The sequence below is a fragment of the Actinophytocola sediminis genome, assembly GCF_054779715.1.
Window position 1 is genome coordinate 57,672 of sequence record NZ_BAAGXS010000023.1, and the last position, 214,735, is coordinate 272,406.

Annotated in this window: 195 protein-coding genes, 3 pseudogenes and 1 riboswitch (1 of these 199 running past the window's edge); of the genes and pseudogenes, 81 read left to right on the plus strand and 117 right to left on the minus strand. The window is 70.2% G+C overall.

Features of this window, described 5'->3' with window-relative positions; genetic code table 11:
- From ACYVIP_RS15305 to ACYVIP_RS15320, 4 genes are all read left to right on the plus strand, one after another.
- Positions 1-810, plus strand: the 3' end of a protein-coding gene (locus ACYVIP_RS15305; protein WP_460396578.1) for a glycoside hydrolase family 3 C-terminal domain-containing protein. 2,172 nt of this gene lie to the left of the window's left edge; the window shows 810 of its 2,982 coding nt (coding positions 2,173-2,982); its start codon lies off the left edge, out of view; it ends in the stop codon at positions 808-810.
- Positions 807-3,689: a beta-galactosidase gene (locus tag ACYVIP_RS15310; RefSeq protein WP_460396580.1), complete on the plus strand. Its 2,883-nt coding sequence runs from the start codon at positions 807-809 to the stop codon at positions 3,687-3,689. The genes ACYVIP_RS15305 and ACYVIP_RS15310 overlap by 4 nt, the downstream gene beginning before the upstream one ends.
- A gap of 180 nt (positions 3,690-3,869) precedes the next feature.
- Positions 3,870-5,996 (plus strand): choice-of-anchor J domain-containing protein, encoded by a 2,127-nt coding sequence (locus ACYVIP_RS15315; protein ID WP_460396582.1) that lies wholly within the window; start codon positions 3,870-3,872, stop codon positions 5,994-5,996.
- Between the two features lie 213 nt (positions 5,997-6,209).
- Positions 6,210-7,658, plus strand: a complete 1,449-nt coding sequence (locus ACYVIP_RS15320; protein WP_460396585.1) for an alpha/beta hydrolase — start codon at positions 6,210-6,212, stop codon at positions 7,656-7,658.
- A gap of 39 nt (positions 7,659-7,697) precedes the next feature.
- Here ACYVIP_RS15320 and ilvA read toward each other — a convergent pair whose 3' ends face one another.
- Genes ilvA through ACYVIP_RS15335 form a run of 3 tightly spaced genes read right to left on the minus strand, consistent with a single transcriptional unit; the run spans position 7,698 to position 10,006 of the window.
- Positions 7,698-8,930 (minus strand): threonine ammonia-lyase IlvA, encoded by a 1,233-nt coding sequence (ilvA, locus tag ACYVIP_RS15325; RefSeq protein ID WP_460396587.1) that lies wholly within the window; start codon positions 8,928-8,930, stop codon positions 7,698-7,700.
- A gap of 9 nt (positions 8,931-8,939) precedes the next feature.
- Positions 8,940-9,167 carry a DUF397 domain-containing protein gene (locus ACYVIP_RS15330; protein ID WP_460396589.1) on the minus strand — a complete coding sequence of 76 codons (228 nt, stop codon included), beginning with the start codon at positions 9,165-9,167 and terminating at the stop codon, positions 8,940-8,942.
- Complete coding sequence (locus ACYVIP_RS15335) at positions 9,146-10,006, minus strand: Scr1 family TA system antitoxin-like transcriptional regulator (RefSeq protein WP_460396591.1); 861 nt, start codon at positions 10,004-10,006, stop codon at positions 9,146-9,148. The genes ACYVIP_RS15330 and ACYVIP_RS15335 overlap by 22 nt, the downstream gene beginning before the upstream one ends.
- 101 nt (positions 10,007-10,107) lie before the next feature.
- On the opposite strand from ACYVIP_RS15335, the gene ACYVIP_RS15340 reads away from it, so the two are divergent.
- The 6 genes from ACYVIP_RS15340 to ACYVIP_RS15365 are packed head-to-tail and all read left to right on the plus strand — an operon-like array spanning position 10,108 to position 19,396.
- Positions 10,108-10,293: a hypothetical protein gene (locus ACYVIP_RS15340; protein WP_460396593.1), complete on the plus strand. Its 186-nt coding sequence runs from the start codon at positions 10,108-10,110 to the stop codon at positions 10,291-10,293.
- A 48-nt stretch (positions 10,294-10,341) separates the two neighbouring features.
- A complete protein-coding gene (locus tag ACYVIP_RS15345; protein WP_460396595.1) occupies positions 10,342-11,640 on the plus strand; it encodes a protein kinase domain-containing protein in 1,299 nt (432 codons plus the stop codon).
- Positions 11,641-11,685: 45 nt separating this feature from the next.
- The gene (locus ACYVIP_RS15350; RefSeq protein WP_460396597.1) at positions 11,686-17,610 is read left to right on the plus strand and encodes a leucine-rich repeat domain-containing protein; all 5,925 of its coding nucleotides are present in this window, start codon (positions 11,686-11,688) and stop codon (positions 17,608-17,610) included.
- A 49-nt stretch (positions 17,611-17,659) separates the two neighbouring features.
- The gene (locus ACYVIP_RS15355; RefSeq protein ID WP_460396599.1) at positions 17,660-17,956 is read left to right on the plus strand and encodes a hypothetical protein; all 297 of its coding nucleotides are present in this window, start codon (positions 17,660-17,662) and stop codon (positions 17,954-17,956) included.
- 49 nt (positions 17,957-18,005) lie between these two features.
- The gene (locus tag ACYVIP_RS15360; RefSeq protein WP_460396601.1) at positions 18,006-19,064 is read left to right on the plus strand and encodes an FAD-dependent oxidoreductase; all 1,059 of its coding nucleotides are present in this window, start codon (positions 18,006-18,008) and stop codon (positions 19,062-19,064) included.
- A gap of 8 nt (positions 19,065-19,072) precedes the next feature.
- Complete coding sequence (locus ACYVIP_RS15365) at positions 19,073-19,396, plus strand: spore germination protein GerW family protein (RefSeq protein ID WP_460396603.1); 324 nt, start codon at positions 19,073-19,075, stop codon at positions 19,394-19,396.
- On the opposite strand, the gene ACYVIP_RS15370 is transcribed toward ACYVIP_RS15365, so the two are convergent.
- The 11 genes from ACYVIP_RS15370 to ACYVIP_RS15420 all read right to left on the minus strand — a co-directional run bounded on the left by ACYVIP_RS15370 (position 19,387) and on the right by ACYVIP_RS15420 (position 38,609).
- Complete coding sequence (locus ACYVIP_RS15370) at positions 19,387-24,636, minus strand: leucine-rich repeat domain-containing protein (protein WP_460396605.1); 5,250 nt, start codon at positions 24,634-24,636, stop codon at positions 19,387-19,389. The genes ACYVIP_RS15365 and ACYVIP_RS15370 overlap by 10 nt on opposite strands.
- 20 nt (positions 24,637-24,656) lie before the next feature.
- Complete coding sequence (gene mmsB, locus ACYVIP_RS15375) at positions 24,657-25,874, minus strand: multiple monosaccharide ABC transporter permease (RefSeq protein ID WP_460396959.1); 1,218 nt, start codon at positions 25,872-25,874, stop codon at positions 24,657-24,659.
- Positions 25,875-25,882: 8 nt separating this feature from the next.
- Positions 25,883-27,418, minus strand: coding sequence for a multiple monosaccharide ABC transporter ATP-binding protein (mmsA, locus tag ACYVIP_RS15380; protein WP_460396607.1), 1,536 nt, complete (start codon positions 27,416-27,418; stop codon positions 25,883-25,885).
- On the minus strand, positions 27,418-28,533 hold the full coding sequence (gene chvE / locus ACYVIP_RS15385; protein ID WP_460396609.1) for a multiple monosaccharide ABC transporter substrate-binding protein: 1,116 nt from the start codon (positions 28,531-28,533) through the stop codon (positions 27,418-27,420). Before chvE ends, mmsA begins: the two co-directional genes overlap by 1 nt.
- Before the next feature lie 20 nt (positions 28,534-28,553).
- Positions 28,554-30,062: an L-arabinose isomerase gene (araA, locus tag ACYVIP_RS15390; protein WP_460396611.1), complete on the minus strand. Its 1,509-nt coding sequence runs from the start codon at positions 30,060-30,062 to the stop codon at positions 28,554-28,556.
- A 22-nt stretch (positions 30,063-30,084) separates the two neighbouring features.
- Positions 30,085-30,732 carry an L-ribulose-5-phosphate 4-epimerase gene (locus tag ACYVIP_RS15395; protein ID WP_460396613.1) on the minus strand — a complete coding sequence of 216 codons (648 nt, stop codon included), beginning with the start codon at positions 30,730-30,732 and terminating at the stop codon, positions 30,085-30,087.
- Positions 30,729-32,390: a ribulokinase gene (gene araB / locus ACYVIP_RS15400; protein WP_460396615.1), complete on the minus strand. Its 1,662-nt coding sequence runs from the start codon at positions 32,388-32,390 to the stop codon at positions 30,729-30,731. Before araB ends, ACYVIP_RS15395 begins: the two co-directional genes overlap by 4 nt.
- Before the next feature lie 82 nt (positions 32,391-32,472).
- Positions 32,473-33,465, minus strand: a complete 993-nt coding sequence (locus ACYVIP_RS15405) for a LacI family DNA-binding transcriptional regulator (protein ID WP_460396617.1) — start codon at positions 33,463-33,465, stop codon at positions 32,473-32,475.
- A gap of 134 nt (positions 33,466-33,599) precedes the next feature.
- Positions 33,600-35,060: a family 43 glycosylhydrolase gene (locus ACYVIP_RS15410; protein ID WP_460396620.1), complete on the minus strand. Its 1,461-nt coding sequence runs from the start codon at positions 35,058-35,060 to the stop codon at positions 33,600-33,602.
- Complete coding sequence (locus tag ACYVIP_RS15415; protein WP_460396622.1) at positions 35,057-37,534, minus strand: alpha-L-arabinofuranosidase C-terminal domain-containing protein; 2,478 nt, start codon at positions 37,532-37,534, stop codon at positions 35,057-35,059. Before ACYVIP_RS15415 ends, ACYVIP_RS15410 begins: the two co-directional genes overlap by 4 nt.
- 34 nt (positions 37,535-37,568) lie before the next feature.
- The gene (locus ACYVIP_RS15420) at positions 37,569-38,609 is read right to left on the minus strand and encodes a glycoside hydrolase family 43 protein (protein WP_460396624.1); all 1,041 of its coding nucleotides are present in this window, start codon (positions 38,607-38,609) and stop codon (positions 37,569-37,571) included.
- A gap of 179 nt (positions 38,610-38,788) precedes the next feature.
- On the opposite strand from ACYVIP_RS15420, the gene ACYVIP_RS15425 reads away from it, so the two are divergent.
- The 5 genes from ACYVIP_RS15425 to ACYVIP_RS15445 all read left to right on the plus strand — a co-directional run bounded on the left by ACYVIP_RS15425 (position 38,789) and on the right by ACYVIP_RS15445 (position 44,291).
- Positions 38,789-39,745, plus strand: coding sequence for an ABC transporter substrate-binding protein (locus ACYVIP_RS15425; RefSeq protein ID WP_460396626.1), 957 nt, complete (start codon positions 38,789-38,791; stop codon positions 39,743-39,745).
- 41 nt (positions 39,746-39,786) lie between these two features.
- A complete protein-coding gene (locus ACYVIP_RS15430) occupies positions 39,787-41,310 on the plus strand; it encodes a sugar ABC transporter ATP-binding protein (protein WP_460396628.1) in 1,524 nt (507 codons plus the stop codon).
- A gap of 88 nt (positions 41,311-41,398) precedes the next feature.
- Complete coding sequence (locus ACYVIP_RS15435; protein WP_460396630.1) at positions 41,399-42,400, plus strand: ABC transporter permease; 1,002 nt, start codon at positions 41,399-41,401, stop codon at positions 42,398-42,400.
- Positions 42,397-43,377 (plus strand): galactofuranose ABC transporter, permease protein YjfF, encoded by a 981-nt coding sequence (yjfF, locus tag ACYVIP_RS15440; protein WP_460396632.1) that lies wholly within the window; start codon positions 42,397-42,399, stop codon positions 43,375-43,377. Before ACYVIP_RS15435 ends, yjfF begins: the two co-directional genes overlap by 4 nt.
- A 188-nt stretch (positions 43,378-43,565) precedes the next feature.
- The gene (locus tag ACYVIP_RS15445; RefSeq protein WP_460396634.1) at positions 43,566-44,291 is read left to right on the plus strand and encodes a hypothetical protein; all 726 of its coding nucleotides are present in this window, start codon (positions 43,566-43,568) and stop codon (positions 44,289-44,291) included.
- Between the two features lie 48 nt (positions 44,292-44,339).
- On the opposite strand, the gene ACYVIP_RS15450 is transcribed toward ACYVIP_RS15445, so the two are convergent.
- The 3 genes from ACYVIP_RS15450 to ACYVIP_RS15460 form a co-directional block, all read right to left on the minus strand.
- Positions 44,340-46,763: a PQQ-dependent sugar dehydrogenase gene (locus tag ACYVIP_RS15450; protein ID WP_460396636.1), complete on the minus strand. Its 2,424-nt coding sequence runs from the start codon at positions 46,761-46,763 to the stop codon at positions 44,340-44,342.
- Positions 46,764-46,853: 90 nt separating this feature from the next.
- Positions 46,854-47,672, minus strand: a complete 819-nt coding sequence (locus ACYVIP_RS15455) for a nitroreductase/quinone reductase family protein (protein ID WP_460396638.1) — start codon at positions 47,670-47,672, stop codon at positions 46,854-46,856.
- Between the two features lie 290 nt (positions 47,673-47,962).
- A complete protein-coding gene (locus ACYVIP_RS15460) occupies positions 47,963-49,198 on the minus strand; it encodes a hypothetical protein (RefSeq protein ID WP_460396640.1) in 1,236 nt (411 codons plus the stop codon).
- Positions 49,199-49,431: 233 nt separating this feature from the next.
- On the opposite strand from ACYVIP_RS15460, the gene ACYVIP_RS15465 reads away from it, so the two are divergent.
- Complete coding sequence (locus tag ACYVIP_RS15465; protein WP_460396642.1) at positions 49,432-50,331, plus strand: ATP-grasp domain-containing protein; 900 nt, start codon at positions 49,432-49,434, stop codon at positions 50,329-50,331.
- A gap of 2 nt (positions 50,332-50,333) precedes the next feature.
- Here ACYVIP_RS15465 and ACYVIP_RS15470 read toward each other — a convergent pair whose 3' ends face one another.
- The 3 genes from ACYVIP_RS15470 to ACYVIP_RS15480 are packed head-to-tail and all read right to left on the minus strand — an operon-like array spanning position 50,334 to position 52,422.
- Positions 50,334-50,750, minus strand: coding sequence for an OsmC family protein (locus ACYVIP_RS15470; protein ID WP_460396644.1), 417 nt, complete (start codon positions 50,748-50,750; stop codon positions 50,334-50,336).
- A 17-nt stretch (positions 50,751-50,767) separates the two neighbouring features.
- A complete protein-coding gene (locus ACYVIP_RS15475) occupies positions 50,768-51,538 on the minus strand; it encodes an ABC transporter permease (protein WP_460396646.1) in 771 nt (256 codons plus the stop codon).
- Positions 51,535-52,422 carry an ABC transporter ATP-binding protein gene (locus ACYVIP_RS15480; RefSeq protein ID WP_460396648.1) on the minus strand — a complete coding sequence of 296 codons (888 nt, stop codon included), beginning with the start codon at positions 52,420-52,422 and terminating at the stop codon, positions 51,535-51,537. The genes ACYVIP_RS15475 and ACYVIP_RS15480 overlap by 4 nt, the downstream gene beginning before the upstream one ends.
- Positions 52,423-52,522: 100 nt before the next feature.
- Between ACYVIP_RS15480 and ACYVIP_RS15485 the strand changes: the two genes are divergently transcribed.
- From ACYVIP_RS15485 to ACYVIP_RS15505, 5 genes are all read left to right on the plus strand, one after another.
- Positions 52,523-53,677: a sensor histidine kinase gene (locus ACYVIP_RS15485; protein WP_460396650.1), complete on the plus strand. Its 1,155-nt coding sequence runs from the start codon at positions 52,523-52,525 to the stop codon at positions 53,675-53,677.
- 16 nt (positions 53,678-53,693) lie between these two features.
- The gene (locus tag ACYVIP_RS15490; RefSeq protein WP_460396961.1) at positions 53,694-54,320 is read left to right on the plus strand and encodes a response regulator; all 627 of its coding nucleotides are present in this window, start codon (positions 53,694-53,696) and stop codon (positions 54,318-54,320) included.
- Positions 54,321-54,476: 156 nt separating this feature from the next.
- Positions 54,477-55,022 carry a sigma-70 family RNA polymerase sigma factor gene (locus tag ACYVIP_RS15495; RefSeq protein WP_460396963.1) on the plus strand — a complete coding sequence of 182 codons (546 nt, stop codon included), beginning with the start codon at positions 54,477-54,479 and terminating at the stop codon, positions 55,020-55,022.
- Entirely contained in the window at positions 55,019-55,702 is a 684-nt protein-coding gene (locus ACYVIP_RS15500; protein ID WP_460396652.1) for a zf-HC2 domain-containing protein, read from the plus strand. The genes ACYVIP_RS15495 and ACYVIP_RS15500 overlap by 4 nt, the downstream gene beginning before the upstream one ends.
- A 90-nt stretch (positions 55,703-55,792) precedes the next feature.
- Positions 55,793-56,641 (plus strand): phosphatidylinositol-specific phospholipase C/glycerophosphodiester phosphodiesterase family protein, encoded by an 849-nt coding sequence (locus tag ACYVIP_RS15505; RefSeq protein ID WP_460396654.1) that lies wholly within the window; start codon positions 55,793-55,795, stop codon positions 56,639-56,641.
- Between the two features lie 116 nt (positions 56,642-56,757).
- Here the strand turns inward: ACYVIP_RS15505 and ACYVIP_RS15510 are convergent, their stop codons facing one another.
- On the minus strand, positions 56,758-57,294 hold the full coding sequence (locus ACYVIP_RS15510) for a CGNR zinc finger domain-containing protein (protein ID WP_460396656.1): 537 nt from the start codon (positions 57,292-57,294) through the stop codon (positions 56,758-56,760).
- A 98-nt stretch (positions 57,295-57,392) separates the two neighbouring features.
- On the opposite strand from ACYVIP_RS15510, the gene ACYVIP_RS15515 reads away from it, so the two are divergent.
- The gene (locus ACYVIP_RS15515; protein WP_460396658.1) at positions 57,393-58,139 is read left to right on the plus strand and encodes a class I SAM-dependent methyltransferase; all 747 of its coding nucleotides are present in this window, start codon (positions 57,393-57,395) and stop codon (positions 58,137-58,139) included.
- A 2-nt stretch (positions 58,140-58,141) separates the two neighbouring features.
- On the opposite strand, the gene ACYVIP_RS15520 is transcribed toward ACYVIP_RS15515, so the two are convergent.
- Together ACYVIP_RS15520 and ACYVIP_RS15525 are read right to left on the minus strand one after the other, a co-directional pair.
- A complete protein-coding gene (locus ACYVIP_RS15520) occupies positions 58,142-58,591 on the minus strand; it encodes an Lrp/AsnC family transcriptional regulator (RefSeq protein WP_460396660.1) in 450 nt (149 codons plus the stop codon).
- Complete coding sequence (locus ACYVIP_RS15525; protein WP_460396662.1) at positions 58,588-59,721, minus strand: M24 family metallopeptidase; 1,134 nt, start codon at positions 59,719-59,721, stop codon at positions 58,588-58,590. Before ACYVIP_RS15525 ends, ACYVIP_RS15520 begins: the two co-directional genes overlap by 4 nt.
- Before the next feature lie 93 nt (positions 59,722-59,814).
- Between ACYVIP_RS15525 and ACYVIP_RS15530 the strand changes: the two genes are divergently transcribed.
- A complete protein-coding gene (locus ACYVIP_RS15530) occupies positions 59,815-60,756 on the plus strand; it encodes a 5'-3' exonuclease (RefSeq protein WP_460396664.1) in 942 nt (313 codons plus the stop codon).
- Positions 60,757-60,928: 172 nt separating this feature from the next.
- Positions 60,929-62,143: a Cmx/CmrA family chloramphenicol efflux MFS transporter gene (locus tag ACYVIP_RS15535; RefSeq protein ID WP_460396666.1), complete on the plus strand. Its 1,215-nt coding sequence runs from the start codon at positions 60,929-60,931 to the stop codon at positions 62,141-62,143.
- A gap of 45 nt (positions 62,144-62,188) precedes the next feature.
- Here the strand turns inward: ACYVIP_RS15535 and ACYVIP_RS15540 are convergent, their stop codons facing one another.
- The 13 genes and pseudogenes from ACYVIP_RS15540 to ACYVIP_RS15600 all read right to left on the minus strand — a co-directional run bounded on the left by ACYVIP_RS15540 (position 62,189) and on the right by ACYVIP_RS15600 (position 73,802).
- Positions 62,189-63,418: a GNAT family N-acetyltransferase gene (locus ACYVIP_RS15540; RefSeq protein ID WP_460396965.1), complete on the minus strand. Its 1,230-nt coding sequence runs from the start codon at positions 63,416-63,418 to the stop codon at positions 62,189-62,191.
- Between the two features lie 57 nt (positions 63,419-63,475).
- Positions 63,476-63,823 carry a DUF4333 domain-containing protein gene (locus tag ACYVIP_RS15545; RefSeq protein WP_460396668.1) on the minus strand — a complete coding sequence of 116 codons (348 nt, stop codon included), beginning with the start codon at positions 63,821-63,823 and terminating at the stop codon, positions 63,476-63,478.
- Complete coding sequence (locus tag ACYVIP_RS15550; protein ID WP_460396670.1) at positions 63,820-64,488, minus strand: DUF4333 domain-containing protein; 669 nt, start codon at positions 64,486-64,488, stop codon at positions 63,820-63,822. Before ACYVIP_RS15550 ends, ACYVIP_RS15545 begins: the two co-directional genes overlap by 4 nt.
- A gap of 125 nt (positions 64,489-64,613) precedes the next feature.
- Positions 64,614-67,379 (minus strand): DEAD/DEAH box helicase, encoded by a 2,766-nt coding sequence (locus ACYVIP_RS15555; protein ID WP_460396672.1) that lies wholly within the window; start codon positions 67,377-67,379, stop codon positions 64,614-64,616.
- Positions 67,380-67,391: 12 nt separating this feature from the next.
- Positions 67,392-67,931 (minus strand): annotated as a pseudogene (locus tag ACYVIP_RS15560) (RNA polymerase sigma factor); the annotation flags it as partial.
- A 25-nt stretch (positions 67,932-67,956) separates the two neighbouring features.
- A complete protein-coding gene (locus ACYVIP_RS15565; RefSeq protein ID WP_460396674.1) occupies positions 67,957-68,355 on the minus strand; it encodes a YciI family protein in 399 nt (132 codons plus the stop codon).
- Between the two features lie 67 nt (positions 68,356-68,422).
- Entirely contained in the window at positions 68,423-69,325 is a 903-nt protein-coding gene (locus tag ACYVIP_RS15570) for a diacylglycerol/lipid kinase family protein (protein WP_460396676.1), read from the minus strand.
- An 11-nt stretch (positions 69,326-69,336) separates the two neighbouring features.
- The gene (tatC, locus tag ACYVIP_RS15575; RefSeq protein WP_460396678.1) at positions 69,337-70,212 is read right to left on the minus strand and encodes a twin-arginine translocase subunit TatC; all 876 of its coding nucleotides are present in this window, start codon (positions 70,210-70,212) and stop codon (positions 69,337-69,339) included.
- A 102-nt stretch (positions 70,213-70,314) separates the two neighbouring features.
- Positions 70,315-70,620: a Sec-independent protein translocase subunit TatA gene (gene tatA, locus ACYVIP_RS15580; protein WP_460396967.1), complete on the minus strand. Its 306-nt coding sequence runs from the start codon at positions 70,618-70,620 to the stop codon at positions 70,315-70,317.
- Position 70,621: 1 nt separating this feature from the next.
- The gene (locus ACYVIP_RS15585; protein ID WP_460396970.1) at positions 70,622-70,885 is read right to left on the minus strand and encodes a bacteriophage holin; all 264 of its coding nucleotides are present in this window, start codon (positions 70,883-70,885) and stop codon (positions 70,622-70,624) included.
- Between the two features lie 63 nt (positions 70,886-70,948).
- Positions 70,949-71,941: a helix-turn-helix transcriptional regulator gene (locus ACYVIP_RS15590; RefSeq protein WP_460396680.1), complete on the minus strand. Its 993-nt coding sequence runs from the start codon at positions 71,939-71,941 to the stop codon at positions 70,949-70,951.
- A 94-nt stretch (positions 71,942-72,035) separates the two neighbouring features.
- On the minus strand, positions 72,036-73,022 hold the full coding sequence (locus ACYVIP_RS15595) for a helix-turn-helix transcriptional regulator (protein WP_460396682.1): 987 nt from the start codon (positions 73,020-73,022) through the stop codon (positions 72,036-72,038).
- Positions 73,023-73,097: 75 nt separating this feature from the next.
- Positions 73,098-73,802, minus strand: a complete 705-nt coding sequence (locus ACYVIP_RS15600; protein WP_460396684.1) for a TetR/AcrR family transcriptional regulator — start codon at positions 73,800-73,802, stop codon at positions 73,098-73,100.
- 82 nt (positions 73,803-73,884) lie between these two features.
- Here ACYVIP_RS15600 and ACYVIP_RS15605 point away from each other — a divergent pair, with 82 nt between their 5' ends.
- Positions 73,885-76,071 (plus strand): MMPL family transporter, encoded by a 2,187-nt coding sequence (locus ACYVIP_RS15605; protein WP_460396686.1) that lies wholly within the window; start codon positions 73,885-73,887, stop codon positions 76,069-76,071.
- A 399-nt stretch (positions 76,072-76,470) separates the two neighbouring features.
- Complete coding sequence (locus ACYVIP_RS15610; protein WP_460396688.1) at positions 76,471-76,575, plus strand: hypothetical protein; 105 nt, start codon at positions 76,471-76,473, stop codon at positions 76,573-76,575.
- Here the strand turns inward: ACYVIP_RS15610 and ACYVIP_RS15615 are convergent.
- Both ACYVIP_RS15615 and ACYVIP_RS15620 read right to left on the minus strand, forming a co-directional pair.
- The gene (locus ACYVIP_RS15615; RefSeq protein ID WP_460396690.1) at positions 76,572-77,030 is read right to left on the minus strand and encodes an Imm1 family immunity protein; all 459 of its coding nucleotides are present in this window, start codon (positions 77,028-77,030) and stop codon (positions 76,572-76,574) included. The two genes, ACYVIP_RS15610 and ACYVIP_RS15615, sit on opposite strands and share 4 nt — an antisense overlap.
- Before the next feature lie 7 nt (positions 77,031-77,037).
- Positions 77,038-77,667 carry a DddA-like double-stranded DNA deaminase toxin gene (locus tag ACYVIP_RS15620; protein ID WP_460396692.1) on the minus strand — a complete coding sequence of 210 codons (630 nt, stop codon included), beginning with the start codon at positions 77,665-77,667 and terminating at the stop codon, positions 77,038-77,040.
- A 301-nt stretch (positions 77,668-77,968) separates the two neighbouring features.
- On the opposite strand from ACYVIP_RS15620, the pseudogene ACYVIP_RS15625 reads away from it, so the two are divergent.
- Both ACYVIP_RS15625 and ACYVIP_RS15630 read left to right on the plus strand, forming a co-directional pair.
- A pseudogene (locus tag ACYVIP_RS15625) lies at positions 77,969-78,589 on the plus strand (DUF5753 domain-containing protein); the annotation flags it as partial.
- A complete protein-coding gene (locus ACYVIP_RS15630; protein WP_460396694.1) occupies positions 78,579-78,887 on the plus strand; it encodes a DUF397 domain-containing protein in 309 nt (102 codons plus the stop codon). The pseudogene ACYVIP_RS15625 and the gene ACYVIP_RS15630, both read left to right, overlap by 11 nt.
- Before the next feature lie 89 nt (positions 78,888-78,976).
- Here the strand turns inward: ACYVIP_RS15630 and pafA are convergent, their stop codons facing one another.
- The 7 genes from pafA to arc all read right to left on the minus strand — a co-directional run bounded on the left by pafA (position 78,977) and on the right by arc (position 86,816).
- Complete coding sequence (gene pafA / locus ACYVIP_RS15635; RefSeq protein ID WP_460396696.1) at positions 78,977-80,335, minus strand: Pup--protein ligase; 1,359 nt, start codon at positions 80,333-80,335, stop codon at positions 78,977-78,979.
- A gap of 83 nt (positions 80,336-80,418) precedes the next feature.
- A complete protein-coding gene (gene prcA, locus ACYVIP_RS15640; RefSeq protein WP_460396698.1) occupies positions 80,419-81,195 on the minus strand; it encodes a proteasome subunit alpha in 777 nt (258 codons plus the stop codon).
- Positions 81,196-81,233: 38 nt separating this feature from the next.
- Positions 81,234-82,121 (minus strand): proteasome subunit beta, encoded by an 888-nt coding sequence (prcB, locus tag ACYVIP_RS15645; protein WP_460396700.1) that lies wholly within the window; start codon positions 82,119-82,121, stop codon positions 81,234-81,236.
- Between the two features lie 91 nt (positions 82,122-82,212).
- Entirely contained in the window at positions 82,213-82,461 is a 249-nt protein-coding gene (locus tag ACYVIP_RS15650; protein ID WP_460396972.1) for a ubiquitin-like protein Pup, read from the minus strand.
- A 51-nt stretch (positions 82,462-82,512) separates the two neighbouring features.
- Entirely contained in the window at positions 82,513-84,030 is a 1,518-nt protein-coding gene (gene dop / locus ACYVIP_RS15655) for a depupylase/deamidase Dop (RefSeq protein ID WP_460396702.1), read from the minus strand.
- A 24-nt stretch (positions 84,031-84,054) separates the two neighbouring features.
- The gene (locus ACYVIP_RS15660; protein WP_460396704.1) at positions 84,055-84,999 is read right to left on the minus strand and encodes an aldo/keto reductase; all 945 of its coding nucleotides are present in this window, start codon (positions 84,997-84,999) and stop codon (positions 84,055-84,057) included.
- Between the two features lie 2 nt (positions 85,000-85,001).
- Positions 85,002-86,816 carry a proteasome ATPase gene (gene arc, locus ACYVIP_RS15665; RefSeq protein ID WP_460396706.1) on the minus strand — a complete coding sequence of 605 codons (1,815 nt, stop codon included), beginning with the start codon at positions 86,814-86,816 and terminating at the stop codon, positions 85,002-85,004.
- 273 nt (positions 86,817-87,089) lie between these two features.
- Between arc and ACYVIP_RS15670 the strand changes: the two genes are divergently transcribed.
- From ACYVIP_RS15670 to ACYVIP_RS15685, 4 genes are all read left to right on the plus strand, one after another.
- Complete coding sequence (locus ACYVIP_RS15670; protein WP_460396708.1) at positions 87,090-87,845, plus strand: Rv0361 family membrane protein; 756 nt, start codon at positions 87,090-87,092, stop codon at positions 87,843-87,845.
- Positions 87,846-88,001: 156 nt separating this feature from the next.
- On the plus strand, positions 88,002-88,781 hold the full coding sequence (locus ACYVIP_RS15675) for a hypothetical protein (RefSeq protein ID WP_460396710.1): 780 nt from the start codon (positions 88,002-88,004) through the stop codon (positions 88,779-88,781).
- Positions 88,782-88,813: 32 nt separating this feature from the next.
- Positions 88,814-89,296, plus strand: a complete 483-nt coding sequence (locus ACYVIP_RS15680; protein ID WP_460396712.1) for a hypothetical protein — start codon at positions 88,814-88,816, stop codon at positions 89,294-89,296.
- Between the two features lie 10 nt (positions 89,297-89,306).
- A complete protein-coding gene (locus ACYVIP_RS15685) occupies positions 89,307-89,828 on the plus strand; it encodes a hypothetical protein (protein WP_460396714.1) in 522 nt (173 codons plus the stop codon).
- An 8-nt stretch (positions 89,829-89,836) separates the two neighbouring features.
- Here ACYVIP_RS15685 and ACYVIP_RS15690 read toward each other — a convergent pair whose 3' ends face one another.
- Entirely contained in the window at positions 89,837-90,682 is an 846-nt protein-coding gene (locus ACYVIP_RS15690; RefSeq protein WP_460396716.1) for a tRNA (adenine-N1)-methyltransferase, read from the minus strand.
- Between the two features lie 140 nt (positions 90,683-90,822).
- On the opposite strand from ACYVIP_RS15690, the gene ACYVIP_RS15695 reads away from it, so the two are divergent.
- Positions 90,823-91,587, plus strand: a complete 765-nt coding sequence (locus ACYVIP_RS15695) for an Rv0361 family membrane protein (RefSeq protein ID WP_460396718.1) — start codon at positions 90,823-90,825, stop codon at positions 91,585-91,587.
- On the opposite strand, the gene ACYVIP_RS15700 is transcribed toward ACYVIP_RS15695, so the two are convergent.
- On the minus strand, positions 91,584-92,717 hold the full coding sequence (locus ACYVIP_RS15700; protein WP_460396720.1) for a site-2 protease family protein: 1,134 nt from the start codon (positions 92,715-92,717) through the stop codon (positions 91,584-91,586). The genes ACYVIP_RS15695 and ACYVIP_RS15700 overlap by 4 nt on opposite strands.
- 83 nt (positions 92,718-92,800) lie before the next feature.
- Between ACYVIP_RS15700 and ACYVIP_RS15705 the strand changes: the two genes are divergently transcribed.
- Together ACYVIP_RS15705 and ACYVIP_RS15710 are read left to right on the plus strand one after the other, a co-directional pair.
- Positions 92,801-93,712, plus strand: coding sequence for a RecB family exonuclease (locus ACYVIP_RS15705; protein ID WP_460396722.1), 912 nt, complete (start codon positions 92,801-92,803; stop codon positions 93,710-93,712).
- Positions 93,712-94,491, plus strand: coding sequence for a thioesterase family protein (locus tag ACYVIP_RS15710; protein ID WP_460396724.1), 780 nt, complete (start codon positions 93,712-93,714; stop codon positions 94,489-94,491). The genes ACYVIP_RS15705 and ACYVIP_RS15710 overlap by 1 nt, the downstream gene beginning before the upstream one ends.
- Here the strand turns inward: ACYVIP_RS15710 and hisG are convergent, their stop codons facing one another.
- Both hisG and ACYVIP_RS15720 read right to left on the minus strand, forming a co-directional pair.
- The gene (gene hisG / locus ACYVIP_RS15715; RefSeq protein WP_460396726.1) at positions 94,492-95,337 is read right to left on the minus strand and encodes an ATP phosphoribosyltransferase; all 846 of its coding nucleotides are present in this window, start codon (positions 95,335-95,337) and stop codon (positions 94,492-94,494) included.
- Positions 95,338-95,356: 19 nt separating this feature from the next.
- A complete protein-coding gene (locus ACYVIP_RS15720; protein ID WP_460396728.1) occupies positions 95,357-95,620 on the minus strand; it encodes a phosphoribosyl-ATP diphosphatase in 264 nt (87 codons plus the stop codon).
- A 121-nt stretch (positions 95,621-95,741) separates the two neighbouring features.
- On the opposite strand from ACYVIP_RS15720, the gene ACYVIP_RS15725 reads away from it, so the two are divergent.
- A complete protein-coding gene (locus ACYVIP_RS15725) occupies positions 95,742-95,996 on the plus strand; it encodes a type II toxin-antitoxin system Phd/YefM family antitoxin (RefSeq protein WP_460396730.1) in 255 nt (84 codons plus the stop codon).
- The gene (locus ACYVIP_RS15730; RefSeq protein WP_460396732.1) at positions 95,981-96,388 is read left to right on the plus strand and encodes a PIN domain-containing protein; all 408 of its coding nucleotides are present in this window, start codon (positions 95,981-95,983) and stop codon (positions 96,386-96,388) included. Before ACYVIP_RS15725 ends, ACYVIP_RS15730 begins: the two co-directional genes overlap by 16 nt.
- A 2-nt stretch (positions 96,389-96,390) precedes the next feature.
- On the opposite strand, the gene ACYVIP_RS15735 is transcribed toward ACYVIP_RS15730, so the two are convergent.
- Complete coding sequence (locus ACYVIP_RS15735) at positions 96,391-97,065, minus strand: HAD family hydrolase (RefSeq protein WP_460396734.1); 675 nt, start codon at positions 97,063-97,065, stop codon at positions 96,391-96,393.
- 266 nt (positions 97,066-97,331) lie between these two features.
- Here ACYVIP_RS15735 and ACYVIP_RS15740 point away from each other — a divergent pair, with 266 nt between their 5' ends.
- Both ACYVIP_RS15740 and ACYVIP_RS15745 read left to right on the plus strand, forming a co-directional pair.
- Positions 97,332-98,192 carry a PAC2 family protein gene (locus tag ACYVIP_RS15740; RefSeq protein WP_460396974.1) on the plus strand — a complete coding sequence of 287 codons (861 nt, stop codon included), beginning with the start codon at positions 97,332-97,334 and terminating at the stop codon, positions 98,190-98,192.
- A gap of 9 nt (positions 98,193-98,201) precedes the next feature.
- Positions 98,202-99,320, plus strand: a complete 1,119-nt coding sequence (locus ACYVIP_RS15745; RefSeq protein ID WP_460396736.1) for an MFS transporter — start codon at positions 98,202-98,204, stop codon at positions 99,318-99,320.
- 114 nt (positions 99,321-99,434) lie between these two features.
- Here the strand turns inward: ACYVIP_RS15745 and mshC are convergent, their stop codons facing one another.
- Positions 99,435-100,673 carry a cysteine--1-D-myo-inosityl 2-amino-2-deoxy-alpha-D-glucopyranoside ligase gene (gene mshC / locus ACYVIP_RS15750; protein WP_460396738.1) on the minus strand — a complete coding sequence of 413 codons (1,239 nt, stop codon included), beginning with the start codon at positions 100,671-100,673 and terminating at the stop codon, positions 99,435-99,437.
- Between the two features lie 131 nt (positions 100,674-100,804).
- Between mshC and ACYVIP_RS15755 the strand changes: the two genes are divergently transcribed.
- Positions 100,805-101,980 carry a S8 family peptidase gene (locus ACYVIP_RS15755; RefSeq protein ID WP_460396740.1) on the plus strand — a complete coding sequence of 392 codons (1,176 nt, stop codon included), beginning with the start codon at positions 100,805-100,807 and terminating at the stop codon, positions 101,978-101,980.
- 16 nt (positions 101,981-101,996) lie between these two features.
- Positions 101,997-102,230, plus strand: coding sequence for a hypothetical protein (locus tag ACYVIP_RS15760; protein WP_460396742.1), 234 nt, complete (start codon positions 101,997-101,999; stop codon positions 102,228-102,230).
- Between the two features lie 26 nt (positions 102,231-102,256).
- Here ACYVIP_RS15760 and ACYVIP_RS15765 read toward each other — a convergent pair whose 3' ends face one another.
- A complete protein-coding gene (locus ACYVIP_RS15765) occupies positions 102,257-103,243 on the minus strand; it encodes an aldo/keto reductase (RefSeq protein ID WP_460396744.1) in 987 nt (328 codons plus the stop codon).
- 67 nt (positions 103,244-103,310) lie between these two features.
- Between ACYVIP_RS15765 and ACYVIP_RS15770 the strand changes: the two genes are divergently transcribed.
- Positions 103,311-104,003 carry a DUF427 domain-containing protein gene (locus ACYVIP_RS15770; protein WP_460396746.1) on the plus strand — a complete coding sequence of 231 codons (693 nt, stop codon included), beginning with the start codon at positions 103,311-103,313 and terminating at the stop codon, positions 104,001-104,003.
- Positions 104,004-104,082: 79 nt separating this feature from the next.
- Here ACYVIP_RS15770 and hrpA read toward each other — a convergent pair whose 3' ends face one another.
- The 5 genes from hrpA to ACYVIP_RS15795 form a co-directional block, all read right to left on the minus strand.
- Complete coding sequence (gene hrpA, locus ACYVIP_RS15775; protein WP_460396748.1) at positions 104,083-107,961, minus strand: ATP-dependent RNA helicase HrpA; 3,879 nt, start codon at positions 107,959-107,961, stop codon at positions 104,083-104,085.
- A gap of 59 nt (positions 107,962-108,020) precedes the next feature.
- On the minus strand, positions 108,021-108,656 hold the full coding sequence (locus ACYVIP_RS15780; RefSeq protein ID WP_460396750.1) for an L-threonylcarbamoyladenylate synthase: 636 nt from the start codon (positions 108,654-108,656) through the stop codon (positions 108,021-108,023).
- Positions 108,657-108,702: 46 nt separating this feature from the next.
- Positions 108,703-109,182 (minus strand): hypothetical protein, encoded by a 480-nt coding sequence (locus ACYVIP_RS15785; RefSeq protein ID WP_460396752.1) that lies wholly within the window; start codon positions 109,180-109,182, stop codon positions 108,703-108,705.
- 73 nt (positions 109,183-109,255) lie between these two features.
- Positions 109,256-109,630 (minus strand): DUF3037 domain-containing protein, encoded by a 375-nt coding sequence (locus ACYVIP_RS15790; RefSeq protein ID WP_460396754.1) that lies wholly within the window; start codon positions 109,628-109,630, stop codon positions 109,256-109,258.
- Complete coding sequence (locus tag ACYVIP_RS15795) at positions 109,614-110,408, minus strand: HipA family kinase (protein WP_460396756.1); 795 nt, start codon at positions 110,406-110,408, stop codon at positions 109,614-109,616. Before ACYVIP_RS15795 ends, ACYVIP_RS15790 begins: the two co-directional genes overlap by 17 nt.
- Positions 110,409-110,518: 110 nt before the next feature.
- Here ACYVIP_RS15795 and ACYVIP_RS15800 point away from each other — a divergent pair, with 110 nt between their 5' ends.
- Positions 110,519-111,979, plus strand: a complete 1,461-nt coding sequence (locus ACYVIP_RS15800; protein ID WP_460396758.1) for an MFS transporter — start codon at positions 110,519-110,521, stop codon at positions 111,977-111,979.
- Between the two features lie 11 nt (positions 111,980-111,990).
- On the plus strand, positions 111,991-112,539 hold the full coding sequence (locus tag ACYVIP_RS15805; RefSeq protein ID WP_460396760.1) for a TetR/AcrR family transcriptional regulator: 549 nt from the start codon (positions 111,991-111,993) through the stop codon (positions 112,537-112,539).
- Between the two features lie 215 nt (positions 112,540-112,754).
- Here ACYVIP_RS15805 and ACYVIP_RS15810 read toward each other — a convergent pair whose 3' ends face one another.
- From ACYVIP_RS15810 to ACYVIP_RS15820, 3 genes are all read right to left on the minus strand, one after another.
- A complete protein-coding gene (locus tag ACYVIP_RS15810) occupies positions 112,755-114,140 on the minus strand; it encodes a glycoside hydrolase family 6 protein (protein ID WP_460396762.1) in 1,386 nt (461 codons plus the stop codon).
- Entirely contained in the window at positions 114,137-116,083 is a 1,947-nt protein-coding gene (locus tag ACYVIP_RS15815) for a glycoside hydrolase family 9 protein (RefSeq protein WP_460396764.1), read from the minus strand. The genes ACYVIP_RS15810 and ACYVIP_RS15815 overlap by 4 nt, the downstream gene beginning before the upstream one ends.
- Positions 116,084-116,190: 107 nt before the next feature.
- Positions 116,191-118,197 (minus strand): glycoside hydrolase family 48 protein, encoded by a 2,007-nt coding sequence (locus ACYVIP_RS15820; protein ID WP_460396766.1) that lies wholly within the window; start codon positions 118,195-118,197, stop codon positions 116,191-116,193.
- A gap of 271 nt (positions 118,198-118,468) precedes the next feature.
- On the opposite strand from ACYVIP_RS15820, the gene ACYVIP_RS15825 reads away from it, so the two are divergent.
- Entirely contained in the window at positions 118,469-119,128 is a 660-nt protein-coding gene (locus ACYVIP_RS15825) for a lytic polysaccharide monooxygenase auxiliary activity family 9 protein (RefSeq protein WP_460396768.1), read from the plus strand.
- 143 nt (positions 119,129-119,271) lie between these two features.
- Here ACYVIP_RS15825 and ACYVIP_RS15830 read toward each other — a convergent pair whose 3' ends face one another.
- Positions 119,272-120,219 (minus strand): glycoside hydrolase family 6 protein, encoded by a 948-nt coding sequence (locus tag ACYVIP_RS15830; protein ID WP_460396770.1) that lies wholly within the window; start codon positions 120,217-120,219, stop codon positions 119,272-119,274.
- Between the two features lie 160 nt (positions 120,220-120,379).
- Between ACYVIP_RS15830 and ACYVIP_RS15835 the strand changes: the two genes are divergently transcribed.
- Complete coding sequence (locus tag ACYVIP_RS15835; protein WP_460396772.1) at positions 120,380-121,411, plus strand: LacI family DNA-binding transcriptional regulator; 1,032 nt, start codon at positions 120,380-120,382, stop codon at positions 121,409-121,411.
- A 334-nt stretch (positions 121,412-121,745) separates the two neighbouring features.
- Positions 121,746-121,904: a hypothetical protein gene (locus ACYVIP_RS15840; protein ID WP_460396774.1), complete on the plus strand. Its 159-nt coding sequence runs from the start codon at positions 121,746-121,748 to the stop codon at positions 121,902-121,904.
- 17 nt (positions 121,905-121,921) lie between these two features.
- Here ACYVIP_RS15840 and ACYVIP_RS15845 read toward each other — a convergent pair whose 3' ends face one another.
- Positions 121,922-124,432 carry an ATP-dependent Clp protease ATP-binding subunit gene (locus tag ACYVIP_RS15845; RefSeq protein WP_460396776.1) on the minus strand — a complete coding sequence of 837 codons (2,511 nt, stop codon included), beginning with the start codon at positions 124,430-124,432 and terminating at the stop codon, positions 121,922-121,924.
- Positions 124,433-124,647: 215 nt separating this feature from the next.
- Between ACYVIP_RS15845 and ACYVIP_RS15850 the strand changes: the two genes are divergently transcribed.
- Positions 124,648-125,001, plus strand: coding sequence for a hypothetical protein (locus tag ACYVIP_RS15850; RefSeq protein WP_460396778.1), 354 nt, complete (start codon positions 124,648-124,650; stop codon positions 124,999-125,001).
- Positions 125,002-125,034: 33 nt separating this feature from the next.
- Here ACYVIP_RS15850 and ACYVIP_RS15855 read toward each other — a convergent pair whose 3' ends face one another.
- Positions 125,035-125,955 carry a PfkB family carbohydrate kinase gene (locus tag ACYVIP_RS15855; protein WP_460396781.1) on the minus strand — a complete coding sequence of 307 codons (921 nt, stop codon included), beginning with the start codon at positions 125,953-125,955 and terminating at the stop codon, positions 125,035-125,037.
- A gap of 48 nt (positions 125,956-126,003) precedes the next feature.
- Positions 126,004-127,404: an alpha-L-fucosidase gene (locus tag ACYVIP_RS15860; RefSeq protein WP_460396783.1), complete on the minus strand. Its 1,401-nt coding sequence runs from the start codon at positions 127,402-127,404 to the stop codon at positions 126,004-126,006.
- A 214-nt stretch (positions 127,405-127,618) separates the two neighbouring features.
- Between ACYVIP_RS15860 and ACYVIP_RS15865 the strand changes: the two genes are divergently transcribed.
- On the plus strand, positions 127,619-129,784 hold the full coding sequence (locus ACYVIP_RS15865; protein WP_460396785.1) for a DUF6351 family protein: 2,166 nt from the start codon (positions 127,619-127,621) through the stop codon (positions 129,782-129,784).
- 13 nt (positions 129,785-129,797) lie between these two features.
- Here the strand turns inward: ACYVIP_RS15865 and ACYVIP_RS15870 are convergent, their stop codons facing one another.
- Positions 129,798-130,841: a glycoside hydrolase family 16 protein gene (locus ACYVIP_RS15870; protein WP_460396787.1), complete on the minus strand. Its 1,044-nt coding sequence runs from the start codon at positions 130,839-130,841 to the stop codon at positions 129,798-129,800.
- Positions 130,842-130,993: 152 nt separating this feature from the next.
- Between ACYVIP_RS15870 and ACYVIP_RS15875 the strand changes: the two genes are divergently transcribed.
- Positions 130,994-133,792 carry an AfsR/SARP family transcriptional regulator gene (locus tag ACYVIP_RS15875; RefSeq protein WP_460396790.1) on the plus strand — a complete coding sequence of 933 codons (2,799 nt, stop codon included), beginning with the start codon at positions 130,994-130,996 and terminating at the stop codon, positions 133,790-133,792.
- A gap of 21 nt (positions 133,793-133,813) precedes the next feature.
- Here the strand turns inward: ACYVIP_RS15875 and ACYVIP_RS15880 are convergent, their stop codons facing one another.
- Positions 133,814-133,954 carry a hypothetical protein gene (locus tag ACYVIP_RS15880; RefSeq protein ID WP_460396792.1) on the minus strand — a complete coding sequence of 47 codons (141 nt, stop codon included), beginning with the start codon at positions 133,952-133,954 and terminating at the stop codon, positions 133,814-133,816.
- 246 nt (positions 133,955-134,200) lie between these two features.
- On the opposite strand from ACYVIP_RS15880, the gene ACYVIP_RS15885 reads away from it, so the two are divergent.
- Positions 134,201-135,448, plus strand: a complete 1,248-nt coding sequence (locus tag ACYVIP_RS15885; protein ID WP_460396794.1) for a BTAD domain-containing putative transcriptional regulator — start codon at positions 134,201-134,203, stop codon at positions 135,446-135,448.
- Here ACYVIP_RS15885 and ACYVIP_RS15890 read toward each other — a convergent pair.
- The gene (locus ACYVIP_RS15890; RefSeq protein ID WP_460396796.1) at positions 135,445-135,894 is read right to left on the minus strand and encodes a DUF1772 domain-containing protein; all 450 of its coding nucleotides are present in this window, start codon (positions 135,892-135,894) and stop codon (positions 135,445-135,447) included. The genes ACYVIP_RS15885 and ACYVIP_RS15890 overlap by 4 nt on opposite strands.
- A gap of 122 nt (positions 135,895-136,016) precedes the next feature.
- Here ACYVIP_RS15890 and ACYVIP_RS15895 point away from each other — a divergent pair, with 122 nt between their 5' ends.
- Positions 136,017-136,427, plus strand: a complete 411-nt coding sequence (locus ACYVIP_RS15895; protein WP_460396798.1) for a KOW domain-containing RNA-binding protein — start codon at positions 136,017-136,019, stop codon at positions 136,425-136,427.
- Here the strand turns inward: ACYVIP_RS15895 and ACYVIP_RS15900 are convergent.
- From ACYVIP_RS15900 to ACYVIP_RS15920, 5 genes are read right to left on the minus strand one after another with little or no spacing between them, the layout of a single operon-like run.
- Complete coding sequence (locus tag ACYVIP_RS15900; RefSeq protein WP_460396800.1) at positions 136,424-137,158, minus strand: SDR family NAD(P)-dependent oxidoreductase; 735 nt, start codon at positions 137,156-137,158, stop codon at positions 136,424-136,426. The two genes, ACYVIP_RS15895 and ACYVIP_RS15900, sit on opposite strands and share 4 nt — an antisense overlap.
- On the minus strand, positions 137,155-137,640 hold the full coding sequence (locus ACYVIP_RS15905) for an aromatic-ring-hydroxylating dioxygenase subunit beta (protein ID WP_460396802.1): 486 nt from the start codon (positions 137,638-137,640) through the stop codon (positions 137,155-137,157). The genes ACYVIP_RS15900 and ACYVIP_RS15905 overlap by 4 nt, the downstream gene beginning before the upstream one ends.
- Complete coding sequence (locus ACYVIP_RS15910) at positions 137,633-138,889, minus strand: aromatic ring-hydroxylating oxygenase subunit alpha (RefSeq protein WP_460396805.1); 1,257 nt, start codon at positions 138,887-138,889, stop codon at positions 137,633-137,635. The genes ACYVIP_RS15905 and ACYVIP_RS15910 overlap by 8 nt, the downstream gene beginning before the upstream one ends.
- Positions 138,886-139,293, minus strand: a complete 408-nt coding sequence (locus ACYVIP_RS15915; RefSeq protein ID WP_460396807.1) for a hypothetical protein — start codon at positions 139,291-139,293, stop codon at positions 138,886-138,888. The genes ACYVIP_RS15910 and ACYVIP_RS15915 overlap by 4 nt, the downstream gene beginning before the upstream one ends.
- A gap of 40 nt (positions 139,294-139,333) precedes the next feature.
- Positions 139,334-140,443 carry an acyl-CoA dehydrogenase family protein gene (locus tag ACYVIP_RS15920; RefSeq protein ID WP_460396809.1) on the minus strand — a complete coding sequence of 370 codons (1,110 nt, stop codon included), beginning with the start codon at positions 140,441-140,443 and terminating at the stop codon, positions 139,334-139,336.
- Between the two features lie 137 nt (positions 140,444-140,580).
- Here ACYVIP_RS15920 and ACYVIP_RS15925 point away from each other — a divergent pair, with 137 nt between their 5' ends.
- From ACYVIP_RS15925 to ACYVIP_RS15935, 3 genes are all read left to right on the plus strand, one after another.
- Positions 140,581-142,065, plus strand: coding sequence for a PAS domain-containing sensor histidine kinase (locus ACYVIP_RS15925; RefSeq protein ID WP_460396811.1), 1,485 nt, complete (start codon positions 140,581-140,583; stop codon positions 142,063-142,065).
- Positions 142,066-142,165: 100 nt separating this feature from the next.
- On the plus strand, positions 142,166-142,408 hold the full coding sequence (locus tag ACYVIP_RS15930) for a hypothetical protein (protein WP_460396977.1): 243 nt from the start codon (positions 142,166-142,168) through the stop codon (positions 142,406-142,408).
- Positions 142,405-143,631 carry an amidase family protein gene (locus ACYVIP_RS15935; protein ID WP_460396813.1) on the plus strand — a complete coding sequence of 409 codons (1,227 nt, stop codon included), beginning with the start codon at positions 142,405-142,407 and terminating at the stop codon, positions 143,629-143,631. Before ACYVIP_RS15930 ends, ACYVIP_RS15935 begins: the two co-directional genes overlap by 4 nt.
- Here the strand turns inward: ACYVIP_RS15935 and ACYVIP_RS15940 are convergent.
- A complete protein-coding gene (locus tag ACYVIP_RS15940; protein ID WP_460396979.1) occupies positions 143,621-144,208 on the minus strand; it encodes a response regulator transcription factor in 588 nt (195 codons plus the stop codon). The two genes, ACYVIP_RS15935 and ACYVIP_RS15940, sit on opposite strands and share 11 nt — an antisense overlap.
- 98 nt (positions 144,209-144,306) lie before the next feature.
- A complete protein-coding gene (locus ACYVIP_RS15945) occupies positions 144,307-144,867 on the minus strand; it encodes a nuclear transport factor 2 family protein (RefSeq protein WP_460396815.1) in 561 nt (186 codons plus the stop codon).
- A gap of 229 nt (positions 144,868-145,096) precedes the next feature.
- Here ACYVIP_RS15945 and ACYVIP_RS15950 point away from each other — a divergent pair, with 229 nt between their 5' ends.
- Positions 145,097-145,636 carry a winged helix-turn-helix domain-containing protein gene (locus tag ACYVIP_RS15950; RefSeq protein WP_460396817.1) on the plus strand — a complete coding sequence of 180 codons (540 nt, stop codon included), beginning with the start codon at positions 145,097-145,099 and terminating at the stop codon, positions 145,634-145,636.
- Between the two features lie 63 nt (positions 145,637-145,699).
- Positions 145,700-146,473, plus strand: coding sequence for an IclR family transcriptional regulator (locus ACYVIP_RS15955; RefSeq protein ID WP_460396820.1), 774 nt, complete (start codon positions 145,700-145,702; stop codon positions 146,471-146,473).
- Here the strand turns inward: ACYVIP_RS15955 and ACYVIP_RS15960 are convergent.
- The 3 genes from ACYVIP_RS15960 to ACYVIP_RS15970 form a co-directional block, all read right to left on the minus strand.
- On the minus strand, positions 146,470-146,862 hold the full coding sequence (locus ACYVIP_RS15960) for a rhodanese-like domain-containing protein (protein ID WP_460396822.1): 393 nt from the start codon (positions 146,860-146,862) through the stop codon (positions 146,470-146,472). The genes ACYVIP_RS15955 and ACYVIP_RS15960 overlap by 4 nt on opposite strands.
- Positions 146,859-147,374 carry a cysteine dioxygenase gene (locus ACYVIP_RS15965; protein ID WP_460396824.1) on the minus strand — a complete coding sequence of 172 codons (516 nt, stop codon included), beginning with the start codon at positions 147,372-147,374 and terminating at the stop codon, positions 146,859-146,861. The genes ACYVIP_RS15960 and ACYVIP_RS15965 overlap by 4 nt, the downstream gene beginning before the upstream one ends.
- Positions 147,375-147,558: 184 nt before the next feature.
- On the minus strand, positions 147,559-148,410 hold the full coding sequence (locus tag ACYVIP_RS15970; RefSeq protein WP_460396826.1) for an EamA family transporter: 852 nt from the start codon (positions 148,408-148,410) through the stop codon (positions 147,559-147,561).
- 40 nt (positions 148,411-148,450) lie between these two features.
- Here ACYVIP_RS15970 and ACYVIP_RS15975 point away from each other — a divergent pair, with 40 nt between their 5' ends.
- The gene (locus tag ACYVIP_RS15975) at positions 148,451-148,954 is read left to right on the plus strand and encodes a MarR family winged helix-turn-helix transcriptional regulator (protein WP_460396828.1); all 504 of its coding nucleotides are present in this window, start codon (positions 148,451-148,453) and stop codon (positions 148,952-148,954) included.
- Between the two features lie 15 nt (positions 148,955-148,969).
- Here ACYVIP_RS15975 and ACYVIP_RS15980 read toward each other — a convergent pair whose 3' ends face one another.
- Positions 148,970-149,722: a DUF5995 family protein gene (locus tag ACYVIP_RS15980; RefSeq protein WP_460396831.1), complete on the minus strand. Its 753-nt coding sequence runs from the start codon at positions 149,720-149,722 to the stop codon at positions 148,970-148,972.
- A gap of 70 nt (positions 149,723-149,792) precedes the next feature.
- On the opposite strand from ACYVIP_RS15980, the gene ACYVIP_RS15985 reads away from it, so the two are divergent.
- Positions 149,793-150,248: a DUF4231 domain-containing protein gene (locus tag ACYVIP_RS15985; RefSeq protein WP_460396833.1), complete on the plus strand. Its 456-nt coding sequence runs from the start codon at positions 149,793-149,795 to the stop codon at positions 150,246-150,248.
- On the opposite strand, the gene ACYVIP_RS15990 is transcribed toward ACYVIP_RS15985, so the two are convergent.
- Positions 150,239-150,976, minus strand: coding sequence for a glycerophosphodiester phosphodiesterase family protein (locus ACYVIP_RS15990; protein ID WP_460396835.1), 738 nt, complete (start codon positions 150,974-150,976; stop codon positions 150,239-150,241). The two genes, ACYVIP_RS15985 and ACYVIP_RS15990, sit on opposite strands and share 10 nt — an antisense overlap.
- A gap of 168 nt (positions 150,977-151,144) precedes the next feature.
- Positions 151,145-151,211, plus strand: a riboswitch (guanidine-III (ykkC-III) riboswitch).
- 7 nt (positions 151,212-151,218) lie between these two features.
- Between ACYVIP_RS15990 and ACYVIP_RS15995 the strand changes: the two genes are divergently transcribed.
- The 5 genes from ACYVIP_RS15995 (at position 151,219) to ACYVIP_RS16015 (ending at position 156,100) form a co-directional block, all read left to right on the plus strand.
- Positions 151,219-151,533, plus strand: a complete 315-nt coding sequence (locus ACYVIP_RS15995; RefSeq protein ID WP_460396837.1) for a DMT family transporter — start codon at positions 151,219-151,221, stop codon at positions 151,531-151,533.
- Between the two features lie 118 nt (positions 151,534-151,651).
- On the plus strand, positions 151,652-152,410 hold the full coding sequence (locus tag ACYVIP_RS16000) for a S1 family peptidase (RefSeq protein ID WP_460396839.1): 759 nt from the start codon (positions 151,652-151,654) through the stop codon (positions 152,408-152,410).
- A 200-nt stretch (positions 152,411-152,610) separates the two neighbouring features.
- A complete protein-coding gene (locus tag ACYVIP_RS16005; protein WP_460396841.1) occupies positions 152,611-153,684 on the plus strand; it encodes a glycosyltransferase in 1,074 nt (357 codons plus the stop codon).
- Complete coding sequence (locus tag ACYVIP_RS16010; RefSeq protein WP_460396843.1) at positions 153,681-154,778, plus strand: glycosyltransferase; 1,098 nt, start codon at positions 153,681-153,683, stop codon at positions 154,776-154,778. The genes ACYVIP_RS16005 and ACYVIP_RS16010 overlap by 4 nt, the downstream gene beginning before the upstream one ends.
- A 548-nt stretch (positions 154,779-155,326) precedes the next feature.
- Entirely contained in the window at positions 155,327-156,100 is a 774-nt protein-coding gene (locus ACYVIP_RS16015; protein ID WP_460396845.1) for a hypothetical protein, read from the plus strand.
- An 87-nt stretch (positions 156,101-156,187) separates the two neighbouring features.
- On the opposite strand, the gene ACYVIP_RS16020 is transcribed toward ACYVIP_RS16015, so the two are convergent.
- The 4 genes from ACYVIP_RS16020 to ACYVIP_RS16035 all read right to left on the minus strand — a co-directional run bounded on the left by ACYVIP_RS16020 (position 156,188) and on the right by ACYVIP_RS16035 (position 158,171).
- Positions 156,188-156,706: a sigma-70 family RNA polymerase sigma factor gene (locus tag ACYVIP_RS16020; RefSeq protein WP_460396847.1), complete on the minus strand. Its 519-nt coding sequence runs from the start codon at positions 156,704-156,706 to the stop codon at positions 156,188-156,190.
- 19 nt (positions 156,707-156,725) lie between these two features.
- A complete protein-coding gene (locus tag ACYVIP_RS16025) occupies positions 156,726-157,322 on the minus strand; it encodes a hypothetical protein (RefSeq protein ID WP_460396849.1) in 597 nt (198 codons plus the stop codon).
- Positions 157,323-157,409: 87 nt separating this feature from the next.
- Positions 157,410-157,760 carry a hypothetical protein gene (locus ACYVIP_RS16030; RefSeq protein ID WP_460396851.1) on the minus strand — a complete coding sequence of 117 codons (351 nt, stop codon included), beginning with the start codon at positions 157,758-157,760 and terminating at the stop codon, positions 157,410-157,412.
- 66 nt (positions 157,761-157,826) lie between these two features.
- Positions 157,827-158,171, minus strand: coding sequence for a hypothetical protein (locus ACYVIP_RS16035; RefSeq protein ID WP_460396853.1), 345 nt, complete (start codon positions 158,169-158,171; stop codon positions 157,827-157,829).
- A gap of 357 nt (positions 158,172-158,528) precedes the next feature.
- Here ACYVIP_RS16035 and ACYVIP_RS16040 point away from each other — a divergent pair, with 357 nt between their 5' ends.
- Together ACYVIP_RS16040 and ACYVIP_RS16045 are read left to right on the plus strand one after the other, a co-directional pair.
- Positions 158,529-159,344 (plus strand): MEDS domain-containing protein, encoded by an 816-nt coding sequence (locus tag ACYVIP_RS16040; RefSeq protein WP_460396856.1) that lies wholly within the window; start codon positions 158,529-158,531, stop codon positions 159,342-159,344.
- A complete protein-coding gene (locus ACYVIP_RS16045) occupies positions 159,341-160,285 on the plus strand; it encodes an anti-sigma factor RsbA family regulatory protein (protein WP_460396858.1) in 945 nt (314 codons plus the stop codon). Before ACYVIP_RS16040 ends, ACYVIP_RS16045 begins: the two co-directional genes overlap by 4 nt.
- A gap of 7 nt (positions 160,286-160,292) precedes the next feature.
- Here ACYVIP_RS16045 and ACYVIP_RS16050 read toward each other — a convergent pair whose 3' ends face one another.
- Positions 160,293-161,198 (minus strand): hypothetical protein, encoded by a 906-nt coding sequence (locus tag ACYVIP_RS16050; protein WP_460396860.1) that lies wholly within the window; start codon positions 161,196-161,198, stop codon positions 160,293-160,295.
- A gap of 85 nt (positions 161,199-161,283) precedes the next feature.
- Positions 161,284-161,865, minus strand: coding sequence for a vWA domain-containing protein (locus ACYVIP_RS16055; protein ID WP_460396862.1), 582 nt, complete (start codon positions 161,863-161,865; stop codon positions 161,284-161,286).
- Between the two features lie 128 nt (positions 161,866-161,993).
- Here ACYVIP_RS16055 and ACYVIP_RS16060 point away from each other — a divergent pair, with 128 nt between their 5' ends.
- Complete coding sequence (locus tag ACYVIP_RS16060) at positions 161,994-164,927, plus strand: AfsR/SARP family transcriptional regulator (RefSeq protein ID WP_460396864.1); 2,934 nt, start codon at positions 161,994-161,996, stop codon at positions 164,925-164,927.
- A gap of 7 nt (positions 164,928-164,934) precedes the next feature.
- Here the strand turns inward: ACYVIP_RS16060 and ACYVIP_RS16065 are convergent, their stop codons facing one another.
- Both ACYVIP_RS16065 and ACYVIP_RS16070 read right to left on the minus strand, forming a co-directional pair.
- Complete coding sequence (locus ACYVIP_RS16065; RefSeq protein ID WP_460396866.1) at positions 164,935-166,149, minus strand: helix-turn-helix domain-containing protein; 1,215 nt, start codon at positions 166,147-166,149, stop codon at positions 164,935-164,937.
- Positions 166,150-166,259: 110 nt separating this feature from the next.
- Positions 166,260-166,430: a hypothetical protein gene (locus tag ACYVIP_RS16070; RefSeq protein WP_460396868.1), complete on the minus strand. Its 171-nt coding sequence runs from the start codon at positions 166,428-166,430 to the stop codon at positions 166,260-166,262.
- A gap of 241 nt (positions 166,431-166,671) precedes the next feature.
- Between ACYVIP_RS16070 and ACYVIP_RS16075 the strand changes: the two genes are divergently transcribed.
- Positions 166,672-167,565 (plus strand): hypothetical protein, encoded by an 894-nt coding sequence (locus tag ACYVIP_RS16075; protein ID WP_460396870.1) that lies wholly within the window; start codon positions 166,672-166,674, stop codon positions 167,563-167,565.
- Between the two features lie 56 nt (positions 167,566-167,621).
- Here the strand turns inward: ACYVIP_RS16075 and ACYVIP_RS16080 are convergent, their stop codons facing one another.
- From ACYVIP_RS16080 to ACYVIP_RS16095, 4 genes are read right to left on the minus strand one after another with little or no spacing between them, the layout of a single operon-like run.
- On the minus strand, positions 167,622-170,687 hold the full coding sequence (locus ACYVIP_RS16080) for a helicase HerA domain-containing protein (protein WP_460396872.1): 3,066 nt from the start codon (positions 170,685-170,687) through the stop codon (positions 167,622-167,624).
- On the minus strand, positions 170,684-171,283 hold the full coding sequence (locus ACYVIP_RS16085) for a hypothetical protein (RefSeq protein ID WP_460396874.1): 600 nt from the start codon (positions 171,281-171,283) through the stop codon (positions 170,684-170,686). The genes ACYVIP_RS16080 and ACYVIP_RS16085 overlap by 4 nt, the downstream gene beginning before the upstream one ends.
- Before the next feature lie 15 nt (positions 171,284-171,298).
- Positions 171,299-172,915: a tyrosine-protein kinase family protein gene (locus ACYVIP_RS16090; protein WP_460396877.1), complete on the minus strand. Its 1,617-nt coding sequence runs from the start codon at positions 172,913-172,915 to the stop codon at positions 171,299-171,301.
- On the minus strand, positions 172,912-173,508 hold the full coding sequence (locus ACYVIP_RS16095; RefSeq protein WP_460396879.1) for a TIR domain-containing protein: 597 nt from the start codon (positions 173,506-173,508) through the stop codon (positions 172,912-172,914). Before ACYVIP_RS16095 ends, ACYVIP_RS16090 begins: the two co-directional genes overlap by 4 nt.
- Positions 173,509-173,687: 179 nt before the next feature.
- Here ACYVIP_RS16095 and ACYVIP_RS16100 point away from each other — a divergent pair, with 179 nt between their 5' ends.
- The 4 genes from ACYVIP_RS16100 to ACYVIP_RS16115 all read left to right on the plus strand — a co-directional run bounded on the left by ACYVIP_RS16100 (position 173,688) and on the right by ACYVIP_RS16115 (position 177,177).
- Complete coding sequence (locus ACYVIP_RS16100; RefSeq protein WP_460396881.1) at positions 173,688-174,332, plus strand: ABC transporter permease; 645 nt, start codon at positions 173,688-173,690, stop codon at positions 174,330-174,332.
- Positions 174,329-175,321, plus strand: a complete 993-nt coding sequence (locus ACYVIP_RS16105) for an ABC transporter ATP-binding protein (protein WP_460396883.1) — start codon at positions 174,329-174,331, stop codon at positions 175,319-175,321. Before ACYVIP_RS16100 ends, ACYVIP_RS16105 begins: the two co-directional genes overlap by 4 nt.
- Before the next feature lie 113 nt (positions 175,322-175,434).
- Entirely contained in the window at positions 175,435-176,190 is a 756-nt protein-coding gene (locus ACYVIP_RS16110; protein ID WP_460396885.1) for an ABC transporter permease, read from the plus strand.
- A 27-nt stretch (positions 176,191-176,217) separates the two neighbouring features.
- Positions 176,218-177,177, plus strand: coding sequence for a glycine betaine ABC transporter substrate-binding protein (locus ACYVIP_RS16115; protein WP_460396887.1), 960 nt, complete (start codon positions 176,218-176,220; stop codon positions 177,175-177,177).
- Between the two features lie 11 nt (positions 177,178-177,188).
- Here the strand turns inward: ACYVIP_RS16115 and ACYVIP_RS16120 are convergent, their stop codons facing one another.
- The 4 genes from ACYVIP_RS16120 to ACYVIP_RS16135 form a co-directional block, all read right to left on the minus strand.
- Entirely contained in the window at positions 177,189-177,482 is a 294-nt protein-coding gene (locus ACYVIP_RS16120; protein ID WP_460396889.1) for a MoaD/ThiS family protein, read from the minus strand.
- Between the two features lie 152 nt (positions 177,483-177,634).
- Entirely contained in the window at positions 177,635-178,747 is a 1,113-nt protein-coding gene (locus tag ACYVIP_RS16125; RefSeq protein WP_460396892.1) for a WD40/YVTN/BNR-like repeat-containing protein, read from the minus strand.
- A gap of 197 nt (positions 178,748-178,944) precedes the next feature.
- Positions 178,945-181,149, minus strand: coding sequence for a catalase/peroxidase HPI (gene katG / locus ACYVIP_RS16130; protein ID WP_460396895.1), 2,205 nt, complete (start codon positions 181,147-181,149; stop codon positions 178,945-178,947).
- A gap of 64 nt (positions 181,150-181,213) precedes the next feature.
- The gene (locus ACYVIP_RS16135; protein ID WP_460396897.1) at positions 181,214-181,663 is read right to left on the minus strand and encodes a Fur family transcriptional regulator; all 450 of its coding nucleotides are present in this window, start codon (positions 181,661-181,663) and stop codon (positions 181,214-181,216) included.
- Between the two features lie 118 nt (positions 181,664-181,781).
- On the opposite strand from ACYVIP_RS16135, the gene ACYVIP_RS16140 reads away from it, so the two are divergent.
- On the plus strand, positions 181,782-182,705 hold the full coding sequence (locus ACYVIP_RS16140) for a hypothetical protein (protein WP_460396899.1): 924 nt from the start codon (positions 181,782-181,784) through the stop codon (positions 182,703-182,705).
- 61 nt (positions 182,706-182,766) lie between these two features.
- Positions 182,767-183,744: a sporulation protein gene (locus tag ACYVIP_RS16145; RefSeq protein WP_460396901.1), complete on the plus strand. Its 978-nt coding sequence runs from the start codon at positions 182,767-182,769 to the stop codon at positions 183,742-183,744.
- Positions 183,745-183,764: 20 nt separating this feature from the next.
- On the opposite strand, the gene ACYVIP_RS16150 is transcribed toward ACYVIP_RS16145, so the two are convergent.
- The gene (locus ACYVIP_RS16150) at positions 183,765-184,328 is read right to left on the minus strand and encodes an ester cyclase (protein ID WP_460396903.1); all 564 of its coding nucleotides are present in this window, start codon (positions 184,326-184,328) and stop codon (positions 183,765-183,767) included.
- Between the two features lie 105 nt (positions 184,329-184,433).
- Between ACYVIP_RS16150 and ACYVIP_RS16155 the strand changes: the two genes are divergently transcribed.
- From ACYVIP_RS16155 to ACYVIP_RS16175, 5 genes are all read left to right on the plus strand, one after another.
- Positions 184,434-185,681: an ABC transporter substrate-binding protein gene (locus ACYVIP_RS16155; protein ID WP_460396905.1), complete on the plus strand. Its 1,248-nt coding sequence runs from the start codon at positions 184,434-184,436 to the stop codon at positions 185,679-185,681.
- Between the two features lie 11 nt (positions 185,682-185,692).
- The gene (locus tag ACYVIP_RS16160; protein ID WP_460396907.1) at positions 185,693-187,012 is read left to right on the plus strand and encodes a branched-chain amino acid ABC transporter permease; all 1,320 of its coding nucleotides are present in this window, start codon (positions 185,693-185,695) and stop codon (positions 187,010-187,012) included.
- A 2-nt stretch (positions 187,013-187,014) separates the two neighbouring features.
- Complete coding sequence (locus ACYVIP_RS16165) at positions 187,015-188,004, plus strand: branched-chain amino acid ABC transporter permease (RefSeq protein ID WP_460396981.1); 990 nt, start codon at positions 187,015-187,017, stop codon at positions 188,002-188,004.
- Positions 187,994-188,815 (plus strand): ABC transporter ATP-binding protein, encoded by an 822-nt coding sequence (locus ACYVIP_RS16170; protein WP_460396909.1) that lies wholly within the window; start codon positions 187,994-187,996, stop codon positions 188,813-188,815. Before ACYVIP_RS16165 ends, ACYVIP_RS16170 begins: the two co-directional genes overlap by 11 nt.
- A gap of 83 nt (positions 188,816-188,898) precedes the next feature.
- Positions 188,899-189,618 carry an ABC transporter ATP-binding protein gene (locus ACYVIP_RS16175; RefSeq protein ID WP_460396911.1) on the plus strand — a complete coding sequence of 240 codons (720 nt, stop codon included), beginning with the start codon at positions 188,899-188,901 and terminating at the stop codon, positions 189,616-189,618.
- Positions 189,619-189,622: 4 nt separating this feature from the next.
- Here ACYVIP_RS16175 and ACYVIP_RS16180 read toward each other — a convergent pair whose 3' ends face one another.
- From ACYVIP_RS16180 to ACYVIP_RS16250, 15 genes are all read right to left on the minus strand, one after another.
- Positions 189,623-191,035 carry an outer membrane protein assembly factor BamB family protein gene (locus ACYVIP_RS16180; RefSeq protein WP_460396913.1) on the minus strand — a complete coding sequence of 471 codons (1,413 nt, stop codon included), beginning with the start codon at positions 191,033-191,035 and terminating at the stop codon, positions 189,623-189,625.
- Positions 191,036-191,205: 170 nt separating this feature from the next.
- Positions 191,206-192,903 (minus strand): outer membrane protein assembly factor BamB family protein, encoded by a 1,698-nt coding sequence (locus ACYVIP_RS16185; RefSeq protein WP_460396915.1) that lies wholly within the window; start codon positions 192,901-192,903, stop codon positions 191,206-191,208.
- Entirely contained in the window at positions 192,900-193,616 is a 717-nt protein-coding gene (locus ACYVIP_RS16190; protein WP_460396917.1) for a Pr6Pr family membrane protein, read from the minus strand. The genes ACYVIP_RS16185 and ACYVIP_RS16190 overlap by 4 nt, the downstream gene beginning before the upstream one ends.
- A 3-nt stretch (positions 193,617-193,619) precedes the next feature.
- A complete protein-coding gene (locus tag ACYVIP_RS16195) occupies positions 193,620-194,648 on the minus strand; it encodes a DUF3558 family protein (protein WP_460396919.1) in 1,029 nt (342 codons plus the stop codon).
- Between the two features lie 29 nt (positions 194,649-194,677).
- Positions 194,678-194,836 (minus strand): hypothetical protein, encoded by a 159-nt coding sequence (locus tag ACYVIP_RS16200; protein WP_460396921.1) that lies wholly within the window; start codon positions 194,834-194,836, stop codon positions 194,678-194,680.
- A gap of 162 nt (positions 194,837-194,998) precedes the next feature.
- Positions 194,999-196,468: a hydrogenase large subunit gene (locus ACYVIP_RS16205; protein ID WP_460396924.1), complete on the minus strand. Its 1,470-nt coding sequence runs from the start codon at positions 196,466-196,468 to the stop codon at positions 194,999-195,001.
- Positions 196,465-197,931 carry a proton-conducting transporter transmembrane domain-containing protein gene (locus ACYVIP_RS16210; protein WP_460396926.1) on the minus strand — a complete coding sequence of 489 codons (1,467 nt, stop codon included), beginning with the start codon at positions 197,929-197,931 and terminating at the stop codon, positions 196,465-196,467. The genes ACYVIP_RS16205 and ACYVIP_RS16210 overlap by 4 nt, the downstream gene beginning before the upstream one ends.
- Complete coding sequence (locus tag ACYVIP_RS16215; protein ID WP_460396928.1) at positions 197,931-198,500, minus strand: hypothetical protein; 570 nt, start codon at positions 198,498-198,500, stop codon at positions 197,931-197,933. Before ACYVIP_RS16215 ends, ACYVIP_RS16210 begins: the two co-directional genes overlap by 1 nt.
- A gap of 106 nt (positions 198,501-198,606) precedes the next feature.
- A complete protein-coding gene (locus tag ACYVIP_RS16220; RefSeq protein WP_460396930.1) occupies positions 198,607-199,545 on the minus strand; it encodes a respiratory chain complex I subunit 1 family protein in 939 nt (312 codons plus the stop codon).
- Between the two features lie 151 nt (positions 199,546-199,696).
- A complete protein-coding gene (locus ACYVIP_RS16225; protein ID WP_460396932.1) occupies positions 199,697-201,706 on the minus strand; it encodes a proton-conducting transporter transmembrane domain-containing protein in 2,010 nt (669 codons plus the stop codon).
- The gene (locus tag ACYVIP_RS16230; RefSeq protein ID WP_460396934.1) at positions 201,703-202,194 is read right to left on the minus strand and encodes an NADH-quinone oxidoreductase subunit B family protein; all 492 of its coding nucleotides are present in this window, start codon (positions 202,192-202,194) and stop codon (positions 201,703-201,705) included. The genes ACYVIP_RS16225 and ACYVIP_RS16230 overlap by 4 nt, the downstream gene beginning before the upstream one ends.
- A gap of 39 nt (positions 202,195-202,233) precedes the next feature.
- Entirely contained in the window at positions 202,234-202,596 is a 363-nt protein-coding gene (locus ACYVIP_RS16235; RefSeq protein WP_460396936.1) for an ArsR/SmtB family transcription factor, read from the minus strand.
- A 168-nt stretch (positions 202,597-202,764) separates the two neighbouring features.
- A complete protein-coding gene (locus tag ACYVIP_RS16240; protein WP_460396938.1) occupies positions 202,765-206,682 on the minus strand; it encodes a S8 family serine peptidase in 3,918 nt (1,305 codons plus the stop codon).
- Between the two features lie 130 nt (positions 206,683-206,812).
- A complete protein-coding gene (locus tag ACYVIP_RS16245; protein ID WP_460396940.1) occupies positions 206,813-207,625 on the minus strand; it encodes an aldo/keto reductase in 813 nt (270 codons plus the stop codon).
- Positions 207,622-208,641 carry a hypothetical protein gene (locus ACYVIP_RS16250; RefSeq protein ID WP_460396942.1) on the minus strand — a complete coding sequence of 340 codons (1,020 nt, stop codon included), beginning with the start codon at positions 208,639-208,641 and terminating at the stop codon, positions 207,622-207,624. Before ACYVIP_RS16250 ends, ACYVIP_RS16245 begins: the two co-directional genes overlap by 4 nt.
- Before the next feature lie 106 nt (positions 208,642-208,747).
- Between ACYVIP_RS16250 and ACYVIP_RS16255 the strand changes: the two genes are divergently transcribed.
- Positions 208,748-209,416 carry a TetR/AcrR family transcriptional regulator gene (locus ACYVIP_RS16255; RefSeq protein WP_460396944.1) on the plus strand — a complete coding sequence of 223 codons (669 nt, stop codon included), beginning with the start codon at positions 208,748-208,750 and terminating at the stop codon, positions 209,414-209,416.
- Positions 209,417-211,278: 1,862 nt separating this feature from the next.
- Here ACYVIP_RS16255 and ACYVIP_RS16260 read toward each other — a convergent pair.
- The 3 genes from ACYVIP_RS16260 to ACYVIP_RS16270 are packed head-to-tail and all read right to left on the minus strand — an operon-like array spanning position 211,279 to position 212,773.
- A complete protein-coding gene (locus ACYVIP_RS16260) occupies positions 211,279-211,503 on the minus strand; it encodes a polymorphic toxin-type HINT domain-containing protein (protein ID WP_460396983.1) in 225 nt (74 codons plus the stop codon).
- Between the two features lie 36 nt (positions 211,504-211,539).
- Positions 211,540-211,680, minus strand: coding sequence for a hypothetical protein (locus ACYVIP_RS16265; RefSeq protein ID WP_460396946.1), 141 nt, complete (start codon positions 211,678-211,680; stop codon positions 211,540-211,542).
- Positions 211,681-211,690: 10 nt separating this feature from the next.
- Positions 211,691-212,773, minus strand: coding sequence for an SMI1/KNR4 family protein (locus tag ACYVIP_RS16270; RefSeq protein WP_460396949.1), 1,083 nt, complete (start codon positions 212,771-212,773; stop codon positions 211,691-211,693).
- A 696-nt stretch (positions 212,774-213,469) separates the two neighbouring features.
- On the opposite strand from ACYVIP_RS16270, the gene ACYVIP_RS16275 reads away from it, so the two are divergent.
- Positions 213,470-213,685 (plus strand): hypothetical protein, encoded by a 216-nt coding sequence (locus tag ACYVIP_RS16275; RefSeq protein WP_460396951.1) that lies wholly within the window; start codon positions 213,470-213,472, stop codon positions 213,683-213,685.
- A 183-nt stretch (positions 213,686-213,868) separates the two neighbouring features.
- On the opposite strand, the gene ACYVIP_RS16280 is transcribed toward ACYVIP_RS16275, so the two are convergent.
- The 3 genes and pseudogenes from ACYVIP_RS16280 to ACYVIP_RS16290 form a co-directional block, all read right to left on the minus strand.
- Positions 213,869-214,153 (minus strand): hypothetical protein, encoded by a 285-nt coding sequence (locus ACYVIP_RS16280; protein ID WP_460396953.1) that lies wholly within the window; start codon positions 214,151-214,153, stop codon positions 213,869-213,871.
- A gap of 8 nt (positions 214,154-214,161) precedes the next feature.
- Positions 214,162-214,596: a hypothetical protein gene (locus ACYVIP_RS16285; RefSeq protein ID WP_460396955.1), complete on the minus strand. Its 435-nt coding sequence runs from the start codon at positions 214,594-214,596 to the stop codon at positions 214,162-214,164.
- Positions 214,597-214,637: 41 nt separating this feature from the next.
- Positions 214,638-214,735: pseudogene (locus tag ACYVIP_RS16290) on the minus strand (IS5/IS1182 family transposase); the annotation flags it as partial.

Here is a 214,735-nt window from a genome sequence, read left to right on the forward strand (position 1 = left end):
AAGGCCGCCCGCACCTACCAGTACTTCACCGGCGACCCGCTCTACCCGTTCGGCCACGGCCTGTCCTACAGCCGGTTCCGCTACGACCGGCTGCGCGCCGACGACACCGTCCGTCCACAGGGGACTGTCCAGGTGAGCGTGGAGGTGACCAACACCGGCGAGGTTGCCGGCGACGAGGTGGTGCAGCTCTACAGCCACCAGCGCGCCTCCCGGGACCCGCGCCCGCTACGCACCCTGCGCGCGTTCGCCAGGGTCCATCTGGAACCGGGCGGGCGACGGACCGTGCGGTTCGCGGTGCCGGCCCGCGACCTCGGGCACTGGGACGTGACCAGGCGCCGCTGGGTCGTCGAGGACGCGACCCACGACCTGCTGGTCGGCGCGTCCTCGGCGGACATCCGCCAGCGGGCGTCGGTTCGGGTGCACGGGGAGACGATCCCGCCGCGCGACCTGTCCCGCACCACCCGCGCGATCGACTTCGACGACTACGCCGGCGTCGACCTCGTGGACACGTCACGGGAACGCGGTGAGGCGGTCGGCGCGTCGGCCGGCACGTGGATCTGTTTCGCTGACACCGAACTCGACCACGCCACCACGTTCACCGCCCGAGTGTCCACAGCGGACACCGCCGGCATCGAGATCCGGCTTGGCGGCCCGGCCGGAACGCTGGCCGGCACCGCGACCGTGCCGTCCACAGGGGACAAGTACACCTACGCGACGGCCACCGCGGACCTGCGCGGCGCCGACGGCCGGCACGACGTGTACCTGGTGTTCACCGGCCACCTGCGCCTCGACACGTTCCGCCTCCGATGAGACGCCCGGTCGTCGCGGTCGTACTGGCCGTGCTGCTGGGGTCGCTGCTCACCGCGCCCGCCCGGCCGGCGGTCGCGGCACCCGCACACGAGGTGACCTACGACCGCTACTCGCTCCAGGTCGACGGCGAGCGGGTGCTGCTGTGGAGCGGCGAGTTCCACTACTTCCGGCTGCCGAGCCAACAGCTGTGGCGCGACGTGCTGGAGAAGATCCGGGCCGCCGGCTTCACCGGGGTGTCGCTGTACTTCAACTGGTCCTACCACTCCCCCGCCCCCGGCAGCTACGACTTCACCGGGGTGCGCGACGTCGAGAAGCTGCTCGACCTCACCGAGGAGCTCGGGCTGTACACCGTGGTCCGGCCGGGCCCCTACATCAACGCCGAGGTCAGCGGCGGCGGTTTTCCCGCGTGGCTCAAGCAGGTTCCCGGCCGGGGCCGATCGAGCGACCCCGGCTACACCGAGGCCTACCGGGAGTGGCTCGGGCACATCAACCCGATCATCGCGCGCCACCAGGTCACCCGGGGCGGCTCGGTGATCGCCTACAACGTGGAGAACGAGTACGCGGCCAACACCGACGCCGCGTACATGCAGGACCTGCAGGACACCGCGCGGGCGGCCGGCATCGACGTGCCGATCACGCACAACCAGTGCTGTGACGCGTCCTGGACCCCGACGTGGGCCGACGGGCTCGGCGCGGTCGAGATCCCCGGCGTGGACGACTACCCGCAGTCCTTCGAGTGCCAGACCCCGGAGGTGTGGGGCCCGTGGGGCGCGGGCGTCACCGAGCGGCTCACCGACGACGCCCCGGTGTACGCGGCGGAGTACCAGGCGGGCGCGATCGACCTCAACCGGGCCGGCTACGACAAGTGCCGGGAGCTGACCGGGCCGGAGTACATGAAGTACTTCTACAAGTCGAACCTGATCACCAGTGGGGCCACCATGTTCGGCTACTACATGGCCTTCGGCGGCACGAACTGGGGCTGGCTCGGGCAACCCAACGACGTGTACACCTCCTACGACTACGGCGCGGCGATCACCGAGTCCCGCCAGCTGACCGCCAAGTACGCGGAGTTCAAGCGCCAGGGCTACTTCGTGCGCGCGGTCGAGCCGCTGACCAGGACCGACACCGCGACCGCCCCCGCGTCGGCCAACCCCGCCGTCGGCACCCTGGCCAGGGCCAACCCGGACACCGGCACCCAGTTCGTGCTCGTCCGGCACACCGACCCCGCGTCGGCGACCACTGAGGAGTCCACACTGGACTGGTCCACACCGGACGGTCGGTACCAGGTGCCGGTGCGGGTCTCCGGCCGGGACGCGAAGATCATGGTCGCCGGCTACGACCTCGGCGGCCAACGCCTGGCGTGGTCCAGCTCGGAGATCATGACCCACGACCGGATCGACGGCCGGGACGTGGCGCTGCTCTACGGCCGCGCGGGCGAGCCGGCCTCGACCGTGCTGCGCTACGCGTCCCGCCCGTCGGTGCGCGTGCTGGCCGGTGACGTGTGGACGTCCTGGCAGGCCGGGGACCTGCGGCTGGACTACACCCACCGCGGCCTGTCCAGGGTGCTGATCAGTGGCGGCGGCCGCCCGCCACTGTTGCTGCTGCTGGGCACCGACGAGACGGCCGCGGAGTTCTGGCGCCTGGACACCAAGACGGGTCCGGTGCTGGTACGCGGCACCGCGCTGGCCCGGTCCGCCCACGTCACCCGCGACACCCTGCACCTGCGCGCCGACACCGCCGCACCCGGCGAGGTGGAGGTGTTCGCCCCGGCCAACCGGCTCGTGGTCGGCGGCGAGCCGGTGCGGGTCCGCCCGACCCCGAGCGGCTCGCTGGCCGGCCGGCTCCCCGGCCCCGACCAGGTCGACCTGCCGGCGCTCACCGGCTGGCGCCACCGCGCCGGGTCACCGGAGACCCGCCAGGACTTCGACGACGCCCGCTGGCAGGTGGCCGACCACACCACGTCGACCAGCCCGTTCCCGCCGAAGACCCACCCGGTGCTGTTCGCCGGCGACTACGGCTTCGACCACGGCCACGTCTGGTACCGCGGCCACTTCACCGCCACCGGCACCGAGACCGAGGTGAACCTGAACGCGATCACCGGCAAGAACGGCGTCTACCAGGTGTGGCTGAACGGCCGCTACCTCGGCCGGGCGGCCGGCGGCACCCAGGCCGACGCCGACGAACCGGTGAACCTCGACCCCGGCCCGGGCTCGTTCCCGCTACCGGCCCTGCCGCCAGGACAGCCCGCGGTGCTGTCGGTGCTGGTGGAGAACCTGGGCCACAACGACGACTGGACCGCCGACGACAACCGCTTCAAGCAGCCGCGCGGGCTGGTCGGCGCGGCGCTGGCCGGCTCGGACACCGAGATCACCTGGCGGCTCCAGGGCGCCGACCGGCACCGGACCGACCCGGTGCGCGGCCCGCTCAACACCGGCGGCCTGTACGGCGAACGCCACGGCTGGCACCTGCCGGGCACCGACGACTGCGCCTGGGGGCCGCCGCGACCACCCGGCCCCGGCGTCTCCTGGTACCGCACCGAGTTCCGCCTGGACCTGCCGGCGGACCAGGACGTGCCGGTGGCGCTGCGGTTCACCGGCACCGGCCCCTACCGCGCCCAGCTCTACCTCAACGGCTGGCACCTCGGCCGCTACACCGCCGACCTCGGCCCCCAGCACGATTTCGTGCTCCCCGCCGGGCCGCTGCGGGAACGGGGCGCGAACACGCTCGCCATCGCGGTGATCGCCCAGGGCGAGTCGACCTGGGCGCCGCCGGTCCTGATCAGCCAGGCCAACCACCGGATCGGCGTCCACCGACCGGCTGGCGACGAAGGTAGGGGCCATTCGGCCGAACGGATGCACCCGATCGTCCCTCCGGAGTGATCAAGGACACTGGCGGGTGACAGCTGTTGATCAGGTGAAACGTCTTAAGGTCCCCGATCGAACCACAGACGTACGGAACATGTACGAACCGCGACCGCATACGGATCCCCCTGCGATGCGGCGCATGGAAGCGAAAGGGAATCAATGCGACGTAGCCGATTAGCCTCGGCCGCGGCAGCGGTGCTGCTCGTTCCCCTGGTGCAGGTACTGCCCGCGGCGTCGGTCGCCGCGGAGCCGGTCACGGCGCCGGTCAACGACACCAGGGAGCTGACCCGCAAGCAGTTCACGCTGGACGGCAAGCCCGTCCAGACGCCGTCGAGCTACCAGCCGACGGCGGCCAGGAACCGGGCAGCGGCGGAGACTCCGCCGGTTGGCACCGTCCGGGGCTGGCTCGGGATGGACGACGCCGAGGGCTCGCTCTACCGCAAGGACTACACCCTGCGCGGCGCGGGCGACTACATCGAGGTCTGGGTCGCGAACGACATCGCGTTCCCGGCGGGCGACTGCCGCGCGCAGATCGCCAACTCGACCGAGGTCACCGATGCCCAGGTCAACGACCTGGTCAGCCAGTTCGACACGAACATGTACCCGAAGGAGACGGCGGCGTTCTCCACGCCGCCGGACCGCGACGGGTCCAACGCCACGCTGGCGGGCGACTTCACCGGGGGCGGCGAGAAGACCGTCGCCCTGATCGACAACGTCCGGGATGACAACTTCTACGACTTCCCGGCCGCGCCGACCTACATCGCCGGCTTCTTCTCCTCGCAGATCAACGAACTGCTCGACCGCAACGTGATGACCATCGACGCGTTCGACTGGGCACACCGGACGGGCGTCAGCCCGGCGGACGAGCCGACCGACGATCTGTGCACCAGCCGCCCGGCCCGGCCGCGCCTGTACGAGGGCACGTTCGCGCACGAGTGGCAGCACCTGCTGATGTACTACACCGACCCGTTCGAGGGAAACTGGATCAACGAGGGTCTCTCCGACTTCGCCCAGACCCTGGTCGGCTACGTCGACACGCAAGCGACCGTGTTCGACCCCGGTGCGGACAGTCACCTGTACTGCTTCCAGGGCTTCGGCACGGTGCAGACGCCGTACAACACCAACCCACGGGACTGTGGCGGGCCGGAGAACTCGCTGACCCTGTGGGGCGAGGGCGATCCGAACGCGGTCCTCGCCGACTACGGGCACGCCTACTCGTTCATGCAGTTCGTGTATGACCGGTACGGCGCGGACTTCATGTCCAGGCTGCACAGCGACGGTGAGCACCAGGGGCTGGCCAGCCTCGACGCCGCGCTGGAGGCCGAGGGTGTCACGGACATGTACCAGGTCCTGCACGACCACCAGTCGATGGTGTTGCTGGACAAGATCGTCGGTGAGCGCCGGGGCGTCATGCTCGGCGTGCGGAAGGACCGGGTGACCTCGCCGAGCCTGCGCTCCACGGTCAACCTGGCCAACCCGCAGATCAACGACGATCCGGGTGCGGCGCCCAACGGTGCGGACTACGTGCCGATCAAGGCCGGCAACGGCAAGGCGTTGCGCGGATCCCAGCTGCGGTCGCTGAACTTCGAGGGGGCGGCGGAACTTCCCGCGATCCCGTTGGAGTGGACGACGGTGGCCGACGATCCGGACAGTGCCGGTGACCCGGTGCTGTTCTCCGGCAACGGCAACAACATCAACGCCACCGCGGTGGCCGAGGTGGCGGTGCCGGCGGACAACGCGACGCTGACCTTCGACGCCAAGTACGGCGCCGAGGCCGGCTACGACTACGGCTACGTGGTCGTGTCGACCGACGGCGGGGAGACCTATGCCCCGATCGCCGGCGACAGGACGGTGCCCGGTCCACTTGGGCCGAGCCTGAACGGCACCACCGACGGGTTCGAGCCGCACTCGTTCGACCTGTCGGCGTTCGCCGGTCAGACCGTGCTGCTCGGTCTGCAGTACGTGAGCGACGGCGGGGTCAACGAGGGCGGCGTCAAGATCGACGACGTCACCGTCGGCGGCACGACGCTCAGCGACGGGTCGAGCCTTGACCCGTTCGACTCGCCGACGGAGATCAACCCGGTCGAGGTGGCGAACTGGAACCTCAAGCTCATCGGTTACGACGAGCGGAACCAGATCGCCATGCAGGCCGAGTTCGACGGCAGGTCGTCGGTGCGTCTTGGCAAGCTGCAGCTGTTGCCGTTCTCGGTGTTCCCGAACGTCGTCGCGACGGTGTCGTACGACGAGCCGACGGAGCTGGTGCAGCAGTACGCGCCGTACACCCTCACGGTGAACGGCGTAACCCAGCCAGGCGGCGCCTGACCAACCCCGTGTCCGGTGCGGCGAAGGCCCTTCGCCGCACCGGACGCGGGCACGGGACAGACCCGGCCCCGTGCCGGCCGTTGCGTCATACGCCCAGCGGTTGACCGGGGCTCATTCTCGCGGTTGATGTTCGCGGACGACACCAACTCCTAGGCTCGAAGTCGTTGGGGCGCCTGTGGTTTCGGCGCCAGACGCGGGTCTGGGAGGTAGCTGGTGCGTGGACTTCTGGCAGTCGGCCTGGCCGTCGCGACGGCGGCGACGGTCGCGGGTTCGGGGGTGGCGGCCGGCGAGCCGTCGAGCACGCCGCGCTGGGGACCGTGCCCACCGGATGTCACCGGCGCCGGTCTGGAGTGTGCGACGCTCCAGGTTCCCCTGGACTACCGGAACCAGGACGGGCCGACGATCGAGGTCGCGATCTCCCGGCTGGCGAGTGCGAACCCGGCCAAGCGCCAGGGTGTGCTGCTGCTCAACCCGGGCGGCCCCGGCGGGACGGGACTGAGCTTCCCGGCGGCGCTCGCGGCCGAGGGTCTGCCCCAGGACGTGCTGGACGCCTACGACGTGATCGGGTTCGACCCACGCGGCGTCGGCCACAGCACCCCGGTGACGTGCGATCTCACGCCGGCGCAGGCCGCGCGCGGCACCCTGCCGCCCTACGCGCACACCGCCGCCGATGTCGTCGAGACGGCCGAGGCGGCCAAGGCCGTGGCGGAGCAGTGTGGCACGTCGGCGACCGCGCCGCTGCTGCCCCACATCACCACCGCCAACACCGCCCGCGATCTGGACCGGATCCGCGCGGCGCTCGGCGAGCCGGCGGTGTCCTACCTCGGCTACTCCTACGGCACCTACCTTGGCGCGGTGTACGCGACGCTGTTCCCCCAGCGCGGCGAGCGGATCGTGCTCGACAGCAACCTTCCTCCCGGCGGCCTCGACGCCACGGCCGCGCGGCTGTACGCCAGGGGTTTCCACGACCGGTTCCCGGACTTCGCCCGGTTCGCCGCCGCCCACCCCGAGTACGGGCTGGGCACCACGCCCGAACAGGTGACGGCGACGTTCTTCGACCTCGCCGCGAAGCTGGACCGGGCACCGAGCGAGGGGATCGACGGTTCGCTGTTCCGGGCGATCACATTGGGCATGCTCTACCGCGACGCGCGGATGCCGTTGCTGGCCGAGTACTGGCGGGCGTGGCACACCGGCCAGCCACTGCCGGCGGAGCCGCTCGCCATTCCCGAGGACAACCTGCTGGCCGGGTTCAACCACGTGAGCTGCAACGACTCGGACTTCCCCGAGTCGGTTCGCGGCTACCAGCGCGACGTCGCGGTCGACCGGATCCGCTACCCGATGCTCGGGGCGATGGCGGCCAACATCCGGCCGTGCGCGTTCTGGCCGGTCGATCCCGTCGAGCCACCGGTGCGCATCGGCGACCGGGGACCGTCGAACGTGCTGATGACGCACTTCGACCGCGATCCGGGGACCCCGCTGGTCGGCGCCAGGATGATGCGCGCGGCCCTGGGTGACCGGGCCCGGTTGGTGACGGTCGGCCAGGGCGGCCACGGTGTCTACCTGTTCGGCGAGAACACCTGCGCCGACAACGAGGTGACGACGTTCCTGGTCACCGGCGACCGGACCGACCGCGACCTGCGGTGCGCGGCCGAGACCCCCTGACCGGGAGCCGACCCAGTGCGCGGAAGGCGTCCTTCATCGCTAGACCAGGAACGTGAACAGTGGGCTGTCGGGCGGGACGCGTTCGATCCGGTGGGGGGCGCTGGCCATCCGTTTGAGGATCGGCTCCAGCCCGTCGGGTGAGCCGAGCTCGACGCCGACCAGCGCCGGGCCGGTCTCCCGGTTGTTGCGCTTGACGTACTCGAACAGCGTGATGTCGTCGTCCGGCCCGAGGACGTCGTCGAGGAAGCGGCGCAGCGCACCCGGCTCCTGCGGGAACTCGACCAGGAAGTAGTGCTTGCGCCCCTCGAACACCAGCGCCCGCTCGACGATCTCGGCGTAGCGGCTGACGTCGTTGTTCCCGCCGGACAGTACACAGACGACGGTCGCGCCCGCCGGCAGTTCGAGGTCGCCGAGCGCGGCCGGAGCCAGTGCGCCGGCGGGCTCGCTGATGATGCCGTCCGACTGGTACAGGTCGAGCATCTCGACACAGATCCGGCCTTCCGGCACGGCCGTGAGCCGGGGGCGGTATCGGGCGGCCAGCGCGTGGGTGTGCCGGCCGACCAGCCGCACGGCCGCCCCGTCCACGAACGGGTCGAGGTGGTCCAGCGGCACCGGCTCGCCCGCCGCCAGCGCCGCGGCCATGCTCGCCGCGCCGAGCGGTTCGGCGCCGATGACCTGGACCGGCGAGTCGCCGAGCCAGGCCAACGTGCCGGCGAGCAGCCCGCCGCCACCGACCGGCACGACCAGCACGTCCGGCGCCCGGCCGAGCTGGGCCATGATCTCCTTGGCCACCGTGCCCTGGCCGGCGATCGTGCGCGGGTCGTCGAAGGCCGGGATCAGCGTCCGGCCCATCGCCTCGGCGTAGCCGCGGGCCGCGGCCGCGGCGTCGTCGTAGGTGTCGCCCTCGACGATGATCTCCACGTGCCGGCCGCCGAGGAAGGCGACCCGGTCGCGCTTCTGGCGCGGGGTCGTGCGCGGCAGGTAGACCCGCGCCCGCACGCCCAGCGCGGCACAGGCGAATGCAACGCCCTGGCCGTGGTTGCCCGCGCTCGCGCACACGACCCCTCGGGTGCGCTGCTCTGCGGTGAGCCCGCTGACGAAGCTGAACGCGCCCCGGCCCTTGTAGGAGCGGACGGCGTTGAGGTCCTCGCGTTTGAGCCAGACGTCGAGGTCGTACCTGGCCGAGAGGCGCTCGTTGCGCAGCAACGGGCTCGGCGGGATCACCCCGGCGAACCGCTCGGCCGCCGCGCTTACCTCTGCCGCAGTCACCATGACAACACGCTAGCGCCTCACGGTGTCCAGAAAGGACACCCAGCCTCCGATGGGGACACCGACGACCGGCTGTCGCGCTCGACGGTCCTTACTGTCCCGAACGAACACCAGGTCAGTGTCGAACTTGACCTCGACACAGCCAGCGGCACTTGAGCTGTGGGTGCTCTTGAACCAACTACCCCGGTCCACTGTGAACACCGGGGTAAATCTCTCGATCAAGCCAGCTCCTCGGCACACCGACGGATCAAGGTCAGACTGTCCTCGCGGCTCAGCGTACGCCCCAGGGTGTCCACGAACGCCATCGACAGGTCCCGAACCACGTGCTGGGTGTCCAGGACGCCCCAGGCCGAGACCGATTCGTGCCAGGCGATCGTCGGCAGTCCCGCCTTCGCGAAGCTGATCAGATGCAGTGTGGACGCACCGAACAGGTCAGATCTGGTGGCGGTGAACGGAATCACCCGCACCTCGATGGAGGAGGGATGCGACTCGATCCGGTTCGCGAGCTGGTCGAGCTGTTCACGAAGGACCACGGGACCGCCGATCTGCTGGCGCAGCGCGGCCTCACTGAGGATCGCGGTCAGCTGCAGGGGGTCGGCGCCATCGAGTCGCTCCTGGCGGCGTGCCCGAAGCTCGACGCGCTGGTCGATCTCGACCTTCCGCACCATGACGCCGGTGGTCATCAGCGCCCTGGTGTAGTCGGGAATCTGCAGTAGACCCGGGATGACGATGCTCTCGTAGGTGCGGACGGCCTCCGCGCCGTGCTCCAGGCCGTACAGCCGTTGCAGGTCGGCGTCGATCAGGCTGGCGTACCGCGTCCACCAGCCCCGCTGTTTGGCGACCAGCCGCAGCTCGCGGAGGTCGCGCTGCTCGTCCTCGTCGAACTCGAACAGCTCGGCGAGCTTGGCCAGGCTCTCCTCGGAGAGGATCTTGCGGTCGTTCTCGACCGCCGACCAGTAGTTGCGGGAGAAGCCCAGCGCCTGGGTGATCTCCTTGACCTCGATCCCGATCTGCTCGCGACGCGCACGCAGGCGAAGAACGAGTTCCCAGCTCGCGACGGTGGGTGACGAGGGCGGCACCGGGGTTCCCTTCGTTCTCGGACGTGCGTGGAACAGTACCTTGAGCGGTTACCGTAACCAAGATACAATCCAGTCAGGGTAATCGAGGAGGTGACCGTGCGATGACACAGACTCCCACCGTCCAGATCACCTACCGGGTCAACTGCGGCGGCGACATCACGGTCTCGATCGGCCCGCTCCAGCTGAACTTCCAGCCAGACGCGCTCGCCGAGTTCCTCCGCCTCGGCGCCGAGGCCCTCGACGAGGTCGAGGCTCGCTATACCGCCATCCGCGAACTGGCCGAATGACGCCGTGGGTATGACGTTCACGACCGTGAGGTTGCTAGCGTTGCGCGGGTGGAACCGGGTGAGGTGATCGGCGGCCGCTATCGGCTCTTGTCGCTGCTCGGCCGTGGTGCCATGGGGATCGTGTGGCTGGCGCGTGACGAGCACCTCGATCGCCAGGTCGCGGTGAAGCAGCTGCTGGTCGACGGGTCGGCGTGGGCCGACGAGGCGATCGCGCGCGCGATGCGGGAGGGCCGGATCGCCGGCCGGCTGCGCCATCCCAACGCCATCGCCGTCTACGACGTGACCGAGCACCAGGGCTGGCCCTGCCTGGTGATGGAGTACCTGCCGTCGGAGAGCCTGGCCACCCGCGACGGGTTACGCCCGCGCGATGTCGCCGCGATCGGCGCGCAGCTCGCCTCCGCGCTGGCCGCGGCCCACGAGGCCGGCATCGTGCACCGCGACATCAAGCCGGACAACGTGCTGATCGCCGAGGACGGCACCGCGAAGATCACCGACTTCGGCGTCTCCAGAGCCAAGGGCGACACCTCGGTCACCGCGACCGGCATCCTCGCCGGCACCCCCGCCTATCTCGCGCCGGAGGTCGCCAGGGGCGCCGACGCCGACTCCCGCTCGGACGTCTACTCCCTCGGCGCGACGCTGTACGCGGTCATCGAGGGCCAACCGCCGTTCGGCATCGAGACCAACGCCATCGCCATGCTGCACCGGGTCGCCGGCGGCACGATGAAACCGCCGCAGCGCGCGGGCGACCTGACCGGCGCGTTGCTGTGGCTGCTGCACCGCGACCCGGCCGCGCGCCCGACGATGCACGCCGCCAGGGAGGCACTCGCCGCCGCGGCGCAGGGCCGCTCGGTGGCCCCGCCATCGTCCAGGACGCCGACGCTCATGGTGCCGGTACGCCGGTTCTCCCGGCGGATGATCGTGGCCAGTGTCGCCGGCGCCGCGCTGCTCGCGGGGGGCGTCGTGCTCGGCGTGCTGATCACCAACACCGACTCGGCCGGCTCGACCGGCTTCCCGACGCCGACGACCACCGCTCCCCCGGCGGCCAACTGCGAAACCCGGGTCACCATCGGCAACTCGTGGGAGAACGGCTACACCGCGTCGGTGTCCGTGCGCAACACCGGCGACCAGGACATCACCGGCTGGCAGCTGAGCTGGACCATGCCGGCCGGCGAGCAGGTCGCCGACCTGTGGGGCGGCGTGGTCTCCCAGAAGGCCGAGGCGGTGACCGTCACCAACGCCGACTACAACGTGCTGATCAAGGCCAAGGCCGCGGTCGACGTCGGCATGCGCGTCGAGGCGCCCAACGGAGCCGGTGAGCTGCCCCGGATCCAGTGCCAGGAACGGTGATCCCCTCGCTACGCTGAGCGCGAACGCGAACCAGTGGGGGCGCAGATGGGTTTCGGTGCCGACGAGGCGCGCCGGCGGATCGAGCGAGCGGAGTCCACGCTCGACCTCAGCGATCTCGGACTCACCAAGCTGCCGGCCGCGGTCGCCGGCCTGCGTGGCCTGACCGAGCTCCGCCTCGAGGACAACCGGCTCACCGACCTGCCCGCCTGGCTCGGCGAGCTGACCGAGCTGACCAGTCTCAGCCTCGGCGACTGCCGGCTGGACACCGTCCCCGACTGGCTGGCCAACCTCACCAACCTCACCGAGCTGCGGCTCAACGACAACCGGCTCACCGACCTCCCGGACTGGCTCGGCTCGCTGACCACCCTGCGCAGGCTGGACCTCGACGACAACCGCCTGCGGCGGCTGCCACCCGTGCTGGCCGGCCTGACCTCGCTGGCCGAACTCCGCGCGTGGGGCAACCAGCTCACCGAGTTACCGGCCTGGCTGGGCGAGCTGCCGGCGCTGACCCGGCTGGAGGTGGACAACAACAAGCTCACCGGCCTGCCGGACTGGCTGGGCGAGCTCACCCGGCTCGAGGTGCTCGGCGTCGGCTGGTGCCGGCTGGACACCGTCCCCGACTGGCTGGCCAACCTCACCAACCTCACCGAACTCTGGCTGCACGGCAACCGCATCGAACAGGTGCCGGCCTGGCTCGGCGACCTCACCGGGCTCACCCGGCTGCACCTCAACACCAACCGGCTCACCCACCTGCCGGCCGAGCTGGCCCGGCTCACCGCGCTCAGCGAACTGCGCCTCACCACCAACCGGTTCACCGCGCTCCCCGCCTGGATCAGCGAGCTGCCCGCGCTCACCTACCTGGACGTGAGCCACAACCGGCTCAGCGAGCTGCCGCCCTGGCTGGCCGGCATGACCAACCTGACCAGGCTGGACCTCGACAACAACTGGCTGACCGGGTTACCGGACTGGCTCGGCGGCCTCACCCGGCTGGAGATCCTCGACATCGGCAGGTGCCGCCTCGGCACGCTGCCGGACTGGCTGGCCAACCTCACCGAGCTGACCGAACTCTGGCTGCACGGCAACCAGCTCACCGCACTGCCGGCCTGGCTCGGTGACCTCGGCAAGCTCACCCTGCTGCACCTCGACGACAACCGGCTCAGCGCACTGCCGCCCGAACTGGGCCGGCTCGGCGAGCTGGCGCAGTTCCGGGTCGACGGCAACCGGCTCACCGACGTCCCCGACTGGATCTGCGACCTGCCCGCTCTCGCCCGCCTGGACCTCAGCGCCAACCAGCTCACCGCGATCCCCGAGCGGCTCGGCGAGCGCGCCACGCTGACCGCCCTTCGCCTGCACGACAACCGGTTCAGCGCGCTGCCGGCCACGCTGGGCAACCTCACCGGGCTCGGCGAGCTGACCCTGCGCGGCTGCCAGCTGACCACCGTCCCGGACTGGCTGGCCACCCTGACCGGACTGGAAGAGCTGTGGCTCAACAACAACCGGCTCACCGACCTGCCCGACTGGTTCGCCGGCCTCACCCACCTCAGTGAACTGTGGGTCAGTGGCAACAACTTCACCGAACTGCCGGACGTGCTGGGCAGCCTGACCCGGCTCACGGTGCTGGACATCGGCTTCTCCCGACTGGAGACGGTGCCCGCCTGGGTGGCCGGGCTCACCGCGCTCGACGAGCTGTGGCTCAACCACAACCGCCTCACCGAGATCCCCGACTGGCTCGGCGCACTCACGCTGACCGCGTTGAACGTCAACGACAACCGGCTCACGACCGTGCCCCCACTCGGCTCGATCACCGACCTGCGGCTGGAGAACAACCGGTTCACCGAACTGCCGGACTGGCTCGCCGGCATCGCCGGGCTGACCAGGCTCGACCTCGACCAGAACCGGTTGGCCGCACTGCCGGAGTGGCTGGGCGAGCTCACCGGGCTCACCTACCTCGACCTCGGCGGCTGCGAGCTGACCGAGGTGCCGGGTTGGCTGCGGGGGCTGACCAACCTCACCGAGCTGTGGTTCAACCGCAACCGGCTCACCGAGCTGCCGCCGTGGATCGGCGAGCTGACCGCGCTCACCCGGCTGGCGCTGAGCAACAACGGCTTCACCAGCCTGCCCGACCAGCTCGGCGACCTCACCGGCCTGACCAGGCTCGGCCTGCGTGACTGCCGGCTCACCGACATCCCGGACTGGATGGCCCGGCTGACCGGGCTCACCGAACTGCAACTCGACGGCAACCAGCTCACCGACCTGCCCGCCTGGTTCGGCGACCTCGACTGGCTGACCGTGCTCGAGCTGAGCAGCAACCGGTTCGCACAGCTGCCACCCGAGCTGGCGCGGCTGGCCAGACTGCAGGACCTGGACCTGGAGTCGAACCGGCTCACCAGCGTGCCGGCCTGGCTCGGCGAGCTCACCGACCTCACCACGCTGAGCCTGAGCTACAACGACATCGCCGGACTGCCGGCCGAGCTCGGCGCGCTCACCAACCTCGTCGACGTCAAGTTCGGCAACTGCCAGCTCGACGCGGTGCCGCCGTGGCTGGCCGGCTTCCCCGGCCTCGCCCGGCTGAACCTGGACAACAACCGGATCACCGAGCTGCCCGAGTGGCTCGGCGACCTGTCCCGCCTGACCAACCTGAGCCTCCAGGACAACCCGTTCCCCGAGCTGCCGGCGCGCCTGTCCCGGCTCGCCGGACTGTCCTCGCTGTGGCTGGACAACAGCCAGCTCACCGAGCTGCCCGACTGGCTCGGCGATCTGTCCGAGTTGGACACCGTGAGCCTGGGTAGCTGTGGGCTCACCGAGGTGCCGCCGTGGTTACGCCGGGCCGTCGGCATCACCTCGCTGTACCTGGACAACAACGAGCTGACCGCGCTGCCCGACTGGGTGTCGGCGCTGCCGGCGCTGACCTTGTTGTGGGTCAACGGGAACCCGATCGCCACGCTGCCGGATCGCCTGGCCGAGCTTGGTGGGCTGGAGACGATCAACGCCAGGGACTGCCAGCTCACCGAACTGCCGTCGTGGCTGGCCACGCTGACCGGGTTGCGCAGCCTCGTCGTCGGCCGCAACCAGTTCGACGAGGTGCCCGCGGTGATCGCCAGGATGAGCGGGCTCGGCACGCTGAACCTGGGTGCCTGCGGGATCGGCGAGCTGCCCGACTGGCTGCGCGACCTGACCGGCCTCACGACGCTGAACCTCACCGACAACGAGCTGAGCACGCTGCCGCCCTGGATCTGCGAGCTGACCAAGCTGTCCTCGCTGTGGCTCGGCGGGAATCCACTCACGACAGTGCCCGACGCGTTCGACGACCTGACCCGGCTCACCTTCCTGGGTCTTGGTGGGTGCCGGTTCACCGAGGTGCCGCCCCAACTGCGTGCCCTGACCGGGCTGAAGTACCTGTACCTCCACGACAACGCGCTGACCGAGCTGCCGGACTGGATCGGCGAGCTGTCCGGACTGGTGTCCCTGGAGATCAACGACAACCGGCTCCGAAGTCTGCCCGAGCAGCTCACCGAGCTGGCCGTGACCACGCTTCGGTTGGAGGGCAACGAACTCACCGCGCTGCCGGCGAACATCGGCGCGCTGCGCGGGCTCACCGAGCTGCGGGTGGAGTACAACCAGCTCACCGCGTTGCCGGACAGCGTTGCCGACATCCATGGGTTGCGCGAACTCCAGGTCAACAACAACCAGCTGCCGACCCTGCCGGACTGGTTGACCGAGATGCCGAACCTGACCGAGGTCTCGGTCAGTGCGAACCCGCTCGTCAGCCCGCCGCCGGAGATCGCGGCGGCCGGGTCGGAGTCATTGCTGGCGTTCCTCCAGGCCCGCAAGTCGGGCAGTTCCCAGCAGTGGCTGTCCAAACTGCTGGTTGTCGGCGAAGGTGGCGTCGGCAAGACCTCGTTGGTGCGGGCGCTGGCCGGTGACGACCATGATCCCCACGAGCCGTCGACCCACGGGCTGGTGGTCGCGGATCTGGCCGTGCCGCACCCGACCGAGCCAGATGTCCACATGAGACTGAGCGCGTGGGACTTCGGTGGACAGCAGATCTACCATGCCACCCACCAGTTCTTCCTCACCAACCGGTCGCTGTTCCTGCTGCTGTGGAATTCCCGGCTTGGCTGGGAGCAGGGGAAGCTGCGGTACTGGCTGGACATCATCACCGCCCGCGCCCCTGAATCACCGGTCGTGCTGGTCGCCACCCACCTCGACGACCGGCCGGTCGACCTGCCGCTCTACGAGCTGCGCCAGGAGTATCCGAACATCGTCGACAGCCTCACCATCGACAACGCCACCCGACAGGGCGTGGACGACCTGCGCGCGCGACTGGCCACCAAGGCCGCGCAGCTGCCGCTGATGGGCTCGGAATGGCCGACCTCCTGGCTGGCGGCGGCCAACGCGGTGCGCGACGCCGAGGACAAGCACGTCACCCCGGCCAGGTTGTGGACGCTGATGACCGGGGCGGGGGTGGACGATCCGACCCAGCAGCAGTACATCGCGGTCGCGCTGCACGAGCTGGGCGACATCCTGTACTACAGCGACGATCCCGAGCTGTCCCAGACCGTGGTGCTGCAACCGGGCTGGGTCAACGACTACATCAGCATGGTGCTCGACAGTGGCCAGGTCGACGCGGCCTACGGGCTGCTCACCCGCCGGCACCTCAACGAGCTGTGGGCCGACCTCGATCCGGGGCTACGCGACCACTTCCTCGGCATGATGGACAAGTACGACCTGTCCTACCGCATCCAGGGCGGCCAGGCCGACGACATCAGCCTGGTGGTGGAACGGCTGCAGTGGAACCCACCCGACTTCGACGCCGAGTGGGACGACATCGGGCAACGCGCCAACACCAGGGAAATCCGCGTCCTGTACCGGCTCAACACGATGCCCCCCGGCATCCCCACCTGGTTCATCGCCCGCTCCCACCGGTTCAGCAAGAAACTGCACTGGCGAACCGGCGCGCTGCTCGGCCACGGCGACGGCCAGCATCTGGCACTGGTGCGGGCGAACCGGCATCGCAACACCGTCGAGCTCGCGGTGCGCGGCCCGACACCCGCCACGTTCTTCTCCATCCTCGACGACGGGCTCAACCTGACCCTGGAACGGTTCCCCGGCCTACAGATCACCCGGCAGGTGCCGTGCCGCTGCGCGGCGGCGCCGACGCCGTGCCACGAGCTGTTCGACTACGAGGATCTCCGTGCCCGGCTGGCCGACACGCCGCCCAAGGACACCATCGAGTGCCGCAAGTCGCGCCGCGACATCTCCGTGCCGGAGCTGCTGCTCGGCCTCGCACCGTCCGAACGGGACACCTCGCGGATGAGCATGGAGCAGATGACGACCATGCTCAGCCAGGTCTACGAGCGACTCGAGGAGCACGGCGACTACATCCAACGCACGTTCCTCAAGCTGCAGCGCCAGCTCCAGGTCCAGCAGGAGGCCCGCTGCCCCAGCGTGTTCGCGATCGTGCCGACGAAGAAGAAGCTGGCCGGCAGCACCTTCGAGCTGCGGCTGTACTGCGAGGAGCCGGGTGCCTGGCATCGCCTGCCCGAGCAGGCCGGGTGCTACCCGATCGCGCAGCCCGCCGAGTGGCTGCGCAAGCTCGGGCCACACCTGCAGCACCTGCTCAAGGCGCTCAGGCACGCGGCGCCGTTGGTCGGCCCGGTGCTCGGCGTCGCGGTCGACAAGCTCGACGAGCAGGTCAAGGCCGACATCGACCTGATGAAGGAGCTGGTGGGCCAACTGCCGGCCGAGATCGAGCACAAGCCGGACATCGCCAAGCAGAACGACGCCGACCCGGCACCCAGCGTGCGCGCCACCAACGACGCGGACTACCGGGCGCTGGAGTCGATGCTCACCAAGCTCGACCCCGACCGGGTCTGGGGCGGGCTGTCCAGGACGATGACCCCGGAGGGGCTGACGCTGTACCTGTGCGCCGACCACGTGGCCGGCTACCGCCAACCGGTGACCGGCTGACCGCACGCCACCGGTGGGCGACGGCCGGTCGACGCGGGATCATCGAGGCATGCACGTGCACGTTGGCCTCGGCGCGCCGAGGGTCGAGGACGTCCAGAACCTGCGCCGGCTGCACGTCGAGTTCGCCGGGGTGGACGACGTGACCGGCGCGGCGGCCATCGCCGAGGCCGGGCTCGGCACCCTGGAGGGTGACCACGTCTGGCTGAGCATCGCCGCGCTGCGTGCGGCCGGCGAGCACACCGAGACCTGGCGGACCGGCTTCGCCGGCATGATCGACTACGCCAGGAGCCAGGGCTGGGTGCGCGGCGAGCAGGTCCGCGCGCACGTCGTGCGGGCCGGACTGTGATCTGGCCCCGCACGGGATGCGCCGGGGTCCCGCCGGCGTTGACGGTGGTATGTGGCAGACCGACGTGGTGGTGATCGGTGCCGGTCAGGCCGGCCTGTCCAGCGCCTACTTCCTGCGCAGGAGCGGCATGGACCACGTGGTGCTCGACGCGGGCGCCGCGCCCGGCGGGGCCTGGCGCCACCGCTGGCCGACCCTGCGCATGGCGACCGTGCACGGGATCTTCGACCTGCCGGGGAAGCGGTTCGACCCGCCAGCGCCCGACGAGCCGGCGGCCGAGGCGCTGCCGGCCTACTTCGCCGCCTTCGAGCGGGAGTACGAGCTGACCGTCCGCCGACCCGTTCGGGTGACCGCCGTTCGGCCAGGGCCGGACGACCGGTTACTGGTCGAGAGCGACGGCGAGACCATCGCCGCACGCGCGGTGATCAACGCGACCGGGACCTGGACCAAGCCGTTCTGGCCGCACTACCCCGGCCGGGGCGAGTTCCTCGGCCGGCAGCTGCACACCGTGGACTACCGGGGACCGGCCGAGTTCGCCGGCAAGCGGGTCGTCGTGGTCGGCGGCGGCAGCTCGGCGGTGCAGCTGCTGATGGAGATCGCCGAGGTCGCGGCGGACACGACCTGGGTGACCCGCCGGCCGCCGCGCTTCCGCGAAGCCCCGTTCACCGTGGACGACGGCCGGCGGGTGGTCGCCAGGGTCGACGAGCGGGTGCGGGCCGGGCTGCCACCCGAGTCGGTGGTGTCCCAGACCGAGCTGCCGCTGACCCCGGAGATGGTCCGGGCCAGGCAGGCGGGGGTGCTCGACCGGCGACCGATGTTCGAGCGGATCACCCGGACGGGCGTGGTCTTCGCCGACGGCGCCGCGCTGGCCACGGACGTGATCCTGTGGTGCACCGGTTGGCGGGCCGCGCTGGACCACCTGGCGCCACTTGACCTGCGGACCCCGGGCGGCGGGATCATCATGGACGGCACCAGGGTCGTGGCCGAGCCGCGGCTGCACCTGGTCGGCTACGGGCCGTCGGCGAGCACCGTCGGCGCGAACCGGGCGGGCCGGGCCGCGGTGCGGGAACTGCGCGAACTACTGGGTGTTGTCCGAGAGCCGGCCGCCTGAGGAGTGCCATGACGATCGACGAGCTGCTCGACCGGGCGCGGGAGACCGTCAGCGCCCGGCTGGTGTACGCCGAGCCCTACGAGCGGGACGGGCTCACGGTCATCCCGGCGGCCAGGGTCTTCGGTGGCGGGGGCGGCGGCACCGGACGGAGCCATGACGGGCAGCAGGGCAATGGCGGTGGCCTCGGGGTGCTCGCGCGGCCGGTCGGCGCGTTCGTCGTCGGTGACGGCCAGGTTCGGTGGGTGCCGGCGGTGGACGTACACCGGTTGGTGGGCACGGTGGTCGGTGCCGTGCTCGGCGGGTTGCTCATTCGCCGACGCCGTCACCGCTGACGGTAGCCGGCGACGTGGTCGGCGCACAGGTAGAGCGTCAGGCCCTCGGGGCTCATCGTCCTGGACAGGCCGCCCCAGGTGTGGTCGGGGTCGAGCCTGGCCAGCATCGCCTGCAGCGCGCGGAAGTCGGCCTCGGTCACCGCCCGCTCGACCGGGCTGGCGTCCTGACCGTCCACTGTGTCCAGTTCCGGTTGGTGGCGTACCTCGTCGGGTAGTTGGGTCACCAGTTCCTTCATCAGGTCGAAGTCGGCCTTGACCTGATCGTCGACCTTCTCCGCCGCGATGCCGACGGCCGGGCCGACGAGTGGGGTCACGTGTTTGAGCGCGATCAGGAGGTACTGCAGGTACGGTCCGAGCTTGCGGAACCACTCGGCCGGCTGGGTGATCGGGTAGCACCCGGCGCCGTCGGCGAGCCGGTGCCAGGCGCCGGGTTCCTCGCAGTAGAGCCGGATCTCGTAGGCCGACCCGGTCAGTTTGCGTTTGTCGACCGGGACGATCGCGAACACGCTGGGGCAGCGGGCCTCCTGCTGGACCTGGGCGAGTCGTTGCAGTTTGAGGAACATCCGCTGCAGGTAGGCGCCCTGGTCGTCGAGCTTGCCGTCGATCTGGTCGAGGGTCGCGGAGATCTGGTCGAGACTCATCCTGGCGGCGTCGCGTTCGGACGGTGCGAGGCCGAGGAGCAGGCGGGGCACGGAGACGAACTCGCCCGACTTGCGGCACTCGATCTCGTCGCGCGACGGGGTGCGGGCGAGGCGGGCGCGGAGGTCCTCGTAGTCGAAGAACTCCTGGCAGCCGTTCGCGCACGGGCACGGCACCTGGCGGGTGATCTGCAATCCGGGGAACCGTTCCAGGGTCAGGTTGAGCCCGTCGTCGAGGATGGAGAAGAAGTTGGCCGGCGATGGTCCGCGAACCGCGAGTTCCACGGTACTGCGGTGCCGGTCGGCACGGACCAGGGCGAGATGTTCGCCGTCGCCGTGCCCGAGCAACGCCCCTGTTCGCCAGTGCAGTTTCTTGCTGAAGCGGTGGGAGCGGGCGATGAACCAGGTGGGGATGCCGGGAGGCATCGTGTTGAGCCGGTACAGCACGCGGATCTCGCGGGTGTTGGCGCGCTGCCCGACCTCGGCCCATTCTTCCTGGAAGTCCGGCGGGTCCCACTGCAGCCGTTCCACCACCAAGCTGACGTCGTCGGCCCGGCCGCCCTCGATCCGGTAGGACAGGTCGTACTTGTCCATCATGCCAAGAAAGTGGTCCCGCAGCCCGCGGTCGAGTTCGGACCACAGTTCGTTGACGTGGTCGCGGGTGAGCAGCCCGAACCCGGCAGCGACCTGCTCACTGTCGAGCACGAGGCTGATGTAGTCGTTGACCCACTCCGGTTGCAGCACAACGGTCTGGGACAGCTCCGGGTCATCGCTGTAGTACAGGATGTCGCCGAGCTGGTGGAGTGCCACGGCGAGATAGCGCTGCTGGGTGGCATCGCGAACGCCGGCCTCGGCCATCAGCTCCCACATCCTGGCCGGCGTGACGTGCCGATCCGGCGCGTCCCGCACCGCGTTGGCCGCCGCCAACCAGGAGGTCGGCCACTCCGAGCCCATCAGCGGGAGCTGGGTGGCCTCGGCGGAGAGCCGGTCGCGCAGCGCGTCGATCCCGTCTCGAGTCGCGTTGTCCACCGACAGGCTGTCGACGATGTTCGGATACTGCTGGCGCAGCTCATAGAGCGGCAGGTCCACCGGCCGGTCGCCGATATGGGTGGCGACAAGCACAACGGGTGATTCGGGTGCCCGAGCGGTGATGATGTCCAGCCAGTACCGAAGCTTGCCCTGCTCCCAACCCAACCGGGAGTTCCACAACAACAGGAACAACGACCGGTTGGTGAGGAAGAACTGATGCGTGGCATGGTAGATCTGCTGCCCACCGAAGTCCCACGCACTCAGTCCCATCTGAACGTCCGGCTCATCGGGGTGCGCGAACTTGAGGTCCGCGACCACCAGTCCGTGAGTCGACGGCTCGTGGGGATCGTGATCGTCACCGGCCAGCGCCCGCACCAACGACGTCTTGCCGACCCCACCCTCACCGACAACCAGCAACTTGGACTGCCACTGCTCAGTGCTGCCTTCCTTACGTGCGCTGATGAAGGCTATCAACGAGTCCGACCCAGCGGCGGCGATCTCCGGGGGCGGGCTGACGAGCGGGTTGTCATTCGCCGATACATACGTCAGGCACGGCAGGTCTGGTACCCAATCCGGAATGGTGGTCAATTGATTGCCGTTGGCAGTCAATACTTCCAACCGAGCGAGCGCCGCGAAGCTGCCTGGGAGCACGGTGAGCTGGTTCCCATCCAGGTACACTGCTGTCAGGTCACTGAGATCACCTAAACTCTCCGGGAGCGCTTTGATTCGGTTACCTGCGAGCTTCAGGGTGGACAGTCCAGTTAGCGTGCCAAAATCCCATGGCAGCGCAACGAGATTGTTGCGCGTGAGTGGTATCTGAGTGAGGCCAGCCAACCGCGTGAGACTGTTCGGCAAGGAGACCAAGCGGTTCTGGTCCAAACTCAATTTGGTAAGTCCGGCCAGGTCGGATATCCAATTCGGAAGATCGGTCAGCCCACTATCTATTACGAAGAGCGAGTCAAGAAAAGTGAGACTTCGTAACCACTCGGGCAACTGAGCGAGACGACATCGGGAAATATTGAGCACAGTGAGACCACTCAATCGACCGAGGCTGTCCGGCAATTCCTCGAAAGGGTTTCCATCAATCCACAAATCAGTAAGACTATCTAGATCGCCAATCGACTGCGGCAGAGCCGTTAGTTGATTTCCCCCCAGTACAAGCAGGCTCATTTCTGCAAATTCAGATATCCAGTCCGGCAACTCGGTCAGTGAATTTTTGTCCAAATAAAGAGCGTCAAGACCGTCGAGTCTCCGCAGCCACGATGGCACTTCAGTTATGCCACAACCAGTAATGCTCAAAATAGTCAATCCGGACAGCTCACCAAGCAGGTCCGGCAGCTCAACCAATGGGTTATTGTCAATCATCAGTACCCGAAGTCCCGGCAACTTACAAATCCACGGAGGAACTCCAATGAACTGACACCCATTGAGATTCAGAACGGACAGTCCTGCTAGCGAAGACAGCTCACCCGGAAGATCCACTATAGGATTTCCGCCAGCCCACAGATGAGTAATACCTGACAATTCAGCCAGCCAGTCCGGTAACTTCGTCAGCAAATTCGCCATGATATGAAGTTTGGTGATCCCGCGCAGTCCCGCCACCCATCGAGGTATCTCCCTCAGCTGACACCCGCCAATACCGAGATATGTGAGTCCATGCAGATCGGCTACCCACTCAGGAACATGCGTAAGCCGATTTCCGGTGACCGCGAATTCAGCCAGCCCAGTGAGTGCCGCCAGCGACTCGGGAAGTTTGGCGAGTCGATTGTTGATCAGCCACAGAGTCTTTAGCCCCCCGAGGTCCGCAATGCAACTCGGCAAGGTGGTGAGGTGGTTCTGGTTGAAGTTCACATGGGCAAGTCGAGTTAGGTCGCCGATCCAGCTCGGCAACTCGGCGATCCGGTTGCGGTCGAGTCGCAGGTCGGTAAGCCCAGTGAGCTGGACGACCCACTCCGGTACCTCGTCGAGGGAGTTGTCCGCGAGACTGAGCGTGGTCAGGTTCCTCAGTGCGCCGAGTGCTGCCGGTAGGTTGGTGAACCTGTTGTCGCCCAAGTGGAGACGAACGAGGCTGGTGAGGTCGGACAGCCAGTTCGGCACCTGACGCAGCCGGTTCCACGCCAGATCAAGTTCGGTCAGATTCGAGAGCCCAGCCAGCTGTGGTGGAACATCAGTGAACCAGTTGCTGTCCAGATGCAGTGACGTGAGCGCAGTCAGCTCGCCCAGCCAGTCCGGCAGGTCGGTGAGCCGGTTGTTGTTAAGCCACAGCTCTTCCAGGTCGGTCAGGCCGCGCAACCAGGCCGGGACCTCGGTCAGGTGGAGGTCGCGGAGCGCGAGCGTGGTGAGGCCGGTGAGGGTGCCGAGCCAGGCTGGGAGTGCGGTGAACCGGTTCTTGCTCAGGTGGAGTGTGGTCAGGCCGGTGAGTTCGGGAAGCTCGGTGAGCAGATTGTTCTCGACCCGGAGTTCGGTCAGGGATGCCAGCGGCGGCAACGTGGTCAGCCGGTTGTACCCAACGTGGAGGCTGGTCAGGTCGGTCAACTCGGCAAGCCAGTTTGGAAGCTCGGGGAGCCGGTTCTTGGCGAGCGACAGCTCTTTCAGGCCGCTGAGCTGTCGCAACCACGGCGGGACCGTGCCGAGTTGGCAGTCGGAGACGTCCAGGTGGGTGAGGTTCAGCAGTTCCCCGAGCCAGTCCGGCAGCTCGCGGAGAAAGTTGTCGTTGAGCCACAGTTCGGTCATGTCGGTGAGCCTGCGCAGGCAGGCCGGTACTTCGGTGAACCGGCAGTGGCTGATGCTCAGGGCATTGAGACCGGCCGGGCAGGCTGGTAACTCGGCCAGCCGGTTGCGGTGTAGGCGCAACTCCCGGAGGGCGGTCAGCTCGCCGAGCCACTCCGGCACCTCGGCCAGCCAGTTGTCGTCCGCTTCGAGGCGGGTGAGGTTCGGGCACTCGCGTAGCCACTCCGGCAGTGCGGTGAACCGGTTGCCGCTGATCCGCAGTTCGGTCAACCCGGCAAGTCCGGCCGGCAGCTCCGAAAGCCGGTTGTCGCCGACGTCGAGGATGGTGACGCCGGTGAGCCAGTCCGGGATCTCGGCGATCCGGTTGTCGGCGATGGACAGCTCCGACAACCCGGCAACCCAGCCAGGGACCTCGTGCAGACAGCATCCGTCGATCCCCACAGCCGTGAGCCCGGTCAGCTCGGCGAACCAGTCGGGCAGTCCGACCAGCCGGTTGCCGCCGACATCGAGGCGGGTGAGGGTGGTCAGCTCGCCGAGCCAGTCGGGCAGGCTGGTCAGCCAGTTCTTGCCAAGGCCGAGATCGGTCAGCCCGGTCAGCGAGCGCACGCAGTCGGGCACCGCCTCCAGTCGACAGCCGGTGACGCTCAGGGTCGTCAGCCCGGTCAGGTCACCGAGCCACTCCGGTAGCTCCCGGAGCCGGTTGCCGTCCAGGCGCAACTCGGTAAGTCCGACAAGGTCCGCCACCTCGGCCGGTAACGCGGTCAGGCGGAGATCGGTGAGATCCAGCGATGTCCGGCCGTCCGCCGCTTCCTGAACGCGCCGGGTCGCCTCCTCGACTGCCATGGCCAGTCACGATAGCGGCCTCAGCGCACGGCACCGGCGCGCCGCTTGGTCCACACGTCGTAGGCCACGGCCACCAGCAGCACCAGGCCCTTCACCAGCATCACCTGCTCGCTCGACGCGCCGGTCAGCGACATGCCGTTGTTGATCACACCCATGATCAGCCCGCCGGTGATCGCGCCGACCACCTTGCCGACCCCGCCCTGCACCGCCGCGCCGCCGATGAACGCGGCCGCGATCGCGTCCAGCTCGAACGCGTTGCCCGCGGTCGGTCCGGCCTGGTTGAGCCGGCCGGCGAAGATCACCCCGGCGAGCGCGGCCAGCACGCCCATGTTGACGAACACCCAGAACGTCACCGGCCGGACCCGCACGCCCGACAACGTCGCGGCCTGGAGATTGCCGCCGACCGCGTAGATGTGCCGGCCGAACACCGTGCGGCCGGCCATGAGCGAGTAGCCGAGCGCCAGCACCGCCAGCAACACGAGCACCCACGGCAGGTTGCGGAACCTCGCCAGCTGCACCACCACGAACAACACCACGACCGCGGCGAACAGGATCTTGCCGACGAACAGCGGCACCGGATCCACCGTCTGCCCGTACTCCAGGCGCGCCCGCCGGTTGCGCCACTGGGTCATCGCGAACCCGGCGACCACCAGCACCCCGGCGAGCAGGCTCACGATGTCCGCGCCACCGAGCGGACCGAGGCCGACATTGCCGAGATAGCCACCGGTGAACCCGTTGGCCAGCGTGCGGATCTCGTCGGGGAACGGGCCGATCCCCTGGTTTCCCAGCACGGTCAGGGTCAGCGCGCGGAACACCAGCATCCCACCGAGGGTCACGATGAACGCCGGGATGCCGAAGTAGGCGATCCAGTACCCCTGCGCGGCACCGATCAGCGCGCCGGCCCCGAGCGTGGCCAGCACGGCCAACCACCACGGGAGTCCCATTTGGACGGTCAGTACCGCGCAGATGGCACCGGTGACCGCCACCACCGAGCCGACCGAGAGGTCGATATGCCCACTGATGATCACCATCATCATGCCGATCGCCAGGATCAGCACGTAGGAGTTCTGCACGATGATGTTGGAGATGTTGCCCGGCTGGAGCAACGCACCATCGGTCCGGATCGTGAACAGCACCACGATCAGCGCGAACGCGACGTAGATCCCACTCTGCCGCAGGTTGATCCGCGACCGGCGCGGCGAGTCGGCCGGCGCGTCCACTCCGGATTTCGGCACCATGTCGAGAGTCACCGCTCGCCCTCCTGGGTCATCAAGTGCATCAGGCGCTCCTGGGTGGCCTCCGCCCTGGCCAGCTCACCGGTCACCCGGCCAGCGGACAACGCGTAGATCCGGTCGCACAGGCCGAGCAGCTCCGGCAGCTCCGAGCTGATCACCAGCACCGCCTTTCCCTGCGCGGCAAGGGAGTTGACGATGGTGTAGATCTCGTACTTGGCGCCGACGTCCACCCCGCGGGTCGGCTCGTCGAGGATCAGCACGTCCGGGTCGGTGAACATCCACTTGGCCAGGACGACCTTCTGCTGGTTGCCGCCGGAGAGCGTGTGTGTCGGGGTGAGCACGTCGGGTGTCTTGATCCGCAGCCGGTCACGGAACCGCTGCGCGACCCGGAACTCCTCGTGTTCGTCCACCCAGCCCCGGCGGGCCAGCAGGCCGAGGCCCGACGCGGACACGTTGCGTTTGACGTCGGCCACCAGGTTCAGCCCGTAGCGTTTGCGGTCCTCGCTGACGTAGGCGATGCCGTGCCGGATCGCCGACCGCACGGTCCGCACGTCGATCTCCCGACCGTCCTTGACCACCCTGCCGGAGATGTCCACCCCATAGGAGCGACCGAACACGCTCATCGCCAACTCCGTGCGGCCGGCGCCCATCAGCCCGGCGAGGCCGACGATCTCCCCCCGGCGCAACGAGAGCGTCGCCGTGTCGACGACCCTGCGGCCGGGATGGGTCGGGCTGTGCACGGTCCAGTCCTCGATGCGCAGCACCTCCTCCCCCGGCTCCGTGGGCTCCCGGGGCGGGAAGCGGTGCTCGAGGTCGCGGCCGACCATGCCGGCGATCAGCCGCTCCTCGGTCACCTGGTCGGCCGCCACGTCCAGGGTCTCGACCGTGCGGCCGTCCCGCAGGATGGTGATGCGGTCGGAGATCTCGGTGATCTCGTTGAGCTTGTGCGAGATCACCACACAGGTGATGCCGTCGGCCCGCAGGCCGCGAAGCAGGCCGAGCAGATGCGCGGAGTCGTCGTCGTTCAACGCCGCGGTCGGCTCGTCCAGGATCAGCAGGCTGACCTTTTTGGACAGTGCCTTGGCGATCTCGACCAGCTGCTGCTTGCCGACGCCGAGGTCACCCGCGGCGATGGTCGGGTTCTCTCGCAGGCCGACGCGGCGCAGGTGCTGCTGGGCGGTGTGGTTGGTGCGGTTCCAGTCGATGAACCCCCGGCTGGCCTTCTCGTTGCCGAGGAACAGGTTCTCCGCGATGGACAGCTGCCCCACCAGCGCCAGCTCCTGGTGGATGATCACGATGCCCCTGGCCTCCGAGTCCCGGATGCCGGTGAACGCGCAGACCTCGCCGTCGAACTCGATCTCTCCGGAGTACGACCCGTGCGGATGCACCCCGGAGAGGATCTTCATCAACGTCGACTTGCCGGCACCGTTCTCCCCGCAGATGCCATGGATCTCCCCACGCCGCACGGACAGCTCGACCTCGTGCAGCGCGGTCACGCCGGGAAACGACTTGGTGATCCCGTGCATCCGCAGGATGTCGTCGGTCATCACTTGATCTGGTCGGCGGTGTAGTACCCGGTGTCGATGAGCGCCTTCTGGTAGTTGGTCTTGTCCACGATCACCGGTTCGAGCAGGAAGGCCGGCACGACCTTCTCGCCGTTCTCGTAGTCCTCGGTGTTGTTGACCTCCGGCTCGTCGCCCTTGAGCACGGCGTCGGCCATCCGCACCGACACCTTTGCCAGTTCCCTGGTGTCCTTGTGGATCGTCGAGTACTGCTCGTCGGCGATGATCGACTTCACCGAGGCGACCTCGGCGTCCTGCCCGGTCACCACCGGGTATGGCTGCTCACCAGTGCCGTAGCCGCTGCTGCGCAGCGCGGACAGGATGCCGATGGACAACCCGTCGTAGGGCGAGAGCACGCCGTCCACCCGCGCGCCGCCGTAGGTCGAGGTGAGCAGGTCCTCCATCCGCCGCTGCGCGGTCGCCGGGTCCCAGCGCAGGATGGCGATCGTGCGGAAGTCCGTCTGTCCACTGCGGACGACCAGGTGGCCGGCGTCGATGTGTTCCTGCAGCACGGACATGGCGCCGTCGAAGAAGAACGTGGCGTTGTTGTCGTCCGGCGATCCGGCGAACAGCTCGATGTTCAATGGGCCCTTCGCCGTGCCCGGCGACCCGTCTGCGTTGAGCAGGCCGAGTCCGGTCAGCAGCGAGGTCCCCTGCTGCACACCGACCTTGAAGTTGTCGAACGAGGCGTAGTAGTCCACGTTGGGGCTGTTGCGGATGAGCCGGTCGTAGGAGATCACCGGGATGTCGCTGTCGGCGGCCTGCTGGAGCTGTGAGGTGAGCGCCTTGCCGTCGATGGACGCGACGATCAGCACCCGCGCGCCCTTGGTGATCTGGTTCTCGATCTGGTTGGCCTGGGTCGGGATGTCGTTCTCCGCGTACTGCAGGTCGACCTGGTAACCCAGTTCCTCCAACGCCTTCTTGATGTTGTCGCCGTCATGGATCCAGCGCTCCGACGACCGGGTCGGCATGGTCACGCCGACCAGCGCGCCGTCGGCCGACTTCGGCTCCTCGTCGACGGTCTTCTCCGACGAGCCACAGCCGGCGAGCACCAGCGCGGCGGTGGCCGTAATCGCCGCCACTAACCGTGGAAACCTCATTGTTTCTCCCATCTTCGCGCTCAGAGGCCCTTGGCGAGCCGGTGGTATGCCTGGTTCCAGCGCAGCCGGTCGGCGAACGCGTCGGTCGTGGTGTCCTGGTCGATCAGCACCAGCTCGGTGTCGACCATCCGGGCGAAGTCCCGCAGCACGGCCGAACCGACCGCCTGGGTGAGCACGGTGTGATGCGGGCCGCCCGCGGTGAGCCAGCACTCCGCCGAGGTCGTCAGCGCGGGCGTCGGCTCCCACACCGCGCGCGCGACCGGCAGGTTCGGCAACGGCTCGGTCGGCGGCACGACGTTGATCTCGTTGGCCACCAACCGGAACCGGTCACCGAGGTCGGTCAGCCCGACCACGACGGCCGGGCCGGCGGCGGCGTCGAACACCAGCCGCACCGGGTCCTCGCGGTCGCCGATGCCCAGCGGGTGGATCTCGCAGGACGGCGTGGCGGCCGCGATCGTCGGGCAGACCTCGAGCATGTGCGCGCCCAGCACTTTCGGCGTGCCCGGTCCGAAGTGGTAGGTGTAGTCCTCCATGAACGAGCTGCCCCGCCCGGTGCCGACGCCCATGGCCTTGACCGCCGCCAGCATCGCCGAGGTCTTCCAGTCGCCCTCGCCGCCGAAGCCGTAGCCGTCGGCCATCAGCCGCTGCACCGCGAGACCGGGCAACTGCCGCAGGCCACCGAGATCCTGGAAGTTCGTGGTGAACGCGCCGAAGCCGCCGTCGGTGAGAAACTGCCGCAGCCCGGCCTCGATCCGCGCCGCGTAGCGCAGCGACTCGTGGCGCGCGGCGCCCCGCGCCAGATCGGGGTCGAGCAGGTAGGTGTCCGCGTAGTCGGCGACCAGCAGGTCCACCTCGTCCTCGGCCACCGCGTCCACCAGCGCCACCAGATCGTTGACGCCGTAGGTGTTCACCGAGACGCCGAACCGCAGCTCCGCCTCGACCTTGTCCCCCTCGGTCACCGCGACGTCGCGCATGTTGTCGCCGAAGCGCGCCAGGCGCAGGGTGCGCAGGTGGTGGTGTCCGGTGGCCGCGCGCACCCACTCGTCGATCCGGCGCACCACCACCGGATCGGTGGCGTGCCCGACCACCGTCTTGCGCGCGACGCCGAGCCTGGTCTGCACGAAGCCGAACTCGCGGTCACCGTGCGCGGCCTGGTTCAGGTTCATGAAGTCCATGTCGATGGTGGCCCACGGCAGCGACTCGTTGAGCTGGGTGTGCAGGTGCAGCAACGGTTTGCGCAGCACGTCCAGGCCGGTGATCCACATCTTCGCCGGCGAGAACGTGTGCATCCACGCGATCACGCCGACACACGCCGGATCGCTGTTGGCCTCGGACAGCACGGTGCGGATCGCCACCGAGTCGGTGAGCACCGGACGCCACACCAGTTCCGCGCTGATCCCCGGGCCGCTTTCGCTGAGCATCCGCTGGATCTGCTGTGACTGGCTCGCGACCTGCGCCAGCGTCTCGGCGCCGTAGAGGTGCTGGCTCCCGGTCAGGAACCAGACCTGTGGCTTGGCGGCAGACGACACGTTGGCCTCCCCCTTTGCTGGGCTACTGCCCGTAGACGTTCTGGTAGCGCGCGTAGAGGTGGTCGACGTGCTGCTGGTCGATCGTGTCCGGCGTGCCGAGCTGGTGTGCGAAGTGGACGGTGCGGGCGACGTCCTCGACCAGTACCGCGGCCTTCACCGCGGCCCTGGCGTCCTTGCCGACGGTGAACGGCCCGTGGTTGCGCATCAGCACCGCCCGGGATCTGCTGTCGCGCAACGTGTCCACGATGCCGCGCCCGATGGAGTCGTCACCGATGAGCGCGAACGGACCGACCGGGATGTCCCCGCCGAACTCGTCGGCGATCATCGTGAGCACGCACGGGATCGGCTCACCGCGCGCGGCCCACGCGGTGGCGTAGGGCGAGTGCGTGTGCGCCACGCCGCCGACCTCCGGCAGGTGCCGGTAGACGTAGGCGTGTGCCGCGGTGTCCGACGACGGCACGAGCTCACCGTCGACCAGCGTGCCGTACAGGTCGGTCACCACCATGGAGTCCGGGCTCAGCTCGTCGTAGGACACCCCGGACGGTTTGATCACCATCAGGTCCTCGCCGGGGACGCGGGCCGACACGTTGCCCGCGGTCCAGCTGACCAGCCCGTAGCGGGTCAGCTCCCGGTGCAGCAGCGCGACGGTCGCGCGCAGCTCGTCGATCATTCGCCGACCGCCTGCCGCCGCGACGCCTTCAGCCGGCGCAGCACGTCGTTGCCGCCGCGGCCGAAGTAGTCGTGCAGCTCGGCGTACTCGGCGAACAACCGCTCATAGATGTCCACATTGGCCTCGACGGGTTGGTAGGTGGCGCCGTCGTTGGCCCCCATCGCCTCGGCCGCGGCCCGGATGTCGGGGTAGGCACCGGCGGCGACCGCGGCGTGGATCGCCGAGCCCAGTGCCGGTCCCTGCGCGGAGCCGATCGTGCGCAGCGGCAGGTTGGTCACGTCGGCGTAGATCTGCATGAGCAGCTGGTTGCGCAGCAGTCCGCCCGCGACGACCAGCTCCCTGACCGGCACCCCGGCGTCGGTGAACGCGTCGATGATCACCCTGGTGCCGAACGCGGTCGCCTCGAGCAGCGCCCGGTAGACGTCCTCGGCCCTGGTGGCCAACGTCTGGCCGAGGACGACACCGGACAGCTCGTGGTCCACCAGCACCGACCGGTTGCCGCTGTGCCAGTCGAGCGCGACCAGCCCGTGCGCCCCGATTCGTTGCGCGGCGGCGAGTTCGGTGAGCAGCTCGTGCACCGAGACACCGCGCTCCCGGGCGCGCTCGTGGTAGGCGGGCGGCACCTGGTGGTCGACGTACCAGGCGAAGATGTCGCCCACGCCGCTCTGGCCGGCCTCGTAGCCCCACAGCCCCGGCACGATCCCGCCGTCCACCACGCCGCACATGCCCGGCACGTCACGCAGTTCCGCGCCGTTCATCACATGGCAGGTGGAGGTGCCCATGATCGCGACCATCCGGCCGGGCTCGACCGCGCGGGCGGCCGGGGCGGTCACGTGCGCGTCGACGTTGCCGACGGCCACCGCGATGCCGGCGGTGAGTCCGGTCCAGTACGCGGCCAGTGTGGACAGCTCGCCCGCCCGGTCGCCGAGCTGGCCGATGGGCTGGTTGAGCTTGTCCACGACGAACGTGCCGAACTCCGGGTTCAGCTCGCGCAGGAAGTCCGACGACGGGTAGGCGCCGTCCTGGCGGATGCCCTTGTAGCCGGCCGTGCAGGCGTTGCGCACGTAGCGGCCGGTGAGCTGCCAGACGATCCAGTCGGCGGCCTCGACCCAGTGCGCCATGGCCGCGTAGACCTCGGGCGCCTCCTCGAGCACCTGCAGGCCCTTGGCGAACTCCCACTCCGAGGAGATCAGCCCGCCGTAGCGGGGCAGCCACTTCTCCGCGCGGTCGGCGGCCAGCCGGTTGATCCGGTCGGCCTGCGGCTGGGCGGCGTGGTGCTTCCACAGTTTGACGTAGGCGTGCGGGTTGCCGGCGAACTCGGCCAGCTCGCACAGCGGGGTGCCGTCGGCGGTGGTCGGGATCATCGTGCACGCGGTGAAGTCGGTGCCGATGCCGATCACGTCACCGGGATCGACCTCGGCGGCACGCACCGCGGCCGGGACGGCCGTGCGTAACACGTCGACGTAGTCGCTCGGCACCTGCAACGCCCAGTCCGGCGGCAGTGCCGCGCCGGTGCCCGGCAACGTCTCGTCGACCACCCCGTGCGCGTAGTCGTGCACCGCGCTCCCGAGTTCCGCCCCGTCGCGCACCCGCACCACGACCGCACGGCCGGACAGCGTGCCGAAGTCAACGCCAACCACCACCGGCTCGTTCACCATGCTTCGCAGTGTTATCGCTAACATTCCCCCCGTCAACCCACACCACGGCCTCGCAGGTGAACGCCCACAACCCGGGCTGGGGTCAGGCGGGGGGCGGGGCGACGCTGTCGCGGGAGATGAGGGTGGGGGCGACGGTGCGCTGGGAGGGGCGGCCGTTGGTGTCGCTGCGCTCGACCTGGGCCAGCAGGAGGTCGAGGGTCTCGCGGGCCACGGCGTCGAAGTCGGGCCGGACGGTGGTGAGCGGGGGGATGAAGTAGGCCGACTCGGGGACGTCGTCGAAGCCGACGATGCTCATGTCCGACGGCACCCGCTTGCCGCGCTCGCTCATCGCGCGCAGGATGCCGAGCGCCAGGTGGTCGTTGGCGGCGAAGACCGCCGTCACCTCCGGCATCCTGGCCAGCATCTGGCCGGCGCGGTAGCCGGCCGCGGCACTCCAGTCGGCGGCCACCAGCGGCGGGACCTCCACGTCGGCGGCCTCCAGCGCGCCCTGCCAGCCGGCCACCCGGCCCTTGGCGTCAAACCAGTCCGGCGGGCCGGACACGTGCCACACCGTGCGGTGCCCGGCCGCCAGCAGGTGCCGGGTGGCGTCGAACGCGCCGGCGTACTGGTCGACGGTCACCATCGGCGTCGCCCGGCCCGGGTCGCCGTCGACGGTGACCAGCGGGACCCCGGCCGGCACGTCGGCGAGCGCCTCGTTGGCCGACGCGGTCGGCGCGATCGCCACGATGCCCGCCACCCGCTGGTCGCGGTGGTGCTCGACGGCCTCGGCGATGGACGACCGGTCCAGCACGTTCACCCGCTTGAGGCTCACCGCGAACCCGGCCTCACCGGCGGCCAGCTCGAACGCGGCCAGCAGCGAGGCCGGACCGTAGAGCGTCGAGTTCGCCGCGACCACGCCGATCAGCTGGGTACGCCCGGTGACCAGCGCCCGCGCGGCCTTGTTCGGCCGGTAGCCGAGCTCGGCGATCGCCGCGCGCACCCGCAGCCTGGTCTGCTCGCGCACGTTGGGATGCCCGTTGAGCACCCGGGAGACCGTCTGGTGCGAGACGCCGGCAAGGCGGGCGACGTCTGTCATCGCGGGGTCCCGCGCGACCTTGTTACCCACTACCGGGTCGTCCACCTCGGAACCTCGCTTCAGATCATGCTCAGCCGTCACCTCGTGTCGTCCACCGCTGTGTGGACCCCCCTTGCGTACGCCATTGTCCCACTTCAGCGGATCCAGAACGTGGCACGCTCACGTTCGGCGCGTCCCGTGCCCGGCCGGGCGACCACGAGCCGCCCTGATCCGTCGTGCGCGAGGTAGCCGCCGGGGTCGGTGATCAACCGTAGCGACACCGCGTCCGGGTCGGCGAGGCCCGGTCTCCGCTCGAAGCTGGTCGCCGCGCCGTAGGCGTCGTCGTCCGCGTACGGCTCGATCCTCGGCACCTCGCCCGCCAGGACGTAGCGGTCGGGGTGGGTCACCGCCGCGATGGACACCGTGGCCGCGCCGAGGTGGCCCGGCCCGAACCGGAACTGGGAGTCGGCCAGCTCGCGGACGTTGCCGTCCACCCGCAGCCGGTACTCGAAGTGCCGGACGACCAGGTTCGGCGCGTCCAGTGGGGACAGTCGGCTGATCGGTCCACCCTGGCCGATCGGCACGCCGAAGCTCGGGGTGCCGTCCTCGTTCCAGGCCAGCGGCTGCACCCGGGTGTGCCGGTTGGGGTCGAACAGCGGGTCGCCGTCGATGTCGCGGTAGTCGCGGGCGTGGTAGACGAGCACGTCGGTGCGGCCGTCCTCGGTGACGGTGAACGAGTTGTGCCCCGGACCGAACCGGCTGGTCTGCGCGTTGGTCACGAAGATCGGGTCGACGGACTTGGTCCAGGATCGCGCGTCCAGCAGGTTGGCGTTCTCGTCGGCGGTGAGCAGGCCCATGCAGTAGCGGGCGTCGGTCGCGCTCGCGGAGAAGGTGACGAACACCCGCCCGTTGCCGACCAGCACCGCGGGCCCCTCGTTGACCCGGAAGCCCTGGGTCTCCCAGTTCGCGGTCGGCACCGCGATGCGCACCGGCGGGGTCGCCAGCGCCAGCGGGGAGGCCATTTCGGCGATGTAGAGGTTGCTGTTGGTGGCGATGCCGGGCTCGCTCTGCGCCCACAGGAAGTACCGCCTGCCGCGGTGGGCGAAGGTGGTGGCGTCCAGGGTGAACGAGTCCCAGCCGGTGACCATCCGCCGTGGCGGTAGCCAGTGTTGGGCTCGCGGGTCGGCGTCTGGCGACTCCAGCACGTAGGTACGGATGCGGAACGGGTCGTCGGCGTCGCCCGCGGCGAAGTAGACATACCAGCGGCCGTCGATCCGGTGCAGCTCCGGCGCCCAGATGTAGCCGGCGAGCTGACCGCTTTCCGGGCGGCGCCAGATGGTGCGTTCCCGCGCGGTCGCCAGACCGTCCAGTGTGGACGCGCCGCGGACCACGATCCGGTCGTACTCGGGCACCGAGCCCGTCAGGTAGTACATGCCATCGACCGGGCGGGTGATGAACGGGTCGGCGCGCTGGGCCACCAGTGGGTCGCGGGTGGGGATCGCGGACCGGGCACCACGGGCGGCGGCCGTGGCGGTCGCGGTCACCACCGGCAGCGCGGTCGCGGCGGCGGCCACTCCCCCGGCGCGAAACAGCGTTCTGCGGTCGAGTCCGGTCATCCCGCGCTCCTGATCCTGATGAACGTCACCGAGTTCGGTGGGAATGTGTGACTGAACGTGCCCGCGACGTCCATTGTGGACTCCTGGGGGGCGATCGGGGTGGTGTACTGGGTGTTCACGTCGTCGGGGTGGCCGTGGAGGGTCGTCACCCTGGCCCGTGGCTCGACCTCGGCGCCGTTGAGCCGCACGGTGGTGCGTGCGGCGTCATCCTGGGCGTTGACCACCTTGAGCACCAGCTCACCGGTCACCTCGTCCCGGGTGACCACCTGGCGGAACGGCTCCACGAGCGCGTCGTCGGTGAACTCGCCCCACAGCGCGCCGTCCAGGTACAGCGCGACGTGCCGGCCGCGAATCTGGACCCGGACGTCGTAGGTACGGCCGGTCTCGACCGTGGTGGCGTCGGCCAGCATGGTGGACTTGCCGCCACCCTCCGCCTTCTCCACCGCGGACTGGGTGTTGTTCCAGCCACCGAGGTTCCACCAGTAGTAGTTGCCGGTGTCCCTGACCCCGAAGGCGACCAGGAAGCCCTCCCGGCCGGAAAGCTTGGTGGCCTTGACGTTCAGGTCGTAGTCGCGCCAGGCGGGGTCGCCTGCGGACACCATGGTGTTCTCCGCGACCGCGTCGGACTGGACATACCGGCCATCCACAATGGACCAGTCGCCCTGGCCGGCGATCGGCGTCCAGTGCTCGTCGGTGCCGGCGAAGTCGTCGGCGAACAGCTCCGTGCCGTCGGCCGCGCGCACCACCACGTCGTCGTAGGCGGCCGAGGTGCCCCAGGTGGACAGTCCGACCGCGCCGGTGATCGGCTCCAGGGTGGACGGTGTGCCGGTGGACTCGCTCGGCACCACGTGGTCACCGACGTTGGTCATGAACAGCTTCTGCACCTGGTAGCTCGCCGACTCCCAGGAGGCGTGGTTGTTGAACCAGATCAGGTCCGGCCGCCACTGCACGTAGTCCTCGTTGGCCAGCAACGGCGCGTAGGAGGCCAGCCGCACCACGTCGGCGTTGCGCTCCAGGCCGGTCATGTACGCGGCCTCGGCGAGCGCGTTGCGGAACCGGTTGTCCTGCGAGGCGTACTCGCCGAGGAACACCTTCGGCCCGTCGCGGTCGTAGTCGTCGTAGCGCTCGTTGTTCTGCAGGAACCAGTTCGGGCTGTTGTAGTAGTGCTCGTCGACCATCGCCACGCCGGCGTCCCGGTTGAGCTGCCAGAGCCGGTCGAAGGTGCCGCCGGTGTCGTCCGGCCCGGAGTTGCCGACCACCGTGATCTCCGGGTACCTGGCCTCGATCGCCGCGCGGAACTGGGTGAAGCGGGCGAAGAACTCGTCGGGCAGGTTCTCCTCGTTGCCGACCGCGAGGTGGGTGAGGCGAAACGGCGCCGGGTGGCCCATGGCCGCACGCCGGGCGCCCCACGGGGAGTCGGCCGGGCCGTTGGCGAACTCGATCAGGTCGAGAGTGTCCTGGATGTGGCGGGCCAGCAGTGCCGGGTCGTCGGTCGCCTGGTTCTGCCCGCAGCCGGTGACCAGCGCGGGCACCACCGGCAGGGGCATGGCGCCGATGTCCTCGGCGAACTGGAAGTACTCGAAGTAGCCAAGGCCGTAGGACTGGTTGTAGCCCCAGAAGTTCGCGTTGGTGGCGCGCTGTTCGACCGGGCCGATGGTGTCTTTCCACTGGTAGGATCGGCGCCGCTCCCAGTTCGGTGCCTCGTAGCCGTAGTGGCTGCCGGTGTTGACCAGACACCCGCCGGGGAAGCGGACGAACCCGGGGTCCAGCGCGGCGATCTTCTCGGCGAGGTCCCTGCGCAGGCCGTTGGGCCGGTTCTTGAAGGTGTCCCGGGGAAAGAGTGAGACCATGTCCAGCCGCAGCGTGCCGGTGCCGCCCGCGCTGACCAGCAGCCTGCCGGTGGTGCTCGCGGTGGTCGCGGTGAACGTGCCGGTGTGGCGGGTCCAGCCGTCGCCGGCGACGGTGATCCGCAGCGGGGCGGCCAGGTTGCGCCCGGCGGGGTCGGTGAGCGCGGCGGTGAGTGGGGTGTTCGGTTCGCTGCCGGCCGCCCAGACCGCGAAGTCGTACCGCTTTCCCCGCTCCAGGCGGATGCCCGAGTTGTAGCCGGCGTTGATCACCCCGGCCGGCAGGTCCAGGCGCAGGTAGCGCCGGTTGCGCTCGTTGAGCCGGCCGTCGTCGTCGACGACCAGGGGATCGCCGCTGTGCGGCGCCCAGCCGGTGAGCGGGGTGTAGCTCGCGTTGTCGGCGGGGTCGTACTCGAACGACCGGTTCTGCACGAGTTCGGCGTACAGGCCGCCGTCGGCCGCGCGGTTGATGTCCTCGAAGAACACCCCGTACATGTCCGGCGCGATGTGCGCGCCGGTGCCGGTGGCGTCGACGGTCACCGTGTAGTCGGACTCGGCGGCCTGGCCGGAACCAGGCAGGGCGACGACCATGGTCGCGGCGAGCACTGGCAGCAGCCAGGTTCGGTACATGTCCGTACTCCTCGCGTCAGGTCCCGGCGTCAGGTCAGGGAAAGGCCGCGCGCACCGCGTCCAGTTCGGACTGGGTGACCGGCAGCACGGTGCCGTGCCGGGGGCTCGCCGGCAGGTCGTGGCCGGTGGTGGGCTGCCAGCTGCCGGCGGCGAGGTCGGTGGTCTGGAACGGGACGTAGCCCCGGCCGCCGAACTCGTCGATGAACAGGTACCAGCGGTCCTCGGTGTTGGACTTGAACACCGTCGGCCCCTCACCCCGGCTGAGGTGCCCGGCGCCGACACACTCGGCGACGAAGTCGTAGTCGGTGGCCCGCAGCCGGGTCGACCGCTCCGCGACGATGAACTTCCCGCACGGCGCGTCCGGGCTCGCGCCGCGCTCGTCCTTGGTGTACCGGTAATAGGTGCCGCGGTGCTCGACGATCGTGGAGTCGATCACCGAGTGGCCGGGGTCGACCCAGACGCGCGGCGTGGAGAACGTGCGGAAGTCGCGGGTGGTGGCGTAGAGCATCCGGTTGTAGGAGTCGCCGGTGTGGTCGGGATCGTCGGCGGCGTAGAGCTTCGAGGCCCAGAACACCACGTAGGCGTTGATCTCCCGGTCCCAGAAGGCCTCCGGCGCCCAGGTGTTGCCCGCGGTGTCCGGCGAGACCCGCACGTGCCGCTGTGCCGACCAGTGCACCAGGTCGGTGGACTCCCAGACCTCGATGTGCTTGCTGCCGAAGCGTTGTGCGGCGTCCCAGTCGCCGTTGCCGTGGATGCGCAGGTCGGTGGCGATCAGGTAGAACCGGTCGCCGCGCGGCGAGCGGATGATGAACGGGTCGCGGACTCCCTTGTCCCCCAACGAGGACGTGAGCACCGGACGGCCGCCGGCCAGCTCGTCGAAGCGCAGCGGGTCGTTGCCCCTGCTGGCCGCGAGGTACACCTGCTCGCCCGCCGAGGTGCCCTCGCCGGTGAAGTAGAGGAACAGGTAGCCCGCGTACCGCTGGCCCGCGACCGCCGGCGGGGTGAGGAAACCGGCCGCCAGCACGACGAGCACGAGCAGGACGGGGAGCCGGCGACGAGACAACGGTGCCCGCATGGTGGGTCCTTCGGTCGGCCACAACACTGCGAAGTTAGCGCTAACATAGAACGCCTTCGCGATAGGTGTCAATCAGAGCACGATCTCCCACCGCCGGGGTTGACGTGCGCACTGTGAGCGTTCACTCTAGTGGCCCAGTGACATGGGTCACGCACCGTCCACACGGAGGAAGAGCAAAGGTGCTGAAGAAGATCACGATCGCGTTCGCCGCGGTCCTGCTGACCGCGTGCGGTGCTGGCTCCTCGGGCGACACGTCCGGCGACGACGGCACGATCACGATGGGGTTCGCCCAGGTCGGGGCGGAGAGCGGCTGGCGGACCGCGAACACCAAGTCGGTCCAGGAGGCGGCGAAGGCCGCCGGTATCGAGCTCAAGTTCTCCGACGCGCAGCAGAAACAGGAGAACCAGATCAAGGCGATCCGCTCCTACGTCCAGCAGAAGGTGGACGTGATCGCGTTCAGCCCGGTGGTGGAGACCGGCTGGGACACCGTGCTGCTGGAGGCCAAGCGCGCCAACATCCCGGTGATCCTCACCGACCGCGCCATCGACTCCGAGGACACCTCGCTGTACAAGACCTTCCTCGGCTCGGACTTCGTCGAGGAGGGCAAGAAGGCCGCCGAATGGCTGCTGGACAACGCGACCGGACCGCAGCAGGTGGTCGAGTTGCAGGGCACCACCGGCGCCGCGCCCGCCATCGACCGCAAGGAGGGCTTCGAGGAGGTGATCGCCTCCCGGCCGGAGGTCAAGATCGTCGCCTCGCAGACCGGCGACTTCACCCGCTCCGGCGGAAAGCAGGTGATGGAGGCGTTCCTGCGGTCCACTCCGGACATCGACGTGGTCTACGCGCACAACGACGACATGGGCCTCGGCGCCATCGAGGCGATCAAGGCGGCCGGCAAGGTGCCCGGCAAGGACATCAAGATCATCACCGTGGACGCGGTGAAGGCCGGCATGGAGGCGCTGGCCGCCGGTGAGATCAACTTCATCGTGGAGTGCAACCCGTTGCTCGGCGAGCAGCTGATGGACCTGGCGGAGAAGGTGGTCGCCGGCGAGGAGGTGCCGACCAGGGTGGTCACCGAGGAGGGCACCTTCACCCAGGAGCAGGCCAAGACCGCGCTCCCGGACCGGCAGTACTGATCACCGTCCACAGCAGACGTCCACAGTAGACAAGGCGCAGCATGACCGAACCGCTGGTCGACATGCGGGGCATCAGTGTCGAGTTCCCCGGTGTCAAGGCGTTGCAGGACGTGGACTTCCGGCTGTACCCCGGTGAGGTGCACGCGTTGATGGGCGAGAACGGCGCCGGCAAGTCCACGCTCATCAAGGCGTTGACCGGGGTACACGAGCCGGCGAGCGGCCAGATCGCGCTCGACGGGGTGCCGGTCTCCTTCACCGGGCCCGCCCAGGCGCAGGCGGCCGGGATCAGCACCGTGTACCAGGAGGTCAACCTGTGCCCGAACCTCTCGGTCGCGGAGAACATCCTGCTCGGCCGGGAACCCCGGCGGTTCGGCGCGATCAACGGCCGGGCCATGCGCGCCCGCGCCGCCGGCCTGCTGACGCGGATGGGGTTGACGATCGACCCCGCGTCCGCGCTGGGCAACCACCCGATCGCCGTGCGGCAGTTGGTCGCGATCGCCCGCGCGGTCGCGGTCGACGCCCGGGTGCTGATCCTCGACGAGCCGACGTCCAGTTTGGACGCCGACGAGGTGGCCGAGCTGTTCCGGATCATCCGGGTGCTGCGCGACGAGGGGGTGGCGGTCCTGTTCGTCACCCACTTCCTGGAGCAGGTGTTCCAGATCTCCGACCGGGTCACCGTGCTGCGCAACGGAAGACGCGTCGGTGAGCACGACACCGCGAAGCTGACCAGGCTCGAGCTGGTGTCGGCGATGATCGGCCGGGAGCTGGGGGTGTTGGCGGAGGTGGAGCAGCGCACCGAGCGCCGCCGCGCCGATCCCACTCCCCTGCTGCGCGCCGAGGGCCTCGGCCGCACCGGCGCGATCGCCCCGTTCGACCTGGAGATCCATGCCGGCGAGGTGGTCGGGCTCGCCGGGCTGCTCGGGTCCGGGCGCACCGAACTGGCCCGGCTGCTGTTCGGCGCGGACCGGGCCGACACCGGCAGGCTGCTGCTGGACGGCCGGCCGGTGCGGCTGCGCACGCCGAGGGCGGCGATCGCGAAGGGCATCGCGTTCTCCTCGGAGGACCGCAAGGCCGAAGGGCTGGTCACCGACCTGACGGTGCGGGACAACATCATCCTGGCGATGCAGGCGGCCAGGGGGTGGGCCAGACAGGTCCCCCGGCGCACGGCCGACGAGCTGGTGGCCACCTACGTCGAGCGGTTGGACATCCGCCCGGCGAACCCGGACGCGGTGGTCGCCACCCTGTCCGGCGGCAACCAGCAGAAGGTGCTGCTGGCCCGCTGGCTGATCACCCGGCCGCGGCTGTTGATCCTGGACGAGCCGACCCGGGGCATCGACGTCGGCGCGAAGGCGCAGATCCAGCAGGTGGTGGCCGACCTCGCGGCCGACGGCATGGCGGTGTTGTTCATCTCGGCGGAACTGGAGGAGGTCGTGCGCCTGTGCGACCGGATCGTCGTGCTGCGCGACCGGCACAAGGTCGCCGAGCTGGCGGGCGCGGAGGTCGGCGTGGACGAGGTGCTGGCCCAGATCGCCAGCGGCGCCACCAGGGTGGAGGTCGGCTCGTGACCACGCCCACCGCAGCGAAGGGTCCCTTCGCTGCGCCCACCGCAGTGAAGGGACCCTTCGCTGCGGTTCGACGGGCGGAGGGGTGGCGGTGAACCGGCGGTTGGTGTGGCCGGCGCTGGCGCTGGTCGCCCTGCTGGTGCTGAACTTCGTGGTGACGCCGTCGTTCTTCGAGCTGCGGCTGCAGGACGGGCATCTGTTCGGCAGCCTGGTGGACATCCTGCGCAACGGCGCCCCGACGCTGCTCATCGCGCTCGGGATGACGCTGGTGATCGCCACCAGGGGCATCGACCTGTCCGTCGGCGCGGTCGTGGCCATCGCCGGCGCGGTCGCCTGCACGCACATCGCCGACGGCGGCGGCGCGGTCACCGGGATGGCGCTCGCGCTTGGCGTGTGTGCGGTTCTCGGGCTGTGGAACGGGTTCCTCGTCGCGGTGCTCGGCATCCAGCCCATCATCGCCACACTGGTGCTGATGATCGCCGGCCGCGGCATCGCGATGCTGCTCACCGAGGGCCAGATCGTCACGGTGGACAACGAGGTCTTCCGTCAGGTCGGCGCCGGCTTCGTGGTGCTGCCCATCGCGATCCTGATCAGCCTCGCCGTGCTGCTTGGCGTCGGGCTGGTCACCCGGCGCACCGCGCTGGGCATGCTCATCGAGTCGGTCGGGGTGAACCCGGAGGCCAGCAGGCTCGCCGGCGTCCGGTCGCGCACGATCATCTGGACGGTCTACGTGTTCGCCGCGCTGTGCGCCGGCGTGGCCGGGCTGATGGTCAGCTCCAACGTCAACGCCGCCGACGCCAACAACGCGGGCCTGTGGGTCGAGATGGACGCGATCCTCGCCGTGGTCATCGGCGGCACGCTGCTCACCGGCGGCCGGTACACCCTGCTCGGCACGCTGCTCGGCGCACTGACCATCCAGACCCTCACCACCACCGTCTACACCATCGGCGTGCCCCCGACGGCGACCCTGGTGTTCAAGGCGGGTGTGGTGATCGTCGTGTGCCTGCTCCAGGCGCCCAGGGTCGCGCCGGTGCTGCGCCGGGCCGCCCCACCGCCGACCGAACCGGCCGAACCGGAGGTGGTCGCGCGATGACCGCGCTCGCCGCCCCCCGCGTGCCGTCCCGGTTCCTGCCGGTGATCGCGACGTTCGTGGTGTTCGTGCTGACCTTCGGCGCCGGCTCGGTGCGCTACGAGGGGTTCGCCTCCGGCCAGGTCGTGGCGAACCTGTTCATCGACAACGCCTTCCTCATCGTGCTCGCGGTCGGCATGACGTTCGTCATCCTCACCGGCGGCATCGACCTGTCGGTCGGCGCGGTGGTCGCGCTGTCCACCATGATCGCCGCGGCCACGCTGCAGGCCGGCTGGCCGGCGTGGTTAACGGTGCTCGCCGTGCTCGGCACCGGATCCGGGCTCGGCCTGGGCATGGGGTTGATGATCCACAAGCTGCGGGTGCAGCCGTTCATCGCGACCCTCGCCGGGATGTTCCTGGCCAGGGGGCTGTGTTTCGTGATCAGCGTGGAGTCGGTGGCCATCAAGGACCCGGCGTTCCGCACGATCGCCACCGAGACCGTGCTGCTGCCCGGCGACGTGACGATCACCTACAGCGTGCTGATCGCGCTGCTGGTGGTCGCGGTCGCGGCCTACGTGCTGCACCTGACCCGGTTCGGCCGCACCGTCTACGCCGTGGGCGGCAACGAGCCGTCGGCGACGCTGATGGGGCTGGCGACCGGGCGGGTCAAGGTCGGGGTGTACGTGATCAGCGGGTTCTGCTCGGCGCTCGGCGGGCTGCTGTTCAGCTTCTACATGCTCTCCGGCTACAGCCTGCACGCGGTGGGCATGGAGCTGGACGCCATCGCCGCGGTCGTGGTCGGCGGCACGCTGCTGTCCGGTGGCGTCGGCTACGTGGTCGGCTCGGTGGTGGGCGTCCTGGTCCTCGGCACGGTACAGACGATCATCTCGTTCGAGGGCACCCTCAGCTCGTGGTGGACCAAGATCGTGATCGGCGTCCTGCTCCTGGCCTTCATCGCCCTCCAACGCCTGATCGCGAGATCCCCCGGCGGCGTGCGATGAATGATCACGACGGCAGGTTCGCTTCGATCATCGTGATCACCGGCCCACATCTTTGCGGGCGGCTCAACGGGAGATGCCCAAGCGTCGCGAAATCGCGGTGGTTCGCGCCTTCGTGAGCGGCCAAGGAATGGCTGCGGCCGCTTGAGTGCGAGACTGGGCGGGAGATGTGACGACTCAAGGAGTTCGGTGTGGCCGCTGACGCCCTCGAAGGACCGGTCCCGGCGTCGAGCGAACGGGGCCAGCCGATCCTCAACCTGCTGGACAAGGCCATCGGCCTGCAGACACCGCTGGTGCGCAAGAACATCGCCCGGGCCCGCCAGCGCAACCCGGAGGCGACACCGGCGGAGGTCATCCGCTCCCTGGAGCGGATGTACGTCAGCGCCCTGGCGGGCACCGGGGCCGCGGTCGGGGGCGCCGCGGCAGCGCCCGCCGTCGGCACCGGGATCGCGTTGGCGCTGTCGGCGGGCGAGGCCTTCTCCTCGCTCGAACTGAGCACCTTGTTCGTCCTCTCGGTCGCCGAGGTCCACGGGGTTCCGTTGGACGAGATCGAACGCCGCCGGACGCTCGTCATGGGGATCCTGCTCGGCCAGTCCGGCTCCACCACCATCGGCAAGGTCGCCGAGCGCACCGGCCAGCACTGGGGCCGCCAGATCGTCAGCAAGGTGCCCATGGCAACGCTGCGCCAGATCAACAGCGTCCTGGGCAAGAACTTCATCACCAAGTACGGCAGCAAGCAGGGGATCATCGTGCTCGGCCGGGTGGCCCCGTTCGGCATCGGCGCGGTGATCGGCGGCGGCGCCAACGCCACCGTCGCCACCCTGGCCGTCCGCGCCGCCCGGCGCGCGTTCGGTCCGGCCCCGCAGTCGTGGCCCGAGACATGGCTGAAGCCCGCGGCGGAGTCGAACCCGGGGTAGGTGCCCGCCATCAACAACCAACCGACAAGATCGCGTTTCGGCGCCGCGTCACCGCGTGGTCTGGAAGCGGAAGAACCGGATGAACAGCTCCGGCTGCACGCCGGCCGGCCAGTAGGCGACGAAGTACAGGTCGTGCACGCCGCCGGGGTCGGTCACGTCGGCCGCGAGCCAGGCGTACACCCGGTCGTTGAGCGAGGTCGACCCGGTGTGGGGCACGTCGGGGAAGGTGGCGACCACCGGGCCGGTCGGTGAGTCCGCGCGCACGGTCAGGTCGACGCCGGGCTGTCTGGTGGCGAACTCCATGGTCAGGTGGTCGATCCCGGCCAGGTTGATCCGGGGGAAGGAGAACCAGTTGCCCCGGTCGGGCACGAACAGCTGCCCGAAGTACAGCCCGACGCCCGCGCCGTTCTGGTAGTTGCGGCCCTGGTACTCGCGCGGGTGCAGCACGATGTCGGCCGAGCCGGTGAGCGGCGGCGCGCCGGCCGCTCCCCCGCCGTCGGTGTAGGACGCGCCGAGGATGTGGAAGACGTAGGCGTCCGAGCCGTGGCCGGGATCGGCCCGCGGGCTCAGCACCCCGGTGCAGTCCGGCCCCGGTCTGGCCTCGCCCTGCGGGTGTCCGTGCTGGTTGTGCCCGAGCTGGTAGGTCACCAGGATCTTCGTGCAGTCGACCGGTCCGTCCTCGGGATCGGTTGCCTGTACCCGGAACGGCAGGTCCTGGCCGAACTCCGCCCAGCCGCCGTCGGCCGGCGTCACGATCGTCAGCGCCGGGCGGGTGTTGCCGGCGACCATGGTCAGGTTGCCGACCGACACCGCGCCGTTCGCGTCGGTGACCGTGACCCTGGCGGTGTGCTCGCCCGCGGTCGCGTAGGTCCACGACGCCGCCGGGCCGGTCGCGTCCGGCACGCCGTCGCCGGTGAAGTCCCACGAGAAGCTCAGCGGATCACCGTCGGGGTCGGTCGTGCCGCCCGCGTCGACGTCGACGGACAGCGGCAGCGGCCCGGAGTCCACAGAGGACTCCGTGGCCACCAGCGGCGCGCGGTTACCCTCCACGTAGTCGATCCGGTAGAGGCCGGAGTCGTCGTTGGACGAACCCCAGCCGTTGCCGTACTCCAGCACGTACAGCGACCCGTCCGGTCCGAACTCCAGGTCCATCGGCTTGCGGAACTCGGCCGCCGGCAGGAACTCGGTGAGCGTACCCGGCGCGCCGGTGTGGTGGTCCACCGGCAGCGTCTGGAGCCAGTCGGTGGTCCAGTCGTAGAGGAAACGCTGCTGGTCGAACCACTGCGGGAACTTGGTCGGCGACGGGTTCGCCGGGTCGAAGGTGTAGCGCGGGCCGGCCATCGCGCCACCGCCGAACAGCGTCGGGAAGTAGTCCGGCTGCTTGTCGTAGGTGTAGTAGATGTCCGCCGGCCTGATCGGCGGCAGGTGCACCAGGCCGGTGTTGTTGGGCGAGTCGTTCACCGGTGCGGCGCAGTCGAACCACGGGCCAGGCTGGTTCTCGACGTAGTCCCAGTCGTTGTACGGGACGTTGTTCATCGTGCAGTAGGGCCAGCCGTAGTTGCCCGGCTCCCGGATCAGCAGCGCGCGCACGTGCCCGGCCGGGCCGCGCTCCGGGTTGGCCACCACGGCGTCCGGGCCGTAGTCGGCCATCCACAGCGTGCCGGTCGCCGGATCCCAGTCGCCGAGCGTGAACGGGTTGCGGAAGCCCATCGCGTAGATCTCGGGCCGGGTCCTGGCGGTGCCCGGCGGGAACAGGTTGCCCGGCGGGATGTCGTAGCCGCCGGCCGGTTTCGGCGTGATGCGCAGGATCTTGCCGTTGAGGTCGTTGGTGTTGGCCGAGGTGCGCTGCGCGTCGCCGCCGGCCTGGCCGGGCCGCTCGTCGGTCGGCGGGAAGCCGTGCGAGGCACAGCAGTCGGCGTTGTCCCCGGTGGCGATGAACAGCTGCCCGTCCGGCGTCGGCAACAGGTCGCCCGCGGAGTGCCAGCCGGGAACGCCGATCGGGTGCTGGATGTCGATGATCGGCGTCTCGGCGGCGGGGTCCAGGAAGTTGTCGGGGGTCAGGGTGAACCGGGAGACGCGGGAGACGAACGTCTGGTCCCAGTCCGGCGGCGAGTAGTGCAGGTAGAGCTGCCCGGTGGTGGCGAAGTCGGGCGCGAGGGCGAGCCCGACCAGGCCGAGCTCGCCGGTGACCCGCACCGGGATCGCCCCGGCGACCGTGGCGGCCTGGGTGTCCGGGTCCCAGACCTTCACCCGGCCGTCGCGTTCGATGAACACGACCCGGCCGTCCTGCGCGACCGCGATCCGCATCGGCTGGGTCAGGTCGGTGTCGGCCAGTACGACCTTCTGGAACCGTTCCGCGACCGGCGGCGGGTACCCCGGGTCGGGGTGGGCCGCCGCCGGCCCACTGACCACAGTTGACAGCAGGAGGGCGGTGACCGCGAGCAGCGCGCGGCTGACACCGGTGCGAGACACGCCGGACCTCCACGGGGAAGAGGACCTCGGGCACGAATGTGCCGCGCTTGCAACGTAAGCAGCCGGTTGCGGAAAGTCAACGCGGAGCTGTCATGGCCGGTCGAGCAACGGGATCAGCTGCTCCTCCTCGTAGACGAGGTGCGCCTCCAGCTCGTCGATGAGCCGCTCGACCTCCCGCAGGCCGCCCGTCCCGGTCGACACCACCCGCCGCAGGTCCTCGACCAGGCCGGCCACTGTGACGTGCTCGGCGCGCAGCCGCTCGATCACCGGCGCCAGCTCGGGATGGCGCTCGCCGAGCGTGCCGAACATGTGCTGGTCCTCCATCTGGTGATGGAAACCCAGGCCGGCGCACACGGTCAGGCAGTTGATCCGCAGCTGCGCGCCCAGGGTCGGGCCGGCGGCGGCGAACTCCGTGCGGATCGTCGCCAGCTCCCGCCGGAACGCGTCGTGGATGTGCGCGAGCCCCTCGCCGAACGAGGTCGCGAGCGGCTGCCGGCCGCCGGTCTCGGTCAGCGCGACCACCGGCAGCGTGCGCCCCGACCTGGTCTCGTAGTCCGCCCAGTCGGGCTCGGCCTCGACCGCGCGGGCGAACAGCTCGGCGCGCTCCGCGCCGGTGAGCACCGTGGCCTCGGCCTCGTAGCTGAACAACCCGTCCTCGACGGTGACCAGCGGGTTGGCCACGAGGTTGTGGAACCAGGCGGGGTGGCGGGGCGAGCCGCCGGCGGATCCGATGACCAGGATCCGATCGCCGTCATCTGGCAGGTACCCGAGCGGCACGGTGTGCCGGGCACCCGTGCGGGCGCCGGTGGTGGTGAGCAGGATCAGGCGAGCGCCCTCGAAGTAGCCGCCGACGCGGCCGTGGTTGGCGCGGAACTCCTCGATGACCTGCTGGGTGAAATCGATGGTCAATTGTTCTCCACATCATCAGATTGGGCATGACAAGAAAGCGATGTGTGGAGAGACAAGGCGGGCCACGGGCCCACCCGGCGATCACGCCGTGACCGGGAACCTCACTCGTGCGTGGCCAGTGCTGGCCGACCCGGTAGTCACGTTCCCGACCATAGCGGCGTGAACGCCCCTGGTCAAAGCACCAGTAGAGCCGACCCCGGCCCACCCGCCCAGGCTCAACGCCCTGAATGCCCCATTCAGGACGTTGAGCGTCCCCAATGCCTCATTCAGGGCAGTTGGGGCCGGGCGGGCTACCCGACGGAGATGACGCCGTCGGGGCCCCGGGTGCAGGCCACCGCGCGCGCCGAGGTCGACGCCGCGCCGTCCAGACACTGGCCGAGCACGCCGTAGCCGTTGGCGTTGGGGTGCCAGGACTCCTGGCAGGTCTGGAAGTAGTCGGCACAGGTGGTGGCGATCCGCTGGATGGCGATCTTGTCCCGGCCGTCCAGGCTGGTCACCGGCACGCCGCTTGGCCCGTCCTGCAGCCGGATCGGCGTGGCCAGCGCGTTGTCCGGGCTGCCGTCGGCCTCACACAGCCGCGCCCCGTCGAAGGCCCGCTGGACGTTGAGGTGCACCAGGTCCGCGCCGGGGAACTCCGCCGACAGCGTCGCGTGGGTCGAGGCGACCAGCTGGCCGAGTCCCTGGGAGAACAGGTGACCGGCGCCCATGCTTGCCCGGTGCGCCGGGCAGCCCGCCGCGTACCGCTCGGCGCCCAGCGCGCGGAACTTGTCGCGGTCGTCGGCCCGGCCGTCCTCCTCGTGGTAGCGGGCGGCGAAGTCGGGCGGCAGCGGGTTGGTGTAGTCCTGGAACACCACGCGGTGCTGCCCGTCGGCGTCGACCTCGGCGAGGGTGGTCAGCAGCGCGCGCAACGCAGTGGTCGTCTCGGCCGTGGCCGCGGCGAACTCGGCGTCGGTGGCCAGATCGGTGATGGTGCACGGCTCCTGCGGCGGGTCGCCGGCCCAGAACTCCCACCACCCGGTCCACGCGTCGGCGATGAACCTGTTGGCGCACACCGAGGCCGCGTCCCCGAAGGTGAACGAGCCGTTGTTGGAGCTGAGGCCGACCAGCACCAGGTCGATGTCGTGGGTGCCCGCCACCCCGCGCAGCTGGTCGAGCTGGGCGGGCACCTGGCGGCCCTTCTCCCGGTTGGCCGACGCGGTGGCGATGTCGTGCGGCTGGCCGCCGGAGCAGGCGAGGTTGAACCGGTCCTGGATGCCGGGCAGCGACGCCCGGAACAGTGACGCGTTGGGTGAGCGGTGACAGAAGTAGGCGTTGGCGTTGGGCGCCGACCAGCCGGGGAAGCCCTGTGCGACACCGTTCGTGTCGGGCACCGCGGCGTAGTCGCCGCCGCCCTCGCCGCTGATGAAGCTGTCGCCGATGGCGACGGCGGCGGTGGGTAACGCGGTCGGTTCGGGCGCGGTCGGTTCGGTGGCCAGCGCCGGTAGCACGGCGGCGGAGGTGAGGGTGACCGCGACGGCTGCGGTCACCAGGGAACGACGGAGCAGGGACATCTCACGGCCTTCCGGTGAGCCAGGACAGAACGTGAATAGATTTCACGTCGATCTGACCACCTCGCCGGGACCCCGTCAAGATCCGAACGTCGGTACCGTGGATGGCGGCCGAGAGACGGCCCGATCCGTCGTTCCGACTCGTTCTCGAGCGATCCTCGATTCCGGCCACCAAACCTTGGCCGAACGACCCGGCAGGCAAGGGGCACCAGATGGCGAAGAGAGCACGGGTTCTGCTGCTCACCGACAACGAGCGCAACCACCGCCACGCCCGGCAGCTGATCGACGCCGGTGCGCTGCCGGTGCGCAACCCGTGGCTGCTCGGTCCGGCCGACCTGGACGCGCTCACGGTGTCACCGGCCGCGGTGGTGGCCCTCGGCGCCGGCGCGGTGCTGCCGGCCGCGCACCTGCGCGAGCGGCTCGATCTGCCGGGACCCCGGCCGATGGACCTCCACGAGATCGCCTCGACCACCGACCTGCCGCTCACCGGCTCGATCGACCGGCAGGAGTGGCTCGGCGCCGAGGTGTGCCATGTGGACGGTGTGGTGCTCGGCGGCCAGGTGCTGTTCGCGACCGCGTCCCGCTGCCTGGGCGCCCACTACGAGCACACGGTCGGCGCCGGCACCGGCGCGGTCACCATCGACGACGCCGAGGCCGGCCGGCTGTTCGCGGCCGCGGAAGCCGCGGTCACCCGGGCTTCGGTGCCCGACGGCGCGTTCCACGTCGAGCTGTTCGACCTGCCGGCCGGGCCGGTGCTGCTCAGTGTCGCGCCACATCCGCCGAGCACGCTCGGCCAGGCGCTGACCCGCGTGGCCACCGGCGTCGACCTGCTCGCCGAACACATCCGCGCCGGGGTCGGCCGGCCGACCATCCCGCGCCGGACCCGGTCGGACTACGCCGGCTACTGGCAGGTGCCGCGCTCACGCACGCAGCGGACCCGGCCGACACCGGTACTCCCGGCACTGCACGGCGAGATCGTGCTGGCCACCCTGCCCCGGCCGGGCAGGCCGGCGCCGACGGAGGTCGTCGTGCGCGCGGCCGACCCGGCGGTCGTGCTCACCGACCTGATCAGCCTGCGGGAGCGCCTCGACGAGTCGGTCAGCACGACCTGACCTCAGTCCGCGACGGTGGACCGGACCGGGGTGCCCAGCTCGATCGTGCGGCTGACCGTGCACAGCCGGTCGTGGGAGAGCTTGACCGTGCGGGCCAGCAGCGTGCGCGCCTGGTCGCCGGCCTGCCCCGCCGGCAGCCGCACGTCGAAGGTCACCGCGAGGTTGGTCAGGTGGTTGCCGGACTCGTCCTGGATCTTGTCGCCGCTGACCGTCACGGTGAACGTGTCCGGCTCGGTGCGCCTGCTGATGACCACGTCCGCGTCGGTGGCCGTACAGCTGCCGATGGCCGCCAGCAGCAGCTCGACCGGGGTGAAGTCGTCCCCGCCGATGGGCAGTGTGCCGCCGCGGGCGTTGCTGGCGACATAACGCCCGGTCGCGACCCGCTCGACCTGTACCGACCTGTAGGTGTCCTCAGCCATGGACCCGACAGTAGTGGTCAGGCGTCGTGGCGCCGGACCGCCACGAACCCGCCGGCCACGGCCACCAGCGCCCAGCCGAACAGCAGCAGCAACGCGACGCCCGGCCCGTAGACGGTGGACCCGAAGGTGCCCGGCGCCTGCGGCACGCTCTGCATGAGGATCATCCCCGCCTGGTCGGGCAGGAACTGGGTGACGTCCCGAATGGCCGGCAGGTTGCTCAGCCCCTGGGAGTTGAGGAACAGGATCGGAATGAGAATGCCCAGGCACAGCGCCGTACTGCGCAGCATCGCGGCCACCCCCATCGCGAACACGCTCATCAGCGTGAGGAACGCGCACGCGCCGAGCACCGCGCGCAGTGCCCCCGGCGCGCCGAGGGTGACGCCGCGCTCCCCCAGCAACGGCTGGGTGACGAAGAACGCGCCGAACGCGCTCAGCGCCGAGACCACGAACGCGATCGCCGTCCCGGTCGCCACCTTGGCCGCGAGGAACACGTCGCGCCGAGGCACCGCGGCCAACGAGGCCAGGATGGTGCCGGTGGTGAACTCGGTACTCACCACCAGTACCCCGAACACCACCAGCACGATCAGTCCGATCGTCAGTCCGAAGTACCCCCAGCGCACCGGATCCCAGACCAACCCCGGCGCCAGCGGGGACTCGCGCAGCGAGATGCCGATCAGCGCGGACAACCCGATCGACACCACTACCGCGATCAGCAGACTCCACCACGTGGACCGGACCGTGCGTGCCTTGGTCAGCTCGGCCAGGACCGCTCCCCGAAACCCGGTCATCCGGCACCTCCGGTCATCCGCATGAACGCCTCCTCCAGGGATGCCGTCCGCACCCCGATCTCGTGCACCACCACCTGGTTGGCCGCGACCAGCTCACCGATCCGGTCCGCGCCGACGCCGTGGGCCTCGATCGCCCCGTCTGCGGCGTCGGTGACCGTGATGCCCGCTGAATCGAGTACCTCGCGCAACCGTGCTGGCGCCGGCGTGGTGATCCGCACGTGCGAGCCGGCGTGCTCGGCGACGAACTCGGCCACCGAGGTGTCCGCGCGCAACCGCCCGCCGACGATCACGACCAGATGCTCCGCGGTCAGCGCCAGCTCGCTCATCAGGTGGCTGGACACCAGCACCGTGCGGCCCTGCGCGGCCAGGTCTCGGACCAGCGTGCGCAGCCAGACGATGCCCTCCGGGTCCAGTCCGTTGACCGGCTCGTCGAGCAGCAGCACCGGCGGGTCGCCGAGCAACGCGGCCGCCAGGCCGAGCCGTTGGGCCATGCCGAGGGAGAAACCCTTGGTACGCCGGCGGGTCACGTCCGCGAGGCCGACCTGGGCGAGCACCTCGCCGACCCGGGAGTCGGGGATGCCGTTGGTCTGCGCGAGCCACCGCAGATGGGCGTGCGCGCTGCGCCCGCCGTGGGTGGAGCGCGCCTCCAGCAGCGCGCCGACCTGCCGCAGCGGCTGGTCGATGTCCCGGTAGCGGCGGCCGTCGATGAGCACCCGGCCGCCGCTGGGGCGGTCCAGGTCGATCATCATCCGCATGGTCGTCGACTTGCCGGCACCGTTGGGCCCGAGGAACCCGGTCACCCGGCCCGGCCGCACGGTGAACGACAGGTCGTCCACGGCGACCGTCGCGCCGTAGCGCTTGCTGAGTCCATCCACTTCGATCACACCGACACGCTAGGCAGCGCGGCCCGCCCGGCGCTGTCCTCGAACGTCGCCCGTCCGGTCAACCAAAGTCGACCCGCAGATCGACCCGTAGCCTGCTCGCATGGGCCGACATCTCGCCGCCGTCCTCGTGGTCATGGCCGACGTCCTCCTCTTCGCCGCGGCACACCCGCCGGTCGCGGTCCTGGCCTACGCGCCGGCCGGCGCGCTGCTGGTGTTCGCGCGCCGGGGCCCGCTGCTGACCTTCGCCGCGACGCTCGGGCTGGCCGTGCTCACCGGCGGGTCCTACCCGCTGCTGATCTGGGTCGCCTACCGCACCGGGCTCGCCGCGGTGTCCCGCCGCGACAGCGCGGTGGTGGCCGGCGCGGTCGTCGGCTGGGCGGCGGTGACCTTCGTGCTGCGCACCGGGCCGGAGGCCGTCGGCGCGTGTCTGGTGTTCGTGGTGCTGCCGTTGCTCGTCGGGCGCTACCTCGCCCAGCAGCGGCGGTTGGTGGACGCGCTGGAGGCACGCAACAGCCAGCTGCGCCGGGAGCGGGAGCTGCTCGCCGAGCGGGAGCAGCTGCGCGAGCGGCTGCGGATCTCCCGGGACATGCACGACTCGCTCGGCCGCCGGCTGAGCCTGGTCTCGGTGCAGGCCGCCGCCCTCGAGGTGAGCGAGCTGCCGGCGCCGCAGCGGATCGCCGTCGAGTCGCTGGCCACCGCCACCCGGGCCGCGGTGACCGAGCTGTACGAGCTGATCGGCTCGCTGCGCGGCAGCGCGGAGGAGCCGGCGCCCGGGCTGGCCGCGGTCGACGCCCTCGCCGGCGAGTTCCGCACGGCCGGGGTCGCGGTGACCGTGTGCGCCCAGGGTGACCCCCGGCCGCTGTCGCCCGGCGTGGACACCGCGGCCTTCCGGGTGGTCGAGGAGGGCCTGACCAACGCCGCGAAGCACGCCGAGGGCCACCCGGTGACCGTGCGGCTGGACTGGGAGCCCGACGCGCTGGTGCTGAGCGTGACCAACCCGGTGGCCGACCGGCGGCCGGGACCGGGCGCGCGGCTGGGGCTGGCCGGGTTGCGCGAGCGCGTCGAGCCGGCGGGCGGGTTCCTGGACCACCGGGAGACCGGCGGGTGGTTCCGGCTCGTGGCCATGCTGCCGACCAGCGCGCCGGTCCCGGCCGAGCCGGAGATCGGCCGGGTGCGGGCCACCGCGCTCGGCGTGGTCACCGGCGCGCTGCTGTTCGCCATGCTCCCGGCGACCATGCTGACCGGGGTGAGCTGAGCTGATCCGGGTCCTGATCGCCGACGACGAGCCGTTGATCGCCACCGGGGTGCGCACCGTGCTGGCGGCGGCGGGCGACATCGACGTGGTCGCCACCGCGACGAACGGGTCGGCCGCGGTGGCCGCCGCGCTCGAGCACCGCCCCGACGTCGTGCTGCTGGACATCACGATGCCGGTGCTCGACGGTCTCGGCGCGCTCGCCGAGCTGCGCCGCGTGCTGCCGGCGACCAGACCCGTCATGCTCACCTCCTACGGCACCGAGCCCAACGTGCTGCGCGCGCTGGCCGCCGGTGCCGCGGGCTTCGTGCTCAAGCACTGCACGCCCGACGAGCTGGTCCGCGCCGTGCGCGCGGCGCACACCGGCGACGCGTTCCTCTCCCCCGAGGTCACCCGGCTGGTGCTCGGCATGGTCGGCCAGACGGCCGGGCGCCGGCACGAGGCCGCCGCCCGGCTGGCCGCGCTCTCCCCCCGGGAGACCGAGATCGCCGCGCTGGTCGCGCAGGGCCTGTCCAACGCCGAGATCGGCCGCCGGGCCAACATGAGCGAGACCACCATCAAGACCTACGTCAGCCGGCTGCTGACCAAGCTGAACTGCGCGAACCGGGTCGAGGTCGCCCTGCTGGCCCGGGACGCGGGAGCCTGAGTTTTCCGGATCCTTGAACCGGTCACCCGCCGCGCACGTGTCATTGTTGTGAGCCAGAGCCTGTCCAGTACCCTCGCTTTCGACCCGCGCAGTGTCTGGCTTCCGCGTGTGGCCCCGCGACCTCGCGAACAAAACTCTGGGCAGGTGACGGCAAGCGTGGCGATAACCGGCAGGCGAGCCCGCCGGACCAAACAAGTTCCCGGCGAGGAGCTGGTGCGCGCCCTCTACGCCGAACACGGCCGCAGCCTGCTGGCCTACGCCGTCCGCCTCACCAACGACCGGGCGGCGGCCGAGGACGTGGTGCAGGAGACCCTGCTACGCGCCTGGAAACACGCCGACGACCTGCGCAACAACGTCGGCTCGGTACGCGGCTGGCTGCTCACCGTGGCGCGCAACATCATCACCGACCGGGCGCGGGCACGGGCCGTGCGCCCGACCGAGGTGAACCAGGAGGTCGAGGTCCCGGCCGCGCAGCGCGACCACGCCGACGACGTGGTCAACGCGATGACCGTGCTGGGCGCGATGGACCGGCTCTCGCCTGATCATCGGGCGGTGCTGGTGGAGCTCTACTACCGTGGCCGCACGGTCAACGAGACCGCGAACGTACTGGGCATCGCTCCCGGCACGGTCAAATCGAGGTCCTACCACGCGGTGCGCGCGCTGCGGGCGACGCTTGGCCAGGCCGGGGAGGTGCCGCGATGAGCTCGGTCGAACACGACCGCTCGGTGCTCGGCGCCTATGCGCTCGGCGCGCTGGACCCCGCCGAGGAGCGCGCGGTCCACGCCCACGTGTCGACCTGTCCGGAGTGCCAGCGTGAGCTGGCGGAGTTCGTCGACCTGCGCCAGCAGCTGGACCAGGTGCCGCCGGAGGCGTTCCTGGACGGTCCGCCGGACGGTGGCGACTTCCTGCTGCAGAACACCCTGCGGCGGGTGCGCGCCGCCGACCCGCCGGCCGCGCCGAAGCGGTCGTTCGGGCTGATCGCGGCGGCGGTCGCGGTGGTCGCGGCGGTGGCGTTGGGCGGCGGGATCGTCATCGGCCGGCAGACCGCGCCCGAACCGGCGACGGCGTTGCCGGCGGGCACGGTCAGCGCCGAGGCGACCGATCCGACCACCGGCGCGTCGATGCGGGTGGAGGTCGAGCCGAGAGCGGGCTGGGTGTGGGTCAACGCCCAGATCGAGGGCGTGCCGGCGGGTGAGAAGTGTGAGCTGGTGGTCGTCCCGCGCGACGGTGAGCCGCTGACCGCTGGCAGTTGGGTGGTGTCCGAGAAGGGCGAGGAGGAGGGCCTGCCGCTCGAGGGCACGGCGCTGATCCCGCCCGGCGAGGTCGAGGAGGTGCGGGTGGTCACCCTCGACGGCCGCACCATGGTGTCGGTACCGCTCTGAGTCCGCTGCCGGCAAGGTTGCCGGTACCGGCGGTTCACCCCGGTGTCCTAGCGTGTCGGTGCTGATCCCCCGATGCGTTGGAGGTATGCCGTGCGGGCATTATCCCGATCACTGTTGCTGGTGTTGGCGTTGGTCGGACTGGTCGCCGGGGCGGTGCCGGCCGCCGCCGCGCCGGCCGCCGCCGACCGGACGCGGCCGCTCGCGCAGGCACACGCGCACAACGACTACGAGCACGACCGGCCGCTGTTCGACGCGCTGGCGCACGGGTTCACCAGTGTGGAGGCCGACATCTACCTGGTGGACGGCGACCTGCTGATCGCGCACGACCCCGAGGACCTCGACCCGGCGCGTACGTTGCGGTCGCTGTACCTGGAACCGTTGCGGCGCCTGGCGTTGACCGGTGGGGTGTACCCGGGCAAGCGGGTGGAGTTCCAGCTGCTGATCGACCTGAAGACCGAGGGCGAGTCGACCTACGCCGCGCTGGACGCGCTGCTGCGCTCGCCGAGGTACGGCTTCCTGTGGACCTCCTACCGCTTCGGCCGGGTCTGGCGCGGCCCGGTGACCGCGGTGGTCTCCGGCAACCGCCCACGGGAGACGATGGCCGCCCAACGCAGCCGCGTGGCCTTCTACGACGGCCGCATCGCCAACCAGGACGACCTCGGCCCCGGCTCGGCCGCCACCCTGACCCCGCTGGTCTCCGACAACTGGACCAACCTGTTCACCTGGACCGGCGTTGGCCAGATGCCAGCCCCCGAGCGCGCGAAACTCCACGACATCGTGACCACCGCCCACGACGCTGGCCAACGAGTCCGCTTCTGGGCCACCCCCGACACCCCCGGCCCCGCCCGCGACGCCGTCTGGCAGGAACTGGTCGACGCCGACGTGGACCACATCAACACCGACGACCTGGCCGGCCTCGCCACCTTCCTCAAACCCTGACCCCGCGAGTCCAACCCTCATGACCCGCGAGTCCAACGCTCCCGACACGGCGTTCGCTCCGACGGCGTGTTCGGAGCGTTGAACTCGCGTGTCCGGATGGTTGGACTCGCGGGTGGTCAGGGGGTGGTTCTGCGGGCGCGGAAGGCGGCGGCCTTGACGCGGTTCTGGCAGGCGGTGGAGCAGAAGCGGCGGGTGGCGTTGCGGGAGATGTCGACGTAGACGCGGTCGCAGGTGGCGGCGTTGCAGATGCCGAGGCGGTCGATCGCGGCGGTGCCCAGGACGATCGCCAGGCCGGTGGCCATGGACGCGGCCCAGCTCACCGCCCACGCCGCGTCCGCGCTGTGGAAGTGCAGGTGCCACGGCTCGCCGTCGTGTCGGGACAGGGTGGGCATCGCGGCGGTCTCGCGCATGATCACGTTCAGGGTCGCGCAGGCCTGGTCGACCTCGCCGGCCTCGACCCGCTCGATCACCGCGCGCAGCCGGGTCACCCACGCCGTCAGGTCGGCCGCCTCGGTCGGGGTCGGGTGGCCGGGGGTGCGTGCCGGCGGGACCGCGGCGCGCACCGCGGCCACCAGGTCGGCCGGTGGTGGGAACGGGCGTCCGTGGCGCTCGCCCGGCGTGACGTCGTTGATCAACGTCACCGTGTTGCGCACCACGTCACTCGTGTGACTGTCAAAGTCCAATTGACCAGTTACCTCCGGGAGGTTAGCGTCACTGTCGTTGAGCCTAACAACAGTGATGGAGGTTCGCGGTGCGGTTGTCGACGGCACAGCAGTGGGTCCAGCGCTGGGACGCCCAGCAGGAGCGCTACATCCCCGACCGCGAGGAGCGGTTCCGCGTGGTCATCGACGTCGTCCGGACCGCCGTTGGCGGCGACGCGGCCAGCGTGGTCGACCTCGGCTGTGGCCCCGGCTCCCTGTCGGCGCGGCTGGCCGACGCCTTCCCACACGCGGACATCGTCGGCGTGGACGCCGACCCGCTGCTGCTCGGCCTCGGCACGGCCAACGTCGACCCGAACGTCCGGCTGGTGCGGGCCGATCTCGGCGACCCGGCCTGGCCAGACCACACCGGGCTCAACACGCCGTGGGACGCGGCCGTCTCCTCCACCGCGCTGCACTGGCTCGCACCCGACGCCCTGGCCGCCCTCTACCGCATCCTCGCCAAGCGGCTGCGCCCCGGCGGCCTGTTCGTCAACGCCGACCACATGCGCCCCGGAACGTCCACACTGGACACGATCGCCAGGACGGTACTCGAACGGCGAGGCACCCGCGTCGGCACCGACACCAACGAGGACTGGGCCACGTGGTGGCAGGCACTGCGCGCCGACGAGGAACTCGCCCCGCTGCTCGACCGCCGCACCGAGAACACCGTCGCCCACAGCAGCGAGAACGACCTCACCGTCGGCCAACACGCGGAACTGCTCCGCGCGGCCGGTTTCCGCGAAGCGGCCCCGGTCTGGCAGTTCGGCGACGACCACGTGCTCGTCGCCGTCCGCTGACCTCACAGGGCGGGCGACCGGCCCTCGTAGGGGGTCGACAGCACGACCGTGGTGCGGGTGGACACCTTGGCCGCCTCGCGGACCCGCCGCAGCAGATCCTCCAGCGCGACCGGCGAGGCCACCCGCACCAACAGGATGTAGGACTCGTCCCCGGCCACCGAGTAGCAGGACTCGATCTCCCGGATGTTCTCCAGCCGCAGCGGGTAGTCGTCCGGCGCGGCCGGGTCGATCGGGGTCAGCGAGATGAACGCGGTCAGCGGCAGGCCGATCGACTCGCCGTCCAGCCGGGCCGCATACCCGCGGATCACCCCACGCTGCTCCAGCCGGCGCACCCGCTGGTGCACCGCCGACACCGACAGCCCCACTCGTTCGGCCAGATCGGTGAAGCTGCATCTGCCGTCCGCGGCCAACTCCCGCGCGATCGCCTGGTCGATCTGCTCCAACTCGGTCATGCGGGAAGCACGGCCAGGTCGTGGGACCGGTTGTTCAGCGACTCGACGCCGTCCTCGGTGACCACCACGATGTCCTCGATCCGCGCGCCCCACCGGCCGGGCTGGTAGATCCCCGGCTCCACGCTGAACGCCATCCCCGGCTCGAGAATCAACCGGTTGCCGCCGACGATGTACGGGTCCTCGTGCACGTCCAGCCCGATGCCGTGCCCGGTGCGGTGGATGAACTGCTCACCGAACCCGGCGTCGGCGATGACCGAGCGGGCCGCGGCGTCCACCTCCTCGGCGGCGATCCCCGGCCGCACCGCGGCCACGGCCGCCGCCTGCGCCGCCCGCAGCACGGCGTAGGTGGCGGTGACGTCGGGCAGCGCGGGCGCGCCCATGACATAGGTCCGCGTGCTGTCCGAACAGTAGCCGTCGTCGACCGGGCCACCGATGTCGATCACCACCACGTCGCCGGCCTCGACCACCCGGTCGGACAGGCTGTGGTGCGGGCTCGCGCTGTTGGGCCCGGAGCCGACGATCACGAACTCGGCGACCGCGTGCCCCTCCGCCACGATCGCCGCCGCGATGTCCGCGCCGATCGCCGCCTCGGTCCGCCCGACCCGCAGGAACTCCGCCATCCGCGCGTGCACCCGGTCGATCGCCGCACCCGCCCGGCGCAGCGACGCGACCTCGCCCGCGTCCTTGCGCATCCGCAGCTCACGCACGATCGGCCCGGCGAGCACCTGCGCCGCGTCCGGCAGCGCGCCCCGCAGCCCGAGCACGTGCAGTGCCGGCATCATGTCGCCGAGCGCCACCCGCGCCGCCCGGCCGAGCCGAGCCGAGACCAGCGCGTAGGGGTCCTCGCCGTCGACCCAGGTGGCGACCTCGACCCCGAGCGCGTCGGTCGGCACCGCGTCGTAGCCGGGGGCCTCCAGCTTCGGCACCACCAGCACGGGCAGCCCGTCGGCCGGCACCAGCAGGCAGGTCAACCGTTCGAACGAGCTCCCGGTGCAGCCGAGCAGGTACTTCAGGTCCGACCCCGGCGCCAGCACCACGGCGTCCGCACCGGCGGCGCCGGTCGCCTCCCTGGCCCGGTCCAGCCGCGTGCGCAGCGCCGATGGGTCGACTGAGGTCACGGTGTTCGACATAACGCCTAAGCCTAGTCGCCCACATCAGCGACATTTTCGGCGATCAACACCGGGCGTCCCCGGGGAGGCGGGCCGCATGGCAGGCTGACGGCCGTGAGTCGTCCTCTCGCGCTGCTCGACGCGGCCAGCCTGTACTTCCGCTCGTTCTACGCCCTGCCGGACTCGATGACCGCGCCGGACGGCACGGTGGTGAACGCGGTCCGGGGGTTCGCCGACACGATCGCGCGCATCCTCACCGAGCGCCGCCCCGGCCGGCTGGTGGCCTGCATGGACGCCGACTGGCGGCCGGCGTTCCGGGTGAACGCGCTGCCCTCCTACAAGGCCCACCGCCTGGCCGACCCGGTGAACAACGTCGAGGAGGTGCCGGACACCCTGACCCCACAGGTGCCGATCATCCGCGACCTGCTCGCCGCGGTCGGCCTGGCCACCGCCGAGGCCGCGGGCTACGAGGCCGACGACGTGATCGGCACGCTCGCCGCCCGCGAGGCCACAGACCCGGTCGAGGTCGTCTCCGGGGACCGGGACCTGTTCCAGGTGGTTCGCGACGAGCCGACCCCGATCAGCGTGATCTACGTCGGCCGGGGCTGGGCCAAAGCGGAGGTGCTCGGCCCGCGCGAGCTGGCCGCCCGCTACGACCTGCCCCCGGACAACAGCGGCCCCGCCTACGCCGACATGGCCCTGCTGCGCGGCGACCCGTCCGACGGTCTGCCGGGTGTGACCGGCGTCGGCGAGAAGACCGCGGCGAAGCTGATCACCCGCTTCGGCTCGCTGGACGGCCTGCTCGCCGCCGCCGCGGCCGACGACAAGCTGGTGCCGCTGCGGGTGAAGACCGCGCTGGCCGACGCCGCCGCCTACGTGGCCGCCGCGCCGCTGGTGGTCCGGGTGGCCGTGGACGCCGAGGTGATCGTCGACCGGGACGACGCCGTGCCGGCCAAGGCCCGCGACCTCGAGCGCGTTCGGCAGTTGCAGCAGCAGTGGAACCTCGGCGCCTCGGTGGACCGGCTGCTGGCCGCGCTGCCCGGCGCGGTCGAGTAGAGTCCGCGCCATGTCGAGCCCCGAGGCATCCAGGGTGGGGGCTTTCGGTCACGCCGTCAGCCCCCTGAACCACTAGCTCCCCGCCCGCTTTCTTCGCAGGCGCGCGCACTTCCGGGCGCTGACCGCGGTGACGAGACGTCTCCCGTCGTTCTCTCGCACCCCGGAGTTCCTGATGCCTCTTCCGCTGTACCTGCTTGCCGTGGCGGTCTTCGCCATGGGCACCTCGGAGTTCATGCTCGCCGGCCTGCTGCCGGACATCGCCACCGACCTTGACGTGTCCGTCGGCGCCGCCGGGCTGCTGACCTCGGCGTTCGCCGCCGGGATGGTCATCGGCGCGCCGCTGATGGCCGCGCTCGCGCGCCGGTGGCCCGCCCGGGTCAGCCTGCTGGGCTTCGTGCTGGTGTTCGCCCTCACCCATGTCGTGGGCGCGCTGACCACGAGCTTCCCGATGCTGCTGGTCTCCCGGGTGATCGCCGCCCTGGCCAACGCGGGCTTCCTGGCGGTGGCGCTGAGCACGGCCACCACGCTCGTCGCCGCCGACCAGCGGGGACGCGCGCTGGCGGTACTGCTCTCGGGTACGACGGTGGCCACCATCGCCGGTGTCCCCGGCGGCGCGCTGCTCGGCACGCTGTTCACCTGGCGGGCGACGTTCTGGGCGGTCGCGCTGCTCTGCCTGCCCGCCGCTCTCGGCGTCGTGCGGGGCATCCCGGCCGACACCGGGCAGACGGCCAACACCACGTCTCTTCGGCACGAGTTCGCCCAGCTCGCGCGGCCCCGGCTGGTCCTGGTCATGCTGCTCGGTGCCCTGGTCAACGCCGCCACCTTCGCCACGTTCACCTTCCTGGCGCCGATCGTGACCGACACCGCCGGCCTCGGCGAGCTGTGGGTCTCGGTCGTGTTGGTGTTCTTCGGGGTCGGGTCCCTGGTCGGGGTCACCGTCGCGGGCCGGCTCGCGGACCAGCGGCCCGGCATCGTGATCGCCTGCGGTGGTCCGCTGCTGCTGCTCGGCTGGGTCGCGTTGGCGACCATGGCCGCCCAGCCGGTGGCGCTGCCGCTGCTCGCGTTCACGCAGGGCGCGCTGTCCTTCGCGGTGGGCAGCACGCTGATCGCCAGGGTGCTCTACGAGGCGGCGGGCGCCCCCACCATGGGTGGGTCGTACGCGACCGCGGCGCTCAACGTCGGCGCAGCCGGCGGCCCGGTCGTCGCCGCGGCGACCCTCGGCGCCGGTGACCTCGGCCCGGTGTGGGTCAGCGGCCTGCTGGTCGCGCTCGCGCTGCTCGTCGCGCTGCCGCTGCTGGCGGTCGTCGCGCCCCGCGCTACCGGCCGGCGGGCGCCGCGAAGCGGGACAGATCGGGGCCGGCGGGCTCGTCCGGACCGCACGCGGTGACCGACAGGGTCAGTGCCGCGACCAGGGCGAGGATCCGCGCGAACATCAGAACAACGTACCGCACCACGCCGGCCGCTCGGTCGCGAACAGGCGGTCGGCGCTGGTCAGCGCGGCCGGGTCGGCCACCGTGAGCCGGCCGACGCCGGCCAGGGCAGACGGCCGCCAGGTCCCGAGGTAGATCATCCCCAACACCTCGACGCTCATGGTGAGCGCGGCGGGCGCGGTCGTCGGCTCCGCGCCGTCGCCGCTGACCAGGTACCGGCCGGAGTTGTTGGGCAGCAACGGGTCCACCACCTCGATCACCACCGGGTCGGCCGCGCCGTAGCTCCTGGCGGCGAGCGCGGCCGGCACGTCGACCACCCGCAACCACAGCTCGTCGTCCTGCTCGCTGCGGATGGCGAAGAAGTCGGCCAGCAGCGCGCCGACCGGGTCGTCGGCCGGGCGGGCGTAGACGGTGACCTCCTCGACCAGGTCGATGCCCAGCAGGAAGCGCCACAGGTCGTTCTCCACGGCCTGGTCCGCGCCGGCGAAGTCGAGCACGCTGATGCCGCTGCCGACCCTCGGGTCGTCGGAGGAGATCTCCACCGGCCGGTAGCTGACCATCCCGTCGAGCTGCCCGTCGTGGTCGAAGTGCGCCGCGACCCGCAGGTAGCCGGTGGTCAGCCGGTACTCGTACCCCAGCGCCCACCACGCGGGCGGCCGGCCCATCGTGCCGACCCGCGCGCCCCGCAGCCGCTGGTAGGCGGCCGGCAGCAGGGTCAGCGCCTCGTCCTTGGTCAGGAACCGCACGGTGCCGGCGGTCGGCGCGTCCGGCCGCACCCGCGCGCGAGCCGGGCGCGCGCGGATGTTGTGGCTCAGGACGCTCATGCCGTAGCCGAAGCGGCCGTAGATCGTCGGCTCGGTCGCGCGCAGGCCGGCGAACACCTCGCCGGCGGCGGCCACCTCGGTGAGCTGGCGGCGCATCAGGCCGCTCAGCGCGCCGCGCCTGCGGTGGTCGGTGCGCACGCCGACGGCGGTGACCGCGGCCATCGGCAACACCGCGCCGCCCGGCACGACCAGGTCGCTGGCGAGGGACATCGCGGTGCCGACGACCGTCGGGCCGGCGAACGCGCCGAACGCGCGCCCCGGTTCGTAGCACTTGCCGAACGTGGCCCACTTCTCGTCGTCGGGCGGCTCGCTGTGCACCGCCTCGTGGAAGACGGCGTCCGCCGCGCGCAACTCGTCGTCGGCGACGACCCGGAACTCGAACTCGGTTGCCCGCGCGGGCGAGATCATGTCGGTCACCGGGCCGATGATGCTCGCGGACCGCGCGCCGCGCGACCCGATTAACCGCTATTGCGGAGCGCCGACCTGGTACGCGCCGTCGTCGTCCAGGACGGTGATGGTGACCGTCCGCTCCTCGCCGCCGATCACCGCGACACAGTCGAAGGTGCTGCCCACCGTGACCTCCTGGTCGGCGGGGCAGTCAACCGACTCGACATCGCTGATGGCGTAGTCGTCGACGAGGATCGACAGCACGCCGTCAGGACCCTCGAGCGCCTGCTCGTCGAAGACCCGCGCGCCGAACCCGCCACCGTCCTGTTCCTGTCCGGGAACAGCGATGGGCGAGCCCGGCACGTCGACCGTGCAGCTCGCGGCCGCGAGGAGTCCGATGGCCGCGAGCAGCCACCGCCGACTCATCCCGCTTCTGGCGTGCCGACCTCGTACTTGCCGTCGTCGTCGACGATGTTGATCGTGACGGACTGTTCCTCGCCGTCGACGGTGACCTTGCAGGTGAAGGTCTCGCCGGCCTTGACCTCCTGGTCAGCCGGGCACTCGACCTTCTCGACGTTCTCCATCTTGTAGTCGTTGACCAGGATCTTCTTGACACCGTCGTCGCCCTCGAGCGCGCCCTTGTCGAAGACCTTGGTGTTCAGGAAGCCCGGCGCGACGAAGCCGAGCACGCCGAACGCGCCGACCGCGAGCACGACCACCACCACGCCGATCCAGATCCACGCCCCGCCGCCCTTCTTCGGCGGCTGCGTGTACGGCTGGCCGAAGGCCGCCGGGTTCTGGCCATAGCCGCCATAGGGCTGCTGTTGGCCGGGCTGTTGGCCGTAACCACCCGGGTACTGCTGGGTCGGCTGTTGGCCGTAGCCGCCATAGGGCTGCTGGCCAGGTTGCTGGCCGGGCTGCTGGGGCTGGCCGTACGGTTGCTGCTGCGGCTGACCGTAACCACCCTGACCAGGGCCTTGGGCGGGAAAACCGCCGGATGGCGTGCCGGGGGCCGGGCCTCCGCCGTAGGGCTGCTGTCCCCACTGCTGCTGCGGGTCGTTCCCACCGGGAGGCCCGTAGGGACTGGTCATGATTCGCCTCCGCGAAAATCGAGGTCGATCGACGGCTCTGCGCTGCCGGTTGTCGCGCGATCAAACCATAGCGGCAGGTGTACTCACCGTGTGCCGCGCCACGCGATTCCGCCCGTCTGGCCCAGTCAGCTCACGCCGAGTGCGACCACACCACGCCGCATCCCCCGCGCCGCCGTCGCCGCCGCGGCGCCCACCGGATGGCCGGTACCGGTCACGTCGCGCAGTTGGTCGAGCAGATCGATGACCTGCCGGCACCACCGCACGAAGTCGCCGGCCGAGATCTCCGCGCCGGCCGACTCGGCTGCGGTCAGCACCCGTTCCAACGACTCGCCGCGGGCCCAGCGGTAGGCCGTCCACGCGAACCCGGCGTCCGGCGAGCGGGTGCGCTCCAGCTTGTGCCGGCGCTCGTCGTGCTCCAACGCCGTCCACCGGCGCATGGTCTCGGCCAGCGCGTCGGTCACCGCGCCCGCCGGCACCCGGGGCTCACTCGGCCCGTCCCGCCGCGACTCGTACACCAGCGCCGACACCACCGCCGCCAGCTCCGGCGCGTCCAGCCCGTCCCACAGGCCGTCGCGCAGGCACTCGGCGACCAGCAGGTCCGACTCGCTGTAGAGCCTGGCCAACCACCGGCCGTGCCCGGTGACCACGTCCTCGCCGTCCTCGTTGGCCAGGTAGCCGCGCTCGGTGAGCAGCGCGCGGATCCGGTCGAACGCGCGGGCAAGGGAGTGGGTGGTGGCCGCGACCTTCTGGGTGAGCTGTCTGGTCTCCGCGGTCAGCCTGCGGTGCCGCTCGGCCCATCTGGCGTGCACCTCACGGTCGTCACAGCCGTGGCAGGGGTGCGCGCGCAACGCCCGGCGCAGAGCGCTCAGCTCACCGTCGTCGTCCGCGCCGCCTGCCCGCCGCCTGCCCCGGCCGGGCACCTCGATGCCGGTGTTGCGCAGGGTCGCGGCCAGATCGCGGCGGGAGCGCGGGGAGCGCAGGTCGACCTGCTTGGGCAGCTTCACCCGGCCAAGAGCCTCGACCGGGGTCGGGAAGTCGGCCACCGAGAGCCGCCCGGCCCACCGGTCCTCGGTCAGCACCAGCGGACGCGGCTCCCCCATCGGGTCCACCCCGGGGTCGACCACGATCGCCAGGCCGGAGCGGCGCCCGGACGGCACCGCGATCACGTCGCCCCGGCGCAGCGACTCCAGCGAGCGCGCGGCCTCCGCGCGCCGGGCGGTGGCGTTCTTGCGGGACAACGCCTTCTCCCGCTCCGACAGCTTCGCCCGCAGCTCCGCGTACTCGGCGAAGTCGCCGAGGTGACAGGTCATCGACTCCGCGTAGCCGGCGAGCGCCTCCTCGTTGCGCTCGATCCGCCTGGCCAGGCCGACCACCGACCGGTCGGCCTGGAACTGCGCGAAGGACTGCGCCAACAGCTCCCTGGCCGCCTGCGCGCCGAGCCGGTCGACCAGGTTGACCGCCATGTTGTACGCGGGCCGGAACGACGAGCGCAGCGGGTAGGTGCGGGTGGAGGCCAGCCCGGCGACGATCTTGGGGTCCACGCCCGGCTGCCAGACCACGACCGCGTGGCCCTCCACGTCGATCCCGCGCCGGCCGGCGCGCCCGGTGAGCTGCGTGTACTCCCCCGCGGTCAGCTCGACGTGGGCCTCGCCGTTGTACTTGACCAGGCGTTCGAGCACGACCGTGCGGGCCGGCATGTTGATGCCCAGCGCGAGGGTCTCGGTGGCGAACACGACCTTGACCAGGCCGCGCAGGAACAGCTCCTCGACGGTCTCCTTGAACGCCGGCAGCAGTCCGGCGTGGTGGCTGGCGAACCCGCGCTCCAACGCCTCGCGCCACTCCCAGTAGCCAAGCACCCGCAGGTCGGCGTCGTTGAGCTCCTTGGTGCGGGCGTCGACGATCCGGCGGATCTCGTCGACCTCGGCCTCGGTGTTCATCCGCAGGCCGGAACGGGTGCACTGGGCGACCGCGGCGTCACAGCCGACCCGGCTGAACACGAACACGATCGCCGGCAGCAGCCCGGCGCCGTCCAGCCTGGTCACCACGTCGACCCGCGACGGCGGCCGGAACCGCGGCGCCCGCGACGGCGGGGTGCGGCGACCGCGGCTGCGTGGCCCGGCCCAGGCCGCCTGGCTGCTCACGTCCTCGGTGCGGCGCAACAGGTTCGGGTTGATCCGGGGCTGGCCGTCGCCGTCCTCGCCGGTGAACAGGTCCAGCAGCCTGCCGGTGACCATCATGTGCTGCCAGAGCGGCACCGGCCGGTGCTCGTCGACCACGACGGTGGTGTCGCCGCGGACCTCGACCAGCCAGTCGCCGAACTCCTCGGCGTTGCTCACGGTCGCGGACAGGCTGATCAACCGCACCGACTCCGGCAGGTGCAGGATCACCTCCTCCCACACCGCGCCGCGGAACCGGTCGGCGAGGTAGTGCACCTCGTCCATCACCACGTAGCCGAGGCCGTCGAGGGTGGCCGAGCCCGCGTAGAGCATGTTGCGCAGCACTTCGGTGGTCATCACCACGATCGGCGCGTTGCCGTTGATCGAGGAGTCGCCGGTGAGCAGGCCGACCTCGCGCTGGCCGTAGCGGTCGACCAGGTCGGCGTACTTCTGGTTGGACAGCGCCTTGATCGGCGTGGTGTAGAAGCACTTGCGGCCCTCGGCCAGCGCCAGGTGCACGGCGAACTCGCCGACCACGGTCTTGCCGGCGCCGGTCGGCGCGCACACGAGCACCCCGTGCCCGTCCTCCAGCGCGACACACCCCTGCTCCTGGAACGGGTCGAGCTCGAAGGGGAGTTGGCCGGCGAACTCGGTCAGCTGGGGATGGCGCGAGCGGTGTCGGGACGCCGCGTAGGCCTCGGCCGGAGAGGGAGACGGAGAAGGGCTGGTAGCCACCCCCCAAGACTTTCACATGATGCCGACATCGGGTCGCGGGGAGCCCTTCGCCCTGGTCAGGCGGGCCGCCTGCGCGTTGAGGTAGCGCTGGTGGGGCAGGCTCAGCGCACGGGCCGCCGCCGCGAGGTAGGCCTCCCGGGCGGCGGCGGGCTCACCGGCGAGTTCCAGCAGGTGGGCGCGGACGGCAAGCGGACGGTGGTCGCCGGCCAGCCGCTCGTCGGCCGCGACCTCGGCCAGCCTGGCCAGGCCGGCGGCCGGGCCGTAGGCCATGGCGACCGCGACCGTCTGGTTCAGCGCGACCACCGGGTTGTCCGCGACCTGCCGCAGCAGCTCGTAGAGCGCCACGATCTGGTGCCAGTCGGTCTCCTCGGCGCTGGGGGCCTCGGCGTGCACGGCGGCGATGGCGGCCTGGAGCTGGTAGGGCCCGGTGACGCCACGCGGCAGCGCGTCGGTGATCAGCGCGATGCCCTCGGTGATCGCGTCCGCGAGCCACCGCGACCGGTCCTGGTCGGCCATCGGGACCAGCTCGCCGTGCGGACCCGTGCGGGCCGGGTCCTCGATGCGCTGGGGCACGGCGTCAGCCGAGGTCGTCGATCGACTCCGCGATCGGCCGCACGTCGATGAACTCGTCGGGCCGGGTGCCCGGGCACCTGGTCAGCTTCGCGGCCAGCTCGGTGGCCCGGTCGAAGCTCGCGCACTCGACGAGCCAGTACCCGGCCATGACCTCCTCGGTCTCGGCGTAGGGCCCGTCGGTCACCACCGGCGCGCCGTCGACCAGCTGGACGCGGCGGCTGTGCACCGGCGCGGGCAGGCCCCTGGTCTCAACCAGCTCGCCGGAGTCGGCCAGCTCCTTGGTGAAGTCGGTCATGAACTGGTGCAGGGCGGCGACGTCCTCGGCCGTCCAGGTCGAGCCCGGCTTGCCGGAGAGCTGGTCGTAGTCGCGCTGCGAGCCGTAGGTCAGGATCAGGTACTTCACGGTGTTTCTCCTCTGTTTCGGCACCCCTGTTCGGTGCCCGCCACCAGAGACGTCGAGACCAGAGGACCTATCCCGACACGACCCGGCCAAACACGGTCAACGCTTTCGGCACACAGCTGACCGTCACCGGGAGCGGGCCGATCCGCTCGCCGTCGGCGTAGGCGACCCAGCCGTTGGCCTCGCCCAGGCGCACCTCACGGGCGCGCGAGGTGGTCACCGCGGCGTGCTCGACGTGCCGCCCGGTGCGCAGGCTGGGCAGCATGCGGACCAGGTCCAACCGGCCGGCCCGGCCGACCAGCGTGATGTCGAACAGGCCGTCGGTGGGGTCGGCGGCCGGGCAGATCGGGATGCCGCCGCCGTAGTGCGGGATGTTGCCGACCGCGATCTGGGTGGCGTCCAGCTCGGTGCGTGTGCCGTCCTGGTCGACCGACAGCCGCCCCGGCCGCAGCCGGGCCATCTCGGCGAGGATCGCCAGGTCGTAGCGGCGTGGGCCGGCGGGCCAGCGCATCTGGTTGGCCCGTTCGTTCACCGCCGAGTCGAACCCGGCGCACAGCACGCCGGCGAACCACGGCCCGCCGGCGACCCGGCCGAGGTCGATCCGGGTGGACCGGTCGGCCCGCAGGTCGGCGACCAGGGCGTCGGCCGCCGCGAGCGGATCCTTCGGCGCGCCGAGCGTGCGCGCGAGGTCGTTGCCGGTGCCGGCGGGGATCACCGCCAGTGCCACGTCGTTGTCTGCGCAGAACTGCACGCCCTGGTGGGCCGAGCCGTCTCCGCCGACCACCACCACGAGGTCCAGGCCGGCGCCGTGGGCCAGGCCCATCAGCCGCCGGGACTCCTCGACGGTGTTCACCCGGACCGTGACCAGGTCGTCGACCGCGCCGCGCAGCCGGTCGGCGACGGTGTCGGCGATCCGGCCGGCGCGGCCGCGACCCGACTCGGGGTGCACGACCACCGCCGCCCGAATGCCCACGTGCCCGCCCGTCAGGTGACGTCGTCGAAGCCGGACGACGGAGTGTCGGCCTTCTTCTTGCCGGCGCCGTCCTCCAGGTCCTCCGGCTTGAGGTCGTAGTCCTCGGGGTCGCCCCAGCCTTCGGCGACCGCCTTCCGCGCCGCCCTGCGGTCGTGGATCCTGGCGATCTGGACCGCGAGCTCGAACAGCACGGTCATGGACGCCGCGAGGGCGAGCATGCCGACCGGGTCGGTACCCGGTGTCGCGATCGCGGCGAACACGAACAGCGTGAAGATGATCCCCCGCCGCCAGTTCTTGAGGTTGCTGTAGGGCAGCACGCCGATCCGGTTCAGCATGGTGATCACCAGCGGCAGCTCGAAACTGACACCGAAGATCAGCAGCATCACCAGGACGAAGGAGATGTACTCGCTCGCGGCCAGTGCGGTGATGAAGGTGTCACCACCGAAGCTGACCAGCACCTCCAGGCCCTTCGGCACGACGTAGTAGGCCAGCACCGCGCCGGCGGCGAACAGGACCGACGCCAGGAACACGAAGATCCTGGTGAACTTCCGCTCGTTCTCGTACAGCCCTGGCGTGATGAACGCCCAGATCTGGTAGAGCCAGAACGGACAGGTCAGCACCGCGCCGGCCGCCAGACCGACCTTGAACTGCACCATGAAGGCCTCGAACGGCTTGGTCTGGAGCAGCTGGCACTGGCCCGGTTTCGGCTCGAACCGCACTGAGGGCGGCAGGGCGCAGTAGGGGTCTGTCAGCAGGTTGCCCAGCGACGGGATCGGGCCGACCTTCCACGCGAACCACAGGAAGCCGAGAATGACACCGACCAGCAGGGCCAGCAGGGCCAGCCCTAACCGGTGTTTCAGCTCATAGAGGTGGTCCCGAAGCGTCATGGTGCCGTCGGGATTGTGCCGACGACTCCGAAGATTCTTCTTGTCGTGTCGGCTTCCGTCCCGACGGAGCGGATTACGCGCCACCGTCGTGGACCTGTTCTCTCAGCCGGCGTTCTTGTTCTGCTGGGACTGCTCCGCCGGATGCACGCCATTGACCTGCTGGGTGGCGTTCGGTGCCGGCGGCTGCGCCTGCGGAAGCTGTTGCGGCGCCGCGGCGGCCTGCGGCTGGGCCGGTGGCGTCTGCGCGGTCTCGTCCGCCGCCTCGCCGTCACCGCCCCGCATGCCCTTGGTCTCTTCCTTGAACGCCTTGGCCGACTTGCCAAGCGAGCGTGCCATCTCCGGCAGCTTCCGTGCTCCGAAGAGCAGGATGATCACCCCGGCGATGATCAAGAGCTCGGGCACACCCAAGTTACCCACGGTCTTCCTCCTGTCTCCCCCGGTGCACCGATGGTACGTCAACCGAGGTCTGCTTCACCCGTGCGCGGGTCTCGTTGATCGCAACCCGCAGCGCGGCGGACCGCGCCTTGAGGTGGCCGGCTCCGTCGTTGAGCCGGGCGTTGACCACTGCGGCGGAGGTCTCGAACCGGCGAACGTGCCGGAGCATTCGGACGACCAGCGCGCCGAGCAGCGCCAACCCCACGGCGGCCACGACGATGGCCGGCAGGTACGACATCACAGGTCTACCGTAGTGGCCGTGGGGTCGGTGTGGGGTCGCCGCCACCCGGCTTTTGTCCGATCACGGGGTTACCGTGAGCTGTCCGGCCCGCGCCAGCGCCCGCCGGGCCCGCTCCCGCAGGCCGTCGGCCAGCTCGGTCGGCTCCTCGACGAGCACGTCGCCGCCGAGGCCGAGCAGCAGTCGGACCATCCAGGAGTGGTCGGCGTAGCGCATCCGGATCCGCAGCCGGCCGCCGTCGAGCTCGGTGACCTTCTCCACCGGGTAGTACTCGGAGATCCAGCGCGCGTCCGGGGCCAGCACCAGCTGGGCGACCTCGTGGTCGGGCCGTTCACGGAACAGGCCGGCCGAGGTGTCGGTCTGCTCGGCGTAGGGCGGCGGCGCGGCCGGCTCGTCAAGCTCGGTGACCTCGTCGATCCGGTCCAGCCGGAACAGCCGCACCGCCTCGGCCCGCCGACACCAGGCCTCCAGGTAGCCGCGGCCCTCGACGATCAGCATCCGCATCGGGTCGACCGTGCGTTCGGTGATCTGGTCCTTGGACGCGGTGTAGTAGGTCATCCGCAGCGCGTGGCCCGCGGTGAGCGCGCGCTGCACGACCCGGCGTGACCTGGCGGTGTGCTCGCCCTCGCGCACGCCGAGGCCGACGGCGACCCCGGCCGGCTGGCCCTGGCCGGCGGCGGCCTCGATCTTGGCGACCGCGCGGCGCACCGCGTCCGCGTCGGCAACGCCGGGGCCGTCGGCGACGCCGGGGGTCTCCAGCAGCGCGCGCAGTGCGACCAGCAGCGCGGTGGCCTCGGTGCCGGTCAGCCGCAGCGGCCTGCTCATGCCGGCGTCGAAGTTGACCGACACCGTGTCACCCTCGAAGGACAGGTCGATCAGGTCGCCAGGGCCGTAGCCGGGCAGCCCGCACATCCACAGCAGCTCGAGGTCCTTGCGGAGCTGGCGGGCCGGCACACCGAAGTCGGCGGCGGCCTCGTCGACCCGGATGCCCGGCCGGGCGATCAGGTAGGGCACCAGCGCCAACAGCCGAGGCAACCGATCCTGCGACGAGCTCATGACCCGCCACCCCCAGCTCGGTCCCCAACGCAGCGAAGGGTCCCTTCACTGCGTCCAGTGCAGCGAAGGGACCCTTCGCTGCGGTTGGGCTCGGTCACGGCTCCCCCTCGATTCCGGCGGCGGCTGCGGCCAGTAGGCGCTCGTGCACGGTCTTGCGCAGGATCTCGGGCTCGATGACCACCGCGTCCTCGCCGTAACCCGCGATCCAGCTCGCCGCCGAGTCGGGGTGGCGCAGGTCCAGTTCGAGCAGGTCACCCGGTATGTCGTCGACGGTCTGCGTGCCGACGACCCTCGCCCCCCGACGCAGGCCGGCCGCCCGGCCACTGGCGACCCACAGCCGCACGGTCGTGGTGTCGGGCTGGCTGTCCCCGCTGGCCGAGACGAACTCCAGCAGGTCGACCTCCGGCGGGCGGCGCACCACACCGCTCTGGCCGAACGCGGTGACCTCGCCGTCGATCCTGGTCAGCCGGAAACACCGGGGCGCTCCCCGGTCGCGATCGTGGCCGACGACGTACCAGCGTCCGCGCCAGGACACCACGCCCCACGGCTCCAGCGTGCGGGTGCGCAGCTCGGCCGGCACGGGCCTGCGGTAGGCGAACCGAACCGCCCGGCCGGTCTGCACCGCGGCCAGCAGCGGGCCGAAGGCCGGCTCGGTGGTGCGCACCTTGGGCTCGACCACCGACGGCACACCCTGGTCGACCTCGACCCCGGCGGCCCGCAGCTTGAGCAGCGCGGCCGCGGCGGCCCCGGTCAGCTCCGGGGAGTCCCACAGCCGGACCGCGAGCGCCACCGCGGCGGCCTCGTCCGGTTCCAGGTCGATGTCGCCGAGCTCGTAGTCGCGGCGGGCGATCCGATAGCCGTCGTCGGCGTCCATGGCCCGGTTGCGGCCGAACTCCAGCGGGATGCCGAGGTCGCGCAGCTCGTTCTTGTCCCGCTCGAACATCCGGTAGAACGCCTCGTCGGTCGGCGCGTCGGCGTAGCCGGCGACGATGGCCCTGATGCGCTCAGCCGGCAGATACTGCCTGGTGGACAGCAGGCACAGCACGAGGTTCACAAGTCGTTCGGCGCGGGCGACGGACACGGTCGAACTCTAGCCCGCCTGCTGCGCGCGAGTGCCCGCAACGCGCCCAACCGAGGCGAACATTTGTTCGTATCACTACCGGGTGTGCGCCCGCATCTCGTCGATGAGCAGCTTCTCCTGCGCCGGAGTCAGCCCGTTGCCGGCCAGGCCGTGGGCCAGGATCAGCATGGACTTCACGATCGCCTCGTCGCGCTCTTCTGGCGGCAGGTCACGCATGGGACCGTCGAGCAACACGGCCAGGCCGTGGACCATCGACCAGGCGGAGAACTCGGCGTTGCGGCGCAGCTCCGGACTCAGGTAGCCGACCTCGACCAACTCGTCCAGCGAGCCGAGCAGCAGCTGGAACGGGTTGCTCTCCGTGCGCCGCTCCGCGTCCTGGGTCGAATCCTCCTCCGGGTCCTGCCAGCTGAACACCGTGCGAAACAGTCCCGGCTGGGCGCGGGCGAACGCGATGTAGCCCCGACCGAGCGCGGCCAGACTGCCCAGCGCGTAGCGCACCGGATCGTCGGAGCTCGGCCGCGCGGCCAGCTCCTTGATCATCGCGTCGGCCAGCTCGATCTGCGCGTTGTCCTTGGCCGCGCCGAGCAGCTCGTCCTGACCGGCGAAATGCCGGTACGCGGCGGTCGGCGTCACGCCGACCAGCCGCGCGGCCGCGCGGATCGACACCGAGGTCGGACCACCCTGGGCGGCCAGTTCCGCGGCCGCCGCGATGAGCGCGTTCCGCAGGTCGCCGTGGTGGTACGAGCGCTTCGGCGCACCCGCCGATCCCGAGGAATCCATGGATCGATGTTGACACCAGCCAACATCGATGGCAAGTTAACAGGCGACAAGTTTACGGATGTACACATCAAGGGGAGTCGTCATGTTCGGTCGTATCGGGCGGTTCGTCGCCCGCAGAGCGCGGGCCGTGCTGGTGTTAACCGCGCTGGTGGTGGTGGCCGCGGGGGCGCTCGGCTTCACCGCGTTCGACAAACTCAGCACCGACGGCGGCTTCGAGGACCCGGCCGCCGAGTCCAGCCAGGCACAAGAACTGATCGAGCGAGAGTTCGGCGGCGGCACCGACGTGGTGTTCCTGATGACCGCCGGCAGCGGCACCGTCGACGACCCCTCGGCGCGCGCCGAGGGCGACTCGCTGACCGCGCGGCTGGCCGACGACCCGGCCATCGCCGAGGTCACCTCGTACTTCACCACCGACGCGCCCACCATGCGCTCCGAGGACGGCCGGCACGCCATCGCGGTGGCCACGCTCACCGAGATCACCGACGGCGGCACCGAGGTCGAGGACCTGCGGGCGCGATACGACGCCGACGCCGGTCCGCTCACGGTCACCGTCGGCGGCCCGCAGGCGATCGGCACCGACATCGGCGACCAGGTCGGTGGGGATCTCGCGATCGCCGAGATGATCGCGGTGCCGATCATCCTGGTGCTGCTGGTGATCGCGTTCGGCAGCCTGGTGGCCGCGTTGCTGCCGCTGGCCGTCGGGCTGATCGCGGTGGTCGGCACCTTCGCCGAGCTGGCTATCCTCGGCTCGGTGACCGACGTGTCGGTCTACGCGATCAACCTGACCACCGCGCTCGGCCTCGGCCTGGCCATCGACTACGCACTGCTGATGGTCAACCGGTTCCGCGAGGAGCTGGCCGGCGGCCTGGACCCCCACGCGGCCGCCGTGCGCACGGTCGAGACCGCCGGCCGGACGATCCTGTTCGGCGCGATCACCGTGGCCGCCGCACTGGCCACGCTGCTGGTGTTCCCGCTGTACTTCCTGCGTTCGTTCGCCTACGCCGGCATCGGCGTCGTGCTGATCGCGATGGTCAGCGCCCTGGTGGTACTGCCCGCACTGCTCGCCGTCCTTGGCCACCGGGTCAACTCGCTTCGCCTGCCGTGGGTGAAGCGCACGCCGAGCTCGGTGTCCCAGGTGTGGGCCAGGATCGCGCGTACGGCCATGAGCCGGCCGGTGCTGACCGGTGCCCCGGTGGTCATCCTGTTGCTGCTGGCCGCGATCCCGTTGCTGAGGGTCGAGTTCGGCACCCCGGACGAGCGGGTGCTGCCGGAGACCACCGACGTGCGGATCGTCGGCGACACGATGCGCGCGGAGTTCGCCGGCGACGACTCGCGGACGATGACCCTGGTCAGCCGAGACCAGGTCGACGAGACCGAGCTCGGCGGCTACGCCCAGCGGCTGTCCGACATTCCGGGCGTCGAGTCGGTCGTGACCAGCGCCGGCGTCTTCACCGACGGCCAGCCGGTCGCCCCCGGCGACCCGACACTGACCTCGGAGTCCGGACTACGTCAGCTCAGTGTGCTGACCACATATGACGGGCACTCGGCCGAGGGCCAGGACCTGGTCGACACGGTGCGCGCGGTGCCGGGACCGGACACGTTGACCGCGGGCGCGGCCGCGCAGTTGGTGGACAGCAAGGACGCCATCGCCAGCAGGCTCGCGTTGGCCGCCGGGCTGATCGCGCTGACCACGTTCGTGCTGCTGTTCCTGTTCACCGGCAGCGTGTTGCAGCCGTTGCGGGCGTTGCTGTTCAACGTGCTCGGGCTGTCGGCGATCCTGGGCCTGATGGTGCTGATGTTCCAGGAGGGTTGGCTGTCCGACTGGCTCGGCTTCACCCCGATGCCGCTGGACACCAGCATGCTGGTGCTGCTGTTCTGCCTGGTCTTCGGCCTGTCGATGGACTACGAGGTGTTCGTCCTCGGCCGGATCAAGGAGATGCACGACCTGGGCGCGGACTCGCGGACCGCGGTCGCGCAGGGCCTGTCCCGGACGGGTCGGTTGATCACCATGGCGGCGATCCTGCTGGCGGTGAACCTGCTGGCGTTCGGCACGAGTGGGGTCAGCTTCCTGCAGATGCTCGGCATCGGCTCCGGCCTGGCGATCCTCATCGACGCGACGCTGATCCGGGGGGTGCTGGTCCCGGTCGGCATCCGGCTGCTCGGCCGGGCGGCCTGGTGGTCCCCACCGTTCCTGCGCCGCCTCCACGACCGCGTCGGCCTACACGAAGCGCCGGAGGCGACCTCCGACCGGGAGCTGGCCAAGGTCTGAGCCACCACCGATTCACCGCCGTGCGCCCGGGACTCCCCCGGGCGCACGGCCTTGTTGACCCGGCGAATGCGGAACTCTGCGGAATCACACCGGGCTCCGAAACGCCGGAATCCGCCCACAGCGAATTCGACCAGCACTAACCAAAATCCAGGAAGAACTCGGCCGCGAGTACGTGCTGATTTCTCCCGAACCGGCCACAGATGGCATCTCCATTCTGTGGGATTTCTCTCGCACCGAAGCGGGCGCCGAGCTGATTGACGAATCAATAGGCCAGACGACCATGCGGGAGATTATGCGGGAATATCTCACCTATGTGAGATTGGGCGCCGACCAGCATCCCAATCTTCCGGTCAACCTGTCTTCGACGGAACCGGAGCCAAGGTCGCAAATGTAGTCGCGATGCTGAAGGCTGGTGAAGATCCAGCCGTCGTTACCGAAGAACACGGGGCCGGAACCGAAGCCGTCCGAGCCGCCACACGCGTCCTCCTGAATCGTCGGCACTAGTGGGCAGAGTCGGGCACCCGCGCTCGGCCGTCCTCGGCCAGCTCCCACATCAGGCCGTTGATCGGCATCCAGTCCACGGAAGTAGGCCGCTGACCGGTGCGGACCCATTCCAAGATCACGGCGCGAAGTCGGGTCAGGGGCAGCACGCAAACGGGCGGAAATATGGTTTCGCCGTCCTGGTCGTAGTAGATCGCGGGTGGGTCGGTCAGCGGTTCGGGGTTGAGCGCGGACCACGCCCAGTCATCCGGAGCCGCCGCCTCATCCACGAACAACGCGGCGCCGTACTCGCCGTGGTAACCGGTGCGCAGCCATCGCTTGGGCTGCCCCTCGATCGTGAACCACGTCTCGGTAGCTCCCTGCTCGCGGAGCAAGATGTCTACCAACCAGGCGGTCTGGTTGACGTGACGCGCGGTGATGACCGGATAGGCCATGCCGTTGTGGTTGGCGTTGACCACGAATTGATCACTCACTGGCCCGCCCTCTCAGCATGACCGCCTCCACGGCACCCGGAAACCACACTACGAGGGTAGAGCCTGCCGGCAGGATCGCCGGCACCGCGACCCCACAACTGAACCGACGTTCGGAAGCTGGGTCCGCTCCGCAGGGCCCGCGTGGGTTGTTGATCACAACCACCCCATACGTGATGGCGTTCTCCCGCATGAGAGCGGCAATCTTGGTTTCCACATGCGCGGCGGCCGGGTGCCGACCGACGGGTGGGAACTCCACTCCGACACCCCGTAGGGCTTGCTCGGCAAGATCGGCGTCTTCGTCGAAGCCGCTGCCGATGGCGTGTTCGGTGCCGTCCGCGTCGAAGAACAACCCGGTGGTGACCTTGGCGTCGGCGTCCTTGAGCGACGTCAGCCGATCTGCGGCCCACTCGGCATCGTTCGCGGCGTCATGGAGGCCATCCGGGCATCCGTCCCCCGTGGCGCTGTCGGCCGACGCTTGCGGCCACCAGGACGGTTCGTAGCCGCAGGCGAACCGGCCACAGCTTGGTGCGTAGACGAAGTTCAGCAGGAACCAGAGCACTGCCGCCATCACCAGAAGACCGGTGAGTGACGAGAGTGCCTTCCCTGCTGGTTTCAACGCCATGAAGCCCCCAACCACGCGACGTACACAGGTCTACGTAGCTTGCGGGTGGACAACCGGTGCGCCAACTGGACCAACCGAATTGCACCCGTTTGGCAGACAGCCTTCCCCTGACGGGAACCTTCGTGTCGTCGTGCTCCGATGGGGTGGAGTTGACTGGTCGAGTGCGGAACTCTGCGGAATCTGGGCCTAGTGTGTCCGCATGCAGAAGCGTTACGCGTCGGCCGCGTACCGGGAGCTGGGTCGGTTGCTGCGCCAGACGCGGAAGAAGTCCGGCCTGTCCTCCGAGCGGCTGGCCAGAAAGATGGGCTGGCNATCCCCGGAACTGGACCAACTCGTGGAGTTCACCAAGTTCGCCGAGTGCAACCAGGGCTACTACCTGTCGGACAAGCGGATTGGTGGCTCACTCCAGTCACTGATCGCCTACGAGTCGTCAGCCGAATGTTCGATCATGTACGAACCGCAGCAGATCCACGGGTTGTTGCAGACACCCGACTACGCCCGCGCGCTCATCACCGCCGTCAACTCCGACATCGCTGAGGATCGGGTGGCGGCCGCGGTTCGCACCCGGATGGAGCGACGGCGAATCCTGTCCCTGTCGAATGCCGCGCAGTTCACCTTCTACGTCCACGAGGCGGCACTGCGGTTGCGGGTCGGCACCGACGAGATCATGCACGAGCAACTGCTGCACCTCGTACTCACCGCCGCGCTGGACAACGTCATCGTGCGGATCGTGCCCAGCTCGGCCGGCGAACGATCCGCGTTCGACGGCGCGTTCCAGTTGATGGACTTCGCCCAACACCGACCGATTGTGTACCTGGACAATCTCCGCGTCGGCGGCTTGGTCCTCGACGACTCCGACCACGTGCGCAGCTATCGCGAACTCGTGCTCATGCTCGCTGACATCGCCCTGGATGAGGGACAATCTCGGCAGTTCGCGGCCGGCCTGGCCGACGAATACGACCGAGGGAGTCAACGGAGTGGCGCAGACAGCCTGGCGCAAGAGCAGCTACAGCGGCGGCGAGGGAACGAGCTGCGTGGAAGTGGCGTGGCGGAAGAGCAGCTACAGCGGCGGCGAGGGAACGGACTGCGTGGAGGTGGCGTGGTCGAGTCGACCGCCATCTACGAGTGACGGGGTCCTGGTTCGCGACTCCAAGCACCCCACCGGCCCCAAGCTCACCGTCCCCGTCACCGCCTGGCACCAACTCCTCGCCACCCACTGACGAAGCCGCTCCGGCCCTGCCGAACGCAGCGAAGGGTCCCTTCGCTGCGTCTGGTGCAGTGAAGGGACCCTTCGCTGCGGTTGCGGGAGCTACAGGGACGCGATCAGGCGTTCGACGCGTTCGTCGACCGCGCGGAACGGGTCCTTGCACAGGACGGTGCGCTGGGCCTGGTCGTTGAGTTTGAGGTGCACCCAGTCGACGGTGAAGTCCCGGCCGGCCTGCTGGGCGGCGGCGATGAAGTCTCCCCGCAGCTTGGCTCGGGTGGTCTGTGGTGGGGTGTCCTTGGCGGCCTCGATCTCGCCGTCCTCGGTCACCCTGGCCACCAGGTCCTTGCGCTGCAGCAGGTCGAAGATGCCCCGGCCCCGCCGGATGTCGTGGTAGGCGAGGTCGAGCTGGGCGATCCTCGGGCTGGACAGCTCCATGCCGTGCTTGGCCCGGTAGCGCTCGACCAGCCGGTGCTTGATCGCCCAGTCGATCTCCCGGTCGATCTTGGACATGTCCTGCTGCTCGACCGCGTCCAGCGTGCGGCCCCACAGCTCGATGACGCGCTCGGCCACCGGATCGGGCGACCGCTTGGCCACGTGCTCGACCGCGCGGGAGAAGTACTCCCGCTGGATGTCCAGTGCCGAGGCCTCCCGCCCGCCGGCCAGCCGCACCAGGCGCCTGCCGGTCAGGTCGTGGCTGATCTCCCGGATCGCCCGGATCGGGTTGTCCAGGCTGAAGTCCCGGAACTGCACCCCGTCCTCGATCATCTCCAGCACGAGGTTCGCGCTGCCGACCTTGAGCAGCGTGGTCGACTCGGCCATGTTCGAGTCGCCGACGATCACGTGCAGGCGCCGGTACCGCTCGGCGTCGGCGTGTGGCTCGTCGCGGGTGTTGATGATCGGCCGCGACCGGGTGGTCGCCGAGGAGACGCCCTCCCAGATATGTTCCGCCCGCTGAGACAGGCAGTAGACCGCGCCGCGCGGGGTCTGCAGCACCTTGCCGGCGCCGCACACCAGCTGGCGGGTCACCAGGAACGGCAGGAGCACGTCCGCGATCCTGGAAAACTCACCCGCTCGGGTGACCAGGTAGTTCTCGTGGCAACCGTAGGAGTTGCCGGCCGAGTCGGTGTTGTTCTTGAACAGGAAGATGTCGCCGCCGATGCCCTCGTCGGCCAGCCTGCGCTCGGCGTCGACGAGCAGGTCCTCCAGGATCCGCTCGCCCGCCTTGTCATGCGTGACCAGCTGCACCAGGTCGTCGCATTCCGCCGTCGCGTACTCGGGGTGGGAGCCGACGTCCAGGTAGAGGCGCGAGCCGTTGCGCAGGAAGACGTTCGAGGAACGACCCCAGGACACCACTCGCCGAAACAGGTACCGCGCGACCTCGTCCGGGCTCAGCCTGCGCTGGCCGTGAAACGTACAAGTCACGCCGAACTCGGTCTCGATGCCGAAGATCCGCCGCTGCATCCCCTTAGCCTAGGCGTTCCGGGCAAGAAGATGTCTGGACCGCTCCGAGGTGAGACAAATGCGTCATGCAGCTGTCAGCCGGCTCACGCATCGTCAGCGCCCTTTTCCGGCTTCGGGTCGACCGGCTCGCCCTCGGTCTTCTCATCCGACTGGGCGGCCTCGGCCGGCAGCAGCGCGGCCAGCGCCGCGCCCTCGATCCGGCGGAACGCCCGGCGCGGCCTGGTCCGTTCGAGCACGGCGACCTCGAGCTTGCCGACGCCCTGGCCGTTGTCGCTGTTGGTGCCGGAGCTCGTGCCCGACGACAGCGCCTTCACCGCGAAGGCCACCGCGTCGCGCAGCGCCATGCCCTCCTCGTAGGTCTCCTTCATCGTGTTCGAGATCGGCTCGACCTGCCCGCCCATGGCCAGGAACTGCGGCTCGTCCACGATCGAGCCGTCGTAGGTCAGCCGGTAGAGCTGGTCGCCATCGGCGGTGGCGCCGACCTCGGCCACGCAGATCTCCACCTCGAACGGCTTGAGCTGGTCGGTGAACATCGACGCCAGGGTCTGCGCGTAGACGATGGCGAGCTGCCTGGCCGAGACGTCTCGTGGGTCGTTGGCGTAGCCCCACAGGTCGACGTGCCGGATGCCGCCTCGGCGCAGGCTCTCGTACTCGCTGTGCCGCCCGGCGGCCGCGAACCCGATCCTGGCGTAGATCTCCGACACCTTGTGCAACGCCGTCGACGGGTTCTCGGCCACGAACAGCACGCCACCGCTGTACTTGAGCGCGACGACGCTGCGACCCCGTGCGATGCCCTTCCGGGCGTATTCCGAGCGGTCGCGCATCAACTGCTCGGGCGAGGCGTACAGCGGCATGGTCACGGTGATGGCTCCTCGGAGTTCGCTCGGGTGGGTACTGGTCAGCCGCGGGGCCGGCTGGACCGTTCGGTCACGACGGCCTCGGCCACCTCGGCGGCCTGCTCCTCCGGCAGGTGCACCGCGCCGTCGGCCGCCGTGATCGTGATGACGCTCGGGTAGATCTTGCGGGCCAGGTCCGGTCCGCCGGTGGCCGAGTCGTCGTCGGCGGCGTCGTAGAGCGCCTCCACCGCGTGCCGGATCGCGGTGTCGACGTCGTTGCCGGGGTCGTAGAGCTTCTTGAGCGCCGACCGGGCGAACAGCGACCCGGAACCGACCGAGTGATAGCCGGAACGCTCCTCGTAGCGCCCGCCGACCACGTCGAAGGACACCACCCGGCCCGCCTTGGCCGGGTCCTCCGCGTGCAGGTCGAAGCCGACGAACAGCGGCAACACCGCCAGACCGGCCATCGCCACGTCGAGGTTGCCGCGCACCATGGTGGCGAGCTTGTTGGTCTTGCCGTCCAGCGACAGCGAGACCCCCTCGATCTTCTCGTAGTGGGACAGCTCCAGGGCGAACAGCTTCACCAGCTCCAGGGCCAGGCCCGCGGTGCCGGCGATGCCCACCGCCGAGTAGTCGTCGGTGACGAACACCTTCTCCATGTCGCGCTGGGAGATCAGGTTGCCCGAGGTGGCCCGCCGGTCGCCCGCGATGAGCACACCACCGTCGAAGGTGATGGCCACGATCGTGGTGCCGTGCGGTGGCGCCGGCGACAGGTCGGCGGCGTGCGGCCGCGCCTGGACCGGCTCACCGATCCCCCGGCCACCGAGCGTCCCCGGCAGGAGGTGCGGCGCCTGCGCGCGGAGGAAGTCGGTGAACGAGGACGTCTCGGCCGTCAGGTAGGCAGCCGGAAGTGTCGCGCCTGGCATGGCGCGGGGCGGGGTGTGTTCCATGCCTGCTTTCGTTCCTGGGTTGCTGGCGAGGCCCGGTCAGCCAAGCCCGAGCTTGCTGCTGGCCGTGACCAGCAGGGGTTGGGCGAGAAACCTACTCCCCGCCCTTCTGGACGTAGGCACGAACGAAGTCCTCGGCGTTCTCCTCGAGCACGTCGTCGATCTCGTCGAGGATCGTGTCCACGTCCTCGCCGAGCTTCTCCCTGCGTTCCTGACCAGCCGGTGCGGCACCGTCGACGTCGTCGTCGCCGTCACCGCCGCCTTGGCGCTGGGTCTGCTCCTGGGCCATGTCGCCTCCCGTATCGGGATTGTCTGTCTCAAGATTACCGGCGGAGACCGACAGTGTCGCTAATCGACGGTCGAGCTGCGCTGGATGCCCTGTTGGCTACGCTGGTCAGCTGCTCGCGCGCCGGGAGTTGCCGGTCAGCGCGTCCACCAGTTCCTCGGCGGTCGCCGAGACCTCCAACAGCTCGCCGACGTGCGCTTTCGTCCCCCGGAGGGGCTCCAGCGTGGGGATCCTGACCAGGGACTCCCGGCCGAGATCGAAGATCACCGAGTCCCACGAGGCGGCCGCGATGGCGGTCGGGTACTTCTCCAGGCAGCGGCCGCGGAAGTAGGCCCTGGTGTCCAGCGGCGGGGTGGTGATGGCCGCGGTCACCTCCTCCTCGGTGATCAGGCGTTTCATCGAGCCACGGGTGACCAGGCGGTTGTAGAGGCCCTTGGCCAGCCGCACGTCGGAGTACTGCAGGTCGACCAGCTGTAGCCGGGGCGAGGACCAGCCGAGGCCGTCGCGGGCGCGGAAGCCCTCCAGCAGGCGCAGCTTGGCCGGCCAGTCGAGCCGGTCCGCGCACTCCATCGGGTCCCTGGCCAGCGCGTCCAGGATCTCGCCCCACGTGCTCAGCACGTTCATCGAGACCTCGTCCTGCTCGGTGCGGTCGAGGTGCTCGGAGATGAACTCCCGGTAGGCGTGCTGGATGTCCAGTGCGGTGTACTTGCGGCCGTTGGACAGCTCGACCGTGGCCTTGAGGCTCGGGTCGTGGGAGAACGTGTGCACCGCGCGGACCGGGTCGGCGAGCTTGAGGTGGTCGAACCGCAGGCCGCTCTCGATCATGTCGAGGACCAGCGCGGTGGTGCCGACCTTGAGGTAGGTGGACGTCTCGGCCAGGTTGGCGTCGCCGATGATGACGTGCAGCCTGCGGTACTTGTCCGCGTCGGCGTGCGGCTCGTCGCGGGTGTTGATGATGCCGCGCTTGAGCGTGGTCTCCAGGCCGACCTCGACCTCGATGTAGTCGGCCCGCTGGGACAGCTGGAACCCGGCCTCCTCGCCGGAGGCGCCAAGGCCCACCCTGCCCGAGCCGCACACGATCTGGCGCGAGGCGAAGAACGGGGTCAGCCCGGCGATCACCGAGGTGAACGGGGTACTGCGGGCCATCAGGTAGTTCTCGTGGGTGCCGTAGCTGGCGCCCTTGTTGTCGATGTTGTTCTTGTAGAGCTGCAGGCGCGGCTGGCCGGGCACGGTGGCCGCGCGCATGGCGGCCTCCTCCATCACCCGCTCCCCCGCCTTGTCCCAGATCACCGCGTCCCTGGCGTTGGTGACCTCGGGGGCGGAGTACTCCGGGTGCGCGTGGTCGACGTAGAGCCGCGCGCCGTTGGTGAGGATGACGTTGGCCGCGCCGAGGTCCTCGACCTCGGGATCCGACGGCGGCACGCCGGGGGCGCCGAGGTCGAACCCGCGCGCGTCGCGCAGCGGGGACTCCACCTCGTAGTCCCAGCGCGCCCGGCGCGCCCTCGGGATGTCCGCTGCCGCGGCGTAGGCCAGCACCACCTGGGTGGAGGTGAGGACGGGGTTGGCGGTGGCATCCCCGGGGACGGAGATGCCGTACTCGACCTCGGTGCCCATGATCCGACGCATGTGACCCAGCCTACGGGGGTCTGGTCAACCCCAGGACAGGGCGGCTCGATCCTTCCAGTAGAGGTCTGGATCCACCGCCAGCTCGGTAAAGGCACCTGGTCGGGCCACCGCGGCCAGCGGCACGCGCAGGGCCGCGAGGTTGCTCCGCAGCTGCCCGACGCCGGCGGGGCCGAGCAGGACGGTGTCGGCCCACGATTGGCCCAACGCCGCCGCCAACGCGACCGCGTCCGGGCCAACATCGTTACTCTCCGCAATCGCCGCGAGGGAGGCCGGTGGGTGCACCGCAAGGCGCCCGTTGGCCAGAACCTCCTTTACCAGAACTCGAGCGCCAGTCGATCGCGCCTCAAGCAACGCTGCACCGACGGACGGTTCGAGCACGTTCCAGGTGGACTGGACGGTGGTGAAGACCCGCTCCCCGTGGCGCTCCAGCGCCAGTGCCCGGCGGACCGTCTCGGCCTGTCGCGGGCCCGAGGTGGAGAACCCGACCCGCACCGGCAGCGCGACGAGCGCGTCCTGCAGGGCCAGGTCGGCGAACAGCGGGCTGTCCGGGGTCAGCGAGTGCACCTGGTAGAGGGTGAGCCGGTCGCCGAGCAACCGGGAGCTCTCCGCCCACTGGGTGCGCAGGCGGGTCATGGAGTGTTCCTTGACCTCGTGCACCGGCGCGTCGAGCCGCCAGTCGCCGACGTAGGCGTAGCCCCACTTGCTGGAGACGCTGACGTCGGCCGGGCCGCGCGCGTCCAGCCAGCCGGCGAGGAACTCCTCGGCCAGGCCGTAGGAGCGCGCCACGTCGACCCAGCGCACGCCGGCGGCGTAGGCCTCGTCGAGCACCGCCCAGGACGCCGCGCGCATGGCCTCGACGGACCGGTCGGCGGGCAGCTCGTCCCGGCCGAGGTTGATGTAGGCGGGACGGCCGAGGGCGGCGAGCCCCAACCCGATTCGGTCGGTGCTCGCCGCCCTCGGCTGTGTCATCCCTACAGGTACTGACCGGTGTTGGTGGCCGTGTCGATCGCCCGGCCGGACTCCTGGTTCTTGCCGGTGACCAGCGTGCGGATGTAGACGATCCGCTCGCCCTTCTTGCCGGAGATCCGCGCCCAGTCGTCCGGGTTGGTGGTGTTGGGCAGGTCCTCGTTCTCCGCGAACTCGTCGACGATCGCGTCCAGCAGGTGCTGCACGCGCAGACCGCGCTGCTTGGTCTCCAGCACCGACTTGATCGCCGCCTTCTTCGACCGGTCCACGATGTTCTGGATCATCGCGCCCGAGTTGAAGTCGCGGAAGTAGAGCACCTCCTTGTCACCGTTGGCGTAGGTGACCTCGAGGAAGCGGTTGTCCTCGGTCTCCTCGTACATCCGCTCGACCGTGTGCTGGATCATCGCGTCGATGGTGGCCCGCGAGTCGCCGCCGAACTCGGCCAGGTCCTCGGCGTGGATCGGCAGGTTCTGGGTGAGGTACTTGGAGAAGATGTCCTTGGCCGCCTCCGCGTCCGGCCGCTCGATCTTGATCTTGACGTCCAACCTGCCTGGACGCAGGATCGCGGGGTCGATCATGTCCTCCCGGTTGGAGGCGCCGATCACGATCACGTTCTCCAGGCCCTCGACGCCGTCGATCTCGCTGAGCAGCTGAGGCACGATCGTGGTCTCGACATCCGAGGACACACCGCTTCCTCGGGTACGGAAGATCGAGTCCATCTCGTCGAAGAACACGATCACGGGCGTGCCCTCCGAGGCCTTCTCCCGCGCACGCTGGAAGATCAGCCGGATGTGCCGCTCGGTCTCGCCGACGAACTTGTTCAGCAGCTCGGGGCCCTTGATGTTGAGGAAGTAGGACTTGGCCTCCGAGGCGTTGCCGTCGCCTCGGCTGGCCGCGACCTGCTTGGCCAGCGAGTTGGCCACCGCCTTGGCGATCAGCGTCTTGCCACAGCCCGGCGGGCCGTAGAGCAGGACGCCCTTCGGCGGGCGCAGCTCGTACTCGCGGAACAGCTCGGCGTGCAGGAACGGCAGCTCGACCGCGTCGCGGATCTGCTCGATCTGCCGGAACAGGCCACCGATCGACTCGTAGTCGACGTCGGGCACCTCCTCCAGCACCAGGTCCTCGACCTCGGCCTTGGGCACCCGCTCGTAGGCGTAGCCCGACTTGGAGTCGACCAGCAGCGAGTCGCCAGGCTTGAGCGTGGCCTCCCGCAGCGGGTCGGCCAGCCACACCACGCGCTCCTCGTCGGCATGACCGACGACCAGCGCGCGCAGCGGCTGCAGGCCGCCCTCCTCGGTCAGCAGCTCGCGCAGTGTCGACACTTCGCCGATCCGCTCGAACTCACCGGCCTCCACAATCGTCAGCGCCTCGTTGAGCCGCACCGACTGGCCGCGCCGCAGTTGGTCGACCTCGACCGCGGGCGACGCCGCGACCCGCATCTTGCGGCCCGCGGTGAACACGTCGACCGTGCCGTCCTCATGGCCGGCCAGGAACACGCCGTACCCACTCGGGGGTTGGGCAAGGCGGTCCACTTCCTCGCGCAGGGCCAGCAGCTGGCTCCGCGCCTCGCGCAATGTCTCCACCAGCTTGGCATTACGCTCTGTCAGCTGGCTAACCCGCTCGGACGCCTCGGCAAGGCGTTGTTCGAGTAGTCGTGCGTGCCGTGGTGAATCCGTCAGCTTCCGGCGTAGCAGGGCCACTTCCTCTTCGAGGAACCGGATCTGGGCGGTCTCCGAAGGTTCGTGCCCAGAAGCCGGCTCGGGTACAGAGCCGTGCTCGTCGGCCTCCTCTGGCCGACCACCGGGACGATCGTGCTGCATGTCGGCACCTCCTCCCGTCAACTGTCTTACCAACACGGTACCGGTGCACACCGACAAGAGAAGAGCATCCACGTCTCGGAACGGTCGTGTCATCTGGCCGAAACAACGCTGCACCGATACCCGATCCGGGTAGATTGCGCCATCTCAGCGAACGGTGGAACCACTCACCCACTACGGTGCGTCAGACGCGGACGACTGGCATGCCGGTGCGCAGAGCAGTCGTCCACACCAGGCTTGGCCGATCAGGTCGCCGTAATAAAGGAGAAGTATCCGATGTCGCAACCGCCGCAGCAGCCGGGCCAGTGGGGAGGACAGCCGGGCTACGGCCAGCAGCCGGGTCCCGGTCAGCAGCCTGGCGGCTACCCGCAGCAGGGCGGCTACCCACAACAGGTCGGGCAACCGCAGCCGGGGGGCTACCCACAACAGGGCGGCTATCCTCAGCAGGGCGGCTACCCGCAACAGGGTGGCTATCCCCAGCAGCCCGGCCAGCAGCAGTCGGGTGGCTACGGCCAACCCGGCCAGCAGCCTGGTCAGTTCGGCCAGCCCGCGCCGTACGGCCAGCCGCAGGACCCCTATGGCTACGGCCCGCCGCAGAAGAGCAAGACGCCGTGGTTCATCGCCGGCGGCGGTGTCCTCGTCATCGGTGTCGCGATCGTGTTGATCTTCACCCTCGGCGGTGGCGGCGGTGGGGACACCGGCAGCCCGGAGGGGCTCGCCGAGTCTGCGGTCAGCGCGTTCAACGACCAGGACGTCGAGGCGATGGCCGGCATGAGCTGTGATGCCGCCAAGGAGGACGTCGAGGGCGCGATCGACCCGGAGTCGATGGGCGTGCCGCCCGAGATGAACCTCGAGATCTCGGCCGAACTCGGTGAGGTGACCACCGACAGCGACACCGAGGCCAGCGCCAAGGTCACGATCAAGGTGAGCGGCGATCTGCCGGAGGGCGTCACGGAGGAGATGACCAACATCGACGCGACCCTCAGGATGACCAACGAAGACGGGGACTGGTGCATCAAGAGCTTCGCCTGACCTGTGTGATCTGTGACATCGCCGCCGGTGACCGTACTGGTCCCGGCGGCGTTGGGCTGTCAACGGCCTGACTTACGATGTCCGCCGTGGGAACGGGTCGCTCGACGGCTCCGTCTAGTTTGTGAAGGCAACACTGATGAAGGAGTTCGGGGCGAGATGACCTATCCACCGCAGCAGCCAGGTCCCTACGGGCAGGATCCGTACGGACAGCAGCCACCGCAGTCGCCGCCATACGGTCAGCCGGCCCAGCCACCCTACGGCGGCCAGCCCTCGCCTCCCTACGGTCAGCCGCAGCCACAGCAGCCCTACGGCCAGACTTCCTACCAGGGTCTTGGCGGCTACGGCCAGGGCGGCCTGCCTCCCGAACCGCCCAAGAAGCGCAATACGGGCATGATCGTCGCGATCGTGCTGATCGTGCTCCTGGTGGTCGGTGGCGGTGGCGTGGCGCTGTTCCTGCTGAACAAGGACGACGACAAGCAGAACGCGAGCACCAACGGCACCGACAAGTCCTCGACCGCCTCCGAGCCGGACCCCTCGGAGGACGCGTCGCCGAGCGAGGACGAGGACACCCCGTCGTCCGACGACTCGGACACCGGCGGCGGCTCGGATGGCGGCGGCTCGACCGAGGGCCCGGAGGAGGTCCGCCAGGCCTACATGGACGCCTACGAGTCCAAGAGCTTCGGCTCGGTCGTGAACAACGCCTGCGACGCGTACAAGGAGCAGTACGGCACGGACACCTCGGAGCTGGAGACCCAGCTCGCCCCGTTCACGATCACCGCGACCGCCGACGGCGAGCCCGAGATCGTCGGCAAGAACGCCACCGCGAACATCGACCTCGAACTGACCCAGGGCAGCAACACCCAGCCGGCGAAGATCTTCATCAAGATCGTCGACGAGGACGGCGAGTGGAAGTTCTGTGGTGAGGGAGAGGCCTGATCACCGACCGGCCGCTCGTTCGGCGTGCCGGCATGATCGCTGTCCTGCTGCTGACGGCGGGACTGGTACTCGGCGGGATCGGCTTCGGGATCTACCTGGTGGTGCGTCCTGAGTCGGTAGCCGACCAGGGTGCGCCGCCGCCTCCGGTGACGTCCGCGACCGCGCCGCCGGTGAGCACTTCGAGGGAAACCACGCCACGGGAGACCACCCCCGAGCCGGAGCCGGGCACCGGCTCCGGCTCGACCGCTGTCGAGGGGTCGGGGGCCGGTCCCCGGGAGACCGCCCAGGATTACGTCACCGCGGTGAACGACCGGGACGAGTCCTCGGCGACCGCGCTGACCTGTCAGCGAACCGACCCGGGCACACTGTTCGAGGTCACCGACGGCCGTCGGGTGCGGCTCGGCGAGGTCGAGGTGATCGAGGGCTCGGTGGCCAGCGCCACCGTGCGGGTCGGGGACGACGAGACCGCGTTGCTACTGGAGAACCAGGAGGACCGCTGGTGTGTGGCGATCTGAGGGCCGACCGATGACCGGCCGAAACCGAACAGTGCTCATGGCGATCGGCGCGGTCGTGGTGCTCGCGGCGGCCGGGCTGACCGTGTTCCTGCTGACCAGGCCGGCCGACGAGCAGGACGCCGCCGGCCCGACGGTGCCGACGATCTCGGGCAGGGTCCCGGCGACGTCCGCGTCGGCGCCCGCGCCGCCGTCTGGCGGGGTGGCCACCGGCGGCGGCTCGACCGCCGTGCCCGGCCCGCCGCCCCCGGCCGACGACCAGACCGCCGCGGCCAGGACGGTCGTGGAGGGCGCCATCTCGGCGATCAACACCCAGGACGTCGCGAGCATGGCCGAACTCGCCTGTGACCCGGCCGCGGTCGGCCAGCCGGAGGACGTCCAGCAGGGCGTCACCGCCGAGCTGATCGAGAACCCGAAGGTCGAGGGCGACAAGGCCACCGCGCAGGTACGACTGACCATCGAGGGCGCGGGCGAACCGCAGGTCGTGCCGCTGCCGCTGGAGAAGCGCGCCGACGGCACCTGGTGTGTGCCCTGACCGGGCGCTCAGCCGCGTTGGGCCCGCCGCTGCAGCCGCGGCGGCGTGACCCCGTCGGCCAGCCGCCTGGTGGTCAGCACGAACGCCGTGTGCGCCACCATCCGGTGTTCCGGGCGCACCGCGAGCCCGACCACGTGCCAGGGCCGCATCAGCGTCTCCCAGGCCTGCGGCTCGGTCCAGCACTGCTGTTCACGCAACGCCTCGGTGACCTTGGACAGCTGGGTCGTGGTGGCCACGTAGACCACGAGCACGCCGCCGGGCAGCAGGCTCCTGGCCATCACCGGCAGCATCTCCCACGGCGAGAGCATGTCCAGCACCGCCCGGTCGACCTCGCCCTCGCTGCCGGGGTCGTAGGCGGCGAGATCGGCCAGGCGCAGGTCCCAGTTCACCGGCCGGTCGCCGAAGAACGCGGTCACGTTGCGCTCGGCGTGTTCGGCGTGGTCGGCCCGGACCTCGTAGGAGGTCACCGAGCCTGCCGGCCCGACCGCGCGCAGCAGCGAGCAGGTCAGCGCGCCGGAGCCGGCGCCGGCCTCCAGCACACGGGCGCCGGGGAAGATGTCGCCCCAGATGATGATCTGGCCGGCGTCCTTCGGGTAGATCACCTGCGCGCCGCGCGGCATCGACAGCACGTAGTCGGCCAGCAGCGGGCGCAGCGCCAGGTAGGCGGTGCCGCCGACCGAGGTGACCAGCGAACCTTCCGGCTGGCCGATGACGTCGTCGTGGGCGACCGCGCCCCGATGCGTGTGGTATTGCGCACCCTCGGTGAGGACGAGCGTGTAGTGCCTACCCTTCGGATCGGTGAGTTGCACCCGATCACCCACCCGGAACGGACCGCTGGCCCTGACCTCGCCCACCCTGCTCCTCATCCCCACGTCCAGTACCCGCGCTGCCGCGTTCGGGTGATCGTCGCAGACACCCGGCCGGGGCTGAATGGGGGTACCGGCACTACTCTGTCGGCCTCGAAGCCGCGACCCAGCGCGCACCAGGGGAGAACATGACGTATCCGCCACAGCAACCAGGTCCGTACGGCCAGCAGAACCCATGGGACCAGCCCCAACCGGGACAGTTCCCACCGCAGCAGCAGCCGCCGTCGCAGGCGCCGCCGTGGCTGTCGGGCGACCCCGGTGGTTACGGTGGTTTCCCGGGGTTCGAGCCGGAGCAGAAGAAGTCGCGCGGCGGCGTGATCGCCGCGGTGATCATCGTGGCGATCCTGGTGCTCGGCGGCGGCGGGTTCGGCGTGTGGATGCTCGTGAACAAGGACGACTCCTCGCCAAGCGGCGGCGGTGGCGGTGGCGGCGAGGACAAGGGCGGCGAGGCCCGCGCGGCCGCGGAGAAGTACGTCGAGGAGATGCAGACGACGGTCAACTCGAAGCTCGCCGACATCGACCTGTCCGCGCTGGAGACGGTCACCTGTGCCGACGACTTCGAGCGGATGGACCGGGAGATCGGCGACGTGCAGGACAGCGGCGAGGAGGCCGCCGACAACCCGCCGGAGATCAAGGTCGGGATGGCGGACTTCGAGTCCACCGAGGAGAAGGGCTCGTTCACCCTCACCCAGAGCGTGAACGGCAAGGACGGCCCCGACCGGGAGATGACCCTGGGCAAGGAGGACGACGCCTGGAAGGTCTGCGGCCTCTACGAGTCCGACGAGGGTGGTGACGCGCCGGAGCCGAGCCAGGAGGAGTCCACCGACTCCGAGCCGTCCGGCGACGCCCCGACCTCCGGCGGCAAGGTGCCCAACCCGATCCCGACCAGCTAACGGCCGGAGTAGGCGGCCAGGCCGGCACGCAGGTCCTCACGGCGCAGCACCCCGGCCGGTCGCCCGTCCTGGTCGACCACCAGGAACTGCCAGGCCGGGGTCTCGGCCACCCGCTCGACGATGTCCTCGCCGGACTCCGAGTCGAGCAGCACGGACTCCGGCCTGATCGGCTCGGCCGCGAGCTCGGCCGGGGCCATCGGTGAGCGCTCGGCCAGCCGCTCGGCCGCGAACGGGTCGAGCAGGCCCGCGGCCACGCCGTCGGCCCTGACCAGGACCACTCCCCTGCCCGCGGCGGCGCCGAGCGCGTTGGCGACCGGGCTCTCGGCCGGCAGCTGCAGGATCGGCCGGGTCAGATCGGCCAGCGTCAGCCCTTCTGGCCAGGTCCGCCGCTGGTCGGCGGCCAGCTCGCCGCGCGCCCCGGAGGCCACGAACCACGCCGTCAGCGCGCACACGCCCAGCCGCAGCCACCGGTCGGGGCTGTCGGTGGCCAGGCCCCACATCGCCCAGAGCATCAGCAGCCCGGCCACCAGCCAGCCGCCGACCACGGCGGCCTTGGTGGCCACGCTGCGGTCGCCGACGAGCGCCCAGACGCCCGCGCGCAGCATCCGCCCGCCGTCCAGCGGCAGGCCGGGCAGCAGGTTGAACACCGCGACCGCGATGTTGGCCACCGCGCACTCCAGCACCAGCAGCCATACCGGCCCCTCGGCCGGCATGAACAGCAGCACGAGCCCGCACCCGCCGGCCAGCACCGCGGACACCGCAGGTCCCGCCGCGGCGATGACCCCCTCGTGGGCAGGTCTGCGGGGCGTGCGGCTGATCTCGGCCAGCCCGCCAAGCAGGAACAGCCGCAGCCGGCGCACGGGGATCCCCAGGTGCAGCGCCACCACGCAGTGCCCGAGCTCGTGGGCGAGCACCGAGGCGCCGAGCAGGATCGCGAACGCGGCCGCGAGCAGGATCGACATGACCGCCGTCGTCTGCGGCAGGAACCGCTCGACCAGCGGCGCGTAGAGCACGATCACCGCGACCGAGCCGAGCCACCAGGACGGCGAGAGCAGTACCGGCACCCCGCGGAACCGGAACAACAGCAGGCCGCCGTCGCGGTCAGCTGTCCAGTTCGTGGCGTCGCTCACCTCACGAAGCCTAAGTGCCCCGGTGTTGGACCGCCGTGATGGCTCCTGGCGGAACTGTCGGTGCCCTCGCCTAGGGTTTGTTCATGACCGAAACCGCCGCCCCCGCTGCCGAAGCCGAGCAGGACGCGGCCGTCCCCCAACCCCGCCGCCCGGCGCTGTCCCCCTCCCGTGCCGGCGACTTCAAGCAGTGCCCGCTGCTCTACCGGTTCCGCGCGGTGGACCGGTTACCGGAGACGCCGTCGCAGGCGCAGGTGCGCGGCATCGTGGTGCACGCGGTGTTGGAGGAGCTGTTCGGGCTGCCGGCGGCCGAGCGGGTGCCCGACCGCGCGCACGCACTGCTGGCCCCGGTGTGGGCGCGGCTGCGCGCCGAGCGCCCGGAGTTCGCCGAGCTGTTCGGCGGCGACACCGAGGCCGACACCGAGGCCGGAGGCGAGGACGCCTGGCTGGAGACCGCGTCACGGCTGATCGAGGGCTACTTCACGCTGGAGGACCCGCGCCGGCTCGACCCGGAGGCGCGGGAGCTGCTGGTCGAGACCGAGCTGAGCTCCGGGGTGCTGCTGCGCGGCTACGTCGACCGGCTCGACGTCGCGCCGACCGGCGAGATCCGTGTGGTCGACTACAAGACCGGCACCGCCCCGCGCGAGATCGGCGAGGCCAAGGCGCTGTTCCAGATGAAGTTCTACGCGCTGGTGCTGTGGCGGCTGCGCGGCACGGTGCCCCGGCAGCTGCGGCTGATGTACCTGGCCGACCGCCAGTCGCTGACCTACACCCCCGACGAGGCCGAGCTGACCAGGTTCGAGCGCACGCTGGACGCGGTCTGGGACGCCATCCTGCGCGCGGGCCGCTCCGGCGACTTCCGGCCGAACAAGAGCAAGCTGTGCGACTGGTGTGCCCACCAGGCGCTGTGCCCGGCCTTCGGCGGCACCCCGCCGGCGTACCCGGGCTGGCCGGAACCGGACCCAGGTGAGGAGACCAGGTTGGACAGGGCGGACTGATGGCCGACGCGTTCTACGAGCCACTTGGCGATGGCCGGTTCGCCTCGACCAAGCACAGCGCCGGACCGTGGTCGCCCCACCACCAGCACCTCGGCCCGCCGAGCGCGCTGCTGGCCCGCGCGCTGGAGGCGTTGCCCGCCGCCCGGCCGATGACCATCGCCCGGCTGACGGTCGAGGTCCTCGGCCCGGTGCCGGTGGCCGAGCTGACGGTCAGCGCCGAGGTGGCGCGGCCGGGCCGGTCGGTCGAGCTGCTCGGCGGCGAGCTGGTGGCCGACGGCCGGGTGGTGGCCCGCTGCCGGGCGTGGCGCCATGCCAACACCGACACCTCGGCGGTGGCGGTGGACGTCGACCAGCCGCTGGCCCCGCCGAGCGCGGGCGTCGAGGTGCACCGCCCGGACGACTGGGGTGCCGGCTACCTGGACGTGATGGAGTGGCGCACGCTGGCCGGGGAGTTCGGCGCGCCCGGCCCGGCCACGGTGTGGGCACGCCAGCGCGTCGACCTCGTTGCCGGCGAGCACCCGACGAGCCTGCAACGGCTGATGGCGCTGGCCGACTCCGGCAACGGCGCCTCCGGGCTGCTGAGCCCGCGCGAGTGGCTGTTCATCAACTCGGAGCTGACCGTGCACCTGGTCCGCGACCCGGTCGGCGAGTGGATGGCACTGGACGCCGAGACCACCATCGGCCCGACCGGCATCGGCACGGCGTACACGGTGCTGCACGACGAGTCCGGCCCGGTCGGCCGGGGCGCGCAGGCGCTGGTGGTGCGCCCGCAGGGCTGATCAGAGCCGGCAGGCGCGGATGTCGGAGGCGAGCACGGCCTTGGCGCCGTGGGCGGCGAGCCGGTCCATGACCAGGTTCACCTGTTTGCGCGGCACCATCGCGCGCACGGCGACCCAGTCGGGATCGGCCAGCGGCGCCACGGTCGGCGACTCGAGGCCGGGGGTGATGGTGATCGCCGCGTCGAGGATGGCCTTGGGGCAGTCGTAGTCGAGCATCATGTACTGCTGGGCGAACACGACGCCCTGCAGCCGGGCGGCGAGCTGGTCCTTGGCCGGGGTGCTGGTCGCGGTGGCGCCCTGCAGCAGCACCGCCTCGGACTCGCAGATCGGGTCGCCGAAGGCCACCAGGTCGTGTTGGCGCAGCGTCCGCCCCGACCCGACGACGTCCGCGACCGCGTCCGCCACGCCGAGCGCGACCGAGATCTCCACCGCGCCATCGAGCTGGATGACCTCGGCGGTGATCCCGCGCTCGGCCAGGTCGTCGGTGACCAGGCGGGGGTAGGAGGTGGCCAGCCGCCTGCCGGCCAGGTCGGCCACCGTCCACGGCCTGCCGGCCGGCGCGGCGTACCGGAAGGTCGACGAGCCGAACCCGAGGGCGAGCCGCTCGGCGACCGGCGCGCCGGAGTCCTTGGCGAGATCGCGCCCGGTGATGCCGAGGTCGAGTTCGCCGGAGCCGACGTAGATCGGGATGTCCTTGGGGCGCAGGAAGAAGAACTCGACGTCGTTGGCCGGGTCGAGCACGGTCAGGTCCCGCGACTCGTGCCGGCCCCGGTAGCCGGCCTCACCGAGCATGTCGGCGGCCGGTCCGGCCAGCGCGCCCTTGTTGGGCACCGCGACCCGCAGCATCGTGATGGCTCCTGCGCTCTCAGAGGTGGCGATAGACGTCGTCAAGGGTGATGCCGCGCCCGAGCATGAGGACCTGGACGCGGTAGAGGAGTTGGGAGACCTCCTCCGCGAGCCGCTCGTCCGACTCGTGCTCGGCGGCGATCCACACCTCGCCGGCCTCTTCGAGGACTTTCTTGCCCTGCGCGTGCACCCCCGCGTCGAGCGCGGCGACGGTGCCGGATCCCTCGGGTCGGCGCATGGCCCGCTCACGCAGTTCGGCGAACAGCTCGTCGAACGTCTTCACGAGCCACGATCCTTCCATCCCGCCGGTTGGCGGCCGCAGCCGGGATCATGCCCCCTGGACATCACCAGATCGAGTGAACGGGACAAAACCGCAGGCCAGATAGCCTGAACCCATGCGATCAATGACCGACGACCAGGCCTCCCGGAACTTCTCCGTGATGCTCGAGGCCGTCGAACAGGGCGAGGAGGTCCTCGTCGTACGCGACGGCGTCCCAGTGGCCCGCCTGGTACCGGAGCGACTCAGCGTCGTCGACCGCATCACCGAGGTGATGGCCAACCATCCGCTACCTCCGGAAGCGATCGACGAGTGGGAGAGCGCAATCAAGGAACTACGTGAGTGGCAGGACGACGGGGAGCGGGTATGGCCGACCGACTGATTCTCGACACCGGTGTGATCATCGGTTTCGAGCGGCGCGGAGGGGATCTGCGTTCCGTCATCGCGGATCGTGAGCCGGCAATCGCCGCGGTAACGGCCATGGAGCTGTTGGCGGGTGTGAGCGGCGTCAGTTCGCGACACCACGACATCGTGGGCCTTAACGCCGAGGCATTGCTCGCGGTGATGCCAGTAGCGCACTACACGCTCGAAGTCGCCCGTGTGCACGCGCACCTCCTCAAGCACACCCGCCAAACCGGCCGGCCTCGCGGGTCGTTCGACCTGATCATCGCGGCCACCGCGATAGCGACCGGAAGCCTGTTGTTGACCACCGACGCCGCAGCCCGGTTCGACGAGCTTCCCGCCGTCAAATCCGAGCTGGTCTCAGTCAACTGACGTCAGGAGTCCAGCAGCGCGACGAGGTCGGTGACGGTCAGGTCGGCCAGGGAGTCACGGAGGGTGCGGCCCTCCCCCGGTTCGACCGGCGCCTCGGACGGCACCACCAGCACCCGGCAGCCCGCCCCCACCGCGGACGCCGTCCCGGTCGACGAGTCCTCGACCGCCACGCAGGCGGTCGGGTCGACGCCGAGCAGGCGGCACGCCTTCAAGTACGGCTCCGGATGCGGCTTGTTCAGCCCGCCGACCTCGTCGCCGCACACGGTCGCGGCGAACATCGTGCGGCCGATCGTGTTCAGCGCGAGCTCGGTCAGGCTCCGCTCGGTGGAGGTGACCAGCGCCATCGGGATCCCCGCCGCATGCACCGTGGCCAGCGCCGCCGCCGCGCCCGGGCGCCACGGCAGGTCCCGCTGGAACACCTCGGCCATCTTCCGGTCGATCCACGCGGCGCTGTCGTCGAGCTGCTCCTGGCTCGGGTCGGCGATGCCGACCTCCGCGTACAGCAACCGCACGGTCACCGTCATGTTGCTGCCGATCAACGCCTGGCGGGTGGCCGCAGACAGCCGACCGCCCAGTTTCTCGGTCAGCCCGTCCAGCGGGATGTCCCACAACTTCTCGGTGTCGAGCAGGGTGCCGTCCATGTCCCACAGGACCGCGGCTGGCCGATGTTGGTTCATGTGTCGCGTTGTTCGACTTCCGAGTGATACGGCGGTGCGGACTCCTCCCGAGAGTCGCACACCGAGCCACACGGGAACGCGCAGTGTGACGATCTTCTCCGAGCATCGGCCAGATCCGCCCCCCGGAAGGTCTCGATCATGGCGTGTTGCCGCACCCGACCAGCAGGCGATCCAGCCTACGATCCCCGCCGGGAGGGGGCGGGTCGTAGGCTTGCCCGGTGACCGATCCGGACCAGCACGCCACCGACCAGTCTCCGGCCGAGGAGGTGCCCGCACTTGTCGAGCCAGTTCTCGTCGCGGCCTTCGAAGGCTGGAACGACGCCGGCGACGCGGCCAGCGCCGCGATAGAGCATCTCCAGCTCACCTGGGAGGCGACCGCGCTGGCCGAGGTCGACCCGGACGACTACTACGACTTCCAGGTCACCCGCCCGACCGTGCGCATGGTCGACGGGGTGACCAGGCGGGTCGAGTGGCCGACCACCCGACTGTCGGTGTGCCGCCCGCCGGGGGCGTCCAGGGATGTCGTGCTCATGCACGGGATCGAGCCGAACATGCGGTGGCGGACGTTCTGCGCGGAGCTGATCGAGCACATCAACGACCTCGGCGTGACCACGGTCATCACCCTCGGCGCGCTGCTCGCCGACACCCCGCACACCCGGCCGGTGCCGGTCACCGGGACCGCCTACGACGCGGCGTCGGCCGCCCAGTTCGGGCTGGAACGCTCCCGCTACGAGGGCCCGACCGGGATCGTCGGCGTGTTGCAGGACGCCTGCGTGCGGGCGGGCGTGCCGGCGATCTCCATCTGGGCCGCGGTGCCGCACTACGTGTCCCAGCCGCCATCGCCGAAGGCCACGCTCGCGCTGCTGCACCGGGTCGAGGAGGTGCTCGACATGGAGGTGCCGCTCGGCGAGCTGCCAGAGCAGGCCGAGGAGTGGGAGCGCACGGTCACCGAGATGGCCGCCGAGGACGAGGACGTGCGCGACTACGTGCGCGCGCTGGAGGAACGGGGCGACTCGGAGACCGCGCTCAACGAGACCAGCGGCGACGCGATCGCCGCGGAGTTCGAGCGTTACCTGCGCCGGCGCCGGCCGGGCGGGCCTGGCCGCGGCTCCGCCGGACCGTCGTAGCCGTCTGTCTTGTCAGGTCGCCGGCTCGCGACGGCGGGCGTGTACGCCGGTGGCTTCCTCGGGCCGTTCGGCGGTGGGGTCACCGTCGCGATGCTGCCCGAGATCGGCGCGGACTTCGGGGTCTCCTCGGCGACCGCGGCGGCGACCATCCCCGCGTACCTGGTGCCGTTCGCGGTGCTGATGTTGTTCTCCGGCACGCTGGGCGCGCGGTGGGGGCTGCGGCGCAGCGTGCTCGGCGCCTACGGGGTGTCGATCGCCGGCTCTGTGCTGTGCGTGGTCGCCGACTCCTTCCCGTTGCTGCTGGTCGGGCGCGGGGTGCAGGGGCTGGCGAACGCGTTCACCACGCCGTTGCTGCTGGCCGCGTTGGCGACGACCACGCAGCGGGCCCGGCTCGGGCGCACGCTCGGCCTGTTCGCGTCCATGCAGGCCGCCGGGCAGACCACCGGGCCGCTGCTCGGCGGGCTGGCGGCGGAGGCGACCTGGCGGCTGGCGTTCGTCGGGGTCGCGCTGACCGCCGCCGCGCTGATGGTGATCGGCCTGCCGGCCGACGGCGCGGCGCCTCGGCCGACCGAGCCGGTGCGGCTGCGCGCGGCGTGGCGGCCGGCGACGCTGCGGGCCTCGGTGGTGGCGCTGATCGGCTGGGGCTGTCTAGGCGGGTTGACGTTCCTGGTGGCCTTCCAGGTCGAGGACCGGTTCGGGCTCGGGGCCAGTGAGCGTGGGCTGCTGCTGACCGGGTTCGGCGTGGTCGGGATCCTGACGGCGGGGCTGGTGGGGCGGCTGCTCGAACGCATCGGCGCGCGGTCGGGGGCGTTGATCGGCGCGGTGGCCGGCGCGGTGCCGGTCGCGCTGATCGGGCTGGTGCCCTGGCTGCCGGTGGTGGCCGTGCTGTGGGCGCTGGCGGGGCTGCTCGCGCAGTTCCTGCAGGTGGGGGTGAACGCGCTGGTGTTGACCGGGGAGGCGAACCAGGCCGGCGCGGTCTCGGTCGTGCAGGCGTTCCGGTTCGCCGGTACCGCGGCCGCCCCACTGGCCCTGACCCCCGTCTACCACGCGTCCCCGACCGCCGCCTTCCTCCTCCCGGCCATCCTCCTGGCCCTCATCCCCGCCCTGACCCTCGCCCGCCACCGCTGACCCCGCGAGTCCAACCGTCCCGCCTCGCGAGTCCAACGCTCCCGACATGGCGGCCGCGCGCGTCGGCGTGTCCGGAACGTCGAACTCGCGGGTCACGAACGTTGGACTCGCGGGTCAGATGGCCAGGCCGAGGAGGGCGTCGAGGGCTTCGCGGACGTGGGTGGGGGCGGTGGGGTCGTTGCCCTGGCCGGCGAGGGTCTGGTCGGCCCAGGCGTCGATGGCCAGCAGGGCGTTGGGGGTGTCCAGGTCGTTGGACAGGTGGTCGCGTAGGCGGGTGATGGTGTCGGTGGCCGCTGGGGCCCTGGGCGCGGCCACGGCGGCGCGCCAGCGGGCCAGGCGGGCGGCGGCGGTGGTCAGGACGGAGTCGGTCCACGAGCGGTCGTCGCGGTAGTGGCCGGACAGCAGGCCGAGGCGCACGGCCATCATGTCGATCTTGTCGGCGCGTAGGCGGGAGACGAACACCAGGTTGCCCTTGGACTTGGACATCTTCTCGCCGTCCAGGCCGATCATGCCGGCGTGCGCGTAGTGCCTGGCGAACGGATGCTCCGCGGTGAGCGCCTCGGCGTGCGCGGCGCTGAACTCGTGGTGCGGGAAGATCAGGTCCGAGCCGCCGCCCTGCACGTCGAAGCCCATGCCGAGGCGGTTCAGCGCGATCACCGAGCACTCGACGTGCCAGCCTGGCCGGCCCGCGCCCAGCTCGCTGTCCCAGCTCGGCTCCCCCGGCCGCGCCGCGCGCCACAGCAACGCGTCCAGCGGGTGCCGCTTGCCGACCCGGTCCGGGTCGCCGCCGCGCTCGGCGAAGTACTTCGCCATGGTGTCCTGGTCGTAGTTGGACACCGCGCCGAAGTGGCCGGAGGCGGTGCGGTCGAAGTAGATGTCCGGGTACCGCTCGTCGGCCGCCCGGTAGGCCGCGCCGGCGGCCAGCAGCTTGGCCACCACCTCGACGATCTCCGGGATCGACTCGACCGCCCCGGTGTAGTCGTGTGGCGCCAGCACCCGCAGCGCAGTCATGTCCTCACGAAACAGCGCGGTCTCCCGCATGCCGAGCACGACCCAGTCGTCCTGGTCGCGCGTGGCGCGCTCCAGCAACGGATCGTCCACATCGGTGATGTTCTGTACGTAGTGGACGGTGTGGCCGTTGTCCAACCAGATCCGGTGCACCAGGTCGAACGCCAGATAGGTGGCGGCGTGCCCGAGGTGGGTGGCGTCGTACGGGGTGATCCCGCAGACGTACATGGTCGCGGTGGCACCCGGCGCGGTCGGACGGATCTCACCGGCGGCGGTGTCGTACAGCCGCAGCGGCCGCGGCGTGCCGGCCACGCGGGGCACCGGAGGAGATGACCAGCTCTGCATGCCTCCGAGATTAGACGGCACCCGATCGAGCGAACTTCGTCCCGTCAGTGTGACTCCCGTTACATGCGTCGGCAAGCTAGCGATTCACGGGCAACGAACAGTCCATTCAGGCGAGTGAGGAAGTGAGGGCCATGACATCCGCAAGGGATCTGGCCGAGGGGACGACCGGCAGGTATCTCATCCTGCTGGAGGACGACTGGAGCCAGGCGACCAGGGAGCTCAGCCGGGTGGCCGGCATCCAGGCGGTCGACTCCGCCGAGGAGGGGCTGACCAACCCGCTCTGGGAGGCCGACGGCCTGGTGATGCGTGAGCTCGGCGTTGCGCTGGTGAGCGCGGACGCCGACCAGGTGACCGCACTGGCCACGGCGGCAGGCGAACCGGGCCCGATCTCGCTGGTCGAGCCGGAACGGTTCGTGCACGCGCTGACCGCGCCCGTCGCCGAGCCGACCGCGGTCGACGAGACGACGTTCACCTGGGGCCTGCAGGCCGTCGGCGCGCCCAACAGCCGGGCGACCGGCGCCGGGGTCCGGGTGGCGGTGTTGGACACCGGGCTCGACCTCAGGCACCCCGACCTGACCGGCCGCACGATCCAGTCCAGCTCGTTCGTGCAGGGCGAGGAGGTCCAGGACGGCCACGGGCACGGCACGCACTGCGTCGGCACCGCGTGCGGGCCAAGAGAGCCGGACAACAGCCCCGGCTACGGCGTGGCGCACGAGGCGGACATCTTCGCCGGCAAGGTACTCAGCAACGAGGGCGCCGGCGCCGACGGCGGCATCCTGTCCGGGATCTCCTGGGCGATCAACAACCACTGCCAGGTGATCTCGATGTCGCTTGGCGCGGCGGCCCAGCCTGGCCAGGCCTACTCCCGCACGTTCGAGCGGGTGGCCGCGCGGGCGCTCGCGCAGGGCACGCTGATCATCGCCGCCGCCGGCAACGAGAGCCGGCGCCAGGACGGCGTGGTGGCCCCCGTCGGCCACCCGGCGAACTGCCCGTCCATCCTGGCGGTCGGCGCGGTGGACGCCGGCCGGCAGGTCGCCAGGTTCTCCTGCGGCACGGTCGACGACATCGGCGCGGTGGACGTGTCCGGGCCGGGCGTCGACGTGCACTCGAGCTGGCCGATGCCGTTGCGGCACAAGCGGATCAGCGGCACCAGTATGGCCACGCCGCACGTGGCCGGGATCGCCGCGCTGATCAGCCAGGCCACCGGCGCGACCGGCTACGGGCTGTGGGCCCGGCTCGCGCAGACCGCCAGGCGGCTACCGTTGCCGTCAACCGATGTCGGCGGCGGCCTGGTGCAGGCACCCTGACCTGCCAGGAGGGCATGTGGCGCGCGTGATCGTCTCGGTCGCCGACGACCGGCTGGCCGACCTGCCGACCGTGGTCGACGCGCTGCGCCGCGCCGGTCTCACCGTCACCGAGGTGCTGGACGGCGCCGGAGTCATCACCGGGACCGTGGACCAGGACGCGATCGCCGCCCTGTCCACGGTGCCCGGGGTGGCCGACGTCGAGATCCAGCGCGACCTGCGCCTGCCGCCGCCGGACTCGCCCGTGCAGTGATCCCACGCAGGGGACCCGGGCACGGGTCAGGCGGCGGTGAGAACGCCGGCGATCTCGGCCACCTGCTCCGACCGCAGTGGTCCGAGTGCGAGGGCGCCGGCGTTCTCCTGTGCCTGCCCGACATCGCGGAACCCCGGGATCGGGATGGTGCGCTCGCTCCTGGCCAGCACCCAGCCGAGCGCGCCCTGGGCCAGTGTCCGCCCGTCACTGGTCAGGATGTCCCGGATGGCCGCCACCCGGGACGCCCACGCCGGCGTCGGCACCCCGTCGGCGAAGAACCGCAGCCACTCCGGCGCGACCGTGCGGATGTCGGCCCCGCTCGCCGGCCTGCTCGCCGAGCGCCTGCCGAGCAGCCCCATGGCCAGCGGGGTCCGGTTGATCGACGCGATGCCCCGGCGCGCGCACAGCTCGACGATCTCCGGCGCGTCGTGCAGCACGCTGAGCTCGTGCTGTACCGCGGTGCAGTGCGCCCCCTGCGCGAACGCGGCCGCCCGCGCCGGGTCGTCTGTGCTCCAGGCGTAGCCGCGGATCAGCCCGTCGGCCACCAGGTCCTCGCACACCGCGCGCAGTGGCGCGGCGTCCTCGATCGCCGGGCCGATGTGCAGTTGGTAGAGGTCGAGGTAGTCGGTGTCCAGCCGGCGCAGCGTGGCCTCCAGCGCACCGCGCACGTACTCGGGTGAGGCGTCCTGACCCACCAGCATCCGCCGGTCATGGTCGAGCACGTTGCCCCACTTCGAGGCGATGGCCACCCGGTCGCGCCTGCCCCTGAGCGCCCGGCCGAGCACGGTCTCGCTGTGTCCGGTCCCGTAGGCGTCGGCGGTGTCGAAGAAGGTGACGCCGAGGTCGAGCCCGGCGTGGATCGCGCGGATCGACTCGTCGTCGTCCACCTCGCCCCAGCCGAGCGGCTTTCCCGTGGCGTCGGCGAACGGCCCGCCGATGGCCCAGCACCCGAAGCCGAGCGCACTGACCTCGAGGTCTCCCAGTACGCGCTTTCCGGTCCACGTGGTCGTCATGTTCCCCAATGGTGGTACCTGGAGCGCGCTCCGGGTCCAGAGGTTTTTCCGGGGGTAGGTTCGAGGTATGCGGGTGGAGACGAGCCAGAAGCGCGTTCGGGCCTACGTCGGTGGCCGGCTGGTCGCCGACTCCAGGTCACCGGTGCTGGTCTGGGAGAAGCCCTACTACCCGACCTACTTCCTGCCGGCGGCCGACGTGCTCGCCGAGTTGGCGCCAACGGCCGACCCGGTGGTGCACGACGTCGTGGTCGACGGGGTGCGGGTGCCGGCGGCGGCCAGCCGCTTCCCCGACCCCGAGCTGCGCGACCTGGTGAAGCTGCACTTCGACGCCATGGACGAGTGGCTGGAGGAGGACGAGCCGATCTACGTCCACCCCCGCGACCCGTACAAGCGGGTCGACATCCTGGCCAGCTCCCGGCATGTCGTGGTGATGGTGGACGGCGTCGTGGTCGCCGACTCCCGCCAGCCGAGGATCCTGTTCGAGACCAGCCTGCCGCCGAGGTACTACCTGCCGCTCACCGACGTGCGGCTGGACCTGCTGGTGCCGTCGACGACCCAGACGCACTGTCCCTACAAGGGAACCGCGTCGTACTGGACGGTGGACACCGGGCGCGGGGTGCACGCGGACATCGTGTGGATCTACCGCGCGCCGCTGCCGGAGAGCCAGAAGGTCACCGGCCTGGCCTGTTTCTACAACGAGAAGGTGGACATCACCCTCGACGGCCAGCCACTGGAACGCCCGCACTCGCCGTTCAGCTAGGTCAGGCAGGCCAACGCCCTGAATGCCTCATTCAGGGCGTTGAACGTCGCCAATGCCTCATTCAGGGCATTGCGGCCGGTCAGGCGATGTCGTCGATGGCCCGGTAGATCCGTTTCTCCGAGACCGGGTAGGCGGTGCCGAGCGTCTGGGCGAACAGGCCGATCCGCAGCTCCTCGATCATCCACCGCACCCGGCCGTCGTCCCCCGGCCGGCCGCGCACCTCCGCGTAGGCGGCGGCCGCGTCCTGCACCACATAGGTCCACTCCAGGTCCCGGTCCGGCCGCTCGGGCAGTTTCGCCAGCCGCCGCAGCACCCCGCGCAGGTAACGCTCCACATCGGACAACCGGGCGACCCCGGTCGCGGTGACGAACCCGTCGAACACCAGGCCGGCCACCTGCGCCCGCATGTCCGCGACCGACTCGGCGAACACCTTCCCGGTCATCCGCGCCAGCGCGGCGTCGACCTCGGCGTGCGCGGTCAGCACGCCACGCACCCGGTCCAGCGCGGTGTACAGGCCGTCGGCCAGCCCACCCCGCACCGCCGCGACCAGCGCGGTGAACGACTCGGCGGTCCACACCGGCCCGCCGTGCGCGGCGATCAGCTCGTCGGCCGCCGCGTTGAGGCAGTCGGCCAGCAGCCCGGGCACGCTCCCGTGCGGGTTGGCCGACAGCGCCAGCTTCGCCGCGTTCGGCAGCCGCCGCACCACCTGTTTCACCGGCGAGGGCACCGTCAGCAGCACCAGCCGCCGGGTGCCTGGCCGCATCGCCCGCGCCTGCTCGGCCTCGCTGTCGAACAGCCGGATCGCCACCGCCGAGCCGGTGTCCACCAGCGCCGGGTACGCGGTCACCTGCTGGCCGGCCCGCCGCAGCGACACGGCACGCTCGAGCGCGCCGAACGACCAGGAGGTCAGGCCCTCACGGGTGATGCCCTCCTCGCCGGAGGCCAGCGACTCCCGCACCCGCGAGGCCAGCTCCCGCTTCAGCGCACCGAGATTCTTGCCGGTCAGCACCGGCCGGTCGCCGTCGACCACCTGGAAGGTGGTGCGCAGGTGTTGGGGCACCTGGTCGAGCTGCCAGGCGTCCGGCGGCACGACCACCCCGGTCAGCTCGCGCAGCAGCTGGGTCACCTGGTCGAGTGACGGCTCGGCCACCGCCGCCAGCCGCTCACGCAGCGCGGCCACGAAGTTCGGCACCGGCACGAAGTTGCGCCGCAACGGCTTGGGCAGCGACCGGATGAGCGCGGTCAGCAGCTGCTCCCGCAACCCGGGCACCTGCCAGGGCAACCCGTCGGCGCTGACCCGGTTCAGCAAGGCCAGCGGCACCTGCACGGTCACCCCGTCGGTGGCCTCGCCCGGCTCGAACCGGTAGCTCAGGTCGAGCTGGATGTCGTTGTGCGACATGGCATCCGGGTACGCGTCCGGGCGCACGTCGCCCGCGTCCGGGTTGACCAGCATCGCCGGGTCGAAGGTCAGCAGGTCCGGGTTGTCCCGCCTGGTCTTCTTCCACCAGGTGTCGAAGTGCCGCCCGGACACGACTTCCTGGCCGACCCGCTCGTCGTAGAACTCGAACAGGGACTGCTCGTCGACCACGATGTCGCGCCGCCGGGCCTTGTGCTCCAGCTCCTCGGCCTCGGCGAGCAGCTCGGCGTTGCGCTTGAGGAAGGTGTGGCTGGTCGGCCACTCCCCCTGCACCAGCGCGTGCCGGATGAACAGCGCGCGGGCCACCGGCGGGTCGATCCGGCCGTAGTTCACCGGGCGGTCGACCACGATCGGCAGGCCGAACAGCGTGACCCGCTCCGAGGCCATCGCCGCCGCGCGTTTCTTCTCCCACCTCGGCTCGCTGTAGTTGCGCCGCACCAGGTGTCCGGCGAGCGGCTCGATCCACTCCGGATCGACGCGGGCCACCACCCGGCCCCACAGCCGGGAGGTCTCCACCAGCTCGGCGGCCATCACCCAGCGCGGCTGTTTACGGAACACCGAGGAGCCGGGGAAGATCGCGAACTTCGCGTTGCGCGCGCCGAGGTACTCCTTGCCGGCCGGGTCCTTGAGCCCGAGGTGGGACAACAGGCCCGACAGCAGCGCCTGGTGCACCCGCGCCGGCTCGGCCGGGGTGTCGTTGGCGGTGACGTCGAGACTCTTGGCCATCTGGCGCAGCTGGCCGGCGACGTCCTGCCACTCGCGCACCCGCAGGTAGTTCAGGAACTCCGCGCGACAGAGCCGGCGGAACCGGTTGGCCGACAGGTCCCGCTTCTGCTCGGTCAGGTAGCGCCAGAGGTTCAGGTAGCTCAGGAAGTCCGACTCCGGGTCGCGGAACCGGGCGTGCTGTTGGTCGGCCTGCGCCTGCTTGTCCACCGGCCGTTCCCGTGGGTCCTGAATGGACAGCGCGGCGGCGATCACCATGACCTCGCTGACACAGCCGTTGTCCGCGGCCGCCAGCACCATCCTGGCCAGCCTCGGGTCGACCGGCAGCCGGGCGAGCTTGCGGCCGAGCGGGGTCAGCTTCGGCTCGGAGGACTTCGTCGAGGACTCCAGCGCGCCGAGCTCGTGAAGCAGGTTCATGCCGTCGGTGATGTGCCGGCGGTCCGGCGGCTCGACGAACGGGAACTTCGCGATGTCCCCGAGGTCGGCGGCGGCCATCTGCAGGATGACCGACGCCAGGTTGGTGCGCAGGATCTCCGGGTCGGTGAACTCCGGGCGGGCGTCGAAGTCGTCCTCGGTGTAGAGGCGGACACAGATGCCGTCCGAGGTGCGCCCGCAGCGGCCCTTGCGCTGGTTGGCCGAGGCCTGGGAGACCGGCTCGATCGGCAGCCGCTGCACCTTCAACCGGTTGCTGTAGCGGGAGATCCTGGCGAAGCCGGGGTCGATGACGTACTTGATGCCCGGCACGGTCAGCGAGGTCTCGGCCACGTTGGTGGCCAGCACCACCCGGCGGCCGGAGTGGGGTTGGAAGACCCGCCGCTGCTCCCCCGAGGACAGCCGGGCATAGAGCGGCACGATCTCGGTGTTGGCGCGTTGGGTGGCGGCCAGCGCGTCCGCGGTGTCGCGGATCTCGCGTTCGCCGGACAGGAACACCAGCACGTCGCCGGGGCCCTCGGCGCACAGCTCGTCGACCGCGTCCAGGATCGCCTGGGTCTGGTCGCGGTCCGGGTCGGCATCGGGCACGTCCGGGTCGACCACCGGGCGGTAGCGGACCTCGACCGGGTAGGTGCGCCCGGAGACCTCGATGATCGGCGCGTCGTCGAAGTGGTTCGAGAACCGCTCCGGGTCGATGGTCGCCGAGGTGATGATCACCTTGAGGTCCGGCCTGCGCGGCAGGAGCTGGCGCAGGTAGCCGAGGATGAAGTCGACGTTGAGGCTGCGCTCGTGTGCCTCGTCGATGATCAGGGTGTCGTACTGGCGCAGGTCGCGGTCGGACTGCAGCTCGGCGAGCAGGATGCCGTCGGTCATCAGCTTGAGCACGGTGGCGTCGCCGACCTGGTCGGTGAACCGGATCTTCCAGCCGACCGCGTCGCCGAGGCGCACGTCCAGCTCGTCGGCGATGCGTTCGGCCACCGTGCGGGCGGCGATCCGGCGCGGCTGGGTGTGCCCGATCAGCCCGCGCACGCCGCGGCCCAGCTCGAGGCAGATCTTGGGCAGCTGGGTGGTCTTGCCCGAGCCGGTCTCGCCGGCGACGATCACGACCTGGTGTTCGGCGATCGCCTTCTTGATCTCGTCGCGGCGCTGGCTGATCGGCAGCTCGTCCGGGTAGGTGATCTTCGGGACCGCGGCCCGGCGGCGCTCGACGCGGGTGGCCGCGCGGTCGATCTCGGCGGCCAACTCGGCGATCCGCTCCTGTCTGACCGTCTGGTCACGGAGCTTGCCGAGCGAGTCGAGCCGACGGCGAAGCCGTCGTTCGTCGCGCAGCGTCACCTCGGACAGCCGAGCACGGAGGTCCCCGAGGCTGGTGGTAGGCACAGTCATCGCACCACCGAGCCTAACGACCCACGCCACCGAGTTTGTGGAGGTGGGTCGGCTGCCGGTCAGCGGGTCAGGGACTCGCCGAAGCGGGTGAGGTCGCCGGCGCCCTCGCGGATGACCGTCAGCTCGTCGTCGGAGAAGTCGATCACCGTGGTGGGCTCGACGCCGCAGTCGCCGGAGTCGATGACCGCGTCCACCACGTGGTCGAGGCGCTCCTTGATCTCCCAGCCCTGGGTGAGCGGCTCCTCCTCGCCGGGCAGCAGCAGGGTGCTGGACAGCAGCGGCTCGCCCAGCTCGGCGAGCAACGTCTGGGTGACGACGTGGTCGGGGATGCGCACACCGACGGTCTTCTTCTTCGCGTTGAGCAGCCGGCGCGGCACCTCTTTGGTGGCTGGCAGGATGAAGGTGTAGCTACCGGGAGTAGCGGCCTTGATCGCGCGGAACACCGTGTTCGACAGGTAGACGAGCTGACCGAGCTGGGCGAAGTCGTGGCAGACCAGGGTGAAGTGGTGCCGGTCGTCGAGCTGGCGGATCGACCGGATGCGGTCGACCCCCTCTCTGTTGCCGGTCAGACAGCCCAGCGCGTAGCACGAGTCGGTCGGGTAGGCGATCAGCCCGCCGTCGCGCAGGATCGCGATCACCTGCCCGATCGCACGTCGCTGCGGGTTGTCCGGGTGCACGTCGAAGTACTTCGCCACCCGACCACCCTAGGGCGGCCGGGTGTCGAGCACCCGGCCGGGAGGTTCAGGCCCGGGTGACTTCGAAGGAGCCGTAGCTAGTAATCGGCATCCACCCGGTCCACCCGTTGAACCGGAACTTCCCACTGAACCGGGTGACCGCGCCATTCTCGTCACAACTCACCGAGGTGCCGTAATAGTGGCGGGCATACGCTCCCGGATCGGGCATGAATTCGGTCCGGATTTCCAGTTCGCCTTCGGAAAACAAGACGTCCCAGGTGGTATAAATTTGGGGATTCTCCAGTGATGGATAGTACGCCTCCGCCCACAGTTCCCACCGGTCGAAACCAGGCAGGACGTCGAGCTCGAGATCGTAGGAATTCCCGGTTTGCTCGTCGTGCACGACCTGACCCTCGTAGCTGCCGAGCCACTGATCAGCGTTCGGCGCGCATGTAGCGGCCACGGCACCGGCCGTCGACACCCCAGGAGCGACCAGCACGGCGAGCGCCATGGCGATCGCGCCGGCAATCACGCGTTTTCTCATCATAATTCGAAGGCTAACCGGCCACCGGTCCCCGTTGGTCGGGAATTTCTCCCAGCGATTCGGGGACCGTTCCTGGTCAGGAACGCGTCATTACCTGAGTGCCCATGAGCCGGTCGAGTTCCGCCTCCGGGTCCTCGGTGAACCCGGTGTGCGTCGGTGAGGTCTGCACGATCGTGCTACGCGGCGCGGTCAGCCAGCGGAACCGCTGGCCCGGCGTGTTCTCGGCCGCCGGGCCGGCCGCGCAAGCCTGACCGAGGGCCCGCAGGGCGTCGGCCAGCACGTCCAGGTCCAGGGCCGGGTCGAGCGCACCGAGCCGGACGGGGTCGAGGTGGGTCCGGCAGCTCAGGTAACGCAGCGTCGCGCAGTACACGATCGCGCCGACGTTCATGTACTCGCCACGTTCCTGCCGGGGCACCGCGCGCACCAGCGCGTACTCATACACGTGCGGCACGGGTCTCCTCCAACGCCGGTACCCAGCTCGGCGCCTGCGCCAGTCGCCGGTGGAAGAACGCCAGGTAGGCGTCCCGGACCTGGCCGGGCGACGCGAACGCGGGGTCGGCGGCCAGCCACTCGTCCGGCACCAGCGCGAGCACCTCGCCGAGCAGCTCGTCGGTGACCAGCGGCCGTAGCGCCCGGTCGGCGTCGACCACCGAGCCGGCCGCCGGGAGCATCACGTGGTCGGCGGCGTCGTAGCGGTACTCGGCGGCCGGCACCCAGTCGGGGCCCCACCGATGGTGGAAGTACAGCGACGCGCCGTGGTCGATCAGCCAGACCTCGCGGTGCCAGAGCAGCATGTTGGGGTTGCGCCAGCTCCGGTCGACGTTGAGCACCAGCGTGTCCAGCCAGAGCAGCCGGGCGGCCAGCTCGGCGCCCGGGTCCCGCACGTTCGGGTTGAAGTCGAACGAGCCGGGCAGGTAGTCGAACCCGAGGTTGACCCCGCCGCTGGCGTCGAGCAGGTCCTGGATCTCCTCGTCCGGCTCGGCCTTGGCCAGCTGCGGGTCGAGCTCGACGAGCACGATCTCGGGCACCCGGAACCCGAGCCGGCGCGCCAGCTCCCCCACGATCACCTCGGCGACCAGCGCCTTGATCCCCTGGCCGGCACCGCGGAACTTGAGCACGTACATGCCGAGGTCGTCGGCCTCGACCAGGCCGGGAAGCGACCCGCCCTCCCGAAACGGCGTCACGTACCGGGTGGCCGTCACCGTGCGCAGGGGTTTGCCGTCATCCACGGGACGCCATCATGCCGCACCCGTCCTGGCGGCCGGCCGGGAGCGCCACGGTCGCGACCATGGTCATACTTCATTGACCCTGCCGGGTGAACATCTGTTTACTCCATCAGGTGAACATCGGTTCACCGCCCGAGGCGGATCGGTCCCGGCGGCTCATGGTCGTGCTCTGTGGATGCGGCATCACCGTGTCCCTGATGCACACCCTGGTCGTCCCCTTGTTGCCCGAAATGTCCCGAATCATGCATCTGTCCCAGGATGCCGCGTCCTGGCTGTTGACGGTGACGATGCTCGCCGGCGCGGTGTGCGCGCCGGTCGCCGGCCGGCTCGCGGACATGATGGGCAAGCGCCGGATGCTGGTCTGCTCGCTCGCGCTGATGACCGCCGGCTCCCTGCTCGGCGCGGTGAGCTGGTCCTACGGCGCGCTGCTGGTCGGCCGGCTGTTACAGGGCGCGTCCTTCGGCGTGCTGCCGCTGGGCATCAGCATTCTCAAGGACTCACTACCACCCAATCGCGTGATGGCCGGCACCGCGACCATGAGCTCCACGCTCGGCGTCGGTGGCGCGATCGGCATGCCGCTGTCCGGCGTGATCGCCCAGCTGATGGACTGGCACGCGGTGTTCTGGGCCGCCACCGCCGCCTCGCTCGCGGCGATGATCCTGGTGTGGGCGTTCGTGCCGGAGTCGCCGCTGCGCGCCGCCGGCCGGTTCGACTTCCTCGGCGCGATCGGGCTGGCCACCGGCCTGGTGTGCCTGCTGCTGGCGATCTCGCAGGGCGCGCACTGGGGATGGGGCAGCCCGGCCACGATCGGGTTGTTCGCCGGGGCCGCGGTGGTGCTCGTGCTGTGGGCGGTCTACCAGCTGCGGGTGCGCTCGCCACTGGTCGACCTGCGTACCTCCAGCCGGCCGGTGGTGCTGCTGACCAACCTGTCCACCCCGCTGATCGGGCTGGCCATGTTCGCGAGCTTCATGCTGGTCCCGCTGCAGTTGCAGGCCCCGACCGCAACCGGCTACGGCTTCGGCGCGTCGGTGATGGTCGCCGGGGTGTGCATGATCCCGATGGGGTTGGGCCTGCTGTTCTTCTCCCCCGTGTCGGCCAGGCTCTCCGCCCGGCGCGGCGCGCACGTCACGCTGCTGTGCGGTGCGCTGATCATGCTCGTCGGCAACATCCTGATGACGCTGCTGCCCGGGCACCTCGCGCTGCTCGTGCCGCTGCTGCTGATGCTCTCGATCGGCACCGCGCTGTGCTTCTCCGCGATGCCGACGCTGATCATGAACTGGGTGCCCAACACCGAGACCGCCTCGGCGAACAGCCTCAACGCCCTGCTGCGCACGATCGGCACCAGCACCTGCGCGGCGCTGGGCGGCACGTTCCTCGCGACGTTCACCATGACCGTCGACGGCCGGCAGGTGGCCTCGGCCAGCGGCTACGTGCTGACCTACTGGATCGCGGCCGGCGGGGCGCTGACCGCCGCGCTGCTCGCCGTCTCGGTCTCCTTCGCGATCCGCCGCGCGGGCCAGGAGGTCAGCCAGGACACCCGGATCGAGGACGACGCCGACCTCGCGGCTAGGTAGGCTCACCCGCCATGAGCACGGCCGACGGGTCCGGCCAGACCAGGGCCGCGATCCTGCGCGCGGCCCGGCGGCGGTTCGCCCAGCGGGCCTTCGCCGAGGTCGGCCTGCGCGACATCGCCCAGGACTGCGGGGTGAGCGCGGCGCTGGTGCTGAAGTACTTCGGCACCAAGGAGGACCTGTTCGCCGAGGCGGTGTCGTTCGAGGCCGAGGCGACCGCGCTGCTGGACTGCGACCTCGACCGGCTCGGCGAGCACCTGGTCCGCACCCTGGTCGGCCTGCAGGACCATGCCCAGTCCGACCCGTTCCTGCGCGCGGTGATCACCGCCTTCCGGCCCAACGGGCAGGACTTCGCCGCCTCGTTCCAGCACCATATGGTCAAGCCGCTGGCCACCCGCCTGCTCGGCCAGAACGCCGAACTGCGGGCCGACCTGATCTGCGCCCAGCTGGTCGGCCTCGGCGCCGGGCGCGTCGCGCTGAACCTGCCGGCGCTGTCCGCGCTGACCGTCGAGGAACTGGTCGAGCGCTACGCACCGCCGCTGCAACGGCTGATCGACGCCTGACCGGCCCCGCGACGCGCCCGCCGAACTCCGGCGAACCGTGCTTCGCCGAGCCGAACGGAACGCGCCGCGGGTCCCCCCGACTCCCACCGGTGGGTATGGGGAACAGCCTCCCGCCGGGGACGGTCGACGGGAGGCTGCTCGGACTTCCAAGTGCCCTGAATGCCTCATTGAGGACGTTGAGCGTCCCGAATGAGGCATTCAGGGCTTCCCTCGGGTTACAGCGCCGGGTAGGCGTTCTGGATCAGCTCGGAGAACTGCGCCTGGAACCAGTGCCCGGACAGCGGGGCGTCGCCAAGCGAACCCGACGGGTTGTTGCCGTTGCGCGGGTTGCCCTGGTAGGCCGGGTCGCACATCTCGTCGAAGCCCTTGCCCTCGTCGTTGGGGATCTCCTCGCTGGCACCGTCGGACTCACCCGGCGGCTTGACCCAGACGAAGGCGTCGATGCCGTCCTCCGGCGAGGCGGTCGGCCGCTCGCCGATGCCGGCACCGGACTGGTTGCACCAGTTGCCGGTGTGGATCCGGCGGTCGATGCGGGACTCCTCGACGAAGGTGTTCGGGTCGGTCGACGAGCTCGGCCCGCTCGGCCGGTCCGCGCCGCCCCAGCCGTTGCGCGAGGTGTCGATCAGCATGCTGATCGGCCGGCCGAACCGCTGTGAGAACAGCTCGCCGTAGGCCTTGGCGTAGCTGACCTCATCGACGTACCGGTTCCAGTCGACCCAGTCCGAGTCCTCGCGCACCGGCTTGCCACCGACCACGGTGTTGGCGTCGAAGTGCTCCTCGTGCAGCACACCGTAGTTGGCCACATTGGACACGAAGCCGTGCACGTCCTCCGGCGAGGCGCCGTTGTTGTTCACGGTCTCGCTCATCACCAGGTCGGCGAAGGGCTGGAAGTTGTCGTCCCAGCCGAGCCAGCCGTGGTGGCCGATGTCGATGTAGTTGTAGACGTTGGGCAACGCGCCGAGCGCGCCGAGCGCGTAGCCGACGCCCTTCTGGTAGTTACCGTTGGCCTTCATGGTGTTGCAGTTCTCGGTCTGCGTCTCCCGCGGCGCCACGTTGGTGACCAGGTTGGGCAGCGAGTCGATCTCGATGATCGCCACGATGCGCAGGTCCGCGTACGCCGAGTCGCCGAGGATCTCGGCGATCGGGTCGATGTACTCGGTCTGGTACCTGCCGATCGCGTCGGCCGGCAGCTCACCGTTGGACGCCAGCGCGGAACAGTCGCGGCCGGGCAGGTTGTAGATCACGACCTGGAACAGGTCCGCGCCCTGGTCCACCGCGGTGTCCAGGTGCTCGCGCAGGCCGCGGGCGCCCTCGGTACCGGTGATCGCGGCGGTGCGGTCCATCCACACGAACGTCGGCTCGTCGGCGATGGCCGAGCCGCCGCCCTCGGTGGCCTTGGCCGACCAGTCCGGGTTGACGTAGACAGTGGCGCCGTCGTACGGGTTGTCCACTCGCGCCGTGCTGACGTCATCGGATGTTTCCTCGGCGGTGGCCACTGAGCCGAAGGTCAGGAGTCCGGCGACCACCGACATCGCCGCGGCCGCTACCAGCGCCTGACGAGGGCGCGATCGTGTTCGTCCATTGAGGACCTTACGGTTCATCTCTCCTCCATTGGTGGGGGTTCACTTGAGGTCGGTACGCGACCCCAGATCTGGGTGTCACCCGCGTACATGGTCATGGTGTCCACGGTCACCGGGGTCGCTCCCGGGGTCGGTGGAATGTCCTGATAGGACCAGTCGTTGCCCGGGTCCCACGCGCCGGCGCTGGTGATCCGGAACTGGATCTCCCTGCGGTGCTCGGACTGGCCGGCCGGCGAGATGCCGGCGCCCGCGCAGTCGACCGAGACGTAGTAGACGGCACCGGAGTACTGCGTCGGCCCGGTCGGCGGCGAGCACTGGTTGTAGTGCGCGGTCAGGGAGAGCTGGTCGGGCGTGGTGTCCCCGTCGAGGGTGAAGTAGTACCGGAACGACCCGTCGTCGAGGATCCTGGCCGGCCACGCCGACCGGTTGACCACATAGGTCTTGATCTCGGTGTAGTTGGTGTTCGCCGAGTTCACCGCGGCCTGCAGGTAGATCTCCGGGCCGTCTGGCTGTTCGGCCGAGGGAAAGCCGATGAGCGGCTCGCCGCCGTACTCCTGGTACAGGCGGGCCAGCGCCCCGGTGAACCCGGCGTTGTAGTCGGTCGCGACCTCGTTCATCACGTAGTCGTTCCGGTCGTCGACGTACTGGTCGTTGGGCGATGGCGGGCCGCCGACCAGCGCGCCGTAGAGCACGTGCCGGTTGTCCGCCGGGGACTGGATGCTGTTGGACCACGAGCCGTGCGCGGTGCGGTGGTGCGGGTTGCGCGGCGGATTCTGGCCGAACCCCACCATGAACGACCCGCCACGCGGGTTGTCGCCAAGCGCGTAGTCGATCTGCCCGACGGCGAAGTCGTGGTAGCGCTGGCTGCGGGTGGCGTCGGTGGTCCAGTCGCTGTAGACCAGTGCGGCGAAGGCGGTGTTGGCCGCGTAGCGCAACGAACCCCAGCGGTCGAGCACCGCCTGGCCGCCCGGGGAGTACGGCACGCGCTGACCGTCCACTCCGACGGTCCAGTAGTCCAGCCAGCGGTTGGCGTCGGCGACGTAGCGTTCGTCGCCGGTGAGCGTGGCGAGCAACACGTAGGCGCCGTAGGACTTGTCGTCCCAGGCGATGGTCCACTTGTAGGAACGGTGACCGGTGGCCGGATCGGTGCTGAGCCGGTCGTACTCGGTCTCGGCCTTGGCCAGGTACGCGGCCTCGCCGGTCGCGCGGTACAGCCAGGCCGCCGCCCAGACCAGCTCGTCCTGGTAGCCGCTCCAGGAGTTGTAGTAGTTGGCCGCGTCGCGGATGCAGTCGGAGTACTTGCCGCGCACGGTGTCGGCGAAGGTGTGCAGCGTGCGTGCGTGGCCGAGCAGCGTGTTCGCGTAGCCGGGATCGGTCGGCCGGAACACCATCGAGGCCGCCGCCAGCGCGGCCGCGGTCTCCCCCGCGAGGTCCGAGCCACCGCAGGAGGCGTCGATCCGGTAGGCGGGGCGGGCCATCGGCATCGCCTCGGCCGGGCCCCACCACGCGTGGTCGGTTCCGCCGTTGCCGACCTGTCCATACAGGACGTTCGCGGACGGGTGCGCCCTGACGAAGTAGTCGCTCACCCAGCGCAGGTTGTTCAGCAGCTCGTCGAGCTGGCCGGAATCGGCGTAGGCGGCGCGGTACTCCACCGCGCCCCAGGCGAGCATGGTGGCCGAGGCGGCCATCGGGAAGCCGAACTTCACGTGGTCGCCGGCGTCGAACCAGCCGCCGGTCAGCTCGGTGTCCACATCGGACCCATCGGCGACCGCGGCGTCCGCGCGCCAGCCGACCCGGTTCCACGACGGCAGCGCGCCCGCCTGCTGGGCCTCGTAGAACCAGATGGACTTCTGCAGTGCCTCGCCGTAGTTGAACCCCGAGGACCGCGCGCTCGCCGCGCCGGACGCGGCCACGATGGCACCGGCCACCAGTGACACCACGGCGACGATCGCTCGAACGCGCATGTCCGCGGTCCCTTCTCGACATTGAGTAGGTAGTTGAGTACGTGGCTGAGTAGGTGGAACCCGGGCGGGGCCGGCGGCGAGGGATTAACCCGGCCCCGCCCGAGGTATCAGGGGAACAGCAACCCGAAGTCGGCCAACGCCATCGCGATGTCCGCCTGCGCCCAGAACCGGTGGTACCGGAACGTCGGCGCCGGGCCGGTGCCGTTCACGTACGCCTCGACCTGGGGGTAGTCGGGGTCGTCTGCGTACCAGGACCGCAGCGAGGTGAACGTCGAGTCGCTGTCGATCTGGTCACCGTTGGGCATGGTTCCGGTCCAGCCCTGCGGAACGTAGACCTCGTCGCCGAAGCGGCTGTAGTCCGCGCGCTGCTCCTCGACCGAGATGCCGATGTCGTCCTGGTTGGCCCACATGGCGTCCAGCAGGTCGCCGGCCATCTGCTGGGCGGCCGTGTCACCGGACTCCGCCGCGTAGTACATGAGGGTCCTGGCCAGTGCGGCCGTCACTCCCAGGTCCTGGTTGCGGCTGGTGACGTCGACGTGCAGCCCCGAGTTGTCACCGGGGTTGGCGGGATCCCAGGTGTCGGGCTGACCGGTCCAGCCAAGCTCGGCCGGCACCTGCCAGGTCCCGGCGGACGCGTCCACCGTGGTGTTGGCCATCGCCCAGTCGACCCACTTGTCGAGCAGGTCGCCCGCCTCGGCGTTGCTGGTGGCGTAGTACAGCTCCGCGATCCGCTGCATGGACCACGTCTGCATGCCGAACCACCGGTTGCTCGGCGGGTCGTGGTAGACCGGCTGCCAGTCGTAGTACATGCCGTAGAAGGTGGAGTGGCCGGCCGGCGGCTCGTCGTACCGGCCGTTCCAGCTGTTGGTCGCACCACCGGCGATGCCGCCCTCGTCGGACTGCAGCCAGCGGTAGAACTCCAGCTGCCGTTCGAGGCTGGTGTTCCAGTCGGTCGCCGCGCTCGGTGACCTCGGCTGCAACTGGTCCACACTGGACAGTGCCCACGCGGCCATCGGGTTCTGGTAGCCGAAGTGCGACGGGCTCGAGCCGATCCGCCACGCCCAGCCGCCGTCCGCGCCGCCGCCCCACGCGTAGTACCAGGACATCAGGTAGTGCGCGCTGTTCTTGCCGGTGCCGCCGGGGCAGGCATCCGGACCGACGCAGTCGCCGATGCGCTTGAAGTACTTGTCATACATGGAGTAGCGCAGGTAGTCGCCCATCTTCGCGGCCTTCTCGACCGTGCCCGAGATCTGCGACTGGTTGCCCTGCTCGGTGGCCCAGGTCAGTGCCCAGTACGCCGCCTGCACGGCCCGCGCGTCCGCGTCCGGCGCGTTGGTGTAGCGCCACTGCCGCGCGTACTGCAGGTCGCCGACGAACAGGTCGATGTAGCCGTTATCGCCACCGTGGGCGAAGGTGTCACAGGACGGGTGCGGCACGGTCTCCCAGGTGGACTCCTGCGGTCCACGCTGGAAGGTGTTGATGTAGGCGGGACTGCTGGTGCCGTCGCCGCAGTTGCCGTAGCCGTACCGGTTGTCCACGTCGAGCAGCCAGTGCATGCCGTAGATGTCGTCGGTGCCGTAGGTGTTGCTCAGCTCGTCGGCGATCGGGTCCTGGCCGACCGGCACGTCGAAGTCCAGGTCGCTCGGGTACTCCTCCGGGGTGTCGTGCTCGGGGGCGTAGGTCGCCGGGTCGGCCGGGTTGTAGCCGGAGTTGCCCGGCTGCTGGCTGGCCGCCGGAATGATGTGCTCCTCCATCGAGGCCCACGCCTCGTTGAAGCGGTCCCACTCGCCGGTGACCCGGCCGTACTGCGCCTCCAGCCAGACCCAGTAGCTGAACGCCTCCGAGGTCGTGACGTGCCCGTAGTCGGGCGCCTCGACGATCAGCGTCTCCACCGAGTGGTACGGCACCGGCGGGTCGTGATCGCTGAAGTAGCCGCTGGCCGGATCCTTGATCGTCTCGTAGAGCTCCAGGAATCGTTCGACGGACCGCGCGTCCATCCCGGGAACGCTTCTGGCGACCGCGGTCGACGCCGGCGAGGAGTCCAGGGGCACGGCGACCACCGGGGTGGCGAGCGAGAGCGCACCGAGCACCGCAATCGCTGGGAGCGCTCCCAAGAAGAGCTTTCTACGTCTCATCTGAGCTCCTAAGGTCAGGTCTCAACGAGCTTCTGCAGGGCGTGGAAGTCTGGGAGCGCTCCCACATTTGGTAAACAAATTGTTAGCAGCTGATCACGAGTGGTGTCAACGTCCGACACCCACCAAGTACGCGGCTGAGCCGCGTGGCGGAGCGGTCACCTCGGCGAACGCCGAGCGCCCGGTTGACAAGCCGCTGTACTCTGGTTCTTTGGGAGCGCTCCCACATTGAACTCCAACGAAGGAGGGCGATGTGAAGTCCAGACGCAGAGCCGCGGTACTTGGCGCGGTCGCGAGTCTCGCGGCCACGTTGTTCGTTGTCCTGCCAGGTCCGACAGCCTCGGCGCACGGTGGGTTGACCTTCCCGGCCACCCGCACCTACGCCTGCTACGTCAACGGGCTCGAGGGCGGCAACGGCGACCTCAACCCGACCAACCCGGCCTGCGCGGCCGCCATCGCGCAGGGCGGCAAGCAGCCGCTGTGGGACTGGTTCGGCAACCTGTTGCCCAACATCGGCAACGGGTGGCCGAACCTGGCCGACGGCACGCTGTGCGGTCCGTCGGACAAGTACGCCGCGTACCGGTTGGCCCGCACCGACTGGCCGACCACCAACGTGACGGCCGGTGCGAACGTCACCATCCGGTACAACGCGTGGGCCAGGCACCCCGGCACCTGGTACCAGTACATCACCAAGAACGGCTGGAACCCGAACCAACCACTCGGCTGGGACGACCTGGAGCCATGGCACCAGGTGACCAACCCACCGGTGAACGGCAACGGCCCGCACGGACCCGAGTACACCTGGCCGGCGACCATGCCGAACAAGTCCGGCCGGCACATCATCTACTCGGTCTGGGAACGCTCGGACAGTCCTGAGGGCTTCTTCAACTGCTCGGACGTCAACTTCAACTAAACCGAACCCACCCGGCCGGTCGCGGAGCTCCGCGACCGGCCGGGTGTTGTTCGTAGAGATGGTCGACGACATTTGGGAACGCTCCCAAATCTGGCTGGTCACATTTACGAAACCTGCCGGAAACTATACTCGCTACCGGCCGGTCACGAGGTCGCCAACTCGTGGGCCCGATCAGGAACGAACTGTCCGGCCGGTGCGATGCAACCGTCCGCCTCCCCCGGCAGCTTCACCCAGAGATAGGCGGCGATCGCCGAGTCGCCGGTCTCGGTGGTACTCGGCGTGCCGATCGCCCGTCCGGACGGGTCGCACCACTCCTCCCCGGCCGGACCGTTGCCGTTGCGGCTGGTGTCGACCACCGCGCGCAACCGGCCGTCGCCGAGTTGGGCCAGCACCGCCTTGGCGAAGGCGACCTCGTCGGCGGTGGTCCGGTAGTTCGACACGTTGGTCGAGATCCCGTCCGCGCTGGCGTAGATGTCCGCCGAGCGCAACCTGGCCGCGGCCTCACCCGGCGCCAGCCACGCGGAGTGGCCGATGTCGAAGAACACCTGCGCCTGCGACGAACCCGCCTTGAGCCGCTTGCCGGCGTAGGCCATCGAGCCCGCGGTCTGCGCCTGCTGGTCGGCGTTCTGACAGCTGGTCATCAGCGGCAACACGTCTGGTTCCAGCACGATGTAGGCCGGACGGCCGGCGAGGCCCGCGGCCACCTGGTCCACCCAGGCGCGATAGGCCTCGTGCGACGGCGCACCGCCGCCGGAGGCGCCACCACAGTCCCGGTTGGGGATGTTGTAGACGACCAGGATCGGAATCTTCCCGGCCGCCTGCGCCGCACCGACCAAGGAGTCCACCTGGGACCGTACGGTGTCGGTGTTGGTCGAGGTGAACCAGCGCGCCTGCGGCTGGTTGGCGATCCGGTCCCGGATCACCGGCGTCCGCCAGTCGTTCGGGTTGGCCGCGACCCACCGGGCGGCGTTGGTCTCGGAGTCCACATAGAACACCGAGTCCGCCGGTGCGGCGCTGGCGGGACCGGGTAACGTGATCGAGCACGCACACAGCACCGCACTCACCGTGACAAGCAACTTCCTGAGCTCCATCCAGACCTCCGGGGCAGGGGCGAAAGGTTGGATGGGAGCGTTCCCAAATCGCTGCCTCAGTGTGGGGCATTCATCACATCGAGTCAAGAAACGGCCGGCTGGGAAGGCTCCCAGTATTATTGGGCAGGCGTCGGGGCACGGCGGAGCGCGGGAGAAGAGCATGGCGGGCAAGGGTCGAACCCGGACGAGCGGGCGCCCCACGCTGGAACAGGTGGCGGTGGAGGCGAACGTGTCGCGAGGCACCGCCTCGCGCGTGGTCAACGGATCGCTCGAAGTGAGTCCATACGCGTTGAAGGCGGTACGGGACGCGATCCGCAAACTCGGTTACGTGCCAAACCACGCGGCCCGCAGCCTGGTGACCCGGCGCAGCGACACCGTTCTGCTGGTGGTGTCCGAGTCCGAGGACAGAGTGTTCAACGAGCCGTTCTTCGCGAGCATCGTGCGCGGCCTGAGCCAGGAACTGTCCGCGACGACACTGCAGCTCAACCTCGTGATGGCCAGCACCACCCGGCAACACGACCGGGTCGAGCAACTGGTACGTAACGGACACGTCGACGGCGTCATGCTGATCTCGTTGCACGGCGACGATCCACTGCCGCAGAACCTGGTCGCCGCCGGCGCGCCGGTGGCGCTCATCGGCCGGCCGGTGACCGACACCGGCGATGTGCCCTATGTCGACGCCGACAACGAGGCGGGCGCGCGCGCCGCGACGGAGTACCTGTACCGCCAGGGCAGGCGCCGGATCGCGACCATCACCGGACCGAGGGACATGGCCGCGGGCCTCGACCGGCTCAGTGGCTACCGGGCGGCGCTGCGCGGCAAACGCGGCGTGACCAAACTCGTGGCACAGGGCGACTTCGGGCAGGCCAGCGGCGAGTCCGCGATGCGCGAACTGCTCACGCGCGACCCCCAGCTCGACGCGGTGTTCGCCGCGAGCGACCCGATGGCCGCGGGCGCCCTGCGCGCGCTGTGGGCGGCCGGCCGACGAGTACCCGACGACGTCGCGGTGATCGGGTTCGACGACTCGGAGCTGGCGCGTAACACCAACCCCCTGCTCACCAGCGTCAGCCAGCCGACCCAACAGATGGGCCGCAAGCTGGCCGAACTGCTGATCACCCAACTCCGCGACCCGGACACCGAACTGAAACCAGTGATCCTGCCAACCGAACTCATCTGCCGAGAGTCAGCCTGACAGTTCCGCCTCCCCGGACTTCATTGTGTTGGTTGGGTTGGGCGCGGATGGTGCGGTTGGGGTACGTACTTGTGGTTGGGTTGCGTCACGTTCCCCTGGGGTGCGGTTCGCGGCGGGTGGGCTCGTGTTGCTTGGGTTACTCGCGCGTATGGGCTTCCATCGTGGTGCGGGGCGCGTTAGGGTCGAGGTCTTGGGAGCGCTCCCAAATCGCAGAGTCGCGAGTGTCCCAGTGGGCCTGTCGTTGGTCGACAATCGGGTGATGTCGGGGTTACGTTCCGGGCGGGCGGGTATCTGAGATCCACGATCCGTGCCGGCATCCCGAGGAGGGCCCATCATGGCTGAGGGAACACGACTGCCCGACGAAGGTATGGATGACCCCTCGACGCAGGACGGGCTGGCCAGTTTCGCCGTCTGGGCGCGTACCACCCGGTTCGGTGAGGAGGACGACGCCGATCTCGCCGAGAACAACGTCGTCCTGCGCGGTATCGACTGAACACCGATCGACCAGGCTCACCCGGTCGTGGCCAGTTCGCTGGTCGTGAACCGCAGTTCGTCCTCGTCCGCGTCCACCCGGACGCGCGTTCCCGGCACCAGGCTGCCGTCGAGCATCATCCGGGACAGCCGGTTGTCCACCTCACGTTGGATGGTCCGGCGTAGCGGCCGCGCGCCGAACTCCGGCTGGTGGCCCCGCCTGCTGAGCCAGGCCACCGCGTTCTCGGTGAACTCCAGCTCGATGTTCTGGGCGTGCGCCCGGCGCGTGGTCCGGGTCAGCATCAGCTCGGTGATCCGGTGCAGCTGCTCGTCGGCCAGCCTGCGGAACACGATGATCTCGTCGATCCGGTTGAGGAACTCCGGGCGGAACGACTCCCGCAGCACCCGCATCAGCCGCTCCCGCAGCTGCCGGTCGGTGTCGCCGTCCTCGTCGGCCGGGGTGAAGCCGAGCGCTCCCCTGGCACCGGCGGTGATCAGCTCCGACCCGAGGTTGCTGGTCATCACCAGCACGGTGTTCGTGAAGTCGACCGTCCGGCCCCGGCCGTCGGTCAGCCGGCCGTCGTCGAGCACCTGCAGCAGGATGTTGAACACCTCGGGGTGGGCCTTCTCGATCTCGTCGAGCAGCAGCACCGAGTACGGCCGGCGCCGCACCGCCTCGGTGAGCTGGCCCGCCTCGTCGTAGCCGACATAGCCGGGTGGCGCGCCGATCAGCCTGCTCACCGTGTGCCGCTCGCCGTACTCGCTCATGTCCACCCGGATCAGGTGGCTCTCGTCGCCGAACAGCGCCTCGGCCAGCGTGCGCGCCAGTTCGGTCTTGCCGACGCCGGTCGGGCCGAGGAACAGGAAGCTGCCCGATGGCCGGTTGGGCTCGGCCATCCCGGTACGCGACCGGCGGACCGCCTCGGCCACCGCCTGCACGGCCTCGTCCTGGCCGACGACCCTGCGGTGCAGGTGCTCGTCGAGTGCCAGCAGGCGTTCCCGCTCGTGCTGGGTCAGCTGCCGCACCGGGATGCCGGTGATCCCGGAGACCACGTCCGCGATGTCGTCGGTGCCCACCTCCGGCACGTCGCTGGAGTGGCCGTCGACCCGGGCGCGGTCCAGGTCCGTGCGCACCGACCCGAGCTCGTCGCGCAGCGCGGACGCGCGTTCGTAGTCCTCGTCGCTGACCGCGTAGTCCTTCTCCCGCACCAGCCGGTCCAGCCGTTCCTGCAGCTCGCGGGCCTTGTTGGTGCCCCGGCGCAGCCGCAGGCTCACCCTGGCGCCCGCCTGGTCCATCAGGTCGATGGCCTTGTCCGGCAGGAAACGGTCGGTGACGTAGCGGTCGGCCAGACCGGCGGCGGCGTCGAGCGCCTCGTCGGTGAAGCGCACCTGGTGGTGGGCCTCGTAGCGGTCGCGCAGGCCGCGCAGGATCTGGATGGTGTCGGTCACCGACGGCTCGGGCACCAGGATGGGCTGGAACCGGCGCTCCAACGCGGAGTCCTTCTCGATGGTGGTGCGGTACTCGTCGAGCGTGGTGGCCCCGACGATGTTCAGCTCCCCCTTGGCCAGTGCGGGCTTGAGGATGTTGCCCGCGCCCATGGCGCCCTCGGCCCCGCCCGCGCCCACGACCGTGTGCAGCTCGTCGATGAACACGATCAACTCGTTGCTGTGCGCCCGGATCTCGGCCAGCAGCTTGTTCATCCGCTCCTCGAAGTCGCCCCGGTAGCGGGTGCCGGCGACCATCGCGGCCAGGTCGAGGGAGACCACCCGGCGGCCGGTGAGCGTCTCCGGCACGTCGTCGTCGGCGATCCGCTGCGCGAGGCCCTCGACGATCGCGGTCTTGCCGACCCCCGCCTCACCGATGAGCACCGGGTTGTTCTTGCGCCGCCGGGAAAGCACCTCGACGGTCTGCTCGATCTCGGTGTCCCGGCCGATCACCGGGTCCAGGCCGCCCGCCCTGGCCTGCTCGGTGAGGTCGCGGCCGAACTGGTCGAGGGTCTCGGTGTCCGACGGGCGGTCCTCCGCGCCTGCCCGGCCTCGGCCGGCGCCGGCGAGGGTCTCCGGGGTGATCCTGGCCTCGGCCAGCATCCGGCCGGCGACCGAGTCCGGGTTGGCGGCCAGCGCCAGCAGCAGGTGCTCCGGGCCGATGTAGGAGGCGCCGAGGCCGCGGGAGATCTGGTGGGCGTCGAGCAGGCTGCGCTTGGCGGCCGGGGTCAGCCGGACCGCGCCCTCCCTCGGCTCGCCCACCCGGGACTGCTCGTCGATCCGGCCGGTGAGCTCGTCGGGGTCGGCCCCGGTGCCGGCCACCAGTTCGCGGATGCCCGGATGCCGCAGTGCGGCCCAGAGCAGCTGTTCGGTGTCCAGATTGGACCGGCCCCAGCGCGCGGTCTGGGTGGCCGCCTCGGCGAGCACGCCGCGGGCCTGCTCGCTGAGGAACCGGGTGATGTCGATGGGATGGCCGCGGCCACCGGCGCGTCCGCCGAAGAACTGGGAGAGAAAGTCGTCGAACGGGCTGGCGCCGGAGCCGCCGGACCCATGGATGCCAGTCATCGCCACCTCGCCGGATCGCCTGTTGGTTCACCCGATGGGCTTTCCAGCGCCGCGGGACCACAAACCATTCGGACCCGATTCGCCGTTCGCTAACGGCATCCCCCGATCGGGTGCCCCACCGGGTGGATTCGGTGACTGTCGGGATTGGACCTCCGCGATCAGGGCATTCGAGCGCTATGGCTACCGGGAAAAGAGTTGCGGTGATATTGCTTGGCGTGATGATGACGGTCGCTGGCTGCGGTACCGCCGATCGGGAGGCCAGTGCCACCGAGGTCGCCAACCAGTTCGTGTTGGCGTTGAACCGTCCGGATGAGGCCTGCCGGCTGCTCGCCCCCGAAGCGCTGCGCGCGCTCGAACGGGACGGCCAGCGGTGTGCCGACGCGCTGGCCGAGCTGGCGCTTCCCCAACACGGCAGGGCGCACGAGGTCACCATCTGGTCGGTGCGGGCGCAGGTCCGCACCAGCAGCGACACCCTGTTCCTGGTGGAGCGGGACACCGGTTGGCTGGTCACCGCCGCCGGCTGCGTGCCGGCGATCGACGTCACCTACGACTGCGCGCTGGCGTCCTGAGTCGACAGTCCACTGTGCTCGTCCACAACGAATTCAGCCGACCGCGACGAGGAATCTGCGCAGCCGCCGGGGCGTCAGGTTCGGCCGCCCGCCGGGATGTTCCACGGTGGCGGCCGCGGCGGCGACCGCGAGGTCGACGGCCTCCTCCGCCGGCCCGCCCCGGCACAGCACGCTGGTCAACGCGGCGCACAGCGCGTCGCCAGCGCCGCTGGTGTCGACCACCCTGGCGGCCAGGTACGGAACCACGCGGGAGCCGGTGGACCAGGTGAACGCGTCGCCGCCGGGCACGCCGAAGGCGACCAGCGCGACCCCGTGCCGGTCGATCAGCTCCCGGCCAGCGCGGACCGCCGAGTCGGCGTCGTCGATGTCGATCCCGGTCAGCTGTCGTGCCTGGCCGGCGTCGGCCCGCACCACGTCGGCGGTCGCCAGCAGCGCGGGGCACAGGTCGCCGGCCTCCGGGGCGCCGTCCAGCACCACGAGCCGGCCGGCGTCCTTGGCGCAGGTGGCCGCCGCGAGCGCCACCTCGGCGGGTTGCCCCAGCTGCACGACCACGCACCGCGCCGCGCGCAGGGCCGGGGCGGCGGCCTCGACGTCCTGTTCGGTCAGCAGGATCTCGGGTGGCAGGTGTTCGAGGTAGTGCCAGTCGCCGTGCGCGTCCGGTATGTCGACGACCAGGCCGGTCAGCGCGCCGGGGCGCCGCACGACCTGGTCGACGTCCACCCCGTCGCGCCGGGCCCTGGCCAGCAGGTTGGCCGCGACATGGTCGTCGCCGACCACGCCGAGCAGCGACACCGGCAGGCCGAGTTGGGCGAGCGCGACGGCGATGTTGGCCCCCTTGCCGCCGAGCCCCTCCCTGCGCCGCAACACCCGCGCCGACTGCCGCGCGCCGGGTAACTCCGCGACCGACAGCACCAGGTCCCTGGTGATCTGACCGACCACGACCGTGCTCGTCATGGCCGAGTCGTACCACGCGCGCGGCGGTCCTACACCTGCCGAGGCCGGTCAGCCGAACGCCAGGCCGTGGACCGGCTGAGCACGTACAGCCTCGGCCGGCACGTCCACCACCACGGTCTCATCCCGGCGCGCCCAGCGCAGCGGCCGGCGGTGGCCGAGCAGGCGCACCTGGTCGCCCCGGTCGAGGCGCGGCAGGTCGGCGGCCGGCAGGGTCACCGTCCTACCGGGACGACCGAGCAGGAACGCGTACACCGTCCGGTCCTTTGTGGTGTATCGGGTTTCCAGGCCCTCCACGGTCGTGCCGCGCTGGACCCGCCAGACGCGGGTGCCGTAGATGCCGTCACCGTTGACCTCGAGCCAGCCGCCGAGGCCGCGCAGCAGGGCGACCTGGATGTCGTTGATCGTGCCGTCCGCGTCCGGGCCGACGTTGAGCAGCAGGTTGCCCCAGTGCGCGACGTTGTCGACGAACATGGTGACCAGCTGGTCGAGCGTCAGGTAGTCCGCTGCCAGCTCGTTGGCGTTGTAGCCGAAGGAGAAGCCGCAGCCCCTGGTGTTCTCCCACTTGTGTTGCGGGCCCTGGCCGATGTCGTGGTCGTACTCCTGGGTGTAGAAGTCACCCTGCTGGCTGCGCACCTGGCCGAGGCGGTCGTTGACCAGCACCTGCTCGCCGCGCGCGGCCGCGCGGTTGTAGTACCAGGCGACGAACTCCTTGCTACGGAAGGTGTCCGCGGTCGCCATCCAGTCGCCGTCCAGCCACAGCATCTCGGTGCCGACGTCCTCGACCAGCTCGCGCAGCTGCGGCAGCATCCACTCCGTCAGGTACTTCTCGGTCAGGTAGTCCGGATGCGGCGCGTCGAACTCGGGCGCGTAGTAGTTGAGCAGTTGGTGGTAGGAGGGCGCGTAGTGCATCCGGCGCGCGCGCACGGCGTCGCCGAGCTCGGCCAGGATGTCCCGCTTCGGCCCCATGGTCGTGCTGTTCCAGCTGGTGGTTCTGGTCCCCCACAACGGAAATCCGTCGTGGTGCATGCCGACCGGGACCACGTAGCGCGCCCCCGCGGCGGCGAACAGCTCGGCCCACTCCGCGGGATCCCATTGCTGGGCACGGAACATCGGGATGAAGTCGCGGTAGGCGAAGTCCGCGCCGTAGGTCTCGCGGTGGTAGGCGTGGGTCGGGTTGTTCGGGTCGCGCATCCGGCTCGGGTACCACTCCGCGTACTCGCCGCGCGGCGCCCACGCCGGCACCGCGAAGATGCCCCAGTGGATGAAGATCCCGAGCTTCGCGTCGTCGAACCAGGCGGGCAGCGGGTGGGTCTGGAGCGACTCCCACGTCGGTTCGTAGTGTCTGGTTGGGACGGTCAGGGAGCCGGGGGACGCCTGCGCGGCGCCCGGGGTCACCGTGCTCAGTCCGACCGCCGCCGCGCTACCGGCGAGCAGGCTACGCCGGGTCAACCGCCGATTACCGAGCACGAGGCACTCCCCATCGTTCATCCGATGTATCGCCTGACTCTTCGAACCTTCGTCCATAGTGCGGTGACAGTCACCGCTGGTCAAGTGCGGGGCCTGGGTCATACATCGGATGAATGGCCGGCCACCTTAAGTACTTGCCTGGTTACGCGATCTACGACAAACTACGCGCCGGGTCGGGCCACCTCAAGGAGAGAACGTGCCCCTCGTCGCCCGACTCGCCGGCTGTCTGCTGGCCGTCTGCCTCCTCGCCGCCGCGGCGGTCCTGCCGGCCTCGGCCAGCCCCATCGGCACCGAGCTCACCGTCCGCTCGCTGTCCACCAGGGCCGACCTGGTGACCGGCGGCGATGTCCTGGTGCGCGTGCAGGTGCCGCGCCTGATCGAGCCGACCCAGGTGACCGTGACCGCCGGCGCCCGCGACGTGACCAGCGCGTTCCAACGGACCGGCAACACGCTGGTCGGCCTGGTGACCGGCCTGGCGACAGGCAGGACCACGATCACCGCCACGGCCGACCGGGGACGACTGAGCGCCACCCTCGCCGTGGTCAACCAGCCGATCACCGGCCCGATCCTGTCCGGGCCCCACCAGACCCCGTTCCTGTGCACCACCGCGGAGTTCCGGATCCCGGTGGTCGGCGTGACGCTCGGATCCCCGCTGGACGCCAACTGCTCGACGCAGACCCGCGTGGACTACGTCTACCGCGCCACGTCCGGCGTGTTCCGCCCGCTGCCCGACCCGCGCGTCCGGCCGGCCGACCTGGCCCGCACCACCACCAACGATGGCCGCGCGGTCAACTACGTCGTGCGGATCGAGACCGGCACCGTCAACCGCTCGATCTACGAGATCGCGCTGCTGCACGACCCGGTCGTCGACCCGGCGCCGGGACCGCTGGCCCGGCCGGCCGGCTGGAACGAGCGGCTGATCCTCAGCTACGGCGGCGGCTGCCGCGCCGGGTACCACCAGGGCGGTGGCACGGTGACCTTCCCGCCGCCTGGCGGCACCTCGCCCGCGGTGCCCAGCCCGCTCAACCACAGCTGGCTGGCCAAGGGCTACGCCGTCGGGGTCGCGAGCCTCATGGTGCTCAACAACAACTGCAACGACGTGGTTGGCGCGGAGACGACCGTGATGGTCAAGGAGCGGTTCGTCGAGCGCCACGGCCTGCCCCGGCACACGATCGGCTTCGGCCCCTCCGGCGGATCCATGCTGCAGTACCTGATCGCGCAGAACTACCCCGGCGTGTTCGACGGCATCCTGCCCAGTTCCAGCTTCCCGGACACCCTCGTGCAGCTGACGTCCTCCTCGGACTGCGCGCTGCTGCTGCGCGCGTTCGCCGAGAGCACCGAGCCGTGGACCACCGCGCAGCGCACCGCCGTCGCCGGCTGGCGGTCGCCGGAGCACTGCGCGACCCCGTTCAGCGGGGACTGGGGGCGCGCTTTCCTGGCCACCTCGGTCACCGAGGCGACCTGGGCAGGGTGCGACCTGCCCCGCGCCATGGTCTACCACCCGACGAGCAACCCGGCCGGCGTGCGCTGCACCTACCAGGACAACGCGGTCAACGTGTACGGCGTCGACCCGGCGACCGGCTTCGCGCGCCGGCCGTTGGACAACGCCGGCGTGCAGTACGGGCTGGACGCGTTCACCTCGGGCACGATCAGCGCCGAACAGTTCGTGCGGCTCAACGAACTGGTCGGCGGCTATGACCTCGACGGCAACCTGATCACCGGCCGCACCGCCGGCAGCGTCGAGGCGGTGACCACCGCCTACCGCACCGGCCGGGTCAACAGCGGCGCGAACCTCGACACCATCCCGATCATCGACTACCGCAGCTACCTCGACGACCGCGCGGACCCGCACGACAGTGTGCGCGGCGCGAGCATGCGCGCCCGGCTCATCGCCGCCAACGGCACCGCGGCCAACCACGTCCTGCTGACCACCTCGCCGTCGGCCACCGGCGCCGGCAACCCGACCGCGGTGGCCGACGAGGCGCTGCGGCTGATCGACCAGTGGCTGACCGCGATCGAGGCCGACCAGTCCGATGACCCGCCCCAGGTCAAGGTGGTGCGCAACAAGCCGGCGGGCGCGGTGGACGCGTGCTACCCGGCCACCGGCATCCGGATCACCGACCAGGCCCAGTGCCGGCTGCTGTACCCGATGTACGAGAACCCCCGGCTGGCAGCGGGCGAGCCGCTGGCCAACGACGTGCTGATGTGCGCCCGCAAGCCGGTGGCCGCGGCCGACTACGCCCAACCGCTTACCCCGCCCCAGCTTCAGCGGCTGACGGCCGTGTTCCAGGGCGGGGTGTGCGACTACAGCGTTCCCGGCATCGGTCAGCAACCGCCGGTGGGAACCTGGCTGCGGTTCTAGGTTTCGGGCGGTGTCAGAGATCCCAGCCCTTGACCCAGTCGACCTCCATGATCGCGGAGTTGCCGGCGCCGGATCCCTGGTCGTCCTGCTGAATGGTCAGGTGACCCGATGGCATGTGCGTGAGGTCGTCCCGCGCGGGAATGTGGTACCAGGGTTGACCGTCGACCCATCCCTTCATACTGCCCGCGGCCCACTCGAACGCGACGTGATGCCATTGGCTGGTACCGACACAGCTCACCGAGTTCGGCGGCAGGACCTCCTGGCGAATCGGGGTGTGTCCCGGATAGTGCAGGTAGCCGCCGTAACAGTTGGCGGCTGCCTGCTGTTCCATCCAGTCGTACTCGCCGTGGTCGGGCCACAGGCCGGACTCCGGCCAGATGATGAACAGGCTCATCCAGCCCGCACCGGACGTCTTCACGCGCGCCTCCCAGCGACCGTGGGTCTGCTGGCGCAGATGGGCCATGCCGCACGTCCGCCGATCCGGCAGGGAGACCAGTTTCAGCGTGCCGCCGGACACCTGGCACTGGGCAGGCTGCCGGTTGCCGTGCTGGTTGGTCGGATCGTGGTAGAGCCCCCATTGCGGACCGGGAGCGGTGCCCTCGAACTCGTCGTCCCAGACGGGTGCTCCCCAGTTCTGGGTCTCCTGGGCGGTGTCCCCCGGCGGGGCGGTGTCGCCGGGAGTGGCCGTCACCGGGTACCCCTCGCTACTGCCCGCCGGCGTGACCGTGAAGGTGTACTCCCGGTCGGCCACCAGGGAGTTGAACGTCCAGGTCCTCGTCGACCCGGGAACGACGGTGGACCAGGCGCCGGTGCCGAAGTCGTCGATGCCGTCGCGGCCGACGGTCCACGACGCGGGCTGGGGACTGAGCGCGCTCGTCCAGTCGACCCGCACCTGGTCGGCGTTCAGCACGGTCGCGGTGACCGTGACATCGGCGGCGACGTCGGCGGCCGGCGACGCCGTGCTGTCCGGCTCGGCCGAGGCGAGGCCGGTGACCGCGACCAGGGTGAGCACCGCCGCGCCCACGACGCCGGCCGGCCACCAGGATCTTGTTCTCACAGGGACGTCCTCTCGGTGGGAGAAGTTCGCTGTCGAGGTGACAGTGTCCGTTCCGCGTCGTCGGAACATCGTCGAAACGTGGTCGTGGGCCAGTACATTCGGGAATCGGCGTGTTCGGGACCGAGGTGTCGACACCCTGGAGGTGGCACGCGGTGGAGTTTCGAGTGCTCGGGCCGCTGGAGGTGGGTGACCAGGGCACCGCGGTCGACCTCGGGCCGCCGAGGACCCGGGTGATCTGCGGCCTGCTGCTGGTGCGGCCGGGCGCCCTGATGGCCATCGACCGGTTCGTGGACGAGTTGTGGCCGCGGCTGCCGCCGCCGGACGCGCGGGCGCTGGTGCGGGGTTACGTGTCCCGGTTGCGGCTGGCGCTGCGGGGCGCGCCGAGCGGCGCCGGCCGGGTGGTGACCCGCAAACCCGGCTACCTGCTGCGGGTCGAGGACCAGGAGCTGGACCTGCACGTGTTCGAGCAGTTGGTCCGGCAGGCCCGGACGGCGCACGAGGCCGGGGAGCCTCGGCGCGCCGTCGAGCTGTACCGCGCGGCGCACGCGCTGTGGCGCGGCGAGCCGTTCGCCGACGTGCCGCCGACCGCGAGCATCGACACCGCCCGCACCTGGCTGACCGAACAACGGCTCGCCACCCGCGAGGAGTGGTTCAACGCCGCGCTCGCGACCGGCGGCACCGCCGAGGTCATCACGGACCTGACCAGGTACGTCACCGCCCACCCGCTGCGGGAACGCCCCGCCGGCCAGCTCATGCTCGCCCTCTACCGCGACGGTCGCCAGGCCGAGGCACTCGAGCAGTACCACCGGATCGCGCGTGTGCTGGACGAGGAGGTGGGCGTCGCCCCCGGCGCCGAGCTGTCGCGGTTGCACCAACAGATCCTGGACGCCGATCCGGCGCTGGCCGCGCCCGTCGCGCCGGTCGACATCGCCAGGACGCGCACTCCCCACCAGCTTCCCCGTGACCTGCCGACGTTCGTCGACCGGGACCGCGAGCTCGCGGACCTGGCCGCGCGGTTCGCGGCCGACACCGGCGGGGCCGCGCCGGTGGTGGTGCTCCACGGCGCCCCGGGCGTCGGCAAGTCCGCGTTGGCCACCCGCGCGGCGCACCACGTGGCGCCCCGCTTTCCCGACGGGCAGCTGCATGTCAACCTGCGCGGTGCCACGCCGGGCGTGCGTCCGCTGTCGGCCATCGAGGCGCTCCACCAGTTGCTGCGCGCGCTCGGCGGTGCCGGGCCGGACGTCCCTGGCGATCCCGACGAGGCCGCCGCGTTGCTGCGCACCGTGGTGGCCCGGCGGCGGTTGCTCATCGTGCTGGACAACGCCGCCACCGCCGCGCAGGTCCGCCCGCTGCTTCCCGGCTGCGCCGTGCTGATCACCAGCCGCACCCGCCTCGGGACGCTGGAAGGCGCCGCGTTCCACGAGGTGGGTCCGCTGCGCCCGGCCGCGGCCACCGCGATGCTCGATGGCCTGCTCGCGGACGCCCGACCGGCGGCCGAACCCGAGGCGACCCGGCAGTTGGCCACCCTGTGCGGTCAGCTGCCGTTGGCGCTGCAGGTGGCCGCCGCCCGGCTCACGGCACGTCCGCGCTGGGCGGTGAGCGACCTGGTCCACCGGCTCGCCGACGAACGGGACCGCCTCACCGAGCTCGCCTCGGGGGACATCGCGCTGCGCGGCAGTCTCGCGGTCAGCCACACCGCGCTGCACGACAGCGCCGACCCGACCGACCGGCACGCCGCGCGGGCGCTGTGCCTGTTCGGGCTGCTGCCCGTCACCGACCTCGAGCTCCACCTGGCGGCCGCGGCGCTCGACACCTCGCCGCCGGCGGCCGACCGGATCATCGAACGGCTGCTGAACGCCCACCTGATCGAGGAGACCGCGCCCGGCCGGTTTCAGCTGCACGACCTGACCAGGCTGTTCGCCACCGAGCTCGGCACCGGCACGATCCCGCTTGCCGAACAACACACCGCGCTCGTCCGGTTGCTGAACCACTACCTGGCCACCACCTGTCTGGCCAACACGCTCGTGTACGCGCACCGGGCGCACTATCCGGCGCCGGACGCCTCGGCGCCACCGGCGCCGCTGGCAACCCATGACGAGGCGCTGCGGTGGCTGGACGAGCAGCGCCACAACATGATCGCCGTCGTCCGGCAGGCCTGGCCCGGTCCGCCGGAGGCTGCCCGTCTCGGGGTCAGCCTCGCCCTGGTGCTGCACTGGTACCTCCTGTCCGGCGCCACCGACCCGCGGGACACGATCGCGTTCCAGGAGGAAGCCGTCACCGCGGCCGAGCGCCTCGGCGACCGCCGGGCGCAGGCCTTCGCGCACGGCAACCTCGCCGGACAGCTCAGGCACACCAGCCAACTGGACCGCGCCTTCGACCACAGGTCCGCCGAACTCGCCATCTGCCGGGAGATCGGTGACCGCTTCGGCGAGCAACGCGCGCTGGGCAACCTCGGCCACACCCGTCTGGTGCAACACCGGCCGGCGGAGGCCATCGACTACCTCCAACAGCAGCTCGACCTCGCCCGCGAGATCGACGCACCCATCGGCCAGGCCTTCGCCCTGGTGAACCTCGGCACGGCCCACCACCAACTCGGCCGTTCCGCCGACGCCATCGCGATGATCGAGACCGGACACGCGTGGTACACGGAAATCGGCGACCACTACCGGCAGTGCGATGTGCACGAGGTACTCGCCAGAATCCACATCGACCTCGGTCACCACGACCGCGCAATCGAGCTGATGACCCGTGGGCTCGGTCTCGCCCGCCGCATCGGCTACCGGTTCGGCGAGATCTGGGCGCTCACCACCCTCGCCCGCGCACATCGCCTGCACGGGAATATCAACAAAGCCCGCTACTACGCCGACCAGGCGGTGTCGGGCAGCGACACCTTCCAGGGCACTCAGGCCAGGGTCGACGCGCTGGCGGAATACGCACGGATGCGCCCGTGAAAACGGGCGCATCCGTGGTGTTTACACCATTCGACAGCACGGGTTGTCGTAGTCCTCGGCGACTCTCATGGTGTTTCCGGAATCGCCGATCTCGGCCGGCGAGAACGAGAACACCAGCGCGAGGAAAACGCCCGCTGCCAATACTTTTCCGAGCACGTACATGACGCCTCCACTAATAGGGAACCTGCACGCCAAACGTTGCCCGGAAACGGTTCAACCACCGTTCAGCGGCGGTCCATCAGGCCACCGAACCCGATGAACCGCCGCTGAACCACGGGCGAACCGGCACCCCGTCCGTCACCAAAAGGAAAGATGTCGGCGCCGGTCGGTGGGTTATCTTGTTCTACGGCGGACCACTGGGGGGCCCGCGAGGCTGGCACCGCAACCGGAGGCATCGTGATCTTTCACGTGTTGGGCCCTGTCGAGCTGAATGGCCAGGGCGCGAACATCGACATCGCGGCCGAGAATCCACGTAGGCTGCTCGCCGCACTGCTGCTGCGGGCGAACACCTGGGTCAGCCCCGACTATCTGATCGAGGCGGTGTGGCCGGACAATCCGCCGAGATCCAGGGCCGGCAATGTGAAGACCTACATTCACTTCCTGCGCGGCGTGGTCCCACCGGCCGGCGGACAGGCGCGGATCGACAGCCGCCACGGCGGTTACCGGCTGCGGGTCGAACGCCACGAGTGCGACGCGACGGTGTTCGAGGACCGGGTGTCCTCGGCGATGGCGGCGTTGGCCACCGCGGCGCCCACCGACGCGATCGAGCAGCTGCGCTCGGCGCTCGCGCTGTGGCGCGGTGCGCCGTACGAGCCGTTGTCGGGCACCGAAGCCGAGGCGGAGGCGCAGCGGCTCCGCGCGCTGTTGTGGCACACGAGGTACACCCTGGCCGAGACGTTGACCGCCGCCGGTCAGGCGGGCGACGCGATCACCCTGCTGTGGCCGCTGACCACCGAGGATCCCCTGCGGGAGAAGACCTGGGAGCACCTGCTGCGCGCGCTGGCCGCGGACGGGCGGTGGGCGGAGGTGTTGGTCGCCTTCCACCAGGCGCGGCAGGTGCTGGCCGACGAGCTGGGCGTCCTGCCTGGCCCCGAACTGCGCCGGCTGCACGAACTCGCGCTGCGGGCCGACCAGCGGCCACCCGCGCGCGCCGAGGACGAGCACGTGTCCGCGCACCACACCGACGTCACCGAGGTGCCGCGGCGGCGCCCGGCTCCCGGACCTCGACGGTGGCGCTGGTCGGCGCTGCTGGCGTTGATCGTCGCGTCGGCGGTGACGGCCGTGGTGGCGTTCAACGGCCAGTCCTCGCCGAGCGGCTCGGCCACGGACGCCGGCGCACCGACGCTCACGTTCCTGTCGCCCCGTTCCGGCCAGACCGTCAGCGGGATCATCACGATCCGCGTCCGGGTGAGCGACCCGGACCGACTCCGGCAGGTCGACTTCCACCGGGTCGCCAACCGCTGCCCGGGGGGTGTCGGCAAGGACTATCTCGGTCTGTACAGGACCCCCGTCAACGGCGTCTACGAGATGACCGTGGACACCAGGAAGGCGGCCAACGGCTGCCTGGAATTCGGCGCGGTCGGCCTCGACCGGGACAACCCCGAGATCCTGCACCCGTCGGGGGGCACCTATGTGAGGGTCACCGTGCAGAACTAGGCGACCGCGCCCACGATGCAGCCGAACGCGGCCAGGCCGAGCAACGTCCGTCCATAGTGGAATCGACGCCAGACGACCCGCAGCCGGTCCGCGCCGGCCGGCGGGTCGCCCTCCGGCAGCCTGCGGAACCGCGCGTTGATCGGCTCGGCGACGACCAGCGAGCTGACGATGATCACCCCGAGCAGCGCCACCGCGACCCAGGTCAGCGTGGCGGGGCGGCCGTCGCTGTTGAGCGCGAACAGCAGCGCGCCGACGCAGGTCAGCGCGCCGAGGATCGGCAGCATCGGGTCGACCCTGGCCAGTGACCGGCGGAAGTCGACGACGTACTGGTCGACCGGCATCCGCCGCCACAGGTTGGTCCGCTCGACCGCGACGACCAGGATTCCGCCGGTGAACAGTCCACCGGCGGCGAGCATCAGCCACGAACCGAGCAGGACGAGCGTCATGATCGCAGTGAACGGGATGGTCGCCCACCGGGGCAACGATCCTCGGCCCGGCTTCCAGGCCAACTCGACCCAGCCACGGCTTCGGCCAGGCCGCTGGCCCGTCTCGTGGTTATTCTGACGCGATGGTGGACAGCCCTTTCGCTTGGCCGGAAATCGCGACCGTGGCGATGGTCGCCACCCCGGTTCTCGTGCTGGTGCTGGTGCTGGTCGCCGTCGGCACCAGAAACCGGTTGGTCGCCGTCCATCGCCAGCAGCTCGAGGAGCTGACCCGGCTGCGGCGGGAGTTGAGCCGGGCCGGCCAGGGCCAGCCGGCCGCCGAGGCAATGTCCAGGATCGGCGTCACGGAGCCGGTGTTCCAGATCGGCGACCGGGTCGCGGTCATCGACGGCCCGCACCTCGGGGACAACGGGACGGTCGTGCCGGCGCCGGAATGGGTGCGGCACGGGTTCGTCTGCGTGGAGCTGCTCCGCGAACGCGGCAAGCGCTACATGCCGGTGGCCAAGCTGGTCCGGCTCGACGAACCCGCGGGCTAACGCATGTAGAGACCGCCGTTGGCGTCCCAGCACACGCCGGTGACCGTGGCCGCGCCCGGCGAGGCGAGCAGCGCGACCATCTGCGCGACGAACGCCGGGTCGCCCAGCCGCCCGACCGGGATGTTGCCGGCGAAGGCCGCCAGGTTCGCCTCGCCGACGATCGAGCGCACCATCGGCGTGTCCTGCGGGCCGGGCGAGACCGCGTTCACCGTGACGCCGTGGCCGGCGAACTCGCGGGCGAAGACCTTCGTCGCCGAGATGACCGCGCCCTTGGACGACGCGTAGTGCCCGCCGGTCGCGGTGCCACCGTTCTGTCCGGCCAGCGACGCCAGGTTGACGATCCGGCCATCGCCGCGCGCCGCGAGGTAGGCGCCGAAGACCTGGCAGGCGTAGAACGTGCCGTTGAGGTTCACCGCCAGCACCTCAGCCAGCTCGTCGGGCGTGATGTCCAGCAGTGGCTTGGCCTGGGTGCGGGCGGCGTTGTTGACCAGGACGTGCACCTCGCCGAAGTCGGCGACGACGTCGGCCAGCAGCCGCTCGATCGCCGGGCGCTCGCGGACGTCCACCGCGTAGCCGCGCACCGCCGCGCCGAGCTCCTCGGCCAGCGCCAAGGCACCGGCACCGTCCACATCGGCCACGGCGACCCGGTACCCGTCGGCGTGCAGCCGGCGGACGATGACCTCGCCGAGCCCGTGCGCCCCACCGGTGACCACGGCGACCCTGGCAGTCACAGCAGAAATCCCGCCGCCGGAACGGGTTCGTCGCTGTCGACGAGCCGAACGACCTTCAGCACGATCCGGTCACCGTCCTGGCCATCGGCCGACAGCCGGATCCGGTGGACCAGGTCTGCGGCCCACAGGTCGTGCCGGGATCGCTTGTAGGCGACCAGGATCTGCGCCGAGCGCAGCACGACCTCGTTGTCGGACACCGATTCCGGCACGAACCGGGACACCGTGCGCACCGTGCGGGCGGCGTCCACGGCCGCGATGGCGTAGCCCTCGGTCATCCGGCTCACCCGCAGCCCGCGCATCCTGGCGTCGTCGTAGACCATGTTGAGCCGGTTGGCGAAGTCGTCGCCGTCGCGGTCGATCGGGATGACGTAGATGCCGTCGTCGCTGAACAGCTCGTTCCAGGCGGCGTACTCCCGGCGGTCGAGCAGTTCCGCCTCGCGCCAGGTCAGCTCGATCGCCCTGGTGACCCGGGGATCAGTCATCGGCCATCATCAGCTTCCACTGCCGGTAGGCCGCGCGCATCCCGGTCTCGTCGGTGACGTGGGCGCTCGGCCAGCCCCGGTCGCTGCTGGTCTCCCTGGCCAGCCCGCGGTTCACCATGATCGGCAGGTCGGGCGCGCCCTGGGTGCCGCGCTGGACCCGGTCCCACCCCTCGGCGTCGTCCGGCGTGCCGAACCCGAACGGCCCCTGGAAGTGCTCGTGGATCCGCAGCCGCTCGCGGTTGACGATGTCCAGCGCCGGCGGGCCGTCCGGGCCGATCGCCACGTGCTCGATCACCGTCCGGTCGACCGCGACCGGCCGCAGCACCCGGAAGAACGAGCCGGACATGGCGACGTTCGGGAAGAGGTTGAGGTTGAACCCCGTGCCGTGCACCGACCGGACGAGCCGGCGCACCTGCGCCTGGTCGAAGGTGGTCGACAGCGCGTCGACCAGGTGGGCGAAGCGGGCGGGCAGCGGCTCGCCGGCGTCGGCGTCGAGGTCGGAGCGCTCGGGCACCATCCGCATCACGCTGTGCCCGTTGCCCAGGTCGTGGGTGACCGCGTCGGGGTCGGTCATGAACGACATCATGTTCGCGGTCTCGGCGTCCACCGACGCCATCCACGACCGGTGCACGATCGGGAAGTGGTAGCCGTCGGTGGTGTTCTCCAGCTGGATCTTCCAGTTGCCGGGGTAGCTGAACCGGTGCCGGCCGAGGACCTTGATCGGGTAGCCGGCGCCCTGGCGCATGAACCGGTCGATCCACTCCCCCGCGTCGCCGAGGAACTCCGCCAGCGGCTCGGCCTCGGCGTCGAAGGTGGCGAAGACCATGCCGCCGTGGGACTCGGTGCGCAGCGTCCGCAACGGCAGGTCGCTCTTGTCGAGCACGCCCTGGTAGCCCGTCGGGTACGGGATGCCGCGCAGCGTGCCGTCCAGCCCGTAGGACCAGGCGTGGTACGGGCAGGTGAACCCGTTGGCCGTGCCGGCCGCCTGCTCGCACAGGCTCGCGCCGCGGTGGCGGCACCGGTTGACCAGCGTGTGCAGCGCGCCGGCGCGGTCACGGGTCACGATCACCGGCTGGCGCCCGACGTGGGTGGACCGGAACGTGCCCGGTGCCGGCAGCTCGCTGTCGTGGGCCACCCAGACCCAGGTGCGCTCGAAGATCCTGGTGAGCTCCTCGGCGAAGATCTCCTCGTCGGTGTACAGCCTGCCGGCGACCCGGTCGTCGGCCACCAGGTCGGCTGGCCGGGTCACCGGGCCGCCTCCGCGTCGGGGAGGGTGTCGGGGAGAGTGCCGGGGAGAGTCACGTCCTCGCGGACGGTGAGCGCCCGGCCGATCCGGGCCTCGATCTTGGCGAACCGCCACAGCTTGACCTCGCCGTCGCCGACCACGGTGGTGCGCAGCAGGTTGCAGGCCGCCTTGACGGTCTCCTGGGTGTCCACGTCGGCGAGCAGGTAGCAGGTCCACGGCCAGCCGTCGGAGGGGCCGACCATGTGCGCGTCGTCGTCGAGGTCGCCGATGAACGACACCCCCGGCAGGGCCTTGAGCTGATCCATCATCGAGACGAACGCCTGCCACACGTGCCCGCCGGTGATGCCGTCCTTGGGCAGGTCGAAGAAGTTCTGGTTGATGCCGATGCAGAACAGCACCCGGAGCATGCCGGTCTCCCTTGTGTCGTGTGTGCCGTGTCGCGTGCGGTCAGCGGAAACCAGGGACGGTCGGCGGCATGCCCATCAGGACCGCGCCCGCCGAGTCGTAGATCTGCGGGCCGAGGAAGGCGTGCTGCTTGGGCACCAGCGCGTCGCCGAGCAGCTGCTGCAGCGGGTGCTTGCTGAAGATCGGCGCGGTGCCGGAGATCTCGACCAGCTTGCCCACCACGTCCGATGAGGTCCTGGCCAGATGGGCCGAGGCGAGCCGCAGGGCGGCGTTCTGCTCGTCGGTCGCGCTGTCGCCGGTGAGCACGGTCTGCCAGACCTCGTGGGTCACCTCGTAGAACCAGGCCCTGGCCGAGCGCAGCGCGGCCTCGGCGGTGGCGATCTCCGCGCGGTAGTAGGGCCGGTTGGCGAGGGCGGGTGCACCGGTGACCCCGGCGTAGCCGGCGCCGACCTCCTCGGCATGGTTCAGCGCGGCCCGCGCGACCCCGGCGCCGACGATCGCGAGCACCTGCGAAGCGTAGGCGATGGTCGGGTAGCGGTACAGCGGCTCGTCGATCATCGACTGGCCGCCGCGGATGAACGTCCACTCGCGCGGCACCTCGACCCCCCGCACGACCAGGTCGAACGAGCCGGTGCCGCGCATGCCGACGACGTCCCAGTCGCGCACGATCTCGACCTGGTCCCTCGGCAGTACCGCGGTCCTCGGCTTGCCGGCCGAGGCCTCGTCGCCGCCGATGCCGACGCCGACCACGTCCGCGGCCACACAGCCGCTGGCGAACTTCCAGTGCCCGTCGACCAGGAAGCCGCGCTCGGTCGGCTCGGCCGGCTGGACCGGGAACAGTCCGCCGGCGAACACCACGTCCGGGCCGTCCCGGTACAGCAGCGCCTGGGTCTCCACCGGCAGCGCGGCGAGGTAGACCAGCGACGAGCCGAAGCTCGCCACCCAGCCGGTCGAGCCGTCGACCACCGAGATCCGTTCGATCAGGTCGAGGAACTGGGCAGGGGGCAGCGGGTCACCGCCGAACCTCGCCGGGGCGGACGCCCGGTAGATGCCCAGTTCCTTGAGCCGGTCGACGAAGTCCTGCGGCACGAAGCGCTGCTCGCGGAACTCCTCTCGCCTCGTTGCCAGTTCGGCCAGCATGTCGTCGAACATGTTCAGCTCCTCGTCGGTCCCGGGCGACCCCTGGACGCTACGAAGCCGGACCGAGATCTCAAAATCGGTAGTGTCTGTCCCGGCGTAGTGGATTTCTTCAGTACCCGGCGCGCGCACCCCGCACCTACCCTGACGGAGTGCAGGCCGACCCACGCGCACCCGAACTCACCACGGACGACTTCGTGGCGATGATGGCCGCCGCCCGCCTGTGTGTGCTCCTGCACGACGCCGCCACCAAGCGCATCCTGTGGGCCAACCCGGCGGCCTGCGAGATGCTCGGCTGGAGCGTCACCGAGCTGCGACCGCTCAAGGCCAACGACATGAGCAGCTCGGCCCAGCAGTACAGCAGGGTGATCGGCCGGGCGTGGCTGCACGAGGCGGTGGAGCACGGCGCGAGCCGGATCGAGTGGCACTACCGCAGCAAGGCCGGCCGGGTGATCCCGACCGACGCGCTGGCCGTGCGGGTCGAGCTGGCCCAGGGCCCGGCGGTGATGGTGCAGTTCCGCGACATCGAACGCGAGCAGGAGATCGAGCGCGAGCTGCGGATGACCACGTCGTATGTGGACGCGCTCGCCAGACACACCTCGACCGTGGCGCTGATGCTCGACGCTACCGGGGGCCTGCGGTTCGCCACCGACACCGCCGTCGAGCTGATCGGGGCCAACCTCAACGAGCCGCTCGGGTCGCTGACCAGCTACGGCAGGCTGTGGCTGGCCGGTCGACCGGCCAGCTGGGACGACCTGCTCGGGTTGGCGGCGCCGGTCACCGCCGTGCAGCTGGAGGTTCCCCGGGAGGACGGCGAGCCGGTCTGGCTGGAGGGCAGCCTGGAGCGGCTGCGGGAACCGGACGGCGACGCGCTGCTGATGATCCTGCACGACGTGTCCGACCGGGTGCAGGACTCCGTGCGCCGGGAGCGCGCGCTGCACCAGGAGAACTACCTGGCCAGGTACAACGCCATGGGCGACATGGCGATGGCCATCGCCCACGAGCTCGGCCAGCCGCTCGCGGCGGCGGGGAACTTCCTCGCCGGGGTGCGTACCCGGGCCAGGGCGGGTGAGCTGCCGGCCGAGACGGCCGGGCAGCTGGCGTACGGCATCGACAGCGCGGTGCGCCAGATCGAGCGGGCCAGCACGATCGTGGGCTCGGTGCGTGCGTTCGTCGGTCACCTGGAGCATGTCCGGCAGGTCGTCGACCTCAACGAGGTGGTCGAGGAGTGCCTGTACTTCGTGCGGCTGCGGGCGGCGCCGGCCGGGGTCGAGGTGGTGGCGCGGTGTGCCGAGGGGCCGGTGGCGGTGCGGTGTGAGCGGGTGCTCACCGGTCAGGTGGTGCTCAACCTGTGTTTCAACGCGATCGACGAGCTGGCCGCCTGCGACCCGGCGCGGCGGCAGATCGTCGTCACCACCGGGGTGGACGGGGGTGCCGGTGTGCTGACCGTCGACGATCGGGGTCGGGGGCTGTCCCGGGATCCGTTCGAGGAGTCGTTCACCGCCAAGGAAGGGGGCAGCGGGATCGGGTTGGCGTTGAGCTACCGGATCATCACCCGCCAGCACGGCAAGATCTGGGCCCAGCACCGCCCCGGCGGCGGCTCCCGCTTCGCCTTCACCCTCCCCCTCGCCGACTGATGCCCCCGCCGCCGACCGCAGCGAAGGGTCCCTTCGCTGCACTGGGCGCAGTGAAGGGACCCTTCGCTGCGTGGGGACAGGGAGCGTGCACGTGTCGACGATGACTCTGACCTGCTACAACGACACGCATGGTTACGGCTGGCGGCATGTCGACCTGTTCGTGCGCGACCCGGACGGGCGGGAGCTGAACTGGGTGCACTGGCAGGCCCCGGCCGACGGCCCGGACGCGGCCGACGCGGTGACCGCCGAGGTCGAGCCGCGGTTGCGGCGGACCTCCCCGTGGCGGCACGCGGTCAGCGCCACCGGCATGGACTACTGGGAGGCCGACGCGGAATGGACGTGACAGCGCACTGGGCGCCGTGGTCGCTGCGCGAGCTGGCCGGCGACCTCGCCACCGGCACCACCACCCCGGCCGAGGCGCTGGCCAGGTCCCGCGCCAGGATCGCGGCGACCGACCGGGACCTGCTGGCCTGGGTCGAGCACGCGCCGGCGCCCACACCGGCCGGCGGCCCGCTCGGCGGCGTCCCGCTGGGCGTCAAGGACATCATCGACGTCGCCGGCCTGCCGACCAGGTGCGGCACCCCGCTGCTGGCCGACGCCCCGCCGGCCACGGCCGACGCGGCGATCGTCGCCGCCTGGCGGCGGGCGGGGGCCGTGCCCGTCGGCAAGACCGTGACCACCGAGTTCGCCTACTTCTCCCCCGGCCCGACGCACAACCCGGCCGCCCCGGGACACACCCCCGGCGGATCGTCGAGCGGCTCGGCGGCCGCGGTGGCCGCCGGGCACGTGCCGGTGGCGCTCGGGTCGCAGACCGCGGGCTCGGTGACCCGGCCGGGGTCGTTCTGCGGGGTCGCGTCGCTGGTGTTCAGTCACGGCCGGCTGCCCATGGACGGGGTCAGCGGGCTGAGCGCGAGCCTGGACAGCCACGGCTGCTACGCCGCGGCGGTCACCGACCTGGCGCTGGCCTGGTCGGCGTTGACCGGCACGCCCGATCCGGCGCGGCGGGCCGACCACCCGCCCCGGCTGCTGGTGTGGACCCCGCCCGGCGCGGTGGACCGGACCGCGCTCGCGCGGGCGCGCGAGCGGCTGGCCGCCGGGGGCGCGGTGGTCGCGGACTTCCCCGACGACGAGCTGGTCGCCGGGTTGACCGCCGCCCACCTGGTGGTGATGGCCTACGAGGCGGCCCGCGAGCGCACCGAGGACCGGTCCAGGCTCAGCCAACAGCTCGCCCAGCTGCTGCGCACCGGTTCCGCGACTTCGGAGCACGACTACCAGGCCGCGCGGCAGACGGTGGCCGACGCGGTGCCTCGGGTGGCGGAGCTGGTGGCGGGCTACGACGCCGTCCTGGGTCCGGCCGCCCTCGGCGCCGCGCCGGCGGGGCTCACGGCCACCGGTGACCCGGTGCTCAGCCGGCCGTGGCAGGCGCTCGGGTTGCCGGCGGTCGGCGTGCCGGGACGGCGGAGCGCCGCCGGGCTGCCGCTCGGTCTCCAACTCGTCGGGCAGGCGCGCGGTGAGGCCACGCTGTTGGCCACCGGGTGCTGGGTCGAGGCCACGCTCAGACGGTGACCTGGTGGCGCAGGATGTCGCGGACGAGCGTGCCGAGGCTGTCGGCGTCGGTCTTGGCCTTGATCCGTGCGCGGTGGACGTCGATCGTCCGCACGCTCGCGCCGAGCCGACGGGCGATGAGCTGACTTGGCTGCCCGTCGACGACCAGGCGGAGGACCTCCCGTTCCCGCTGGGTCAGGGTGGCGACCCGACGCTGGACCTCGCGCCGGTGGGCGTGGTCGGCGAACCGGCGGCCGGCTTCGGTGAGCTGGGCCTGGACGACGTCGATCATCCGCTGCGGCTCGTAGGGTTTCTCCAGGAAGTCGACCGCGCCGTTGGTCAGCGCCCTGACCGACATCGGAATGTCGCCGTGGGCCGAGCAGAACACGATCGGCGCCGGATAGTCGAGCTCGATCAGCCGCTCCTGCAGTTGGAATCCGCTGACCCCCGGCATGCGCACGTCGACAATGACCACCGCCGGCTCGTCCGGATCGAACTCGGCGAGAAAACAGGGCGCGTCCGGATAGTGAAAAGCCTGAATACCCACACTCGCCAACAGAAAGACCAACGACGTCCGCAGACCTTCGTCGTCGTCAATGACGTGAACGGTTCCGCCTCCTGGGGAACGTACTTGTGGCTGAGTCGCGTCACGTTCCCCTGAGGTGCCGGTTGCGTGGTGGTTGCGGGGATGTGGGGTCATGGCGTCATCAGGACCGAGGTTGTCGGGTAGGAGGTCGGCCAGGTTGGGGGTAGGGGGCCGATGAGGGCGTTCTCGGTGCGGGTGTGGGTGATTCGCCAGGTGTCGTCGACCGCGCGGAAGGTGTTGTTGAGTCTGCTGGACCGCAGTACGCCCGTGCCGTCGGCGAACAGCCACGGTTGGAGGTGGACCCACTGACCGGTGGCCCGGTCGCCGTCGACGTGGATCTGTTCGGAGGTGAGGTAATGGACGTTCAGCACCAGCGCGGGATCGCGCTCGGGACTCCAGAACGCCTCGAAGTGCCGGCGGATCGCCGCCGCGCCCTCCGCCCGGCCGAACTGGCCCTCGTAGTACTCCCCGACGCCTTCCCAGACGGCGTCCTCGGTGTAGAGGTCCATGATCAGGTCGATCCGGTGACGATCGTCCCGGACGCCGAACTCGGGGCACGGCGTGTCGCACAGGAACAGGTAGCGCGCCTGGACGCGGCGGATCTCGGCCTCCGCCTCGAGTACCGCGACCCGCCTGGCCAGCGCGGCGACCGTCTCCTCGAGCGAGCTCATGTGCCGACCATACGGCGTGTCGGCTCCCGGCCGGCCGACGGTTTCAGCGAACATGCTGCAGGCGGAGTTGCTCAGCCGACGCGACCCGAGTGTCCGAAGTGGTCAGTCAGCTCGAGTCACCTTGCGCCAAGCCTGACACACTTCTCCGCAATGTGGAATTATCTCCCACATTGCGAACACCGTTCCGCTGTCGTTGACAGCACCGGAACCACTCGGGTGCGATGGTCCTGTGCGCCACGCTCAGCTACCCACCCAACACCCAGCCACCAGGCTGGTCGTACAGCTGAGCATCGACCTGCCGCCGACCGCGGACGGGCTGAACGCGCTCGCCGATGTCCTGCACACCGTGAGCGCGCTACCCGGCGCCGCCATGACCGTGCCCAACGGGTCGACACTGCCGGCCTGGCCACACATCCCCCGACAGTCCACACAGGACACTCGAGACGAGCGGCTGCGCATCCGGCCGAGTTCCCGGATGGTGCTGCGCGACGGCGAGCCGCTCGAGCTCACCCGCCTCGAGTACGACCTGCTCGAGTTCCTGGCCACCCGGCCCAACCAGGTGCACCGGCGGGGCGCGCTGATGGCCGAGGTCTGGGGCGTGGCCGAAGCGCGTGGCAGCCGGACGGTCGACGTGCACGTCCGGCGGCTGCGCGACAAGCTCGGCCCGTACCGCACGGTGATCACCACGGTCCGCGGGGTCGGCTACCGCTTCGACGGGACCCATCGGGTCATCCTGGACCCGAGTCCCTCCATTGTGGAGAGCCGCTGAGGCACGGCCGCCATGATGCTGAGGCGTGGCCGCCATGATCCGGCGATGTGCGAGGATGCCGGCGTGACCGACGCGTCCGCAAGTCCGCCACGCTCCGGCGCGCAGAGCGTCGAACGCGCGCTCAGCGTGCTGCGCTGTATCGAGGCCGACGACCACGGGGTCGGCGTCACCGAGCTCGCCCAGCGGACCGGCCTCACCCCGAGTACCGCCCATCGCCTCGCCCGCACGCTCACCGAGGCCGGTGTGCTGCTGCAGGACCCGAGGACCGAGCGCTACCAGCTCGGCCCGGCGCTGGTCGTCCTCGGCCGCAAGGCCGAGCAGCGGCTCGGCTACCGGCAGGCGCTGCCGCTGCTGGAGGAGCTCGGCTCGGCCACCGGCGAGTCGATCAACCTGGGCATCCGCGCCGGCGACGAGGTGCGGGTGGTGCTGGACATCCCGTCCCGTCAGCCGCTGCGGTTCTCCCAGGAGGCCGGCAGCCGGGTGCCGATGCACGTGTCGGCCATGGGCAAGTGCCTGCTGGCCAACAGCGGCGAGATCGACGACCAGATCGCCCGGCTCGGCAACCTCGTCCAGTCGACCCACCGCACGATCACCGACCGCGACGAGCTGCGGTCGGAGTTGGAGCTGGTCCGCGAGCGCGGCTGGGCGCTCAACGACGAGGAGCGCAATCCCGGGGTCCGGGCCATCGCCGCGCCCGTGCTGCGGCAGGGCGGCGGGGTGATCGGCGCGGTCGCGATCCAGGGCCCGACCGTCCGGATCACCGACGAGCGGCTACCCGAGCTGGCCACGCTGCTGGACAAGGCCACCCACCGGATCGCCGCCCTGCTCGACACCTAGGTGATCGCCAGGGAGCCGCCGCGGGTGACCGGCAGGTCGGCCTGTTTCCACGCCCGGAACCCGCCGACCAGGTCGGTCGCGTTCGGTAACCCGATGCCCCGCAGCTCGCGGGCGGCGAGGCTGGACGCGTAGCCCTCGTTGCAGAACACGATCACCGCGTCCGCCGAGGACGCCTCGGGGACCCGGTCCGGGCTCGCCGGGTCCAGCCGCCACTCCAGCACGATCCGCTCGACCACCAGCGCGCCCGGGATCTCGCCCTCGGCCAACCTGTTGTGATACGGCCGGATGTCCACCAGCAGCGCGCCCCGCCGCTGCCGCTCGTAGGCGTCCCGCACGTAGACCCGGTCCAGCTCGGCCCGGGCCCTGGCCAGTAGGCCCTCGACGTTCACGACGCCGCGCCGAGGTCGGCCAGGCTCGCGTACTCCCGCGTCGGCACCAGCGGCGGCGAGTAGGCGTGCACGCTCAGCGCGGCCTCGGTCCCGGTGTTGGCCACGACGTGCGCCCGGCCGGCGCCGAACGCCACGGTCTCCCCCACCTCCCGCTCGCCCCGCTGGACACTGCCCCTGGGGTAGCGGAAGGTCTCCGACAGCGTCCCGCGCAGCACGGTGAACGACCCGGACGCGCCGCCGTGGTCGTGCGGGCGGGTGGCCTGCCCCGGCAGCCACGACAGCAGCCACAGCTCGACCCCGCCGGTCAGCGCCAGCCTGGCCCACCACCGCTGGTCGGAGTGGTACCTGGCGGTGACCAACAGCGCGGTGCTCAGCTCGGTGGACACCTGTCGGGTCAGCGACCGCAGCTGGCCGGCCGACCAGAGGTCACGGTCGGGGTGCAGCAGGGCACGCAGCTCGGGAAAGTCCACCTCGGCAAGGACTTCTGGCAGGTCAACAAGCGACGACGTCACGGTTCTCTCCTGGTTCCACGAAACGAAACGACCTGGCATGTCCGGCTCGGGCGGGGACAGGTGCTCGAGGCGACGAGTAACAGGTCGACCGTGCGGTCACGCCAGGTGTGAAGGGAACGAGACACATCGAGATCGTGGCACCGGACGGACCACCATCGCACTCGCATCCACAATGTGGGATGCTCTACCGCATTGCGAGCAGAACCCCCACGAGGACCAGGGCCAGCCCACCGAGCTGACGGCCGGTGAGCGCCTCGGTGGCCACGGCGGTGCCGAGCAACACCCCGGTGACCGGGTTCAGCAGGCCGACCAGGCCGACCGTGCCGGCGCTGAGGTGGCGCAGCCCGGCGAACCAGGCGGCGAAGGCCACCGCCGTGGCGACCACGGCCACGTAGGCGAACCCGGCGACGGCCGGCGCGTCCAGTGCCGGCGGCGCCCCCTCCACGACGACGGCGAAGGGCACCAGCACCAGCCCGCCCGCGACCAGCTGCCAGGACGTCGAGGCGAGCACGCCGACCCCCGCGCCACCGTCCCGGCCCCACCGCTTGGCCAGCACGTACCCGAACGACGACATCACCATCGCGCCCGCCGAGGCCAGCACGCCGCCAGCGTCGACCGCGCCGGTGCCGGCCAGCAGCATCAGCGCGACGCCGCCGATGCCCAGGCCGGCGCCCAGCAGGTGGCGGGCCGGCGGCGGGTCGGCCAGCAGTAGCCAGGCGAACAGCATCATCACCACCGGCGAGCTGGCCATCACCGTCGAGGCGACGCTGGTCGGCAGCTGTTGGGCGGCGAGGTAGATCAGCACGAAGAAGGCGCCGACGTTGAGCGTGCCGAGCACCAGCGAGCGCCACCACCACACCCCGGTCGGCAGCCGCCGGCATACCGCGAGCAGCAGCAGCCCCGCCGGCAACGCGCGGATCAGCGCGCCGTACAGCGGGTTGCCGGCCGGCAGGAACTCGTGGGTCACGTAGTAGTTGGACCCCCAGGCCACCGGCGCGATCGCGGTGACCAGCGCCCACCGTAATTTAGCTTCCACGGAAGCTATTATAACTTCCCGGGAAGCTATAGTGTGGCGCATGGCAGAGGACCTCGACCACGTCGCGCGCATCCAGGCGGAGTGGGCCCGCGAACGGCCGGACCTCGACGTCGGGCCGCAGGGCGTGATCGGCCGGCTGCACCGGCTCGCCGGCCATCTCACTGAGCAACTGTGCGTGGTGTACCGCCGCTACGGGCTCGGCGAGGGCGAGTTCGACGTGCTGGCCGCGCTGCGCCGCGCGGGCGCGCCGTTCGAGCGCGCCCCGGGTGAGCTCGCGCGGTTCACCATGGTCACCACCGGCGCGATGACCAAGCGCCTCGACCGGCTGGAGCGCGACGGGCTGGTCGCCCGCCGCCCGAGCGCGGCCGACGGCCGGGGCCGGGTGGTGGCGCTGACTGAGGCGGGACGGGCGCTGATCGACCGGGCGTTCACCGAGCACATGGCCAACGAGCACCGCCTGCTGGCCGAACTGACCGGCGAGCAGGCGAGCACCCTCGAGGAACTGCTCAGCGCCTGGCTGGCGCGCGTCGAGCAACCCGAGTAGTCCTCAATGGACTCCTCAGTCCGCCATGGCCCGGTCGAGATGGGCGATGACCGCCGGCACGTCGTCGCTCTCCGCGCTGCGGATCAGTTGCAGCGCGGGCCGAACGAGACCACCCGGCCGCGCGATCAACCTGGCGAGCACGGCGGCGCGCGCGTCGAGCGCGTCAACCATCTCCTCGCCGTCCTGGCCGGCCAGCAGCACGGCGTTGCGCCAGGCCTCCTGCCGGGACCGGCGGATGCTGAAGTCCAGGATCCACTCGTCACCGCGCCCACCGAACTGGTCCAGCAGCCACAGGTACGGCGACACCGCGCCGAGCGAGGCCTGCACCTCGAGCACCACCCGCGCCAGGATGTCGTTGATCAGCAGGAAATCCCGGCGCAGCCCGTGGATGGCCGCGCCGGGTGCGGTCCGCGCGGCGGCGATCGCCAGATCGAGGTTGATATGCGCGTTCACCCCGAGCAGGAGGTGTTGGACGATGACGGTGTCGCTGTCGTCCAGTAGTCCGAACGTCTCCCGCCAACATCTCGGTCCACTCCGGTCACGCCGCCACGCGTCCAGCGCGTCGAGATAGCGGTTGCCGAACAGGGTGTCGAACCGGTCCATTCGCGGACCGTCGTCGAACTGTCCACTGTGGATCGCGGTACGCACCTCGACGGTCACCTGCCGGTACAACGCGGCGAAATAGCCGACCCGGTCGCCCGCGTCGCGCGCCGCCAGCACGATCTCGGCAAGCCCGTCGACGACCTCGTCGATGTTGTCCGCCACCATTCACGACTCCCAGGTCATCGTGTGTGGGAGCATGCAGTATATGGGGTTCCGATCGCCGGTCAGGGTTGAATTGCCGAATCACGATTCGGCCGATTTCGTCGCCGCGGCCGAGGCCTACGCGCTGCGGCTGCGCCAGGTGTACGACCTGCGCGCCACCTGGCATCGCCGGCTCTACCGGCTCAGTGGGATCGTGGTGATCCTCGCCGGGGCCGGGCTGCCGCTGTTGGTGAGCATCGACTACGCGGGCAAGGACATCGCGATCTCGCTCACCGGCGTGCTCGTCGCGACGATCACCTCGCTGCGGGCGTTCTACCGCTGGGACCAGTCCTGGATCCTGCTGCGCAAGACGGAGATGGCCATCACCTCGGCGCTGTGGACCTGGCGCTGCCGGCCGGCCGGCAGCGACCACGACGCCGTGTTGGAGCTGCTGGAGCAGGTGCACGAGATCCGCAAGTTCGAGGCGGAGTCGTTCTTCAAGGACCTCGCGTTCCCGGTGCAGCGCGGGGATCTGCCGGCTCAGCGGTAGACGGCCGGCAGGTAGCCGGCGAAGAAGAACCCGTCCGCGAGCCGCCGTGCGGTGGCCTCCTCCGCGCCGGAGTACGTGGTGTAGGCGATCACCGGCCGGTTGTCGGCGCGCCACCACGACACGAACCGGTTGGGCAGCTCGGCCAGCTCGTAGGTCAGGAAGTCCGGCCGGGTGAACGCGTTGGTCACCATGGTCCGGCCGATCGCCCGGACCACCGGCGGCGCCGACCGCAGGGAGCCCGACGCCTGGCCGACCCCCAACCCGGGCAACATCCGGCGCAACCGGCGCAACGCGAACGGGTCGAACGACTGCACCACCGCCGTGCCCCGGTAGCCGCGCAGCCGGTCGGCGACCGCGCGCTCCAGGCCGGGAGAGTGCCGCAGCCCCCACCGGCGCACGTCGACCACCATCGGCACCCGCCCGTCGACCAGTTCGAGGACCTGCTCGAGCGTCGGCACGCGCTGGTCGCCTGGCAGCCGCAACGTGCGCACCGCCCGCGCGTCCAGCTCGTGCACCCCGCCCGCGTGGCCGGTGATCGCGGCGACATCCGCGTCGTGCAGCACCACCGGCTGGCCGTCGCTGGTGAGCTGGACGTCGAACTCGAACGGCACGTCGACCGACACCGCGTGCGCGAACGCGGCGAGCGAGTTCTCCGGGCGGCCGGCCGCCTCGTCGTACAGACCGCGATGCGCGATCGGGCGGGTGGTGAGCCAAGCGAGTTCGGACACGCCCAGCAACATACCCGGACGGGTGCCCGCGGCGGCCCAACGCAGCGAAGGAGCCCTTCGCTGCGTTGGGTGCAGTGAAGGAGCCCTTCGCTGCACCCGCCGCGACCGGGCACCGCGTGGCGCTGCCCGGTCGCGGCGGGTGGCTGGTGAACTCGGCTATGGTGGGACCGGGTGGCGCGGGCCAGCGCCGCACCGGACGAGGGTGTCGTACCCGGCCAGGCAAAGACGACACACCTAACCTCATGCACTGGATAATCCTCGTCATCTCCGGCCTGCTCGAAACCGTCTGGGCGATCGCCCTCGGCAGGAGCGCCAACCTCACCCGGCTGATCCCCGCACTGGTGTTCGGCGTCGCGCTGGTGCTCAGTATGGGCGGGCTCAGCTATGCGATGCGCACCATTCCGATCGGCACCGCCTATGCGATCTGGGTCGGTATCGGCGCCGTGGGCACCGCCGGGTTCGGCATGGTCTTTCTTTCCGAACCGGTCACGCTCGTGCGCATGATGTGCCTGTTGCTGATCGTCGCCGGGGTCGTCGGCCTCAAGTTCGCGCACTGAGCCGGGCGGCCTTCTGTTGATGTGAACGACCGAATGGAGGTGCCCCACATGGTCGGCGGGTCCTTACGTTGTCGTTACCCGGGTCGATGGGCTCGGGCCGACAACAGGAGATGGAACCATGAGAGCACGATCCCTGCTCGTGAGCTTGGTCGCCACCGCCGCTACCGCGGTCACCGCACTCACGGCGCCGACCACCGCGGCCGCCACCACGCCCCAGGACGTCACGCCGTTCATCGTGGGTGGGGGCAACGCGACCGAGACCTACTCATTCATGGCCTCACTGCAGAACAGCAGCGGCGGCCACTCCTGCGGCGGCTCGCTCATCAAGGCGAACTGGGTGGTGACCGCGGCCCACTGTGGCACCCCGTACCAGGTTCGGGTCGGCACCACCAACCGCACCAGCGGCGGCACGGTCGCCAGGGTGGCCAGACGAATCGGCCACCCGTCCGCCGACATCGCCCTGCTCCAGCTGTCCACCTCGGTCAGCCAGCAACCGGTGGCCGTGGCGTCGACCTCCGGCGCGACCGGCACGCAGACCAGGATCACCGGCTGGGGCCAGACCTGCGCACCGCCGAGCTGCGGCTCGGCACCGATCACCCTGCAGGAGCTGAACACCTCGATCGTCAGCGACAGCGAGTGCTCCGGCGGTGGGATCCGCGCGGCCAGTGAGATCTGCACCGACAACCCGGACAACTCGCGGGGCGCCTGCTACGGCGACTCCGGCGGCCCGGAGATCAAGCGGGTCAACGGTGTCTGGCAGCTGATCGGCGCCACCAGCCGCTCCGGCGGCAGCGCCACCTGCGCCCGGGAGCCGTCGATCTACGTCGACGTGCCGTACTTCCGTTCCTGGATCAGCCAGTACGCCGGCGCGGTCTGACCGGAACCGGCGGTGCCTCAGCTGATGCGAGTGCGGCACCGCCGGGCCCGTACGGGTGATTCTTGTTCTCGTTCTGGGTTGTTTCCGGCGAGAGTTTCTACCTTGGGCACGTAATTCGACGGACCCCATACTTCGGTCGGGTATTCGACCGGCGACCCGTACCCTTCTGCCCGCGACGCGGCGAGAAGGAGGGGCGGCCTGTGCGGGTGCTCCAGGTGATCAGTGAGATGGGCAGCGGCGGTGCGGAGACACTCGCCGCGGGGATGGCACTGGCCGGCGAATCGGTCGGCTGGGTGTCGGCGGTGGCCAGCGGGGGCGGGCATCGCGCCGACACACTGCGGGCGCGCGGCGTGCCGGTCTTCCCGGTGCCGGTCGCCCGCCGCCGTGCCACCGGGGTGCTGCGCGCCGGGTGGGCGACCAGGGCGGCCGTGCGCCGGTTCCTGCCGAATGTCGTGCTTGCACACAACGTCTCGGCCAGCGTGGTCGCCCGGCTCGCGGTGGCCGAGTACCGAATCCCGGTGGTGACGGTGTTTCACGGCGTGACGCGCGCCGACTATCCGGCGGCCGCGCGGATCCTGCGGCACACCTCGCGGACGGTGGTCGCGGTCGCCGACTCGGCCGCCGACGGGTTGCGGGCCGCCGGACTGGCCGGACCGGTGACCGTACCCAACGCCGTGTTCCCCTGGCCACCGGCACTGGACCGCACGGCCGCGCGCGCGGCCCTCGGCCTCGACGACCGCGTGCCGGTCGCCCTGTGCGCGGCCCGGCTGGAACCACAGAAACGCCACGACGTGCTGCTCTCGGCGTGGACGAAGGTCGACGGCGCGATCCTGCTGCTGGCCGGGGACGGCAGCCTGCGCACGGCGCTGACCGCCCGGTGCGCCGAGTTGGGCCTCAGCCACCGGGTCCGGTTCCTCGGCCCCCGCGACGACGTGCCCGACCTGCTGGCCGCCGCCGACCTGTCGGTACTCACCAGCGACTGGGAGGGCATGCCGATCGCCGTGCTGGAGTCGATGGCCGCCGGCACGCCGGTGGTCGCGTCCGATGTGGACGGTACGCGGGCCGCGCTCGCCGGTGGCGGTGGGCTGTTGGTGCCCCCTGGCGACCCGACCGCCACCGCGGCCGCGGTGCGCGCCCTGTTGTTCGACGAGCGGGCACGACTGGCCGCGGCGTCGGCCGGCACCCTGCATGTCCACATCAGACACAACGCGGACACGTTGCTGCGGAGCTACGACAAGCTGCTGCGGGCCGCCGTGCGCGGAGGCGGGCGATGAGGGTCGTGCACGTGAGCCAGCCGGTGACCGCGGGCGTGGCCGAGGTGGTCGGCCAGCTCGCCACCGCACAGCTCGGTCTCGGCTGGCCGGTCACCGTGGTCTGCCCGCCGACCGGCCGGCTGCCGGACCGGTGCCGCGAGGCGGGTATCGAGGTGTACGCCTGGCAGGGCACCCGCGGCCCTGGCTCGCGGCTGGTCGCGGACGTGGCGGCACTGCGGCGAATCCTGGACTGGCTGGAGCCGGACGCGGTCCACCTGCACAGCTCGGTCGCCGGCCTCGCCGGCCGGCTCGCGCTGCGCGGTCAGGTGCCGACGCTGTTCCAGCCGCACCTGTGGTCCTTCCAGGCCGCGCCCGGCCCGCTGCGGCGCGCGGCGGCGATGTGGGAACGGCACGCGACGCGGTGGACCGACCAGCTCGTGTGCGTCAGCGACGACGAGCTGGCCGCCGGTCGCGCCGAGGGGATCGGCACCCCGGCGGAGGTGGTGTGCAACGGCGTGGACACCGAGCGGCTGCGGCCGAGCAGCCGGGCCGCCGCCCGGCGCTGGCTCGGCCTGCCGGTCGACGCGCCGATCGCGGTGTGCGTCGGGCGGCTGGCCCACCTCAAGGGCCAGGACCAACTGCTCGTTGGCTGGCCGGCGGTACTGGCCGAGGTGCCCGACGCCCGGCTGGTGTTCGTCGGCGACGGGCCGATGGGCGCGCGGTGGCGGGCGAGCCATCCGATCGCCTGGCACGAGTCGGTGTGCTGGTGGGGCCACAGCGACGACGTCGGCGCGCACTACGCGGCCGCCGACGTGGTCGTGCTGCCGTCCAGGGCGGAGGGCATGGCGCTGGTGCCGTTGGAGGCGATGGCGTGCGGGCGGTCGGTGGTGGCCTTCGATGTCGGTGGCGTCCGGCAGAGTGTGGCCGGCGCGGGGGCCGTGGTGGCCGAGGGCGACGTGCGGGCGCTGACCGAGGCGGTCATCGACCGGCTGACCCACCCCGCGCTGGCCGACCACGAGGGCCGGCGCGGTCGGCGACGCGTCGCCGACCTGTTCGCCGCCGACCGGGCGGCCGACCGAATCGCCATCCTGATCGAGAAGCTGGTCGTCGGCTGAGCGGCGTTCGTTGTTGAGGGGTTTCTCGTGACACCCGAGGGACCAGGTGGGCATGGTCGAGCTGCTGCGCCACGACCGCGAACCAGGCGCGGCCGCACCGTCGCCGCGCCGATCGAGTGACAATGCTCGATTTTGATCGCGATATCCGGTAAGTGCGCTGGCGAGCGAGCCGACCAGTCCGCACCGTTACCTTCGTACCGACAGATACGCCCAGGTAGCGGGTCAATTCGCGTATCCGAGTCGCCAGCGTGATCAATTTCCGTCACTTACCGAATTGACTTTGCACGAACGGGGCGTTGACACCCACTTTGCGGTGAGATGGGTAATACCAGGGGTGATTCGCGGTAACTTTACAAACGTCCGGAACAACGGACAACGAAACCTTCGTAAGGAGACTGCAAATGCCGAAGTTGGCTGGCCGCAGTGTGCTTTTCGCGGCCCTTGCCGTACCGATCGCCATGATGGCTGGTCCGCTGACCGCGTCCGCTGAAGCGGTGGACGAGCCTTCGGTCGCGGAGCAGGTTAGGGGTGACAAGCCCGGTGATTCCGTGTCCATCGTCGACGAAACCGATGTAACCATCATCGACGAGGACATCGACACGAACCAGAACATCAACGGGATCTACAACAACACCGATGTCGATGTGACCGAGATCGGCGTCTCGATCAGTGACGGTCCCGCGCACTGGTTCGATCACCAGCACGAGAACTTCGCCACCGCCCTGGACTCGGTCAGGCCGGCGACCTTCGCCGCCGACGCCCAGCCCGTCGCGGCGGAGTCGACGAACCCGGCATCGGTCAACGCCGTCGACCAGCCAGTCGCCGCCGAGTCGGCAGCCGTCGACCAGCCGGTCGCGGCCGAGTCGGCACTGCTCGCCGACCAGCCGGTCGCCGTCGCGTCGGAGAAGCCGGCCAACAAGCCGGCCGACGTCCAGTCGGACAAGCCGGCCAACAAGCCGGCCCACGTCCAGTCGGACAAGCCGGCACACGTCGACAGCGACCGGCCCGCCGCCGCTGAGTCGGTCAAGCCGGCCAACGTCGACCAGCCGGTCGCGGCCACCCACGAGCAGGTCGCTTCGGCCTCGGTGACCCCCCGCACCGACGCGCCTGGCCTGAGTGCCGCCGAGTTCGACGAGCTGACCACCGCGGTCGGCCCGGTCGTCGATGGCGCGTACTCCGGCGCGGTGGAAGGTGCCCAGCTCGCCGTCGAAGGCGACCAGGGCGGCTTCGCCGCCTACGAGTTCGACGAGCTCCTGGCCTACGCCGGCATCGGTGGCGCCTGGACGCAGAGTGCCGAGGGCAGCGGCGTCGAGGCTGGCTGACCACGAAGCACGATGGCGCCGGCTCCCACGCCCTGGGAGCCGGCGCTTCCTCATGTGGTTGTGCTGATCCGCCGCGGGCTCGGCCGGTCAGTTGAGCCGCCGTGGCGGCCGGACCCGCTCGAGGTCGCGCTGGTCGAAGGTGTCGAACTGGGTCAGGCTCGGCGCGAGCTTGCTGAGACAGCGGATCACGATCTGCGAGACGTTGGACGACGAGGTGTTCATCCTGGCCGCGATCTCGCCGACGCTCAGCCCTTCGAACAGCCGCAGCCGGGTGATCTCCCGCTGGCGTTCGGTCATGTAACCCATCACCCGCAGGATCCGTTGCCGTACCTCGCCCGCGGCGAGCCGGCGGACCGCGACGTCGGCGGCGTCCTCGATGGGCTGCTCGTCGACCACCGGATCGGTGGCCCGAACGCAGGACTCGGCCATCCGCGCGGTCAGCAGGTCCGGCCAGTTCGGCTCGTGCGCCGGCGGATCACTGAGTACCGCGACAAAAGCCTCGTGTACGAGATCCGCGGCGTCCACATCGGACCGATCAGTGGTGCGCCGCGCCGCCAGCTCGATCATGGCCGGACAGTGTTCGGTGTAGATCTGCTCCCAGTTCACCGGGGCCGGGGACCATCGACTAGGAGGCGGATTCCGAAGGCTGCGGGGGTGGCGCGGGAACTGGTGGCCCGGCAGGACTCGGTGGCGCCGAGGAGGTGCCCGCCAGGACCGGTTGCTGGTCGTCGGCCGGGCCGCGTGGTGGTGGCATGTGGGTCAGGGCGCCGTTGGCGAACAACTGGCGCAGCCCGGACTCGCTCTCCCGCAGACCGCGCAGCAGGGTGTCCGCCTTCTCCAGCGCGTCCCGGATCACGCTGCGCGCCTCCTCGGCGGCGTTGGCGCGGCACCGGTCGGCCTCGCGCTGGGCCTGGTCGATCAGTTCCACGCGGTGGCGCAACAGTTCCTCGGCGCGCTCGGTGCACTCACTGGCCGCCTGCCTTGCCTCGTCCCGGATGCGGCGCGCGTCCTCCTCCGCGGTGTCGATCAGCCACTGCACGGTCGCGGAGGTCGGCACACCGGCGCGGTCGGCGCCCTCGACGGCAAGCGCTCTCGCGACCGCGCGGTCCCGCTCCGCCTGCGCGAAGTCGAGCGCGACCCGGAGCTCATGCAGCTCCCCGTTGACCGCGTCCCGGTCGTAGCCACGGAATCGGACCGGAAACGCGAGCGCGTCCGCTGACATGTCTGCCCCTTTGCCAATCGAGTGAAGAGAGTCGGCGAGGCAGGACCGGCGAACCGGCCCTGCCTCCTACCCACCAAGGTGACGAACTCAGTTGTCCTGAACCGTGCCGCCGATCGTCAGAGTGCCGGACGCGCAGTTCATCGGCTTAACACCGATCGCGTCACTGCTACCGGGGGAAGCGACCGGCGCGACAACGCCGTTCGCGACTTCCTCGGCCGATACCTGCACGCCAAGCACTCCGGCATTCAGTTCGCACAACCCGCCGACCACGTTCACGTTGTTCAGGACGTGCACGTTGTTGACGTTGACGAGACCTACCTGCGTGACTTCGTCACGGTCGTCGGAAACCGAACCGGCATCCGACGCCGAGGCGATGCCACCGAAGGACACCATGCCAGCAGCGATGGCGGCGGTGCCGACGATGAGTTTCTGCAACACCTAGGAACTAACCTCTCATTGGTGGGCGGCGGCGGGCGAACCCGCCGCCGGGGAGATCAGGCGCGTTCAGTTGTTCTGAACGGTGCCGCCGTCCTCGATGCTGGACGAGGCGCAGTTGTACGGCGCGGCACTCTCGGCCTCGTTCTCACCCGGGGACAGGATCGGCACGCCGACGCCGTTGAGCACGTCCTCGACCGGCACCTGGACACCCAGCACGTTGATGTTGTTGTCGCAGACGCCAAGGGCGACCGAGACGTTGTGCAGGATGTCGGTGTTGTTCAGGTTGGCCAGGCCGACCTGGTTGGGGCCGTCGTCGCCGTGGCCGCCACCCGACTGCGCGGACGCGAGCCCGCTCATCATCATCAGGCCAGCGGCGGCGCCCGCCGTTACGAAGCCAATCTTCTTCAACATTTGGGTATTCCCTCGTTTCATATAACGCGATCTACTTGCACAGGTCCGATCTTGCTCCGACCAGGACGGGACATTAGCGTGGTGATGTTCGCCGATCCAGCTCCGTAATACTGTGGAACCTTGTAATCCTTCGTTGATGTTAGGTTCGCGAAATACGAACACGAACCGTGAACAATTTTCGAGGTCAGCGTCACCTGATCGGGTGACCAGATACCCGGTCGTGGTCGCGTCCTGGCGGTGATCGTCCGGGTTTCCACTGTCCACCACCGACAGCGGTGGCGCCGTGTTGCTGGCGGCAACCGGGCGCCCTAGCCTTGAGCAGTGCGTTCGTCGGGTTTGATTCGTAACGCGCGGGGAATGGGGCCCCACGACCATCTGTGCTGGCGGTATGACGAGTCGGCAGAGCTGAGGCCCCGTGTGCAGGAGTTCCTGAACGAGGGCCTCGCCATCGGTGAACGCGTCTGTTACGCCGGCACCGCCCCCGTCGAGGACCTCGTCGACGAGCTGCGCACCTTCCGCGGCCTGCCCGAGGCACTCGACCGCGGCGCCGCCCAGGTCATCACGCTCGCCGCGGCGGGCGCGACGATCGAGCCGGCCGCGCGGGTCCGGGCCTATGCCGACGCGACCGCGGCCGCGCTGGCCGCCGGGTTCACCGGGCTGCGCCTGGTCGCCGAGTCCACCCCGTTGGTGCGCACCGCCGCCCAGCTCGACGCGTTCGCCAGGTGCGAGCACCTGATCGACCAGTACCTCGCCGGGCACCCGTTCTCCGCGATGTGCGTGTACAACGGCGGCGAGCTCGCCGACGGCGTGATCGCCCAGTTGGCCTGTCTACATCCGACGTCCAACCAGGACAATGTGGGCTTCCACCTGCACGCGTCGACCGCGGCGGACTACAGCGGCACGCTCACCGGCGAGCTGGACCTGTCCACAGCGGACCTGTTCACCACGGCACTGGCCCGCACCGCGCTGCCGCTGCGCGACCAGGAGCTGATCGTGGACGCCAGGGCGCTCGACTTCATCGACCACCGCAGCCTGCTCCGGCTGTTCGAGCACGCGAGGCGGCGGGCCGCGCCCCTGGTGCTGCACGTCTCGCGCACCGGCCCGGCACGGATCGTGAAAGTGCTCGACGTCGCCGACGTCCGAGTCGAACTCCATCAGGAACGCGTCGCATGAACACCACCACGTCAGTCGAGCGTGACGAGTTCGTCCATCCCGCGCTGTTCTACCGCACCGACGCCGAGTACCTGGACCTGTTGGTGCCGTTCATCAACGACGGGCTGGCCGCCGGACAGCCGGTCGCGGTCGTCGTGCCGGCGCCCCGGCTGCTGCTGCTCGGCGCCGCGCTCGGCGCCGCCGTCGAGCGGGTGCACCGGATGGACATGGCCGTCGCCGGGCGCAACCCCGGCCGGATCATCCCCAGCGTGCTGCGGCACTTCGCCGACACCCACCCCGACCGGCACGTGCGGATCGTCGGCGAGCCGGTCTGGCCAGGCCGCTCGGCGACCGAGTACCCGGCGTGCGCGCAGTACGAGGCGCTGGTCAACACGTCCTTCGCCGGCCGGGACATCACCATCGCCTGCCCGTATGACGCCGCCGGGCTGGACGCGGGGACCATCGCCGACGCGCGCGCCACCCATCCGCTGGTGTGGGAGGCCGACCAGCGGTACTCCAGCGCCGAGTACGCCCCCGACCGCGTGGTCGCCCGGTACAACGAACCGCTGCGCCAGTCCCCCGCCGACGCCCACCTCAACCTGGTCACCATGGCCACCGACCTGCGCCCGGCCCGCCGGGCGATCGCGGTCCGCGCGCGGGCACTCGGGTTGGCCACCGACCGGATCGCCGACCTCGAGCTGATCGCGACCGAGCTGGCCACCAACAGCCTGGTGCACGCCGACGGGCCGTGCGAGCTGCGGATCTGGATCGACGGCCCGCACATCATCTGCGAGGGCCGGGACACCGGGCGGCTGACCGATCCGCTCGCGGGCAGGCGGCCGGCCAAGCCGAGCGACAACTCCGGCCGGGGGCTGCTGATGATCAACGACCTGGCCGACCTGGTGCGCACGCACACCAGTCCGCAGGGGACGACCATCCGGGCCTATCTGCGCGCCAGGTAGGCCTCCCTCACGCCGCCCAGCGCGCGCCGTAGGCCAGGCCGGGGGCGAGCTGGTAGAACCGCAGGTGGATCTCGCCCGCCTGGTCCACCGGATGCGGGTGGCCGTTGGGCATCGGGTCGGCGACGAGCGCCGGCGCCGCCCCGGTGAACGTCCACACCCTCGGCGGCCGGGGACCGAACCGCACGCGCAGGTCGAACAGCTCACAGGGCCGGCTCGGCACGCACACCAGGTAGGGCCGCATCGCGCGCAGGCTCGGCAGCCGGAAGCGCACCGCGAACTCGTGGGTCTCGCCCCTGGACATCGGCCGGGACAGCGCGAGGCCGAACCAGTCGCGGTTCACCATCGTGCCGCCGTGGAACACGCACACGTCCAGGTCGCCCCGGGGAGCCGGCAGGATGGCGGCCAGGTCCAGCTCGCGCAGACCGTCCTGGTCGACGACGATCCGGCGCTGCTCGAACACCTCCGGCTGGGCCCGGTCCAGCACCGCGACCGTGCGCACCGTGGTGGTGTGCCAGCCAGTTGACCGCTCGGCCGCCCGGCTGGTCGCCGCACCGGTGGCCAGCTCGGCGATCTGGGCGATCGCCTCGTCCACCCGCCTGCGCACGGTGCGCGGGTCGCGGTCGACCCGCATCGCCGCCCACTGGACCCGGTCCTGGTAGAGCGGCAACCGGGCGTCGGCCTCGACGGCGAACGCCGCGAGCGTCGGCACCCGCAGGTCCGCTGGCAGTTGCTCGGTCAGCTCGGAGAGCCGGGCACGCACCTTCTCCCTGGTGGCCACCGGCCCGTCGTCATCGGCCACCGCGCACACCGCGCGCAGTGCCGGGCCGATCCGCTCCACGAGCCGGCCGGCGAACAGGCCGCCTCCCTTGCGCAGCGACTTCAGCTCCCGGACCAGCTGGCCACGTCCGCCCATCGGCTCGCCTCCCTTGTGGGCCGATAGCGTGCCGGGCGCGAGTGGACCAGAAGTGGACACATCGTGGAGGGCCGCCACGCACTCGCTAGACATGGTCGAGCCGTGGGGGTCCGATGGCGACCGAGACGGTCAGTGCCGCGCCCAACCGGACGCCGTCGCGGCCGAGGAACATGCGGCACGTGCCGATCCGGCCGAGGGTGTGCTCGTCGGCGTCGCCGACACCGAAGGCGATCACGTTCGGCCGGGTGGTCCAGGCGGGGTCGGTGAGCGCGGCGTAGGCCATCGGCCAGGTCACCGGGTCGGTCGGCTGGCCGTCGGAGGTGAAGAACACGAGCGGCCTGCGCACCAGCAGCCGGTGGTCCTTGAGCGCGCGCACGTCCCGGTCGATCGCCTCGCGCAGGAAGGCGAACGCCGGCCCGAAGTTGGTGCCGACGCTTGGCTCCTGTTCGGTCAGGTCGGCCAGTTCGGCCGCGGGACGCAATGGCTGCAACACCGCGGGCGTCTCCGCGAACCCGACCACGCACACGCGCACCCGCGCGGCGATCGTCGGATCGGCGTGCACCGCACCGCGGAACTCCCGCAGCCCGGCGTTCAGCTCAGCGAGATGGTCGGTCATCGAGAACGACACATCGCAGACGACGTAACAGGGCAACACCTCGGAATCCATACGGCGGAGAGTGACCGGTCGGTGTCGGCCAGACGTGGACGAAACGATGATTCCCGATATTCCGACGCCCCAGTGCGCGCGTTTTCCGCGCGACAACCGAAGCCTGGGGAGGCAATGTGGATTTTCGGATGCTGGGCCCACTGGAGGCATGGCATGACGGCCACCAGGTGCAGCTCGGGGACCAGCAACAACGGTTCGTGCTTGTCGTGCTCCTGCTGCACGCGAACAAACCGGTGTCCGCCGAGAAGCTCACCGAGATCATCTGGGGCGACGCCCCGCAGCGGCGCCACCTCGTGCGCGGTTACATCAACAAGCTGCGCAACGCCTTCCGCGACGCCGAGGGCGAGATGAGCATCGACACCACCCCGACCGGCTACCTGCTGCGCATCGACGAGGAACGGCTGGACACCACGCGGTTCGACCGGCTGCGCGCGGCGGCCAGGAGCGCGACGGACCCGCTGCGGGAGATCGAGCTGCTGCGCGCCGCGGTCGAGCTGTGGCGCGGGGACTTCCTGGAGGACATCGACATCGACCGGGTCGGCGGCACCGACGTGATCGTGCCCGACGAGGACTACTCCGACGCGGTCGGCGATCTGGCCGAGCGGGAACTGAACGCGGGCGACCACCGGTCGGCGCGCGACCGGCTGCGTCCGGTGGTCCGCCTCGACCCGAGCGAGCAGCGGCATGCCGTACTGCTCATGCGGGCGTTGCTCGCCGGTGGTGACCGGGTGGCGGCGATCCGGATCTTCCGGGCCACCGAGGCGGCACTCGCCGAGCAGGGCATCGAGCCGGGGACGCTGCTGCGCAACCTGGCCGCGCGGGCCGAACGCGGTGAGCCGGCCAGCACGCTGCCGTTCCCGCCGCGCTCGTTCACCGGCCGGGTCGCCGAGCTGGCGGCGATCGAGGCGGCCGCCGCTGGCCGGGGCGAGCGGCGCACGGTGTGGTTGAGCGGCGCGCCGGGTGTCGGCAAGACCGAGCTGGCCATCGCCGCGGCCCACCGGCTGCGCGACCGGTTCCCCGACGGTCAGGTCATGGTGCGGCTCGACGGGTTCACCCCGAACGTCCCGCCGACGACCATCGGCGACGCGCTCACCCAACTGCTCACCGAGCTCGGGGTGCCGCCGGAGCAGATCCCGGCGACCGACGGCCGCAAGGCCACGCTGTACCAGACCGAGCTCTACGGCACGCGAACGCTGGTGGTGCTGGACAGCGCGGCCACGCCGGAGCAGATCCGGCCGCTGCTGCCCGAGGCGAGTGGCTGTCTGGCCATCGTGACCTCCCGGCGGATGGGCGAGCCGGACAGCGGGACGCAGCTGCGGCTCACCCCGCTGCCGCCGGCCGACGCGGCCGCGTTGTTCGGCGCGCTGGCCGACCCGGTCAGGACCCGAGGCCGGACCGCGGAGGTGGCCGAGATCGTCAAGCGGTGTGGCTACCTGCCGGTGCAGATCCGGTTGATCGCCGCGCTGTTCCGCCGGCACGACCGGTGGCCGCTGGCGCATCTGCTCGAACTGCTCGCCAAGATCGGGCCGTGGCGCGCGGGCGGGGACGAGGAGGCCGGCACCGCCGCGGTGTGGGTGTCCTACCACCAGCTCACCTCCCGGCAGCGGGACCTGTTCCGGTTGCTCGGCCACCTGCCGGGCCACGATCTCGACGTGGCGGGCGCGGCGGCGCTGGCCGACCTGGACGTCACCGCCGCCCGCCTGGTGCTCGACGACCTGCACGAGGTGTGCCTGGTGGAGGAGGGGGCGACCGAGCGCTACCGGATGCTGGACCCGATCAAGGAGTTCGCCGCGACCGAGGTGGTCGCCGCCTCGCCGACCGAGCGCCCGGCGGCGCTGCTCCGGCTGCTCGACTTCTACCTGGTGTCGTTGGCCCGCGCGGTGGTCGCCGGGTACCCGTTCGACCGGGACCAGCAACCGTCGGTGGACCGGCACAGCGCGGCGGCGCCGGTGTTCGACGACGAGCCGAGCGCGCTGGCGTGGATCGGGGCCGAGCGGGACAACCTGGTGGCCGCCATCCACTACGCCGCCACCAACGACCTGCCGGAGCACGCGTGGCGGCTGGCGGTGTTGCTGTGGCGGTACTTCCACACCAACAGCCAGCTGGAGGACTGGATCGAGACGATGGATCTCGCGTTGGCGATCGTGTCCGCCGACCAGCACAACGCCTACGGCCAGGCGCACGTGCTGCTGCGGCTGGCGACCGCGCACGACCGGCTCGGGCGGCTGGCCACCGCGCTGGAGCTGGCGGCGCGGGCGTTGCCCAAGTGGCACCGGCTGGCGGACGTGCGCGGCGAGGCGGCCACGTTGTGCGCGATCGCCATCCCCACCATGGAGTTGGGCAAGTACGACGAGGCGATCGCGCACTTCGAGGTCGCGCTGGACAAGTACGAGCGGTGCGGGGACCGGCGCGGCCAGGGCCACGTGCTGAGCATGCTCGGCTATCTCAACGGGTTGCGCGGCAACCTGCCAGAGGCGTTGCGCCAGCAGCAGGCCGCGGTGCCGATGCTGCGCGAGGTCGGTCACCTGACGGGCGTGGCGCACGTGTTGAACAACCTGGGCACCGCCCAGCAGCGGCTCGGGCGGCTGGCCGACGCGCTGGCCAGCCATCAGGAGGCCTACGAGCTGGCCACCGCGGTCGGCGACCGCTGTGTGGTGGCCTACGCGCTGAACGATCTCGGCAACGTGCACCGGGAGCTGGGGCGGCTCCCCGAGGCCGCGCGCCATCAGCACCGGGCCATGGAGGTGGCGGCCACGCTGTCCGACGCCGACCTGCGCACGAAGCTGTACCGCGACCGGGGGCTGACCGCCCAGGCGCGGGGCGATCAGGTGGAGGCGGTCCGCGCGTACCAGGCGGCGCTGGACCTGGCGACCGGCACGGGAAACCGGGCCCACCAGGCGCACGCGCACCGGGGCATCGCGCGCACCCTGCACCTGACCGGCCGGCACGCCGACGCGGTGGCGCACTGGGGCGCGGCCGCGCGCGAGTTCGCCGCGCTCGGGCTACCCGAGGCCGGGGAGGTGCTGACCGAACGCGCGGCGCTGGCGTGTGCCTGCGGTTAGCCGGCGATCAGCCAAGGTGCTGCCAGCCGCGCTGGAGGACGCGGTTGAGGTCCGGGTAGATCTCGCGGACGGTGCGGTGGTCGCGCCACCGGCTGAGGTGGCGGCCGAGTTCCTTCAGGTCGAGGCGCACGGTCGCGGAGTCGACGTGGGCGGCGTCGTCGAGGGTCTCGCGCAGGGTCAGGCAGCTCTGGTCGATCTCGCCGGCCAGCGCGTGGGCCAGTGACCTGCGGGCGCCGAAGCGGGCCCTGGTGCGCCGGGAGGTCGCCGGCAGCACGGCCAGCTCGTGGTCGAGGATCTCGGCCGCGTCGCCGGCTCGGCCGAGGTCGCACAGGGACCAGCCGCGGGCGAGACCGACCGGGTCGGGCGCTGTCGAGCCGAGCACCGGGTAGGCCGACGTGTCCACAGTGGACAACGCGAGGAGCTCGGTTGCGCGGTCCAGCGCGCGTTCGCAGGCGTCCCGGTCGCCGGCCAGCGCATGACCCTGTGCCTCCCGGCGCGCGGCCAGGCCGAGGGTGCGCGCGCCGGCCAACGGCGCCCGCCCCGCCTGGCGGGCAAGCTCGATCGTGCTGGTCGCGTCCTGCCGGTAGAGCGCGAGCCCGGCCTCCCGGACGAACGCGTAGCCCGCGATCTCCCGGTCGCCGCCCGCACGGGCCAGTTCGACGGCGTGCCTGGTCCACCACAGCGCGCGCTGGTCGTCACCGGCCTCCTGGCACATCCACCCGGTGTACTCGGCGATCCTGGCGGCCAGCAGCAACAGCCGCGACCGCACGGGTTCCGGGTTCTCCCCCGCCAGCGCGTGCACGGTGCGCACCTGGGCAATGAGCGGTTCGAGCACCACCGCGGGGCTGGTCTGCGCGCCGAGCAGGCGCAGGTGCTCGAAGGACGTGCGCAGCCCGACCACCACCGACTCGGCTGGCACCGGGCGCGGGCCGCCGGCGAGCGCGAAGCCGAGCACGGCGCTGGCGGCGAGCATCTGCCGGCGGTCCAGCCGGCCGCCGGCGGCGGCCGGGCCGCGCACGGTGTTGACGGCCTCGATCAGCGCGCCGCCCGCGCCGAGCGTGGCGTCGCAGAGCCGGGCCACGGTCGGGTTCGGTGGCTTCAGGTCGTTCTCCAGCTTGCTGAGATAGCTCTTGCTGTAGTTGACGCGCCTGGCCAACTCGCCCATCGAGATGCCGGCCTCTGCCCGGCAGGCACGCAGCTGAGCGCCAAATGTCTCGGCCACCGGAAGCTCCTTTCCATTGGCCAGTTGAGTACACCATTTTCGACTGGTCTCGCGCAATTGCCGGGCCGCTCGGAAATGTCCCCGAGCGACCCGGCACGATTACCGTCGACTCAGCCGTGCCACGGGTTGTCGTTCGGCGCCGGCGGGGTCGTCGTGGTGGGCGGCGACGGGGGGTCGCCGCCGTCGGACAGCGTGGTAGCACCCATTCCGGAGGCCGCGGCGGTGATGCACAAAGCGGCCACCGACGAGCCGATCACGACCAGAAAACGGGACTTGGACATGCCGAATCCTCCATTGTTGCTGGGATTTGGTTTGCGGCCGGAAGAATTCCGTGCCACCACCGAGGATTCGCCTTCCACGGATTGTCAACAAGGTGTTGACCGTTGACCAGATCGTCGGTCAACGGGACACCGTGCGGACATCCACGCCTCATCCACCTCTGGTCCACACGCCATCAGGATGCTGCGCCGGTACATCAACAGCGCCGGTTGTGAAACCGGCATCGAGTAGGGAGGTCCCAACGTGGACGAACTCGCCACCTACGACATCGCCGTGTCGTTCGACGAGGAACAACGCGCCGCCGCCGGCGAGGTGGTCGAGGCCTGCCGGCAGCGTGGGCTGACCGTGCTGCACGGGCCCGACCACACCCATGAGTGGTGGGCCAAGAAGGACGGCGGCGACCTGCCGGACGCGAGGGTGCTGTTCTTCCTTCCGTTCGTGTCCGCGATCGACGAGTTCACCGCCGCGATGCTGCGCGCGGTCCGGGCCGGGGCCGAGCACGTGCTGCCGGTGCTGGTGGGTGCGGTCGACGTGCCGGCGGGGTTACTGCACCCGCACGTGACCTACCTGCGGGCCGACGAGCACCGCGCCGACCAGCTCGCCGATGCGCTCAGCGGTCGCGTCGAGGCGGCGGAGAGCACCGGGCGGGAGCGCGCACCGGTCGCCGAGGTGGTCACCACGGCCAGGACGGTCGAGCCGCCGGCGGCCGTGCCGGTCTCGTTCAGCCGGTACGCCGAACAGGACAGCGCGCTGCGCTACCTGGGGGCGCAGTTCGCCGCGGCGATGCCCGGGTACACCCGGCGCGGGTTCGTCGGCACCGTGTACCAGCGTGCGTCGGGGATCTCGGTGCGGATCGAGCGCGCCGGGGACACCGTGTACGCGCTGGACATCCAGCGTGGTGGCATCGGCGGGGACGAGACGGTGAACTTCGTCGTCGGCCGGCACGACGCGGGTAGCGCGTGCAGCAACGGCTGGGCCCGGCCGGTGTACGACGCCGACGCGGGGCGGGCGGCGCTGGAGCTGCACGACCTCTCGGTGCTCGGCAACGGGTCCGCGGAGCCGACGAACTACACCGGGGAGGAGCTGTTCGCCGCGCTCTCGCAGCGGATCGACGCGGTGCTGAGCGCCACCGTCTGAGCACACCAACAGGGACGCGCCCCGGGATTCTCCCGGGGCGCGTCCCTGTTGTCGGGTCAGCTCGAGCGGGCGCGGTCGAGCACCTCCTCCAGCCGCAGCGGGCTCGGCGGGTGGTGGCTCAGGCACAGCGGCGCGGACATCCGGGTGAAGCCGTAGCTGTCGCCGGTGACGTAGAACTGCCCCCGGTCGAGCTGGGAGATGTCCTCGACGGTGGCACCCTTCGCCCTCGCGAGGTCGTTGGCCGCGGCGATCTGCGCCGGGCTGTTCAGCCTGCCGAAGAACTGGGTGGTCGCGTTCCCGCTGACCTGGTTGTGCACGCCCTTGGGGGCCTGGGTGGCGAGCACCAGGCCGAGGCCGTACTTGCGGGCCTGGGAGGCGAGCAGGATGGTGCTCTGGGTGCTGGCCGTCCACGACCCGGACGGGGCGATGGTCTGGGCCTCGTCCAGGACGAACAGCCCGCCGAGCGGCCGGTCGGCGGCGGGGTTGGCCTTGATCCAGGCGAACACCTCCAGCTGGAGCTGGCTGACGAAGGCCTGGCGCTGGTCGTCTGCGGACAGGCCGACGAAGCTGATCACCGAGATCCGGGCGCGCCGGCCGGGGGTGGGGGTGAGCAGCGCGGCCGGGTCGGCCGGGGCGCCGTTACCGCCGAGGAGTGGGTCGTTGACCATCGCGGCGCGCAGGGTCTCGGCGAGGTCGGCGGCCATCGTGGTGGCGGTGGTCAGCGTGCTCACGCCTTCTGGGAGGTGGGCGAGCACGTCGACGAACCCGGACAGGTCGCGTTCGCCGGTGCGGGCGTAGTGGGTCATGGCCTCGCGGAGCACGGCGCGGCCGCGCAGGGCGGTCTTGGTGGTGCCGCTGAGGCGGGCGTGCGGCACGAGCGCGGCCACGGCCGCCTCCACCGCGGCGGTGAACTCCTCCTCGTCGGCGAGCACGCCGGCGAAGTCGGGCAGCGGGTGGAAACTGAGCGGCCGGCCGCTGGCCCGGCCCGGGGTCCAGACGAGGACCTCGGTGTTGGCCAGGTACTCGGCCGCCAGGGGTGCGTCGCCCGCGCGCCAGCCCGCTGGCGGATCGGGCCAGGCGTCGCCGAGGCGGGCGAGGTCGTTGTTCGGATCCAGGACGATGGCCGACACGCCGCGCAGCGCGCATTCCTCGACGATCCGGCGGAGCAGGACCGTTTTGCCGGAACCGGAGCCGGCGAAGATCATCACGTGCTTGCGCAGGGATTCCAGTGCGATGCGGACCTCGCCGTGCAGACCGAGGAGGAGGTGGTCCGGCGGGGGGCGGGTTTCCTGGTGGTTGGCGGTCGCGTGGGCGGGGTCGGGCAGGATCGCGCGGAGGAAGGTCGTGCGGCTGGCGGGTTTGCGGGCGACCACCCATTCCAGGAGCTGGAAGGTCTCCGTGCCGAACATCTCCTTGAGCGCGCTGAAGGTCCGAAGGTCGTCATCGGAGATCTGGACTCGCTGGCTGCCGGCCTGCGCCAGTTCGGCGAACTCCGATTTGGTCTTGGCGCCCTGCCAACCCCCGTCGCCATTGCTCAGCAGCACCAGACGCCGGTCGCCAACGCCGGGACGGATCCCGGCGGCATCTCCGGCGAAACGCATCTGGTTCAACACGTAGTTGCCGTGGCCGCACGCGATGAACCGAAATGCCCAGCGCTCAACGATATCGCGCTTCTCGTCCAGGGTGCGGCGAAGTCTGGCATGGAGGTGGCTACGCTCGCCGATCGAGTGTTCGACATCCCACGCTATGTCATCGTTGCCGACCTCGTTGATCCAGGATTTGAGTCCCGCGAGCAACAGGGCGGGCATCACCTTCTCGTCGTTCTTGTTGAGCCTGGCGGTGAGGATGTCCACCTTCTCACGCAGTTCCGCGAACCGGCTGTCGAACTCGCTGAAGTAGGTGGGCTCCGGACCGGTCGACACCGGGGTGTCGGTGACTCGCTCGTCGAACGAGGCAAGCTCGCGGATCCGGCCATGCAGGCAGGACTCGGCATGCACGTGGATTCGCCGGAGCAGTTCCCGTGGCGTGCGAGCGTTCCAGGGTTCGGCGAACGCGCCGGCCGCGACCGGCCAGGTAGGGCTCGGCGGCACGAACCCGATGCGCTGGTAGATCACCCCGAGCCACTTCTCGACCAGTGCCTTGCCGATCCCCGGGTCCACGATGGAACCCAGGATCGGCGCCTCGGTGAACCGGTCCATAACAGTGTCCGTGGCGACCGAGTGCAGCATCTTCCAGGTGTTGGGCAGACAGGCCACAATGGACAGAGAGCGCCGGGTTCGCTCACGGAGATGCATCAGCCCGTCCGCGATCAGCGCGAGCTCTCGCGCCAACACCGGGTCGGTCACCTGCTCGTCGATGGTGTTGGTCGCCATGCTGACCAACGAATCCAGCTGGTCGACCGCGAGCACACTCGGGCCGGTGAGGGCCAACACCCTGGACATGTCCGTGACCAGCGCCTGGTGCGATCTCGAATCGGCGTGGATGCTCCAGGTTCGGCGCCCGCCGTGCCTGTTCTCCTCGTGCTGGCCCGCCAGGAAGTCCCGGCCGACATCGGACCGCTTCTCGTCAGGCGCCGCGTAGAGCACCAGCGCCCGGATGGTGTCCCCGCATTCGCGCCCGACGCGCGCGTCGACCCGGCGCACAGCGCCGACGAAACTGTCCAGATCGTCGGGGGTGAGTGGTACGTCACCGACGATCGCCTTGGCGACCGGGTCCGGCACGTCGGCCTGTTCACACATCCGGCGCAGCATCATGGTCAGCTGCAGTTCGCCGTCATCGTTGGTGCGCAACAGCTCGCTGCGCATGGCCAGCGAGGTGTCCGCCCAGAACGCGTCGCCGGTGGAGAGTTCGATCAGGAAGAAGTAGCCGCCTTCCTGTTGCACGACTCGCCGCGTCCAGCCGAGCAGGTGAGTCTTGCCAACACCCTTCTGGCCCTGCAGGGCCAGACCGATCGGGCTGGCCCCGGCGCTCTCCTTCGCGTCCTGAACGCCGGCACGGATGCGGTACTCGACCCTCGTGTGCAACCCATCCACATGGGAGGGTGGCGTGCGCCACACGTCGTCCGGGGTCTCGGCGGAGTTGATCCGCACCGCGGCAAGTGCTTGACGTTGCTCAGTGCTCATGACTCCTCGATCGCCACAAGGTGTTTGTCCTGATCACCGAGCTGGATCGCGGCGGACCGGTCGTCGTCGGTCAAGGACTTGCGGTCGGAGTGCGGAGCCAGGTGCACGGTGCCGGTTTTGATCATCTTCAGCAGCACGCCGTCGACCTCGGACTTGTCCGCGCCGTTGAGCTTGGGGCGCAGCTTGGCCAGGCGGACCCAGTCCTGCGGCTTGACCGACAGCTCGCCGTACGCCCTGCGGATCAATGTCTCCAGGTCGCTCGGGCTGATCAGCTCCCGGAGGTCGACACCCGGCTGGGACGCGAGCAGCCGCGCGATACCGAACACCGCGCGGACCAGTGCCCCTGATCTCGGGGGCGGTTCCACGGTCACCAACTCGCCGACACACCACTTGACGCCCTCGTCGGTGATCCGGTGCACATACCGCCGGTTCTCCTGCCAGGACCTGATCAGGTCCTGCTTGTTCAGCCGGTCGCGGCCGTCCTTGCGGAGATCGACGTTGAGCTCCTTGGTCAGCTCCGGGTTGGGCACCTCCCGGTTCTCCCACCACAGCGTGAACAGTGCTGCTCGCTCGGCCGTGTTGTACTTCTCCGGCATTACGCCACCTTTCGGTTATGGGGAAATCTGGGCCCGCCGGTCGATCCGGTCGAGCAGCGCACCGATCTCGCCGCGCAGCCCCTCGGTCGCGACCAGGCGGTCGCCGTTGGCGCGGATCTGGCTCAACAGCTCGAGGTCGACCGTCAGGTCGCCGAGCAGCGCGAGGTCGCCGTCGTCGAGTGCGGTCGTCATGCCGTGCACGGTCTGCGCGAGCAGGTCGAGGCGCACGGGGTAGGGCACCTCGCTGGGCACCTTGCGCAGCGCGGACGCGGCATCCCGCAACGCACCCCGGTCGGCGTCCGCCGGCCCGCGCGCCGTGCCGGTGATCAGGTCGGACAACTCCTGCGCGACGTGCGCCGGGCGCACCCCCGGGCGCAGCTCCAACGGCGCGAGGTTGCGCAGGAACGCCGGCAACCCGCCGCGGTCGGTGCCCCTGGTCAGCACGCAGAACAGCTGCCGCTGGTCGCTGTCCACGTCCAGTGAGCGGCGCAGGAAGCGCTCGGCCTCCGAGATCTGCCAGCGGCTCACCTGCCGGTCCACCACCAGGCACAGGTTCTTGGCCAGCGCGGGCCGGTCCAGGCGCTCCGGGTCGCCGGACAGCGACCGGTCGGCGCGCACCCCGAGTGCGTGCAGCTCGTCGATCAGCTCGGTCGCGGTGTCGGACGCCGACCGGGGGCTGGACACCAGCACGTCGAGGTCGAACCGCAGGCGGCGGTCGCGGGCGGTCGCCACGTAGGCGTCCCGGTTGTCGGCGAGCAGGTCGGTCCGGTCGAACTGGTGGGCGATCACCGCGGCCACGGTCTCCAGCGAGAAGGAGATCTGCTCGGCCGACGGGGTGGGCTCGGCCAGCACCGCGAGTTCCTCGCCGAAGCTCCAGTACGACACGTAGGGCACGGTGAGGTGCTGGAGCATCAGCTTCTCCGGCACGCTCGTGGCCAGCCAGTTGCCGAACAGCGGCGTGGTCAGCGTGGTGCACCGGTCCTTCCAGTCCTCCGCCCGCTGGTACTCCACCCGGCCGTCCAGGCGGGACAGCACGGGCAGCACCAGGTGCGGTGGCCGGTCGTAGGGCAGCCGGTCGCGGGCCCGGTCGGCGCTGCGCACGACGTCCACGGCGTTCGACACGCTCTGGTCGTTGGCGGTGAACAGCATGACCAGCCGGTCGGGCAGGTGCGCGGTGCAGATCCCGGCGCTGTCGGCGATGCCGGTGCGGCTGTCGATCAGCACGAAGTCGTGGTTGGCGGTCCACTCCGCCCGGCAGGTCTCCAGGAACGTCGCGAATCCCCGCTGGTAGAGATCCTCCCAGTCGATGCCCTGCACCCTGGCCTTGTAGAAGTCGTCCCGGCGGCCGGCCGCCAGCAGGGTGAGCTCGCCCTCGACGTCGAGCCGGACCGCGTGCGCGCTCGGCGTGGTCGCGCCGGCGAGGAAGTCGGTGGCCAGGTCGACCACCCCACCCGCGGGTGGGGTGGGCAGCGCGTCGGCGAAGTAGTGGTGCAGGCCGGGCGCCTCCAGGTCCCAGTCGATCGCCAGCACCCGGTAGCCCCACCTGGCCAGCAGCACCGCCACGTTGGCCAGGGTGAAGCTGCGCCCGACGCCGCCCTTGTAGGAGTAGAAGGTGACCACGGTCCCGGTCATGGGTCGAACCTCGGCAGTGGCGGCGGTGGGATGTGGTAGGGACCCTCCAGGTCGATCAGCGGCCAGTCCGGCTGCCAGGCCGGCACCTGGACCAGCAGCTCCGCCAGGTCCTCGGCCAGGGTCACGACCCGTCGGTGAAATGGCACGTACTCCCGGCTGTCCTGAAATCCGGGGTCCGGCATGGAATGCTCTTTGAAATCCTGCCAGGCCAGTTCCCTGCCCTCATCCGGGAAATTCTGCGAGTCCGCGTACAGAATCGGATACCGCAGGCTCTGCGGGATCTCCAGGTCGGCCAGGCCGAGCAGCTTCTCCCGCTCCCGCATGCTGCGCCACTCGGCCATGCACCACCGCGACTCGAAGTACTGCGGGGTGAGCACCGGGATCATAATCTTGGTATGACGCAAAGCTTTCTTCAGGCTCGACGGCCAGTGCACACCGTGCGGCATCAACCGGTCGATGTACACCGTCGGCGCTGGTGCGAGCTGGTCGGCCAGGCAGTCCTGGAGCTTGGGGTAGAAGTGGTTGAGCAACCATTTCTGCACATTTCCACGCCGACTGTAGCTGATGAACACATCGAACTTGTATCCGGACACGCGGCTGATAGTAAACAGGTCACCGCCAGCAATAACAGGCGAAAAACTGGGCATTTGTGCAGCCCGGACACAGGAATGGACATGGACCGGACACGACCCCATCGCAGCCCCTTCGTTACCGCCGGGTCGCCCTAGATCACTAGGGTGTGGGTCCGGGCACGCACAGCGGGAGGGGGCCTATGAGCTTTGGCGACTATCTCGCCAGACGCTGGGAGGACATCGTCCTGCTGGCGATCGGGCACATGCAGGTGGTGCTGATCGCGGTCGGCATCGCGGCGGTGATCGCCATCGCACTCGGCGCGCTGGTCGCCGGCCATCCGGCCGCGAGCAGGCCGGTGCTCGCGATCACCGGCACCATGCTGACCATCCCGTCGTTCGCGCTGTTCGGCCTGCTCATCCCGGTGTTCGGGCTCGGTGCGACACCGGCGATCATCGCGTTGGTGCTCTACGCGATCTTCCCGATCGTGCGCAACACGATCACCGGGCTGGAGGCGGTGCCGCCCGAGGTGCTCGACGCCGCCAAGGGCATGGGCCTGTCCTCAACGCGTCGACTGGTGGTGGTCCGGCTGCCGCTGGCCTGGCCGGTCATCCTCACCGGCATCCGGCTGGCGACGATCATGAACGTCGGGATCGCCGCGATCGCCGCCGCGGTGGCCGGCCCCGGCCTCGGCCAGCTGATCTTCGACGGGCTGGCCAGGATCGGCGGCGCGAACGCGCTCAACGACACCCTGGCCGGCGTGCTCGGTGTCGCGGTCCTTGCTCTTGTCCTCGATCTTCTCTTCATTGGGTTGGTGCGCATGACGACGTCCCGGGGTTTGCGATGACCGAGCCGATGACCGAGCCGATGATCCGGTTGGACAACGTGAGCAAGCGGTATCCCGGCGCGCCGACCTACGCGCTCGAGGAGCTGTCGCTGGACATCGCCGCCGGCGAGACGGTCATGCTGGTCGGCCCGTCCGGCTGCGGCAAGACGACCACGATGCGCCTGGTCAACCGCCTGATCGAGCCGACGAGCGGGCGCATCCTGGTCGACGGCAAGGACGTCAGCACGGTCGACGCCGACGAGCTGCGCCGCCACATCGGGTACGTCATCCAGCAGATCGGCCTGTTCCCGCACATGACCGTCGCGGCGAACATCGGCATGGTGCCGCGCGCGCTCGGCTGGCCGAAGAAGCGGATCGCCGAGCGGGTCGACGAGCTGCTCACGCTGGTCGGCCTGGACATCGACACGTTCCGGCGGCGCTACCCCAAGCAGCTCTCCGGCGGCCAGCAGCAGCGGGTCGGCGTGGCCCGCGCGCTGGCCGCCGACCCGCCGGTGCTGCTGATGGACGAGCCGTTCGGCGCCATCGACCCGATCACCCGCGACCGGCTGCACGAGGAGTTCGTCGCGCTGCAGGCGAACATCCGCAAGACGGTGGTGATCGTCACCCACGACATCACCGAGGCGGTCAAGCTCGGCGACCGGATCGCGATCTTCGCCGAGGGCGGGCGGCTGGCCCAGTTCGACACCCCGGCCAGGATCCTGGCCGAACCGGCCGACGAGTTCGTCGCCTCGTTCGTCGGCTCCGGTGCCGCGGTGCGCGGGCTGAGCCTGCGGCTGGTCAGCGAGCTGCCACTGGCCCCGGACTCCGGCACGCCGGGGCGGGCGACCGTGCGCGCCGACCAGAGCCTGCTCGACGCGCTGGACGCGATGCTGCACGCGCACGCCGTGGTCGCCCAGGTACGCGACGACGGCCGGGTGCTCGGCGAACTCGACTGGGCCACCGTCCTGCGCACGCCACCGGGCGCGCGGCCGGAGGCCCCGTCGTCATGACACACCTCCCGCCACCCCAACCGCTCCCCGACCGCACCCCAGGGGAACGTGACGCAAACCAGCCACAAGTACCCACCCAACCAGCACCCTCCCTCCCCAACGCAACCAACACCGTGAAGCGCGGGGAGGCGGCACAGCTGCCGAAACGGATCTCGGTGGCCGGGGTGCTGGTCACCCCGCTGGTGCTGCTCGCCGCGCTCGGTGCGTTGTTCTGGTACCTGAGTGGGCGGGAGCTCGACGACATCGAGCAGCGCTCGATCAACCGGACCACGATCCTGACCCACCTGTGGGAGCACATCGAGCTGGTGGCCGTGTCCAGCGTGCTGGTCATCGTGATCGCGGTGCCGCTCGGGGTGCTGCTCACCCGGCGCGGGCTGCGGTTCATCACCCCGCCGCTGCTCGGCCTGGCCAACATCGGCCAGGCCATCCCGTCGATCGGCATCCTGGTGCTGCTCGCGGTCACCGTCGGCATCGGCTTCGACAAGGCGGTACTGGCGCTGGTGCTGCTCGCGGTGCTGCCGGTGCTGCGCAACACCATGATCGGTCTGTCCACTGTGGACAAATCGCTGATCGACGCCGCCCGCGGCATGGGGCTGAGCCGCACCACGGTCCTGCTGCGGGTGGAGCTGCCGCTCGCGGTGCCGGTGATCCTGGCCGGCGTCCGGATCGCGCTGATCCTCAACGTGAGCAGCGCGACGCTGGCCACGTTCACCAACGCGGGCGGCCTCGGCACCCTGATCGCGACCGGGGTCACGCTGAACCGGCTGCCGATCCTGATCACCGGCAGCGTGCTCACCGCGGTACTGGCCCTCACCGTCGACTGGCTCGCCGGCCTCGCCGAGACGGCGCTGCGCCCGCGCGGCATCTGACCTCGACCCCTCCTGGAAGGAATCTCCATGCGGACGCTCTCCCGAATCCTGACCGCGATGCTCGTCGCGGGGGCGGCGGTCTCCGGCTGCTCCATCGCCGAGCCGCCGACCGACGTCGCCGCCGGCGGGCTGGCCGACATCGCCTCGCTCGACGGCAAGAAGTTCACCGTCGGTGGCAAGGAGTTCACCGAGCAGCTGATCCTGTGTGAGATCACCATCCAGGCGCTGCGCTCGGTGGGCGCCGAAGCCGAGGACAGCTGCGGCCTGGTGGGCAGCGACACCACCCGGGCGGCGCTGACCTCCGGCAGCATCGACCTGTACTGGGAGTACACCGGCACCGCGTGGATCAGCTTCCTCAAGCAGACCGACCCCATCCCCGACGCGGACGAGCAGTTCCAGGCCGTCGCCGACGAGGACCTGAAGAACGACGTGGTCTGGCTGGACCCCGCGCCGTACAACAGCACGTACACCATCGTCGCGAAGACCGACGTGGCCGAGGAGAACAGCGTCAAGACCATCTCGGACTACGCCGCGCTGGTGAAGTCCAAGCCGGACGCGGCGACCATGTGCGCGGCCACCGAGTTCCTCGCCCGCAACGACGGCTGGCCGGGGCTGCAGCAGACCTACGGCTTCAGCCTGCCGGCCGACAAGCTGGCCACCGTCGCCGAGGGCACGCTGTATGACAACGCGTCCAAGGGCAGCCCGTGCAACTTCGCCGAGGGCGTGACCACCGACGGCCGGATCCAGGCGCTCAAGCTGACCGTGCTCGAGGACGACAAGGCGTTCTTCCCCGTCTACAACCCGGCGCCGACCGTGCGCAAGCCCGTCGCCGACGACAACCCCGACCTCGGCAAGATCCTCAAGCCCATCGCCGACGCGCTGGACCTGGCCACCATCCAGAAGCTCAGCACGCAGGTCGACATCGACGGTGAGCAGCCGGTGGACGTGGCCGAGACCTGGCTCAAGGACAAGAAGTTCATCGGCTGACCCGCGGCGGGTCAGCCGCCCGCCATGGCGCCGACCACGAGGAACGGCTCGGCGCCTTCGGCCACCCTGGCCGGCAGCGGGGTGCTCGGTTCGTCGTGGGACAGGTCCTGCTCGCAGGCGAAGTAGCGGACGAAGGCGCGGCGCCTGCCGGTGGTCGCGTCGCGGATGGTGCCGCGCAGCACCGGATACCGCGCCTCCAACGCGTCGAGCAGCGCCGCGGTCGTGGCCTCCCCCGCGACCTCGACGGCCACCTCCCCGTCGACCCCCGCCAACTTCCGCAGGTGCGCCGGCAACCTCACCCGCACCTGAGCCGCCTCCCCGGATTTGAAAGTTTCCGTTGCGTTGGGTTGGTACCCGCCGGTTCTGTGCGTGTCGGTGGCTGGGTTGCGTTCCGTTCCCCTTGGGTGCGGTTGGGAGCCACGCCTTTGGCCGGGGTTGGTCGGCGGTTGGGGTGGGGTCACAGGGTTTGCACCTCTACGGAGAGGACGGCGGGGAGGTGGTTGACGATGGGTGACCAGGTGTCGCCGCCGTTTGGGGAGAGGTAGACCTGGCCGCCGGTGGTGCCGAAGTAGACCCCGCAGCCGTCGAGGGAGTCGATGGCCATCGCGTCGCGCAGGACGTTGACGTAGCAGTGTTCCTGTGGCAGGCCGGTGGTCAGCGGCTCCCAGTCGTCGCCGCCGGTGCGGGAGCGGTAGACGCGCAGTTTGCCCTCCGGCGGGTAGTGCTCGGAGTCGCTGGTGATCGGCACGACGTACACCGTGTCCGGCTCGTTGGCGTGCACCGCGATCGGGAAGCCGAAGTCGCTCGGCAGGTTGCCGCTGATCTCCCGCCAGTTGTCCCCCGCGTCGTCCGAGCGCAGCACGTCCCAGTGTTTCTGCATGAACAGCGTGTCCGGCCGCTGGGGATGCATGGCCAGCCGGTGCACGCAGTGTCCGACCTCGGCGTCCGGGTCGGGGATGCCATCGGAGACCAGGCCGCGGTTGATCGCCTTCCACGTCTTGGCGCCGTCGTCGGTGCGGAACGCGCCCGCCGCCGAGATCGCGGTGTACAGCCGCTCGGGGTTGGTCGGGTGCTGCATGATCGTGTGCAGGCACAGCCCGCCCGCGCCGGGCTGCCAGGTGTTCCCCGTGCTGTGCTCCCGCAGGCCGGGCAGCTCCTGCCAGCTCTCCCCGCCGTCGTTGGTGCGGAACAGGCCGGCGTCCTCGATGCCCGCGTACACCAGGTCCGGGTCCGACAGCGACGGCTCGAGGTGCCACACCCTGGTGAACTCCCACGGCACCGGTGAGCCGTCGTAGTACTGGTGGGTGCCCGGGTCGCCGTCGTAGGTGAAGTCCTTGCCGACCGGGCGCCAGGTTCGGCCGCCGTCGTCGGAGCGCTGGATGAGCTGGCCGAACCAGGGTGTGGCCTGGGCGGCGTACAGCCGGTCGGGATCGGCGGGCGACCCCGCGACATGGTAGATCTCCCACCCGCCGAAGTGTGGCCCGCTCACCTCCCAGTCCGTCCGCACGCCGTCCGCGGTCAGCACGAAGGCGCCCTTGCGGGTGCCGACCAGTACACGCACTCCGGTCATCACGACCTCCTTCTCGACGATTCGCGGCCAGTGTGACACCGGCCACCGACAAGACCGGAACGCGACAGCTCCGACGCGGAGATGTCGTACTCGACCAGGGGTCTACCCACTCCGCGATCCGCGAACACCTCCAGCAACGACGAACGTCCGGGCCGGCGAGGAGCCGACCCGGACGTTCACCGTCCTCAGTGCCTGTCTCAGCCGAGGTCGTACCGGTCGGCGTCCATCACCTTGACCCAGGCGGACACGAAGTCCCGCACGAACTTCTGCCTGGCGTCGTCACTCGCGTAGACCTCGGCCAGTGCCCGCAGCTCGGAGTTCGAGCCGAAGACCAGGTCGACGCGGCTGCCGGTCCACCTGGTCGCGCCGCTGGCGCGGTCGCGCGCCTCGTAGGTCTGCGCCTCCTCGGACGTCGAGGTCCACTCGATGCCGTCGTCGAGCAGGTTGACGAAGAAGTCGTTGGTCAGGGACCCGGGGGTCTCGGTGAGCACCCCCAGCGCGGACTGCTGGTAGTTCGCGCCGAGCACCCGCAGGCCACCCACGAGCACCGTCATCTCCGGCGCGCTCAGGTTCAGCAGGTTGGCCCGGTCGACCAGCAGGTACTCCGCCGGCAGCCCGTTGCCACCCTTGCCCCGGTAGTTGCGGAACCCGTCCGCGATCGGCTCCAGCGCGGCGAAGGACTCGACATCGGTCTGGTCCTGGGACGCGTCGGTGCGGCCGGGGGTGAAGGCCACCTCGACCTCGTGACCGGCGGCCTTGGCGGCCTGCTCGACCGCGGCGACCCCACCGAGCACGATCAGGTCGGCGAGCGAGATCCGCTTCCCGCCGGTCTGCGCGCTGTTGAACGACTCCTGAACGCCCTCAAGGGCGCCCAGCACCGTGGCCAGCTCCGCCGGCTCGTTGATCTCCCACTCCCGCTGCGGCTGCAGTCGGATCCGCGCGCCGTTCGCCCCGCCGCGCTTGTCGCTGCCGCGGAAGGTCGATGCCGACGCCCACGCGGCGGACACCAGCTGGGACACCGAAAGACCGGCGTCGAGCAGCTTGGCCTTGAGCGCGGTGATGTCGGCCGCGTCGACCAGCTCGTGGTCGGCGGCGGGCACCGGGTCCTGCCAGATCAGCGTCTCCTGCGGCACCAGCGGGCCGAGGTAGCGCTGCACCGGACCCAGGTCGCGGTGGGTCAGCTTGAACCACGCGCGGGCGAACGCGTCCGCGAACAGCTCCGGGTTCTCCAGGAACCTCCGGGAGATCGGCTCGTAGATCGGGTCGACCCGCAGCGCGAGGTCGGTGGTCAGCATCGTCGGCTGGTGGGTCTTCGCCGAGTCGTGCGCGTCCGGCACCGTTCCCGCCCCGGCACCGTCCTTCGGCTTCCACTGGTTGGCGCCCGCAGGACTGCGGTCCAACTCCCACTCGTAGCCGAACAGCGTCTCGAAGAAGCTGTTGTCCCAGGTCACCGGGGTGTGGGTCCAGATGCCCTCGAGCCCGCTGGTGATCGTGTCGCCACCCTTGCCGGTGTTGAAGCTGTTGCGCCAGCCAAGGCCCTGCTCCTCGACGGGCGCGCCCTCCGGCTCGGCGCCGACGTAGCGCTCCGGGTCGGCGGCACCGTGAGTCTTGCCGAAGGAGTGCCCGCCGGCGATCAGCGCGACGGTCTCCTCGTCGTTCATCGCCATCCGGCGGAACGTCTCGCGGATGTCGCGTGCCGAGGCCAGCGGGTCCGGGTTGCCGTTGGGGCCCTCCGGGTTGACGTAGATCAGGCCCATCTGCACGGCGGCCAGCGGGCTTTCCAGCTCACGGTCACCGGTGTAGCGCTCGTCGCCGAGCCAGGTGCGCTCCGGGCCCCAGTAGACGTCCTCGTCCGGCTCCCAGACATCGGCCCGGCCACCGGCGAAGCCGAAGGTGGGAAAGCCCATGGTCTCCAGCGCGCGGTTGCCGGCGAAGATCATCAGGTCGGCCCAGGAGACCGTGCGCCCGTACTTCTTCTTCACCGGCCAGAGCAGCCTGCGTGCCTTGTCCAGGTTGGCGTTGTCCGGCCAGCTGTTCAGCGGCGCGAAGCGCTGCATGCCGGCGCCTGCGCCACCCCGGCCGTCGTGGATGCGGTAGGTGCCGGCGCTGTGCCAGGCCATGCGGATGATGAACGGCCCGTAGTGGCCGAAGTCGGCGGGCCACCAGTCCTGTGAGGTGGTCAGCACCGCGTCGACGTCCCTGGCCAGCGCGTCGAGGTCGACGGTCTGGAACGCCGCCGCGTAGTCGAACTCCTCCCCCATGGGATTGGCCACGGCGGGATGCTTCCGCAGAATCCGCAGGTTCAGCTGGTTCGGCCACCAGCCACGATTGTCGCCACCCTCGGTCGGGTGGTTGAAGCGTCCGGCCGAGACGGGGCACCCGCCCGCGCCTTCCTCATTCATCTCTCCAACAACTGCGTCAGCTGTGTCAGCCACAGGTTTCCTTCCGGATGTGGTCGATATGTGTTCAACGAACTGCGTTGGTGTAGCAGCCGGGGCACAGGCCCCGGTAGACGACCTCGGCTTCGTCGATCATGAAGCCGTGGTCGTCGGACGCGGCCAGGCAGGGTGCGTGACCGACGGCGCAGTCGACGTCGGCGATGGCACCGCATGACCGGCACACGACGTGGTGGTGGTTGTCCCCGACCCGCGCCTCGTAGCGGGCCACCGACCCCGGCGGCTCGATGCGCCGGAGCAGGCCCGCGTCGGTCAACGCGCGTAGCACGTCGTAGACGGCCTGGTGGGACACCGTGCCGAGATCCCCGCGCACCACTCCGATGATCGAGTCGGTGTCGGCGTGCGGGTGGTCGTGCACCGCGGACAGCACAGCCAGCCGGGGACGCGTGACGCGCATCGCCGCCCCGCGCAGCATGCGCTCGAAGTCCGAAATGGTGGGCACGCCGGCAGTGTGCAGCATTTTCTGGAATCAATCAAGTCTGGCAGACCGGGTGGATTGCGCATGACGGCTGATTGTGAGCGTGGTCTCACTGTCCGATGATCGAACGATCAGTGTCCACTCGAGGGCTGGAGTCCAGGTGGTTGACACAACGACCGAACAGACGCCGAACGAAGAGGCGCGACGAACCCGTACCGGACTGGCCGTGCTGTTCAGTGTGGCCGCCGGGATCCTGCTGGCCGTGCTGTGGTCCTTCGAGTTCGTCGACAGCGTGATCGGCGACAACGTGGCCGACACCCTGCTCGGTCACGAGGCGAAGTCCACCCCGATCGCCGGCACCGGGGCGGGGTTGGTGTTCGCCCTGGTCTCCGGGTTCGCCGGCACCTTCACCGCGTGCAACATCGCGATGGCCGCGTCGATCGGGCCGATGAGCCAGGCCGGCCAGCACCAGCGCGCGGGCACGCTGCGCGCGCTGCTGCGCCCGCTCGGCGCGTTCACCGCCGGCATGGTCGCGGTCTCGGCGCTGTACGGGTTCTTCGGGGTGCTGCTCGGCGACCGGCTCCCCCAGCTGTCCACCGAGACGGTCGGCACGGTGCCGGTGCGGCTGATCCAGTCGTCGGTCGTGTTCGGCGTCGTCGGGCTCGCCATGGTGTACCTCGGGTTGGCCGCGCTCGGGGTGGTCCGGGACATCTTCGCGAACCGGCCGACGGCACGGGTGGTGGCCCTCGGCTGTCTGGTCGGCGCATTCCTGATCGGCCGGCCCTACCCGATGTTCGTCATGTTGTTCCGCTCGGCGTCGGAATCGGGAAACCCGCTGTACGGGGCCGCGACGTTCACCCTGCAGTCGATCGGCAACATCCTGCTGGTGTCGGTGTTGTTCGCGCTGCTGATCCTGGGCACCAGGGGCCGGTTCCTGCGCTGGCTCGGCGGAAATGCCCGGCGCACCAGCCTGATCAGCGGAACCATGCTGCTCGCACTCGGGGTGTTCACCGTCGTCTACTGGGATCTGCGGGTGCCGTCGCTGTTCGGCGTCGGCTGGTTCCCGACCATGCCCTACAACTGACCGACGACCTGGCTACGATTTCCACAATCGGAGTTTCGCGTAGTTAGGGAAGGGATGTCCGTTGTTCAAGCGAATGTTGTCCGCCTTCGGAGTCGGAGGTCCATCGGTGGACACCGTGCTCGACTCGTCGACCGCGTGTGCCGGTGAGTTGCTGCGGGGCCGTGTCAGCATCCAGGGCGGCTCTGCCGACGTCGTCATCGATCAGGTGGTGCTTTCGCTGGTGACCCGGGTCGAGGTGGAGCGCCCTGGCGGTGAGGCGAGCGGGATCGGGGAGTTCCACCGGCTGGTGGCCGGGCGCGATGTCCGGGTCGCGGCCAACCAGTCGCTGGACATCCCCTTCCAGCTGGCGCTGCCCTGGGAGACGCCGGTGACCGCGGTCGGCGATGTCGCGCTGCCCGGGATGACCGTCGGCGTGCGCACCGAACTGGTGATCAAGGGCGCGCCGGACAAGGGTGACCTCGACCCGGTCGCGGTGGTGCCGCTGCCGTCGCAGAACCGGGTGCTCGAGGCGTTCGGGGAGCTCGGCGCCACCTTCCGGTCCGCCGACGTCGAGGTGGGCCGGATCTCCGGTGTCGCCCAGGAGCTCGGTTTCTACCAGGAGATCGAGTTCTTCCCGCCGCCGCAGTTCGCCGGGCGGCTCAACCAGCTGGAGCTGACCTTCGTGGCCAACTCCCACGACCTGGTGGTCGTGCTGGAGGCGGACAAGCGGGGTGGGCTGCTGCGTCAGGGGGCGGACGCGTTCGGCCGCTTCCAGCTGTCGCACGAGGAGGCCGAGCGCGCGGACTGGACCTCGATGATCGGGGAATGGCTCGACCAGACCGCCCAGCGCGCGCCGATGTTCGGCGGCCAGGGCCAGCACGGCTACAAGGGCCACGGCGGACACCACGGTGGGCATCATGGTGGGCACCGGGGGTCCGGGGTGGGCGGCATGGTCGGCGGCGTCGCGGCCGGCCTGGTCGGCGGCATGATCATCGGCGACATGATGGACGGCGGCCTGTTCGACGGTGAGGACGGCGGCGACGAGGGCGGCGAGGAGTAGCGCCGGTCAGTCGGCCGACGTCAGTCGAGGTCGGGCGGGGTGGTCCGGAGCAGACGCTCGTCGGGCTCCTCGCCCGCCATCGCGAGCAGGCCGAGGACCGCCCTGCCCAGCGTGACCAGATCGCGCGGGTTCTTCTTGTCCAGCCCGGCGACGAGTTGCTTGAGGATGGAGAGCTGGTCGAAGTAGACCCGCTCGGTGACCAGGCGCTCGTCCTCGTCGAAGATGAAGTACGCGGTCATCCTGGTGCGGTGGCGCGAACCGGTCGGCGGGATCCGGCCGAGCGGGCCCAGATGGGTGCCCATCAGCCAGAACTCCACGATGACCGCGTCCTGGCTGTGCCGCAACGAGATCAGCTCGTGGGTCTGGTCGGGGAAGGCGACCCGGGTGTCGTGGTAGTAGGCGCGCACCTCGGAGTCGCCGTCGTGCACGGTCAGCTGCGCGATCAGCTCGTAGTGCGGGTGGGGGAACGTCGACAGCGTCGCGTCCCAGTCCTGGCGCACCTCGTCGCGGAAGTGGTCGAGCACCAGCTTCTCCCGCGCGCGCAGCACCTCCTCGGTCGGCATCGCGAACCTGGACATGCTCATGGACAGATCATGGCACGGTATCGGGTCCGTAACGGTGACCCGTTGTCGTCGGCCGATGCGGTTACTGTCAGCCGCACCTCGGGCACTGAGTGAGGAGTGATCGCCATGAGTCAGGCATCTGGTGCGGCCGCGCGGAAGCTCGCCGCCGTGGTGGCCACCGCGTTGCTGCTCACCGCCTGTGGCAGCGATTCCGAGAACAGTCCCGAGTCCGGTGGTGGCGCCGAGCCGCCGGCGGAGGCATTACGGATCGGGTCGCTGCTCGCCGAGACCGGCGACCAGGCCTCCGCGGCCGCGCCGCTGGTCACCGCGGCCAAGTTGGCCATCGACGACATCAACACCGCCGGCGGCGTGTTCGGCAAGGACGTCGAGTACCGCCAACAGGACTCCACTTCGGACAACGACACCGCGTTGTCCGGCGCGCAGTCGCTGATCAGCTGGGGCGCGGACACGGTGATCGGCACCTACGGGTCCGGGATGGCCGCCGCCGTGGTGGAGCCGATCACGCAGGCGGGCGCGCTGATGGTGTCCGGTTCGAACACCTCCTCCGAGCTCACCGGGATCAGCCCGCTCTACTTCCGCACCGCGCCGACCGACGCGCTGGAGTCCGCGCAGCTGGCCGATCTGCTGGTGGCCGACGGCAAGACCTCGGTCGGCGTCATCTGGCAGAACGACACCTGGGGCGAGGCGTTCAAGGTGTCCATGGAGGACAACCTGGAGGCGGCCGGGGTCACGGTCGCGACCAGCCAACCGTTCAACGTCGCCGACACCGACTTCACCTCGCAGGTGAACGCGGTCGTCGCGGCCAAACCGGACGCGGTGCTGTTCCTGTCCTACGCCGTCTACACCGGAGCGATGGTCGAGCAGCTCGTCGGCACCCACAAGTTCCCGTCCAAGGACGTCTACTTCTCCAGCTCCACCATCGGCGACTACCAGTCCAGCCTGAGCAATCCCGCCTACCTCGATGGCATCCAGGCCTTCCAGCCGGGCGCGGAACCCGACACCCAGGCCGAGTTCGAGGCCCGCGCCAAGCAGGCCAACCCCAGGCTGACCGCGTTCGCCTACGCCGCCTCCACCTACGACGCGACGATCATCGCCGCACTCGGCGCGGTCGCGGCCAACTCCGCCGACGGCGCGACGATCGCCGAGAAGATGCGGGAGATCTCCGGCGGCAGCGGCGACGGCGAGACGTGCACCGGCTTCGCCGACTGCAAGAAACTGTTGGAGGCTGGCAAGACCATCGACTACGACGGCCTGACCGGCGGCATCGCCTTCGACGAGCAGAACGACGAGACCGAGACGAACTACATCCCCTACGTCTACACCGCGGACGGGACCTACCAGCTCAAGCAGTGACGGGTTCTTCCGTGCGACGACAGGGGAACCGGCTGGCCCTGCTGGCGGTGTCGGTGCTCTGGTTACTGTTCGGCCCGGTGCTCGCCGGTCAGGCGGCCGCGCAGGACGACTACGGGTTCATCCCCCGCGTCGTGGACGGCACGGGCACCGGGGTCGCCGGGGTCGTGGTGACCGTCCTGGACGGCACGGCGGAGCTCGGCCGGACCACCACCAACCAGCAGGGCACCGGCAACGCCGTGCCGGTACCGGACAAGGGCCGGTACACGCTGGTCTTCGACACCGCCGCCATCCCGGCGAGCTTCGCCGGCGGCGAGCGCTACGCGGTGGCCAAGGAGGTCGGCGCGGCCCACACGCTCAACACCCAACGGGTGCTGGTCAGCCTGACCGAGCGGGCCAACGGCGGTGTGGTGCCCGCCGCGCCGGCCGAACGGGAGCCGGCCGGCGCGGAGTTCAACCTGCCGCTGTTCCTCCAGCGGCTCGTCTCCGGGGTGAACCTGGGGCTGTTGCTGGCGATCGCCACCATCGGCCTGTCGCTGATCCACGGCACGACCCGGCTGACGAACTTCGCGCACGGCGAGAACGTCACCTTCGGCGCATTGGTCGCCTTCCTGTGCTGCGTGGTGATCGGGTTGCCGTTGGTGGTCGCCGGGGCGATCGCGGTGGTCGCCGGCGCGGCGTTCGGCTGGCTGCAGCACACCGGGTTGTGGCAGCCGCTGCGCCGCCGGGGAGTGGGCCTGGTGCCGGTGATGATCGCCAGCATCGGGGTCGGGCTGGCCGTGCGGTACCTGTACTTCGCGTTGTTCGGCAGCGGCACGAGACGGGTGACCCCGGAGAGCATCCCGTCGGTGCGTCTCGGTTCGGTGGTGCTGCCGGTCAGCGCCTACTACAGCATGGCGATCAGTCTGGTCGTGCTGGTCGCGGTCGGCTGCTGGATCAAGTACTCCCACCTCGGCAAGGCGACCCGCGCGGTGTCGGCGAACCTGACGCTGGCCGCCGCGAGCGGCATCGACGTCGACCGGGTGATCCGGGTCGTGTGGATCGTCGCCGGCGGGTTGAGCGCGCTGGCGGGGGTGTTGTTGGCGCTGCTCAACGACGTCTCCTACGACATGGGGTTCAAGTCGCTGCTGCTGATGTTCGCCGCGATGATCCTCGGTGGGCTCGGCACGGCCTTCGGCGCGCTGGTCGGCGCCATGGTCGTCGGGGTCTTCACCGAGGTGCTGGTGACCTGGCTGCCGGCGGACATGAAGTACGTCGGTGCGCTGCTGGTGCTCATCGTGGTCCTGCTGGTCCGGCCGCAGGGGATCTTCGGCCGCGCGGAACGGATCGGGTGACGATGGACATCCTGCTCACCTCGCTGCAACAGATCCTGTCCCCGGTGACCGCCGCGTACGCGCTCGCGGCGATCGGGCTGAACCTGCACTTCGGGTTCACCGGGCTGTTGAACTTCGGGCACGCCGGCTTCCTGGCCATCGGGGCCTACGGGTTCGCCATCTCGGTCGCGGTGCTCAAGCTGCCGGTGGTGCTCGCGCTGGTGGTCGCGGTCGCGCTCGCGGTGTTGTTCGCGTTGCTGATCGGCATCCCGACACTGCGGCTGCGCGCGGACTACCTGGCCATCGTGACGATCGCCGCGGCCGAGATCATCCGGTTCACGGTGAACTCGTCGGTGCTGGCCGGGCTGACCGGTGGCGCGCAGGGCATCAACAACAACGAGGCGATGGGCAACAGCTACTCGCAGGCCTTCAAGGACGCCAACCCGTTCAGCGACGGGCGGGTGGAGCTTGGCCCGTGGGTGTTCACCGCGACCCAGCTGTGGGCGGCGATCCTGACCTGGATCGTGGTGGCGGTGGTCGCGCTCGTGGTGTGGGCGCTGATGCGCAGCCCGTGGGGCCTGGTGGTCAAGGGGATTCGCGAGGACGAGTACGCGTTGCGCAGTCTCGGCAAGAACGTGCGGCTCTACAAGACCCAGTCGCTGATCATCGGCGGGGTGATCGGCGCGCTCGCCGGGATCATGCTCGTGCTGCCCGCGACGGTCGCGCCGGGCGACTTCAACTCCCGGCTGACGTTCAACCTGTTCACCGTGCTGCTGTTGGGTGGCGCGGCGACCATTCTCGGGCCGGTACTCGGCGCGATCGTGTTCTGGGTGCTGCTCCAGGCATCCGACCAGCTGATCCAACTCGGCGAGCGCAGCGGGTGGCTCGGCGGGTTCACCGACGCCAGCCAGCTGCGGTTCACGCTGGTCGGCGTCGTGCTCGTGGTGCTGATCGTGTTCCGTCCACAAGGGATACTCGGCGACCGGAAGGAGCTGGCCTTCGATGACAAGTGAGCCGATCCTGGTGGTCGAGGGGGTCACCCGCGGTTTCGGTGGCGTGCGGGCGGTCGACGTCGCCCGGCTGGAGGTCAGGCGGGGCGCGATCACCGCGCTGATCGGGCCCAACGGCGCCGGCAAGACGACGCTGTTCAACGTGCTCACCGGGTTCGACCGGGCCGACGCCGGGCGGTGGTCGTTCGACGGCACCGACCTGTCCGGGATGGCGCCGCACCGGATCGCCCGGCTCGGCATGGTGCGTACCTTCCAGCTGACCAGAGTGCTCGGCCGGTTGACCGTGCTGGAGAACATGCTCGTCGGCGCGCGCGACCAGCCAGGGGAGAAACTGCGCAGGGCGCTGGTTCCCGCGCTGTGGAAGGACAGCCGGCGCTCCGATGTGGACCGGGCGCGAGCGCTGCTCGCCCGGTTCTCGCTGGCGGACAAGGCAGGCGACTACGCGGCAAGTCTGTCCGGCGGACAGCGGAAACTGTTGGAGATGGCCAGAGCGCTGATGAACGAGCCGACCATGGTACTGCTGGACGAGCCGATGGCGGGGGTGAACCCGGCGCTGGCGCAGTCGCTGCTCGCGCACATCCGCGAGCTGAAGGACGACGGCCGGACCGTGCTGTTCGTCGAGCACGACCTGCACCTGGTCAAGTCCGTCGCCGACTGGGTGGTGGTGATGGCACAGGGCGAGGTGATCACCGAGGGCGCGGCCGAGTCGGTGCTGCGCGAGCCCGCGGTCGTCGACGCCTACCTCGGCGCCCACCACGACACCGACCTACGCGAGATCATCGCCCGCGAGATCGCCGAAGAGCCCACCCCATGACCGAGTCCACCCGCAGCGAAGGGTCCCTTCCCTGCGCCCAGTGCAGCGAAGGGACCCTTCGCTGCACTTGCGAGCGGGCGTCGGTGCCGGCGTTGGCGATCTCCGAGCTGGTCGCGGGATACGTGCCGGGACTGCCCATTCTGGACGGCTGTTCGGTCACGGCCGGACAGGACGAGCTGGTCGGCATCATCGGGCCCAACGGCGCCGGCAAGTCCACTCTGCTCAAGGCCGTGCTCGGGCTGGTGACCGTCCACTCCGGCACGGTCCGCCTCGCAGGGGAGGACATCACCGGCATGCGGGCCAACGAGCTCGTTGCGCGCGGCGTCGGGTACGTCCCGCAGAACGCCAACGTGTTCGCGCCGATGACCGTGGAGGAGAACCTGCAGATGGGGCTCTACCTGCGGCCCAAGCAGTACCCACGCCGGGTCGAGGCGATCCTGGCGCTGTTCCCGGAGATCGCCGGCCTGCGCGGGCGCAAGGCCGGCTCGCTGTCCGGCGGTGAGCGCCAGCTGGTGGCGATGGCCAGGGCGTTGATGACCGAACCGTCGGTGCTGCTGCTGGACGAGCCGTCGGCCGGGCTGTCGCCGATCCGCCAGGACGAGACGTTCCTGCGGATCCACCGGATCAAGCGCTCGGGGGTGTGCGTGCTGATGGTGGAGCAGAACGCCCGGCGCTGCCTCCAGATCTGCGACCGGGCGTACGTGCTCGACCAGGGACGGGACGCCTACACCGGGACCGGCGACGAACTCGTGCACGACCCGCAGGTGGTCCGGCTCTACCTCGGTGACCTCGCCGAGGCGTGAGCCGTCACGATCCACCGTCCAAGGTGAACGCCGCGATGTCCACATCGCCCTGGGACTCGGCTCGGTGTGTGGTCGAGAACACCAGGTACCTGCCGTCCAGGTACAGCGCCCGGTAGTTGCCATTGTCGAAGCTCCGGGACCTGATGTGGTCGATCAGGTCGTCGTTCCCATGTGTCCTTGGCCCAAGCGGCATCACCGGCGTGACGTCGCCGGCGCCCGGATCGATCTGGACCACCATGGCCTTGACACCGTTGGGGTTCGCCGGTTGGAGGGCCACCAGGGTGTCCGGCGCCGAGACCATCAGCGCCAACGCCCGGCCGTCAACCTTCCCGGTGCGCCACGACTCCTCCCCGGACTCCAGGTCGAAGGCCACCAGTTCGTTGCGGTACTCGGTGGCCTGCTGGCCGGGCGCGGCTTCCGGAGTGCCCGGGTTGATCTGCGCCGGGGTCGTGCTGATGACCAGCTTGTTGTCGACGACCTTGCTGGTGTGGCAGCTCTGTAGCGAGGTGTCGTTGCAGGCTCTCAGGTCCTTGGATCTGACCGAGCCGGCATCGTATTCGCTGAATCGCGTCGTCTTACCGGTCCGCACGTCGACCCGGACCAGTTGGCTCTGATGGCCGGAATGGCCGACGTCGACCACAAGGGGCTCGACCGACAGCACGCCGAGCACCGGTAGCTGGTCCTTCTTGTTCTCGTCCATGGGGTTCTCCCACTCCCACACGAGACCGAAGTTCGCGTCGAACGCCCGCAGCCGCATGACCTCGTCCCCGTCCTCGGTCTCACAGTCCGTCTGGGCGATCAACAGCTCGCCGAAGACCCCGAAAGACTGTGGGACACAAGCGGAGTAGCTACCCGGCACTGACGCCGGCTCACCGGTGTCGGGGTCGAGCACGTGCGACGCCTCGCCGCCGATCAGCAACCGCTGCCCGAAGATCACCGGCGTGTCGCCGTTGCTCGGTACCAGGCGGGGTTGGTCAGCCAACAGTTCGGTGGTGGACACCTGTTCGCCGGTGCCGAGATCGAGCACGGTGACCGCGCCGCACACGTTGGACTTGGCCGGATCGGTGCTGGTGAGCAGGGCCACCTTGTTGTCCGCCGGCGTCTGGGACGATGGACAGTGGACCTTGTCCGATCCGGGTAGCTCGAACGTCCACGCCTCGTCGCCGGACTTCAGATCGTAAGCGACCACTCGGCCGGGCAACCTGCGAACCAGATGCTGGTCGGTGATCCAGTACGCGTCGACGACGATCGCTTCCGGCGCCGCACCCTGCGTCACGGTCCAGGCCGGCTCCCCCACCCCGACCTTCTCCACCGCCGCGTCGTAGTCCTTGGCCGCCGCGGTGTTCGACCCGCCGGAGCCGTCGCCGTCCCTGGTCAGATACCAGAACCCGCCCGCGCCGAGCACGAGCGCAGCCACGACGGCGATGATGATGGCCGGTCGCTTGGCGCCTCGTGAGGGCCGCGGCATGTTCGGCTGCCCCGGTGGCATTCCTGGCTGCCCGTAGGGATGCCCCGGCTGGCCCGGCGGCATGCCCTGCCAGGGTTGGCCCGGTCGTTGGGTCTGGTGCGGTGGAACATCCCACGAGGTCACGAGCCGCCGTCGATCCTGAACGCCGCGATGTCCACATCGCCCTGGGAATCGGTCCGGTGCGTGATCGAGAAGACGAGGTACATGCCGTCCAGGTACTCCGCCCGGTATCTGTCCACATTGAAGCTGAGGGACCTGATGTGCTCGTTGAGGCTGTCGTCATCGTGCGTCTTGGGCCCGAGTGGCATCAGCGGCGTGACCTCACCGGTGCCGGGGTCGATCTTGACCACCATTGCCTTGGCATCGTTGGGGGTCTCCGGCTGGAGGGCCACCAGGGTGTCCGGTTCGGAGACCATCAGGGCCAGCGCGCGGCCGGCGACCAGCCCGGTGCGCCACTTCTCCTCACCGGTCTCCAGGTCGAAGGCCACCAGCTCGTTGCGCATCTCGGTGGCCTGCTGGCCGGACGCCGCCTCCGGGTCGTCCGGGTTGACCTGCACCGGGGTCGTGCTGATGACCAGCTTGTTGTCGACGACCTTGCTGGTGTAGCAGCTTTGCAGCGAGTAGTCGCCGCAGGCCTTCAGGAACTTGGGTTCCGCGGTGGAGGCATCGTAGTCACCGAACGGCATCGCCTCGCCGGTCGCCAGGTCCACCCGTAACAACTGCGACGGTTCGCCGACATAGCCAAGCTCGACCACGAGCGGGTCGGGCGACAGCACGCCGAGCACCGGCAGATACTTCTCCCGCTTCTCGTTCATGGGATTCTCCCACTCCCACACCAGGCCGAAGTTCGCGTCGAACGCCCGCAGGCGCATGACCTCGTCGCCGTCCCCGGTGTCACATTCCGTCTGGGCGATCAGCAACTCGCCGAAGACCCCGAAGGACTGTGCGGCGCAGGCGGAGTAGCTGCCCGGCACCGACGCCGGCTGACCGGTGTCGGGGTCGAGCACGCGCGGCGCGTCGCCGCCGATCAGCAACTTCTGCCCGAAGATCACCGGCATGTCGCCGTTGCCGGGAACCGGGTCGCGTTCACCGCCGGTCAGTTCCGCGGTGGCCACCGGCTCACCGGTGCCGAGGTCGAGCACGGTGAGCGTGCCGCACTCGTTGGACGAGGCCACGTCGGTACTGGTGAGCAGGGCCACCTTGTTGTCGGCCGGTACCTGGGAGGATCGGCAGTAGTCCTTGTCCGGGCCGGGCAGGTCGAACGTCCACGCCTCCTCACCGGACTTGAGGTCGTAGGCGGTGACCCGGCCGGGCAGCCGGCGCACCAGATGCTTGTCGGTGATCCAGTAGGCCTCGACGCCGATCGCCTTTGGTGACTCGCCCTGGGGCACGGTCCAGGCCGGCTCCCCCACGCCGACCGACTCGACTGCCGCGTCGTACTCCTTGCCCCCGGCGGTGTTCGACCCGCCGGAACCGCCACCGTCGCGGGTCAGGAACCAGAACCCGCCCGCGCCGATCACGAGCGCCACCACGACGGCGATGACGATCGCCGGCCGCTTGGAGCGTCGGGGCGATGGCGTGTTCGGCTGACCCGGTGGCATGCCGGACTGCCATGGCGCCCCCTGCGGCCCCGGCGGCATTCCTTGCTGGCCATGGGGATTCCCCGGCTGGCCCGGCGGCATCCCCTGCTGCCACGGCTGTCCCGGCTGACCCGGTGGCATGCCCTGCCAGTGCTGGCCCGGTTGCTGGGCCTGGTGCTGGGGGAAACCCGGCTGCCCAGGTGCCGGCGGTCGGTTGCCTGGCACGGGTCCGTTCATCTCATCCATCCTGGAGCTGAGTAGGCGTTCGGCTGCTGATGGGCCCCCGGCTGGTCCGGACGCCCAACGACACCCCTGAGCTTGGCCACCCCCACCAGCAGGTAGCCGACGACGATCAACGCGACGATCAACCCGCCGACGACGAGCGGAAACTCCTCGTTGTCCGGGTCGAGGAACGGGTAGAGGTACTGGTAGACCTCGGCGCCGAGGAAGTACACGAAGTACGCCAACGGGAACCCGAGCCAGGTCAACGGATGCCACCACTTGGCCGCGACCTGGTTGCGACCGACGAACAGCCAGTCGAGCAGCACCAGCAGCGGGGTGACCGCGTGCTCGAACGGCTGGTCGTCGAAGCCACCGCCGAGCAGACCGAAGAACGCACCGGACACCAGCAACAGCAGAACCGTTGTCGCACCGCGCAACCAGGGCGACACCGGCTCGTGCCGCCGGCCGCCGGTGAACGCCGGGTAGAGCAGCAGTCCGATGTAGACGACCCCGGTGAACAGGCTGGCCTGCTGGCTGAGCGCGTCCAGGTTCTCCGTCCAGCCGGTGGCCTCGCTGAACCCGTACAGCGCGCTGCCGATGATGACCAGCCGCCACAGGCTGACCCCGACCAGCACCGCCGGGTTCACCGGCGGTGGCGGCTGGGGCGGATACTGCTGTGGTGGGTACTGGTACGGGTACTGGCCCGGCATGGGTCCGTAGGCGGTCATTCGCTAATCCTGCCCGGTGACCGCGCCGACGATCGCCCGAACCAGCTCGATGTCCTCTGGCCGGGGCTCGGTGACGCCACGCACACTGTCCCCATAGGGCGCGTTGATCGCCACCAGCGCGTCGCCGACGTTGGCCCGCGCGGACAACCGACCCTGCTCCCCCGGATTGGGCTCGGTGATCCCCACCTTCGCACCATCGCCGATGTCGTCGTTGGTGATGTCCGCCGGCTTCACCGACTGCCCGGGAACCATCTCCTTGTCGGTCAGCACCGTGATCGACACCACGCCCGAACCGCCGCCGAAGGTGCAGTCGAGCGCGCCATCGTCCCCCTCGGTCGTCCTGGCGGTCCTCAGTTCGGCGCCGAGCACCTCGGTCATCTGGTCGAGATCGATCTCCGCGCAGGCACCCGTCGGCTCCCCGTCCGAAATGGACAGCTCGGCGGGCAGCCGGTCGAACGCGGTGGTGAACATCGCGCCCCACTTGTCGGCACCGTTCTCGACGTCGGGCATGTCTCCCCCCGGGCCCTCGCTGAACGCGTAGAACAGGTGCAGCCCCACGGTGCCCTTGATCGCCCGGACCTCGTAGAAGTGGTTCGACGTGCCGTCGGCCGAGTACCCGACCGCCGCGCCCCGGTCACCGATCTCGAGCGGCAACACGTTGTCGAAGTTCTTCTCGAACGGCACGAAGAACTCGTCCGGATCGGCTCCCGCCACATAGGACAGTTTCATGCCGAGCATGCCGGGCACGTCCTTGGGGAAGTACTGGCAGGTCGCCGACGTGGAGCCGTCCAGCAGGTCCATCACGTCCGCCGAGGTGACGTACATGTTCTCGGTGCCGACGAACTCGGCGACCTCCGCCGGCTCGAGCACGGCACACTCGTCGAACCCCGGTTCGTCGCCGGTCCCCTCCGGACGCTCGCTGGCACCGCCGTCCTGTCCCCCCGCGACCGGGGTGCCGGAGACGTCGCCACCGCACCCCGCCACCGTCAACATCGCCGCGACTCCCACCACGGCGACCAGCCGACGAATCATGTGTGCCCCCTCCGACTCGGCTGCTGGACTCAGGGAGCCTCGGTCGCCGTCATCTTCAGCGTCGGCTCGAACGTGGGGTCGGCGGGCGTTGGCGGCTCGTCGTCACCACAACCGGCGACCGTCGCCAGCGCCGCCACCGCGCCCATCGCGACGACGAGCCGGCGAACCCACTCGATCCGTGCACTCATCACAGTTCTCCTTGGTTTCATTGGACACCCGTTGGACGCCCGAGAATCACGCGCGGGCCGGCGGTGAAGGCCGTGCGCCATCGCAGGTACTTCGGGGATGCCAGTGACCCTAAGGACGCCGAGGTCGCGCCGGTGTCCGGTGAACACCCGACAGTCCGGCGACTAGAGATCATTCCCAGCGTAGGACAGGTTGAAGCTCTTGTTGGTGAGCGGGAAGTCCGGGACGATCGTGTCCGCCAGCGCCACCGGCAGGGCCGGCCAGTTGAAGAAGCTGGGGTCGACGATCTTGACCCTGGTCAGGACGCCGTCCTCAGTGGTCTCCACCCGGTGCACGATCGTGCCGCGCCACCCCTCCACGATGCCGATCCCCCTGCCGGTCGGCGCGACCGCGGGGTCCGTGGACGTGTCGGTGGTGTCGGCGAGCGCCGCGATCCTGGCGATGGCGGCGGCGATCTCCTCGACCCGCACCACGAACCGGGACAGCACGTCGCCGTCGGTGTGCGTGTGCCGGGTGCGGGTGCGGTCGTCGGGCAGGAACGGGTGGTCGTGGCGGGCGTCGACGGTGAGGCCGCTGGCGCGGGCGACGTAGCCGAGGGTGCCCAGATCGGCCGCCTGCTCACGGGTGAGCACCGCGGTGCCGGCGAACCGGTCGCGGACCACGGTGTGCTCGAGCGCGAGCCGCGCCAGTTCGGCGACGTCCGCGCCGATCGCGGTCAGGCGCCGCTGGTCGGGCAGCGTGCGCACGGCGGTGGCGCCGGGGCGGACCACACCGCGCAGCAGCCGGCTGCCAGTGACCTGGTCGTTGATCCGCAGCAGGTCCTCGCGAATCCGTCCGGCGTGGACGTTGAGGATGCCGTGGCCGACGTCGTTGCACAGCGCGCCGAGGTCGGCGACGTGGTTGTACAGCCGTTCCAGCTCCAGCAGGATCGCGCGCATCCGCTGCGCCTGGGCGGAGACCGGGATCCCGGCCGCCTGCTCCACCGCCAGGCAGTAGGCCAGCGAGTGACCGACGGACGTGTCGCCGCTGACCCGCTCCGCCAGCTCCACGCCACCGTCGGGCGCGCGGCCGGCGAACAGCTTCTCCACTCCTCTGTGGACGAACCAGAGCCGTGCCCTGAGGTTGAGGATCGTCTCGCCGACCACGGAGAACCGGAAGTGTCCAGGACCGATCATGCCGGCGTGTACCGGACCGACCGGGATCTCGTAGACACCGGGACCCTCCACGGCGCGGAACGGGTACGGGCCGTCGGTGTCGCCGAACTCCGGCGGATCGCCAGCGTCGGTGAGCATCGGGTGCCAGCCGCGCGGCCAGTGGAAGTGCCGCACGAGCCTGCGCGGCAGCGGATGGTCGTCGGGGACGATGCCGAACAGGTCGTGCAGCTCGCGCTCGAACCGGCCGGCGGCGAAGGAGATCCCGGCCAGGCTGGGCACGTGCGGGCGCGCGGGGTCGAGCGGGACGTGCAGTTCGACGCGGCGGTCCCGGTCGGCGGCGGTGAACAGGTACACCACCCGCGGCCCCGCGCGCCCGAGGTCCCGGTCGTCGTGCCCGGCGACCAGCGCGAGCCGGAAACCGCCGCCCAGCAACGACTCCGCGTAGGCGGTCAACTCGGCCGGACTGAGCGTGACCCTCATCGCCCACCTGCCACGACGTCCGCGGCCAGGCCGAGCAGTGAGCCGAGCGGTCCGGCGGTGACCCCGAGCACGGCGCACGCGCCGAGCCCACCGAACACCGCGACCGCCGTCGGTGCCGGGAGCCGGCGCGGCGCGCCGGCCGCCCCCGGCCCGTCAGGTGGCTCACCGAGCAGCATTCGTCCACTGTGGACAACCAAGGCGGCGGCGATCACCACCACGAGCGCGACCGCGACGGCGGTGACCCAGCCGAGGCCGTCGCCGAAGCCGGCCCGCAGGATGCCAAGTTCGCTGGCGAACAGGCTGAACGGCGGCAGTCCGATCAGCGCGAGCACGCCGAGCCCGACACCGCCGGCCAGCGCCGGGTGCGCCGCCGCGAGCCCGCGCACGCCCGCCACCGTGCTGGTACCGGTGACCTGCGACATCCGCCCGGCGCCGACGAACAGCGCGCCCTTGGTGAGGCCGTGTCCGAGTACGTGCAGCAACGCGGCGGCCACCGCGAGCCGGCTGCCGATGGCCGAGGCGAGCGCGACCAGGCCGAGGTGCTCGATACTGGAGTAGGCGAGCATCCGCTTGTAGTCGCGCTGACCGATCAGCAGCGACGCGGCGACCAGCAACGACGCCAGCGCCATCACGACCAGGACGGTCCTGGCGAACCCGGGGCCGAGCGCGGCGTCGGCGATCACCTTGACCCGCAGGATCGCGTACGCGGCAACGGAGAGCAGCACCCCGGACATCAGCGCGGACACCGGGGCCGGTGCCTGCGAGTGCGCGTCGGGCAGCCACGCGTGCAACGGCGCCAGCCCGGCCTTGGCGCCGAGCCCGATGATCAGCAGCGCCACCGCGATCCGGGTGACGTCGTGGTCCAGGCCGGCGGCGGCCGCGGTCAGCTGGTCGAGGTCAAGCCCGACCGGACCGCGCGTGCCGTGTCGCGCGGCGTGGTTGAGCACGATCACGCCGAGCAGCGCGATGGCGATCCCGGTCGAGCAGATCACCACGTACTTCCACGCCGCCTCGACACTGGCCCTGGTGCGCCGCTGGCCGACCAGGAATGCGGTGACGATCGTGGTGGCCTCGATCGCCACCCACAGCACGCCGAGATCGGCGGCCAGCACGGCCAGCGCCATCGTCGCCAGGAACAGTTGCACCAGCAAGGAATGGCGGGTCGCGGTGCGCGTGCTCGCCCGGCCGGCGGCGATCTCCGCGCGCAGGTACGCCGGGGTCGCCACGGTGGCCAGCAACGCCACCGCGCCGATGACCACCACCATGAACGCCGACAACGCGTCCAGCCGTAGCAGCCAGGCGGTTCGCGGCCCGCCGTGCGCGACGGCCACGGCCAACACGACCGCGACCGCCAGCGTCGCGCCCGCGCTGACCGCGGCCAGCCAGGCGGTCGCCCGCCGCCACCCGAGCACGGCGTAGAGCGCCGCGGCGAGCGCGGGCACCAGGATCGGCAGCCAGATCATCAGTCGCGCAGCTCCCGCAGCTCGTCGAGATCGGTGTCCCCGAACGCCTCCCGCATCCGGGTGGCGAGCATCTGCAGCACCAGCAGGGCAAGCAGCACGTCGAGCGAGACGCCGACCTCGACCACCAGCCCGACACCGGCCGTGGTGAGGAACCCGACGGCGGTGATGCCGTTGTCCAGCACCAGGAACCCGACGAGCTGGGACAGCGCGCGGCGCCGGGTGACCAGTACCAGGAACCCGATGAGCACCACGGTCACCCCGACCGGGATCGCCTGGGTGGCCGGGGCCGGCGCCAGTGCCACCAGCGGCTGGGACACCGCGTAGCCCAGCAGCGTGAGCCCGGCGGCGGCCAGCAGCGAGGACGCCACGTTCACCGACGGCGCGGTCTCCCGGCGCGCGGCCTCGGCGCCGGTGAGCGCGCGGCGCAGCAGGTGGGGCAGCACGCCGACGCGGAGCACGGCGATCCCACAGGCCACCGCCCACAGCTCCGCCGAGCCGTCGTGCGCGGCCAGCACCGCCACCAGCGCGGCCAACGCGAGCCCCTGCAACGCGAGGATCCGCACGATCACCGCGAGCTCGCGCCGCCACAGGATCAGTACCGCGGTCAGCAGGAACGCCCCGGCCGTGAGGTAGAGCAGCTGCGTGTACAGCGACGTGCTGATGGCCGATCTCCTTTCACGCCAGGAAGAACGCGGCCGTGACGGCCAGCAGGGACAGCAGGAACGAGCCGGCGAGCAGTTCCGGGACCCGGAACAGCCGCAGTTTGGCGAGGAACACCTCGGTCGCGGCGAGCAGCACGCCGAGCAGGCCGACCTTGAGCACGAGCGCGAGCACGCCGACGGCCAGCGCGAGCGGGGTGGTGCCGGTCGCCATGCCCCACGGCAGGAACAGGTTCGCCAGCAGGCCGAGGAAGACCGTCAGCCGCATCGCCGACGCCAGCTCGACCAGCGCCAGGTCCGGTCCGGCGTACTCCAGGGTCATCGCCTCGTGCACCATGGTCAGCTCGAGGTGGGTCGTCGGGTTGTCCACCGGCAGCCTGCCGTTCTCCGCGACGATCACGATCACCAGTGCCACCGCGGCGAGCAGGCTCACCGGGGAGATCACCCGCGCCGGATCGTCCATGGTGGACGACATGATCGCGCCGAGGTCGGTCGCGCCGACCCGCACCGACAGCGCGAAGATCGCCACCAGCAGGGTCGGCTCGACGAGCGCGAGAATGGTCACCTCACGGCTGGCGCCCATCCCGCCGAACGCCGTGCCGGTGTCCAGCCCCGCCAGGGCGAGCACCACGGTGCCCAACGCGAGCAACGCCACCACGGCGAACAGGTCCGCGCCCGGCCCGAAGGCCGGCACGGTGGTCACGAACGGCGCGACCACGGCGACCACCAGCACGGTGGCCAGCAACACCAGCGGGGCGATCCGGAACACCTCGGTGGTGCCGCGCGGGGTGATCGGCTCCTTGCCGACCAGCTTGCGCAGATCGCGCCACGGCTGGGCGATCCCCGCCCCGGCCCGTCCCTCCAACCGGGCCCGAACCTGCCGCAGCACGCCCACCAACACCGGCGCGCCCCCGGCGATCACCACCCCCTGCACCACCCCCACCACCACGCTCACTGTTCCGCCTCCCCGCGCTTCACGGTGTTGATCGCGTTGGGGAGGGAGGGTGCTGGTTGGGTGCGTACCTGTGGCTGGGTTGCGTCACGTTCCCCTGGGGTGCGGTTGGCAAGTCCTCGGCATGACCTCGATCCTGAGTCCGCCACGCGGGTCACCGGATCACGGCCAGGACGAGCAGGAGGGCGCAGACGGTGTAGAAGCCGTAGGCCAGGTACCGGTGCACGCTGCCGGTCGCCAGCCGCCGGCCCGCCTCACCCCACGCGCGCACCGCGGCCAACACCGGCACGTAGAGCCTGCGCTCCACCCGGTCGGGCACCGCGCGCCGGTAGGCCACCGCGCGCACCAGGTAGCGCGACTCCGCGACGTGGTCCACGGTCACGTCCTGCTCCGGGGCCAACACGTTGTCGAACACCCGCTGCAACGGCTCGGCGAACGACGTCGCGGTGTACTCCATCCGCGCCGACATCGGTCCCCCACCACAGTCCCACAGCCGGGCCACCCGCCTGGCCCGCCGGGTGGTGACCAACCGCACCGCGCCGAGCACCACGACCACCGCCACCAGCAGGGCCACGCTGAACACCAGCGGCGACAACTCCCCCGCCACGCCGGCCAGCCGCACGGTCACCACCCCGGTGCTCACCCGCCCGCCGTCGACCGCGACCGCCGCCGCGGCGCTCACCGCGGGCAGCACCACCGTGGGCAGCAGCGCGAGTGCCGCCGCGGCGGCCCCGGCCAGGCCCATCCCGATCAGCATCGACGGCGGGCTCTCCCGCGCGCCCTCGGCCGCCGCCGATCTCGGCCTGGCCAGGAATCCCACGCCGAAGGCCTTCACGAACGTGGCCACCGACAGCCCGGCGGTCAGCGCCACCGCCGCCACCGCGACCGGCATGACGATCGCCGCCACCCCGCCACCGGACGGCACGCCGTGGATCAACGCCTGCAGCAGCAACCACTCCGACACGAACGCCGTGCCCGGCGGCAGCGCCGACGCGGCGAGCGCCCCCCAGCCGAAGGCCGACGTGGTCACCGGCATGCCCCGGCGCAGTCCGCCCAACTGGTCCAGGTCGCGCACCCCGGTGGCCCGCACCACCGAGCCGGCCGCGAGGAACAGCGTGGTCTTGAACGCCGCGTGGTTCACCACGTGCAGCAGGGCCGCGGCCAGCGCCAGTCCGGCGAGCACCCGATCGCCGCCGGCGGCCAGCAGCCCGGCGGCGCCGACGCCGATCAGCACCAGACCCATGTTCTCCGTGGTGGAGAACCCGAGCAGCCGCTTGAGGTCGGTGCTCATCGCCGCCTGCAGGATCCCGTAGACGGCTGACACCGCGCCCAGTCCGAGCACCACCAGCCACCACCATCTCGGCCCGCCACCGAGCAGGTCGAAGCCGATCCGGACCACCCCGTACACGCCGAGATTGACCATCGCCGCCGACATCAGCGCGGACACGTGGCTCGGCGCCTCGGGATGGGCCCGTGGCAGCCACGCGTGCAGCGGCAGGATGCCCGCCTTCGAGGAGAAGCCGACCAGCGTCAGCACGAACACCAGCCCGGCGACGCCGCCGTCGACCGGCGCGGCGCGCAACGCGGCGAACGAGTCTCCCCGCGCGTGCGCGACGAACACCAGGAGTCCACAGAGGATGGTCGCGAACCCGAGCTGGGTCAGCACCGCGTACCAGTGCCCGGCGACGGCGACCTCGGCACGCCGCCGGTGCTCGGCGAGCACCAGCAGCAGCGAGGTGAGCGCCATCAGCTCCCAGCAGACCAGCAGCGTGCCGACGCTGGTCGCCACCGGGACGAGCAGCATCGCCACCACGAACAGTGGCAGCACCGCCTGCACCCCGACCGCCTCGAGCCCGTGGCTGGCATAGGAGATCCCGTACACCCCGGCGATCAGCGCCACCCCGCCGGTGACCGCGAGGAACAGCCCGGCGAGTGCGTCCATCCCGAACGACACCCCGGTCAGCGGCAGAATCCCGTGCCAGGACACCGCGAACGACTGTCCACTGAGGCCGGCGACGCCAGCGGCCAGCCCGGCGGCCCCGGTCGCCACGAGCCCGGCACCGACCACCGACGGCCGCACCCGCGCCGGCACGCACACCGCCGCGAGCGCGCTCACCAGGCCGAGGAGCACGGCACCGGCCACCCCCAGCGACGCCAGGTTCATCGGCCGGTCAGCTTCCGCAGCCCCTCGACGATCGCCTCCGGCCGGGGCGGGCACCCGCCGATCTCGACATCCACCGGGACCACGTCCGACACCGCGCCGACCACGCCGTACGCCCCGGAGAAGACCCCACAGTCGCGCGCGCAGTCGCCGACCGCGACGACGAGTTTCGGCCCGGGCACCGCCTGGTGGGTGCGCCGCAGCGGCTCGGCCATGTTGCGGGTGACCACGCCGGTGACCAGCAGCGCGTCGGCGTGGCGGGGCGCGGCCACCAGCCGGGCGCCGTACCGCTCAGCGTCGTACACCGGGCCGAACGCCGCCCCGATCTCGATCTCACAGCCGTTGCACGACCCGGCGTCCACGTGCCGGAGCTGCACCGATCCACCCAGCGCCTCGGCCGCCGCCGGCCGCTCACCCGACGGCAGCGGCGGCGCAGGCTCGGCGATCCGCCCGACCCGGCGGATCATGCGCCACAGACCACGCACCGCCACCTCCCACACCTCGTCGCCCAGCGGGACCGGGACATACCGCTACGCGCCATCGGACCGGCCAGCGGTCGAGGAGGTGACCGGGGCCTGCAGGTCCTCCAGCAACTCGGCCTGCCCGGTGAGCACGCCGGTGAGGATCTTGCGGGCCACCGCGAGCAACCCGGCGACGTGCGGGCTGGTCAGCGAGTAGTAGACGGTCGAGCCCTCCTTGCGGGTGGTCACCAGGCCCGCGCGGCGCAACACCGCCAGCTGCTGGGACAGGTTCGACGGCTCGATGCCCACCTCGGGCAACATCTCCGAGACGGCGTGCTCCCGCTCGCTGAGCAGCTCCAGCACCCGGATGCGCACCGGGTGGCCGAGGGTTTTGAAGAACTCGGCCTTCAGTTGGTACAGGGGCCTGCTCATGGACCCTCCTCCCCGGACTTCGCGGTTGACAGCGGGCTCACTCGGCAGCTCCTCGCGGGCATGTTCAGACCATCAACCTTCAGCAGTTGCAGACCTTAGCAAGTCCAAATGTCTAGGAATGCACCGGGCGGCCGGCGCGAGACGCACCGGCCGCCCGTGGACATCTGGCTAGCGGAGCCCGTAGGCCCGGCTGATCGTCTGCTTGACGGTGTTGCCCTCGGTGTCCACCCCCTCGGCGCGCAGGCTCACCGCGCCGGTGGTCTGGTGGCGCTTGGGGTGGGTGACGGTCGCGGTGTACTCACCGCGGCCCGACTTCCTGGTCCGCAGCTGCTCCCAGGTCCTCCCGTCGTCGAAGCTGACCGACAGCCGCAGCCTCGTCATCTCCGGGTCGTCGGCCAGGTACGAGTGGTGGTAGCCGCTGACCGTGAGCTGGCGGCGGCTGCCGGCCGGCGCCGTGTTGTCCAACTCGAGGTCGAGGTCCCAGCCGAGGTACAGCTGGGAGTTCGGCGCGCAGGTGCCGGTGTCCGGGGCTCCCCTGTGGGTAATGGTGTCCCATGCTCCACAATGGACTCCAACGCCCGTCGGCGGCCGGTGCGGGAAGCCGTCGACCGGTGTGCCGGTCTCGAAGGTCCACTCCGTGTTGACCTGTCTTGCCCACTTCTGCGGCAGGAACGGCGCCGGATAGCTCTCGGTCATCCGGTACCGGCCGACCGCGGCCGGCAGCTCGAAGTACGGCACCGCGAGCACCACGATGAACAGCCGGTAGAGGCCCTCCCGCACCGGCACCTCCTTGCCGTCGGGACCCCACAGCCGCAACTGGGTCTGCGGCTGGCCCTGGAGCACCGCGTCCGAGTAGTAGGTCTGCACGCCGCCGCCGCGCCCGTCGCTGTCGCGGATGTGCCACGGCATGAAGATGTCGCCGCTGCGGCAGGCGGTGCACAGCTGCCAGGCGTAGTCGTTGTCGGCCGGGGAGACCGTCCGCAGCGCCGCGTGCACGTACGGCTGCCGGCCGAAGACGTCGGTCCGGCTCCCCGGTCTGGTCAGCACGTCGTTGCGGGTCTGGCTGTAACCGTTGCGGTGGAAGGCATGCATGTCCGGCGTGCCGTCGTAGGTCAGGATCACGCTGCGGGTGCGCCGCTCCCCCGCCCGCATCGGCCCGACGTACTCCCGCAGCGTGCCCGGCGCCCGCACGGTCATCGAGCTGGTACCCAGCCCGATGTTGGGCTTCACCCGGCTCGACCACGTCAACGTCGCCGTCCCGGGCGCGTCGGCGTGGTAACGGCTGTCGAACTCGTACAGATCCCTCGGGCTCACCCGCAGGTCCAACGTCGCCGGCACCCGACCGGTGGCCGGGAAGGACAGCGAGTACACGTACGGGGTCGTCGCGGTGGCGCGCACCGAGACCACGCGGTCGCCACCGGCGAGCCGGTCCCGCAGCACCGCGCCCCGCGCGGCCGGCACGGTCAGCGCCGGGATCGGGGTGACGATCGAGTCGTTGCGGTCGTCGATCGCCACCGCCCGACCGGCGCCGCCGAAGACCAGCACCCCCGCCGCGCCGTTGGCGTCGGCGAGCGTCACCCGGTCCTGCACTCCGCGGTCGCAGGTCCACCGCGTCGCCGGGCAGAGGTCGCTGACGTCGACCAGCACCACCTTGCCGCGCACCGATGTGCCGGCGTAGTCGGCCGCCAGGCCGTGTCCGGCGGCGGTCAGCGGGAGCCGCCGCCTGCCATCGAAGCGCGCGTCCTGGATGTGCTCGCTGAGGTAGCGGGCGTCCAGGTCGAGGTCGCCGACCGCCATGCTGACCGGGGAGGGCATCAGCAACCGCTGATCGGTCCAGGTGAACGAGTCGGGATCGACCCGCTCGGTCGGGGTCGCCCACAACCCCCAGTGGTCGGCGTACCGCGACTCGCCGGTGACGGTGAAGGCGCGCAGTGCGGTCGCCGTCTGCTGCCGGTAGCCGAAGGTGGACCGCGCGGTCAGCGCCGACCTCGGGGTCCGCGCGTTGACCCTGGTCGCCTGCCGGCCGTCGAGGGTGAGCACGGTGTCCCGGTCGACCCGGACCGTCGCGTCGGTCAGCAGCATCACCTGCGGGTCACCGTTGGCGTCGCGCCAGTCGATGGCGGTGTGCACCGAGTAGGTGCCATCGTCGAGGTGCCCGTCGATGCTGGCGCCCGCGGTGCCGATCAGCATGTTGTCGCGCTGGTCCAGGTCGCCGACGTCGTCCAGGCGCATGAGGTACCAGGGTTGGTAGGTGACGTCGGTGGCGCCGGGCGGCAGCGCGATCCGGGCCGTCAGCCGATGCCGAGGGGGCGGCACGTAGCCGGCGACGGTGTTGTGCAGCCGCAGGTCACCGGCGGTCGCGGTGATCGTGCCCTGGCACCAGGCGGTCAGGCCGGCCGGGTCGAGGGTGACGGTGACCGGGGCCGCGCCGTTGGCCGGCACGGTCACCGTCTCGGGCACCGAGAGCGCGTCACCGGCGAACGTGGCGGCCAGGTCGAGAGTGACCGGCTCGGCGGTGGTGTTGGTGTAGGTGATGGTCGCGGTCACCGGGCCGGAGTCGGCGTCGGCCAGCCGGCCGAAGTCGACGTTGCCCGAGCTGACCACGCCCTGGCGGACCGCCCTGGCCACGTCCACCCGGCCAGAGCCCGTCTCGTAGGCGGGGTGCTCGACCCGCGCCGCGCTGCCGATCAGCGCGCTCTTGAGCTGCTGGCCGGACCACTCCGGGTGCCGCTGGGCCAGGATCGCCGCCGCGCCCGCGACGTGCGGGGTGGCCATCGACGTGCCGCTGGCGGCGGTGTACCGGTCGTCGACCGGGGTGCCCAGGACGGTGCCGGCCGCCCTGGCCGCGACGATGCCGACCCCGGGGCCGGCGAGATCCGGCTTGAGGGCGTAGTCGCCGACTCGCGGCCCCTGGCTGGAGAACTCCGCGCGCCGGTCCTGCCGGTCGACGGCGGCGACGGTGAGCGCGGCGTCGGCCGCGCCGGGCGAGCCGACGGTCAACGGGTCACCCTCGTTGCCGGCGGCGACGACGAACAGCGTGTCGTACCGGGTGGACAGGTCGTTGACCGCCTGGCTCAGCGGGTCGGTGCCGTCGCCGCAGCAGCTGCCCAGGCTCATGTTGACCACGTCGGCGCCCTGTTCGGCGGCCCAGGTCATGCCGGCGAGGATGCCCGACTCCTGGCCGCGGCCGTCGTCGCCGAGCACCTTGCCGACCAGCAACGTGGCGTCGGGGGCGACCCCGCGGTACTTCCCGTTCGTCGCGGCGCCGGAGCCGACGATGGTGGACGCGACGTGCGTGCCGTGGCCGTGTCCGTCCTGGACCTGCTGGCCGGCGACGAAGCTCTGCGTGGCGCTGACCCGACCGGCCAGGTCCGGGTGGGCGGCGTCGATGCCGGTGTCGAGTACCGCGACCGAGACGTCCTTGCCGGTGTAGCCGGACTTCCAGGCCTCGGGGGCGCCGATCTTGGCGACACTCTGGTCGAGGCTGGCCGTGGCCGTGCCGTCCAGCCAGATCGTGGACACCCCGGCGGCCAACGACTTTCCGGCCGGTTCGTCCACAGCGGACCAGAAGGCGGCGGCGCCGGACCTGGTCACCGACAACGCGACGCCGTGGACGGCGGGCAGCGCGCGGACGTTCGTGGTGGCGGGCAGGGCGGCCGCGCGGGCCGGCCGCCGCACGATCAGCGGCAGCGAGGGGCGCGCCTCGTCGGTGAAGCCGTACTCGGTCTGGTAGGAGACGTCGAACAGGCGGCGGTCGAGCTTGCCGGCCTCGACCAGGCCGACCACGTCCGACGGGTAGACGTAGTAGGACCGGCCGTCGCGTACCTGCGTGAACAGCACCGGATCCCCGTCGGCGCGCGGGGCAGGGGCCACGGTGGCGTCGACCGGGGTGCCGTCGCCGGTGAACCGGTAGGTCACCACGTCCCCGGTGAGCAGCGTGATCGTCGCGGTTCCGGTGGCGTCGGGCGCGGGTGGGGCGGCGGGCGGGGTGGGTAAGGGATCCGCCGTGCCGCCGGTGACCGTCGACATCAGCAACGTGAGCACGGTGACACCGCTGATCGCGGTCCGCCATCTCCATCGGGTCATGCGGGTCTCCTGACAGGTGCGCGGGCCGGGCCACGGCGGCCGGCCCCACCTGTTGAACCTCGCAGCCGAGGCGGTGCTGGGGAAGATCTTGGCCTTGCGGGTTCAGGACAGTGGCAGAAAGCGGCAATGGCTACTGGTCCAGTTCGGCCAGATCCGCCGCGGTGAGGCGTAAACCGCCCGCACGCATGTTGTCCTCCAGATGGGCGGGTGAACTGGTCCCCGGGATGGCCAACGTCACCGGTGAGGTCGCCAGCAACCAGGCCAACGCGACCTGCACGGGCGTCGCCTGATGGCGGCGGGCGACGCGAGCCGTGTCCAGCGTGACCCGGCCGCCGCCGAGCGGGAAGTACGGCACGTAGGCGATGTCGTCCCTGGCACACCGCGCGAGCAGGTCGCCGTCGCGCCGATCGTGGATATGGAACTGGTTCTGCACCGCGACGACCGGCGCGATGGCCCGTGCCTCGTCGAGTTGGGTCAGGTCGACGTGGCTGAGCCCGAGGTGCCGGATCAGCCCTTCCCTGCGCAGCTCCGCGAGGGCGGCGAAGCGCTCGCCGAGTGGTTCGCCGCCGGCCGCGCCCATGCCACCCACCCGCAGGTAGACCAGATCGAGCCGCTCCCGCCCGAGACGGCGAAGGTCCTGTTCGACCAACCCGCGCAGCTGCGTGGCACCCGCCTCGTCCGGCACGCTGACCTTGGTGGCGATCACCAGCTCGGGTGCGTACGGCGACAACGCACGCCGAATCAGCTCGTGCGCGTGCAGGTCACCGAACCCGTAGGTACCAGCGGTGTCCAGGAAGTCGACACCCAGCTCCACCGCCCGACGCAGCACCGCGAGCGCCGTCTCGGGATCGCGCACGGAACCACCGAGAGCGAGCCGCATCGCGCCGAAACCGAGCCGGTTGACCCGCAGGTCGCCGCCCAGCGGAAAAGTCGGCGCGCTCATGCGCGGTAGTGATCGGCGACGGCGGCGAAGGCGGCCTTGGGTTCCCACGGCATGTCCGGGTAGGTGTCCCCGTTGCGCCCGTCGAGCACCTTGACGACGCCGAGGCTGGCCAGATCGAAGTCCCGGCTGGGGTCGTCGGGCCGGTGCCGGTAATTGTCGAGCGCGAACAGATAGACGAATGCGCCGTCCACCCCCTCGGCGTCGAAGATCTCCAGCAGCTCACGCAGGTAAGCGGCCTGACCAGCTTCGTCCCGAACGTAGTCGCCCTTCACCCGAACCGGCTGACCGTCCTCGTCAAGGTCCACGATTTCCATACTGCGCGGCGCGACGTCCCCCGAGCCACGCCAGGTCGCGGTGCCGAACCCGGTTATCGCGACCGGTTTCCCCTGCGCCACAAAGGTCCGCACCCCTTGCTGGAACTGATCGGCGACCTCGGCGGACCGAATCAACTCGACCGAGATGATGTCGAAAAGCGTCCAGTCGATCCGCTCGAACGGCACACAGGCATAGGTGACCCGCCCAAGAAAACGCTCCCGAACAACCTCGACCGACTCCCGGAGGAATTCGTTGACCCGAACCCCCGCCGCGACGATGCGCTCCCCCCGGTTCTCGGGCTGGTTCATCAGCAAGTCGACCCGCTGCGCCAGGTCGTCCCCGGGAAGGAAGCCGTGGTTCATGATGCTCAACTCGACCCCGGTGACGAACACGATCTCCGCGCCCGCCGCGCGAAGCCGCTCCGCCCGCCGCGCGCAGTCGACGAACAACGAGAGCATTTCGGTGGCCGTCAGCTCGATCGGATAAGGCGAGAACCAGACCTCCAGCCCGAGGTCCGCGGCGTGTTGAGCGGCCAGTTCCAGCCGATCCGGGTCGCCGCCCACGATGTGCACGGCGTTGCAGTGCAGGTCGTCCCGGATGATGGTCAGCTCCCGCCGCACCACGTCGGTATCGAAGCTCTCACGGGAGATCCGGCCGTTGACCACGAAGCCGGTGTCGTACGCGATGCCCTTGGCGCGCATAAGTTCTTGGTCCTTTCCACAGCGATCCAATGGCTGCCGACCTTAGACACAAAACATGCGCGCACGCAAGTTTGCGCGCACGCATGTAAGCTGGAACACTGAGCAGGTGACGACACGACGACCCGGGCTGCGCGAACAGAAGAAACAGGCCACCAGGGAGGCACTACGCGAGGCGGCCCTGCGACTGGCCCTGGAACGCGGCCCGGAGAACGTGCGCGTCGACGACATCGCCGAGGCCGCCGGGGTGTCGCCAAGGACCTACAACAACTACTTCTCCAGCCGCGAACAGGCGATCGTCGCCGCGGTCACCGCCGACCGAGCAGCCAGAATCGCCACCGCGATAACCGACCGACCGGATGACGTCGGCCTGGCCGAGGCCGTGACCGAGGCGATCGTGGCGCAGTACACCGACCCCGGGGAGCGGCATCGCGATGTCCTGCTGCTGATCACCACCAGCCCGACCCTGCGCGACGCGTTCATCGACACCGCCGGCGCTGTCGAACCCCCACTGACCGAAGCGATCACCCAACGCCTCGGCGACACCGACCCCAACACCGCACGAGTACTGGCCGCAAGCATCGCCGCCGCGACCCGGGTCGCGCTGGACCAGTGGGTCCAGCCGAGCGCCACAACCAGCGGACTCGTGGTGCCGACTGGCTCCCTACCCGACCTGCTCCGCACCGCCCTAGCACCACTAACACCAGCCCTCGACGCGGCCGAACAACGAGCGTCACACCAGGCCTCGGTGACAGATGCACTACGTTCCTCGCCGTGACAACAGGATCCGTCCAGGAGCCATAGATCCACATCGGTCGGCTGTGGACCTATGGCGAGCCGTTCCTCGCGGTCGACGCCGTCCTTCGGCACGCCCGGCTGGGCTCCAGCGAGGATCACTACGATCAGGTGATCGCGCTCGCGCCACACGAGACCAGCGTCCCAGTCGGGCCGAGCCGGGGCGTTCTGGTCGGCGCAGACGGAGTCGTGCGGGACGACAGCTGGATGGAGGTCTTCACCTCCGTCGACGACACGATCGCGATTGTGCGGGCTTCCGGCCCCGACTACCCACACGCACTCACCGACGCGCTCAGTTTCCCACGCACCGAGGACAAACCCGGGGACGTCCTCGTCGTCGACAGTGGCGAACTGGCGCCGATCCCAGCCGACACGGGCCATCATCCCAACAGGCTGATCCCGGCCTTCTGCCGCGCACCGGTCCGGCGTACACACTCAACATCCGCTGGTACCCCACCCTCGGCAATGGCAGCTGCTTCGCACGTTGGCTCCTCACACCGGCACGAAGCGACGATCAAATAAAACACCCGTACCGTGCCCACGAACGGCCGGTGAGGGGTCTGCATCTCTGTGCCTGACTGGTGAGGTTGCCGTCCTGGTCGTAGCCGAAGGTGGTATCACCGGCAGGACCTGCGGTGGTGCGCAGAGCGCTGCGGTCGTTGCAGGTGAACAGTTTGCCCCGCCGGGCGCGCCGCTGGTGACAAGCCGACCGAGAGGTCGCGGTCGTTGACCCACTCGGAGGTCGCCTCCTCAGCCCCGGCGCCGGTCTCGCGGGTGAGCTCGCTTAGCTCATGCACCTGAGACGATCTTGGAGAGATCACTTCACCAGATCGATGACCATACGTCCATCAGCCGAAGGGACACCCTCCGAGACCTGCAACAAGACCTTCCCTGCGCCACGGCCCCAGATCGACCCCCGACTTCCTCGCCACGTCAATTGACTCCTTCACTTGCTGATCAACTTCCGAACTGGACGTCATCACATGGACCCGAAAAGGGTCGCCCGGCGAATAAGTAAGAGACGGCTCGATGTAGACCGCGACATCACTTCCCAGCCACCATGATGCCTCTCGGGACGACGCATGTTCTGCATTAATAAACACGCTCAGATCACTCAGAGTCCTTAGAATATCGCTCGGACTACTACTACGGAGGACTGATCTTCGCCATCCAGCAAGACCGGGCCAAATGGCACTTGATTCAATCAGACGGCACACATCGGCATACCACGGTCGGAATTCTTCCGTCCAGGAAACCCCAAAATATCCATCCGCCCTGCAAACGAGTCCACATTGAACAAATTGCGACTCGGCGAAACTGAAAATCCATTCACCAGCACCAGATTTCCAGGGACTCCCAGAATTGACACCGAGCCGGATCCAACCCTCCAACTCGCCGCCCAGCACGGGAAACGACAGCCCTCCGAACTCCTGCTCATGAGTGCGTATAAAATCCCTCACATCATCAGGAACATAGAACGGAACGCCGGGAGCGTGTCGCGGAAATCTCTTCCCCCAAATATTTAAGAAATCACGCGCTTTTGACGTCAAGTCAGTTATCAACTTTTCTACTCAATTCCATCCGTCAAGAAAATCGAAGAGCGCCCTACACGCAGGACACTTCGGATAGAGCTCACCATGAACATTAGGCTCATACGCTTTACTGCCTCCCATGACCTTAACGGTCGTCGCCTTAGTTCCTGCCAAATTTGCTCCCTGCAGCTCCAGATCGCACAGTGCTCCAATCTCGGAACACCCTCTGTGGTGATCCGTAGCCTGCGCTGCGGTGCTCACCTGGGGCGTGAGCTCAGTAGACGATCGCGCACCGCTGGCCCCGTATCCGACCTTACGTGTGGATGTCATCGACAGTGAGGTTGTAGGCGGCGGCCGAGCGAGTACTGGGGAGGCGTAGACCATCGACCTTGAGCGTTCGTCCACTGGCGGCGAGGAGACGCTCGCCGGGGTCGAGATGTTGAGCTTGTTGCCATTCGCGTTCGGTCGCGTTCCAGTAGGGGTGGTCCTCGGTAGTGGTGACGGTGGCGCCGTCCTCGGTGACCAGGTCCAGCTCGATGCACCTGTGCCGCGACCCAACTCAGGTTGCAAACAGTCAAATCGAACGACTCTTCGCCTGGGCCATCAGCAGGGCCAGCAAGGATTCGCACCCGACAGCCCACTCGTCAACTTCCGGCGCCCACGACGACAAGTCGTCAACATCGAAACTCATGAACGCCCGCAATTCCGCCTTCATCGCCCCACGTTCACCGATCCGGCACGAACTCGACTGGATCGGGCGGAGTTCGGGTTCGACCGAGAAACAGGCCGAGGGTTTCCCGAGCAGTGGCGTATCCGACCAGGAACGAACTGAACGACAGACCCGGGGTGTACGCGCTGTTGAGCAACGAGGGAGGCAGCAACACGATGCCCCAATGGTCAGGGTCGCCGCTGCTGCGGGCCCAGTTGCAGGTCCATCCGTCCGGGGTCTCACCCCAAGTGATCATTCCGTCAGGCTCGGGGTAGATCGGTGGGTGCGGTGGGCACGTTCGCCTGGGGTTGGCCACAGCCTGCGCTAGTGTCTTCCCAGTCAGGTCGAGCAAATTTCCCGCACCCGCAGGGCCGGCGATGGTGATGTCGCCAAACCGTCCGGCGCCGTATGTGTCGATGAAATCGCGGTAGTCCGAGGGTAGGTCAAAGCGCAGGCGTTCCGTGACTGCGCGCCAGTCAGTTTCGGGAACGATTCCCTCCGCCGGGCCGATAAGCTTGCTCAACTGCGCGGCCGAGGTCGTCGCAAGCTCTCTATTGCCACGTTCGAGCCAATAGTTGCCGACCGGCGAATGTGGCTGCCTCGGCGCATTCGACTCGATGACCTCAAAGAACGGGGTCCGCATAGGGATCTGCGCGCCCAGCGGTTCACCGTCGAAACGTCCGGTAACGACTTCGACAAGGAAGTCACACAGACCCCCATCGAAAGATATCCAGGCATCGAACTCACTATCCGCAGCGACAATTTTCCAGTCGTTCGGATCCGCCGCGCTTGTCAACCAGAAGAACAGATCACTTCGAATCGAACGCGCACAGGGCAAGAGCCCACCAGGCTCAGGAAATATCGCAAATGGAAATCTTTTCGGCTCACCCTCCCGCCAGCCGCGCATATCTTCCAGACGATGCGTATAGTATCCTAGATAGCCATCCCTAGAGGCCTCGAAATCCCCCGGACGAATCAATTGCACAAAGCCTTGAAAATAGCCCGACGGGAAAAACTCCACAATTTCCTTGTATTCCCCAGGGAGCACTAGACCGACAGACGTCTCCACTCTAGCCCAGTCGAATTCTTCACGCTCCATTACGCGAAGTCCGACGAGTGCCCTTATAGCGGACACACCATCATCCGAGGATCCACCTGGCCACTGACGCTCCATCTGCACCTCACTACAGACCGAAACCGAGACGATTCTGGCGAGATCACTTCACCAGATTGATGGTCATACATTAGTTGAAGGGGAATTCTCCGAGAGCTGCAACAAGACCTTCCCTGCGCCACGGCCCAAGATCGACCCCCGAGTTTCTGCTTGCCTCAGCCCTGGCCCTTCCGTGGCCACAGGAGGAGGCGAATCGACTCGCTCCAGTTTGCCAATGAATCTACTGACACTCACCGAATCACCCGACCCGAACCGGGAACAATAGCCTTCATGAGATCATCGAGCATGCCCGAAGGAATACCATAGAGGCCTGGCGCAACTGATGGGTCCGCAATATCTGGCCGCATTTGCGAATCCGATTCCATTCTTGCAAACTTCCTTCGAATTCGTGCGGCTCCTCTGCGGAAGAGCAGAATTATGCACACTGTCCACGAAAGAATTGTCAACATCGAATGCCAACACCTGACCATCGACACCACGAAATCGTAGAGAATGCGAAGCGTCACCGCTCATATTCAAATACAATCGACCTTCTCCACTTAGCGATATTTTACCACTAGCATCGATCGCAAGACGTTGACTGTCAGGATGAGAGGTCGACAGGAAACGAATGAGATCCCCATGTTGCCCACACTGCTCAACCAGATCGACGACCTCACCGACATGGTCGTCACCGCCGACGCGTTGCACACCAAACGCGCCACCGCGCGCTACCTGCACGACCGCGCCGTACACCGAAGCCATGACAGCCTTCGGGACCGGTGCGGGGTTCGTCCGCGCGGCGTGCGCAGCCTCAGCACGCGCAGCCTGCGCCACAGAACCGTTCCCACCGCCTGAACCACTACCAGATCCGCCGCCAGAGCCGCCCCCGAACCACCTCTCCACCCGAGCCGCCGTAGCCACCGCCGACGTTGTTGGTGCCAAGGCTGCCGCCAATTCCGCCAGTCCCTCGCAAAGCACCACCAAAGAGACAACTACCTACACAACTCCTCCTTCATGTTCGTGGCACACCCTGAATGGTTACGATTTACCATTCGTGACATCATCCCCCTCGAGAGCCCTTATGAGATTTTCATGAAACCGCTCATTACCCTCTCGCCCATCCGCCCATGTCTCACTATTATGCACTACCTGTTTGGCCTCCGCCAACGAGTGTCCGCAGGATTTTATCATCACCCTCATGCTCTCAATAATTGAAAATCCCGCACCGCGCAGATAGCGAAGGATTTCTTCCTCATCCCGCTCACTAGTCAACATTTCCTCGACCGCACGCACTGTTTTCTTGAATTTTTCTGAATCCACCATATTTGCCATCATTTCACTGGAAAAATCTTGTCCACCGGGTGCCCGACCGGACCCGACACCCGAGTACCCGTAATCCTGACGTGAGTGTACCCCTGACGCCCGGCTTGTGGCACCAACTCCTCCCGAACAGCCCGAAGGAACGCCGCAGCGCCCTCCATACCCAGCGCGCCACGATCCAGTCCGCCAGAGCCGTAGACCGCGATGTCACCGAGGACGAGAGTCGATCCGTCAACCTCCACCGCTGCCATCATCTCAACGACACCCTTCTTGGTCTGGATAGAATGATAGTAGATATCTCCGGGAACAAAGGGAGCGCAACTGTTGTGAACGAGGACATTGCCATCCTCGACCAAGGAATTGAGCTGAACGAAATAGGTATGAATACCATCAACAGTCAGATTATACGCCATCGCACGCCTGGCGCTGCCACGATCAAGTCCCACCACGCGAATTGCAGAACTGTCCGCCGCCCTAAGACCGTGTCTCATGTGGGGAGTTGTCGGAGTCGTTTGAAGCAGGTGATGGCTGCGGCGAGGGTGAGGAATGCGAGGAAGTGGCTGGCTTTGCGTTCGTAGCGGATGG

Coding starts and splice junctions, on each gene's coding strand:
- ACYVIP_RS15310 (WP_460396580.1), top strand. CDS start 807: ATGAGACGCCCGGTCGTCGCGGTCGTACTGGCCGTGCTGCTGGGGTCG.
- ilvA (WP_460396587.1), bottom strand. CDS start 8,930: ATGGTGACTGCGGCAGAGGTAAGCGCGGCGGCCGAGCGGTTCGCCGGG.
- ACYVIP_RS15340 (WP_460396593.1), top strand. CDS start 10,108: ATGACACAGACTCCCACCGTCCAGATCACCTACCGGGTCAACTGCGGC.
- ACYVIP_RS15350 (WP_460396597.1), top strand. CDS start 11,686: ATGGGTTTCGGTGCCGACGAGGCGCGCCGGCGGATCGAGCGAGCGGAG.
- ACYVIP_RS15355 (WP_460396599.1), top strand. CDS start 17,660: ATGCACGTGCACGTTGGCCTCGGCGCGCCGAGGGTCGAGGACGTCCAG.
- ACYVIP_RS15360 (WP_460396601.1), top strand. CDS start 18,006: ATGTGGCAGACCGACGTGGTGGTGATCGGTGCCGGTCAGGCCGGCCTG.
- ACYVIP_RS15365 (WP_460396603.1), top strand. CDS start 19,073: ATGACGATCGACGAGCTGCTCGACCGGGCGCGGGAGACCGTCAGCGCC.
- ACYVIP_RS15370 (WP_460396605.1), bottom strand. CDS start 24,636: ATGGCAGTCGAGGAGGCGACCCGGCGCGTTCAGGAAGCGGCGGACGGC.
- mmsB (WP_460396959.1), bottom strand. CDS start 25,874: ATGGTGCCGAAATCCGGAGTGGACGCGCCGGCCGACTCGCCGCGCCGG.
- mmsA (WP_460396607.1), bottom strand. CDS start 27,418: ATGACCGACGACATCCTGCGGATGCACGGGATCACCAAGTCGTTTCCC.
- chvE (WP_460396609.1), bottom strand. CDS start 28,533: ATGAGGTTTCCACGGTTAGTGGCGGCGATTACGGCCACCGCCGCGCTG.
- ACYVIP_RS15395 (WP_460396613.1), bottom strand. CDS start 30,732: ATGATCGACGAGCTGCGCGCGACCGTCGCGCTGCTGCACCGGGAGCTG.
- araB (WP_460396615.1), bottom strand. CDS start 32,390: ATGGTGAACGAGCCGGTGGTGGTTGGCGTTGACTTCGGCACGCTGTCC.
- ACYVIP_RS15405 (WP_460396617.1), bottom strand. CDS start 33,465: ATGACAGACGTCGCCCGCCTTGCCGGCGTCTCGCACCAGACGGTCTCC.
- ACYVIP_RS15410 (WP_460396620.1), bottom strand. CDS start 35,060: ATGACCGGACTCGACCGCAGAACGCTGTTTCGCGCCGGGGGAGTGGCC.
- ACYVIP_RS15415 (WP_460396622.1), bottom strand. CDS start 37,534: ATGTACCGAACCTGGCTGCTGCCAGTGCTCGCCGCGACCATGGTCGTC.
- ACYVIP_RS15420 (WP_460396624.1), bottom strand. CDS start 38,609: ATGCGGGCACCGTTGTCTCGTCGCCGGCTCCCCGTCCTGCTCGTGCTC.
- ACYVIP_RS15430 (WP_460396628.1), top strand. CDS start 39,787: ATGACCGAACCGCTGGTCGACATGCGGGGCATCAGTGTCGAGTTCCCC.
- yjfF (WP_460396632.1), top strand. CDS start 42,397: ATGACCGCGCTCGCCGCCCCCCGCGTGCCGTCCCGGTTCCTGCCGGTG.
- ACYVIP_RS15465 (WP_460396642.1), top strand. CDS start 49,432: ATGGCGAAGAGAGCACGGGTTCTGCTGCTCACCGACAACGAGCGCAAC.
- ACYVIP_RS15470 (WP_460396644.1), bottom strand. CDS start 50,750: ATGGCTGAGGACACCTACAGGTCGGTACAGGTCGAGCGGGTCGCGACC.
- ACYVIP_RS15475 (WP_460396646.1), bottom strand. CDS start 51,538: ATGACCGGGTTTCGGGGAGCGGTCCTGGCCGAGCTGACCAAGGCACGC.
- ACYVIP_RS15485 (WP_460396650.1), top strand. CDS start 52,523: ATGGGCCGACATCTCGCCGCCGTCCTCGTGGTCATGGCCGACGTCCTC.
- ACYVIP_RS15500 (WP_460396652.1), top strand. CDS start 55,019: ATGAGCTCGGTCGAACACGACCGCTCGGTGCTCGGCGCCTATGCGCTC.
- ACYVIP_RS15520 (WP_460396660.1), bottom strand. CDS start 58,591: ATGACCGAGTTGGAGCAGATCGACCAGGCGATCGCGCGGGAGTTGGCC.
- ACYVIP_RS15525 (WP_460396662.1), bottom strand. CDS start 59,721: ATGTCGAACACCGTGACCTCAGTCGACCCATCGGCGCTGCGCACGCGG.
- ACYVIP_RS15535 (WP_460396666.1), top strand. CDS start 60,929: ATGCCTCTTCCGCTGTACCTGCTTGCCGTGGCGGTCTTCGCCATGGGC.
- ACYVIP_RS15540 (WP_460396965.1), bottom strand. CDS start 63,418: ATGATCTCGCCCGCGCGGGCAACCGAGTTCGAGTTCCGGGTCGTCGCC.
- ACYVIP_RS15545 (WP_460396668.1), bottom strand. CDS start 63,823: ATGAGTCGGCGGTGGCTGCTCGCGGCCATCGGACTCCTCGCGGCCGCG.
- ACYVIP_RS15550 (WP_460396670.1), bottom strand. CDS start 64,488: ATGACCAGTCCCTACGGGCCTCCCGGTGGGAACGACCCGCAGCAGCAG.
- tatC (WP_460396678.1), bottom strand. CDS start 70,212: ATGACGCTTCGGGACCACCTCTATGAGCTGAAACACCGGTTAGGGCTG.
- ACYVIP_RS15585 (WP_460396970.1), bottom strand. CDS start 70,885: ATGTCGTACCTGCCGGCCATCGTCGTGGCCGCCGTGGGGTTGGCGCTG.
- ACYVIP_RS15590 (WP_460396680.1), bottom strand. CDS start 71,941: ATGAGCTCGTCGCAGGATCGGTTGCCTCGGCTGTTGGCGCTGGTGCCC.
- ACYVIP_RS15600 (WP_460396684.1), bottom strand. CDS start 73,802: ATGGATTCCTCGGGATCGGCGGGTGCGCCGAAGCGCTCGTACCACCAC.
- ACYVIP_RS15605 (WP_460396686.1), top strand. CDS start 73,885: ATGTTCGGTCGTATCGGGCGGTTCGTCGCCCGCAGAGCGCGGGCCGTG.
- ACYVIP_RS15610 (WP_460396688.1), top strand. CDS start 76,471: ATGCTGAAGGCTGGTGAAGATCCAGCCGTCGTTACCGAAGAACACGGG.
- ACYVIP_RS15620 (WP_460396692.1), bottom strand. CDS start 77,667: ATGGCGTTGAAACCAGCAGGGAAGGCACTCTCGTCACTCACCGGTCTT.
- ACYVIP_RS15630 (WP_460396694.1), top strand. CDS start 78,579: ATGAGGGACAATCTCGGCAGTTCGCGGCCGGCCTGGCCGACGAATACG.
- pafA (WP_460396696.1), bottom strand. CDS start 80,335: ATGCAGCGGCGGATCTTCGGCATCGAGACCGAGTTCGGCGTGACTTGT.
- prcB (WP_460396700.1), bottom strand. CDS start 82,121: ATGGAACACACCCCGCCCCGCGCCATGCCAGGCGCGACACTTCCGGCT.
- dop (WP_460396702.1), bottom strand. CDS start 84,030: ATGCGTCGGATCATGGGCACCGAGGTCGAGTACGGCATCTCCGTCCCC.
- ACYVIP_RS15660 (WP_460396704.1), bottom strand. CDS start 84,999: ATGACACAGCCGAGGGCGGCGAGCACCGACCGAATCGGGTTGGGGCTC.
- arc (WP_460396706.1), bottom strand. CDS start 86,816: ATGCAGCACGATCGTCCCGGTGGTCGGCCAGAGGAGGCCGACGAGCAC.
- ACYVIP_RS15670 (WP_460396708.1), top strand. CDS start 87,090: ATGTCGCAACCGCCGCAGCAGCCGGGCCAGTGGGGAGGACAGCCGGGC.
- ACYVIP_RS15675 (WP_460396710.1), top strand. CDS start 88,002: ATGACCTATCCACCGCAGCAGCCAGGTCCCTACGGGCAGGATCCGTAC.
- ACYVIP_RS15680 (WP_460396712.1), top strand. CDS start 88,814: ATGATCGCTGTCCTGCTGCTGACGGCGGGACTGGTACTCGGCGGGATC.
- ACYVIP_RS15685 (WP_460396714.1), top strand. CDS start 89,307: ATGACCGGCCGAAACCGAACAGTGCTCATGGCGATCGGCGCGGTCGTG.
- ACYVIP_RS15695 (WP_460396718.1), top strand. CDS start 90,823: ATGACGTATCCGCCACAGCAACCAGGTCCGTACGGCCAGCAGAACCCA.
- ACYVIP_RS15705 (WP_460396722.1), top strand. CDS start 92,801: ATGACCGAAACCGCCGCCCCCGCTGCCGAAGCCGAGCAGGACGCGGCC.
- ACYVIP_RS15710 (WP_460396724.1), top strand. CDS start 93,712: ATGGCCGACGCGTTCTACGAGCCACTTGGCGATGGCCGGTTCGCCTCG.
- hisG (WP_460396726.1), bottom strand. CDS start 95,337: ATGCTGCGGGTCGCGGTGCCCAACAAGGGCGCGCTGGCCGGACCGGCC.
- ACYVIP_RS15725 (WP_460396730.1), top strand. CDS start 95,742: ATGACCGACGACCAGGCCTCCCGGAACTTCTCCGTGATGCTCGAGGCC.
- ACYVIP_RS15730 (WP_460396732.1), top strand. CDS start 95,981: ATGGCCGACCGACTGATTCTCGACACCGGTGTGATCATCGGTTTCGAG.
- ACYVIP_RS15735 (WP_460396734.1), bottom strand. CDS start 97,065: ATGAACCAACATCGGCCAGCCGCGGTCCTGTGGGACATGGACGGCACC.
- mshC (WP_460396738.1), bottom strand. CDS start 100,673: ATGCAGAGCTGGTCATCTCCTCCGGTGCCCCGCGTGGCCGGCACGCCG.
- ACYVIP_RS15755 (WP_460396740.1), top strand. CDS start 100,805: ATGACATCCGCAAGGGATCTGGCCGAGGGGACGACCGGCAGGTATCTC.
- ACYVIP_RS15765 (WP_460396744.1), bottom strand. CDS start 103,243: ATGACGACCACGTGGACCGGAAAGCGCGTACTGGGAGACCTCGAGGTC.
- ACYVIP_RS15770 (WP_460396746.1), top strand. CDS start 103,311: ATGCGGGTGGAGACGAGCCAGAAGCGCGTTCGGGCCTACGTCGGTGGC.
- hrpA (WP_460396748.1), bottom strand. CDS start 107,961: ATGACTGTGCCTACCACCAGCCTCGGGGACCTCCGTGCTCGGCTGTCC.
- ACYVIP_RS15785 (WP_460396752.1), bottom strand. CDS start 109,182: ATGATGAGAAAACGCGTGATTGCCGGCGCGATCGCCATGGCGCTCGCC.
- ACYVIP_RS15805 (WP_460396760.1), top strand. CDS start 111,991: ATGAGCACGGCCGACGGGTCCGGCCAGACCAGGGCCGCGATCCTGCGC.
- ACYVIP_RS15810 (WP_460396762.1), bottom strand. CDS start 114,140: ATGAACCGTAAGGTCCTCAATGGACGAACACGATCGCGCCCTCGTCAG.
- ACYVIP_RS15815 (WP_460396764.1), bottom strand. CDS start 116,083: ATGCGCGTTCGAGCGATCGTCGCCGTGGTGTCACTGGTGGCCGGTGCC.
- ACYVIP_RS15830 (WP_460396770.1), bottom strand. CDS start 120,219: ATGGAGCTCAGGAAGTTGCTTGTCACGGTGAGTGCGGTGCTGTGTGCG.
- ACYVIP_RS15835 (WP_460396772.1), top strand. CDS start 120,380: ATGGCGGGCAAGGGTCGAACCCGGACGAGCGGGCGCCCCACGCTGGAA.
- ACYVIP_RS15840 (WP_460396774.1), top strand. CDS start 121,746: ATGGCTGAGGGAACACGACTGCCCGACGAAGGTATGGATGACCCCTCG.
- ACYVIP_RS15845 (WP_460396776.1), bottom strand. CDS start 124,432: ATGACTGGCATCCATGGGTCCGGCGGCTCCGGCGCCAGCCCGTTCGAC.
- ACYVIP_RS15855 (WP_460396781.1), bottom strand. CDS start 125,955: ATGACGAGCACGGTCGTGGTCGGTCAGATCACCAGGGACCTGGTGCTG.
- ACYVIP_RS15880 (WP_460396792.1), bottom strand. CDS start 133,954: ATGTACGTGCTCGGAAAAGTATTGGCAGCGGGCGTTTTCCTCGCGCTG.
- ACYVIP_RS15890 (WP_460396796.1), bottom strand. CDS start 135,894: ATGACGCTCGTCCTGCTCGGTTCGTGGCTGATGCTCGCCGCCGGTGGA.
- ACYVIP_RS15895 (WP_460396798.1), top strand. CDS start 136,017: ATGGTGGACAGCCCTTTCGCTTGGCCGGAAATCGCGACCGTGGCGATG.
- ACYVIP_RS15905 (WP_460396802.1), bottom strand. CDS start 137,640: ATGACTGATCCCCGGGTCACCAGGGCGATCGAGCTGACCTGGCGCGAG.
- ACYVIP_RS15915 (WP_460396807.1), bottom strand. CDS start 139,293: ATGCTCCGGGTGCTGTTCTGCATCGGCATCAACCAGAACTTCTTCGAC.
- ACYVIP_RS15920 (WP_460396809.1), bottom strand. CDS start 140,443: ATGTTCGACGACATGCTGGCCGAACTGGCAACGAGGCGAGAGGAGTTC.
- ACYVIP_RS15930 (WP_460396977.1), top strand. CDS start 142,166: ATGACTCTGACCTGCTACAACGACACGCATGGTTACGGCTGGCGGCAT.
- ACYVIP_RS15945 (WP_460396815.1), bottom strand. CDS start 144,867: ATGAGCTCGCTCGAGGAGACGGTCGCCGCGCTGGCCAGGCGGGTCGCG.
- ACYVIP_RS15975 (WP_460396828.1), top strand. CDS start 148,451: ATGGCAGAGGACCTCGACCACGTCGCGCGCATCCAGGCGGAGTGGGCC.
- ACYVIP_RS15980 (WP_460396831.1), bottom strand. CDS start 149,722: ATGGTGGCGGACAACATCGACGAGGTCGTCGACGGGCTTGCCGAGATC.
- ACYVIP_RS15995 (WP_460396837.1), top strand. CDS start 151,219: ATGCACTGGATAATCCTCGTCATCTCCGGCCTGCTCGAAACCGTCTGG.
- ACYVIP_RS16000 (WP_460396839.1), top strand. CDS start 151,652: ATGAGAGCACGATCCCTGCTCGTGAGCTTGGTCGCCACCGCCGCTACC.
- ACYVIP_RS16010 (WP_460396843.1), top strand. CDS start 153,681: ATGAGGGTCGTGCACGTGAGCCAGCCGGTGACCGCGGGCGTGGCCGAG.
- ACYVIP_RS16025 (WP_460396849.1), bottom strand. CDS start 157,322: ATGTCAGCGGACGCGCTCGCGTTTCCGGTCCGATTCCGTGGCTACGAC.
- ACYVIP_RS16035 (WP_460396853.1), bottom strand. CDS start 158,171: ATGTTGAAGAAGATTGGCTTCGTAACGGCGGGCGCCGCCGCTGGCCTG.
- ACYVIP_RS16040 (WP_460396856.1), top strand. CDS start 158,529: ATGGGGCCCCACGACCATCTGTGCTGGCGGTATGACGAGTCGGCAGAG.
- ACYVIP_RS16045 (WP_460396858.1), top strand. CDS start 159,341: ATGAACACCACCACGTCAGTCGAGCGTGACGAGTTCGTCCATCCCGCG.
- ACYVIP_RS16050 (WP_460396860.1), bottom strand. CDS start 161,198: ATGGGCGGACGTGGCCAGCTGGTCCGGGAGCTGAAGTCGCTGCGCAAG.
- ACYVIP_RS16055 (WP_460396862.1), bottom strand. CDS start 161,865: ATGGATTCCGAGGTGTTGCCCTGTTACGTCGTCTGCGATGTGTCGTTC.
- ACYVIP_RS16060 (WP_460396864.1), top strand. CDS start 161,994: ATGCTGGGCCCACTGGAGGCATGGCATGACGGCCACCAGGTGCAGCTC.
- ACYVIP_RS16070 (WP_460396868.1), bottom strand. CDS start 166,430: ATGTCCAAGTCCCGTTTTCTGGTCGTGATCGGCTCGTCGGTGGCCGCT.
- ACYVIP_RS16080 (WP_460396872.1), bottom strand. CDS start 170,687: ATGAGCACTGAGCAACGTCAAGCACTTGCCGCGGTGCGGATCAACTCC.
- ACYVIP_RS16085 (WP_460396874.1), bottom strand. CDS start 171,283: ATGCCGGAGAAGTACAACACGGCCGAGCGAGCAGCACTGTTCACGCTG.
- ACYVIP_RS16090 (WP_460396877.1), bottom strand. CDS start 172,915: ATGACCGGGACCGTGGTCACCTTCTACTCCTACAAGGGCGGCGTCGGG.
- ACYVIP_RS16100 (WP_460396881.1), top strand. CDS start 173,688: ATGAGCTTTGGCGACTATCTCGCCAGACGCTGGGAGGACATCGTCCTG.
- ACYVIP_RS16105 (WP_460396883.1), top strand. CDS start 174,329: ATGACCGAGCCGATGACCGAGCCGATGATCCGGTTGGACAACGTGAGC.
- ACYVIP_RS16115 (WP_460396887.1), top strand. CDS start 176,218: ATGCGGACGCTCTCCCGAATCCTGACCGCGATGCTCGTCGCGGGGGCG.
- ACYVIP_RS16125 (WP_460396892.1), bottom strand. CDS start 178,747: ATGACCGGAGTGCGTGTACTGGTCGGCACCCGCAAGGGCGCCTTCGTG.
- katG (WP_460396895.1), bottom strand. CDS start 181,149: ATGAATGAGGAAGGCGCGGGCGGGTGCCCCGTCTCGGCCGGACGCTTC.
- ACYVIP_RS16135 (WP_460396897.1), bottom strand. CDS start 181,663: ATGCTGCACACTGCCGGCGTGCCCACCATTTCGGACTTCGAGCGCATG.
- ACYVIP_RS16150 (WP_460396903.1), bottom strand. CDS start 184,328: ATGAGCATGTCCAGGTTCGCGATGCCGACCGAGGAGGTGCTGCGCGCG.
- ACYVIP_RS16155 (WP_460396905.1), top strand. CDS start 184,434: ATGAGTCAGGCATCTGGTGCGGCCGCGCGGAAGCTCGCCGCCGTGGTG.
- ACYVIP_RS16165 (WP_460396981.1), top strand. CDS start 187,015: ATGGACATCCTGCTCACCTCGCTGCAACAGATCCTGTCCCCGGTGACC.
- ACYVIP_RS16170 (WP_460396909.1), top strand. CDS start 187,994: ATGACAAGTGAGCCGATCCTGGTGGTCGAGGGGGTCACCCGCGGTTTC.
- ACYVIP_RS16185 (WP_460396915.1), bottom strand. CDS start 192,903: ATGAACGGACCCGTGCCAGGCAACCGACCGCCGGCACCTGGGCAGCCG.
- ACYVIP_RS16190 (WP_460396917.1), bottom strand. CDS start 193,616: ATGACCGCCTACGGACCCATGCCGGGCCAGTACCCGTACCAGTACCCA.
- ACYVIP_RS16195 (WP_460396919.1), bottom strand. CDS start 194,648: ATGATTCGTCGGCTGGTCGCCGTGGTGGGAGTCGCGGCGATGTTGACG.
- ACYVIP_RS16200 (WP_460396921.1), bottom strand. CDS start 194,836: ATGAGTGCACGGATCGAGTGGGTTCGCCGGCTCGTCGTCGCGATGGGC.
- ACYVIP_RS16205 (WP_460396924.1), bottom strand. CDS start 196,468: ATGAGGGTCACGCTCAGTCCGGCCGAGTTGACCGCCTACGCGGAGTCG.
- ACYVIP_RS16210 (WP_460396926.1), bottom strand. CDS start 197,931: ATGATCTGGCTGCCGATCCTGGTGCCCGCGCTCGCCGCGGCGCTCTAC.
- ACYVIP_RS16225 (WP_460396932.1), bottom strand. CDS start 201,706: ATGAACCTGGCGTCGCTGGGGGTGGCCGGTGCCGTGCTCCTCGGCCTG.
- ACYVIP_RS16235 (WP_460396936.1), bottom strand. CDS start 202,596: ATGAGCAGGCCCCTGTACCAACTGAAGGCCGAGTTCTTCAAAACCCTC.
- ACYVIP_RS16240 (WP_460396938.1), bottom strand. CDS start 206,682: ATGACCCGATGGAGATGGCGGACCGCGATCAGCGGTGTCACCGTGCTC.
- ACYVIP_RS16245 (WP_460396940.1), bottom strand. CDS start 207,625: ATGAGCGCGCCGACTTTTCCGCTGGGCGGCGACCTGCGGGTCAACCGG.
- ACYVIP_RS16250 (WP_460396942.1), bottom strand. CDS start 208,641: ATGCGCGCCAAGGGCATCGCGTACGACACCGGCTTCGTGGTCAACGGC.
- ACYVIP_RS16265 (WP_460396946.1), bottom strand. CDS start 211,680: ATGAAGGCGGAATTGCGGGCGTTCATGAGTTTCGATGTTGACGACTTG.
- ACYVIP_RS16270 (WP_460396949.1), bottom strand. CDS start 212,773: ATGGAGCGTGAAGAATTCGACTGGGCTAGAGTGGAGACGTCTGTCGGT.
- ACYVIP_RS16275 (WP_460396951.1), top strand. CDS start 213,470: ATGTTGCCCACACTGCTCAACCAGATCGACGACCTCACCGACATGGTC.
- ACYVIP_RS16280 (WP_460396953.1), bottom strand. CDS start 214,153: ATGGTGGATTCAGAAAAATTCAAGAAAACAGTGCGTGCGGTCGAGGAA.